This window comes from Fictibacillus sp. FJAT-27399, assembly GCF_001510655.1.
Taxonomy (GTDB): Bacteria; Bacillota; Bacilli; order Bacillales; family Fictibacillaceae; genus Fictibacillus_C; species Fictibacillus_C marinisediminis.
This window is the reverse complement of record NZ_LMVC01000001.1, coordinates 227,334-458,019: the sequence shown is the minus strand read 5'-3', so window position 1 is coordinate 458,019 and position 230,686 is coordinate 227,334. Positions and strand designations below refer to the sequence as shown.

The following is a 230,686-nucleotide window of genomic DNA, read 5'->3' as shown; positions in this document are numbered from 1 at the left end:
TTTGGCAGCTTTAACGCTGTCAAAAATAACGGCTGCAGGATCGGATCCTTCCTGATGTTTGATAACATCCACGCCTGCACGCTGCCCCCAGACTTCAAGCTGCTCGATCGCTCCAGCGCGGAATGTGTCCCCGGCAGCAAGCATCACGGTTTTCCCTTGTTGTTTCAGCTGATGAGCAAGTTTTCCGATCGTCGTCGTTTTCCCTACGCCGTTTACACCGACAAAAAGGATGACCGTCATGCCTTCTGTTTGAAGGTTCAGTGAGCCGTCCTGTTCTCCTTTATGGAGCATTCCAGCGAGTGTTTCTGAGATCGCGAATTTCAGTTCTTCTGTTTCCTGGATGTTTCTCGTACGCGCGATGTCCTTTAATTTGTCGATTAGATCCATAACCGTATGGACGCCTACATCGGCACTGATCAAAATTTCTTCCAGTTCCTCGAAAAATTCTTCATCAACTTTTCTGTACCGGTTAACGAGGTCATTGACTTTTGTCGAAAATGAAGTTCGGGTCTTTTCCAGTCCGCTTTTGAATTTTTCAGATACAGAGTCTGTTTGAGAAGTGAATTTGTCTTTTAGTCGTTTTAAGAAGCTCATAGGTTCCTCCTTCAAATTCATACATGATACATTACTTTGCCCCGACGAGATCCCTTGATTCCTCCAGCTTGACGGAAACAAGTTTGGAAACCCCGGATTCCTGCATCGTAACGCCGTACAGCACGTCCGCTTCCTCCATCGTTCCTTTACGGTGGGTGACGACGATAAACTGAGTTTCATTGCTGAACGTTCGCAAATAGCTCGCATAGCGGCTGACATTGGCATCATCCAGTGCGGCTTCCACCTCATCAAGGATGCAGAAAGGAACAGGACGGACTTTCAAAATGGCAAACAGCAGGGCAATAGCGGTCAGCGCCCGCTCTCCGCCGGACAATAGGGCAAGATGCTGCAGCTTTTTACCTGGAGGCTGAGCAAGGATATCCACGCCGGTCGTCAGCAGGTTTTCCGGATTGGTTAAAGATAAATCTGCCCTTCCTCCGCCAAACAGCTCTTTGAAAATCTGGCCGAAATGTGAGCGGATATTTGTGAACGTCTCCTCGAACCTCTTCTTCATTTCTTCGTCCATCTCATCGATGACTCCATGCAGTGTCTGTTTTGCTTCTACAAGATCCGCTCTTTGTTCTGCCAGGAAATCAAAACGCTGCGATACGCGTTCATACTCTTCGATGGCACCAAGGTTCACCATGCCGAGTTCTTCTATTGCGAGTTTGATTAATTTGACTTTCTTCCTCGCCTCAGCTGCCTCCATGGTCAGCTGGAATTGTTCCTTCGCACCTTCAAAGGAAAGCTCGTATTCTTTCCGAAGATGGGTGAGGCGGTTGTCGAGCTCAACATCGAGCCTGTTGATGCTCACCTCTTCTGTACGGAGGGCATCGTTCAGCTGTTTAAGAATACGTTTTGATTCTTTCAGTTCACGGTCCCGGCCCTCCACTTGCTGGTACACCGTGAGTCTTTCCTGTCTGCGCTGAGAGATGAGCTGAAGTACAGAATTCTTGTCTTGCCTTTTTTTGGCGATGTGTCCATCAAGTATTTCTTCACCTGATGAATTGCTGTTCATCTCTTCTTCCAGCATCCAAAAATCCTGCTCAGTCTCTTTAAGCTGATCGTTCACTTCTCGGAGTTCCATCTGGATCCTCTCCAGTTTCTCTTCCTGGTTCGCCGTTTGCTGGTCTTTTTCTGCAATCTTGATTTTTAAAGCGGTGGCTGACTGCTGAATCTCTTCTTTCGAGGTTTGCTGGTCTTTCTTACGGGCATCCAGCTGTTCGATCTGATCCTCGAGCGATTTCGCGTCTTTCACATTTCTCTCTAATGAAATCTGAAGTTCTTTAATCCTTTCAGCGATCGTGCTTTGTTCCGAATGATAGTTATTCTTCTCCCGGTCATACAGAGAGAGGCGGTCATTCAGGTTTTTCTCTTCGATCTCAATTTCGCGCAGTCTGCTTTTTACAGACTGCTCCTTTAGCCTGCTGTTCTCTCCTTCTTCACGGAAGGATTCGAGCTGAGATCTCAGCTCTGTAATCGCTGTTTTTGAGTCCTTTACCTGCTCTTCGATGACAGCTGTCTGCTGTTCCATTTTCTCCAGTTTTCCAGTGACCGTGTCCAGTTCCCGCTGTCTTCCAAGGAGCGAGGAATTCTTTTGTTTGACGCTTCCTCCCGTCATGGAGCCGCCAGCACTGACTACATCTCCTTCAAGGGTAACAATCCGATACCTGTAACGGAGGGTTTTGGCGATCTCGTTCGCTCCCTCGATAGTTTTAGTGATCACGATGTTGCCAAGCAGGTTGGCGATGATCGTCTTGTATTTGCTGTCTCCAGTTACGAGCTGAGAAGCCACTCCGACATATGCAGAGTGCGAAGCGACCAAACTGATTTCAGACGGTGAGATAAAACGCCCCTTAATGACAGATAGAGGGAGGAACGTAGCTCTCCCGAATCTTTTTTTCTTTAAAAAAGCGATAGCGGCAATGGCATCCTTTTCACTTTGGGTAACAACGTGCTGCATGGATCCGCCGAGAGCCGTTTCGATGGCTGTCTCGATGTCAGCCGGTACGCTGATGAGTTCAGCGACCGCACCTTCAATGCCCTGCAGTACGGTTCCTTTGGCTTTAAGGACTTCTTTTACACCCTGCATAAATCCCTGGTACTCATCCTGCATGGATTCAAGCCATTCTTTTTTTGATTTGAACTGCTGAATGAACTGATAGGCTTGATACAGCTTGCTTTGCATTTCTTCGTTCTCTTTTTCTTTTTGTTCAAGCTGTTGTTTTAATCCGGCATACTGCTTTAAGTGAGACTGAATATTCTCCTCAGCTTCCTTAGCCTTCTCGAGCAATTCTTTTTTATCTGAGGTGACTCTTTCACGTTCAGCTACATATTTCTCGTGTTCTTGATTCAGCCTGCTCGACTTGAACTGCTGCTGGTTCTGCTGATCCGATAAATAACGAATTTCATTCTTAATGGAAGCCTGGCTGTTCAAGTTCTCGAAGTAGTCACTTTTTAAACGTTCCAGCTCTGCTTCAAGATCGAGCTCGATGATAGAAAGACGGTTCTCCTCTTCCTTCAGTTGGCTGCGGAGTGAACGCAGTTCCTTCTTCTGTTCGCCAAAAATCTTGGTCCCTTCTGTAGAAGCAGCCTGGAGCTCCTCGCTTTTTTTCTTAAGTGTCTGAATCTGCTGTTTGAGAGACTCTTTATTCTGATGATAGTTTTTCTTTCGTTCTTTTAAGACTTCGCGTTTCCCTTCAAGCTTTTCAAGCTCTTCGCTCGCGACGAGAAGCGACTGCTGCAGTTCGTCTATGGATTCGTCCAATGCCTGTATGTCGGCTCTGGCTCGTTCGAGTGATGCTTCTTCATTTTTCACTTTCGATGATAGTGCGAAATCTTTATTTTTGAGTTCTTCTACGAGTGTAGATTGTTTTTCCCATTTTTCATGCAGTTCTTCAATTTCAAAAACCGTCAAAGCCACTTCGATCTGCTGAAGTTCTTCTTTTTTCTCAAGAAAATCCTTGGCGATGGAGGCCTGTATTTTTAAAGGCTCAACTTGTCCTTCTAGTTCATAAAGTATATCTTCCACCCGGTTCAGGTTTTCCTGAGTTTCCTGCAATTTTTGCTCTGCTTTTTGTTTACGGGTTTTGTATTTCAAGACCCCGGCTGCCTCTTCAAAGATTTTTCTTCTGTCTTCCGCCTTACTGCTCAAGATCTCTTCGATCTTCCCTTGGCCGATAATCGAATACGCTTCACGGCCAAGACCGGAATCCATGAACAGATCCACGATGTCTTTCAGGCGGCACTGCTGTTTATTCAACAAATATTCACTGTCGCCCGAACGGTACACTCGGCGGGTGACACTGATTTCATTATATTCAAGCGGTATATGCTGATCTTCATTATCAAGCGTTAGCGTTACTTCGGCCACGTTCAGCGGCTTGCGGTTATCGCTTCCAGCGAAGATGATATCTTCCATCTTTGAACCGCGGAGCGATTTGGCCGATTGCTCACCAAGCACCCAGCGGACGGCATCCGAAATGTTGCTTTTACCGCTGCCGTTCGGCCCTACGACCGCAGTCACACCAGGCACAAATTCAATATTGATTCGATCCGCAAAAGACTTAAAACCTACTACATCTAACCGTTTGAGGAACATCTTAATCCCCCTTATGTATTCTTAACTAATTTATTTTACCATAGATCAACTTACAAATAGATTCTTTTATGCTACAATTATGTAATATTGAGGATAGAAAGGGTGCTACTATGAACTTATCCACTCCCAGCCAGGAGAACATAGAGTTTATGATAGAAGGCTTGAAAAAAAAGCTCCAGCTCGTAAACTCAGGTCTGATCCAAGGTGATGATTACACCGTTGACCAATATGATGACATAAAAGAACTTTATGATATGGTAATGAAAATGCCTGGATTCAGTGTACGAGATATGGAAGGCATCGTCTCCGAGCTCGGTTCCCTAAAAAAGAAGTAAGCGTTCATACATAATCATAAGAAAAACACCCTTTTCGCAGGGTGTTTTTTTTATTGTTTCATTATCTTCTCGAGCGCTTTCTGTGCAGCATGCTGCTCTGCTTCTTTTTTAGAACGTCCAAAACCGACTCCGAACGTATCTTCATTTAACTTTACCTCAGATACGAATTCCCGGTTATGCGCCGGCCCTTTTTCCTGAATGATTTTATAATCAATCGTTCCAAGACCTTCTCGCTGAACATATTCCTGAAGCTGGCTCTTAAAATCCATCACATGAGAAAAAGCACCTTCATTAATTCGGGGAAAAACATTCACTTCCAGAAATTCTTTAACAGCTTCGATTCCTTTATCAAGGTACAGTGCACCGATAAAGGCTTCAAACACATCTGCGAGCAATGCCGGCCGTGTGCGTCCGCCGGTGTTTTCTTCGCCTTTGCCCAGCAAAACATAATCCCCAAAATGAAGCTCGTTGGCCAAAATAACGAGAGATGGCTCACAGACAATGGCTGCTCTTAATTTTGTTAACTCTCCTTCGCTCATAGTCGAAAACTTTGAGTAAAGAAATTGAGAAATTGTCAATTCAAGAACTGCATCCCCTAAAAATTCAAGCCGTTCGTTGTCTTCGTAAGGACGTCCCCGATGCTCATTCACATATGATGAATGGGTAAATGCCTGAACCAGTAATTTTTCATTGTCAAAGAAGAGATTAATTCGTTCCTGTAAGGGAGCTACCTTTTGTTTGCGTACCTTTTCATCCATCTGTTTTCTTGCCTGATGCTTAAATCTCTGTCTCGAATGTTTCTTTAAATTTGATGTCTGTTTCTTTGAACCTTTCATCATTGCCTCCTGCAAACACTTAGAGGGTATCGGCATTATTCTTCTGCCAACAGGTTTAAAGTCCCGCACCATCTGTTACGGGACTTTGTTCAGCATAAAATTAGTTGTTGTTGCTGTTTATGTAATTAACAACGTCACCAACCGTTGTAATTTTTTCAGCATCCTCGTCGGAAATTTCCAAATCAAACTCGTCCTCAAGTTCCATAACTAATTCAACAACATCCAAGGAATCAGCACCTAGATCTTCTTTAAAAGAAGCTTCGGTTTTAACCTCAGCAGCGTCTACACCAAGACGATCTACGATAATCTTTGAAACTCTTTCTAATACGTCTGCCATGTGTATTCACCTCCTTTCAATAATATATACCATTTCATAAGAAAAAAAAAGATAGAAAAGATAGAAATGCTGAAACGCCTCGATCAGAGACGAAAAGCACTGGAACTCTAGAACTTCAACACGGTCTTTGTGTTGGGGTGAGAGAGTGAAGTGACTCGAGTCTCTAGGCGTTGAAGCTGGATCCTTAGAAATGCTGAAGTGGCCTGTTTAGAGACGAAAAATGGCGGAAGTCTCATACAGCAACACGGTCTTTGTGTTGGAGGGGGAGACTGAAGCATTCGAGTCTCTGGCCACTGAAGCTGGATCCATAAAAACTGAGAAGCTCTCCTTAGGCTTCCCAGTTTTCGCTATTCTTACATCACCATTCCGCCATCGACGTGGATCGTCTGTCCAGTAATATAGGAACTGCAGTCGCTTGCTAGGAACGTGACGAGGGAGGAGATGTCTTCCGTGCCCCCAAAACGGGCAAGCGGTATTGCCTTCAGCATCTCACCTTTTACATTTTCTTCAAGAACGTGTGTCATATCCGTATCAATGAATCCTGGAGCCACTGCGTTCACCGTAATATTTCTGCTGGCTAATTCTTTAGCCGTCGATTTTGTCAATCCGATAACACCTGCTTTGGCTGCAACATAATTGGCCTGGCCAGGATTTCCGGATACACCGACAATGGAGGAGATATTAATGATTCTCCCCTTTCTCTGCTTCATCATCTGGCGGGTTACGGCTTTTGTGCAGAGGAATACACCTTTTAAGTTGGTGTCAAGGACAGCGTCCCACTCGTCCTCTTTCATTCTCATGATCAGGTTGTCTCTCGTAATACCTGCGTTATTCACTAGAATGTCCAGAGCACCAAACTCTTCAATAACTGTTTTAACCATAGCTGATACCGATTCACTATCTGCCACATTTGCTTGTACAGCGATAGCGTCCTGGCCCATTGATCTTATCTCATCTACGACTTCCTGCGCCTTCGCTTCACTGCCTGCATAGTTTACGGCCACTTTAGCGCCGTTTTTTGCCAGTTCCAACGCGATGGCCCTTCCGATTCCCCTGGATGCGCCTGTAACAAGAGCTGTTTTTCCTTTTAACATCAGTTTTACTCTCCCTTCAGCTTTTCCGCTGCTGCATTTATGGTTGCTTCATCACTGATGGCGATGACATTTGCCCGGCGATTCACTTTCTTCACGAGGCCTGACAGCACTTTACCTGGTCCGATTTCGATAAAGGTATCTACACCTAAAGCCATTAGTTCATTAATGGTCTCTTCCCATCTGACCGGAGAGTAGATTTGCAAGACGAGCTTTTCTTTTATTTCTCCTGCATCTGTTACCGGTTTGGCAGAGACGTTCGCAAGGACCGGAATTTCTGCATCCTGAATCGTAATCGAGCCAAGAACATCCTGCATTTTCTCAGCTGCCGGCTCCATTAAGGAAGAATGGAAAGGTCCGCTCACTTGCAGTGGGATTACTTTTGCACCGTTTTCTTTCGCAAGGCTTGAAGCGTCTGCAACTCCCTGAGCAGTACCAGAAATAACGATCTGCCCCGGACAGTTAAGATTAGCGACCTGAACAGCATGCCCGTTCTCAGTAACCTTTTCTGTAATGGCTTCAAGTTCCTCCTGTTTCATTCCCAGGATGGCAGACATCGCACCGACTCCTGTCGGCACGGCTTCTTCCATAAAAAGGCCACGCTGTCTGACCGCGTATACAGCATCTTCAAACGACAGGCTGCCTGCCGCCACAAGAGCTGAATATTCTCCAAGACTGTGCCCGGCTGCATAGTCAGCTTTGATCCCATATTTCTTAAAAACTTCCAAAACAGCAATACTTGCAGTCAGCAGGGCCGGCTGTGTGTTTTCTGTTCGTTTTAAGTCTTCTTCAGGCCCTTCAAAAATGATAGAAGACAAAGAGATACCGAGCTTTTCATCTGCGGTATCAAAGATAGTTCGGGCTTCTACGAAATTTTGTGCCAGTTCTTGCGCCATTCCAACTCTTTGGGAGCCCTGTCCCGGAAAAAGAAAAGCAATTTTACCCATTATTCTTCCCCCTTTTGTTCTTCTCTTTCAAATTCTTTCATCTTTTCAGCTATGATTTGAACAACATTTTTCTCTACCATCGTTCTCGTTTGTCTTACCGCATTAAAAATCGCGTTCTCATCGGAAGAGCCATGGGCTTTTACTACCGGTGCAGCAAGCCCAAATAATCCCGCTCCGCCATACTCTGAATAGTCCAGCTTGTTCTTCAGGCCTTTAAGCCGGGGTTTTAAAATTCCAGCTGCAATCTTGCTGACAGCGGTCGCTGTAAGCTCCTGTTTAAGCATGGAAAACATTGTCAGCGCGGTACCTTCTATCGTTTTCAGCACTACATTTCCAGAAAACCCATCGCAAACGACAACATCAGCTGCTCCGTTCAGGAGGTCCCTCGCTTCAACGTTACCGATAAAGTTCACGGGAGCTTCTTTCAGCAGCTGAAAGGCCGCTTTGCTTAAGGCATTCCCTTTTTCATCCTCCGTGCCGACATTCAAAAGACCGACTCTCGGAGAACTCGTTCCCCTTACTTGCTCTGCATATGTACTTCCCATGATAGCGTACTGCAGCAGATGCTCAGGTTTTGCATCCATATTGGCGCCTACATCCAGGAGCAAAAACCCCTTCCCGTCTACTGTCGGAAGCGTCGGAGATAGAGCCGGACGGTCAATACCGCTGATCCTGCCGACGTTAAACAGACCAGAAGCCATAAGTGCTCCAGTATTCCCTGCTGAGATACAGGCATCCGCCCGCCCCTCTTTTACCTCTTTAGCGGCGAGAACCATGGAAGCGTTCTTTTTCTTCCGCACTGCACGTACAGGTTCATCATCGCTTGCTATTTTTTCTTCCGTGTGAATGACTTCAATGTTTTTTGCAGAAGTCAGATAAGGAGAGATTTTCTTTTCATCTCCAATTAAAATCACTGTAAGATCATCAAAGGCAGAAAGTGCTTTTAAAGCTCCTTTAACCTGAGCTTCCGGAGCATTGTCGCCTCCCATTGCATCGATGGCAATTCTCATGTCTTACTCCCTTCCCTTCCTTCTCCAGTTGAACGGAACATGATGAACTCCCCGGAAAAAACAGCCTCTTTATCTACATAGCTCGTAACTTCCACTGTCGTCCGGTAGCCTTCAATGCTGCTCACCCTTGCCTTGGCAACAACTCGCTCCCCTTCTTTTACTTGCCGGGTAAAACGGATCTTTGCCTTTGAAGTAAGGGCCAGATCATCGTTTATAATGGCTACGGCAAGTGAGTTTGCCTGTGCAAACAGATGATGCCCCCTTGCTATTTTTGTCCGGGAAAACACATGTTCACTCTTTATGTCCAATATGGATATCGCTGCTTCGTCCAGCTGGAGATCAATAATTTCGCCGATTACTTCCTCGAGCGGAAGGGCTTTAACGGTATCCAGCTGCTGCTGTGCAACGTTTTTGATCCGTTCCCTTAGTTCCGGGATCGAAAGTTCAAGACGGTCAAGCCTTATGGTCTGGACACTGACAGTGAATATATCCGCCAGTTCTTCATCCGTAATAAATGGCGTCCTTTCAATCGTAGCTTTCAGCAAAGCCTGTCGTTCTTTTTTCGTTCTTTTCATGTATACACCATCCAGATATGCCATTTAAGCATCAGCCTCTATGGATGCACGGTTTTTCGCTTTTTAAGAGCTGGTACTAACAGTAGTATATAATAGCAGCTATATCATTTCAAGAAAGGACCTATTCGTCAGAAGGCAGAACCCTCATCAATCAAGGCGTTCCGATGTTAACACGCCTTCCTTTTCCAAGAAGCTTCTAAGCGGAGCGCAGGCCGCTTCATGAAAAAGCGCTTCTGAATTGACGAGCCGGGAAGCATCGTTCCTCGCCACCTCGAGCACACGGTAGTCATGCACGATATCTGCGATCTTAAAATCTGGAAGCCCGCTCTGTTTGCTGCCGAAGAAGTCCCCCGGGCCTCTAAGTTCAAGATCTTTTTCTGACAGAACAAAACCATCAGAGGTTTCTGTCATGATCCTCATTCTTTCTTTTCCCTCTTCTGATTTCGGGTCAGCGATTAATATACAATACGACTGATCACTTCCACGGCCGACGCGGCCCCTGAGCTGATGAAGCTGTGACAGGCCAAACCTTTCCGCATCGTAGATCACCATCATCGTGGCGTTCGGTACGTTTACTCCGACTTCTACTACGGTCGTAGATACCAGAACATGGCACTTATTCTCAGCAAATTCTCTCATCACTTCCTCTTTTTCAGAGGAATGGAGCCTTCCATGCATTAAGCCGACCCTGTATTGATGAAAATAGTGCTGCAGCTGTGCATGTACATCAATCGCATTCTGAACATCCAGCTTGTCTGACTCCTCAATAAGCGGACAAATCACATAAGCCTGTCTCCCTTGATCAAGCTCTTTCTGTACAAAACCGAGGACACGGTCAAGCATGTTATGTTTAGCCCAATAGGTTTCGATGGCTTTTCTGCCGGCTGGCATTTCGTCGATGACAGAAACATCCATGTCTCCAAACACGGAGATTGCAAGCGTCCGCGGAATGGGGGTTGCTGTCATGAACAGCACATCCGGACTTTGTCCTTTTTCGCGCAGCACCCGGCGCTGTTTGACGCCAAAACGATGCTGTTCATCAGTTATGACAAGGCCTAATTGATGAAATACTACCTCATCCTGAATGAGTGCGTGTGTACCAATTAACACATCCACTTCTCCCTCTATAAGCCTTGCTAAAATATCTGCCCGTCTTTTCCCTTTCACAGAACTTGTCAGCAATTCCACCTTAATCTGATGAGGTTCAAGCAGCTGGAGAAGTGAATGGTAGTGCTGTTCCGCCAATATTTCAGTCGGTACCATCAAAGCTCCTTGGCTTCCTGAGGAAAAAGCTGCAAATAGAGCGATGGCTGCAACGACTGTTTTGCCAGATCCGACATCTCCTTGAAGAAGGCGGTTCATCCTGTGGGGAGATGACATGTCCTTTAAAATCTCATGAGTGACCTGCTGCTGGGCATTCGTCAGCGGGAAGGGCAAAGAAGTAACAAACCTGTTGACATCATCCATGCTGAAATGCAGTTTTTCTCCGGCAGACTGTTCACGGTTGATCTTTTTAAACATTTGCATCTTAAGCTGAAAAAGCAGGAATTCCTCATATACCATCCGGCGGCGCGCCTGTTTTAAATGTTCAAAACTCTGCGGAAAGTGCAGGCTGTATAGCGCTTGTTTTCTCGGCCAAAGCTTATAGGACTCCAAACTCTCCTTCGGAAGCACTTCCTCAACCTCCTCACCATATTGGTTGAAGGCGAGTTTGATCAGCCGCCTTACTTGCTTCACGCTCATCTCTCCCTTGACCGGATAGATGGGATCGATACTTTCATCTTGCGGCTGCAGTCCGAATTTAATGTCATTAACGGTCAGGGTCATTTTATGAGCATCCCATTTTCCTGTGAGGGTAACCGTCTGTCCAGGTGTCAGCTGCTTTTTTAAATAGGGCTGATTAAAAAAGACAGCGGTTATTAAATAACGTCCGATCAGCACCCTGATGCTGAGTTTTGATTTTTTTCTTGGAAAATAACGGAGAGAAGGTTCGCTGTGAACCTTCCCTTCGATTGTTGCCCTCTCTTCATGTTTAACATCGGCCAGATCTTTCAGCTGATGATTGTCATAGCGGAACGGCAAATATTCAAGCAGATCCATCACAGAGACAACCCCAAGCTCTTTCAGTTCTTCTGATTTGCTCTCACCAATCCCATTGATCTCTGTCACTTTTAATTCGTTAAGCTTCATTTTTTATCCAGGGCTATTCCAAATATTTTCGCTTCTAGCTCCCGGGCAGTTGGTGTAGCCGCCAAACCTCCTTGCGCTGTTTCTTTCAGTGCTGTCGGCATGGATTGCCCGATCTTGTACATCGCATCGATGACTTCATCGCACGGAATCCTGCTCTTGATTCCTGCGAGCGCCATATCAGCAGCAACAATTGCATTGCTTGCTCCCATGGCGTTCCGCTTTACACAAGGTACTTCTACAAGGCCTGCAACAGGATCACAAACGAGCCCGAGCATGTTCTTCAGAGCGATAGCCATCGCTTCTGCGGACTGTGAGGGTGTCCCGCCAGCTAGCTCAACAATGGCCGCTGCTGCCATACCGGTCGCTGATCCGACTTCTGCCTGGCAGCCCCCGGCAGCACCTGAAATAGAAGCATTGTTGGCGACTACAAATCCGAAAGCTCCAGAAGCAAATAAAAAGGCGACCATCTGCTCTCTTGTCGGATTTAATTTATCTTTCAAGGCAAAGAGCGTTCCAGGAACCACACCTGCTGAGCCTGCTGTAGGGGTAGCACAGATGGTTCCCATAGCCGCGTTGACTTCATTGGTTGCGATAGCTTTACTGACCGCATCCAGCATGAACTCACCTGAAAGGCTTTTCCCGCTTTTTAAATAATTCTGAAGGAGGATGGCATCCCCGCCAGTCAATCCGGAATGAGATTTAACATCTTCCGTTATTCCTCGTTCAACAGCTTCTTCCATCACCTTTAAGTTTCTGTCCATCTGGCTGATGATTTCATCTTTCGTCCGGCCCGTAAACTCCATTTCCTGCTCAATCATGATATCTGAAATCTTGCATTCTTTTGCCTCGGCAAGTTCCACTAGTTCGGCAACATTACGAAACATACTTACTTCTCCCTTTCAAGGTTACTCATTAATTTTTACCACTTGCTGTACAATTGGCAGCGATTCAATCTCCTCGATGAGTACCGGGTCTATATTTTGGTCTACTTCAATGATCATGAGAGCTTCTTGTCCTTTTTCTTTCCGTGAAACTCGCATGTGGCCAATATTGATCTGATGCTTGGCGAGAATATTTGCAACTCCTGCGATGGCTCCGTATCTGTCGTTATGAACAATCAGCATTGCAGGATGGTTTCCGCTCAGCTTCAATTCAAAACCGTTAAGCTCAACTATCTCTATTTTCCCTCCGCCGATCGAAATCCCAACCAGTTCAATTTTTCCATTCTGGTCACCAAGAATGATCTTTGCGGTATTGGGATGATCGGTCAGTGCATCTTCCTCGGTCATCTTTATATCAATACCTTGCTCTTCTGCCAATGAAAGCGCATCCACAATCCTAGTATCAAAAGTATCAAAATCAAGGATTCCGCCAACGATCGCCACATCAGTCCCGTGTCCGCGGTACGTTTTTGCAAACGAACCATAAAAAGAAATATGGGCATATTCTGGCTTCCTGCCAAACAGGTGGCGGGCGACCCTCCCGATTCGTGCAGCTCCTGCTGTATGGGAGCTTGAAGGCCCAATCATGACCGGCCCGATTATATCAAAAACACTTTTGTATTTCATTCATGTCCCTCCGATAAAAATATATAGCTGACATAAAAAATATTCCCTCCATTACTGTATCATAACTCAACAATAATGGAGAGAACATTTTACCTACTCAACTGAGATAATAAAAGGATAAAGCGGCTGGCTGCCTTCATGGACTTCCACTTCTACAGAAGGGAAAGATTCCTCGATAAACTGAACTAAACGTTCCGTATCTTCATCCGATGCATCTTCGCCGGAAATCAGGGTGATGATTTCAGAATCCTCATCAATCATTTCCTTTACAAGCTCCTGAACCGCTTCATCTTTATCCGGCATGGAAGCTACAATCTTGCCGTTCAAGATCCCCATGAAATCGCCTTTTGAAATCTCGACGCCATCAATGGAAGTATCTCTTACAGCAAATGTAAGCTGTCCGGATTTTACGCTTGAAAGCGCGTCTGTCATCTTCTTTTGATTTTCATCCAATTCGGCTGAAGGGTTAAACACAAGCAGAGCCGCCATTCCCTGAGGAACGTTTTTAGAGCGGACGACGATTACATCCTGGTCGACGATGGATGCTGCCTGCTCTGCAGCCATAACAATGTTTCCGTTGTTCGGAAGAACGATTACTTTTTCAGCATTCACTTCTTCAATGGCTTTGACGATATCTTCGGTACTAGGGTTCATCGTTTGTCCGCCTTCAATAACGTAACCGGCACCGAGTGAAGTGAACAATTCTTTAATGCCGCTCCCCATCGCTACGGTAACGATGCCATATGCTTTTTTCTCTTGTTTAGCTTCAGGCATCTTAACGGGCACATGCGTCTCAGATTCCAAAATCGCAGTATGCTGCTCACGCATGTTTTCAATTTTAATGTTGATCAGACTACCATGTTTCTGAGCAAGGGTAAGCATGTTGCCCGGCTGTTCCGTATGAATATGAACCTTTACAAGATCATCATCGGCAACAACAAGCAAAGAATCGCCATGCTCGTTTAATTCATTGCGGAATGCTTCCTCACTGAAAGGCGCCTTCTTTAATTTCTCAGGTTCGAATTTCACCATAAACTCTGTACAGTATCCGAAATGGATGTCTTCGGTTTTCATATGAAGCTGTGCTTTATGGTGCTCGGCATTAACCATTTCCTTCATAGAAGGCGATTGCGGAGAAATCTCAGGAAGGTCCTTTCCTTCCAGCGCGGAAAGAAAGCCTTCATAAACCGTCAGAAGGCCTTGTCCGCCTGAATCAACAACGCCTACTTCTTTCAATACCGGAAGCAAGTCAGGTGTTCTGTCTAGGGAAGCTTTGGCTTCCGTTACAACTTCGTACATGACGAAAAGGATATCATCACTTTTTTTGGCCGCCTTAACGGCACGTTTTGCCGCATCTTTAGCCACCGTAAGAATGGTTCCCTCGATTGGCTTCATCACAGCCTTATAGGCTGTTTCTACTCCGTTCTCAAATGCTCTTGCAAAGTCAGCCGAAGTAATGGTTTCTTTTCCTTCGATTGATTTTGAAAAACCACGGAAAAGCTGGGATAATATAACCCCGGAGTTGCCTCTTGCCCCCATGAGCAAGCCTCGGGAAAAAGAGCTCGCGACTTTACTGATATCGGGAATTATGTTGTTTTGAACTTCTTTTGCACCAGAAGTAATAGTAAGGTTCATGTTGGTTCCTGTATCCCCATCTGGCACAGGAAAAACATTAAGGGCATCTACCATTGCTGCGTTTTTTGATAAGTTTGCGGCTCCCAATGCAACCATGGCCGCAAACTTTTTACCGTCTAAAACTGTTAAAGACACGAACTTTCCTCCTAACTAAGGGGTTGTCACCCTTACACCCTGAACAAAAATGTTAACAGAATCTACTGAGAGACCCAGCATTTGATCGAGGGTATATTTCACTTTTGTCTGTACATTATGGGCTACTTCAGAAATCTTTGTTCCGTAGCTTACAATAATATACATGTCAATATGTACTTCATCTTCTTCCTGCCGAACCACAATCCCCCGGGAGAAGTTGTCACGTCCTAAAAGTTCGGTAATACCATCCTTTAACTGCTTCCTGGAAGCCATGCCTACAATTCCGTAGCAATCAATAGCAGCGCCGCCAGCAATAGTAGCGATCACTTCCGTAGAAATGTCAATCTGGCCGTATTTATTCTTCATTTCGATGGACATGATGAATCCTCCTTTAATCAATCAATTATGGCTAAACCTCATTTTACTATAAAATTAAGTTTTATGAAAGGACAACTCCATTTGACAATAGTCACAAAGCCGTGTCAAGCCTTTTTACTTGAAATGCGAAAAATCATTTGTTGCTTTTCTTTAGTGGTCATGCTACTATAGGTTAGTATTTAACATACGACTGATATGATACAGTTTTACTGTTATAAAGGAGGTACAATTATGTCACGCAAATGTTACGTTACTGGTAAAGGACCTAAAACAGGAAACAAGCGTTCCCACGCATTGAACAAATCTAAAAAGAGCTGGGGAGTAAACGTTCAAAAAGTCCGCATCTTGGTTGACGGGAAGCCTAAACGTGTTTATGTTTCTGCACGTGCCCTTAAATCTGGAAAAATTGAACGCGTTTAATCGCTCTTAAGACAACGGCATCCCCGTTGTTTTTTAATTTCCAAAAGAAAAAAGCACCCATCAAGGGTGCTTTTTTCTTTTGGATGGAAGTGATTATCCTTTTTTAAATGAACCTAAAACCGCACGTACAAATCCCCCTAAAAACCTAGGCAGTTTAATGGTGTAAAATTTCATCATACCCCTCCTCCAGGCCCTTTGAAAAATAAGACATTCCCTAATAAATATATTCGCTTTTATAAAAATAGTACCATGCGGCCCGACGCATAAAATATTAATCATGGCTCTTTACCAACATTAATATGCCGCCCGAGAATGAATAAGTACCACTTTTATTTACAAGCTCATTGGAAATGCAGAGAGTAGAACCCATCGGCAAGTATTGATCCTGAAGCGGATATTTGAACCCTTTTAGAGTCAGGCCGGTAACAGGTCCGTTAAATGGAAGGAATGAGACATAAGAGAACTCCGGCTCTTGTTGTATGATATGCGGTCCTGGTGCTGATAAGGCAATCTTATTCTGCCTGTCCCATATTTCAATGTTAATTCCAGATTCGAGTCCATGAAGGAGCAATTGGATATTGGCCAATTCATGATCCAGGCGCCCGCCCGTAACACCCATGAGCAGGATCTGTTCCGGTTTTTGCTCCAGTGCCCAATCAAGGGCCAGCTCTAGATCGGTTTTATCCTTTTCACTGTCATACTCAAATGAAGGAAGGTTAAATGAAGCCATCCATTCACGCTCACTTCTGTTCACAGAATCGAAATCTCCAAATACACAGCCAGGTATGATTCCTTTTTTCAACAAGTAGAATACACCGCGGTCAACACCCGCCCAGACTGCCTTTTCGCCGGCAAATAAAGAGAGGTCCGGCTGCCTTTCTTCCGGACCTCCTGCTAAAATGATAATTTTCATGCCGCGTTAACAACTCTTGGATCGGTCCTGTGCAGCAGCCGCGGTGCTGTTTTTGTCAAGAAAATAAAAGCAGCTGCAGTGATCAAAGCAACCGGGATCATGTATGAAGCATTATACACAATGGAGTACAGGACAGGGTTCATGCCTTTTGGGGCGTATGATGCAAAGAATATGACTCCTGATACAACATGGGAGGCCAAACGGAGCAGGCTTCCGAAGGCGATGCCTGCCACAATCGCTGAGATCCTCCTTTTAGATTGGCTTGCCGAACTGACTTTAAATACCCCGGCAAATCCAGCCAATAGGAACGCGAGAGGGTAATCCAGGATCAAACCAGCGGGATTGTATCCTGCAGTTCCATCAACCAGGATTTTAACCATCCCGACAATCAGACCAGTTAATACTCCGCCAGGGACCCCTCTGCGGAATGCCATTAAAAAGATTGGCAGCATCTCCAATGAAACTGAGCCTCCATTTGCCCAAAGCCCTTTAAATTGAACAAAACTAAGTATGATAGCCAACGCTGACATCATCGCCACTTCAGTCAAAAACATAATTTTTTTACTCAAATCAATCTCCTCCTAAACTCATTAAGAAAAGAAAAAAGCAACCGGCATGTGAATGACGGTTGCTTAGCGTTAACAACAGCGACTCCACATTCCTACGCAGGCATGATCCTGCTTCAGGTTCAAAGGGTCGGGAGTGTACTCCCCTCTCAGCCCCTGTATGGGACTCCCCCTGTGGTTACTCTTTTCAATTATTCTCTAATATATTATACACCACGAATGGTACGGATTGCACCCTTTATGTCTTTTTGCCCATAAATGGCTGATCCCGCTACAAGTACGGTAGCTCCAGCTTTCTCACAAAGACGGGCAGTCTCTGCGTTCACGCCGCCGTCTACCTCAATTTCAACGTTCAAGCCTTGCTCCTTGATCCTCGCAGATAATACTTCAATCTTTGGAAGCACAGCGTGGATGAAGGATTGTCCACCAAAGCCTGGATTTACAGACATGATGAGTACAAGGTCTATATCAGCCAAAATATGCTGAATGGTTTCAACAGGAGTAGCAGGATTTAATACGACCCCTGCCTTTTTTCCCTGCTCTTTAATTAATTGAATGGTCCGATGAAGGTGCGGACATGCTTCAACATGAACAGTAATGATATCAGCACCTGCTTTTGCAAACTCCGGGATATACCGGTCAGGGTTTTCAATCATTAAATGGACATCAAATGTCAGTTCAGTGAGCGGCCTGATGGCTTTAACGACTAAAGGTCCCATCGTAATATTCGGCACAAAATGCCCATCCATCACATCGATATGGATATAATCAGCACCGTTTTCTTCCACTGCCTTAATTTCTTCACCGAGCTTTGAAAAGTCTGCGGAAAGAATGGAAGGCGCAACTTTTACCATGCTAGTACCTCCGTTTTTGATCCTTGATTTCCTGCAAAAATTCAAGATAATGCTCATAGCGGAACGATGGGATCTCTCCCTCTTCCACTGCTTTTTTTACTGCGCATTTCGGTTCAGAGCTGTGAGTGCAGCCGCGAAACTTGCATTGTGATACCCTCTGTTTCATCTCAGGGAAGTTGTAGGAGAGCTCTTCGGTTTCAATTTCTACAAAGTCCAATGAGCTGAACCCAGGAGTGTCTGCGATCAAGCCCTCTTCAAAAGGAAGGAGTTCAACATGCCTCGTTGTATGCTTTCCGCGTCCAAGATGATCTGATATGTCATTCGTCTCCAGCATGAGTTCTGGCATCAGCGCATTCAAGAGAGACGACTTCCCTACCCCGGACTGTCCTGCGAAGACGCTCGTTTTTCCTTTAAATATCGGTTTGATGTCATCCATGCCGGCCAGCGACATCGCAGAGGTTGGAATGACCTCATAGCCGAGCTTTTTATAAGCAGCGATGTAATTTTCGATTTCCTTCTGATACTCTGCACTTTCAATCAAATCCATCTTCGTAATGCAGATCACCGGCTGAATGCCATTGTCTTCGATATGAACAAGAAAACGGTCCAGCAGCGAACTTGAAAATTCCGGCCGGACGGCAGAGAAAACGAGAATTGCCTGGTCAACATTTGAAATTGGCGGCCGGTTTAACTCGTTCTTTCTTTCCTTAACATCCATAATGTATCCGTCTGTCGGGTTGGAGGATTCAAATACGACCCAATCTCCGACTACAGGCGTAATTTTCTTTTTACGGAAATTGCCCCGGCCTCTGCATTGAAAGACTTTGTCATTGTATTGTACATAATAGAATCCTGCGACTGATTTAATAATTCTGCCTTCAGTCTTATTGTCCATTGTTCGCTCCTTTGAATTTACCTTCCTTCGCATCTTGATAATTAAATGTTTTTGATGCCTGCTCTTTCCCATTTAAATAAACGGTATAGGAAGCATCATGGTCCGGCGAGACGGTCAAAGGCACCATATACTCTTTCGTCTGGGAAATTTCTTCTTCTACGAAAACAGCATTTTCCTCTTTGGCATCGCTGTAAACAATTCTGACCTGGAATTGTTTATTCTCATCACCCTTTGAAACTTCAACCGTTATTTTATTATTAAATGTGATGTCTTCCTGATCATCAGGCTTTGGTTTTGGCTTCGGTTCTGGTTTCTTGCCCTTTGAAATAACGACATCAACCGTAGAACCTTTTTTGACATTCGTATAAGGTGAAGGTTTTTGCGAGATGACCTTTCCTTCTTCTACGGTATCAGAGTACTCTTTTGTAAAGTTGACTCTAAGCCCTTCCTGCGAGATGTATTTCTCAACATCTTCTTTCGAGGAATTTGACAAGTTCTCAAGCTGAATCGAAGGCGGGCCGGTACTGACACGAAGAATCACCTGTATTTCGCTCGGATTGACTTTTTCCCCTTTATCCGGGCTCTGTGAGACGACCTCACCCTCAGGAGTTTCCTCTGATTCCACCGGTATGGTCTCAATGTTCTTGCTATCGTAGCCTCTTTCGTTTAAGAGGTCTCGTGCAGCATCTTCACCCATTCCGGTAAGATCCAGCATGTCCACTTTCTTAAAGCCTTTAGAAACAAAAAGTGTAACCGTGCTGCCTTCTTTAACCATAGAATGGGGATCAGGATCCTGTTTTATAATTTTCCCCTGTTCCACATCTTCATCGAAGCGCTCTTTCCGCTCGACGTTAAAACCGAGCTTTGCGAGCCGTTCAAACCCGTATTCGTAATCTTTGTGGATAACATTGGGAACAGAAACATCTTTCACTTTAAACCATCCAGGCATGACCACAAAGGCAGCCGCTCCAGCACCTGCGAGCAAAAGCAGTAAAATCAGCAGTACAAGCCACCAACTTTTTTTCTTCTTTTTGGCCGGTGGTTCAGCGGTTTCTTTTAGATTTGAAGCTGGCTTTTCGACTGATTTGTTCATGGATACCGGAGGCATGATCCGTGTAGCATCTGCCGCATCATCAAAATTGCTCCACCGCTGCTCATGCAGACGGTGAGGAGAGAGCGCCGTATCCAGGTCGTCCATCATTTCAAGAGCACTGTCATATCGGTACACCGGATTTTTTGTCAGTGCTTTAAGAATAATATTTTCAACACTCTGCGGAATTTCCGGATTGATTTTCCTTGGCTCGGGAACTTCCTCCTGAAGATGCTTGAGGGCTACGGATACCGGTGATTCCCCTGTAAACGGAACCCTGCCTGTCAGCATTTCAAACAGCACAACACCTAGGGAATAGATGTCCGATTTTGCATTGGCCACTCCCCCTCGCGCCTGTTCCGGAGAGAAGTAATGGACCGATCCAAGCACTGAGTTCGTATGGGTAATCGTTGCAGATGTGATGGCGAGAGCGATCCCGAAGTCTGTTACTTTTGCCAATCCATGCTCATCAATTAAGATATTATGGGGCTTGATATCTCTGTGTATGATCCCATGCTCATGAGCTGCAACCATTCCTGAGGCAATCTGCCTGATAATCTGTATGGATTCTTCAACAGACAGGCGGCCGTGGTCCCTGATGTATTGTTTTAACGTTTTCCCTTTTACATACTCCATGACTATGAAGTACACGTTATTTTCCTCTCCCACATCAAATATGCTTACGATGTGAGGATGGGCGAGACTCGTTGCCGCTTCAGCCTCTCTTCTGAATCGTTTGATGAACTCCTCGTCGTCTGAAAACTCTGATCGAAGTATTTTAACCGCAACATCCCGGTCAAGGATTAAGTCCTTGGCACGGTATACGATTGCCATTCCGCCATCACCGATGACTTCAAGCAACTTATAGCGGCCGCTTATACGCTTGCCAATCATTTAACTTACTCCCTTTTCCGGTGTCTGGGGCGTATAATGGACGAGTCCAATCGTGATATTATCCTCTCCTCCGGCCTCATTTGCAAGGTTCACAAGTCGATCAGCTTTATCTTCCAACGAGAGGTTGTCATCATTCAGTATGTTTTCCATCGTTTCGCGGGTTACTTTGTTAGAGAGGCCGTCTGAACATAACAAAACGATATCTCCCTCGCCCCAGGAAATCGTTTGAATATCCACATCAATATGGTCATCCGTTCCAAGGGCTCGCAAAATCACATTCTTTCTAGGGTGATTTTCCGCTTCTGTTTCCGATAGCTGCCCTGACCGCACCAGCTCATTAACGAGGGTATGGTCTTCGGTCTTTTGAATCAGCTTTTTTTCAGAAAAATAATAAACGCGGCTGTCACCGATATGTAAAATCGTTAAATAGGAAGGTGTGCAAAGGGCTCCGACAAGCGTTGTCCCCATCCCGCTGCAGTCAATATTCTTATTTGCATACTGATGCAGATCCAAATTGGTCTGTGTTACGGTTTCTAAAAGCCACTCTTCAGCCTTTACAGGAGTCTCTGAAATTTCTTCTGAAGAAGCGTTCCAGGCTTCCTCAAATGACTGGATTGTTTTGGAACTGGCAACATCTCCGGCTTTATGTCCGCCCATGCCATCCGCAATAAGGGCAAGAAAGTGTTCACCTTTTGTGAACACTCCCCCGCTGTCTTCATTATGCTGACGAACTCTACCAGTATCTGTTTTAAAGGCATACTGCAATTTACGTCACCTCGTCTCTTCCTGACGCTCCTTCGCTCTTAACTGCCCGCAGGCTGCGTCAATATCATGTCCTTGCTCCCTGCGTAAGGTAGCATTGACACCCCGTTTTTTTAGCGTATCTAAAAATTTGAAGATCTGCTTCTTAGGTGTCCGGACATAATCACGTTCCGGTACATAGTTGACAGGAATCAGATTTACATGGCATTTTACGTTTTTAATCAGATCTGCCAGTTCTTCAGCATGTTCAACTTGATCATTCACACCGCCGAAAAGACCATATTCGAAAGAAATCCGGCGCCCGGTCTTCTTGATGTAATAACGAATTGATTCCATCAGTTCTTCCATTGGATACATGCGGTTGACCGGCATGAGCCTGCTTCTGATTTCAGTATTCGGAGCATGAAGGGATACCGCAAAGTTGATCTGCATTCCTTCATCAGCAAATTTGTAGATGTAAGGCACGATTCCGCTTGTGGAAACCGTAATATGCCTTGCACCGATATTCAGCCCTTTGTCGTGGTTTAGTACTTTTAGGAACTTGATCAGTCCTTCGTAGTTATCGAAAGGTTCACCAATCCCCATGATGACAATTGAGCTTACTCTTTCTTCAGTGGCATCGAGCGCACGCTGCACTTGAAGCACTTGAGCTACAATCTCGCCGGCATGCAGATTTCTCTTTAACCCGCCGAGCGTTGACGCACAGAATGTACAGCCGAGACGGCAGCCTACCTGCGTTGTCACACATACGCTGTTTCCATATTCATGGCGCATCAGGACTGTTTCGATAGAATAACCGTCCTGGAGTTCAAACAAAAATTTTATTGTACCATCAGAAGATTCCTGACGGGCTAATTCTTTCATCGGCTGAATATGAAAGGTTTCTTGCATCTTATCGCGAAGCCCTTTAGGAAGGTTCGACATTTCTTCATAACTCGTAATTCTTTTTTCGTAAAGCCAATCATAAACCTGGGAAGCACGGAATTTAGGTTCTTTTATATCAGAAAGCCAATTTTCCAGATCTGTCAGCTCAAGCGAAAAAATAGAAGGCATAATTGCCGGGTTCTGCTGTTTTTCACTTAACGGTTTTAACATCGGGTTTCACCACCAGTTGTAGTCTTTTTCTTAAAGCATGCAAGGTAAAAACCATCACTGTTAAAATAATGAGGAAGAATCTGTACCTGTGCTTCAGCAGGTTTAAGGTACGGCTGTAATGTTTCAGGAAGCCGTTCGTTAAAAGACTTGTCCCATTCAAAATCAGGATGATGCTTTAAGAAAGCATCTGCAATTTCATCATTTTCCTCTTTATCGACGGTACATGTACTGTAAAGCAAAGTACCGCCGGGTTTTAACAGTTCGGCCACTTTATCGAGGATCTGCATCTGAATCTCGGCTATGCGATGGATATCCTCTTCTTTTTTCGACCATTTGATGTCGGGCTTTTTTCGTATCACTCCGAAACCGCTGCACGGTGCATCTACCAGAATCCTGTCAAACGATGACACAGAAAACTTTTCGCCGGCCTTACGGCTGTCAAGAGCTTCCGTTTTGATATTGGTAAGGCCGAGGCGCTCCGCCTGCTCCTGTATCAATTTCACCTTATGAGGGTGAAGATCCAGGGCCGTTACCTCTCCCGTATTATTTAACAGTTCGGCAATATGGGTCGTTTTTCCTCCAGGAGCTGCACAGGCATCCAGGATTTTTTCGTTTGATGATGGATTAAGCGCCCTTGCAACGAGCATGGAGCTTTCGTCTTGTATTGTAACATATCCTTCCTTAAATGCAGAAGAATGTGAAAGGCTCCCTTTTTTTAATTTAATCGCATCGGGCGAAAGGCCGCCGTTGCTCCCCTCTATGCCTTCATCATGCAGCGATTGCAGCACTTTCTCCCTGCTGGATCTCATGCTGTTGACACGGCCCGTAACCGGGGCAGGCTCCATGTTGGCCGCGCACATCTTTTCAGCATTATCCAAGCCATACTGAGTGATCCATCGCTGGACCAGCCACTCTGGCATGCTGTATTGAAGAGCGAGCCTTTTCTCATCATGGGTCAATTCGGAAAGATCAGCAGTTCCTTCCCTCTGAATTCTTCTCAGCACGCCGTTTACCATGCCGGAGATCCCTTTATGCCCTCGTTTCTTAGCAATTTCCACCGCTTCATTAATGATGGCATGATCCGGAATCTTATCGAGATAAACCATTTGGTAGAGCGACATCCTCAGCAGGACAAGCACCCATTTTTCAAGCTTTTTCAATCCTTTTGCGACAAAAGGCTCCAGCAGATAATCAAGAGTGTTTTTCCGCTGGACAGTCCCGTATACAAGCTCTGTCAGCAATCCGACATCCTTTTGGCTAAGATTGGCCTTCTGTATGGACTGATTCAGCAAAAGATTGCTATAGGCCTGATTTTGTTCAATTTTCAATAAAACTTCAACTGCAGTATTTCTCACGTTTTGTTTCACAGTTCTTCACCCAGCTTTGTACCCGGTTCCAGTTTGGCTCCTTGCAAAAATTGTGAAGCTGCCATGCGTTTTTTTCCGGCCGGCTGCAGATCGGTGATCAATATTCCTGTAGAATCTCCGGTCTTCACCGTCAATCCCTCTTTGCTTGTTTCAAGAACAGTCCCAGGCACTGCATCCGATGGAACAGGCACCTTTTTCCCCCACCATATTTTTAACGTCTGGCCATTCAGTGTGGAAAATGCAACCGGCCAAGGATGAAGTCCTCTTATCTGGTTATAGATGGCTTCACCGCTCATTGTCCAGTCGATCTTCTCTTTTTCCCTAGAGATATTATAGGCATAGGTAACTTTATCATCATCTTGCTTTATGGGGGTCAATTTTCCCTCGATCAGGTCAGGTATTGTCTTGGATAAGAGTTCTGCTCCTGCAATGCTGAGTTTACTGAACATGCTGTCGACATGGTCTTCTTCACCTATTGGTACCACTACCTGTGTCAGAATGTCGCCGGCATCGAGCTTGTCTACCATGTACATGATCGTTACGCCCGTTTCTTTCTTGCCGTCAATGATACTCTGATGGATCGGCGCTCCGCCTCGGTATTCCGGCAGTAGTGAAGCATGAACATTAATACAGCCATATTCCGGTGCTTCTAATATTTCTGAAGGCAAAATTTGTCCGTATGCCGCAGTTACGATCAGATCCGGCTGTAGATCTAAAATTTCCTGAAACTCATTCTTTAGTTTTACAGGCTGCAAGACAGGAATGCCGTGCAATTCGGCTTCTGCTTTCACCGGCGTTGGCTTAATTTCCTTTTTCCTCCCTTGCGGCTTGTCCGGCTGCGTGACGACGGCTGCGACTTCATAGCCGTCTTTAACGAGTCTGCGCAGTACTGGCACAGAAAAATCAGGCGTTCCCATAAATACTATTTTCATTTGTAACTCCTACCTTTCAAACTCTCCCGTTTCATAATACGAACTGACCATAGAGGTAAATAGAATTCCGTTCAGATGGTCGATCTCATGCTGAAGGGCGCGGGCAAGAAAGTCTTCTGCAGTAATCGTGAACGTTCTTCCATGTCTGTCCTGCGCAGTCACACTGACTTTTTGAGCGCGTTTAACATCTCCAAATATACCTGGGAAGCTAAGGCACCCTTCTGGACCGTCCTGTTCGCCTTCCATTTTTTCAATGACCGGGTTGACCAGTTCAATTTTACCTGTTTCATCTCCGACATCAACTACAGCAATCTGTTTGCCGATTCCAATCTGAGGAGCGGCGAGCCCTACTCCTTCCGCTTCATACATCGTTTCAAACATATCATCGATCAGCTGGCTCAGCTTCTGGTTGAATTCTGTCACTTTTTCACATTTCTTTTCTAAAATTTCATCAGGATAACATATAATCTCCCTAACTCCCATCCTCATTCTCTCCCATCTATAGGCTTACATAATATTTTGCGCATTCATATCGACTGAAATCTGCAGGCCGTTCCCATCCATTTCATGCTGAAAATGCTGCAATAGCTCTGAGATCAAGTCACTCAGCCGAGGTTCATTTTTGTATTTTATCATTACCTGATATCGATATCTATCTTTAATACGGGCGATCGGCGAGACGACCGGACCCAGGATGATTGTTCCCGGAGACACTTTCTGCTGAAGATAGGATGCCGATTTTTCACTGGCATCTACAGCCTTCAATAGCTCAGTGTGCGAAAACGAAATGAGCGTCAAATAGTAATACGGAGGATATTTGTGCTCCCGTCTGATCTGCATTTCCGTTTCATAGAACGAATGATAATCATGTCCTGATGCCAGATCGATGCTGTAATGGCCGACGGTGTAGGTCTGTACGACCACTTCTCCCGAAAGCTCGTGCCGCCCTGCTCTTCCGCTGACCTGAGTGAGGAGCTGAAAGGTTTTTTCAGAGGCCCTGAAATCGGGAAGGTGCAGCATCGTGTCCGCAGCGAGCACCCCCACCAGTGTCACTTTTGGAAAATCAAGCCCCTTAGCGATCATCTGCGTGCCGAGCAATATGTCTGCTTTTCCTTCACCAAACTGATTTAGGAGCTTTTCATGGCTCCCTTTTCGCCCGGTGGTATCCACATCCATCCTGATCACTCTTGCGTGAGGCAGCAGCTTGGCGAGCTCCTCCTCCACCTTTTGTGTCCCTGTGCCAAAAAAACGGATATACTGGCTTTCACACATGGGACATTGGGAAGGCATCGGTTCCTGATGGCCGCAATAATGGCATTTAAGCAGATGCTGTTTTTTATGGTACGTAAGAGAAATATCACAATGCGGGCATTCTCCGACATATCCGCAGTCTCTGCAAAGAATAAACGATGAGTAGCCTCTGCGGTTGAGAAACAATACAGATTGTTCTCCGCGTTTTAGGCGGTCATTGATTTTATCAAATAACTCGCGGGAAAACATCGAGCGGTTTCCTGCCCTGAGCTCTTCCCTCATATCCACTACCGAAACAGAGGGAAGCTCCCGCTTGTTCACTCTGTCGCTTAACTCACAGAGCGTGTAGACCCCTTTTTGAGCTCTGGCATAAGATTCAAGTGACGGTGTTGCGCTTCCTAGAATTACCGGACACTGATGATGCTCTCCCCGCTGGACAGCAACATCCCGCGCATGATAACGGGGATTTTCCTCTTGTTTATAGCTTGATTCATGCTCTTCATCGATGATGATCAGGCCCAGATTTTCAAACGGAGCGAAAACTGCCGACCGGGCACCTACCACAACAGATACCTCTTTACGCTGAATTTTTCGCCACTCATCATATTTTTCTCCGGCGGACAGAGCACTATGCAAAACAGCAACCCTTGAACCGAACCGCCCTTTAAAACGGTTTACCATCTGCGGTGTCAGAGAGATCTCAGGCACTAATACAATGGCTTCCTGCCCCATTTGAATTGCCCTGTCAATACTCTGCAGATAGATTTCTGTTTTACCGCTTCCTGTAACGCCATGAAGCAGAATAGTTTCATGCCTCTTCTCCTCGAGAGCAGCCAAAACAGGCTGAATGCTTTGTTCCTGCTGAGAGGTTAAGAGCAGGGGCTGCGTTCTTTTAAATTCACGGCCACCATACGGATCACGATAGATCTCCTTCTCCGCTATCTCTATAAAACCTTTGCTCTCCAAGGCTTGGACTGTGGACCTTGTCGTGTCGAACATCTCTAGAAGATCTTTTAATACTACAGGGCTTTCAGACTCATGAAGAAATGATAGAACCTCTTTTTGCTTAACCGCCTGTTTGGAAAGTGATTCGATATGCTGCAGTCTCTCCTCTTCTGTTCCCCGTCTCTGCACGATCTTTATTTTTTTCTTCGTTATTTTGTCTGACATCCTGTAGATCACTTCCAGGGAATTCTTTTGAACAAGTTTTTGGAAGAGGGCAAGCGGTGTCGGTGAAATTTCCAGCAGATCTTCCATCGGGATGTATTCCCGGTGTTTAAACCACACTCTAGCTTCGTCCGGCAAGTCAGCGAGGCCGACTCCGTCAACCAGCCTGAATTCCTTGTGGTAGGTAGCTTTTAAAGCAGCTGGAATCATAGCCTGATAAGCTGTGATTAAGAAACAGAGTGTCTGATCCGATACCCACTTGCCGAGTTTCAGGAGTTCTTCAGTCAATACTGGGACCGGATCCAGAAGTTCAATGATCTTCTTTAATTTTTGAACAGAAGTCTCCTCGCCAAGCTCGATGACAAAGCCTTGCAGTTTTCTTGGTCCAAAAGGCACGGCTACCCTCATACCGGGTTTAACTGTATCTTTCAGTTCTTCAGGCACAAGGTAATCGAAGGTGCGGTTTACATTGCTGGCCGGCACATCCACGATAACTTTTGCGATCATAGAGGCATCAGTTCCATAGCCTGCGCCAAAACTTCCTGAGCCACTTTATCTTTTGACAGCAGCGGATATTCCTTTGCAGAACCGTCCTTTTTATAAATGACCACACGGTTTGTATCAACAGTGAAGCCGGCCCCTTCTTGAGCGACGTTATTGGCAACGATCATATCCAGGTTTTTGCGTTTCAGTTTGTCGAGCGCATAACCCTCAAGGTTTCCGGTTTCTGCGGCAAATCCCACGAGGACTTGTCTCTCTTTTTTCTCTCCGAGTACTGACAGAATATCGGTCGTTTTCTCCATTTCCACCGACCAGCTCTCATTCTTTTTCTTAACTTTTTCACCATATTTAATCCGGGGAGTATAATCTGCAACAGCCGCCGACTTAATAACGAGATCCATTTCAGGGTACTCTTTCATAACCGCATGAAACATTTCATCGGTAGATTCTACCGATATGAACTTGACGCCTGCAGGTTTATCAAGCGCTGTTGGTCCGCTGACCAAGGTGACTGAAGCTCCCATTTCTGCTGCCGCCCTTGCAATGGCATAACCCATTTTCCCGGATGAATAATTTGTGAAGTAACGCACAGGGTCCACCTGTTCTCTCGTTGGTCCCGCTGTAATCAAGACCTTTTTCCCTTCAAGAGGCAAATCCATCTGCCCGGGAGAGAAATCCTTAATACAGGCAATAATTTCTTCTGGCTCAGCAAGTCTCCCTTTTCCGATATAGCCGCATGCGAGCAGCCCTTCCCCTGGTTCCACGAACCGGTATCCGTAGTCTGCCAGCTTTTGCATGTTTGCCTGAACAGCAGGATGCTGATACATGTTGACATTCATTGCAGGCGCAATCATTATCGGTGCCGTAGTGGCCAGCAAAGTTGTTGTAATCATGTCATCAGCTATCCCGTTTGCCAGTTTGCCAATGCAGTTAGCGGTAGCCGGTGCCACGACAGCAAGGTCTGCCCAATCCGCAAGGTCAATATGGGCAACAACTTTTGGATTCCGTTCTTCGAATGTATCGGTGTAGACTTCGTTCCTGGATAAGGTTTGCAGTGTCAACGGAGTAATAAACTTCTGTGATGACTCTGACATCATTACCTTTACCTCAAACCCCAGCTGATACAGCTGGCTTGCGATCGTTGCTGCCTTATATGCCGCAATCCCTCCAGTTACACAAAGCAAAATCTTTTTCATTGAATGATCCAATGAAATCTCCCCCTGCCTATCTGTTTACATAATATAATTATGATTAACAGATGTAATATTCCGAAAAAATTGAAAAAAATAACAACCTATAATCATAGGTTGTTATTGATCATCATTCAGTGTCAGACTTTTTTGGCGTTAAATATCCCGCATAAATCTCTTCCAAAGCTTTTCCGACAAATTTGTGGGAAACCGGGTTTTCAACGATTCCGTTATTGCTTCTCTGAATCTCTCTTGCTCTTTTTGAAGAGAGGGTCACCAGTGAATATTTTGAATCTATTTTGTCCATAAGGGCATCAATTGAAGGATACAGCATGCTTATTCATCTCCCAGTAATTTTTTATAACGATTGGTTACACGGTCCACCTTGCAGTGTTCAGAGGTGATAATAGACTGGATCCTGCTGCAGGCATGGCTTATCTCATCATTTACGACGGAATAATCATAGTGCTGCATCATTTCTATTTCTTCCCTGGCTACTGTCATGCGGTTATTGATCAAGTCTTCCGTTTCAGTTCCTCTGCCGACAATGCGGCTTCGCAGTTCTTCAAGACTAGGCGGGGTCAGAAAAATAAAAACGCCTTCTGGAAAGGTCTTTCGTACCTGAAGCGCTCCCTGAACCTCAATTTCTAAAATAACGTCGCGGCCTTCATCCAGTGTCTGATTGACATACTCAATCGGTGTGCCATAGAAGTTGCCAACGTATTCTGCCCATTCGAGCAGTTCGTTATTTTCAATCATGTTTTGAAATTCTTCTTTAGACTTGAAAAAATAATCTACCCCATGAACCTCTCCAACCCGAGGATTTCGGGTGGTCGCTGAAACTGAATATTGAATGTCCAGCTTTTGTGCTCTCAGCGCTTTGCATACAGTACCTTTTCCGACACCGGATGGGCCGGAGAGCACAAATAAAATGCCCCGTTCTCTATCCATACTTACCTCCACTTAACTTTCTTCCGCTCCCTCTTCAATTGAGAGAAGCCGCTGTGCCACGGTTTCAGGCTGAACAGCAGAGAGTACAACGTGATCACTGTCCGTAATGATGACCGCCCTCGTCCGTCTGCCGTATGTGGCATCAATAAGCATATTACCGTCTCTTGCCATAGTTATTAAGCGTTTGATCGGCGCTGATTCCGGACTTACGACGGAAATGATCCGGTGTGCTGCTACAATGTTTCCATAACCAATATTGATTAGCTTCATGTATATAACCGCTCCTAACGTTGGTAGTTCTATTCTAGCCAGAACGAGCAAGATCATAATCATTATGTAGAAATTAATTCGATGTATGGATATGTCCGTACCCAGCACATTTATATCATTTTAACATATTCCTCCGTTATTCTAAACAATTTTAACAGTCTGTACAACCCTGAACAATAAAAAGGATAGAAACCTATGAAGATTTGTTTCTATCCCCCCGCATTATAATTTTTTAAATGCTTGAAACCCTGTAAGGGCAAATGTAGGAATCGCAGCCATTCCGAGGACCAGCAGCCAATCCCGGCCAGACAAGGGAACCGTATGGAAAATTGCTTGCAGCGGAGTAATGTACATGACCACGAGCGTAAGCAGAACAGAAGACAAAACAGCCAAGACTAACGCCATGTTACCAAACGGGTTCCGGTGCAGAACTGACCTTTCGCTTCTGCAGTCAAAGACATGGATCAGCTGGGCCATTACCAGGGTTGAAAAAGCGACAGTCTGTGCTTTCATCAGCTGATCCGGGTGCTCGTGCAGAGCGGTCCAGAAAGCAAGAATCGTTACGATTCCAATCATGAAACCCCTGGAAACGATCTTCCATCCAAGCCCTCTTGAGAATACCCCTTCATTGGGCTTCCTCGGAGAGCGTTTCATTACATTATCTTCCGCAGGATCGATACCAAGGGCCATTGCCGGCAGACCGTCTGTTACGAGGTTTACCCATAAGATCTGGATGGGCACAAGCGGCATCGGCATCGACAAGATCATGGCGAACAGCATGACGAGGATCTCACCTACATTTGAAGCCAGCAAGTATCTGATAAACTTCCTGATGTTTTCGTAAATATTTCTTCCTTCCTCGATCGCTGCACGAATGGTTGAAAAATTGTCATCACTTAAAACGAGTGAGGATGCCTCCTTGGCCACGTCTGTTCCCGTTATACCCATCGCGATTCCAATGTTGGCAGATTTTATTGCCGGTGCATCGTTAACCCCATCCCCTGTCATCGCGACGATATGCCCTCTTTTTTGCAGAGCTTTGACAATCTTAAGCTTATGTTCAGGTGAGACCCTGGCATAAACAAAGATGTTTTCTGCTTCCCTTACCAGGTCATCATCTGACATGACCGATAAAGCCGCACCATCAATAACTTTCCCTCCCTGAGGCAGGATGTTCAACTGTCTGGCGATGGCACTTGCGGTAACGACATGGTCACCGGTAATCATAACGGTTTTAATCCCTGCTTCATGGCATCGGTCGATACTCTCTTTCACTTCTTCTCTTGGGGGATCTATCATTCCTTGAAGACCGATGAACGTCAGATGATTTTCTGCCGACGGTCCTGCGGCAGCTCTGTCTTTTGTATGCAGTGGCTTGTAGGCAACGGCTATGGTTCTCAGTGCCTGGCTTCCGAGACCCAGGATCGCCTCTTTAATCTGTTCGGTATGCTGCTGTTTTAACAGCTGCCGCTTTCCATCCCATAATACATAATCGCTTTTTTCCAGAAGGACATCTGGTGCTCCTTTAGTGATTAAAAAAATCTCGTTGTTTTGGTTGCGGACGATTACACTCATCATTTTTCTTGCCGAGTCAAACGGAACCTCGTCCAAAATTTCAACCGAACGGAGAATGTTATCTTTCATCAGCCCTGCTTTTGCTGCGCTGATCAGCAATGCGGTTTCTGTAGGATCACCCATGATGCTGCCAGAATCCGTAAGTTCAGCATTGTTGCAGATCGCGCCGTATGAAAGAAGCTGAAGCAGCCCCTCATGCTGATCGATTCTCGTCTTTTGCCCGTTTCTTATAAATTCTCCTGCAGTATCATAACCGCTTCCTGTTACATTCCATGTCGTTCCTTCACTCCACAAATGAGTGACCGTCATTTTGTTCTGAGTCAACGTTCCCGTTTTATCGGAACAGATGACAGTGGCACAGCCCAGAGTCTCGACCGAAGGAAGCTTTCTTACGATGGCTCTGCGCTTAATCATCTTCTGAACCCCAAGCGCCAGGGCGATCGTTACAATAGCTGGCAGTCCTTCAGGTATGGCAGCCACTGCAAGTGACACACCCGCCAGCACCATGCTGTATAAGTCATGTCCCCTGTACACGCCTGTAACAACAACAAGGACAGTCAAAAGCAAAGCGATGCCTATTAAAATCTTGCCAAGCTGCTCAAGCTTAAGCTGCAGAGGAGTTGCAAGCGTATCAGCATTCTGGATCAGATGGGCGATTTTTCCCATCTCAGTCGTCATTCCCGTCGCAATAACAACTCCTGTTCCGCTGCCCCTGGTCACCATCGTTCCCATAAAAGCCATGTTGGCCTGGTCACCAAGCGGCAATCCGCTTCCTTGGAGTGCCTCTCCCCGTTTTTGAACAGGAATGGATTCTCCTGTCAGTGCTGATTCCTCAATATAAAGGCCTCTAGCAGATACCATGCGGATGTCAGCACCGACCCGGTCTCCAGCTGAAAGCTTCACGATATCACCGGGAACGAGTTCTTTAGCAGAGATCGCCGTCCAGCTGCTGTTTCTCATAACGATCGCAGTTGGAGCAGACAGCTCACGCAGTGCAGTCAGTGACTTTTCCGCTTTTCGTTCCTGAATAAATCCTAATATTCCGTTCATGATCACGATCAGAATAATCGCAATGGCATCAAGATACTCTCCTAGCAAGCCTGACAATAACGTGGCGGCTAGAAGGACGAGCACCATGAAATCCTTGAATTGTGCGAAAAAAACGAGAATCGACGACGGTTTCTTTGCTTCCTGCAGCTGGTTATGTCCTGTTGTTTTCAGCTTTTTCTGGCTTTCCTTATCACTCAGGCCAGTCTGCAGGTTACTGTTGGTCAAGCGTTCAACATCTTCCTTTGATAGCTGATACCAATTCATTTCTCCACCTCTGCCTCATAACGTATATAGCCATTTATATGCAGGCATGTCCTCAATAATGCTATACTGATGAAGAGAGAAACAGAGGTGAAACTATGAGTTTTGATGGAATTGTTACAAGAGCAACAGCTGCAGAGATAAAAAAGACATTGCAATCCGGAAAGATTACAAAAATCTATCAGCCTGATAAAACAGACTTGCTGTTTACGATAAGATCCGGAGGAAAAAACCAAAAACTATTGTTATCCGCCAATCCTTCATTCAGCAGAGTTCAGCTGACCGCAAAATCGTATGATAACCCTGCAGTCCCACCCATGTTCTGCATGCTGCTAAGAAAGCATATGGAAGGTGCAGTCATCGAATCGATCGAACAGATTGATCTGGAAAGAATCATTCATATTAAAGTAAAAAACAGAGATGAGATCGGTGATATCGACTATAAGACGCTGATCATAGAAATTATGGGAAGGCACAGCAATATTATTCTTGTAGAAGATAAGAACGGCACGATCATAGACTGCATCAAGCATATTCCCCCGTCACTGAACCGATACAGAACTTTGCTTCCCGGACAGAAATACTTATCTCCTCCGCCTCAGGAAAAACATTCTCCGCTTACAGAAAGTGCAGAAGGTTTTATACAAAAAATCAGATGGAACGAAGGTAAGATCGACCGTCAGATCGTGCAGCTTTACAGCGGAATCTCACCACAGATTGCCAGGGAGATAACGTTCCGTGCCGGACTGGCAACGAAAGAGACTCTTTCTGAAGCGTTCACCGCCATGATGGAGGAATTCAGGAACAACCGATATGCACCACAGATGTCTGTCTCAGATGGAAAGGAATACTTTTCGGTTACAGCTCTCTCCCATTTAAAGGGAAAAAGGAAGGATTTCGATACGGCTGGAGAGCTTCTGGACCGCTTCTATTACGGCAAATCCGAACGGGACAGAGTAAAGCAGCAAGCTGCAGATTTGGAAAAAATGCTGCATAACGAGCATGATAAAATTGCCAAAAAAATTAAGAAACTGAATGCATCTCTTTCAGATACAGAGAAAGCAGATAGATTTAAAGTCCTCGGTGAACTTTTGACAGCCCACCTTTATTTGGTGAAAAAAGGGCAAAAGAAAATTGAAGTGACGAATTTCTACGAAGAGGATCAGCCGAAGCTGGAAATTCCGCTTGATCCCCTGAAAGGTCCTTCTGAAAACGCTCAAGCTTATTTCAAAAAGTACACTAAACTTAAAAACTCGGTCGCTTATATTGAAGAGCAGCTGGAAAAAGCGAAAGAAGATCTTCTTTACTTCGAGAGTCTCATCCAGCAGATGGAGTCCGCATCTGTGAGAGATGTGGCAGGCATCCGGGAAGAATTAGAAGAGCAAGGGTATGTCAGAAAACGAAAACAGCAAAAGGCCAAAAAGAATGAAAAGCCTGTTCTAGAAACCTATCAATCAACAGATGGCATTACCATCCTTGTCGGCAAAAATAATAAACAGAATGACTATTTGACGTTTAAAGCCTCACGCCAAAATGAAACGTGGCTTCATACGAAAGACATTCCAGGTTCTCACGTCGTCATAAAGAGCGAGGAAGTTAGCGAAACAGCGCTCCTTGAAGCCGCAGGACTTGCCGCCTATTTTAGCAAAGCCAGGCATTCAGGCTCCGTTCCGGTGGATTATACGCTGATCCGGCACGTTAAAAAGCCATCAGGGGCCAAGCCGGGATTTGTGATCTACGACCAGCAGCAAACCCTTTATGTCACTCCAGATGAAGATCAACTGCTAAAATTAAAAAAATAACCAGGAGCTACCTGGTTATTTTTTTTGCAATGGTGATGATGGCCAATCCATCAAGCACTTCATGATGTGTGACCTCTTCAAGGCCGTTTGTTATAAGAAGAGAAGTCAGGCTATCTGATATGTATCGATGTCTCCTCGTTGAAACATTCGCCCACTTCAGCATGGCCGTTTGTTCAAACCCTGAAATGTTATGCTGCTTGCAATACTGAAAAGCTTCCATCTGATTCATTTTTTCTGATGGATTCAGCATAGCCAGCGTTCCGCCTGGTTTCAGGACTCGGATCATCTCCTTGATGCCCACTTCCGGCTCAGGAAGGAGAAACAGGACACACGTTGATAAAGCCACGTCAAATGATTCATCACCAAACGGCAGATCACATGCATCGCCGATCAAAAACTCCCCCTTCTTGCTGCGGTTATGAAAGAAGAAATTTTGCGTGCTGGCTTTTATCATTTCCGATGACAGATCAATACCTGTAAGCTTGTCGGCTTCATCTGCGCCGCGAAGCAGCAGTCTTCCTGTTCCACATCCGACATCAAGAACCTTTTTATCTCTCCACGATCCTGTTTTCTCCTTTAATGTATCATGGATTCCGCCGAGCCAGGTGGTTCGTGCCATGCTATCGAAAAAAGAGACCAATTCATCGAATTCTTCACCGTTCATCTTCCTCAATCAGAAGCGCTCCTTCCATTCACCCGCTATGCGTTTTGAAGCCAGTTCTCCGGATTTTCTTTCCAAGAGAGCAAATACGAGAGATCATCTTTAGAAATATAGCCTTCCACAGAGGCTGTTTCTATTAATGTACTAAAATCGGTGAGAGTTTGCACGTTTATGTTGTTGGCTGCCAGATTATCCGCCCCTTTGGCAAGTTCGTAAGAAAAGACCGCAACAACTCCAAGAACATTGCAGCCTGCTTCCCTAAGTGCCTGAACGGCAGTAATGACGCTCCCTCCAGTTGAAACCAGATCTTCGACCACTACCACGTTCATTCCGGCTTCCGCTTTCCCTTCGATCTGTTTGCCTTTTCCGTGAGACTTTGCACTGCTCCTCACATAGCTCATCGGAAGGTCAAGACGGTCTGCAAGCAGTGCCGCATGCGGAATCCCGGCTGTTGCTGTTCCCGCGATCATGTTCGTTTCCGGAAAATGCTCTAGAACAAGGTTCTTCAATCCTTCTGCGATCTCATTGCGCACGTTTGGATAGGAGAGTGTCAGGCGGTTGTCACAATAGATAGGAGATTTCATTCCAGATGACCAAGTATACGGATGTTCCACCGAAAGTGTAATGGCTTCAATGGAAAGCAGGTCTTTAGCGATTTGTTGTTTCATGTAAAATCCCCCATTCTTTTTCGATATTTACGTATGTTTGCAATGGATCAAGAGACCCGGTAATGCTTCTTCCCACCACAATGTAATCAGATCCTAGCTCTTTGGCTACTGCAGGGTCAGCGGTTCTCTTCTGATCGTTCTTATCATCATCTTTAAGCCTGATCCCGGGAGTTACGGCTAGAAATTCTTGACCGCAGACCCTCTTGATGTATGGCACCTCAAGCGGTGAACAAACCACGCCATCAAGCCCGCTTTCTTTCGCAAGCTTTGCATAATGGCTGACCGCCCACTCCATGGATTCGCCGATCAGCAATTCATCCTTGAGCATCTGTGACGATGTACTGGTTAACTGGGTCACCGCGATGCAGAGAGGACGCTTTTCTGGACCTGCTACAGCTTCCAGCCCTTCGATGGCACCTCTCATCATTTCTCGCCCCCCGGCTGCATGAACGTTTACCATATCGACTCCGAGAGCGGCAATTCGTTCCATCGCTTTTCGGACCGTTGTCGGAATATCATGAAGCTTTAAATCAAGAAAGATCCGGAACTTTTTTTCTTTCAGATAAGAGACCAGTTGAGGTCCCTCTCCATAGAACAGCTCCATCCCTACTTTTACCCAGGCCTCTTGCCCTTCAAATGGTTCAATAAACGCTTCTACTTCTTTTTTACCCGGATAATCTAGCGCGATAATGACGGGACTTCGCATTCCCTCCAGCTCCCTCCGATTATTTCTCTGATATGGCTGACGTTCATTTTCTCAAGCAATTCCGGCAATTGTGAAATAATATCCGGGCAGATGAACGGATCTACAAAGTTCGCCGTTCCGACCGCGACTGCAGAAGCACCGGCCAGCATGAATTCGATCACATCCTCCGCACAGCTGACGCCTCCCATTCCAATGATCGGGATGGATACCGCCTGGCTCACCTCATGGATCATGCGGATCGCCACTGGCTTGATCGCTGGTCCTGACAACCCGCCAGTTTTATTGGCTAAAATCGGTTTTCGTGTTTTCAAATCGATTCTCATACCTAAAAGCGTGTTGATCATGGAAAGACCATCCGCCCCAGCTTCCTCTACCGCTATTGCCATCTCGGCAATATTTGCAACGTTTGGAGACAATTTAACATACACCGGCTTGGACGAGACGGCTTTCACTCTTTTTGTCAGTGCGGCTGCTGTTCTCGCGTCCGTTCCAAACTGAATGCCGCCTTCTTTTACGTTCGGACATGATATATTCAGCTCCAAAACAGAGACTTGAGGATGGCTGGACATCTTCTCTGCTGCTTCACAGTAATCTTCTTCTGTTGATCCAGCGATATTGGCAACGATCGGAAGGTCATACGATTTAAGAAAAGGCAGTTCTTTTTCCATGATTTGATCCACACCAGGATTCTGCAATCCTATCGCGTTGAGCATCCCGCTATGGGTTTCGGCCACCCTTGGTGTAGGATTGCCGAACCTCGCTTCAACGGTGGCTGCCTTAATGGCAGCAGCCCCAAGGACTGACAGATCATAAAATCCTGCATATTCACGGCCGAATCCAAAACATCCTGAAGCAGGCATGATCGGATTCTTCATTTTTAAACCTGGCAGACTTACCTCAAGACGTTTCATAATACCACCTCACCAATCGGGAATACCGGACCATTGCTGCATACTTTCACATAGTCTGACGGAAGCCCTCCATTCACATGGCAAACACAGGCGAAACAAGCTCCGATTCCGCAGCCCATCCGTTCTTCTAAAGAGAAGTAACCATCAGCTGAAGGCACCTGCTGTTCCAAAGCTTTTAGCATTACAGTGGGTCCGCACGAAAACAGCAGGTCATAATGTAAATCTTTGTTTTTTATCACATTTGTTACAAACCCTTTAGTCCCTTGAGATCCATCCACCGTTGAAACATATGCTTCTCCTAGCTCGGCGAATTTCTCACTGTAAAATCCGTCTTCTGCAGATTGGAATCCAAGTACGGATATCACATTGATTCCTTGGCTGCGCAGTTTTTTTGCCAGATAGTACAAGGGAGGCACACCGATACCCCCGCCGACAAGCAGCGCTGTCTGTCCTTGGGAGAGCTCGTCCAGAGGAAACCCGTTTCCTAACGGTCCGAGAAGATCGATCTTCTCGCCCTCCTTTTTTTGGCTGAGCAAAGCGGTACCCGTGCCCTCTTTGCGGTAAAGCATCGTCAGGGTCCGGCTATCCAGGTCCACATCACAGATAGAAATCGGCCTTCTGAGCAAAGGCTGAAATGTGTCAGTGACTCGTATGTGGACAAACTGGCCGGGAGAAGTCATTTCCTTAACAACATTTCCCTGTACTTTCAGTTCAAAAATGTGACGAGCAATCTCCTTCTGAGAAACTACTTCTACCAGTTCCTTTTTCATATGAGAACACGATCCTTTTCAAAAGCTGGCATTTGTCTGGCTGTAAAGGTCAAGGACTCAAGGACACCAAGCAAGGCTTCTGCAGTATCAAGACTTGTTAAACACACCACTCCGTTTTCGGACGATTCTCTTCGTATGCGGAATCCATCGCGTGCAGGAACTTTTCCTTTCGTCAGCGTGTTGACGACAAATTGCGCTTCGCCCTGGCGGATCACATCAAGCAGGTTTCTTTCCTTGCTTCCGATCTTGTGAACAACCGTCACAGGGATCTGCTGCTCTTTCAAATAGTTCGCTGTTCCTTCTGTCGCCATGATCGTATAGCCGATTTCGTAGAAACGCTTCATCAGGCGGAGCGCTTCTGGTTTGTCTTTATCTGCTACGGTGAACAGTACAGATCCATATGTCGGCATTTTCATTCCTGAAGCCACAAGTCCTTTATATAGCGCCTTTTGCAGCGTGGTATCTCTTCCCATCACTTCTCCAGTGGACTTCATCTCCGGACTTAAGTACGTATCCACCCGGCGCATTTTGGCAAAAGAAAACACGGGTACTTTAACGAAAACTTCTTCTTTTTCTGGAGCATAGCCTGTTTCGTAGCCCAGTTCTTTCAGTGGTGTTCCAAGAATCACTTTGGTTGCCAGGTTGGCCATCGGAATACCTGTAATCTTGCTCAAGAAAGGTACCGTTCGGCTTGATCTTGGATTGACTTCCAATACATAGACCTCTTCGCCATGCAGCACGAACTGGATGTTAAGAAGTCCGATGATTCCGAGGCCTCTTGCCATTGAGATCGTACGTTCGATAATTTTATCTTTCTGTTCAGGCGTCAATCGCTGAGGCGGATAGACGGCAATGGAGTCACCGGAGTGAACGCCCGCACGTTCGATGTGCTCCATTATTCCTGGAATGAATACATCATCTCCATCGGATATCGCGTCAACTTCTACTTCTTTGCCCTCAAGGTAACGGTCGATCAAGACAGGATGTTCAGGATTTACTCTCACCGCATTCTCCATGTATTGAAGAAGTTCTTTTTCTTTATAGACGATTTCCATCGCTCTGCCTCCCAGAACGTAGGACGGCCTAACGAGGACCGGATAGCCAATTCTCTCTGCAATAACCTGTGCTTCTTTGACAGAAAACGCTGTTTCTCCTTCCGGCTGAGGAATGTTCAATTCTTTCATCGCCTGTTCAAACCGGTCTCTGTCTTCTGCTCTATCCATGTTGTCAAGTGAGGTTCCAAGGATGGCTACCCCTCGCTCATGCAAAGCATCCGCAAGATTGATGGCCGTCTGCCCGCCAAACTGGACAATCACTCCCTTTGGATTTTCTTGATCGATGACATGCATCACGTCTTCAACGGTTAACGGTTCAAAATAAAGCTTATCCGATGTACTGAAGTCTGTGGACACTGTTTCTGGATTGTTATTGATGATGATCGCTTCATAGCCGGCTTCTTTGATCGCCCAGACCGTGTGCACGGTCGCATAGTCGAATTCGATGCCCTGACCGATCCGGATCGGCCCGGAACCGAGAACAAGGACGCTTTCTCTTTCTGTTCGTAACGATTCATTTTCTTCACCGTATGTTCCATAGTAATATGGCGTTTCAGACTCAAACTCTGCCGCACATGTGTCTACCATCTTGTACACAGGCTTGATATCCTTCTTCATTCTAAGTTCATAGATTTCTTTCTCAGGCATGTTCCAGGCTTTCGCCAGCCATACATCGCTGAAGCCCTTTTCTTTTGCGGCACGCAGCAATCCTAAATCACCAACTTTGTTAAGCACTTTCTGCTCAAGGTCAATGATTCCTTTGATCTTTTCAAGGAAGAAAACATCGATCTTCGTCAGCTCCCAAATGTCCCTTACCGTCATTCCGATTCTGAAACCTTGTGCGATATGGTATAAACGCTCATCGTCTGCGCTGACCAGTACTGGGATCAATTCTTCTCTTGTCTGCTTCGGATTGCTGATTTCAAGATGATAGCATTTTGTTTCAAGCGATCGGACCGCCTTCAGCAATGACTCTTCCAAATTCCTTCCGATCGCCATCACTTCTCCCGTTGCTTTCATCTGGGTACCGAGCTTTCGGTTTGCTCCTTCAAATTTATCAAACGGCCATCTCGGAATCTTTGTTACGATGTAATCTAGTGCCGGTTCAAAACTTGCGTAAGTGGAGCCTGTGACCGGGTTTTTGATCTCATCCAGTGTGTAGCCGACAGCAATTTTAGCTGCGATCTTGGCAATGGGATAACCTGTTGCTTTTGAGGCTAGCGCAGACGACCGGCTTACCCTTGGATTTACTTCAATAATGTAATAGTTGCTGCTGTCAGGATCGAGAGCAAGCTGGACATTGCATCCTCCCTCTATCTTTAATGCCTGAATAATCTTGAGAGAAGCGTTTCTTAAAAGCTGGTAATCTCTGTCGCTCAGCGTCTGGCTTGGTGCAACTACGATTGAATCCCCGGTATGGATGCCGACAGGATCGATGTTTTCCATGTTGCAGACAACGATGGATGTGTCGTTGCTGTCACGCATCACTTCATACTCAATTTCTTTGAATCCGGCAATGCTCTTTTCAAGCAAGACCTGGTGTACAGGGCTGGCAAGCAAGCCGCTCGTTACGATTTCTTTCAGTTCCTCTTCATCACTGGCAATTCCCCCGCCTGTCCCACCGAGGGTGAAAGCTGGGCGAATGATCACGGGATAGCCGATTTCTGCCGTAAATGCTGCTGCCTCTTCATACGTACGGATAATCTCGCTCTCCGGCACCGGTTCGTTCAATTCATTCATCAGCCCTCTGAAAAGTTCACGATCTTCTGCCTGTTGAATGCTTGAAAGTGTTGTTCCAAGCAGTTCCACATTGCATTCTTCAAGAATGCCGCTCTCTGACAATTCCACAGCAAGGTTTAAGCCTGTCTGTCCGCCAAGTGTGGCTAAAAGTCCATCTGGGCGTTCCTGGCGGATAATCCGGCTGACAAATGGAACCGTAAGCGGCTCTATGAAAACTTTGTCTGCCATCGAGGTATCGGTCATGATGGTCGCCGGATTGGAGTTGACAAGGATAACTTCATAGCCTTCTTCTTTTAACGCCTGGCAAGCCTGTGTACCGGCATAATCAAACTCTGCAGCTTGTCCAATGACGATCGGACCTGATCCGATCACAAGTATTTTTTTAATGTCTAAGCGTTTAGGCATATTTCTTTCCCCTCTTCCTTGGTAGTTTCCATCATGTTCATGAACTTTTCAAACAGCGGATTGGCATCCATAGGACCTGGTGAGGCTTCTGGATGGTATTGCACTGAAATTGCGGGTTTTACTTTGTGTCCCAATCCTTCGACAGTTCCGTCATTGACAGCGGTATGCGTTAATCTAAGCTCCGTTCCGGCAAGGGTTTCGGGGCTGACTGTATACCCGTGGTTCTGTGCCGTCATTGTTATTTTTCCTGTCTGTAGGTCTTTTACAGGATGGTTTGAGCCGCGATGGCCAAATTTCAGTTTTTCTGTATTTGCTCCCATTGCCAGCGCGAACAGCTGGTGGCCTAAGCAAATCCCAAACAGCGGGATTTCTTCTTCCAGAATGCTGGTGATCATATGAAGGGCTTCCGGCACATCCTTAGGGTCTCCAGGGCCATTGCTTAAAAGAATACCGTCTGGATTCAGCAGTAAGATCTCCTCTGCTGTTGTATTGTAGGGAACCACAACCACATCGCAGCTGCGCTGTGACAGTTCTCTTAAGATCCCGCTTTTTGCCCCATAATCCACTACGACGACCCTTCGACCTGTGTTTGGGAGATGATAAGGTGTTTTCGTAGAAACAGATTGAACATGGTCCGTTTTAAGCGGCGCAGATTTAAGCTCTTCTACGATGGCAGCTGTATCAGCCTCAGCTGAAGCAATCTTGCCTTTCAGCGTTCCATGTTTCCGGATTAAACGAGTTAGCTTTCTTGTATCGATTCCCATTAGGCCCGGTATATTTTTTGCTTTTAACAGTTCGTCAAGCGTCCCGAGGGACTGATAGTGGCTGGGCATCGAACACGCTTCGTTGACGATCAGTCCGTGAACAGCAGGTGAGATGGATTCAAAGTCCTGGCGGTTAACGCCGTAGTTTCCGATCATCGGGTATGTCAGTGTCACGATTTGTCCGCAATAGGAAGGGTCGGACAAGATCTCCTGATAGCCCGTCATCCCTGTATTAAAGACAACTTCGCCTTCCTGATCGATTGCACTACCAAATCCTTCTCCGTGAAATACGGTACCGTCTTCTAAAACCAGAATCCGTTTCATGCGTTTACACTCTCCTTTTCATACTTAAAGCTGCCTTCTACAATCGTAAGTACGGGCCATCCTTTGCAGCTCCAGCCTGCAAACGGTGTATTCTTTCCTTTTGAAACAAAGTTTTCAGGATCTATTTTTTCTTCATGATTTAAGTCGATCACCGTCAGGTCCGCCTCCGCTCCAATCTCCAATCTTCCGTAAGGAAGATTGAACGAATCAGCTGGCTTCCGCGTAAACCCGTCAACCAGTTCCTGCAGGGTCAAAACTCCCTTTTGAACAAGATTGGTGTATAGAAGCGGGAAGGCTGTTTCCAGACCAACGATACCGAAAGGAGCAAGTTCCATTCCCTGGTCTTTCTCATCTTTGCTATGAGGCGCATGATCAGTCGCCAGAAAATCAATAACCCCGGATTTATAGGCTTCAATCAGCGCTTTTCTGTCTTCATTTCCTCTCAGCGGAGGATTCATCTTATAATTCGTGTCTAATCCTGGTATATCTTCATCACACAATAGCAAGTGATGCGGAGTTACTTCAGCTGTTACTTTGATTCCTGCTGCCTTCGCATCTTTTATCACACGAACAGACTCTTTCGTACTCACATGGCAGACGTGATAGCGGGCTCCAGCTGCCTCTGCCAGAAGAACATCCCTGGCAATTTGAACCGCTTCGCATACGGAAGGGATTCCATTTAGTCCATGTTTTTCTGCAAAATCTCCTTTATGTACCAATCCTTTATGAATTAGTGTGTTCTCTTCACAGTGAGCAACGATAACCGCATCGCTCTGTTTAGCCAGCCTCATCGCCTGAAGCATCATGTCCGCCGACTGGACACCTACTCCATCATCTGTAAAGGCAAACGCACCTTTGTTTTTTAACGCTTCAAAATCAGTAAGCTCCTTGCCTGCCTGCCTGGTTGTGATCGAAGCATATGGAAGAATACGAACCGAAGCTGTCTCTTTGATCTTTTCATTCACCCATTGAAGCTGTGCAGCGTTGTCAGGCACCGGTTTAGTGTTCGGCATGGCGGCAACTGTCGTAAATCCTCCTCTTGCAGCTGCTTTTGTTCCTGTTTCAATCGTTTCTTTATGTTCTCCGCCAGGCTCCCGCAAATGGACATGGAGATCGATAAGTCCCGGAGTAACCAGATTCCCTGACACGTCAATCACCTTATGGCCTTCTTCAGGCAGTGACTCGCCCAGATCTGCTATTTTTGTATCCTCGATTAAAATGTCCTGTACTTTTAAACCGTTTGTCCCAGTCAGTACTTTACCACCCTTTAACAAGATGCCCATTCTTTGTTTCCTCCTTTGAATTGGTTTCCAGCGCCCATTTAAGAACCGCCATTCTGACAAAAATTCCATTGTTCATCTGCTTAAAAATTCTTGAACGATCACATTCCACAAGTTCGTCGGCAATCTCTACTCCCCGGTTTACAGGGGCGGGATGCATGATGATGGCATGGTCTTTCATTCTTTTTTCCCGTTTAACGGTCAATCCGTACTTTTCGTGATACTGATCAGCCGTCATGCCGCTCTTGTTATCATGGCGTTCGTGCTGAATCCGCAGCAGCATGAGTACATCTGCTGTTTCAACCGCTTCATCCATCGTAAGATAGCCATTCTCACCCAGTTCACTGTCATACCATTCTCTCGGTCCTGAAAAATAAACTTTTGCGCCTAGACGAACTAGAATTTCCGCATTGGATTTCGCAACACGGCTATGCCTGATGTCACCGACGATAACTACCTTTAACCCCTGCAGGACGATGAATTCCTGCTGGATGGTGAGCAAGTCAAGCAATGACTGGGTAGGATGGTTTCCGCATCCGTCACCTGCATTGATGATCGGAATTCCCACTCTGCCGGCCAGTTCATCAAAGTACCGGTCTTTACTGTGCCGGATAACTGCGGCAGCCGCACCGATTTCTTCAAGTGTTCTGACCGTATCGTAAAGAGTTTCCCCTTTTTGGGTGCTCGAGAAGGCGCAGTCAAGGTTTAATACATCCAGTCCTAATTTCCGTTCGGCTGCTTCAAAGCTCATTCTCGTTCTCGTGCTCGGTTCAAAAAACAGGTTGGCTGTGAACGTCTGGCCTTCCGGCTGCCATCGCTCTCCTTTGGCAAACGCGTGTGCATCATGCAGGATCTGTTCGATCTCTAGAACTGACAGATCTTTCATCGTGAGTAAATTTTTCATAGTATCAGCTCCTTTTGAATTTTTCCTAAAAAAACACCCTGACGTTTTCTTGTCAGGGTGCAGCCAGATTTGAAGAAGCGTATACGCTCTTCAAACTGGTTCACCCTTCTAAGCCTCTCGGACTCATTTAAAAGGTGTTCATTATGCAGCTGGGTCGTTTTCAGATACTCCGAACATCTTATTCAGTAGTTCAGAATCATCTTCTCGTCCTGGAAGGACAAGATTTAAGAACACACCGATCAAAGTGGCCAGCGCCATGCCGGTGATCTGCAGAGTTTCACTAAATTGGAGGACCGCTCCCCCGATCCCTGTAACAAGGATGACGGAAGAGATGATCAGGTTTCGTTTGTTTCCAAAATCAATTTGATTATCAATCAGCATCCTGAGCCCCGATGAAGCAATGATCCCAAAGAGAAGGATGGAAACACCGCCCATGACCGGTGTTGGTACAGAGCTGATAAGTGCAGTGACCTTTCCTGAAAACCCGAAGCAGATGGCCGTCACTGCCGCTCCCCCGATAACGAAAACGGAAAACACTCTCGTGATGGCCAAGACTCCTATGTTTTCACCATATGTGGTCACTGGGGGTCCACCTATGAAAGAACCGATCATTACCCCGATGCCGTCACCGAGGATGGAGCGATGCAGACCTGGTTTTTCTAAAAAGTTTCGGCCGACAACCTTGCTCAGTACAAGCTGATGCCCGATATGCTCGGCGATTGTAACTGTAGCCACCGGCATCATGATAAATGCGATCGACCAGGAAAAATGCGGTGTGTAGGATACAAACGGAAACATGAAGTCTGGTGCATCGATGAGACTAGCTTGCTTTACTTTCGACAAATCCACCATCCCCCTCGCAAAGGCAAAGAGATATCCGGCGATGATACCGATCAGGATGGGGATGATTCCAAAGATTCCTTTTAAATACATCGAGCAAATGATCGTGACAGCCAGTGTGAACAAAGCGACTGAAAAGTAGGACAAGCTATACTCGTTTGTATGTGGATTGTTCATTGCCATTTTAACTGCTGTATTGGCGAGCCCCAGTCCAATAACGATAATGACAGGACCGACTACAACGGGGGGCATAATTCTCATCAGCCATTTCAACCCGCTTGTTTTAATGATCAAAGCTACTGCTCCGTAAACAAGCCCGGCAAGAAAGCTTCCGACCATCGCGGCTTCAGGTCCGCCCAGCATTTTAACGGTAATGATTGGAGTGATGAACGCAAAGGATGAACCAAGGTAAGCGGGAATCTGGCCTTTTGTCACCAGCAAGTAAGCCAATGTTGCCAAACCGCTTGAGACCAGTGCGACCCCTGGATCCAGTTTAACCAGGAATGGTACAAGAACCGTAGCACCGAACATGGCAAATAGGTGCTGCAGGCTTAACGTCAGCCATTGGTGAATTTTCGGTACTTCATGCACATCCAGTATGGCATGGCGTGTTTCCTGTTGATCTGTATTTTCATTATTTCTGTTTTTATCCATAAAAAATACCTCCTTTGCAAGTGAAGGAGGTAGTGCTGAATACACAGGTCTGCCTATTTGTGCAGCCTGTCTATCCATACCTCCCTTGCTAGTCTCTCTGGACTCGATTTAAAGGGACGTGCGCTATTTATTATTTTCGTGGATGGATACTTCATCAGCTCCATCGACCTCTGCTAAGGAAGCAGAAATGATTTCATTATTTGATGTTGGTACATTCTTGCCGACATAATCAGCCCTTATCGGAAGTTCGCGGTGGCCTCTGTCGATGAGGACAGCCAGCTGGATCGAAGCAGGGCGGCCGATGTCCATGACGGCGTCCATCGCCGCTCTTACCGTTCTGCCTGTGAACAGAACATCATCCACCAATATTACTTTTTTATTGGCAATATCCACAGGAATATCTGTTCCTTTTAATTCAGGTTCAAGATTCTCGGTCTTTACTTTAAGGTCGTCACGGTAAAGGGTGATATCGATGTCTCCCACCTTGACTGGTTTCCCCTCAATGTTCTGAATTCGTTCTGCAAGGCGCTTCGCCAAATATTCACCTCTTGTTTTAATGCCTACCAGGACCACATTTTCAATTCCTTTGTTCCGTTCAATGATCTCATGAGCAATCCTTGTCAGTGCCCGGCGGATCGCCTGTTCATCCATAATGACTGCCTTTTGCATGACTTGTCACCTTCTTTTTTGTTCGTTAATGCTTATCCTTTAAGCGGCCCATAAAAAAAGTCCCCTCACCGTATGGGCGAGAGGACATAGTTAGGTCTGCAGCCTAAATCCGTTTTCCTTCTCAGCCTCACGGGACTGTTGTTAAAGGACTATTCATTTGACCTTATTATTACAGAAAGGAAGGAGGCTGTCAACCCATTTTCCGTCGTAGATTGTCGAGCAGCTGTTCCATATCTTCTGGAAGAGGAACTTCAAATTCCATATATTCCTTTGTGCGAGGATGTTCAAAACCGATCAAACCTGCATGGAGGGCTTGTCCATTGATATCAAGCGTCTTTTTGGGGCCATATTTCGGATCTCCTGCAAGAGGAAAACCGATATATTTCAGATGTACACGAATCTGGTGTGTTCTGCCTGTTTCCAGCTGGCATTCAACAAATGTAAAATCATTGAACTTTTCCAGAACATTAAAATGGGTTACCGCGTCTCTGCTGTTTTCATCCGTAACCGTCATCTTTTGGCGGTCACTTTTATCACGCCCGATCGGTGCATCAATGGTTCCCTTGTCGTGAGGCATGACGCCATGAACAATGGCTTTGTATTTCCGTGTCGTAGTCTTTGCTTTTAGCTGGCTCACTAAAGATTCATGGGCCATATCATTTTTAGCAACCATCAAAAGACCCGTGGTATCTTTGTCAATACGATGGACGATGCCAGGCCGAAGAACCCCGTTTATACCTGATAAATCCTTGCAATGGGCCATGAGACCATTAACGAGAGTACCTGAATAATTTCCAGGAGCCGGATGAACCACCATTCCTCTTGGCTTATTCACGACTAGCACGTCGGAATCCTCATAGACAATATCAAGATTCAATTCTTCTGCTTCAACATCCAAGATTGTCGGTTCGGGAATCTTGATGGAGATAATATCCCCTGCACTGCATTTGTAATTGGTCTTGACCGTTTTGCCGTTGACCGTTACCATGCCGTCCTTCACCCAATTTTGGACTTGAGACCGCGACCAGTCTGATTCAATGGAAGTTACCACCTTATCAATTCGCTCAGACTGTTGTTCTTCCTCTATTTTAACCTCGATGTGCTCCATTCATGTTCTCCTTCTTATTCTTGCTTTCCATTAATGTTTGAATAAATATTAGTATGACACCAATAACCAGTGCGGAATCGGCCACATTGAATATCGGATAGTTATAGTTCGATATCTTGACGTCCAGGAAGTCAACGACCTCTTTCCTGATGATACGGTCTAAAAAGTTCCCGGTTGCTCCCCCGAGCACAAGACCAAGCGCTGTTCGCAGCAACGGCTGATGTTTAGCGTGCTTCTGCATATAATAGATGACCGCAGCGATAACAGCGATCGTAATGATGACAAAAAACCACATCTGATTTTGCAGAATACCGAAGGCAGCTCCTCTGTTCCGATGTGAGGTTATGTAAAAAACATTTTCTATGACCGTAATACTTTGTCCATAATGCATGTTTTTAACGATCCACCATTTTGTCACCTGGTCGAGGCCAAGCACCAAAAGTGCAAGAAGATAATAGTACACTTTGTTTCCTCCGATTCCTAAGTTTATACTTTCAAATTTTAGCACAGGCTGAAGGCCAAGCACAATCCAAAGACTAAATTATTTAGCTTATCATCGCCTTAAGCATCAGTATGCAGAAAAAAGCAGGTACTATCCTGCTTTTTCAGCTACTCACACTCATGTATCTCTTTTTGCTTCTGAACTTTGCTTCCATAGATGATGAAACGGACAGGACGAGGCTGCCGTCTCATCATCCCTTAAATAATATTGTTTCCATTCTTTATTTTCGGCATCTCCATACTTTTTTAATTCAGGGTGGATTGGGGCAGTATCATAGGTTGACAGTCGATCCCTGATCCATTCAGACATCTTTTCTGCCTTTCTCTGGTCTTCATTGAAACAGGAAAGCACCCACCTCGGTGTAAGAGCGAGCATAAAAAAGGGAAAGTAACGGCTGTACCTTTTCACATGTACGGGTGTTCCGCAAAATACGAAATATTGTTCCAATCCATAACAAAACTCCCAGGTAGCATCCTCTGGATCATTTGAAATATGTGCCGGCCAAGGTTTTTTGTCAAGCGATGAAGTTCTTTTCATCAAGTCCCAAAAAACTTCTTCGTACGTATTTACCGTTTGATACTCTTCAGGATGAGCCGGATCATTATTAAAGAAAACAACAAGAGCCGAATAAAGGCCGGTTTCACGGGAGCACTTTCCATATGAATCCAGCAGTTCTGCAAAGGCTTCAGAAGCTTCCCTGCTTTCTGGACGGGGTGCGAAACCATAACGGATATGGCCGAGCTGATACCCTTGAATGGCGGGAATGCAGGGAAATTTAAGTTCATGATTCGTCATCTTGCTATGAAAAGCATGGAATGCATTCCTTTTCCAATCGTCAAGCAGTACAGATGCTCTCTCCTTGTCATATAACCGTTCCATACTCAGCCTCCTTGCTTTTACATTATTCAAAGCAAGTGGTTAGGTGAATGTCCATACAAAAAGCAGAAAATAGCCTAAAAAAAGCCGTCCTCCTCAAGCCGCAATGATTGCGTCGTCAGAAAGACAGCTATTCTTTATTCACTATTTAGTTTTCATAATTTTTAGTTACAATCTCTGCACACGATGCACAAAGTGTAGGGTGTTTTTCATCAGAACCAACTTCTGGTGTTACAACCCAGCAGCGCTCACACGTTTCGCCTTCAGCAGGCTTAACAGAAACCGCCAAGTGATCATATTTTACTGCCCTTTCAGGAGCATCATCTCTAAAACCGCCAATCACTGCCTCTGAAACAATAAACAGTTTATTAAGGTCCTCTACATTTTCAAGCCAGCTCTTCACATTTTCTGCAGGATACAGGGTGATAGACGCTGTAAGGGACTTCCCGATTAATTTAGCATTTCTTGCTTCCTCAAGTGCTTTTAATACTTCATCACGAAGATCCATAAACAGATCCCAGTCTTTCATCAATTGGTCTTCGCCAGGATAAGTGACAGAGTCCGGCATGGTTGTTAATTGAACACTTTCCTCTGTAACACCAGGAATGTAGTTCCAAACTTCGTCTGCCGTGTGGGCAAGAATTGGAGCTGTCAATTTTGTGATCGCCATCAGTGCTTCATAAAGTACGGTCTGTATGCTTCTGCGTTTAATATCGTCCTCTGACTGAATGTAGAGAGTATCCTTAGCAATATCAAGGTAGAATGATGACAGATCGATGGTACAGAAATTATGGATCGCGTTATAAACAGACAGGAACTGGTACTCATCATAAGATTTCTTTACCCGGTCGATCAGTTTATTGAGTTTAACGAGCATGTATTGATCGATCTTGCCAAGTTCTTCAAAAGGAACAGCGTTTACTTTCGGATCAAACCCATTAAGGTTTCCAAGCAAGAAGCGCAGTGTATTACGGATTTTGCGGTAAACTTCAGCTACTTGTTTCAAAATATCATCGGACACTCTGACATCTGCCTGATAGTCCACAGAAGATACCCATAGGCGGATAATGTCAGCGCCAAGCTGGTTCATGACTTTTATTGGATCCATTACGTTGCCGATGGACTTACTCATTTTTCTTCCTTCACCATCAAGAACAAAACCATGGCTAAGAACCGATTTGTACGGTGCCTTGCCTGTGATCGCTACTGATGTGGAAAGAGATGAGTTAAACCATCCGCGGTACTGGTCAGAACCTTCCAGATAGAGATCAGCCGGACGGCTTAGATCTTCGCGTTCTTCAAGAACACTCCAGTGAGAAGATCCAGAATCAAACCATACGTCCATGATGTCTGTTTCTTTAGAGAACCTGCCGTTCGGACTGTGATCAGACGTGAATCCTTCAGGAAGCAGTTCTTTTGCATCTCGTTCGAACCAAATATTCGATCCGTGTTCACGGAACAGTTTTACAACATGCGCGATTGTTTCTTCCGTCATGATCGGTTCACCGTTTTCTGCATAGAACACCGGAATAGGAACTCCCCATGCACGCTGTCTTGAAATACACCAGTCTTCACGGTCTTTGATCATGTTAAACAGTCTTGTTTCGCCCCAGTTAGGAATCCAGTTCACTTCTTTAATAGCGTCCAGCATCTCTTCACGCATTCCTTTAATAGAAGCGAACCATTGAGCAGTAGCCCTGAAGATTACCGGTTTTTTCGTTCTCCAGTCATGCGGGTATGAGTGGGTGATGAAGGACAGCTTTAAGAGCGCGCCAGCCTCCTCCAGCTTCTGTGTGATTGGCTTGTTAGCTTCATCATAAAACATGCCTTCAAATCCAGGAGCTTCACTTGTCATAACACCACGGTCATCGACTGGGCAGAGCACTTCTAGTCCGTATTTTTTACCGACAAGGAAGTCATCTTCCCCGTGTCCGGGTGCTGTATGGACACACCCAGTACCTGCATCAGTCGTGACATGGTCACCAAGCATGACGAGGGATTCACGGTCATAAAGAGGATGCTGTGCAACAATATGTTCAAGATCTTTACCTTTTACGGTTTTAGAAACCGTCACATTCGTCCATTCTAATTCTTTTTCCAGCTGCTCGACTAGCGCCTGTGCCACTAGAAGCTTTCTCCCCTCTGCCTCAACAACGACATAGTCAAGATCAGGATGAACGGAAATACCGAGGTTTGCCGGAATGGTCCATGGTGTCGTGGTCCAGATGACGATGCTTACGTCTTGATCAAGTACGTCTTTTCCGTCTTTCACCGGGAACGCAACATAGATAGATGCTGAACGTTTGTCATAATATTCGATCTCTGCTTCTGCTAATGCAGATTCAGATGATGGAGACCAATAAACAGGCTTCAATCCTTTGTAGATGAATCCTCTTTTCACCATTTCGCCAAATACTTCGATCTGACGGGCTTCATACGCTTTGTTCAGGGTGATGTACGGATTCTCCCAATCTCCGCGTACTCCCAGTCGTTTAAACTGATTCCGCTGGCGATCCACTTGTGTCAGAGCATATTCTTCACACCGTTTACGGAATTCTGCAACCGACATCTCTTTTCTTTTTACTTTTCCGCTCTTGGTTAAGGCGGTTTCAATTGGAAGGCCATGTGTATCCCAGCCAGGAACGTATGGTGCATGATAGCCTGTCATGGATTTATAACGGACGATCATATCTTTTAAGATCTTATTCTCAGCATGCCCTACATGGATATCTCCATTGGCATAAGGAGGCCCGTCATGAAGAATGAAGGAAGGTCGCCCTTTCGTATGTTCCTGCACTTTATTGTAAATATTCAGATCTTCCCATTTGGCTTGAACTTCCGGTTCACGCTGAGGAAGATTGCCCCGCATCGGAAATTCTGTTTTAGGCATTAATAACGTGTCTTTGTAATTCATATTTTTCCTCCTACATCTATCGAAAAAATCATTTCCAACTGCTCACATGCATACAAAAAGGCCTTCTCGTCACTGTGAAGGGACGAGAAGGCCACCCGTGGTACCACCCTAATAGGTTTCAAAATGAAAGAAACCCGCTTTGCAATCGTATCGTGAAAGAACGCCAGGCTTACTTAGTGCAGGTTCAGCCTGGAAACTCCGGGGTGATCTTCTGTACAGTCCATTTACCGGTCTTCCACCATCACCAGCTCGCTTACTTGAAAAATGGATTCTCTACATACTTTCCCTTTCATCGTTGCCGAAATATAATAATCTTTAAAGAATTATATGCTTAGGACGAAAAAACGTCAAGCGTTCTATTTCATCTCCAGTTCGTATTCTTCACCACGTTCTGCAGGCTGAAGAGCATCCCAATCCTCATTCTTCAGCATTTCCAGCTGAGCTTCGATGAGCATGCGGAAACGGGTGCGATAAACAGAAGACTGCTTTTTCAATTCTTCGATCTCCATCGCGATTTTTCGGGATTTAGCCAGCGATTCATTGATAATTCGGTCCGCGTTCTTTTCCGCTTCCTTTACGATCAGCCTTGCTTCTTTTGTTGCGCTTCGTTTAACTTCCTCGCCTGTTTCCTGAGCAACAAGAATAGATTTGTTCAATGTTTCTTCAATGTTTTTAAAATAGGAAAGCTTCTCTTCAAGCTTTTCTACGGTTTCTTCCAGTTCTCTTCTTTCGCGGATCACTGATTCATAATCTTTAATTACTTGATCAAGAAAATCGTTGACCTCATCTTCATTATAACCCCGAAATCCCCGGGTAAACTCTTTATTATGAATATCCAATGGTGTTAAAGGCATTTCCGCCACCTCCGCTAATGATGCTTTCTATTAATTACCTAGTTTCGACAATTGTAATGCCAATCCTTCTAAACTGTATAATTTATTGTAAAACTCCGTACCTTACCCGCCATCTGTCTTTCTTTGTCTTACCTTCCACAGCGATCAGTTTGCTCCTGCCGTATCCTCTTAAAGATAAATAATCTCCAGGTTCAACTGGGAAAGACACTTCTTCAGTAACCCTCCAATTGACCTTTGCTTTCGACCCTTGAATGAGAGGGCTGACTTTTGACCGAGAAAGCCCATAGATCTCAGAGAGAACCACGTCAAGCCGCAATGAAGAAACTGTTCCTTCTTTCATTTCATAAATCTCGTCTGATTCAATGAGATCATTTTCAGACACTTCTTTCAGCTTAACACTCGCTTTTCCGATTCGCTCTAAGTTAAGGCAGACGTAGTCGCTCACATCGCCTGCAACAACGATCTGCATCCTGTCCTTGTTTTGAAGGATATCACCAAACTTTCCTCTCTTCATTCCAAGGTTCATCAGAGAGCCGAGAACGTCTCGATGCTCCATCGTTACAAACTTTGCTGGATAGTGAATTTCCAATACAGAAACTTCAAAATCCTTTTTCTCGGGTACAAAATAAGAAGGATAGATTAATGCTCTTTTTCTCTCAGAAAAAGAAGAGCCTCCCCAGAAAGCCAGGGAAGCCTCCGAGCCTTTTCCAATCATGCTTTCAGCGATATCCTGCTCTCTTGGATCAAGAAAATCAGTCAGTTTAACAGAATATCGTTCCTCAGCTTCAGCCTTCCACTGCAGCACTTGATCAATAAAGGGGTATTCTTCTTTACGAAAATGCTGATATATGTTCATCTATGCTCCTCTGCCTTTAGGCCAGGTATTGGCCAATCCAGTAAATGACCATTTTCACACCAGCTTGTGCAAACGATAATGCAAATAATGCGACGATCGGAGAAATATCAATCATGCCAAGCGGCGGGATGATTCTCCTGAACGGCGCCAAGTATGGCTCCACGATTCTGGCAATAAATTGGCCGATGGAAGATTCCCTTGCATTCGGGAACCATGACATTAATATGTACGCTATGACTATATATCGATAGATAGTGAAAAGTTCGCTAACAAAGTTCCCAATCTGATATACCAAAGAAAGCCACCGTCCTCGTATTATTCGCCTTCCAGCATTTCCGAAATCGATCCGGAAATATCTACGTTTTCCGGTGTGCACAAAAATGTGTTAGGACCTAATTTTTGTATATCTCCACCGATCGCATAAACGGTTCCGCTTAAAAAGTCGACGATCCGTTTTGCCTGATCATGTGGAATGCGCTGCAGGTTCATGACAACCGCACGCCTGTTTTTTAATTGATCGGCAATGTCCTGTGCTTCCGCGTATACTCTCGGTTCAACAAGGACCACCTTGGATTGCTGATGAATACTTTGCAGGCTGACGACGTTCTGCTTGTTTTTCTTTGTTTGAGCAGGAGGATATTCACTCTCCACAGCCTCTGCACCATCCTCTTCAACTACCTCTTCATATACATATTCATCTTCTTCAAGGTCAAAAAAGCGCTTGAATTTGTTCTTTATGCTCATGATTGGCACCTCCTAAAATTCTTTGCCGACCAGGCTGGTCCCAATTCTGACGAACGTTGCTCCTTCCTGGACAGCTATTTCATAATCATTAGACATTCCCATGGAAAGCTCAGTGCATGGCGCAAATTCGTAATGCTTCGCCTGTATGTCATTTTGCAGCTGTTTAAGTGTTGAAAAAACAGAACGAAGGGTTTCCTCATCTTCTGTATGAGGAGCCATGGTCATCAGCCCTACGATCCGGATGTTTGGAAACTCTTTCATATTATCGACATATGATAGAGTTTTTTCAGCCGACAACCCATGTTTTGTTTCTTCTCCGGAGACATTGACTTGAACAAAACAATTGATGACACGGTCTGCCCTCTTATCGATCTCCTTAGCAAGCGAAAGCCTGTCCAATGAATGAATATAGTCAACGTAAGGGAGAATTTCCTTAACTTTTCTGGACTGAAGAGAACCAATAAAATGCCACGTCACATCATCACCAAGAACCTCATACTTTTCCTTGAGGCCTTCCGGACGGTTTTCACCGATGTGCTCAACGCCAGATTTCACTGCATCCACAGCCGTTTCAGTACTCACATATTTCGTCACGGCAATAATTTTAACGTCCTCTGGCTTTCTGTTTTTTTTCTTGCAAGCTTCAGAAATATTAGTTTGGATGACTGAAAGATTTTGCTGGATATTCACGTTCTGCTCCTTTCAAACGCCCGATATAGCTCATGATCCTGCCGGTTTTTCCAAGTTCCTTGCGATGAGAAAAAAATTGTTCATTATTGCAGCTGGTGCAATAAGAAGTTTCAACAATATTTTCCTCTTTCATGCCTGCCTGAATCAGGATCCTCTTATTTACTTCCCGCAAATCCAGCAAATAATGCGTCTCGTCTATCTGACGGTATGGAAAATTTGCTGTATCAGCCGGAAGCGCCTTGTTGACTTGTTTGATAACAAATTCATCTACCTCATAGCAGCAGCATCCGATCGATGGTCCGATTGCTGCAATGATGTCATCGGGCCTGACACCTTCAGCCTTCACCCATTCATCCACCATGTTTGCTCCGATCTTGCCGACTGTACCTTTCCAGCCTGCATGGGCAAGCCCGACAAGTTTGTTTTGGGGACTCAAAAAGAAAAGCGGCACACAGTCAGCGTAAAGTGAGGTTAGTAGTAGGTCTTCTTCTGATGTATATATTCCATCGGTGCCTTTAATCGCGCTTGCCAGATCTTTTGCGCCCTTTCCAGCATCCTCATGCGTAACTTTTTTTATGACTGCCTGATGCACCTGCTCAGTTCCGACCCAGTGGTCTAAAGCAGCTCCAATGGCAACACTTGCGCTCTGCCGGTTTTTTAGAACATCCTCCGGGTTGTCTCCGACATGGAATCCTAAATTCAATGATTCATATGGATGCTTGCTAAAACCATTACGCCGTGACGTGATGCCTGCTGTTAATCCGGTATGCTGGTTCATCCAGTCAGCCAGTTTAAACATGCTGCCTTGTTGTACAAATGGTTCAGCTCTCAAAACCGCACACTTCCTTCTGTGAAAAGTATTATCAAATTGAGACGGATATTGGGTTATTATGCTATTTATTTTATCACAGATGAGTCTTGAGCGTATAATGCTATTTACTTTTTCAGCTGATCAAAAGGTTCTTTAATATATTCTCCTGAATCCTGAGCGTCCATATAGCGGACAAGAATGACATCTGTCCCGATCTTTACGATATTTCTCCATGGAATGACAATATCACTTTCTCTTGCAAAAAAGCCGAGCATTTTTCCTGGCCCCGGTATGATCAGTGATTCTATCTTTCCCGTGCTTAAATTAATCTCCAGATCAGCGATATGTCCAAGTTTTTTGCCGTTCGCAACATTTACTACGTCCTTGACCTGAAAGTCAGAAATCTTCATCATCGTATCCCCGCCCTTCTTTTACTAACTATATGAGCGAGCTTGTAAAATCATGTACAGCAAACAACCCGCTTTATCAGCGGGTTGTCTTTTTAGCTGCTCTGTATATTTTTGTTCATCTGTGAGATGGCCGCTTTTTCCAGACGCGAGACCTGGGCTTGTGAGATTCCAATCTCATCGGCGACCTCCATCTGCGTTTTGCCTTGAAAAAATCTCATCGTCAGAATCATTTTTTCTCTTTCATTAAGGCGCCTCATTGCTTCTTTCAGGGCAATTTCTTCAATCCACTGAAAATCTTTAGCCTTATCATCACTTATCTGATCCATTACGTAGATCGGATCGCCGCCGTCATTATAAATAGGTTCAAAAAGAGAAACGGGGTCCTGTATGGCATCCAGTGCAAATACCACTTCTTCTTTAGGAACCTCCAGCACTTCAGCGATCTGCTGTGCCGTTGGTTCCCTTGAAAGCTTATTCATAAGCTGGTCTCTTACCTGCAACGCTTTGTAAGCGATATCCCGCAGAGAACGGGATACCCGGATGGGGTTGTTGTCCCGCAAATATCTTCTGATCTCTCCAATAATCATAGGTACTGCATACGTGGAAAATTTTACATTTTGACCAAGGTCAAAATTATCGATGGATTTCATTAGGCCAATACAGCCGACCTGAAATAAATCATCAACAAACTCCCCGCGGTTGTTAAATCTCTGGATAACGCTGAGAACTAAGCGCAGGTTGCCGTTTACTAACGTTTCGCGTGCAGTAGGATCCCCGTTCTGCATCTTTGTGAACAATTCACGCATTTCGGGATTTTTTAATACTGGAAGCTTAGACGTGTCTACTCCGCAGATCTCTACTTTGTTTCGGGTCAATGGATTTCCCTCCTACCGGGAGTTTTTTGTCAAAGTCAGTATTTCCCTGGCAGGAATTTTTATGCAGTAGCTTCATCTTCAGGAAGTAAAGCAGGATGCCGGAAATCATGCGGCAGTATAGCTTAATTGACTGGAAATTATTTTCAAAATAAGCAGAAGGGTATAAGCCAGCTGTTCCCCCCTGCTAGGAGGGTTTCAACCATCAGTATGCGATGCCAAATTTCAAAGCCAAATAAAAAAAGAGGCTGCTGCCTCCAATCAGACCATTTTATTAAATTCCTTTTGCAGCCGTTTAATAATTCTCTTCTCCAATCTTGAGATATAGGACTGAGATATCCCGAGCATATCAGCCACATCTTTCTGGGTCTTTTCTTCCCCTCCAGATAGTCCAAATCTAAGCTCCATGATCTGTTTCTCCCTGTCATTTAACGTAAATAAAGCCTTCAAAAGCAATTTCCGATCGACATTCGCCTCTAATCGGCGTGTAATAATATCCTCTTCTGTCCCGAGGACATCTGATAATAAGAGCTCATTTCCATCCCAGTCAACATTCAGCGGTTCATCAAAAGAAACTTCTGATCGTGTTTTGTTATTTCTGCGCAAATACATAAGGATTTCATTTTCAATGCATCGGGATGCATATGTAGCCAGTTTTATTTTCTTTTCAGGATTGAACGTGTTTACCGCTTTGATCAGTCCGATCGTACCAATACTGATTAAATCCTCTATATTGATCCCGGTATTCTCAAATTTTCTTGCAATGTAGACGACCAGCCTTAAATTCCTTTCGATGAGCAATGATTTAGCAGCCTTATCGCCGGATGGCAGCTTTTCAAGGAGTACAGCTTCTTCCTCCTTGCTCAGCGGCGGCGGAAGCGCCTCATGGCCGCCTATATAATGGATTTCCTCCGTTTTGATCCCAAGCTTAATTAACAGTTTGTACCAAAGAAGTGTCAGTTTCAGACGAAGCTTTCTCACTTTGCCATTCTCCCCTCTCCTTATTCTATGAGGCTGCTATGCTCTCGATACCATTCGACATGACTTCTGGATGCACAATGCAGGTAAACGCATTTTCACTTGACAATGCTGTATATGTTAACCCGATAAGAACTCTCGAACATGAAAAGTTCCCCTGTTTGCTTTTGATTACGACTTCATCCGGCTTGATGGCCGGGAGAAATTCACTGTCTTTCCCCACAGCACGAAATGGAATAATCCGCAGGCGTGATTCCCATGAATGCCCCGAGGCACCAATTTCGTTAAATGACTCCATATCTTTAGAAAACGCTATGATTTCCGGTGGAAGGTGTTCTTCGTGGATATTCAAGTCAAGGATCATTACAGGCACCTTGGTGATGGGGTCATGCAGCTTGTTTCCGCTGTCAATCAGCCCGGCAGCTTGTATGCATATATCCTCAATTCTGATTTCCACCTCCACCAATTCTGTATAATGGAGTTTCTGCACTTTAATGTCATCCACTCTTCTTTTGGAAAACAGCCATACTGCCGGAAAGCCGATACAGACAAACGCCCAGCTTAAAAGATCACCCTTTCCTGTACTCTTGGTCGCCAATACACCATGCATGATCGTTAAATCTGTCTGTAAGAAATAATGTGCCGCAAAAAGCCCCCCTCCTGTGACAAACGTTACAAAGTAAAACATCCCAACATTTTTAGCGAAGTATGAAAATTTTTGAAAACCAAATGACACGACCATGATGATCAAGGAAAAAACAAATTTGATGAGCGGATGATACATGCTGATATCCGTAGGAATGAAAAGCAGCAAAACATACGAAGATCCGATGAAAGAACCCGCAGCCAGTCTCCATTTTTGCATTTTGCGTTTTAACACCATTCCGGTTAAAACAATCAGCAGAAAATCAATGCAAAAATTAAGAAACCAAATGACATCCAGATAAAGTGTCATTTGTTTTCTCCTTTCTTAAGAGTTGAAACAAGTATAAAACAGGCGAAATATAAAGTCTGTCAATTTATGAGACAAGATATCTTTTTATTTTAAGAGATTTTGTCATAATCTACTGCTTGCAAAAAACTGTTTTGAAGGCATAAAAAAACACCTTTCATAGTCTGAAAGGTGTTTTGCAAGTATTGCTGGCGCTTCTTCTTTTCTTAGTTATCTTCTTCGGTTACGGTTGCGGTTTCGAAGGAAAGTAGGGATATCCAGTGTATCAGAATCGGATTGTGAAGGCGGAGCCGGACGGTTTTCGTTCGTCACTTCCTCACGCTGGTTTCCTTGGCTAGTTGGAGCCTTTGGAGCCTGCTGCTGGAATTTTGGACGCTGCGCCTGTGCCTGCATGGCTTGCATGTTTTCTCTTTCATCGAAACCGGTCGCAATAACAGTCACCAGAATTTCATCTTTTAAATCTTCATTGATAACAGACCCGAAGATCATGTTGACTTCAGGATCTGAAGCAGAGGATACAATATCTGCCGCTTCATTAACTTCATAAAGGCTTAGGTTGGCTCCTCCAGTAATGTTCATCAGGACACCCTTGGCACCGTCGATTGAAGTTTCAAGCAATGGTGAAGAAATGGCCTTTCGTGCTGCCTCAGCTGCTCTGTTTTCGCCAGTGGCAATACCAATACCCATTAGAGCAGAACCTTTTTCAGTCATGATCGTTTTAACATCGGCAAAGTCAAGGTTGATCAATCCAGGTACAGCGATCAAGTCAGAAATCCCTTGTACACCTTGTCGCAATACGTTATCTGCCTCACGGAAAGCTTCAAGCATCGGAGTGTTTTTGTCAACGATTTCTAGTAGTCTGTCATTTGGAATGACAATCAATGTATCTACTTTTTCTTTGAATACGCTGATTCCGCCAACAGCTTGAGTAGAACGTTTTCGTCCTTCAAACGTGAAAGGACGGGTAACTACACCTACTGTCAATGCTCCCATTTCCTTAGCGATTTCTGCGATTACAGGAGCTGCACCTGTTCCAGTTCCTCCGCCCATACCAGCAGTAACAAAGACCATATCGGCCCCGCGCAGGGCTTCTTCAACCTGTTCCCTGCTCTCTTCCGCCGCTTTTTTTCCAATTTCCGGGTTGGCTCCTGCACCCAATCCCCTAGTAAGCTTCGAACCGATCTGCATTTTAATCTGAGCCTTTGAAAGGTTTAGTGCCTGGGCGTCAGTATTCACGCAAATAAATTCTACTCCTTGTACACCGTGCTCAATCATGCGGTTAACAGCGTTGCTTCCGCCGCCGCCGACACCAATGACCTTAATTGTAGCTAATGAATCCATGTTCATATCAAACTCTAACATGAGCGTTCCTCCTAATGACTAGTTAAACCTGTCTCTTATTCGAAAAATAAACCAAACCAATTTTTCATTTTGGATTTCATGCCGCCTGCGTTTTTATCACTTTGCTGCTTTGCCGCTTGAGGCTGTTTCTTTCTTTGCTGGACCTCTGCTCCCTCAGTAAGGGCAGAAGCTACCTCTTTTCCTTGTACCTTAATGTTGCGGTACGTAAATTGGATGAGGCCGATACCTGTCGTATATTGCGGCTCTCTGACGCCGATATAATCCGGCAGGGAGACCCTGACATTGTTTTGGAAAATTTCCTGTGCCAATTCCAGCAATCCAGGCATCGCGGCAACACCACCGGTTATCACAAATCCTCCTGGCAGATCTCTATAGCCTCTTCGAATGAGCTCTTCGTCAGCTAGTTCGAGCATTTCAGCAATACGGGCTTCAATAATAAGAGCCAGATCGTACTGACTGATCTCCTGATCTGATGAGGATCCAATCTGAGCGACAGAAAACGTTTCGTCTTTTGATGCATGATCAACAAAAGCATGTCCATGCTTGACCTTTATTTTTTCTGCATCTTCAGCAGTCGTTCGAAGTCCGATAGATATGTCTTTAGAAATGAACTCTCCGCCGAATGGAAGAACGGTGGTCATCTGCATTGTTCCCTGATCAAATACGGACACTGTAGTTGATCCTCCGCCGATATCGATTAAGGCTGTTCCTAAGTCCATCTCATCCCTGGTAAGGGCTATTGAAGCAGTAGCCAGTGGTTCAAGACAGATATCAGCAACTTGCAGCCCCGCTCTTTCCACGCAACGCAGTAAATTATGTAATATGGTCTTAGATCCTGTTACGATCGTTCCTTCCATTTCCAGCCTGACTCCGAGCATACCGCGCGGATCAATAATTTCATCGGTTCCATCAACAATAAACTGTCCAGGTATGACATCAATAATTTCCCGTTCAGGAGGAATTGAAACTACTTGAGCAGCATCAATCACGCGTGCAATGTCTTCATCCCCAATTTCACGGTCTTCACTGGAAACAGCAACTACACCATGGCATGGCTGAAGCTGAATATGATTTCCTTTCACACCTACAATTACTGCATTAACCGGTATACCAAGCATTCGTTCTGCCTGTTCAACCGCTTTTTTTATGGAACGAACAGTTTCATCGATATCAACAATAGATCCTTTTTTTATTCCTGCAGATTTTGAGTGACCTACACCAATTACATTAAAGGATTCACTGGTCATTTCTCCAATGATAACTTTAATATTGGATGTACCGATGTCTAAACTTACATAAATCTCGTTGCTGTTCATTCTTTGGCACCTCCTTGAGTTTAAAATGTCCGTTATATACTATTCGTCTATCCGTTATGTAATTATATCGGTATACGAGTGGGTTAATTAAGGAATAAATTCCACAAACAAGGATTATTCCCTCTTTTTTTTCTTAAGTTTTTAAGAAAATTAACTGTTTTTTCTAGATTTGCTCCATTTTGAAATAATAAGCCGGCGAATGACAGCTATATTATTAAACAATCTGACGCCAAAAGCAAATATTGCCGCCAAATATAAATCAATTCCAAGATGTACCCCTAGATAGGCAAGGCCTGCCGCAAGCAGAATATTAAAGAAAAACCCGCTGATAAATACCTTATCCTCGAAATTCCCTTGCATGTGGGCCCGAATTCCTCCGAACAACGTGTCAAGCGCTGCCAGAACAGCGATAGAAAGGTAGTTTGTATATTCATAAGGAATCCGTATTTCAGATAAAAAACCCAATACCAGACCAATGATTAAAGCCAAGACCGGCAGCCACATTATAATTCCTCCTTTGCCTGCTTCATGTATTTTACACGGATGGGTTTATCGTAAGCGGGCAGTGTCAGCTGGTTTTGTGGCTTAGAATCAATGTATAGGTTCTCCCTCACAAAATCTTCCGCAGATTGCGAAGCAATAATTTTATTTTGAAGTTTTTGGGCATCATCTGATAATACTTTGATTTCAATAGGAAACGAGCCGAGCGGCTGGTTATTTATGTAGGTTTCACCATTGACTTCCCTGATCGGTGTAGTCGAGATGATTCGCTGGCCATCCACTGAAATATCCTTTGCTTCATATCTGTTCAGTTCATTGATCAGCCTTCTGATCAATTCCGGATAGAGTTTTGGCGCTTCTCCTTCATTAAAGGGTTCGATGGTGATCAGAATTCCTTGTCCGCTCACTTCTGTCAAACCTGCCGCCTCTTTTAAGTCATTAAGCGCTTTTTCCATCGCCTCTGTTTTTTCCTTCTTTCGTGATTGTTCATAATCATCTAAAAGATCCTGATACTTTTTGATTTCATTGTTTAGATCCTGCTGGCGCTGTTTCTCTTTTTCCAAGTCCGCACGGAGTTCCCACGTATCTCTTGTGTCTCTTGTTATGGGATTGTTGGTTGTCTGAAACTGAATGGCCAGCATTACGCCCAGAATGCAGGCAACGCCGGCGAATATTGCTTTTCTTTTGTTGTTCAATTGGCTCATCCCTCTTTGCTTAAATAAGGATCCATCGTAATTCCATCCTTTGTCGCTACTCTAACTTCAATGCCATCATTGACGAGATCATTGACTACAGATAAATTCAACGATTTTTCCATTATTGACTTATCTCCGATCGCTGTAATGGTAAAAGGAGCTGGATATTGATTGCCGTCTACGCTGACGACCGGACCCACGCATGTGATATAGCTGCTGTGGGAAATCCTTTGTCCGTTAACAGCAACAGCTTCCGCTCCTGAAACAAGCATTTCGTAGATCACGCTTCGAATGTGCTCTTCATGAACAATATAATTATTGGGATTCTCACCATCTGGAACATAAGATGAGTCCGAGAGGGTTACTTCAATTCCTGGACCCTTAACTTTAACGCTTCCAACTACTTTCCTCATTTTTTTCAGGTCTTCAACTAAGTTATAGGATTTCTTCTCCTGATCCGCTAGTTTGTTTTCTCTTTTTTGAATTTGAAGCTGAATTTTTTTTAATTCCCCGTTCAATTTCCGGTTAGTCTTTTGGGTTCTCAATATACCGCTTCTCAAACCATCCTCTTGTTTCCACTGGCTGTTCGTTTCATGAGTCGCTGCTTCCTTTTTCGTAATTTGATAGGAGTACGATAGAAAAAAGCCTGTCACGAGCATGATGATCGAAAAGAAAACATACTTACCTGTCGGTTTCACTCTTAGGTGCCTCCTCTTTGCCGAATTCATGGAAATACGTGCTGACATCCATATTGATAACCCCTTTTTGATGAGGTCCCAGCTGCTGTACGATGGATGGGTAAGCCTCCATTTTTCTGGCAAAATGGGTGATCGAGGACCTGACTTCGTAACCGTCTGTCATATAAAGAATGATTCGATTGCCGTCCTTGCTTTCAGTATCTAATTGAATCTCAGAAATACGGTGGGCGATCCCTTTCGTCAGCTTGCCGAGTTCCTTCGCCATAGGTTTCAAGAGCTTCCGGTCCTTCCAGTCTGTGATGATTGGTGCGTTTACTGGCAACGAGCCCTTTTTCATACCAGCAAGGAGTTTCCCGCTTTCGAGAACAGGATAATATTTTCCATTTTCCTTCAGATAGCCTACTCTATGAAATTCCTTCACTTCTATGATGAGATGATTGTAGAACTTTTTATGTACATCAACAGAGGAGATCTCCCCCATTTTTAGTATGCCTTTTTGAATGTCTTCATCCGACAGGTTCAGAAAAGAGGTGTGAGGGCTGATTTTAGCCGCTTTAATAATGGCTTGGTCGCTGATGTTTTCGTTCCCGCTCACGGTTATCTTTTTTATGTCACTGAAACTGGATTGGAAATAGACAAATACCAATATCAGCAAAAAGAAAAGGGACAAGTAAATAATCATTCTTCTGTTTGTTTTTTGTTTGCGCTGCGTTTTTAATTTGGGAATGCGGTCTTCAATCGTAACAACTTTTTCCTTGTCCATTTCCTTTCCCCCGTGTAAATACAAATAACTGAATACCATCCTTCATATGTAAAGAGAAAGGAAAACAGCTATGCAAGCTATTCTCCTTCTCCAATAGGAACCATCCAGTCCGATTTATGTCTATTAAATTATAACATAAGTTAACGTGAACGATGTGGCATTTTTTAGCTTTTTCTGCCGATTATCTCCACTTCGGTCTCGATATCGATATTGTGCAGTTCTTTGATCTTTTTCTGGATCAGCGAGATCAGATCCAGGACATCTTTCGCTTTGGCATTTCCAGTGTTTACAATAAAGTTAGCATGCATGTCAGAGATCTGTGCACCCCCGACAGTTGTTCCTTTTAAACCAGAGGATTCAATAAGCTGGCCCGCATAATTCGGAAGAGGATTCCTAAATACGCTGCCGCAGCATGGATAGTTCCAAGGCTGTGTATTTCTGCGGTAGTCCTTATTCTTTTTCAGTTCAGCCATTATGGTTTCTCTGTCGCCTTTTTCAAGAAGCAGAACGGCTTCCACGCAGATCCCGCCGGTTTTCTGTAGTACTGAGGTACGATAAGAGAACTCCATTTCTTCATTGGTGAGCCATTTCAACTCCCCATCGGGAAAGAGGACCAATGCTTCTTTCAAGATTTTTGACATGTCTGATCCATGAGCTCCGGCGTTCATGAATACGGCTCCGCCGAGAGATCCTGGAATTCCTGCGGAAAATTCAAGTCCTGAGTATCCTTCGCGGGATAGAACGGTAGCCAGTTTGACGAGGGAATACCCCCCTCCAATCCTAAACTCGCCCCCATTTTGTTCAAGGCTGTCTAGACCGTCACCCAGCTTTATGACGACTCCTTCGATTCCTTCATCCGATACGAGCAAGTTTGATCCTCGGCCGATCGGACGGAAAGGTACACCTGCTGCTTTAATGTATTCCATTGCTTTTTTAAGAGAGTCTGTATTGTTCGGCTCAAAAAAAAGATCTGCAGGCCCTCCGATTTTTAATGTAGTATGGTTTTTCAGCGGCTCATTTTCCAAAACTTTACCTAAGTTTTCATTCCGCAGTTGATCTGCCAGTTTATTCAAAAAAATCCCCCCTATATCACACAAAATCTATTATCATATTTTATATTATTTCGCAGAAGTATGTTTAATATTTTCCATCAGCTTTACCACATTCGCTGCAGCCCCTGGCATACCCAGTTCTTTTGAAGCCTGGTGCATTCGTTCCCAGTTCTCCTGGTTAAGCAAGATATTGTCCACTTCTTCAAGAAGCAATGAACCATTCATATCTTTTTCAAGAATCACAACAGCCGCTCCGTTCTGTTCAAGAGCTCTCGCGTTCTTTTCCTGATGATTATTGGTCACGTATGGGCTCGGTATTAAAATACTAGGAATTCCAAGCGCCGTCAATTCCGCGATAGATGTGGCCCCTGCCCGCGCAACCACAAGGTCAACACCTGCAAGAAGTTCGGGCATGTTGTGAACAAAAGGAACAATGGTCACATTCGCCGGGCTTCCTGACTGGCTGACCGCCTTCAGGACGTTCTCATGATGCACGTCACCTGTAACATAGACGAATTGATAGCTCTTCTTCTCTGCTTCTGTAAGCACATCTAGAAACGCTTCATTGATTGGGCGGGCTCCCCGGCTTCCCCCTACAATCAATACTGTTTTCTTCTCCGGATCGAGGTTCAATGATTGTCTTCCTTTTGCACCGTCAGTTCCAATGACCTCAGAAGCTCTGGGATTCCCAGTGAAAACAACTTTTTCCTGAGGGAAATAACTTGCGCTCTCTTCAAATGAGATCGCAATTTTCTTAACATACTTGCTAAGAAACTTGTTTGTCAGGCCTGGGACACTGTTCTGTTCATGGATCAGCGAAGGAATCTTCAGGCTGCTCGCCGCATATACGACTGGTCCGCAAACATATCCTCCTGTGCCCACTACAACGTCCGGCTTAAATTCCTTCATGATTTTCTTGCAGCGGGAAACACCTTTTAAAAAGCGCATGACCGTTTTTGCGTTTTCCATTGAAAGACTTCTTTTAAAGCCTGTAATATGAATACTTTTAAAAGGGATGTTTTCCCTCGGAACGAGCTTGCTCTCAAGCCCTTTTTCTGTACCGATATATAAAATCTCCGCATCCGGATGAAGTTTCTTAATCTCATTTGCAAGCGCAAGAGCAGGATAAATATGTCCTCCCGTACCTCCGCCGCTTAACACAATTCTCATAAAGCACCTCCGTAAAACTGATTAAAAATAATACAAACCCTGTCACCACACTGACAGGGCATGCGAGAGACAAATAAGCTAAAACCGCTGTGAGGACACTGTACTTCCAGCTGTTTCACTTCTTTGTCCATAAAATTCAGCATGTAAGACGCTGCTTAATACTTGGCATATCGGCTGATGTTCAGCAGAACCCCGATCGATGCAAGCATGAGAGTCAGTGATGATCCCCCATAGCTGATCAGTGGAAGAGTGATCCCTGTGACCGGCATAAGACCTGTGACTACTCCGATGTTAATCATTACTTGAATAGCAACCATTCCAATAATACCAATTGCCAGAAAGCTTCCGAACAAATCAGGCGCGCCGAGTGCAATTCTGACTCCCCTCCACAGAAGGATGCTAAAAAGCAGCAAGACCAATGCACCGCCAATAAATCCAAGCTCCTCTGATAGAATCGCAAAGATAAAGTCCGTCTGTGGTTCTGGAAGGTAACCAAACTTTTGTCTGCTCTCACCAAGTCCGAGCCCCATCAATCCGCCGGGACCCAATGAATACAGAGATTGAATGATCTGAAATCCGCTTCCAAGCTCGTCACTCCATGGATCCAAAAAGGAGGTAATCCGCTTAATCCGGTATGGGGCTGATATGATCAGACCTGCGAATCCCACAAGCCCGACGAACCCTAGTCCTACAAAGTGGGAGATTCTTGCACCGGCTACAAAGATCATAACGATGCTCGTTCCTACCATGACAGAACCTGTACCGAGATCGGGCTGCAGCATGATCATCGCGAACGCCAGCATAACAAGGCCTAATGTGGGCAGCAAGCCCTTCTTAAAGGACGTTATCTTTTTTTGATGTTCTGCTAAATATTTAGCCAGAAAAGTAATCATTGCAAGTTTCATAAATTCTGAGGGCTGGATGGAAAAGGCTCCCACTCCAATCCAGCTTCTTGCGCCCCCCCGCACCATTCCCACTCCTGGGATGAGCACGCCTACCAGCAAAACAAAACATATGACTAAGAGGATCTTTGCCCAAGTACGCCAGGTCATATAATTGACATTCATAATAAAAAACATAGCTGCCACTCCGACTCCGGCAAACAGAAGCTGCCGTTTAGCGAAGAAGAACGGATCGTTGAACTTTACAAGTGCCCAATCCGCACTGGCGCTGTAAACCATAATAATGCCTATGGATAATAGAAGCAATGTCGTGCCAATTAAAATAATATCCGGTGTTGTTCGTGTCGCAGGCAAAAGAAACACCTCAACTCTTCTGTATTTGCTCGTTCCAAAACCAGCATGTACAAACTCTACTTAAGTTTATGCACAGAGTTGATAAAGATGTCCCCTCTTTGTTCAAAAGTTTTAAACTGGTCCCAGCTCGCGCAAGCCGGGGATAGAAGGATAATATCGCCTTCAGAAGAATTCTGATATGCGGCAGGAACGGCTTCCTCCACATTATCAACAAGTTTAATATCTTCTATTCCGGCGTCTTTTGCAGCTCGCTGCAGCTTAGGCGCTGTTTGGCCAAATAAAATGATCGACTTCACTTGTTTCAGCTGCGGGATCAAATCATCAAATTCGTTCCCTCTGTCCAATCCGCCGGCAAGAAGAATAATTTTTTGCTCAAACGCAGAAATGGCTTTTTGGGTAGCCAGTATATTGGTAGCTTTTGAATCGTTATAAAATTTCCTGCCGTTGACCTCCGCTACGTACTGCAGGCGGTGCTTGACACCGGTAAATGTATTTAACGTTTCCTGAATCTGTTCATTATTCGCTCCAGCTAGCTTCGAAGCGGCAACAGCGGCAAGAATATTCTCAAGGTTGTGCTGCCCAGGAAGAACAATATCTCTCAAAGAGATGATTTTCTCTTCTCTAAAATAAAGGCTTCCATCTTTTATGTAAGCTCCATCATGGCATTCTTTTGTCACAGAAAAGGGAACCTTCACCGCTTTTGTGCTTTGAGCCAATTCACAAACTCTCAGGTCATCCGCGTTATAAACCGCGAAGTCTTTCTCTTTCTGGTTGGCAAAAATCCTTCCCTTTGCTGCTGCATACTCTGCAAGTGAACCGTGATAATCCAGGTGCGCCTCAAAAATATTAAGAAGAACTGCGATTCTTGGTGCATACGACTGTGTTCCCATCAATTGAAAACTTGACAATTCTGCAACAATAACATCTGATTCGTTTGACCTGTCTGCCACTTCAGACAGAACCGTTCCGATGTTACCTGCAACTACAGGTTTGCGTCCGCTGTTTTTTAGCATCTCTCCCACCAGGGTGGTCGTCGTAGTCTTTCCGTTAGATCCCGTAATGGCAATCATCTCAGCACGGGATACCTTTCCGGCGATTTCTACCTCGGTGATGACAGGAATGCCGCGTTTAACCGCCTCACTGACAATCGGATTGGTATAAGGAATTCCGGGATTTTTAACAACAAAGTCTGTCGGACGGTCCAATAAGGATAATGGATGATCCCCGCAGACTACTTCATAGCCTTCACTTGAAAGTTTTCTTGCTTGTTCATTCTCTTCCATCGGCGTTCGATCGTTCACGACGACGTTCGCACCATAAGTCTTAAGCAGCTTGGCAGCAGCGAATCCGCTTTTAGCCAAGCCGAGAACTAGTACATGTTTTCCTTGAAAATTTTTCATATCGTTCATTTTATACCCACACCTCTAAATAGATTCCAAGGGCAGCGAATAACAAACCGACACCCCAGAAGGTTACAACTATTCTCCATTCCGACCAGCCGCTGAGTTCATAGTGGTGGTGAAGAGGACTCATCTTAAAGATTCGTTTTCCTCTCGTCTTAAATGACGCAACCTGAAGCATAACCGACAATGTTTCGATAACGAACACACCGCCAATGATCACAAGCAGAAGTTCCAGTTTCAAAATGATGGCAATAGCACTTATGGCTCCCCCTAGAGCGAGCGACCCTGTATCACCCATAAAAACTTTTGCCGGATGGGCATTGAAAACTAAAAAGCCGAGAACGCCCCCGACAACAGCTACTGAGAACAACGCAGTTTCATAGTGGTGGAGGTTGGAAGCAAGAACCGCGAATGCCCCAAAAGCAATGGCGGCTGTTCCCGCAAGAAGTCCATCGAGACCATCCGTTAGGTTCACCGCGTTAGAAGCTCCTATCAGCATGACGACGACAAGAACGGGATAAAACCAGCCAACATCAAAGGAAAAATCCGTCCCTGGTACACTGATCTCTGTTGAAAAACCTGTTTTAATAAGTCCAATGTAGAAGATTGCGGCAATAACCAGCTGCCCTACCAGCTTTTGTCTGGAAGTGAGCCCTAGATTCCTCTTTTTTACGACTTTGATAAAGTCATCCAGAAAACCTACGATCCCGTAACCTACTGTTACAAGAAGAAGCAAATACGTCTCCGTCTTCATTCCAATGAATTTAAAAGTCATAATATACGCAGCCAGCGAAAGGGCGACGATAATAATAATGCCTCCCATTGTTGGTGTACCCGACTTCTTCTGATGAGATTTCGGCCCTTCTTCCCGAATGCTTTGCCCGAACTTTAATCTTCGTAAGAATGGTATAAAAAATGGCGAGCTTAAAACAGCAATTAGAAAAGAAGCAAGAAGGGTAAATAGTAATACTTGTTCAATCATTTCCCTGCCTCCTGAACATCCTCAATAAATGGTTTAATGATGGTCTCCAGCGCCATCCCGCGTGATGCTTTAAACAGAACTGCCGTCTCCTTCGAGAGCAGAGAGCGAATCGCATCAGACGCCTCTTCTTTTTTGTTGAAAATGGAGACGTTTAGCCCAGGTTTACCCTTTTTTAATACTTCCTCGCCGATCCACTTTCCTTTTTCTCCGATGGCGATAACATCTGTGATTTCAGCATCAATGTACTCTGCTACGCCACGGTGCATCTTTTCTTCCGTCGGACCAAGTTCATACATATCTCCCAGTACAACGGCTTTTCTTTTATAATTCTGCAGTCCTTTAACAGCTTCTATAGCAGCCGCCATGCTTGTAGGGCTGGCATTATATGCGTCATTGATCAGCAGCGCCCCATTCAAGCCGCGGTATTTTTCCAGCCTCATGTTGGTCAGCTTCAGGTTTTTCAAACCCTCATTGATCGCGCTGTCCTCAATGTTCAAATAATGGCCGACTGCGATAGCATATGCTGCATTTTTAACATTATGAGTACCGAGCAGCGGAAGAGAATAAACCATGTTCCCTCCTTCAAGCTCGAATGTGAAGCCATCCTCATCACCATCTTGATTCACGATCTTCACCGTGCAATCTTCACCATAGCCACATTTTAATATATTGGGTGATGACAGATGCTGAAGAAGAGGTTCATCTCCATCAACAATGAGCAGCCCGCTTTCTTTAAGGCCGTCTTTAATCTCAAGTTTAGCTTTTGCGATGCCTTCTCTGCTTCCGAGGTACTCGATATGTGATTCTCCAATATTTGTTACAATCGCCAGATCAGGTTCAGACAATCTGCTAAGTAATGAGATCTCTCCGAAATTGCTCATTCCCATTTCAAGAATGATAACCTCAGTGTCGTTTTCCATGGACAGGATCGTCAGAGGCAGGCCGATATGGTTATTGTAGTTGCCTTGTGTTTTATGGGTTTTAAAACTCGTGGAAACAACAGCTTCCAGCAGATCCTTAGTCGTCGTTTTCCCATTGGAACCAGTTACAGCAATAACGACCGGCTTTACTTTCCTTAAATAAAGCTTAGCCATCTGCTGAAGAGATTCCACCGTATCTTTTACATAAAGGAGAGGGAACGAGCTTTCGAGCCCCTCTGGCAAGGGTGTACCTTCTTTCCAAAGAGAGGCTACAGCTCCCTGCTCAATGGCCTGCATTAAAAAACGATGTCCATCGAATTTCTCTCCAGAGATTGGGATGTACAGCGATTGCGGAGAAGATTGCCTTGAATCTTTGGTTACCTCATGAATCACTGTATTCTCAATGTTTCCAGTAGTCGATACAGCTATCCCTGTTAATTCTTTTAAATCCAATTTCATTGCTATTTCGCTCCAATCGCTTCTGCAGCTACTTTCCGGTCATCAAAATCCAGAACGTCTTTTCCGATAATTTGGTAGGTTTCATGCCCTTTTCCGGCAACCAGGATAATGTCATTGTCATCTGCGATTTCTACCGCGTAGGTGATCGCATCTTTTCGGTCTGGCTTAATGATGTATTCGTAGCCCTGAACGCCTTCTTTCATATCCTCAAGTATCGCAAGCGGATCTTCTGTCCTGGGATTATCGGAAGTAAAGATGGCAACATCCGAATGCTCTGCTGCAATCTTTGCCATCAGCGGCCTTTTAGTCCGGTCACGGTCTCCTCCGCAGCCTACTACAGAAATCACTTTTCCAACGGCAAATTCATTCACGGTTGTAAGTGCATTCTCGAGGCTGTCAGGTGTATGGGCATAGTCAACGATTACCGTAAAGCTTTGGCCAGCATCAACCGTTTCAAACCGCCCCGGTACACCATTCATATTTTCCATGGTTTTGACAATAGAGTCAATCGGAATACCGGATAAAAGCGTAGCTGAAATCGCAGCAAGTACGTTGTATACCGAAAATTTACCGACTAGTTTTATGGAAACAGGCCTCTCTTCTAACGGCGTTACAAGAGTAAAGGAGGTTCCTTTTCCAGTCACCTTAATATCCTTCGCCATAATATCGCTTTTTTGTTCAATACCGTACGTTAATATTTGGGCGGCTGTCATTTTTTCGAACTTTTTTGAAGCCTCGTCATCCCTGTTAAGGATGGCGATCTTTTCCTTATTCCCGGCGTATGTATTACCGAGCTGAGCGAACAGAAGCCCTTTAGCTCTTAAATACGTCTCCATATCTTTATGATAGTCCAAATGGTCCTGGGTAAAATTCGTGAACACAGCGATGTCATAATCGCAGCCCCTGACCCTGCCCATATCCAGGGCATGGGAGGAAACTTCCATGACTGCACTCTCCACGCCCTGATCAATCATCTCTTTAAACGCTTTTTGAAGAAAAAGAGATTCCGGGGTGGTGTTGGATACTTTATGGCTGACTCCATTTATTTTCATATCGATGGTGCCGATCATGCCCGTTCGTTTCCCTGCATCTGAAAAAATCTGCTCGATCAGATGAGAAGTGGTCGTTTTACCGTTCGTTCCGGTGACCCCGATCAGATGCAGTTTACTTGTTGGGTAATCGTAAAATACATTCGCGAGCACCGCCATCGCCCTTTTGGTATCGTTCACTAAAATGACGGGCACCGAATCAATGCCCTCCAGAGGTTTTTCAGCCAATACTGCAGCTGCTCCGTTTTTTACAGCCTGCCCGGCATAGTCGTGACCGTCTACGGTAAACCCTTTGATGCAGACAAACAGACTTCCCGGTCCTGCTGCTCTGGAGTCCATTTCAATCGAAGTAATTTCAGCGTTCGTTTCATGATCTGTTTTATAGTTTAATAAATGATTTACTAGTGTCTTTAGTTCCACATTATCAAGACCTTTCTACAAGAGTTTACATCAGAAAAAGAAGCCAAGGCTATCGCCTGGCTATTAGCATTCAAGTCTATTTTAATCCTACCTATCCGGTTTGTCACCCAAAAACAGGCGAATAACTGAACCCGGCTTTAGTTTTACTCCAGGTTCCGGTGCTTGCTTTACTACATATTGCCCTCGTCCGGAGCTTTGGATTTTCAAATCATAGAGCAAGCCTTTGATTTCTTTCGTCGACTTGCCTACAAGATTGGGCACTTTGATCAGCTCCTGATCCTGCCACGTTTTTTTCTTTTCGATCTGGTTCTTCCGCTTCTCTACCCCCATCGCTCGTAAGGAGTCATCCACAATCTTTCCAACCATCGGCGCAGCAACTACACCTCCGAATTGAATGGTGTCTTTCGGGTTGTCGACCGCAACGTAAACAACGATCTGCGGATCATCTGCAGGAGCCATACCGATAAACGATACAATATGATTGTTCTGAAGATATTTTCCATTCTTAGCTTTTTGTGCTGTCCCTGTTTTTCCGCCTACACGATAGCCATCTACAAACGCATTGCCGCCAGTACCTTGTGCCACAACGGTCTCAAGTGCATGCCGGACTTCTTTGGATGTTTTCTCTGATATGACACGCCGTTTTAGTTTTGGCGTCTGCCTGCTCACCGTTTTCCCGGTCGCTGGATCAACCAGTTCCTTGGCAATGTATGGCTCATACAGATAACCACCGTTAATCGCAGCGGATACCGCTGCAACCTGCTGGATCGGCGTAACTGAAACCCCCTGGCCGAACGCGGTCGTTGCGAGCTCGAGCGGCCCTACGTTCTTCAGGTTAAACAATATTCCTGTTCCCTCTCCTTGAAGGTCGATACCCGTTTTCTGGCCAAATCCAAAATTTTGAATGTAGGAGAACAGTTTTTCTTTGCCAAGACGCTGCCCGAGAATAACAAATCCAGGGTTGCATGAGTTCTGAACTCCTTCCAAGAAGGATTGGCTGCCATGTCCTCCCCTTTTCCAGCAGCGCAGTTTCCTGCCGCCAACTTCAATAGATCCAGGATCATGAAAGTGGTCGTGCTCGAGATCAACTTTATTTTCTTCCAGGGCCGCTGCCAGCGTAATGATCTTAAATGTTGAACCGGGTTCATAGTTTGCCCATACCGGCAGATTTCGGTTATACACTTCCGGCGCAACACGGCGGTATTCTTCGGGATCAAAGTCAGGCCGGCTTGACATGCCAAGGATCTCGCCGGTATTCGGGTTCATCGCAATGGCTACTGCTCCATCAGGATTGTATTTCGCCTGCGCGATGTCCAGTTCGCGTTCGATGATGGTCTGTACTTTTGAGTCAATGGTCAGTTTGAGGTTATAACCATCCTTTGGCCGCTCATAATCATCCGATAACGAGGGCATTCTGCGTCCCCTCGCATCAGAAAAGAACGAAACATGTCCTTTTGTTCCTTTTAGCTGTTTATCATAATAGAGCTCCAGTCCCATAAGCCCCTGGTTGTCGATCCCGGCAAAACCCAACACATGGGAGAGATAGCTGCCGAAAGGATAGTGCCTCTTGCTGTCTTCAGCAATAAAGATACCAGGCAGGTTTAGCTCACGGACTTGATTCGCTTTTTCATTGCTGATCTTCCTGCCGCCTTGGTCCAGACGGATGATGGAAGATTTCTTTGTGATTTTTTTATATACATCAAGCTGGGAAATATCCAGCACGGCTGCTAATTTTTCAGACGTTTGAACAGGATCGCTGATCTGTCTTGGTATCACAAAGACAGTAGGCGCACTGATATTGGTTGCCAGCGGCACATTGTTCCGATCCAGAATTTCACCCCTCTGCGGTTCAAACGGAATATTCCGGCTCCATGAGTCAAGTGCTTTGCCTGTCAGCCAGTCTCCGATTACAAACTGTACATAACCAAGCCTGACTCCAATGATAAAAAAGAAGATCAGCCCAAAGGTAAGAACAAAAATTAACCGCCTACGTACCGTCACATTTGAAACACGCACATGATTACCTCCTCCACATGGCTCGTTTCAATATATGCTTGTACATAGGCGATTAGAACGGAATGGCAGTGTGCCATTCCGCCAATCTATTCTGTTCCGCCTCCGCTTTCATCGCTGAGATTCACGGAAGGCATCTGAGGCTTTTCAAACTCGACTGTCAGGTAATCTTTATCTTTGATTACCGATCCTTTTTTCAAACTCTGTTTCGATGCAAAACCTGAACCTTCTACGGAGGCGTCGATGTCCATGATCTTCGAAAATTTCAGGACATCTGTCAAAGACCATCCGGTAAGGTCCGGCATCTGTACATCACCTTCTGTCCGAAGGATGACCTTCTCTCCAGGAAGCAGTCCTGAAGAGGCAGAGGGCTGCTGGGAGATGACTTGGCTTCCGCTTCCAAGGGTCAGCACTTTCATCCCTTTCTGTTTCAGTTCATCTTCAGCTTTTGCAGCCTCCTCACCGCTGTAATCATCGATTTTGATTGAACTGTCGGAAATTTTTCTTTTTGTTTCTTTTTCATCTTCAGGTTCAATGTTCAAGTATTGAAGGCTGTTTTTCATAACTGTAGTGAAGACGTCTGACACCGGGTAAGATCCGAGCTCATTATTCTTTAAATGAGGGCGGTCAACAGCGACATAGACGAGCAGCTTAGGATCGTCTTTAGGAGCCATACCCATGAAAGAAAAAACATTTTGTCCCCATCCGTGAGCATATCTTCCAGTCTCTTTATCTACCACCTGTGCTGTACCTGTTTTGCCAGCGACAGAGTACCCTTTGATCTGATAAGGCTTTCCTGTTCCTTTCGTCACAACGGTCTCTAAAATATCGCGGACTTCTTTTGATGTTTTTTCTGAAATCGGTCTTCCTGCCACTTCCGGTTTGTGCTGCAGCAGCACTTTTTTGTCGGAGGGATCCACCACTTTGTCAATCACATACGGCTTCATCATTTTACCGCCGTTCGCTATTGCTGTTGCCGCCTGGATCTGCTGGATTGGTGTTACTGTTGTCCCCTGTCCGAATGCGGTGGTGAGTTTTTCAATCTCATAGTTGTAGAGGATTCTTCCGGATTTTTCATTCGGCAGATCAATGCCGGTTGGACGATCCAGGCCGAACTTTTTCAAGTAATTTAAAAGCCGGTCATAACCTAGCTTCTCTCTCGCAAGCTTGGAGAATAGCACGTTGGAAGAGTTTTGAACCCCTTCATTGAAGGTGATCGTTCCCCAGCCAACTTTGTTATGATCGCTGATCGGCCGGTTGTGGGGAATCTTGTATTGGCCTGATTTATAAGTTTCATTGCCATTGTACACCCCTTCTTGGATCGCAGCCGCCAATGTAAAGATTTTCATCGTAGATCCTGGCTCGTAAGGATCTGAGATGGCAAGGTTCGTAAAGTCTTTAATGTTCCGCTTGTTCGGATTAAAAGCCGGCCGGTTGCTCATGGCCAATATCCTGCCCGTTTTCGGATCGGCTACAATACCGATAATCTTTTCAGGCTTATATTTTTTGTTCGCCTTATCCATCGACTGTTCGAGCACCATTTGGATTTTCTCATCGAGAGTTAAGTATACATTGGAACCGTTCTTCGGTTTCTTGATCTTTTCTCCTGGATCCGGAAGCTTTACGCCTTTCGTATCACTCTTGAACGACAGGCTTCCGTTTGTTTCTTTTAAGTATTTATCAAGCGTTTTCTCAAGACCGAAAGCCCCAGATATTTCATTTTCCCCCTGCTCATTCGTATAGCCAATCACGTAAGGAGCAAACGTTTGGTTTGGATAATATCGTTTCGTTTCCGGCCGAAAATCAATACCGTCTATTTTCATCTTTTCTATTTTTTCTTTATCGCTGTGGCTGATCTTTCTGCCGCCGGGAACTTGGACCTCAAACAATTTCTTTTTACTCAGCGCTTCTTCGATCGTCCCTTCATCTGCATCCAGGACACCTGCCAGCTTGGAAGCAGCCGCTGCAGGATCCTTAATATGGGTCGGATACTTCTTGTCAAGTGTGGCTGTTACAGTATAGGATGGAATATCTTTGGCGATTGCCTGCCCGTGGCGGTCAAAGATTGTCCCCCTGTTGGCATCAAGGGTTTTATGCCTCGTCCATTTTTCTTCTGCATAGGCTTTTAAATCAACATTTTCAATGTGTTTCGTATACGCGATGTAAAAAAATCTTCCTATCAACACAAAAAAGAGCAGGCTGAAAACTAACATGATAACCCCTGCTCCCCAATTAAATTTAAACTTATTTTCCATAGTTCAATACTCCGCCTTAATTTTCAAGCACTTTTACGTTTTTATCGTTAAGCGTCATCCCTAGCTTTTCTTTTGCAATTTTAAGAATGCGGTCGGGTGCACTTAGTTCTGTGACCTGCTGTTTGTAATCATCCACTACTTTATTTTCGTAGTTGATCGAACTTTGAACGGATTCGATGCTGGAGTTCACTTTATAGATTGAGGCGTAGTTTGACACCATGAAAATGGCGCCTGCAATAAGCATAAGGGAGGCAAAAACCCAAAGGAACTTTTCTCCTTTTGTTATTCGTGGGGTTCTGATTCTCGGTTGTGCTTGTTGCTGGACATATTTTTGTCTTGATTCTTGCTGATATTGTCTCTGTGTTTGATACGCTAAATTACTCAACCCATAACTCTCCTTTATTTTTGTTTTTCTGCTATGCGCAGTTTGGCCGATCGTGATCTCCTATTAACGTCAATTTCCTCTTCACGTGGTAGTATCGGCTTCCTTGTTATGTTTTTTAATACCGGCAAAAATTCTTCGGGTATGATCGGCAAACCTGGAGGCAGGGACGGTCCGGTACTGTGCTTTTTAATGATCGTTTTGCAGGCTCTGTCTTCCAGTGAATGGAAGGTAATGATGCTAAGTCTACCGCCGATCGAAAGCAGCTCTATAGAATCCTCCAATGCTTCTTCGAACGCGTTCAATTCATCATTGACTGCGATTCGGATGGCTTGGAACGTTCTTTTGGCTGGATGCCCGCCAGCTCTCCTGGCTGGTGCAGGTATGGCATCCTTGATCAGGTCCACAAGTTCTCCAGTTGTGTCAATCGTCCGATCTTTCCTGGCAGCTTCAATTTTTCTTGCGATCTGCTTAGCGAACTTCTCTTCTCCATACTGAAAAATAATTTTCACTAGCTTCTCATAAGGCCACTCATTAACTACTTCATGGGCAGACAGCTGAGCCGTCTGATCCATCCTCATATCTAGCGGCGCATCGTGCTGATAGCTGAATCCCCGATCTGCTTCATCCAACTGCGGCGAGGATACACCCAGGTCGAATAAAATTCCATCTACTTTCTCAATCCCACGATTATAAAGCTCTTCTTTAATGTAACGGAAATTGCTTTTAATAATGGTGAAAGTTCCTTCATATTCCTTAAGGGCAGCTTTTGCATGTTCAATGGCCGTGTCATCTTGGTCAAAAGCATACAGGTGGCCTGATGTCAGTTTTGAGAGTATGAGTCGGCTGTGGCCTGCTCCTCCAAGTGTACAGTCAACGTAAATTCCATCCGGTTTCACATCTAAGGCATTAACGGCTTCTTCTTTAAGTACGGTAATATGGTCAAACATGATGTATTCCTTCCTGTGTATAAAGTCAGAGAGTTTTTCATTTGGCTACAAATCAAAATCCATGAGGCTTTCAGCGATTTCACCGAAAGATTCCTCTGAAGCTGCGAAGTATTCTTCCCAAATTGATTTGCTCCAAATTTCAATTCTATTCGAAACACCTATCACTACGCAATCTTTTTCGAGGTTGGCGTACTCTCTAAGCTGAGGTGCCACGTTTACTCTCCCCTGTTTGTCCAATTGGCATTCTGCTGCACCGGAAAAGAAGAAGCGGGTGAAAGCTCTTGCATCTTTTTTTGTGAATGGCAAACTCTTCAATTTCTCCTCGATCACTTTCCATTCTTCAAGAGGATAACCGAATACGCATTTGTCCATCCCACGGGTTAGGATAAAGGTTGAACCAAGGTTTTCACGAAATTTAGCGGGAATGATCATACGTCCTTTTTCATCGATGTTATGCTGATATTCACCCATGAACATAGGACATCCCCCACTTTCTACCCTAACTCTACCACATTGCCCCACTTTTCACCACTAACAAATTATTCGCTAACAAAAAAAAGAATCCTGCTGTAGGGCAGGATTTTTTTTATCTTTTTATTTCGTTTTTAATTTAACGTACATATACAAGTTTATGCTTGCCATTGAATTCAAGAGGCTGCTCTGTTAGCTGTTTAATCCAATCTGTTCCATAGCGGTTAATATATGAAAAAGCATTCCAAACTCTCTCCTGAAGCACACCATCCGGAGCGAGATCGCACTGCAGATGATCGAACAAAGCAAGAGGCTCCATTAATTCCTTTTTCATGGACCGCTCCATTTTTGTATGCAGATAATCAACTTCATTCTTGATTCTGTTTAGATTTATGTCCGTAAGCCTCTTAAGAGAAGGATCAATAGTGAGCGCCAGCATTTTCAGTTCTGTATGAGCAGCCTCGATCTTGGTCAATGTCTCCGTAAAGACACCTTTCGTATCGATGGGTTTATGGCTTTCATACCAAGACTGTTTGTGTACTTCGGTTCCTTCCCGCAGAACATCCTCCACTTTCAACCCTGTTTCTTTCAGCTGTTTTTCATTCTTTCCAGTTACGATGGTCATGGAAAGCCTGGGTACTAGAGGCGGCATCTTAAAGCCAAAAAGATGAAATACTTCTTTAAGTGCAGACCAGTAGGCAATCTCGCCCGATCCTGCGATAAATGCCAAGACAGGAAACAGGCTTTCTTGCATGACAGGTCTGGTCACAACATTATTGCTGAAGAGTTCCGGCTTTTCTTTGGCATTAGCCATGAGCTGTTCTGAGGTGATGGTTACTTCCTCATTTTTCGTGAGGAAGTTACCGCTATCATCCCGAAATAACAGCAGTCTTTCTTCATTATGATAGATAAACAAGTGGGCGTTGTTCTCTTGAAGCTCTACCGGGGCAGAAAACCCTCGACCGGTTAATTGTCCGATGCCAGCAGCAAAAGCCTCATCCACCTCTTTGTTGCGAAGAATCATTTTTTCCAAGGTATCTGTCTGAAGCCGCTTAAAATGCGGTTCCCCAGAGTCCACTAAAACCAAACCGTATTCACCAAATAGATCTGTAATAAATTGAGCAAACGAATGAACCGCTGTTTTAGAAGATTTGAAGATCTCTTTTACTTTTGAAAGTACTTCTTTTGTGAATTCCGTTTCTCCAAACTCCCTAAAAACAGATTCAGCCCACTCCGCCGCCTTCACGCTATCCCACTCCATTAAGGTTGCAGAAGTCTTTAACGGGCTAACCGGTGGAAGGGAGCGTTTTTTAGGGCCTCCGTTCCGTTCGACATTCACATGATTGATCTCATCATAATCATGGTCTTCACCAGCAATCCAAAAGACAGGAACGACAGGAACACCCAGCTGCCGTTCCTGAATACAGGCAAATTGTATAATGCTGATGCATTTGTGTATGGTTAACAGCGGCCCGGTAAGCAATCCCGCCTGTTGTCCGCCGATCACTGCTGTACTTTTAGGGTTTCTTAGTTTTTCGATGTTGGTTAAGGTTTGTTTTGAACAGGAAAATTGAAAATTATAATCAGAAAGATAATTCGCCAATTTTTCACGTTCATACTCTCTGCTGCCGATATCCGAAATCCGTTGTTCCATCATTTCAGCAGTAAACCCATTGTAATCATAGAGGTTTTCCACTGAAGGATCAGCAGCTGAATATGATGCGGCTATTTGGTTTTTATCTTGAAGAGGGAATTCATCGATCCTCATATAAGTACGTCCTTTCTCTATGTATACAACTGCTTATAGAGTATAGCAAACTACAGGTTCATCACCAAAATGAAATGCTCGGATAAAAGTACAGAAATTAAGAAAACAAAACAAGAGTCTTCATTGTACCTTATGCGAAGAACAACATTCAATAGAAGGTGAACCACTGCGCTTTTATGGTTCTAATGCCTTGATTCCATGATAGACAAACTTCGTGTAAGGAAGATGCATCCCCTTATGATCAGCGACCATAAGAAGATATCCACTGATCGCTTCGATCTCTGTTTTTCGTCCTTCTTCAATATCCCTTAACATTGAAGACCGATTTTCCGCTGTTCTTCTGCAGACATTCCTTACATGCTCCCAAAGAGCATCCGTCTCTCCAATACCTAAAACACCACAGGCTTCTTCAAAAAGAAGTTTCGCCATTACTCTTAAATGAGCATTCCGCTCAATGTCACCATTCTGAACACGGAACAATGAGGTTAATGGATTGACCACACTGTTTACCACAAGTTTTTCCATCATGATGGAATCAAGCCTGTCTTTTGATTCAATACTGAAGTTTCCTGTTATCATTCTTCCCCAAAATGCATTGTCAATGCCGCCCAGGTAAGAGGCGAGCTTAATTTTCCCATTTCCGGTATGCCGCACTTCATGATCACTGATCTTAAGCGCTCCATGTTCAATGATGCCGGCCAAAATATTCTGCTGGGGCAGGGAATCCAATGAATCCACATGCCCCATTCCGTTTTGTATAAAGAGCAGTGTACTGTCTAAAAACCTCTGGCTGGAACGTAAAATAGCATAGACAGCAGGCAGCTGATGCTGTTTTACACAAACAACCGTATAATGCGGTTCTTCTTTGTATTCATCAATCAGACTCGCAGAAACTGGATATGTTTTTTCAGTACCTGAAACGGACCTGCAGATCACACCATTTCGTTTGATGGCGTTTGCATGCTGGCCTGTCCTTGTGCAAACTGTAACCTCTTGGCCTTCTTCTGAAAAAAATGCTGCGAGGAGCAGGCCGATGGATCCTCCTCCGATTATGGCAATTTTCATGGACTCCTCCTAATCCCTATGTATCGTCGTATTTTCTTCATATTATCATATCTTGACACAAAAAAGACCTCCGCCAAAAACAGCGGAGGGATCCTTTATACCGGATAGACAGGATGCTTTCTTTCACTAAACACCATATCTTTTGATTCAAAAAAGACGAGTCTGTGATAGAGCGTCTCCCTTAAAGCAGAAGGTTCAACAATATCATCAATAATCAGCTCAGAAGCCAATTTATACACGTCAATATGCTCTTTGTATTCCTGTTGTTTCTGCTGGACATACATCACGCGTTCTTTCGGATCTTCAATCTCATTAATTTTGTTTGAATAAACTGCATTTACCGCAGCTTCTGGACCCATAACAGCAATTTGCGCGGTAGGAAGCGCGATACAGCAGTCCGGTTCAAACGCAGGGCCAGCCATCGCATAAAGTCCAGCTCCATAGGCTTTTCTTACGATAACAGACAGTTTAGGAACCGTGACATCACTCATGGCGGCAATCAGCTTGGCTCCATGGCGGATAATGCCCGCTCTTTCTACTTTCGTACCAATCATAAAACCAGGTACATCCGCCAGGAAAATAACAGGGATATTGAAAGCATCACACAGCGTGATAAATTTAGCGGCCTTATCGGCTGAATCAACAAACAGCACTCCGCCTTTCACTTTTGGCTGATTGGCGATCAATCCGACCGGGCGGCCCTTTATTCTTGCAAAACCGGTAACAATTTCTGCAGCGAAAAGCTTCTTCATCTCAAAAAAGCTGTCTTCATCCACAATTCTGCTGATAAATTCATACATATCAAAAGGCACGTTCTGGTTCTTTGGCACGATATCGCTGATCTCTCTTCCAGAAACTGGCGCCTTCTCTTCTGTAAAAGCAGGCTTATGCTTGTAATTGGCCGGAAAATAAGAAAGGTACTTTCTCGCATAGCTGACCGCTTCTTTTTCATCTGCAGCGAGGATATCCCCGCAACCGCTCACCGAACAGTGCATCCTTGCTCCGCCCATTTCTTCCAGGGTAACTTTTTCGCCGATTACTTTTTCAGCCATTCTTGGTGAGCCCAGATACATGGACGCATTCTGGTCAACCATGATAACAACGTCACAAAATGCAGGAATGTATGCTCCGCCTGCAGCAGAAGGTCCAAAAAGGAGGCAGACTTGAGGAATCATGCCTGACATTTTTACCTGATTATAAAAAATCCTTCCAGCTCCCCTGCGATTCGGGAACATGTCAATCTGATCGGTAATCCGTGCACCTGCAGAATCGACCAGATAAAACATCGGAACTTTCAGCCGCTGTGCTGTTTCCTGGATACGAATAATTTTTTCCACAGTCCGGGCACCCCACGAGCCCGCTTTAACCGTAGAATCATTCGCCATCGCACATACCGTCTGTCCGTTTACCTTGCCCGTTGCCGTGATGACACCATCAGCGGGAAGATCTCCCGCCTGGCTGTTTGCAAACAGTCCGTCTTCTTCATGAAATTCACCTTCATCAAATAACAGCGAGAGACGTTCTCTTGCAAACATCTTGTTTTGAGAGGCGTTTTTAGCATGATATTTTTCCGCACCGCCTGCTTTAATCTTGCTGACAAGTACTTCATAGGACGATTCTGTCTTCGTTGAATCCATCGTTATCCCTCCATCTGCGTTAAAGAGTGAGCGCTCGTTCAGTTTTTCTCCGTAACCTTAAGCCAGAGTAACTAGAACGTCTCCTTCATTTACGAAATCTCCAACCGCTACTTTAATCTCTTCTACTGTCCCTGCCGACTCTGCTTCGACCGGTATTTCCATCTTCATTGATTCGAGGATGATCACACTCTGTCCCGCTGATACCTGGTCTCCTTCTGATACAGCAATATTCCATACTGTTCCTGCCATTGATGCGATAACCTGTTTCATTCTCATACACTCCTACGTATTTTATTGTTTTGTAACCTTTGGCTTCTCACTTAAAAAACCTGTCGTATAGACCCCTTTTTGAAAATCAGGATCCTCAAGAACCTTTTTGAAAAGAGGGGCATTTGTTTTTATCCCTCTGACCTCAAACTCGTTAAAAAACTCAGCTGCTTTCTTTAGGCACTGCTCTCTGTTGGAATCGCTTACAATAATCTTCGCAATCATTGGGTCATAAAACGGAGAGACAGTGTTTGTTGCTGCATAACCTGCATCAATTCGGATTCCTTCTCCTTGAGGGAACGAAAGAACTTCAATTTTTCCTGGTGAAGGAAGAAATTTAACAGGATCCTCTGCATATAGGCGGAATTCCATACTATGGCCTTTCTGCTGCACTTCATTCTGCAGGAGCGGGAGCGATTTTCCTGAAGCCACTTCAATCTGCCATCTCACAAGATCCAACCCGGTCGTCATTTCCGTTACGGGGTGTTCGACCTGAAGACGGGTATTCATTTCAAGAAAATAAAAATGCCCATCGCCATCAACGATAAATTCCACTGTTCCAGCATTCGTATAGGAAACAGATTGAGCAGCTTTCACTGCGGCTTCACCCATTTCTCCACGCAGTTTCTCAGTTAAATAAGGTGAAGGTGATTCTTCTATTACTTTTTGATGCCTCCTCTGAATGGAACAGTCTCTTTCAAACAAATGGATGATGTTTCCTTGGCTGTCTCCAAATACTTGAACTTCAATATGGCGGGCAGGGCTGATAAATTTTTCTATAAACATACGGTCGCTGCCAAAATACATTTTAGCTCGCTGCTGGCTGGAGAGGAACTGCTTTCGAAGGGTTTCTTCATCGTCACAGCGGACCATACCAATCCCGCCGCCTCCTGCGCTTGCCTTAAGCATAACAGGATAGCCGATCTTGCCAGCGATAGATGCCGCTTCTTCTACATCTGCAATTGGTTCAGTCGTTCCAGGGACAACAGGGACACCCGCTTTCTCCATGGTTTTTCTCGCCTGAACTTTGTCTCCCATGGCCTCCACTACGTTCGGGGACGGACCGATGAACGTTATGCCTAGTTCTTCTATTTTTTTAGCAAACTCCCCGTTCTCGGAGAGGAATCCATAGCCTGGATGAATCGCATCAACCTTTTCAGATTGTGCAATCTCAATGATTTTGTCCTGGTTCAAGTAAGATTTAATGACCGGGGGTTCTCCCAGATGATAAGCACGAGTGGCCTGCTGAACGTAGGGAAGTTCCTTGTCAGCATCCGAAAAGACCACAATCGATTCTATTCCCATTTCCGAACACGTTTTAACGATTCGTCCGGCAATTTCTCCACGGTTAGCGATCAATATTTTCTTCACTTTATATCCTCCCTTCGATGCTTCATTGTCGTATATTCGACAAAAAATATTTTTTTCCTTTTGTAAGCGGCAACAAAACGAATATTTCTTTTTTAAAGAATTTTTCGCATAATTAGTATATACTAAAAGAAACATAATCAACAGAGTCATTTGAGGGGGAACGAGTTATGAGCACCATGGAAACGTATACAGTTAAACGCTTAGTCATCAACTATAAAACATTAGAAGAATTTAAACAGTTCAAAGAATACGGTATTCAGGAGCTGTCTATGCTTGAGGATCTTCAAGATAACATTATTGAAAATGACAGTGAGTCTCCTTTTTACGGAATCTATTTTGGCGACAAATTAGTGGCCAGGATGAGCTTATATAGAATTGAGGCAGCATACGACCGTTATTTCAGTCCACCACAGGATTATTTTGAATTGTGGAAGCTGGAAGTACTGCCGCAGTATCAAGGGAAAGGCTACGGAAAAACGCTGGTTCAATTTGCACAATCGTTCAATCTTCCAATTAAAACAAATGGAAGACAGCAATCGAGCGGGTTCTGGGAGAAAATGGGCTTTGAAGCCGTTACCTACAATGAAGAAAGGGACCGCGGGGAAAACCCTTATGTGTCCTATCCAAAAGGGGTAACTGAACAAGCGCTATAATTAAATAAGCAAAAATAAAAAGATGGCGCTCTCCGCCATCTTTTTTTATTTTTCAAGTTTTTGAAGGCCATCTACTTTGAATGTCAGATGATTGCCGCCTTCTTCATCCGTCGCCACCATTTTTCTAGCACGGTCCATGATTTCTATCAGTGCTTTATAATCTTCACAAACGAGCTGGTATTCATGATTTAATTTCTGAAGATGGGACTGAAACTGAGCATTTTGTGTTTTCAGTTCCTCCACTTGATTCCGAAGATTAGCCAGCTCTTGGCCCGAACGGCGTTCTTCAGTAGATTTAAAATTCTTCAAGAAGACAATGACATCATCCAGTGATAATGACTTTTCCTTCGCAACGACATATTCATCTCTTTTACCAGCATGCCTCGAAACGTCTGCACGGCTTTCCTCATAATCAATCTTATCTTTATTTCTTTCTTTCCGCTGCTTTTTTGCTATAGCGATGGCTGATTCATACCTTTTTCTGATCAAAGAATTCCATCTGAACCCACAGGCCGCAGAAGTACGTGACAGTTTTTCTCCCACTTCTTCAAACGCAGCCAGCTGAGTGCTCCCTTCCCTGATATGGCGAAGTACAACATCTGCTAGCAATACATCTTCATCCTGGTTCCAAGCATCCTGGCGAACAACAGTCAACCTAATCCCTCCATCTTTTATGTCGTTTTTACATAGTTATGCAATTAATAGAAAAGATAGACTTTTGTTCTATTAATAAGAGGTCTCCATCGTACGTTTTCCATTTCGCCAGGATACTATACTTAGTAAAAAGATCAAGGCAAATCAGTTGCTGTTATTGAAAAATGCTGCCACAGCATGGTGATGATTTTCTGATTCCCAGAGCTTTGCACATGTTTTTATTTCTTCATCTGCTCTTGTATTAATTTCTTGGAAGGGAAGGCTGCGAAGATATACCTGTTTATAGGCCTTCAGCACATCAACCGAATGTTCCGTATACCTTCTTAAATATTTAGTGCACTCTGTTTGAATGTCACCGTCTTTTATCAGATACTGTAAAAATCCTTTGTCGGCTGCATGTTTCGCCGTCAGCTTTCCTGCGCTCCACAGCATATCCAGTGCATCCAGTTTCCGTACCCTCTCCATTAGATAGGTGCCGCCTCCCCATCCTGTTGTAATCCCGAGCGTTCCCTGTACGAAGCCCATCTTCACATTCGCCGAAGCGATCCTGACATCACAGGCAGACGCGATTTCACATCCGCCTCCTACTGCCGTTCCATTGATCAAGGCGGCAGTTGGCTTCGGAAAGAAAAACAGGCTCTTCAGCACTTCACCCATCCTCGAAAGCATAATGTGAGCTTGTCTTTCTGTTTTGAGACCTGAAAAAGCCCGTAAATCTCCCCCAGCACAAAATGCCCGGTTTCCAGCTCCTCTGATCACTAAGACTTTTACTTTATCATTTTGTCGGGCTTGAGTTATGTATTCCTCTAATTGCTCCATTACCTCAAAATCCACGGCATTTCTGACTTCAGGACGGTTGATGGTGATCCATCCGATCTCATCTTCAATTGTATACAGTACTTTTTCCATCTAATTCCCCCTTTACGTCACACATATAGTTCGTTTTTAAGCGGGAAAATCCTTTAATTGATCAATAAATCCTCAATTTACATAAAAAAACAGGAAGCAGATTTGCTTCCTGTTTCTTCTTATTTGCTGCTGATTACTTCTTTTCCTTTGTAAGAACCGCATTCACGGCATACGCGGTGAGAAAGTTTGTATTCTCCACATTGTGGACATTTTACCATACCAGGCATTTCAAGCTTGTAATGAGTACGGCGCTTTGCTTGGCGGGTTTGGGAAGTTCTGCGAAAAGGTACTGCCATGTTATCCACCTCCTTAAAATGGGGTATTGGTTTTGTCTGAAACATACATCAGATTTCCCAATTTTACGATTTGTCTTTGTCAAAAAACTTGGCAAGATCCGCAAGTCTAGGATCAATCTTCTTCTTGCGGTCTTCCTCAGTAACGACCTGCCATCCTTCTCCTTCAGGCGGAGCCTTCTTATCCTTAACATCAGGTCCGGCTACCACTTTGATCGGCTTTTCAAGCAGAATATGCTCTTGTATATAAGGCATCAGATCAAGGAAATGCCCTTCAACCGTGTGAAGGTTCTCCTCTTCAGCCGGTACCGTATATGAAGGATCCAGAAGAAAAATTTCGGTTGTCTTTATCGAAAATGGAAAATGGACATCTGCCAATGTGTTTGAGCAGGGAAGAACCATTTCTCCCTGAATTTTCAGGTAAAAGGTGGCTTTCTGCTGAGTAACATCGGCATGTCCGCTAACATGAACAGGCGGTATATCGCGAATTTCCTTATCAAGCGATTTAAGTTCACTTGCATCAACATACTCATCAAATTCAAGCGGTTTTCGATAAAAGTTTTTTAATTCCTGTAGTGACCAATTCATCTATTTTCACCTCAAGGCAACAGTAATAATTATATCGGCCATAAAGAGAAATGTCAACATAATATCTTTACAGCATGTTCTTTAAAGAAGCGGCGATTAACGTTAAACTAGAAAAAGTACTATGTTTATTCAAAAAGGAGGTTAATCTGTGAAAGCCTGCGGAATCATCGTCGAATATAACCCTTTCCATAATGGACATTCTTATCATTTGCAACAATCAAAAAAACAATCAGAGAGTGACATAATTGTTGCCGTTATGAGCGGGAATTTCCTGCAGCGCGGTGAACCCGCCATCCTCTCGAAATGGGACCGGTCAAGAACGGCCCTTATGGGAGGCGCTGACCTTGTTATTGAACTACCCTATCTGTTCGCCGTATCACCTGCACCTATTTTTGCACAATCCAGTGTCTTTCTTTTAAATGAAATGGGTGTTGATGCTATCTGCTTTGGCAGTGAATCAGGAAACATGGATTCATTCTACCATACAATTTCAGAACTGGAGAAGAATAAAACTCTATATGATCAATCTTTTCAATCGTTTATAAAACAAGGGTATTCATTTCCGAAGGCTTCTTCCCTTGCGGCCGATTCACTTATGTTAAGCAGCAATACCCTCGATCTGGCCAAGCCCAATAATATTTTAGGCATTGAATATGTAAAAGCAATCCTCGATCAGGAGTTCTCCATCAAGCCTAATACCATTAAACGGATCGGGGCCGCCTATCACGAAGATCAAATCACTGCACATAAAATTGCAAGTGCAACCGCCATAAGAAAGACTTTATTTGAATCTGAAAATATAAGCACAAACGAAATTAAGGAAGCGGTTCCAGATTATACACGGGATATACTAGAGAGTCACCTTCAGGAAACAGGACAATTCACTACATGGGAGTCATTATATCCAATCCTCCGGTATAAACTGCTCTCATCAACACCAGAACAGTTAAGTGAGCTGTATGAAACAGAAGAGGGCTTGGAGCACCGCCTCCGTTCAGTTATCTCAGACGCAAATAATTTTCATGAGTTTATGGCTGCCTTAAAAACCAAACGCTATACATGGACAAGGCTTCAGCGGATGTGCCTTCATATCCTGCACAATATTAAAAAAGAAACAGCTGCAGAATGGGTTCGCAAAGGGCCTCCATACATACGCATTCTGGGAATGAGCAGTGAGGGGCAGAGGTACTTAAGAATGCGCAAAAAAGAGGTCACTGTACCAATTGTAACCACAGTCTCACAGTACAGTCACCCTATGCTGGAGCTGGATCAGCGTGTCTCGTCCATTTATTATGCCGGATATCCGCAAGCGGTTCTTTCCAAAAAAATAAAGGAAGAGTATAGTACTCCTCCCTTACGCTTTGACAGAAGCAAGGGCCTCTTTCTATAGGCCTTTGCTATTTTATTTTAATTTGTTCAGGTAGTTGATTGCGTCATCCATTTTTTTAACTGGTATGATCTTCATATCCGTTTTAATATCTTTCGCTGCTTTTACAGCATCTTTGTAATTGTTGGCACTGACAGGTGCAAAAAAGATTTCAGCACCTGCTTTGTCCGCTGCCACAATCTTCTGCTGAATGCCGCCGATCGGCCCGACTTCCTCATTAATATTAATCGTTCCTGTTCCCGCAATCTTGTGTCCCTTCGTCATATCGCCTTTTGTCAGCTGATTTAAGATTTCCAGAGAAAACATCAAACCTGCTGAAGGGCCGCCGATTTCACTTGTTTTTATGTAGATCGGCGGATCAACTTTAATCTCTACATCTGTTACAGGATATGTAATGCCGATGCCCGCTCTTTTTTCATTGTTCTGGCTGAGTTTTTTAGGGAATTTAGCAAGTGCTACGGTTTTCGCAAATGTCTTTTTGCCTCTGAGGACTTTTAATTGCACTTTGTCTCCCGCTTTTTTCCCTGCCAATTTTTTTAGCAGCTCTTCTGTTGTTTTTACCGGTTTTCCTTCTAATTCCGTAATCTCATCCCCGACTTTTAGCTTTCCTTCTGCAGGCATACCTGAAATAATTCCGGTGACGTAGACACCTTTGCTGATGATTTTTACATTTTTTCCAGCTTTCCGGTAAGCTACTACTGTAGCTGCGTGCTGAGAATCCTGCATCATCTGAAGCTGCCGCTGGTTGTATTCTTCATCTGTTTCATCGTCAGAACGAACTTCATTTGCTGGCAGAAGTTCACGGTAATCGCTTACTTTTGCATATAAATATTGAGGGATATTTGCTTTTCCGATCCGTACGGTGGTCAGCATAAAGCTTCCCTTTTCTTTATCGCCGTCTTTTACATGAATAATGGGTGCCAGTTCATTGGCACTTCCCGGTGATGTCACATAATAAGGCAGTGGATACAGTGCGATGACCAGCGCCAGCACGATCACCCCAAGAAGTGATAATTTACTAATCCGGCTCGATCTCCGGGGGTTTTGATGGTCTTTCATGATTGTTCTCCTTCCATTTCTCAATTCTGCTTTTAATCATCTCAATTTTACTTTTCCCTGCTTCTTCTCCAATTAAGATGATCTCACTTACATTCTTAAAAGCTGTCGAGCTATATTGTTCGACCATCGGCCTGATCATAATATCAGCTGAGATCTCATGATAGCGGACAATTTCTCTTTGCATAATATCAATGCTTTGGACAATTACATCCAGAATCGAAGCCATCTCCGGCTGAGCTTTAAAATGAGAGATATCTACAGCGATCACAATATCTGCTCCCATTTCCCTTACAACAGCAGCCGGCACTCTTTCGATCACTCCTCCGTCAACGAGCAGCCTGCCGCCTATTTTTTCAGGTACAAAAATGCCAGGAATGGAAATGCTTGCCCTGACCGCCTCGGCAATCGGGCCTTTTCTAAAAACAATTTTTTCACCTTTGATCAAATCAGTAGCAACAATGGAAAGCGGGATGATGGTGTCTTCAATCTTTTTATTTTGTGTGAGCAGGCGGACCAGTTCTTTTATTTTTTTTCCTGAAACAAACCCCATTTTAGGAACTGTATAATCCATATAATACTTTCTTTTAAATAAAGTTGCCATTTTTATGAGATTCTCATTATTATGCCCCATTCCAACCATAGCTCCGACTAGGGCACCCATACTGCTTCCCGCGATCATATCAATCGGTATTTCCGCTTCACGGAGTGCCTTGATTACTCCTATATGTGCAAAGCCCCTAGCTCCACCTGACCCTAGTGCCAAACCGATGATCGGCCTCTGCATTACAGACTCCTCCTAACCTTTTGTCCTTTTTAAGATATGGTCTAATTAACTTGCCTATACGTATAAATATATAGATGGACAAGGGATGGCTCTTTAGTCTCACTTGATGAAACGGGGGATGAAAGTGAAATGGAATTTTTATAAATCTATCGTACTCTCTATAGCCGCGATCACGCTCGCTGCTGCGGTTATGATCTTTCCAAAAGCGGCGTTTGCGGCATCGCTGGACGGTTTAGAGATGTGGTGGGAAGTTGTTTTCCCTTCTCTTTTACCCTTTTTTATCCTTTCCGAAATCTTGATCGGGTTTGGTGTTGTTCATTTTTTTGGCGTGCTGTTTGAGCCTTTAATGCGTCCTTTGTTCAAGGTTCCCGGTTCTGGGGGATTCGTCTGGGCAATGGGGCTTTCATCCGGTTTTCCGGCTGGAGCCAAACTTACGGCCAGACTGTGGCAGCAAAAAGAAATCACTACGATTGAAGCAGAGAGACTCGTTTCTTTTACGAACTGTTCGAACCCGCTGTTTATCTTTGGAGCAGTGGCTGTCGGTTTTTTTAACAATCCGTCTCTCGGTATCGTTTTGGCCTTAAGCCACTATGCAGGAAACATTCTTGTCGGCCTCACCATGAGATTCCACGGGAAGAAAATGATGAAAGGGGAAGATTCGAACCGCTTTTTAACAAGGTTCAAGCCGTTAAGCGCTCTGCAAAAAATGCATCAGGCCCGGCTGGCTGACGGCCGGCCCATCGGAAAGCTGTTAGGAGATGCTGTTCAATCATCTACCAGTACACTTCTGATGATCGGAGGATTTATCATCTTGTTTTCAGTGATCAATAAGGTTTTAAGCCTGTTGGCGATAACGCCTGTCTTTGCACACCTGCTTGAAAAATGTCTTTCGATCCTCTCTATTTCAGGCGTCCTCAGCTATCCGCTCATAACGGGCTTATTTGAGATCACTCTCGGCAGCAAGCTCGCCAGCGAAAGCACAAGCATGCTTTTACAGCAATGCATTATTGTCAGTTTCATTCTCGCCTTCAGCGGCTTTTCTGTTCAGGCTCAGGTTGCCAGCATTATTGCTGATACGGACATTCGCTTCAAACCGTTCTTTTTCGCCAGGCTTTTGCACGGTCTGTATGCTTCTGTACTAGCAGCGCTGTTCTTTCCCTTGTTTCTTTACAGTCATTCCAAAACATCAATAACTGTTTGGGCACAGAACCAATTGATGGTGTACCCTTGGGATGAATATTGGCACTTCTTTATAAAAGCAGGTTCATATATGACACTTGCTGCTCTTATTCTTTCTATATTGATCTGGGGTCTTAAGCATTCGCTCAACAAAAAAAACCCCCGTTTTCATTAAAAGGGGGAACTGAACTTTTGTTTTAATGCGTCCTGTACGGCGGGGGGAACGAGTCCCTCTACAGATGCATGGTATTTAGCTGCCTCTTTAACGATACTTGAGCTTAAGAAGGAATACTGATTGTTTGTCATCATAAAAAACGTTTCTACTTCTTCGTTCAGCTTTTTGTTGATGGATGCAATCTGCATTTCATATTCAAAATCCGATACTGCCCGGAGCCCCCTAAGTATGACGCTTGCTCCTACGCTTTTAACATAATCGATCAAAAGTCCGCTGAATGAATCGATCCGGACATTTGGAAGTTCACCTGTCACTTCCTGTAGCAGGCCTAACCGTTCTTCTACAGAAAATAATGGGCTTTTGCTCTGATTTTTCGCTACTACAACGATAACCTCATCAAAAACCTTTGCGCCTCGTTTGATAATATCCAAATGTCCAAGTGTGACTGGGTCAAAACTCCCAGAACAAACTGCTATATTCGGCATGCTCTCCACCTCTTGTCCAATGTATTTACTCTTCTCTGCGTAAATATAAAGAAAGCTTAGTACTTCCGTAAGTCTCTTCTCTCACTCTTTCAAGACTTCCGATCGATGAAGGAAGGAGCACCCCAGGATCGTGTTCAGCTACAACCTGAACTCCCTTGCTTAATAAGCCATATTCATCAAGTTTTGTTATGTCGTCGGCAATCCGCTGTTTCGCATAAGGCGGATCAAGAAGCACAAGGTCAAATTGAAACTCCCTTTTTTTCAGTGCTTTTAAGGCTCGCTGTGATTCTATTCTATAAACTTCTGTCTTTTCTTCATAACGGCATGCTTTAATATTATTCTTAATCGTCTCTGCTGCCTTTATGTCACGGTCCACAAAGATCATCTTATCCATTCCCCGGCTAAGAGCCTCTATTCCGAGCCCTCCACTGCCGCCGTATAAGTCCAGTCCAATTCCGCCATCAAAATAAGGGCCGATAATATTAAAAAGTGACTCTTTGATTTTATCTGTTGTGGGGCGTGTAGACTGTCCCGGAACAGCTTTCAAAGGCCTGCCCTTGCATTCACCTGAAATAACTCTCATTTTTCCACACCTTACATATCAATTTACGATTAATGGCTGCTTCCAGCTCTTATTCAACATTATCCTATCACACTTTTTTTAGAATAAACAGAAACTGTCAAGTTATTTTACAAGCCTAAAGTATAGAAAATTAGACAAGGGCTATACTAATCCTAACAACATCCCTAATGATGTTGTTGCCAACCGCGGAGAAGACTTACTTCCCCATAAGTTCTTCCTCCGGTTTCTCCTCTCCCATCGCCTTAAAGATAGTAAAAAGTGTTTTTACCTATCCTTGGGCAACCCGCAGATATTCTGCGGGTTTTTTTTGATTCATAAAAAGCTCCCCTCCCTTTTCAGCCTCAGCCTTGTGTGCTAAAGTCAAAGAAAGAAAGGGGGATCAACGCATCCTATGATTCAGCGTTTTATTGAACTCGGAGAAGGTTATTCAGATATTTTTGAACTAATGGAAATCGCCGAAACGAACAAAAAGAGACTCAGTCAGCTGCTCTGTCTAAGAACTGAAATCAACGGGATTCAAAAAGCCTCATTCATCGTAGTACTGCATCCCGCAGATGAAGGAAAATTCCAGCCTTTATACATATGCCGGGAAGGGATTCCGGCAGATTCAAAGCGATATCAGCTTTTTGAAGGGCTCTCCCGGAAACTGGAGAAGAAAATCATCACCTTTGACGTGAAACCTTCAGGAGACTTCGAAGAAAAAGAACTGTATTTTCACTATTTGACCGGCATTTTGCGTTTAAATTATCTAATTCCGCCATTGTTATAAAATAAAAAGATGACCCAATCCTTCTTTCGGGTCATCGTCTTTTATAATCCCATCTTGTAATCATATTCTTTTGCTTTATCCGGGATCTTGCTTTCATATTCTGTTTTGATCTCATGTTTATGAGATCGTTTCACTTCTTTCACAAAATGAAGAGATTCCAGTTTGCCGGCAACATCATCAATTTTTGCTGCATCGCAATATATAACAGCATATTTCAACCGTTTTGAAATATAATGTACATTTCCATATCTCCTCAGCTGCTTTGAAAATTTCAGTGAATGCAAATAAACCGCAAGCCCCATTCGGTTTCCAATCATAAATTACTCCTTTAACACCATCATTTTTTTTAGTCTAGCATGATTATTATCAGTCTGCAATTTAATCCCATTTAAGAAAAGGAGTTTCCCCTATGAACCTTGACATCATTTGGAATGGCTTCCTCGAGGCTGTACGGAAGACTTCCTTTATCCATTCTGCAGAAAAAAAACTCATCACCGGTATACCGTTTCTTTATATTAAAACGGATGGATCGGCAGACAGAACGAAAATAGAGGAAGAGATAAAACTTCGATCAATCCAAGCCATGAAGGGCAAAAGGCTGAACGCAGAAATATCCTATTTCAGGACAGATTCTCATTTATATGTATACCGGTTCCGATTTCTCGTTCCTCAACAAAAGATGTTCTGCTGCGGCAACCTTTGTGAAGATTGTATCCGCTATCATAGATAAAAGAAAAATAAGAGCTCTGTTTCGAGAGCCCTTAACCGCAGCTGCATCCGCCTCCGCTTCCACAACCGCCGCTGCAGCTTTTTGAATCAAAGAATGGGTTGCCTGTCGGCACTTTGATGTGCTCTGAAACGCTTCCCGCTATAAGGGAACTGCATTCGTTTAACAGGCTTTCCAATTCTTTCTCCGCTTTTTTGAAACCGGCTATGGTCTCATTAAAATCGAGTTCCCTTTTTAAAACCCTCACCTTTGTTGATACGGTTTTATAATCAGGATGATACTTTCCAAAACGCTGTACTTCCTCATACAGCTCTTTTGTTTTGTTGAACTCATTGATGAGCTTCTGAGCATTTGCGTCTTGTTCAAGATTATATTTACACACTCGGTATTGTATGGCAGCTTCTGATTCAGCTATCATCTTTCCGAGAGAATAGGATTCATCCAGCAATTCAAAATCCAGCACTAATCCCAGCATCCTCTCACTCCCTGCAGTGATTACTTATACTTTCTACCTTCATCTTATTATTATAGCCTAAATTATTATGAGATAAAAGAAAAACCGCCTCCATAACATTGACTCCTTCTTATAAAAAAAAGTATAATACTCTCGTTTGAAAGACTTTGAGAGCGAGGACCGCAATGAAACTTGTAACGTTTAACCCTTTTAGAACGATTGGAATCCCTGGCATACAGTATGTAAAGCCTGACAACATGTTCAAAGAGCTTGATAAAATAAAAGCAGCAGACGTCCTTCTTTTTCCGGAAAACTGGCAGGTAAACTCGTTGGTATATGGAATGAAGAAAAAAATATTTCCGAGCATCGAAAGTATTCAGCTTGGGTTTAGCAAAATGGAGATGACACGTGCGTTATGGACGGTTTGTCCAGAAAATCTTCCATACACTGAGATTCTAGGACATTCCAATGAGAACAAGCGCAAGGTTCTGGAGACTTTTTCTTTTCCTTTTGTTGCCAAGGAGATTCGTAATTCAATGGGGAAAGGCGTATTTCTTATTCATAACGAACAAGAATTCGAAGAATATGCAAAAGAAAACGATGTTTTCTATATACAGGAATACCTTCCGATTGACCGTGATCTTCGCGTATGCGTAGTTGGAAATGAGATTATTGGAAGTTATTGGCGCATAGGCAGCAACGGCTTTCATAATAACGTAAGCCAGGGCGGAACCCTCTCATTCGATAACATTCCTGCTGAAGCATTAGAGCTTGTCCTTCGTGTTGCTCAAGGACTCAATATCAACCATGCAGGCTTTGATATCGTTGCGGCGAACGGCCGTTTTTATATTCTAGAGTTTAATGTGCTTTTCGGAAACCAGGCCTTTAACCACCTTGCCGTATCTCCAGAGAAAAAAATTCATGAATATCTTACAGCAGCTGAGATGGACCGGTAAGCAAAGTATGCCCTTTATTATGGTGAAAAGAGAAGCCTATAGCAGGCCTATAGGTCTTCTCCTTTTCCCATCATGCTCAGAAAATCAATCATCAATCCCACTGTTTTCACTTGATTGTGGAACTTATCAATCCGCTGGCCAAATGTCCTCCCAAAAAACACATTCGCTTCACTTTCCATCACTTCCAGCAGAAGGGGATTTCTCGATAGATCCCGATACCATCTAGGCTGCTCCCGAATAAAAAACTTAAGGTCTGGTCTAGTATTTAAATAGTCAATAATTTCCCTTCTCATCCGTCACACCCCTTAGTCTTTAAATACTGAAAAATAACTATCCTTTGAATTTGACGGCGGGCCCTGAACTGATTTGCTGCCCTGGAACTGCTTCAGCAGCTGATGAATGCCTTCTATCGCACCGCTGAATTGGACAATATGCTGCTGAATTTCACTGACATTGATGTCTCGAAACATGGAAAAAACATCTCCGACTGTAATTTCTTTTTTAGAATGTTCTTCAGCCGATTCCTGTTTCTGTTTTCTTTCCTTCAGTCCCCTGAAATGATCGGTTTTTAACGTATCCTGATCCTTTTCGGCCTTAAAAGCCTTCCAGCTTTCATGATTTGCTCCAAGGAAATACCAATCTTCATAGACATCCCTCCACGTACGATTATTTGAACGGACTTCACTTATCAGCTTAGGATGTTTCTGAACAAATATTCGGAATGCCTCAACGTCCTTTTTCATCTTCTCACCCCCGGCTGTCCTTCAACGACTACAATTCACCTATTACATGATACAGTTCCGCCTATAAAATGGTGCGCCTATTTTTCCTTGTGCTGCTTTAAACATCGTTGTTTACCTTTGTTTTTTGTGTCAAAATTGAAGAGCAGCAGGCGTTGCAACTAGACAGAGAGAGGAAATAAAAAAATGGAATTGTATAAAGAGATGGAGTCGTTCATAACAGAAGCCTCCGAAGAAGAGAGAAATGTGCTGTCAGGCATCATAAAAAGCTTAAAAAATAAAAGGGAACACACCCACTTTACTTATATTTCAAGCTTAATGGATATGAAGCTGAACATCATTAGCGATCATAAATTGGAAATCACTGTGCCAATCACTCCATTATTAAGCAACACAATAGGAATAGTGCATGGCGGGCTCACTGCAACTTTAATGGACACCGCTATGGGAACAGCAGCCAACCAGACGCTTTCTGAAGGATCAGCAGCTGTTACTGTTGAAATGAAAGTAAACTTTACTTCACCCGGCACAGGAAGCTTTCTTCGCTGTGAAGCAGAGGTGCTAAACCGTGGAAAAAAAGTCATCGTTACAGAATCAAAAATTTACGGTGACCAAAACCAATTAATCGCCGTCTCGACCGGCACGTTTTTTATTGTAAGAAAGGCGTAAGCGGCCTGCTTAAGTCCGACAAGCGCTGGAGCTCTAACACAGCAACACGTTTTTTGTGTTTCAAAAAAAATAGGGGAGATCATCTGACCTCCCCTGACTGCTTATCTTGGCTTTATAAAATTTTGTGTATAATTGCTCCCATAAACCCCCACACCCAATCTAGTATAGTTTTTATTTAAAAGCGCTTCCCGGTGGCCCTGGCTGTTGAGCCATCCCTCTACTGCAGCCGGTCCATCTGTATATTTTGCTGCAATATTTTCACCGGCCTGTGTGTACTTCACTTTTCCCGCTTCTAGCCGTTCGGCCAAGTCACCTGACGCGGGTGACGTATGCGAAAAATAATTAAGCTCTTCCATTTCTTTACTGTGGTTATAGGCCACTTTTGCTGTCTTGCTATCCTTTTCTAAAGGAGCTAACCCATGTTTTAAGCGAATGACATTGGTAATATCCAGAATCTGCTGTTCTTGTCCTTTTTCAATTTTTCTCTTCAACTTTTCGGAGAATACAGGCTGTTTCTCCAAGCTGCCTCTGTATACGACAGAATAGGGTCTTTGCATGAGCAATGTTTCTTTATCCAGATACCTGATGCTGGAAAGCTCTTGAGTAAATTTATCAAAATAAAGCTGAGCATAAATATCATGAAATGGAATAAGAGGACGGGTATTCATTTCATCTTCCGATAGCTCGAAACGAAAGAAATCATCTGTTTTATTAACGGTAACCTCACTCTTAACAGGAATCTCTTTTAGAAGCGACGTTACGGACTGGCCGATCTTGAACGGTTTGATCGGCACTCCGTCCCCTGCCACAAAGACGGTTACCACTTTATTATCTTTGATTCCTGCCTGCATATACTGGTTCTCGGAGCTTGAGTAAACATACCAGTCATATCCGTAAGCTGATGGTTCGATTCGGTCTGGGGCGCCAAGACGTTTGGTCAGATAGTTATTGCTTTTACCTACAAAATTAGCCACGGTCGATTTTTCGATGCTTAATGTTTGAATACTCTCCTGAGGGATTTTATGTTTCTCCTGTCTCTCAGGAGTAGGATAAGAATTCTGATCACAACTGTCCAAAAAGAACGAGATAACGAGAATTGCAAAAAGCGTTAGGATTGCTGTTTTCTTCAAAAGTGGTTCTCCCTTCAAAACATACCTTTCATAACTGTACTTCACAATTGTGGAATTTGTCTATAAATTAAAGGGCTGTCCAAGAAGTCTGTAAGCTGTTGATTTCCGTTCCAGGCTGCTCGCTTTTACCGGCGCGAGCTCCTACTTTCGCGGGGCATGCGGTGAGCCTTACCGGCGTGAACACCTACTTTTTGGTGCAAGCACCGGCGGGAGTCTCACCTGTCACGCTGGTCCCGCAGGACAAGGAAGGCTCCGGCAGCTTTTTATCGCACGAAGAAAATGTGAAGTTCATTTTCGAGGAGTCTCGCATCTTCCACTTCAATTAAACTTTTCATTGAAGATTTTTCAAGCCAAAAAGGGGCTGCCTGAAGGTCAATTTTCGACTTTCTGGACAGCCCCTCATTTAGGATATTTGCAATTTTACTGAAGCTGATCTCTTTGTTCCGAAATCTCACTTAGTGCCGCACCTGCTTTAGAGTCTGTTTCTTTATGCACAGCGATGTCTCCAAGGGAAACAATTCCAACTAAATTGCTGTTCTCTACGATCGGCAAGCGGCGTATCTGATCCTTTGACATGAGATCGGAAGCTTCCTCTATGTTCATGTCCGGGCTCCCTGTTACGAGTTCACTGCTCATGACATCCGTTACCTTCGTTGAACCCTGTTTCTTCTCTGCAACTGCCCTGATGACGATATCTCTGTCCGTGATGACTCCAAGGAGTTTCTTTCCTTCACATACTGGAATGACCCCTACATCATCCTGTTTCATTTTTACAGCAATTTCATAGATGCTGTCCTGTGGTGAACAAGAATCCACGTTCGTTGTCATAATGTCACTTATTGTTTTCATTAAAGATTCCTCCATACTCAATTTTTATCGAGATTAGTGTTCACTTCTGAAGGCATTTTATACGCCCATTCAATAAAGGGGAAATATTATGACAACGATTGCATCTTTAAAGCATTCATACTATCATAGATAAGTAAAGGTTTACATGAACAGTGGGAGGTTAAGGAAAATGTTATTTGAAGAAAGCGGCCTGAAGGGGCAAGTTGTCCAATTTTCAATTCTTGAACATATTATGCATAACCATGGAATCATCCGTGCAGGACAGTGGGATTATGAAAGAATTACATACGATTATAAATTTGAAGATATGACGAATGGTGACGTATATTACTTGCGTTTTCCATGCCGTGTGGCAGAGGGCGAAGTTGAGAGCTCTCATGCAAAGATTGAACTGTCGGATCCTTATCTTGGAAAACACTATTATCCGCACGGTGTTGAATATGATGAGGAGTTTCCTAAAACAATTACAGATCATTGCAAAAAACTTATTAATCAAGTGATAGAAGAAATCAAATAATGCCCTTCCTGCAAAAAACCCTTTCCTGTCGGAAAGGGTTTTTCCTTATTCTCTTTTTCCTATTGCATATCCTTCAAACAGCCTTCCTCCGTATGGCTCAAGCACATCATCTGCAAAGCCAATCACCTGCTGTTTCTCTCTTGCTTTATAGTACTCATCGAACACCTGAACAAAACGTAGTGCAAACTCCTCATCAAATTCTTTTAACGCCCTTACCATCCATTTCCCTTCACCAATCCAGCAGCTATTTACACGGAGGATAAATTCATGGATCATGTACGCCAATTTTGAAACAATGAAAAGATCTTCAGATGGATTACTCGACCCTTCCAGATCATCAAGCAGGTTTGTGATCTCATAGCGGGCAGAATCCACTTCTTTGGACTTCCACGGTGACGGGCCTCTTTTTAACAGAGCCAGAGATTCATTTTTGATTGCAGCTGCCTGTCCGTTGTCTTTCAGAATGATCCCTTCTGCGCACATCTGTGGAAGTGAGGGTCTTGCTCTGTCTCTGTTTTCCTTAAAAAAAACTTTATAAGACTGAAAGCTGTGAACGAATGCTTCAATTGGCCATCCAAACTCCAGGTACGATTTTCTAAACGAATGTTCTGCCAAGGCATCAAAAATCACAATATCGAGATCAGAGCTTTCGGTACCTTCCCCTCTAACGATACTCCCCGCTAGAAATACAACTTCTCCCGAAGGAAAGAATTGATCAATAAACTTTTTGGCAGCCTCAACGGCCGAATCTCTATTTGACATTATTTCATTCTCCTTAAAAAAAGTCGTAGATAAATGGTGTGTTTTTTGGGAGCAGTGATTCAAATAAAGCGATATCTTCTTCCCTACCGGATATTCTCCCATGATTCAGCAGGCTTTTAGGTTGTTTATAGTTAAAGATAATAGCCGTCAGTTCCTTTATTCCAAGGGAAATTCCACGTTTAGGCGCCATTTGGCATGAAAATTCTCCTTCCTTAGCAGGAAAGAAATTCACACTTGGCTGTATCCCATCTGCTGTAACGGAATAGGTACCTGTATTCCATTCAGCGAAGTCATCTTTCACGTGGAGAAACAACGTTTCACCTGGAATCTTGTTAAATGGATATTCTCTTAGAGCCTCAAGAACGTTGACAACTCTCGCCATAAAATAACTGTGCTGCTCCTGATGAATCTTAGGATCATCCAAATAAAACCCCGTTTCATCATCAGGGGGAGCTACAATGGTGACTTCGTTAATCATTGAATCATGATTCCTTATAAAGTTCCAAAGCCCTTCCCAGCTCTCTCTGTCCAGTGCAACAAACTCTTCGATCTCCATTACATTCTCTTTTATTGAATAAAGGATATAACCTGCACCCTCGTTGTTGCTTTGCCGGTAGAGTGCTATTTTTGAGTTTGAAAGCACATTATTATTCCACCACACTTCGTTTCGCTTCAATGAGCCGTTATAGCGTTCTGAGAATCTCTCATATATTGGAGACAGTATAGGTGAACTGTCTTCAGATAGTCTTTCTACTCTGCCGCTCACCTCATGAAAGGGCGGGAATTGGGTTTTATGTATTTTATATTTTTTGTAATCACACGTTAGTTCCCATCCAAAACTTCGGTAAAACTTTACTGAAAACGGATGAAGCATGGATAGATTAGTACCCGTGTTATTCATCACTTCCAATGAATGTCTGAGCAGCTGCCTGACCAGTCCCTTTCTTCTGTTCTCAGGCCAGGTCGCTACTCCAGCCAAACCGCCCATTTTTACGGATTTTCCCCCTAAATAAGCATCAAACGGAAGCAAATGCAGTTTAGCCAGCAGCTGGCCATCTTTATCAAACGTACCGTAAACGCTTGCAGGATCGAGATTTCGAAGTCTCTTTTCTATATCTTCTTTTGTTAATGAATATCTGAATGCATACTGTGAAAGCTCAAGAGAATGCATCAGTTCTTCCTTTTGAAGGTTTCTAATCACTGGTTTTCCTCCTTTTCTCTCTAACAACTAGTTCGACATTATACGGTACAACTCTTTTTTTTCAAAAAAAAAAGTTAACCGGCAACCGGTTAACTTAATGTCTTTATGAATGATTTGCGGCAGCACTCATTTTGATCAATGCTAAATCTTCTTTGTCTTTCGCCCGTTCTCTTTTTACCCACTTATAAAAAATGTGTCCAAGAACTACTCCATAAACCACTTCCTGGAGAATCTTCATAACAATACCTCCGGTCATCTGGTCTTCTAATGGAGGGAGAAACGATACCAGTTCTGGCGCATGAGCATACGTTGTATAGAGCAGATGGCCGGCAAACATGATCAATGCACAGGCTGGCGTCAGTAAAACACCGCTTGCGAATACATATCCAACCTTTTGTAAATCAGACAATGAATTCAATTCTTCAATTGGACAAAGAACTGGCCACCACATCGTAAATGCCGTGATAAACAAGATGGTATGGCTGAGAAAAGCCACAAATCCATTTGCCATGACTGCGTCAAAGACGACTGGCATATGGTAAATGGAAAACAGCGTAATAAAGACTAATATCGCAATGAGCGGTTTTGTTAAAAAGCGTACGATGTTCATCATTGAGTTCTGAAGGCTAAACCACTTCAAATACAAACCATGCGGCATACCGAGGATCATAAGCGGCGGAACCACAAGATAGCTTACTGCCATTTCAATCATATGCACGCTGAATAAATAATGATGGCCGATGACATTTAACGGACTGCCTTTGGAAATATACAAAAATACAAGACCTGCTGAAAAAAAGAACTTTTGCAGATTTGTTGTTTTAAAAGCCGAGTTTTTGTTGCCGTAATATTTAAAATATAAAATGCCAATGATCAAAATTAGGATGAAAATATCCGGCCGGTAAAGGCTGTAAAAACTAAAATCACTGATTTTTTCATGACTCATGTTATGGTCCATTATATAAACTCCTTTCCCACGGAAAGCAGGGATGTTCAATATTTATGAAAAATGGCTGCTTTAAGCAGCCATTTTCCTTTTATGAAGTCCAGATCATTCCTGCAATACCAACAACCGTAATGGCTGCAACAAGGATTCCGCACATCATTCCCCAAAGCGGGAAATCATGTCCCTTATGACTTAAATGCATCCAGATATACAATTGAAAGAAAACTTGAACAACAGCAAGTACCAGAATAAATAGTACTGCAAAAGAATCTGCTACTTTATCACTCCAAATGGCATAGAACGCAATCAGTGTTAAAAGGATCATCATAATGAAAGAAACATTATGGTGTTTCCTCTCTTCTTTAAACGCCAATTTACGCTGCAGTGCCTCGCTGCGGTGAACATTGGTTTCAGGGTTGCTATGATTAGCCATCTCTTAACCCACCTTCCCCATAAGATACACAACAGTGAAAATGAATACCCAAACGACGTCAACAAAGTGCCAATAGAGGGCAAATAAATAATACTTTGGTGCGTTTACAAGCGTAATTCCGCGATTCCAGTTGCGTGCCAGCAATGTAATGATCCATAAACAGCCGAAAGCTACGTGGCCTCCATGGAATCCTACAAGGGTATAGAAGGCAGAACCAAAAGCACTGCTTGTAAAAGTATGCCCTTCATGGACATATTCATTAAATTCATATACTTCCAGGCCAAGAAAGCAAAGACCCAAGAGTAAGGTTACAAAAAACCATCCTTGCAAGCTTTTTACGCGGTTTTGCTTTAATGCAAGTACCGCATATACGCTTGTTAAAGAGCTTGTTAGCAGGAGCATGGTTGCCAGGAATACGGTTGGAAGCTTGAATAGTTCTTCAGTAGTTGGGCCATCCATATTCATATGGCGAAGGCCTAAATAGGTACCGAACAATGTTGCAAATAAAACTGTTTCTCCTCCAAGAAAGAGCCAAAATCCTAAAAATTTATTTTTGCCTTCAAGGGTGGCTTTTTCGGGATGTTTCGGAAAGTTAGCATCATTTAATCGTTCATCCGCGTGCATTATTCTTTAACCCCCTTTAAATCGTCTTCCACTTCTTCTTTGTGAATATGGAAGCCATGGTCGTCAATAATTGAACGTAAGAACATGCAAATAAACGTGGCGATTATTCCAATGATTGTTACAGTTATAGTGTTATAAATTAATCCTAACGCTGCGCTAAAAAGCCCGATTGACATAAAGAGCGGGAGGATGGATGGATTAGGCATGTGGATATCCCCGACTGGTTCTGCAGGCGTCATGCCCTTATTCCCAGCTGCTTTTTCAATCCAAAAGGCATCAAGTCCCCGAACTAATGGTGTTTGTGCAAAGTTATATTCAGGTGTAGGATACGGAATGGCCCACTCCAGCGTTCTTCCATTCCAAGGATCGGAAGAAGGTGCATATTTTTTTGAAGCTGAGATGATAATGTTAATTAATAATACAATCGTACCGATTGCCATTAAAAAGGCACCGATTGAACTGATAAAGTTTAATTGATCCAGGTCCTGACCGGAAAGATATGTAAATACCCGGCGCGGCATACCCATGAGGCCCAAGAAATGCTGAGGGAAGAATGTAAGGTGGAAGCCGATAAAGAACGTCCAGAAATGAATTTTCCCAAGAGTTTCATTCAAAACCCTGTTAAACATTCTAGGATACCAATAGTATAGGCCTGCAAAAAGACCAAGTATTACGCCACCCACAATTACATAATGAAAATGGGCTACTACAAAATAGCTGTCATGGAATTGGTAGTCAGCTGAAGGAATGGCAAGCATAACACCTGTTACCCCACCCATTACGAATGTCGGGATAAATCCAACCGCCCAAAGCATGGCTGTTGAGAATACGATTTTCCCGCCCCACATCGTGAAAAGCCAGTTAAAGATCTTAACACCTGTAGGAACAGCGATAGCCATAGTTGCAACGGCAAAAATAGAGTTAGCTACAGGTCCAAGGCCGACCGTAAACATATGGTGGACCCATACCATGAATCCTAAGAAACCGATCAATACGGTCGCGAACACCATGGCGCTGTATCCGAAAAGACGTTTTCTTGAGAAGGTCGCAACTACCTCACTGATCGCACCAAATGAAGGCAAGATGAGGATATAAACTTCAGGGTGTCCGAAGATCCAGAAAATATGCTCCCAAATCAAAATATTACCTCCATTGTCCGGGTTGAAAAAGTTTGCATCAAAAACCCTGTCAAAAGATAACATAAATAAACCAATAGTTAATGGAGGGAATGCAAATAGAATCAAACCTGATGTAACAAATGCTGTCCAGGTAAACAACGGCATTCGCATAAATGTCATACCAGGAGCACGCATGTTGATGATTGTTACCAGGAAGTTAATTCCGCCTATAAGGGTTCCTATCCCCGAGATTTGAATTCCCAGTACATAAAAGTCCACCCCCGGTCCCCCGGACGTTGTTGAAAGAGGCGCATAAGCCGTCCAACCAGCGTCAGGAGCTCCTCCTAAGAGCCAGCTTAAATTCAGTAGTACTCCTCCGAAGAAAAACAGCCAGAATCCTAATGCGTTAACAAACGGGAACGCAACGTCCCTTGCCCCGATCTGCAATGGGACTACAGCATTCATAAAAGCAAAAATCAACGGCATGGCCGCAAAGAAAATCATTGTAGTACCGTGCATCGTCAGCAATTGGTTAAACGTCTCAGCAGCGACAAAGTCATTTTCCGGTTTTATCAACTGAATACGCATTAACATTGCTTCGATTCCTCCAATGATGAAGAAGAATCCCCCTGCAATAAGGTATAAAATACCAATTTTTTTATGATCAACTGTAGTGAGCCAGTCCATCAGCCCACTTCTCTTTTTGTGACTTGCATGAGTAGACACCTTTTTACCTCCTTTTTACAAACCGCTCCTCTTGCCTATTGAAGTTTTAGACTTAGAAGATAGTCAGCTACTGCGTCAACTTCTTCATCATTAAGGGGCACGTTCGGCATGTTATTGCCTGGTTTTACTTTTTGAGGATTTTTAATCCATTTTTCCAAGTTGGCTCTGTTGTGCTCAAGTACACCGGCAACACGCTGTTTATCACCGAACCCAGTAAGATTAGGTCCGGTATTACCGCCGTTTTTGCCTACCGCATGACAAGACATACAGTTCTTTTTAAAGATTTTTTGCCCTTCAGCAGCATTTCCGGTAGCATTGCCGCTTGCATTCTTGAATGAATCTACCCAAGCCTTGTATTTTTCTTTTGAAACGACTTTTACTTTGAAATCCATAAGGGCATGAGAAGCACCGCATAATTCAGCACATTTCCCTTTATAGATCTGTTCTTTCTTTCCTGTTTCAATCCACATGTAGTTCTTGCTGCCGTCACCAGGATTGGTGTCTGTTTTACCAGCAAGCGATGGAATCCAGAATGAGTGGATGACATCAGCGGAAGAAAGCTCCACATGCACTTTTGTGTTAACTGGAAGCACTAGTTCCTGAGAAGTAATAATCTCTTCTTTAGGATACTCAAACTCCCACCAGTACTGATGGCCTGTAACCTTGAGAGCCAGTTCACCCTTTTTAGGTTTATCTTTCGCAGATAAATCAAAAGTTTGCATAACTGTCGGAACTGCAAGAATAATCAGTAAAAGAATTGGGATCGCAGTCCACAGAATTTCGAGCAGATGATTTCCTTCTACCTGTTCAGGAATCGTGTCATCGCCCTTGCGCCTTCTAAATTTGATCAATACAAATACATAAATGATAAAAACGACCAACAATACAAAAATCATAATTGCTAAGCTCAGCACCATTAATGAGTATTGTTTGTTGGCTACTTCACCTTGCGGCATAAGCGCAGACAGTGTTGGATCACCACAACCCATCAGCAGAAGCGCCAGCATTGCAAACAAAGGGATTACTCGCCCTTTACGCAGCAAATTTCTCATCACTTCATAAAACCCCACTTTCTCGTTGTAGTTCAGCTACTATAATCTATTACCTGCTTGTCATAAACGGCCTGTGTCCGTTTACATTAAGCAGCAAATAGCAAAAAGAAATGTAAGCCCTTTAATATAAAAGGTCTTGAATATATTCATCCAGACGGTTCAAGGAGATGTTCCGTACTGAAGTCGATATTATATGTTTACGAGAATCATAGCGACGAACAATATAGTCAAGTAATTAAGAGAGTAGACAAACATCTGCCTTGCCCACTTGATGTCATCACTTGTCCGGATACCGGATAACCCAAGAGCCAGCCAGCCAAATCCCAGGACAGCGGCTAAAATGGTAAATACCTTGCCAAATGGATACAAATATAAGGAGACCGGGATGAGAGCGGCTACATACCAGATCATCTGGCGCTTCGTCATTTTAAATCCCGATACGACAGGAAGCATTGGTATTCCTGCATTTCTGTATTCTTCACATCTCTTCATCGCAAGCGCCAAAAAATGCGGCGGCTGCCATAAAAACAGAATCAAGAACAGTATCCATGCTTTTATATCCAGGTTCGCATCCACTGCGGCCCAGCCGATCAGCGGCGGCATCGCTCCGGAAATTCCGCCCACAACCGTATTAATAGAATGGGTTCTTTTAAGCCACATCGTGTAAACAACCACATATACAAATAAACCAATCAATCCAAAAACGGCGGCTGTTAGCGTTGTCATGGCTAGAAGAATCACGCCGGTGGCAGATAAAATAATCCCCATCCATAATGCCTGGTGTGCTTCAATCTTACCGGTTACTGTCGGTCTGTCCATGGTACGATCCATCAAACCGTCAATATCGCGGTCTATGTAATTGTTTAAGCAGCAGCCTCCCGCGATTACAAAGGCTGAGCCGACAACGGCCAGAGCCAAAACATTCAGCTCATCCATAAAGAGCAGACTGTTAAACTTAATGGCAAGAAATACACCTGCAAAAACTGTGATGAGATTTGAAATAACGATTCCCATCTTGGCAATTGCAAGGAAATCTTTCCATGTACCTGTCGGATTAGCTTCCGGTAGAGAATCAGCCTTGATCACTTTGTCAGCATCATCAAATGTTGTTTGAGTTTTGCTCACCGTATACACCTCCTTTACAGGTAAGTTTCCTTCCATTTCCGGTTTTTGTGAAACTATCCAGGTAAAATGCCATATTTTATTCTAAATAGTAATGAAACGGAAATCAATATGTAAAACGCATCCCTTTTTTCACATATTTGCGAAATTTATCACATATTGTTGTGATATGATAGACATGTTTCTAAAACATTATAAAACAATTTAGAAGGTTTGTATACTTCGACTCGGATAGACATATTCCTATAATATTCCTATGTTTTGGCAAACTTTAGTATAAGGCTGAAATTTAACAAATTTGTGAATTTTCTTTGAACAATCTTATTTAACTTTAAAAAAAAGCATTTCCCCCCAAAAGGTGAAATGCTTTTTTGTCTTTCAATTTAGCCAGTTCAATCAATTAATCCCCAACGGATTTATTGATGCGTTCTTATTTAGCTAGTTCAATTAATAAATCCCCAATGGATTTATTGATGCTATCTATTTTGCTAATTCGATCAATAAATCCCCAATGGATTTATTGGTGCTATCTATTTTGCTAATTCGATCAATAAATCCCCTGGTGAAATGGCCTCGCTGTTGGCTGCGTAGATTTCTTTAATGATTCCATCATATGGCGCCTGCACGGTTGTTTCCATTTTCATCGCCTCTGTGATCATCAGATGATCTCCTTTTTTAACCTTTTCACCCTTCTCTACCAAAACCTTCACTACTGTGCCCGGCATACTTGCACCGATTTGGCCTGGATCGGACGGATCTACTTTTCTCTTGGCAGCGACAGCCGATTTGATGCTTTCATCTTTAACGACAACTTCCCTCGGCTGGCCATTCAACTCAAAGTAAACGACTCTTGTTCCATCCATTTGCGGTTCTCCGATGGACACAAGTTTAACAATAAGGGTTTTCCCCTGTTCAATTTCGATCTCGATCTCCTCTCCAAGCCTCATGCCATAAAAGAAAGTCGGTGTATCGAGGACTGAAATATCCCCGAATTGCTGAAACATTCTTTCGCGGTCTAATAATACCTTTGGATAAAGAGCGTAGGATATCGCATCAAAACTGGTTACTTGACGATTGAGTTTATGGAAGAGCGTTTCTTTAATCTCTATAAAGTCAGCGGCCTCCAGCAATTCTCCAGGACGCTTCGTTATATGCTCTCTTCCCTTTAAGATCAGCTGCTGAAGTTCTTTTGGGAACCCTTGGTATGGCTGGCCGATATAACCCTGGAAAAACTCAACGACAGAATCAGGGAAATCCAGTTTTTCACCTTTTTCGTATACATCGTCTTCTGTAAGATCATTCTGAACCATGAACAGTGCCATATCTCCTACCACTTTTGAAGAAGGAGTTACTTTTACTACATCACCGAACATATCGTTCACGCGGCGGTACATTCGCTTAACATGGTCCCACTTTTCTTCAAGACCAACCGCTTTTGCCTGTTGTTTAAGATTGCTGAACTGGCCGCCAGGCATCTCATGCTCATAGACTTCTGGATCAGGAGCGTTCATCCCGCTTTCGAAGCCTTGATAATACTTGCGGACATCTTCCCAATAGGAACTTAGCTCTTGAAGATTGCTGATATCAGCATCCGGCTGCCGTTCATTTCCTGCAAGGGCATAGTACAACGAGTTGGCAGAAGGCTGCGAAGTTCCCCCAGCCATAGAACTGACTGCCACGTCTACTATGTCTACCCCGGCATCAATCGCCTTTGAGTAGGTGAATATTCCGTTACCGCTCGTATCATGAGTATGCAGGTGAATAGGCAGGCTTACATTTTCTTTTAAACGTGAAACAAGTTCATAAGCAGCCTGCGGTTTAAGCAATCCGGCCATATCCTTGATTGCGAGAATATGAGCACCTGAAGCTTCTAATTCCTTTGCCATTTTTATGTAGTACTCTGCATTGTACTTTGTCCTCGAGGAATCAAGAATATCGCCTGTATAACATAGAGCAGCCTCGGCAATTTTTCCGTTCTTCCTTACTGAGTCAATGGCGACAGTCATTCCCTCTACCCAGTTAAGGCTGTCAAAGATTCGGAACACATCAATTCCTGCAGCGGATGATATTTCCACAAACTCCTCAACGACATTATCTGGATAGTTTTTATAGCCAACCGCATTAGAAGCACGCAGCAGCATCTGAAACAGAACGTTTGGAACTTTTTCTCGAAGCTTTAAGAGCCGCTCCCATGGGTCCTCGTTAAGGAATCGGTAAGCCACATCGAAGGTAGCTCCTCCCCACATCTCCAAAGAAAACATGGAAGGCCATAGTTTGGCTGTCGGTTCCGCCGCATGCAGCAGGTCATTTGTCCTTACTCGAGTGGCTAAGAGCGATTGATGTCCATCCCTGAAGGTCGTATCTGTCAGAAGAACTTTTTTCTGTTCTTTAATCCAGTTAACGAGTCCATCGGCACCATGCTGATCAAGGATTTGTTTTGTTCCATCTGCAGGCTGATCTATCAGCTGTAAATTCGGAAGACGCGGATTTGTAAATGCCGGTTTCTTCATTTTTTCAATGCCGGGAAAACCATTAACTGTCGTTGAACCGATGTAAGTCAGCATCTTGGTACCCCGGTCCTTCTTCTTAGGGAACAAGAATAACTCACTTGATGTGTCAATAAAAGAAGTATTATAGTTTCCTGATATAAACGATTTATGTTTTACAACATTTTCAAGAAATTCGATGTTCGTTTTTATACCGCGGATCCGGAACTCTTTAAGATTCCTGAGCATTTTAGCAGCTGCTTGATCAAAGGTTAGAGCCCATGTTGACAGCTTAACGAGCAATGAATCGTAATGAGGCGTAATAACAGCTCCCTGAAAGCCGTTTCCAGCATCCAAGCGTACCCCGAAGCCTCCTCCAGAACGGTAAACATTGATCTTACCAGTATCCGGCATAAAATTGTTCGCAGGATCTTCTGTTGTTACCCGGCATTGAATTGCATAGCCGTGGCATGCAATATCCTCTTGCTGCGGAATTCCAATTACATCACCATGAAGCATATTGCCCTGAGCGATCAGAATCTGCGTCTGAACGATATCCACACCTGTTACCATTTCGGTAATGGTATGTTCCACCTGCACACGGGGATTCACTTCAATGAAATAAAAACGGCCGTCCTCCGTAACCAAGAACTCCACCGTTCCTGCATTTAAATAGTGGATATGCGTCATCAGCTGAACGGCGGCATCACATATTTCCTGCCGAAGTTCCTTACTTAGGGCAACACTAGGTGCAACTTCAACTACTTTTTGATGCCTTCGCTGAACAGAACAGTCCCTTTCAAACAAATGCACAATGTTGCCTTCTAAGTCCGCAAGAATCTGAACTTCAATGTGCTTTGGCTTCTCAACAAATTTTTCAACGTAAACCTGATCTTCTCCAAACGCAGCTTTGGCTTCGGATTTTGCTCTTTCATATCCCTCAGCAAGCGAATTTTCACTTCGTATGATCCGCATGCCTCTTCCTCCGCCGCCTAAAGAGGCCTTTATAATGATTGGATAGCCATGTTCTCCTGCAAATTCCCTCACTTCATCAATGCTGTTTACTGGCCCGTCAGACCCCGGTATGACTGGAAGTCCGGCACTGACCGCTACTTCCCTTGCTTTTACTTTATCGCCGAACATAATGAGGTGTTCTTGTTTCGGTCCGATAAACGTAATCTTTTCTTCTGCACAGCGCTTTGCAAAATGGATATTTTCTGATAAGAATCCATAACCAGGGTGAATGGCATCTATCCCGTTTCTTTTTGCAATGGTGATAATACCTTCAATGTCCAAATAAGCATCAATCGGTTTTTTTCCTTCTCCAACCAAATAGGCTTCATCTGCTTTGTATCGATGATAGGATCCTGAATCTTCCTTGGAGTAAATCGCTACCGTACGAATTCCCAGCTCTGTACATGCACGAAAAATGCGGATGGCAATCTCTCCACGGTTGGCAACTAATATTTTTCTGATTTGCTGTTGTGACATCGGTATCTCTCCCTCTAATAATTCCTGGAATTACACTGCGTGAAGATTTGCTTTTGCAGGTGCTTGTTCCGGCTTTTGATGCTTCCTTTTATAATTAACATGGCAGGAAATATTAACTAAAATCCCCATGGAAATTAACAACAAGACTAGAGATGAACCACCATACGATATAAAAGGCAATGGTACGCCTGTAATCGGAAGCAGACCAATGGCTGCCCCAAGATTTACTGAAGACTGGATTCCGACCATACCAGAAATACCAAAGGCAAGCAGGCTTCCATAAGTATCCCTGCTTCTAAGGCCGGTTATAAAGCCTTTAATAACAACAAATCCAATCAAGCCGACAATAAGCGCGACTCCCCAGAATCCTAGCTCTTCCGCTATAACGGCAATAATGAAATCTGTGTGAGGTTCCGGAAGAAAGCCATATTTCTGAATACTCTGGCCCAGTCCATTGCCGGTGATCCCTCCAGATCCGATAGCCAAGTAGGAATTGACGAGCTGGAAACCGTCCCCTTGTGGATCTTTAAACGGTTCATAAGCCGCCGTAAAACGCGACTTCTGCTCATGTGTCAAAACTTGGGAACCAAGTCCGATGATCATTAGTGCAGATACAATCAAAATCAGTTTGTGTCCCGGTTTCATACCTGAGCTCAGGATAATGATGCCGGTAGTCGCTGCAATAATCAAACCGGTCCCCAAATCTGGCTGTTTCATGATCAGAATAAACATCACTGCAAATACACTCAACGGAGGTGCGCTGGCCGCAAAATTTTCAAGCTTGTCCTGCTTTTTTGAAAAAATCGCAGCAAGGTAAATCGTCAGCCCAAGCTTCACAAATTCTGCCGGCTGAAACCCGATAGGTCCTATGTAGATCCAGCTCTGTGCGTTGTTTGTCGTTTTTCCGATAAACAGAACCGCTATGAGCAGGAGGATAGAGCCGAAAACAATCGGTACGATGAGTTTTTTATAGAACTGATAGGGAATAATCATCGCAGCCAAAAAACAGACAAGCCCGGCTCCCAAAAAAACAAGCTGGCGGATAAAAAAGTAATTGCTGGAATAGCCGAAGCGGTTAATCGAAACAATGATGCTCGCGCTGTAAACCATCACGAGACCAAGACCGCATAAAACTAAAATTGCAATCACCAGTGAATAATCATAGTGCCGAAACATTTTTTTTAACATTATCTTACATCCTTTATGTAGTCTTTTCCTTAACAATGATTCGTATATAAAACTTCCTTTCCCTCTGTATGATAAAGTTAAAAATATTTTAACACAACTTTGTAAATTGCTCCTGAAATTCAATGGAGTATATAAAAAAAACCCAAACCATTTTGCCAACGGTTTGAGTTATCTATTATTTCCGCATAGAAGCTTCATGCAGTGCGGAGAGCTGACGTTCAAGTGATTCCAGCAAGCCTTTGCCATCTTCCTCATCAACGAGGTTAAGCCTTACTGCAAAATCAATCTCCCGGGAGAGTCCAAACATTTGTGTATCAAGCACTTCCTCATAGAGGGGACATTGCGGCATCGTCAGGTTTTCCATCTGCACCTCAATTAACTTCAGTATCTTTGCAGCATCCGCCTGTAATAGTTCAAATGCCTTTTCTCGATGTCCTGTTGCCATCTCAGGTGACAATATAATCCCTCCGTTCTACTCTGGCTTTCTACTCTTTAATATAGCGCTAGACAGCCAAAAAATCAACATATTACAGTATTAACTCTATTCATGATAGAATGAATAAGAATGAAACAATAATTATACGTCAATTAGGAGCATGGTAATATGGATTTTGTTTTAGAATTAAAGGGAAAAGTTAAGTATATTCTGACCATCGATCCAGGTGTATTTATATTCGATGACAGAAAGTTTGATCTGACCAAATATTTTGAAGAAAAAGAGAATGTTGAGAGCGAAGAAGAAAAGTATTTAAAAGCCGTATCTTCCCATTGGGATAAAGAAATTATTGAAGGGTCTGCTCCTCCAGAGAAAAAGCCAGCGTCTAAGAAGACTCTGAAAGAGAAAATTGCAACGGGTACATTCGGCATTGGCTTTGCACACTTCATAAAGAACGCTGAACCGGATAAAACGGCCTCTCATATTGAGATCCATACAGCAGACGGCATGGAAGAAATCACATTGGAAGAAGGCCTCCAATCTGTATTGGGCTTCTCTTTAAATGGAAAGCCTTTAAAAGAAGACGGACCCGTCCATTTCTATTACGGTGATGGAAGAAATAAAGAAAATCCGTTAAAAAACATTAGAGGATTCATTATTAAATAAACCTGCCGCGGCAGGTTTGTTTTTTTCGAGCATCCTCTAAAGCAGATCCGCCGCAAGCTGAGCCAGGCTTGATCGCTCCCCTTTTTCAAGTTTTACATGCCCACTGATGCTCTGGTCTTTGAATTTTTCAACAACATATGTGAGTCCATTTGTAAATTCATCGAGATAAGGATGATCAATCTGTTTCGGATCACCCAGGAGAATTACCTTGCTTCCTTCCCCTACCCTCGTTAATATCGTCTTCACTTCATGTTTTGTAAGGTTTTGTGCTTCATCAATAATAATGAACTGGTCAGGCAGGCTTCGACCCCTGATATAAGTAAGCGCCTCTACATGAATAGATCCTATGCCCGCAAGGATTTTTTCAAGTTCTCCCTGCTTTTTGGCATTAAATAAATATTCAAGATTATCATAAATCGGCTGCATCCACGGCTTTAATTTTTCGTCTTTTTCACCTGGAAGATAACCGATGTCTTTTCCTACCGGTACAATAGGTCTTGCAATAAAGAGTTTAATGTATTTTTTCAAGTCCTCGGTCTGCAGAAGACCTGCTGCCAATGTTAAAAGGGTTTTGCCTGTCCCTGCTTTTCCGATCAAAGTCACGAGGTGAACATCCTTGCGCAAAAGCAATTCGATCGCCATTTTTTGCTGGACATTCCTTGGCTTAATTCCCCAGATTGAATCCCCTTCAAATAAAAGCGGCTTTAGTTTTTTTCCGTTATCTTCTACCCTCGCGAGTGCAGAAACCGAACTCCGGTACATGTCTTTCATAATGATAAACTGGTGGGGGTAGAAAGAGTGGTTGGCAATCTCCAATACAGTAAGCTCATGATTCTCATAAAATTTATCCAGCAGTTCGCTGTTTACGTATATTTCCTTGTAGCCTAAATAGGTTTGTTCGTCGCGATCCACTACCCTGTCACTCAGAAAATCTTCTGCTTGGATGCCAAGTGCATCTGCTTTGACTCTGACGAGTACATCCTTACTGACCAAAATTACCTCCTTGGCGTTCTCTTTTCCTTTTTCCTCATTTAATAAATTTAAAGAAACAGCCAAGATCCTGTTGTCATTGGTGGGTTCAGCAAATGTTTCCTGAAGCCGCTGGAAGGACCGATGATTGAGTTCAACCCTCAATATCCCCCCATTTTCCAATGGAACATGTTCATGGAGTTTCCCTTTCGCCCTAAGTTTATCAATTAGCCTTGATACTTCCCGTGCGTTTCTTCCGATCTCATCCATGTACCTTTTTTTTGAATCCACTTCCTCGAGCACGATTGCAGGAATAACGACCTCATGATTGCCAAATGAGAATATTGAATATGGATCCTGTAAAAGAACATTGGTATCAAGGACATATATTTTATTCAATCCTACACAGCCTCCTGACAATTGATTTTCTATGGTTTTGGCGGTGTTAATGAATGATGATTGCATGTCTATTTCCAGCTGTATAAGAAAAGCAGCCGGGACGGACTATAGTTAAATGTATGAACTGTTGAATAAAGATAGAAGAAAACACAGAAAATAACGGAAAAGATCATGCTCGAAAGGATGAAAGTATTGAAAACATTAAGGATTATAGCCGTTATGAGTTCACTATTGCTGCTTTTTGCATGCAACAGCAACAAAAGTGCAGAACAAACGGATAAAACCACACCTAAATTAACCAAGGTTAACCAGACAGCCAATAACGGGCAAAAGCAAGGGCCAAGGAACTCACAACAAGTTTCTCAGCATCTGGTTGAACTGATTACCGGCATACCGGGTGTAGAAGACGCTACAGCGGTTGTACTTGGACGTTATGCAGTTGTGGGAATTGATGTCGATTCTAAACTGGACGCATCAAGGACAGGAACAATCAAGTATTCTGTGGCAGAGGCATTAAAAAAAGACCCCTACGGAGCCAATGCGGTAGTAACTGCCGATCCTGATACCGTTCAGCGTCTAAGAGAAATGGGAAGACAGATCAGACAAGGTCATCCTATAGGCGGAATCATCAGAGAACTTTCTGCCATCGTTGGAAGGTTGATGCCGCAAGTTCCAAACAATATGGATTCACGCAAACCTTCACCGACAGAAACCAACAACAGCCAGCTTTCAAATAACGAGAAAAGGAACCTGAAAAACCAACAGCAAAAACAAGAAAAAGCCACAAAAAATCAGCAGCAAAAATTAAAAGAAACACATTAACCCATCTTTTCCCCGCTGGACAAGCGGGGTTTTTTATATGGAGATTTGTTATTTATTAGTGTTTATAGAGGCTTCTTTGATATAATGGCTTTAACACCAAAAAGACAGAGGTGATTGGTATGCGAGTAAAATGTGTGTTATGTGACACCATTCAATCCATTGAAGATCAATCCTCTTTGGCTAAACGGCTGCGAAACCGGCCGATCCACACGTACATGTGCGAAAAGTGCCAGGAGAGGATCACTGATAAAACAAACAAAAGAATTGCAACAGGAAATTTTTTGTTATACCGTTCTCCTGCAAAAGAAAATGAATGGTAAACTGATTGCTGCCGGTTTTTGGGCCGGCATATTATCCGGCTGTCTTCTAGTTATTTTTCTGAAGGCAGCTGAATCACTGACAGGAAAACGGGTCTACACGCTCCTGATTAACATCGATTTTGTTCCTTCGCTTCCCTCTTTTATGCAGACTGAACTTTCTCAGTTTCTTCTGCATCTCCTTGTTTCATTTTTAATCGGGCTTGCCGCCCTGTTCCTTCTGCAGCATATTAGAATGAATGTCTATCTTTTATCGCTCACGCTTAGCGCTGCGTCTGCCTTTTTATACTTTCCATTAACCATTATTTCATTGCAGCCAACTCCTGCGATTACTGACTTTTATGCTCTTTTTCTCTGGTTTGCAGGACACCTGCTGTATGGATGCCTCTTGGGCTTTCTCATAAAAAGAGCCATGAACAAGTAGTGTTCATGGCTCAATACAAAATATAGTCTAATTATACTTAGGCTCTGCTTCAATCGATTCCCAAAGCGCATCAATATAGTCGCAAGGAAATTTTTTATGATGCTGTGAATCCCCAATTCTGTAATCCACTTCATAACAGCCATTGCTGATACGCACAGCAATTTGTTCTAACCCATGGTCATCCCGCAGAATTTCATCGAAAAAAAGCAGTGTATCTGCTGCAGCCTGATCATCAGTTCTTTCTTCTGCCACCTTTTTTATACTTAGCCAATTGTAAAGCGCATCCTGTAAGGTCATAGAGGCTCTCCTTAAAGGTGTTCGGCTTTATTTTTTTTGCTCTGGTGCAGCCTGATCTTGTAAATAATCAATACTGCGGCAGCACACAAAAGACCCTCTGCAACCGGCAGGCCTATTCCGAAAAAGGTAAGCGGAAAACAGCCCAATATCAAAAGAATATAGATAACTGCAGATTTAAGAAGTGGAAGCTTTTTAGCAAATCCCAGCTGATAGACAAGAATCGTTAATACTGTAATGACCAGATACAATAGAAAGAAACCTGCTACAGGATGTTCGTTTATTCCTAAAAGAAGAGCGATGGGTGAAGAATCCTCACCCGTCGCAGACATTACTTTTTTATCATCCACCGCTCACACCACCAGACGAAATCTTAGTTTTGCTTGGCTATTTTACTTTTCTTGCTTGCACGTTCACGCTCATTTTTATCAAGGATTTTTTTGCGAAGACGGATGCTCTCAGGTGTAACTTCACAATACTCATCTTCATTCAGATATTCAAGTGATTCCTCTAACGACATAACCTTTGGTTTTTTCATGCTTACAGTCTGGTCTTTGTTAGCAGATCGCATATTTGTCATTTGTTTCACTTTTACGATATTTACCGTAATATCATTTTCTCGTGTATGTTCACCGACGATCATTCCTTCATAAACCTCAGTACCCGGTTCTACGAAGATCGTTCCGCGGTCTTCCACATTGATAATACCGTATTGGCTCGCCTTGCCGTGTTCCATTGATACAAGAACTCCCTGGCGGCGTCCTCCAACCTGGCCTTGATGCATCGGCTGATAGCTGTCAAATGTATGATTCAATATTCCATAGCCTCGAGTTTGTGTTAAGAATTCTGTTGAATACCCGATCAAACCACGTGCAGGAACCATGAATTCGAGTCTAACCTGACCACTACCATCATTGATCATGTTCAGCATTTCGCCTTTTCGAGCTCCGAGAGATTCCATAACGGCTCCAGTATACTCTTCTGGTACATCAATTTGAACACGCTCTACAGGTTCAGAACGAACTCCGTCAACCATTCGAACGATTACTTCAGGTTTTGATACTTGAAGCTCGTAGCCTTCTCTTCTCATGTTTTCAATCAGAATGGAAAGGTGAAGCTCTCCGCGTCCAGAAACAATCCAAGCATCCGGTGATTCCGTGTTATCAACACGCAGGGAAACATCAGTCTCCAACTGTGAACGAAGTCGCTCTTCAATTTTTCTTGAAGTAAGGTATTTCCCTTCTCGTCCTGCAAAAGGCGAGTTGTTCACAAGGAAGGTCATTTTCAATGTAGGCTCATCAATTCTAAGAACCGGTAAAGCTTCTTCCTGGCCTTCAGGACAGACCGTTTCACCAACATTGATTTCTTCCATTCCTGATACAGCTACGAGGTCACCAGCTTTTGCTTCCTGGATTTCCACTCTCTTCAGTCCAAGGAAACCGAAGATTTTAGTTACGCGGAATTTTTTTACGGATCCGTCAAGCTTCATAAGAGACACAGCCTGACCTACATGCATTGTTCCTCTGAAAACACGGCCAATCCCGATACGGCCAAGATAATCATTGTAATCCAAAAGAGAAACTTGGAATTGCAGCGCCTCATCACTGTTATCAACCGGTGATGGAATATTTTCAATAATGGAGTCGAATAAAGCTTTCATGTTTTCATCTTGCTGATGCGGATCCGTGCTCGATGTACCTTGGATTGCAGAAGCAAATACGACAGGGAATTCAAGCTGGTCTTCATTTGCACCAAGCTCGATAAACAAATCAATGACTTCATCCACTACTTCTTCAGGACGGGCAAAATCACGGTCAATTTTATTTACGACTACGATTGGAGTCAATTTTTGCTCAAGCGCTTTTTTCAAAACGAATCGAGTTTGCGGCATACATCCTTCGTAAGCGTCAACGACTAGAAGAACACCATCAACCATTTTCATGATCCGTTCTACCTCTCCGCCAAAATCGGCATGTCCAGGAGTATCCATGATGTTAATGCGGATCCCTTCATAATTGATCGCCGTATTCTTTGCTAAGATTGTGATTCCGCGTTCTTTTTCCAAATCATTGGAGTCCATTGCACGTTCATTGACATGTTCATTTGAACGGAAAGTTCCTGATTGGTGAAGCATTTGGTCCACGAGCGTTGTTTTCCCGTGGTCAACGTGCGCGATAATCGCGATGTTTTTTATATCTTGTCTCAAATTCAAAATAATCTCTCCTTAAAAATCCTATCTTTTATTTATTAAATTTCCAGAACCAACCTGGATATTTATTTCTCTATTGGAATTCAACTTTACTATTATACCACAAAGAACTACAATCTTTTTCTTTTTTGAAAAATTAGTTACACTATAGTTATCGTTTGTATGATTGGAGGCCCTTATGAAAATTGAAAATATGATTTTTTTGATTATTGCCGTGTTAACAACGTTCAGCATTGCTTTGATCGGAGTGGCAATCGGCCAACATAGCTGGCTGATTGGTATCATTGCGATCATTGCTGTATTTTTACTTATGGGATTAGGTTTTACACTAAAAAAAAGATTCAGGGAAAGAAATCAGTCTTAGTCTGAAAGGACTTTAACAAATTTAATATATTCTTTTCCTTTTTCATCATTTTCTAATCCCGCCTGTTCAAAGCCATTGTGATTCAGGAAGCGGATCCAGGATGTATTTTCCGCAGGACAGGATGAAAACAATACTGGGCTATTCTGTATCACCATTGAGGAAATCTCCTCTATGATTTTTTTGGCAAATCCTTGTTTTCTTTTTTCAGGATGGATGACAATGGTGCCAAGCCATGGTTTTTTATTGGAAGGAGCAGCGTATACAAGATACGCTGCTCCAATTTTTTGCCCTTCCCCACTCCAGATCAGCCATTCTCCGCCTGTTTCATCATAACGATGCAAATAAGACCGCAAATGCTCATCATTTTCTTGGCCTGTCAAGCCTTCTTCTTCCATCCAAGTGTGTGAATGGCGGATTATTTCTTTAAAAAAATCGAAATCTTCATCCCTTATTTTTCTATTCTCCATCTTGTGGTGTTCCCGTATGGATGGTATCCAAAATTTCTTGATGCAAACCAGGCTTCGCAGCAAAAATACTTGTTTTGCTCAAAACCTCCACTTTCTTGCCGTCCATCGTGGAAATGATTCCACCAGCTTCCTGAATCAAAATATATCCTGCTGCAAAATCCCAAGGTGAAAGCCTCATCGTCATATAGGCATCCAGCCTTCCGCAAGCGACATAGGCCAGTTCGATGGCTGCTGTACCATAAGATCTTGTTCCGCGCGATTTTCTGACAAGGGGAAGAAGCAGATGATGATCTATCTTGCGGTTTGGTGTAATCCAGGTGGCGTTTAAGCCGATGACCGCTTTGTCCAATGTCACTTCACTGAGCAGAGGAAGTTTTTCTTCATTTAAATACAGCCCGTTCCCTTTTATGCAATGAAACAATTCGTTGCGGACCACGTCATAAATAAACGCCGCTTTACTTTCACCATTATGAAAAATCCCCACTGAAATGGCAAAGTTATTCTGCTGATGGACAAAATTAGTGGTTCCATCGATCGGGTCAATGATCCAGACGGTTCCGTCTAGATCCTTCACCTCATCGCCATAGCCTTCCTCCCCCAATATTTCATGGTCCGGGTATTCTTTTTTAATTTTATCGATAAAGAACTTTTCTATGGCTTTGTCCATATCTGTCACTAAATCGGCATAATGTGATTTATATGTAATGTTCAGCTCATTAGAAAATGAACGCTTAATAACTTCTCCGGCTTCATACACCCAGTTCTTGGCCGTTTGGTATAGATCTTCAAGTTTTGTATTGTCCATTATCATCAGCTCCAGTTTCGTTCAATGTTTTATTATATGTTACCACTAGAAAGGCTTAACATAACCATACCATGCACTTTTGTCAGACGGAATTTTATTGTTCACCCAAAAAAAACGACCCTGCAATAGATCAGGTTCGTTTTTTTACCCTGTGTCAGTTATCATCATGCTTCCAGTCTCACTAGTTCCTGGCGAAGTTTTTCCAGCTTCCGCTTGGATTCGTTGATCTGCTTGGTATTTTTATTTTGCAATGCTTCGAATAATGTCGCTAATTCATAATCGATCTCAAGTTTCAGTACCGGTATTCTTCGCTCGGCGTCCGTTCTTTTCAGTGTTTGAATGACTTGTTTCATACATCCCACATCCTTTCTATCTTTTGTAAGAATACTAAATATTCTGATTTTTGATATTGTCTTCTATCATATGATTGACTTTCACTTAATGCAACCTTAATCTCTTTTTTTAAAAAAATTATATAAAAGTAGCATATATTGCGGATTTTCTTTTACAGTATCCCTTGTGGTAAACTACTAACCACAGTGCACAAAACAGTTCTAGCAGGAGGAAAAGAAATGAGCTTTACAGGATTTAAAGAGAGCGATTTTAAGGTATTTGCTATTGAAGGACTTGAGGCGAGAATGGAGAAACTGATTGAGCGGGTGCGGCCAAAGCTTGAAGCATTAGGCAGCCATTTCGCGGCAGAACTTTCTTCTTTAACGGGAGAGGAGATGTTTTTTCATGTGGCAAAACATGCCCGAAGAACAGTTAATCCCCCAAATGATACATGGGTGGCATTCTCGAGCAGCAAGAGAGGATACAAAAAACTTCCGCATTTTCAAATCGGACTGTTTGAGACCCACGTATTTATCTGGTTTGCTATTATATATGAATCCCCAGTAAAAAAAGAGTATGCCGCTTCGCTCAAAAAAGAATTAAATACGATCACTGCCTCCATTCCGGATGACTTCGTTTGGTCACAGGATCATATGAAGCCGGATGCTGTGCATCATCGTGAAATGAAGAACGGTAACCTTTCAGGCTTTGTGCGTACTTTGGCAGAAGTGAAAAAGGCCGAACTGCTATGCGGGATTCATATACCTAGGGATGAGGCGGTTCAGTTGAACGGAAAGGACTTTATCGAAAAAGCAGATAGCGTCTTCCGAACCCTGATGCCCCTTTACGAGTTAAAAAAACAGGTGTATTCCGGGTAACATATGATTTGGCAGGAAGGGGAGAGAATTTCTCCTCTTCTTACCATTAGTATATTGTTGAGAGCAAAAAATGTTTGGGTAAAACGTTCAATAATTTTATTTAATCACTGCTCCCCATCTCTCTTTAATATGGTCTGCTTCAGAAAGTATCCTGGCAAAGAGTTCTTCAACTGAAGGAACATCTTGAATTCTCCCCATGATTTGGCCAGCCCATCCAAAACCTTCGTTTGAGTTTCCATCATAGATGTATTCCTTGTTCCGTTTTCCGCTGATAAGATCTTTTATCTCTTCGTAACCCGCAGCTTTTTCTTCTTCTTGCAAAATAAGGTCTGTCCAGCTGTTGCTGATCGCTCTGGCTGGTGCACCAAGCTTCCGTTTAATGACTACTGTCCCTGTTTCCGTTCCATGAACGAGTGCTTCCTTGTATAGAGGATGTGCGTGTTCACATTCCTTAGTAGCAATGAACCTTGTCCCCATTTCCACACCTTCAGCACCAAGGGCCAGGGCAGCCATCAAGCCTCTCCCATCTCCTATGCCTCCTGAAGCAATTACCGGTATGGAAACCGCATCAGCTACCTGAGGAATGAGCACCATCGTACTGACATCATCTTTCCCAATATGTCCCCCTCCTTCCTGGCCAACGACCATGACGGCATCGGCACCTAGCTGTTCTGCTTTAACAGCCTGTCTTGTGGATGCAACGAGAACAAGTTTCTTCACCTCAATTCCCTTTAAAAGATCGAATATGCCTGACGGATTTCCGCCTGTCATACTGATCACAGGCACTTTTTCTTCCACCGCAGCTTCAACCATATGTTCAAAGGACCTTCCATGTTGTCCGATTGCAAAATTTACTCCAAAAGGGCTTGAAGTCATTTCTTTCGTTTTTTTAATCTCCTCTTTTAATGATTCTGGAGAATCCAGTGACATAGCCGTAATTTGTCCTAGGCCGCCTGCCTCTGAAACCCCAGCTGCAAGTCTCGAGTATGCTAGATAGGCCAGCCCTCCCTGAATGATGGGATAACGGATTCCCAACAACTCCGTCACTTTTGTTTTCATTTCCATGCTTCTTCCCCAACCTTTCTTTTTTTATATTCTTTGCATACAAAACCGTTAGAATCTGATATACTTCTTTTGTTTTACTATGTTTTTTCATGAGGATAAGATTATTTTTATTATAGATGAGGTGTCAAAATTGTCACAACACGAAACCCCTTTATTTACTGGTCTAAAAGAACATGCTAAACGAAACCCGTATCAATTTCATATTCCCGGACATAAAAAAGGCTACGGAATGGACCCGGAATTCCGGGATTTTATCGGCGAGAATGCCCTGTCCATAGATTTAATTAATATTGCTCCCCTTGATGATCTTCACCAGCCGAAGGGCATGATAAAACAGGCTCAGGACTTAGCGGCTCAAGCTTTTGGAGCTGACCATACTTTCTTCTCTGTTCAAGGAACGAGCGGTGCCATCATGACGATGATCATGTCGGTCGTATCTCCCGGAGATAAAATTATCGTACCGCGCAACGTCCATAAATCCATTATGACAGCGATCGTTTTTTCTGGTGCAACACCTGTTTTCATTCATCCGGAAATTGACAGGGAGCTAGGGATCTCTCATGGAATAACCCCTCAAAGCGTTAAGAAAGCATTGGAGCAGAATCCTGATGCTAAAGGGGTGCTTGTCATTAATCCGACCTATTATGGAGTGTCGGCCAATCTTAGTGAAATTGTTGAAATCGCACATAGCTACCGTGTACCCGTTCTTGTCGACGAAGCTCATGGTGTCCTTATTCACTTTCATGACAAGATGCCTCTTTCTGCAATGCAGGCGGGAGCAGATATGGCTGCGACTTCAGTTCACAAATTAGGCGGTTCACTTACAGGGAGCTCTATCCTTAACATAAAAGAAGGTCTTGTTTCAGCCAAAAGAGTTCAAACGATCCTGAGTATGCTCACGACCACGTCAACGTCTTATATTTTGCTCGCCTCTCTTGATACAGCAAGAAAACGTTTGGCTACTGAAGGATACAGCATCATTGAAAAAACCATCAAACTGGCCAATGAGGCACGTGAAAAAATCAATAAAATACCTCGCCTTTATTGTGTCGGCGAGGAAATATTGGGAAAAGAAGCGACCTATGACCTGGATCCGACGAAACTTCTTATTTCTGTTAAAGAACTTGGCATAACTGGATATGATGCTGAAGTTTGGCTTCGCGAAAAACATAATATAGAAGTCGAACTGTCCGATCTTTATAACATCCTTTGTCTCATTACGACCGCTGATCACGAGAAGAATATTATGGTATTAGTAAACGCACTTGAAGAAATGTCCCAGCACTTTGAGAATACAGATGAGAGGGCTGCACAAGCTTTGCCTGTACACGTTCCCGATATTCCTGTGCTTGCATTATCTCCTCGTGACGCTTTTTACGCAGATACCGAGAGTGTTCCCTTTGAGGAATCAGCAGGCAGAATCATTGCCGAATTTATCATGGTTTATCCCCCAGGAATTCCAATTTTCATTCCTGGTGAAATCATTACACAGGATAACCTGGACTATATTAAGGAAACCATTGAGGCAGGCCTGCCTGTGCAGGGTCCAGAAGATCCTGAATTAGGAAAGCTAAAAGTGATAAAAGAACACATCGCGATTCGATAGAAATAAAAAATCCCGGATGATATCCGGGATTTTCTTATTTTATTTATTATCGTGAGTATGATTTGCGCAGTTTGGACATTTATTTGCGTAAAGCTTTGTTACCTTTTCGTCTTCAAAATGTTCAATCGTGCTATCACATGTCTGGCAAATGATTTCTCCCATCTAAAACATCTCCTTTTCATGTAAGCGCTTTTATTCTTACCTTTATAATATTATGTCACATTGAATTTGTCAACCCCAATTAGCATAACACATTAAATTATTTATGATGTTTAATCATATTGCTCAGATGCAAGTATAGACGGAAGAGACTCTTCAAAGAAAAGGGAAAGATCTTTCGCTTCCTTTAATGAGTGAATACGAAACACCTTCTGCAGGTACTCATGGTTCTGAAGATCATTTGCATCGAGCAGGGCCGACCGCCCAGTCTGCATACAGACAACCAAGGGCTTACCGAAGAACATGTTCGTATGGATAATACCAAAGTCATACCGAACCTCTTCTGTTGTAAAACCAACAAAACGCACATTGACATTTTCATGTTCATCATAAAGCTTTTCAAATACTTCCACAGAAACCCCTCCCTAACCATAATTTTTGAAGCGGGCCGCTATGTTTGCAGTATATAACAACTATATTCCCTGAGATGTGTTTTATAACAAACTTAATTTATATCTTTTTCCCCAGTGTTTCCTTAGTTAAACCAATTAACGCAATATTGTCAAACTATTTAAAATAATGGTAAAGTAATAGGTAAGGTATACTGGCCTCATCCGTTGTTAAATCGGGGGAAAGCGGGGTATTAAATTGCAGCAGCAAGCTTATATCAAACTCGTACCGTCATCGAAACAGCAGTCTATTACAAGTGAAGAAGTGAAGAATCTTTTTCGTTATTACAAAGAGATTACCTCTAAGACAGGCACCCAGCTTGGATGGGAATATGGTCAATCGGCATTTCCTTATTCAATGGAAGAAAAAAGCGAAGGCAGGGACCGATGGTTTTATTTAAAAGGTACTGACAGGCAGCAATTTAAGTATATTATGATTGGATTGGACACTGAGGAAACAGATGAAACAAATACCTCCTATATCCAGGTCACTCTGCCGGAAGGGTTTACACATGGAGACAAAGGAAAAGCAAATGAATTCTGTAAGTTCCTGGCGAAACAACTAGAGGGTGAGCTGCATTTATTTAATGGCAGAATAATGTACTACTATAAGAGAAAATAAAAAAGCAGCAACTTTGGATGCCTGAACCAGATGACAGGCATCTTTTTTTTGCATTAACCATCAAGAGAGAGTAAACGTCCCAAAAAGCAGCATGGTCCATTTAGCCAGCAAAAATAAAGACGAGGACAATATCGTGCTTTTAATGGCTACCGTTCTTTTTTGAAACAACGTATGAGAGAACAGGTAAGACAGGTATAAAAACATGAGAAACAAAATAATTTCAAAAAACGTTCGATCATGTCTGGATAATTCGATCACTGTAAAGTAACCGGCCCACAAAACACAATGTACTGGACTGATTAAAAGAAACCATTTCATCGTACACCCCTCCTCTCTTACACTATGCTGGATTTTAAAGGAACAAAACCTAAAAAAGGCCTTCCCTAAGGGAAGGCCTGATAGAATACAATTATTTTACAATGTGGATTGGAGATCCAAGCGCTACTTCAGCAGCTTCCATGGAGATCTCTCCGAATGTTGGGTGGGCATGAATCGTCATAGCAATATCTTCTGCTGTCATTCCAGCTTCGATAGCCAATCCAAGCTCAGCAATCATGTCAGACGCGTTTCCGCCCGCAATTTGAGCGCCAAGAAGCAATCCGTCTTCTTTTCTAGTGATCAGCTTCATGAAGCCGTCAGTTTCATTCATGGACAGCGCACGGCCGTTTGCAGCGAATGGGAATTTGGACGCTTTTACGTCAAATCCAGCTTCCTTCGCGCTCTTTTCATCATATCCTACAGTAGCTAGTTCAGGATCGGTAAATACAACCGCTGGAATAGCTAGGTAGTCGATCTCAGAAGGATGTCCGCTGATCGCTTCAGCTGCAATTTTACCTTCATAAGAAGCTTTATGAGCAAGAGCTGGCCCTTCAACGATGTCACCAATCGCGTAAATGCCTTTTACATTGGTTTGAGCTTGCTTATCGATCTTGATTAATCCGCGCTCAGTCATTTCAATCCCGACTTGCTCAAGTCCAAGCTCTTCAGTGTTTGGACGGCGTCCAACAGTTACCAATACATAATCTGCATCAAACGTTTTTGTTTCACCTTTGATTTCAGCAGTTACGGTAACTCCGTCTTTTGTTTCTTCCACGCCTTTAGCGAGAGCTTCTGTAAAGATCTCTACATTGCCTTTTTTCTTCAAGCGTTTAGAAACCACTTGGCTCATCTGCTTTTCAAAGCCCGGAAGAATCTGCTTGCTTCCTTCCAATACTGTAATTTCAGTACCGAAGTTAGCAAAAGCTGTTCCAAGCTCCATTCCGATGTAGCCTCCGCCGATTACGACCATTTTCTTTGGAACTTCTTGCAAAGCAAGAGCACCTGTAGAAGAAATGACACGGTCACTCCATTTGAATCCAGGAATTTCGATCGGACGGGAACCTGTTGCAATGATGCAGTTTTTGAACGTGTACGTTTGGGAGTTCTTTTCATCCATGATTCGTACAGAGTTTTCGTTGACGAAGTAGGCTTCACCGCGAATAATTTCCGCTTTGTTTCCTTTAAGCAGGCCTTGAACTCCAGATGTTAATTTATTAACGATACCGGATTTCCATTCTTGAACCTTTGAGAAGTCAACAGTAACGTTCTCTGCTTTAATTCCCATGTCGTCAGAATGCTTCGCATGTTCAACGCGATGGCCGGCATTGATCAGTGCTTTAGAAGGAATACATCCCACGTTCAAGCATACTCCGCCCATTTCGCCTCTTTCTGCTACAGCAACCTTTTGGCCAAGCTGTGCTGCACGGATGGCAGCCACATATCCCCCTGGACCTGATCCTATAACAAGTGTGTCTAATTCAATCGGAAAATCACCTACAACCATTTCTCTACGCCTCCATTACCAAAAGTTGTGGATCGTTCAACAAACGTTTAATATGGTTCATTGCGTTTTGGGCAGTTACACCATCAATTAAACGGTGGTCAAAGCTTAATGATAACGCAAGAACCGGTGCAACGACAACTTCTCCGTTTTTCACAATTGCTTTTTCTGCAATACGGCCGATTCCTAGAATCGCCACTTCCGGATGGTTGATGACAGGAGTAAACCATTGTCCGCCAGCTGATCCAATATTTGAAATTGTAATAGATCCGCCTCTCATTTCATCGGATGAAAGTTTTCCGTCACGGGCCTTAACAGCCAACTCATTGATTTCTGCAGAAATTTTGAAGATGGATTTACGGTCAGCATCTTTTACAACTGGAACCATTAGTCCGTTATCTGTATCGGCTGCAATTCCAATATTGTAATAGTGCTTCCAAACGATTTCTTCATTCGCATCATCAATAGAAGCATTAATTGCAGGGAATTCACGTGCAGCAGAAACTAAAGCTTTAACAACGTAAGGAAGGTAAGTAAGCTTAATTCCTTTATCCGCTGCAGCTTGTTTGAATTTCTTACGGTGTGCCACGAGCTCGGTAACTTCAATTTCGTCCATCAACGTCACGTGAGGAGCAGTATGCTTAGAATTAACCATAGCTTTCGCAATCACTTTACGAACGCCTTTAAGTTTTTCACGAGTTTCATTGTCCCCAGTTGGGATCGCTTTAGGAGCTTCTTTTGCAGCAGGTGCTCCTGCTGCAGGTTCTTTTACAGCTTCCTGCTCTTGAGTTCCAGCATCGCCGCTTAGGTATTTGTCGATGTCTTCTTTCATAACACGGCCGTTGTCTCCTGAACCGGAAACTTTACGGATTTCAACGCCTTTTTCACGTGCGTATTTGCGCACTGACGGCATTGCGATAACACGTTTATTTTCATCGACTGTTTCATCAGAAACCGGCTCTGTTTTTGCTGCTTCTGTTTGTTGAGTTGCTTCTTCTGCAGCTGGTTTTTTCTCTTCTTCAGCTTTTGGCTGTTCTGGAGTATCATCACCATGTGCAGATGGAGGCGGCTCACTTTCTGATTCGATCGTTACGAGAACATCACCAACGACAGAAACAGTGCCTTCGTCAACTTTTACTTCTAGAATCTTACCGTCAACCGGAGACGGAATTTCAACTACTGCTTTATCATTTTGCACTTCAAGCAGGATGTCGTCTTCTTTAACTTCATCTCCCGCTTTAACAAACCATTTTACAATCTCGCCTTCGTGGATACCTTCACCGATATCGGGAAGCTTAAATTCAAATGCCACAAACAACGCCTCCTATAGTAAAAAATTAATCATGCTTTAAAGGGATAAAATGCTGAAAAAGAAATCAAATAGATTTCTTTTTCAGGCATGTTGTCCAGCATTAGAAGTTATAAACTGTCTTTGCCTTCTCAACAATATCTTTATAATCAGGAAGCCAAACATCTTCAGCTGAAGCAAACGGGAATACCGTATCAGGAGCAGCTACACGAAGTACAGGTGCTTCAAGGCTAAGGATCGCACGGTCATTAATTTCAGCTACAACCGTTGCACCTACACCAGCTTGTTTTTGAGCTTCTTGAACGACGATCGCACGTCCGGTTTTTTCAACTGAAGCGATGATTGTGTCGATATCAAGCGGGCTAACCGTACGAAGGTCGATAACCTCAGCAGAGATCCCTTCTTTTTCAAGCTCTTCTGCCGCTTTAAGGGAAGAGTGAACCATCGCTCCATAAGTAATGATAGAAACATCCTTACCTTCACGTTTCACGTCCGCTTTACCGATCTCAATTGTGTATTCTTCTTCTGGCACTTCGCCGCGGAAAGAACGGTATAGTTTCATATGTTCCAAGTAGACAACTGGGTCGTTATCTCGGATCGCAGAAATCAAAAGTCCTTTTGCATCATAAGGCGTTGAAGGAATAACAACTTTCACTCCGGGCGCTTGTGCCATAAGGCCTTCAAGGTTATCTGCATGAAGTTCTGGAGTTTTTACGCCGCCGCCAAACGGAGAACGGATCGTAATCGGAGAATTATAAACTCCGCCAGAACGGTAACGCATACGTGCAGCCTGCGCCACAACAGAGTCCATTACTTCAAATACAAATCCGAAGAACTGAATTTCCATAACAGGACGGAATCCGGTAAGTCCCAGGCCAATTGCAAGACCGCCGATACCGGACTCAGCAAGAGGAGTATCAAATACCCGGTCTTCACCAAATTCAGATTGAAGACCTTCGGTTGCACGGAACACACCGCCGTTTTGACCAACGTCTTCACCGAACACAACGACATTTTCATTATTTTTCAATTCAGTGCGCATCGCATCTGTAATTGCTTGAATCATGGTCATTTGAGCCATATTATTTCGACTCCTTTGCTTTGTATTCTTCAAGTTGCTCTTTCAGATTGTGCGGAAGCTCTTCAAACATAAATCCGATAAGGTCTGTAACCTTTTGCTTCGGTGCGCCATCCGCTTTTTTGATCGCTGCTTTAATGTCTTCTTTTGCTTGATCCATTACTTTGTTTTCCTGCTCTTCAGACCAAAGGCCTTTATCTTCGAGGAATTTGCGGAAACGGACAAGCGGATCTTTCTTCGTCCATTCGTTATCAAGGTCTTCTGTACGATAACGGGTTGGATCGTCACCTGCCATTGTATGTGGACCATAGCGGTAAGTAAGTGTTTCGATAAGTGTTGGTCCATCTCCATTTAAAGCACGCTCACGAGCTTGTTTAACTGCAGAATAAACAGCCAATACGTCCATTCCGTCTACTTGAATTCCTTCAATCCCAGCTGCAACTGCTTTTTGAGCAATTGTTTTAGCTGCAGATTGCTTCTCTACAGGAACTGAAATCGCGAAACGGTTGTTTTGAACGACAAAAATGGTTTGTGCATTGTATGCTCCAGCAAAGTTCAATCCTTCGTAGAAGTCACCTTGTGATGCACCGCCATCACCTGTATACGTGATCGCAACATTCTTTTTGCCCTTCTTCTTTAAACCTACTCCAACGCCGGCAGCTTGAACGATCTGTGCGCCGATGATGATCTGAGGCATTAGAACGTTCACGCCTTCAGGAATCTGTCCGCCTTGGAAATGTCCGCGGGAATATAGGAATGCTTGGTATAGCGGCAATCCGTGATATACAATCTGAGGAATATCACGATATCCTGGAAGAATCCAGTCCTCTTTATCAAGCGCAAATTGAGAACCAAGCATAGAAGCCTCTTGCCCCGCAACCGGCGCATAGAATCCTAAACGTCCTTGACGGTTTAAGGAAATCGCTCTTTGGTCCCAAATACGCGTATAAACCATACGTGTCATTAATTCCTGCAACTCATCATCTGAAAGTTTAGGCATAGCAGATTTATTAACTACTTTCCCGTCTTCTGATAAGATTTGAAAGGTTTCAAATTGTTTTTCAACCTGTTCAATCAAACTCATTAACCTTCACCTCATCCTTCCTTACACCAATGTAATCCGCCATGTATATATAGGCGCTTCTATTAGAATGCCCATAATTTTCCGTATACATGACAAAGATTATAAAAAGCCTTTAGGGTCCGATGCACAAATCATTATTGCTGTTTCCCTATTTGATCATGGGTAAACATGATCTTGTGCACCCCTCCTGTTTCTAAGGGCTTTCAAAAACTGTATTACTATATTATTGAAATCAAAGTAATACAATTATGTTTATCACATGATTAGTTTACACCAGCGTCCAAACAGCGTCAATTGTTTACTTTCAATATATTTTTGAATTTTTACAGGCCAGTTCAAGCCCTTCTAGCACACCAGAATCATCACTGTATCACTTTCCATATCACCCTGTTTCAAAACAGCGTTTTTTCAAAAGCTGGCTAACCTTAACGTCAAATTACCGATTGAAAGCTATTCTTTTATGGTAGAATACAGAAAAAGCCATTATCATATGAATAAAGAAGAAACTTTGTAAATTGGGGGAAACCATATGCTAACCATGAAGGACGTTGTCCGAGAAGGCCATCCTATACTGCGCGAAAAAGCAGAAAATGTTGAACTTCCTCCTCAGCAAGAGGATATCGAAACCGCAAAAAAGATGCTTGAATTTCTGAAGAACAGCCAAGACCCTGATATTGCCCAGAAATACAAACTCCGCCCGGGCATCGGGCTGGCATGTCCGCAAATTGGAATCTCAAAAAGGATCATCGCTGTTCATACTACTGACGAACAAGGGGAACTATTCAGCTACGCCCTTTTTAATCCAAGAATCGTCAGCCACTCTGTTAAAGTAACTTACCTTGAAGGCGGTGAAGGCTGCCTCTCCGTAGACAGAGAAGTTCCCGGCCTCGTTCCGCGCTATGCAAAAGCCACAGTTAAAGGAACAACAATAGATGGAGAGCAGGTCGAACTAAAGTTAAAAGGTATGCCTGCTATCGTCTTCCAGCATGAGATCGATCATTTAGATGGAATCATGTTTTATGACCGGATCAACAAAGAGAACCCGTTTATTCCGCCAACAGCGGTAACGCTTCACAGATAGAACAATGAAAAAAGCTCCAGCCGATCAGGCTGGAGCTTTTTTCACTTGACTTCATCCACTATTTACCTAGCAAGAGAAAACAGACCAGCGGCATACTACTACAAACTACGCATAAAAAGGATGGTCGGCTGAAATGAAACGAAAACGAAGATTTATGAACAAGCTAAAAAAACTAATGCAAGAATATCCTTATTTAAAAAGAGCAAAAAAACCTTTTTGTCTGCAATAAACTGGCTTTTACCGGCTTAATATTGTCCGATTTATCATGATAAGATGAAAAAAACATGAAAAACATACCTAATTCATTTATAATAAAACGAAGATATTGATAATACTAGCACGGTAAGGAGACGAAAAGATGATTTTTAAAGTTTATTTCCAGGAAAACAAAAACGAGGTACCTATCCGAGAGAACACAAAATCCATCTATATGGATGCCAATTCAATCGAGGAAGTCAGAAAAAAACTGTCTAATACCAATTACAATATTGAGTTTGTTCAAGAAATCAAAGGGAAATTTCTTGAGTACGAGCAGCAATCAGACTCTTTTGAAGTGGAGAAAAGATAATATATGAAATTTGTAAAAAACCATCAAACAGCAGTGTTTGCTCTGGGCGGCTTGGGAGAAATCGGAAAGAACACATACGGCGTACAATTCCAGGATGAAATCATCCTGATTGATGCAGGCATTAAATTTCCTGAAGACGAGCTGCTTGGAATTGACTATGTGATTCCAGACTATACGTATCTGGTAAAAAATGAAGATAAAATTAAAGGTCTGTTTATTACCCATGGACACGAAGACCATATTGGCGGTATTCCATACTTGCTCAGACAAGTGAACATTCCTATTTACGGCGGAAAACTAGCCATCGCCCTAATCAAAAACAAACTTGAAGAACACGGTCTATTGCGCAGAACCAAACTTTATGAAATCTCAGAAGACCAAGTGATTAAATTCAGAAAAACGTCTGTTTCATTCTTCCGGACAACACACAGCATTCCGGAATCTTTCGGAATTGTTGTCAAGACACCGCCAGGCAACATCGTACATACGGGAGATTTTAAATTTGATTTTACTCCTGTAGGAGAACCTGCCGATCTAACGAAGATGGCGGAAATCGGAAAGGAAGGCGTACTGTGTCTGCTTTCAGACAGTACAAATGCTGAAGTTCCGGGTTTTACTCTCTCTGAGCGAAAGGTTGGCGAGAGCATTAATGATATTTTCCGTAAGGTCAACGGCAGGGTCATTTTCGCAACGTTCGCCTCAAACATCTATCGACTTCAGCAGGTAGTCGAAGCCTCTGTACAAAATAACAGGAAGATCGCTGTTTTTGGAAGAAGCATGGATTCTGCCATAACGATCGGACAAGAACTCGGATTCATCAAGGCGCCGAAAAATACGTTTATTGAATCTTCACAGATTAACAGACTTCCTGACAACCAGGTAACCATCCTGTGTACAGGAAGCCAAGGAGAACCGATGGCTGCATTATCAAGGATAGCCAACGGTACTCACCGTCAAATTCAGATCATTCCAGGAGACACCGTTGTTTTCTCATCATCGCCGATTCCTGGTAATGCATTGAGCGTTAATAGAACCATTAACCAGCTGTTCCGGGCAGGCGCTGAAGTGATTCATGGATCATTAAACGATATTCATACTTCCGGCCACGGAGGACAGCAGGAGCAAAAGCTCATGCTGCGCCTGATGAAACCAAAATACTTCCTCCCTATCCATGGGGAATACAGGATGTTAAAGATGCATATCAATCTCGCAACATCCTGCGATGTTCTGCCTGAAAATTGTTTTACAATGGATAACGGCGATGTGCTTGCTCTTTCAAGTAATGAGGCAGTGGTTGCCGGCAAGATCCCTTCTGGTTCAGTATATGTCGACGGAAGCGGCATCGGGGATATTGGCAACATCGTACTCAGGGACAGAAAAATTCTATCTGAAGAAGGACTTGTTGTTGTTGTCGTCAGCCTGAATATGAAGGAATTCAAAATTGAAGCAGGACCTGATATCATCTCACGCGGTTTTGTGTATATGAGAGAGTCAGGTGACTTAATCAATGATGCACAAAACCTGCTGAACCAGCATTTGAACGGGCTTATGGAGGAAAAACGGACAAGGCAATGGTCTGAGATCAAGAACGAGATCACTGATGTACTTTCTCCTTTCCTTTATGAAAAAACAAAAAGACGTCCGATGATCCTGCCGATCATCATGGAAATCTAAATAGAAAAAGCATGAAAGGACAACCTTTCATGCTTTTTTTATGTAATAACTTTTCCGCTAAGCCATTAAATCTTTCTCAAGCCGACTGATGTCCTTTTCGCCTCCTATGACAATCAATACATCCCCCTCCTCCACCTTCTGATCGGCATGAGGTGAAACGATTACTTCATTGCTGCGCTTTACGGCCACCACATTACAACCGTACTTAGCGCGGATGTTCATCTCCTGTAATGACTTTCCGCTCATCTTCTCACCTGCTGCCATCTCGACAATGCTATACTCATCAGACAATTCCAGGTAATCCAGAACATTTCTTGAAACAACCTGGTGAGCGATCCTTATTCCCATGTCTCTTTCAGGATGTATGATACGGTCAGCTCCGATTTTCAGCAATACCCTTTCATGGTAATCATTCTGTGCCTTCACAGTAATTTTTGAAACCCCCATATCCTTAAGTATTAAAGTCGTCAGTATGCTGGATTGAAGGTTTTCCCCTATCGCAACGATGACGTGTTCAAAATTTCGGATACCCAGGTTTTTAAGTACGCCCTCATCTGTTGAATCCGCAATGACTGTATGAGTGGCAATGGATGAATACTCATTAACCCGATCTTCATCCATATCGATGCCCAGCACTTCCATCCCCTGATCGCTTAACGCACGGCAAATGCTTCCACCAAAGCGGCCGAGGCCGATAACTGCATATTGGCGTTTCACCATCTATTCCCCCAACTATTTATTTATGTAATGTCTTTTATTTTAGTATAGATTCTGAATTGGAAAAAGAAAACAACACTCTATCAACAAAAGAGTTTTCAAATGAGAAAATGAAAAAGACGGCCAAGAGTAATCCTTGGCCGTCCTCACATTGATTGTATTAAACGTTCAGTGTTTCTTGTCCTGGCTTCCAGTTTGCAGGGCAAAGTCCGCCAGTTTGTAATGCTTGAAGAACACGCAATGTCTCATCAACATCACGGCCGATGTTGTTGTGGTTAACAACGGCATACATTAGTTCGCCTTCTGGTGAAATAATGTAAAGTCCGCGCAATGCGACACCTTCTTCTTCAATTAGAACACCATAGTCACGCGCAACTGCGTGGTTGGTGTCAGCAGCCAATGCATAATTAAGTTCACCGAGACCGTTAGAATCACGCGGAGTGTTAATCCAAGCTTTGTGAGTATGAATAGTGTCAGTAGAAACACCGATAACTTCTGCATCCAGATCTTCAAACTCATCGAAACGATCGCTTAAAGATGTAATTTCAGTAGGACATACGAACGTAAAGTCCATTGGGTAGAAGAAAAGCACGGTCCATTTGTCATTTTTCATATTTTCTTCAAGACTTACTTTTCCGAATTCCTTGTTTGGTAATACTGCGTCCATTTCAAATCGTGGAGCTTGTTTTGCTACCATACGTTCTGCCATACTAAATCCCTCCAACTAATTGTGTTATTGCTTCGTTGTTATTATAAAACAACCTTACTTTTTAGTCAATATTAAATAATAATTAATTTAAATAAGGAGTTTTATTCACAATCCAACATTACTTTCCCCAATATCATAACAAGTTAATCAAAAGAAGTGAAATAATTGGATTACACAGTTTAGTCAGTTATACTGTTATGCATAATAAAAAGGATACAATGACTAAAGGAGGACATTGTTTTAATGCCAGATTACAAAAATTTTACGGAGATTGACTTTGGCGCACTTGCCTTAAGTACTGGAATTTTAGTTTTAAAGCTTTTAGCCATATTAATTGTTTATATTGTTGTACGAAATATAGGAAGGAAGATCATCAGTACGACCTTTGGACGAATGTCCAACAGGAAAGGCATGTCAAATTTCAGGGCAAAAACCCTTGCAACGCTTGTAATCAGCGTGTATACATATGCTTTGATATTTATGGCGTTCGTCGCCGTTTTTGGATTGTTTAGCATAGATATCCGCGGTTTGCTTGCAGGGGCAGGAATCGTAGGACTCGCGATTGGTTTTGGTGCCCAAGGACTTGTCAATGATGTTGTCACCGGATTTTTTATTCTGCTCGAAAAACAAATCGATGTTGGAGATTATATTACGACGGGTACCTTTAATGGCATCGTTGAAGATGTAGAACTCCGTACAACCAAGGTACGCGGCTTTGACGGAACCCTTCATTATATTCCTAACCGCTTAATAACAAGTGTAAGCAATCACTCAAGAGGCAATATGAGAGCTCTTGTGGATTTCAAAATCCCCTCTACTCCCCAGGTAGAAGAAGCGCTGCAGATCGTTAAAGAAGAAAGCCGCTTATTACAGCAGGAAGAACCTGCGATCCTCGAAGGGCCTAACGTACTGCCGGTGGTTGAAGCCGATACTGGCCTGACGGTTCTTCGAATTCTTGCAAGAACCGAAAATCTAAAGCAATGGAGTATGGAACAAAAGATCAAGGATCGGCTTCAGCAAAGATTCAGACAAGCTGGCATCAGCCTTCCATCACCTGAAGAAGATTCAAATGAAGGGTCCAGCGAGCCCGGGGTGTGATGATTAAACAGGCAGTTCTTCGGGTATTCCTTTCAGTAAGAATGACTTTTAGGGAGGTTAACTGATGCCATATGATTCCATTAAAGAATTGCCCGACCAAGTGAAAGACAACTTGCCCCATCATGCGCAGGAAATTTTTAAAGAGGCTTTTAATTCAGCTTCAGACGAATATAAAGAAGAAGAAACTGCCTTTAAAGTGGCCTGGAGTGCTGTCAAAAAGAAATATAAAAAAAATGACAACGATGAATGGGTAAAAAAAGAAGACCAATAAAAAGAAGCTGACTGGTCCGCATCATGCGGGAAGTCAGCTTTTTGCGCCGGAAATAAAAACGGGACCTTTCCCATTCTGCGGGTTAAGATTCCGTCTGTGCTTCTTCTTCTGATTTTTTCAGTACTTTTAACTTTTTAATCTGGTGGCCATCTGTTTCAATCACCTTAAATGAATAACCTTCATGCTCTATTTCTTCATCCAGCCCAACCTCTCCACGCTGGCTCAGTATCCATCCGCCGATCGTATCTAAATCAGTATCATCTAAATCCAAATGGAATAATTCGTTTACTTCCGAGATGAGTACTTTTCCATCCAAAATCGTCACATTGTCATTTATCTTTTTAATTCTTGGCTCTTCATCTTCATCAAACTCATCTCGTATCTCTCCGACAATTTCTTCAATAATGTCCTCAACTGTAACGATTCCGGAGGTTCCTCCATACTCGTCCATTAATACAGCCATGTGTACTCTTTCCTTTTGCATCTTTACAAGAAGCTCCTGGATAGGATATGATTCATGAACGGAAATGATAGGCCTTATGTATTTTTCTAATTCTTCTTCTTCATTCGTAACATGCTCATTAAAGAATTCCTTAATGTTGACAAGACCGACAATATGGTCTTTATCATCCACGGCTACCGGATATCTAGTGAATTTCTCTTCCCTCATAACATTTAAATTCTCTTTAAAACTGTTTTCTTTATATAAGCATACGATCTCTGTCCGCGGCACCATGATTTCTTTCGCCAGGCGGTCATCAAACTCAAAGATCTTGTTTACATAACGATATTCTGATTGATTGATCTCTCCGCCTTCAAAACTTTCTGAGAGCAGATGGCGCAATTCTTCTTCATTATGAGCCATTTCATGTTCTTCACTTCTTTTCAGTCCTAACATCTTTGTCAGCACTGCCGCTGAGCGGTTAAGGACAAAAATAAACGGGAACATGACATAACTGAAAGCGATTAAGGGCTTGGCTACTGCAAGACTGATCTCTTCAGCTTTTCGGATGGCAAATGATTTTGGCGCCAGTTCACCCAGTACCACTTCAAAATAAGTGATGGCCGTAAAAGCTATGATAAAGGAAATGGTATGAAGAACCTGGGGAGGCAGATTTACGTGATGAAATAACGGCTTCAGCAGCGTCTCTACTGTCGGTTCTCCAAGTCCGCCAAGAGCAAGTGATGTAATGGTAATCCCCAGCTGGGTCGACGATAGATAGCCATCTATGTTGGAGAGAATTTTTTTAACTGCTTTTGCATTTCCATTGCCTTGCTCTGCCAGAAAATCGATTCGAGTTGCACGAACTTTTACGATGGCAAATTCAGAAGCTACAAAAAAAGCGGTTATAAGAATTAGTGCGATAATCACTACAATATTAAATAGTGCCATTTGATAATCCTTAACCAGACTGATTAAGGATCGTCACCTCCTGCCAATAGAATTAGAGTAGGGATAATAAAGGTTACCCTCTCTACCTTTCAGATAAACGCACAGACAAGACGAAGGAACAGCCCGATACCGGCTGTTCCCCTTCCGTTTTATTGCTGAAGTTTGCTTTCTACCGCTTGGCAAACATCGTCTGCGCTCATTCCATCCGCGTTAATAACAGAACCTTGCACTACTGCATTTTGCATTCCCATGACATTTTCATCCTGCCCTGAGATAACGCAGCAGTCACATCCATTCACATCATTTTCCTGGCGAAGTGCCACTACATCATAGCCTTTAGCTTTTAAAGCATCGGAAACATTAGTTAAGGATTCCTCCACACCAATTCTAGCCATCGTTTCCACCTCCTTAGCATTTTTTAATCTGTCCAATGAAATGCCTGCTTATCCCTCTTCACACAAATAAAAAAGCGGCTAGGGGCCGCTTTTTTAATTCAATCTGATCATTGGGATGTAGCTTTCCATTCAATATAAGAGGACAGCGTGCGCAGTGCAACAGGTATAGCCTCTTCTTTTGGTTCAATGCAGGAATGATGCAGACCATATTCACAGTCCACTCCCAGCCAGAACATAAACCCAGGTATTTCTTTTAAGAAATAGCCAAAATCTTCTCCTGTCATGGCTTCTCGGCATCGATAGAAATCCGCAGGTTTGCTGGACTCGAGAAATGAAATAAATTCTTTGGTCAGCTCCTCATGATTATAGACTTGGTAATAGTTGGATCCATAATCAATGGCCGCTTCACATTCAAAAGAAGCTTCAATTCCTTTTATAATGGCTTCAATACGTGATTTAACCTTGATCATTGAAGCTGAGGAGAGAGTGCGGATCGTGCCTTCTAATCGAGCTGTTTCAGCAATGATATTCTGCTTTGTGCCGCCTGTAATTTTTCCGACGGTTATCACGGCTGAATCAAGAGGATCTATGTTCCTTGAAACAACAGACTGAAGCTGTGTCACAAGGTGGCTCGCCGCCACGACCATATCATTCGCAAGATGAGGATAAGCCGCGTGTCCACCCTTCCCTTTCAAATCAATAAAAAGCTCCGACGTATTGGCAAACAAAAGACCTTCTTTAACAGCCACAGTTCCAACCGGGTATTCTGGCGCAATATGCAATGCCAGCATCATATCCGGCTTTACAGCTTGAAACTCTTCACTTAGCAGAAGGGGCAGCGCTCCGCCCGGACCCTCCTCTGCTGGCTGAAAGATAAACAGCAAATGATCGTCTACCGGATGATGCACAAAGTGATCAAGGAGACCTAAAGCAATGGTCATATGCAGATCATGCCCGCAGGCGTGCATATAGCCGTTATGAACAGATGTAAAATCATAACTTGTTTCTTCTGAGATCGGCAAGCCGTCCATATCAGTGCGGTAACCAATGGTTTTTCTCGGATTAAGCCCGGGAACTTTTACGAGCACACCCGTTTTCCATGTCTGAACCTCCAGCCTTTCCTTTGGAAGGCCTTTAATAAAATCCAGAATAAATTGCTGTGTTTTATACTCCTGAAAACCAGGTTCCGGAATCTGGTGAAGCTGTCTTCTGATCGTTATAAAACGCTCTGTATCCATATTCATCTTATCAGCACCTGACAAATTAGTCGTTTAGCTGGCGAAGTTCTTGTTTGATTTCTGTTTTTGATTTTGTTTTTTCATCAATTTCTTTAATTACGCGTGCAGGCGTACCTGCCACAACAGTATAAGGAGGCACGTCTTCAATTACGATAGCTCCCGCTGCCACAACAGCACCTTTACCAACGGTCACTCCCTCGAGCACAACCGCATTTGCGCCAATGACCACATCATCTTCAACAACAACAGGCTTTGCAGATGGCGGTTCGATGACTCCTGCAAGTACGGATCCAGCTCCAATATGGCAGTTCTTTCCGACTGTTGCTCGGCCGCCAAGAACTACGTTCATGTCGATCATAGTGCCGTCGCCGATTACCGCACCAATATTAATGGAAGCGCCCATCATGATAATTGCATTATTCCCAATTTCTACTTGGTCACGGATAATGGCGCCCGGTTCGATACGCGCGTTCACATGCTTCATGTCCAGAAGAGGGATCGCTGAATTGCGGCGGTCATTTTCTACCACAAAGTCCTCAATTTTGCCTTCATTGTTTTTCAATATTTGTTCGATCTCTTTCCATTCTCCGAAAAGCACTCCAGTACTTCCGTTTAGGAATGACTTGGTGTTTTCCCCAAATTGGAGCCCTTCTAGATCACCTTTTACATATACTTTTACAGGTGTTGATTTCTTGCTGTTTTGTATAAATGAAATAATTTCATTTGCATCCATCATTTTCATGTGTGTGCTCCTCCTTAAATACGTTCTGTCTTGTATTAAACCATTATTTCAAACAACATTCAAACCAAAAATCCTTTTTTAAGCTCTGTTGACCAGTTTTATGAAAGCCTCCACTTGTTTGAGCTCAAGTGTACCTCCATGAGAGATCATCCAAGTGTCGCGCTTTATTGATTCTCCATTTTTATTGTGCAGCGGAACCTTATAGAATTCGTCTGTTTCACGCAGAGAAATCGAAGGAAGAATGGCATAGCCGACTCCGTGAAGAGCCATCTGCTTGCATGTTTCAATCTGGTCCACGATGATGGTCTTCTTTGGGGGAATACTAAAATGATCCTGCCACCATTCCTGAATATCCTGATAATAGGTAGAATGGCTTTTGAATTGAATAAAAGGCTTATCTGTTGTTTGCAGCTCTTCAACGGTGGAAATGTCTGTATCCGTCAAATAAAGGCTGTCTGAAAACAGATGAATCTTCTCTCCCCGCCATTCAGGATTTCCTCTCACGATACCAATGTGGATCTGATCCTCATAAAGATGTTTGATAATTTCACTGCTCCAGCCTGTGATCAAGGAAATATTTACTTGAGGATATAAACTGACATACTGCTTAAGAGCATTTGGAAGCCAGTATTGTCCTATGATTGATGCTACCGCCAACCTTAACGTACCAAAGACTTCCTTGGTCAATGACTGCAAGTCTTCTCTCACACGCTCTTCTTCTTTCAATGTATCGTTTACATGCGCAATGATCTTCTCTCCAGCTGCTGTTATCGCTAGTCCCTTTTGTGACCGTAAAAAGATTTTTGTTCCCCAGCTGTTTTCAATCGTCTGAAGACGCTGGCTCAAAGCCGGCTGTGAAACATACAGCCGTTCAGATGCTTTTCGCATATTCAATTCCTGTGCAAGGACTTGAAGAATTTTAAATTCAGAAAGCTGCATGCTGTCCCTCCTTTACAATAGCAATCGTCACAATTTAAGCAATAAGAAAAACTTATGAGTTTTTACTATTATATTCTATTTTCAATTATTTGACGAAATATTTATGATAATGGTAGACCATTCCATATATAGAAAGGAAGTACCAGGATGAAATTAAATATTAAAGGGATTCATCACGTTCAACTGTGCATTCCTCCAGGAGAAGAAGAAAGGGCAAGAGATTTCTATACTGGTGTGCTTGGTTTCAGCGAAATTGAAAAACCAGAGAGTTTAAAGAAAAACGGCGGGCTTTGGTACCAAGCAGGGAACCAGGAATTGCATATCGGAGTAGAAAACCCAGAATCGTCCAAAGGAAAAAGCCACCCGGCATTTGAGGTGGCTCAGCTAGAGCTCGTAAAACAGTATCTCCAATCCAAAGAAGTAGTGGTGAAAGATGAAACTGAAATCCCTGGAATCATCCGTTTTTCTTTTCGTGATCCGTTCGGCAACCGTATCGAGCTCCTGGAAACATTACAATAAACTAAACCAGGAATCAATCTAACAGGAGAACTATTGATCTCCTGTTTTATTATGGGTAGGTTTAGGAAGCAGTACCGAGAAAAGAAAGCTTAACACGGACAGCACAAGAACCCCTTTATAAACATCGTCCAAGGAAAACGAAAGTCCGTGCTGCAGAAGATCAATAACAGAGCTGCTCAGTTTGCTTCGTTTTTCTTCATCCAAAAGAATGTTTGCTGCATCCAAGGATACCTTTTTGTCCCCATGTTCTTCAAAATAAGTGCTCAATCTGGTATTTAATATGCCTCCAAGCACAGCAGCTCCCAATGCACTGCCTACGATTCTCATAAACATGTTAGAAGCAGTAGCAATACCCCTTGTTCTCCAATCCACATTATTCTGTATGGCAACGATAAAAGTCGTATTTGTCAGCCCCATACCGCAGCCGATAAGAAATGATCCAGCTCCTGCCCAGACCGGCCCTTTGGAAGGATCCATAAACACGAAGACGATCGAGCCAGCAATTAATGCGGTGCCTCCAGCAGTTGCCACCGGCCGGAAGCCTACTTTAAGCAGAAGCTTTCCACCAATGGTTGAAAAGATCGGCCAGCCGATTGACATAGCAGTGAGTGCAAATCCTGCTACGACTGGAGGCTGTTCCATTACCCCTTGAATATACGCGGGAAGAAAGCTGGAAATGCCGATCAGGATTGCACCATTGGTAAGCGATGCAGCGTTTGAAAGAGAAATCAGCCTGTTGCTCCACAGGAATACAGGCATCAGCGGTTCAGGAAACTTTGATTCATGAATCAAAAACCAGAACAGTACGCCCGCGGATAAAATACCCAAAAAATAGGTCTCCCAAGAATTCCACGGCCAGGCGGTTCCTCCCTGTATGAGCAGGACCATCAAAGCACTTACACCGACTAAAACGAACAAAGATCCGAGATAATCAATATGTACTCTCTTTTTCTCAATGTTTTCATGCAGATATTTACCGACACCTATCATCGCCAGAATTCCCAGGGGAATATTCATCCAGAAAACAAGGGACCAATGAGAAAATGTGACAAAAAAGCCTCCAAGCAATGGCCCAAGAATAGCAGAGATTCCCCACACACTTGCCAGATATCCTTGTATTTTTGCACGTTCCTCCATGGAATACATGTCACCTACGATGGTTGTGGCTATCGGCTGCACAGCTCCAGCTCCAAGTCCCTGAAGAAGCCGGTAAACAATCAGCTGTTTCATAGATGCCGCAAAACCGCACAGCAATGAACCGATTAAAAAAATAATAATTCCAATAATAAAAACAGGTTTCCGTCCGTATAAATCAGACAATTTGCCATAAATAAGGATGGTCACCGACTGCATGAGCAGATAAGCAGAGAAAACCCAGCTATATAATGCAAAACCACCCAGGTCCCCTACGATTCCCGGCATAGCTGTTGAAACAATGGTTCCTTCAATCGCTGCCATAAACATGGCGATGATCACCGACGCAAGGACCAATGGCCTTATTGTCCGCCTCTCTTCTTTCCTGTCAGGTACAGTCTGCCTGAAACTCTCATTCATTTCTCTCTACCTCTTTCTTCATCTCATGCGGCTCTACATGAACAGATATGCTTCCCACTTTATACGCCTGCTTGAGCATTGTTTCAATATTCTCAGTGATCTCGTGGCTTTCAATGACATTCAGCGAAGGATTTACATGGATGGTTACATCAATAATAGCAGAACTCCCATGATTTCTTGCTTTTAAGTCTGTTACTTGCTTTACACCAATTACCTGCAAGATCTTTTTTTCCATCTCTTTTCCTTCTTCATAATCAAATCCGTCCGAAAGATTATGTGAGGTTTCGTAAAAAATATCCCAGCCGGTTTTGATGATCATTAGTGCCACAAGCACAGCAGCAAGAGGATCCAGCCACACAATGCCAAATTGAGCTCCGAATATGCCAACAGCCGCTCCAATGCTTACGAACGCATCGGAGCGGTTATCAAGGGCTGCCGCCTTTAACCCTTGGCTGTCTGTTTCTCTAGCAAGTTTAATGTTATAACGGTAGACCGCAAGCATAACAAACGCTGAAACAATGGCAGTAAACCCGGCTATGGTTGATGGAGGCTTTATTTTAAATTCCACGATACTCTTTACTGCAGAAATAAAAACTTCAAGCCCGATAACCACCATTATAAAGGATGCAATCATGGATGCAATGGTCTCAGCACGAAGATGTCCATAAGGATGGTCACGGTCCGCGGGTTTCCTTGAAATTTTCAAACCGACCAGAACTGCGACGGATGCCAAAATGTCCGTTGAGTTATTTAATCCATCTGCAACCAAAGCTTCAGAGGAATAGAACCAGCCAACCCCGAGCTTCAGCAGGGATAGGACGATGTATGCCGATAAACTGAGATATACCCCTCTCTCAACTTTACTCTGTGTCTTTTCAGCTGGCACAGCCTCTCACCCTCTTATTCTTCATTCACCTAAAAAAGGCTACGTATAGCATTCCTTAACTGGATGAATTCATCCGTTCGGTTCTATCTTAATGGTGATAGATCATCTTTCTTGTCATTCCTCCATCGATCACCAGGTTCTCACCATTAATAAAGTTATTATCAGGGGCTGTTAAATATAAACAGGCGCTAGAGATATCCGATGGTTTTCCAACCCTCTTTGACCAATGCTGCTGATGGTCAACATCTCTTAAACCTTCATAGTCTTGGGTTTCAATCCAACCTGGGCTGATAGCGTTAACCGTAATGCCATGTTCGCTGAACGATGCGGCCAATGCATGAGTGAGAGCTGTAATACCGCCTTTCGTTGCCGCGTATGCCTCACTGTTAGGTTCTGACATGGATGCTCTGGTCGATGCGATATTGACGATGGAGCCTCCCCCATTTTCTTTCATCTGTTTCGCGGCTTCCCGCGAACATAGAAATACACTTCGAAGATTGGTTTGAATGACATTATCCCATTCTTCCACGTCCAAATCGAACGGAGACTTCCAAATCCCTTTGCCGGCATTATTGATCAGAATATCAACTGGCCCAAATTCCCTTTTTGTCTGCCCCATAAGTGAGATAATATCTTCAGGCTTGCGTACATCTGTTGGAATAAAGAGAGCTTCCCCTTCATTGGACTGTATCTTTTCCAAAGTTTCTTTCGCTTCCTTTTCCTTTTGATCAGCCAGCACCACTTTTGCTCCCGCAGCCGCAAAATCAATGGCAATTTGCCTGCCAATTCCCTGTCCTGCTCCAGTAACGATGACAACTTTATTCTTAAACACCTGCATCATCCTTTCATCTTCATTTACTATAAATTAGATTTTTAAAATATTCCCTTCTCACAGCTTAAAAAAACAAAAAAATAAACCCGTCTAACTGAAGGGTTTATTCATTGCGGCTTACTACTACTTTTCCTATCGTCTTACTGGGATTCTAATTTCGAATGTGCTTCTCTCATCGTTTCTGCATCGATCGGTTGAAGTGTTTCCGTTAATGTTGCCTTTAATATCCCTTCATCGAACATGTTGGCCATATCTGTCAGGATCTCATGCTGCCTTTTCATATCCTCCGTTTCAAAGAGCGATCTCGTGAACATGAATTCCATGACAAACGTTACACTCTTCTGCTGAAGTAAGCTTATGTTCAGTGGTGTTTTCGTTTCTACAATCGAACAAATCTTACCTTAGGGAGCAATTGCTTCCATCATACTTTCCCAATGCTGATTTGTACTGTTCAGACAAAATATGCAATCCACTTCAGACATCCCTATTTTTTTCAGCTGCGGTAAAAAGTCCTCATAATGGCTGATTGTATAGTCCGCTCCATGTGTTTTAGCCCAGACTTCGGTCTCTGCTCGTGAGGCGGTCCCAACCACGGTCAATCCTGCCCAACTTGCAAGCTGAAGGGCAATAGAACCTACTCAACGGGAGGATTAACAGAGATTGCTTTTACTTTTACGAGAAGATCTCTTTTACCTGGAGTTGGTTTATCAATTTCTACATCTAACAGACTCTCAGGATTATCAATCGGTAAATACTTATACAAACCTACCGCCTTCATTTTTCCCCTCAAAACTATCATCCTTTCTTTCTGTTTATGTTTCCCTCAACGATACAGAAGAAAACAGCGGGACACCATTAAAAAAGACTGGTTAAACGAAAAAAAGAAGCTGAAAAGCCCTTTAAGGTCAGCTTTTATGTTTACCAACGTGTATTTGTCCAAATTTTGCTGCCCGTCCAAACCAACAATGATCGGAACGCATAAACTATGACAAGTACAAGTTCTAATTTTTAAGAAGGTGGTTGAAAAATGAATTCCTCAAAACATTCACAAACTTGTAAACGATTTAAACACCTTAAATCGGGAAACAAAGTGACTGTTCGTTTACATGATACATCGGTTCAAATTACCTTTAGACATTATGACTCTAATAAGGGTCTTGTTACGGGAGAGATTGCTGATGGGAGTATTGTAAAATTTAATTGCTGTGACGTAAACTCCGTAAACTCTATCAAAAAGACTCCGTCTCAGAATTGGTTCATTGAAGGGCGAACCTGAAGTTATTGCGATCATGAAGGTTCTCGTGCTTAGGTAGACCAACTTGGCACTAACAAAAATGGCAGAGAATATCACGAAAGGACAGCTGAAATTAGCTGTCCTTTTGACATTCGATTTTATGAAAAGACGATTATCGTTTTTCCTTTAACGTGTTTCGATTTATTGTAGTATAAAAATTCAATACTCTGTAATACAAAAAAAACCTTGAAAATCAAGGACTTTGAATAAACTGTTATGGTGACCCGAGAGGGGTTCGAACCCCCGACCTCTACCCTGTCAAGGTAGCAAAAGTCACTTTCAGACGTATCAAGGTGTAAGCCTACATTAATTAATGCCGACCACTTCACATTTAGTTATTACACTTTCTATTATAAAGTGGTCACCAAAATTTGTAAAGCGGACTTGTTCATACCCATTTTATACACTTTACGCATAATCTGCTAATTAGGTAGCCTTTTTTGAAACTCATCCCACTCTTCAGTTTAGGTAATACTCCTAAATTATCTTTACTTCTCCTTTTGTCCAATACAATTTAGATTTGCTCATAAGGTCCTCCTCGATGTAAACAAGAAGAGATATTACTATAACAGTTTTATAACGTCATAATATTCTGTTAAAAAATAAAATTATAACTTATATTACTCCTGAATTGCGGTTAAAACTCCATCTTCAAAATATAAATATTTATATCCTGGATAAACCCATTGTTCAGTAACACTATTTGCCGTAGTTGTTTTATTTACATCTGTTGGTTGTCCCCATTTAGAATTAAGGACTTCTTTTTTTGTCATTCCAATTGTAGGTAATGGCTTGGCTGCTTCTTCTTTAGCCTTTTCTTCGGCTTCCTTCTCTTGACTCTCCTGTATGGCTTCTAACTCTCTTTCGGTGTCAAATTGCTCTTCCCATTGTTTATGAGTCATGTACTTTCCTATGTAATTTTTTATTTCAGAAGATAAGACACCATTATATTTTGGATCAATCCAACCTAAATTTTCTTTGAAACCATAATAATCAGGGTCATTATAATCTTCCATAATTTCTCTCGCTTTAGCAAAATGTATTAGGGTTGAGACAGTTTCATTTTCTGCAATTTTTTGATTTTCGTAATCTATTACTTCTAAATAGTTACCTTCTTTAATATAACTGACGATTTCATTAATTTGATCTTCAAGAGAAAATTGAGCCTTCTTCTCATTTTGATTTTTATAATCATTTACTTTTTCGAGAGTCTTTCTGTTTAGAAGTTCTAAATATGGTTTGGATTGAGAAAGTAATGCTTCAACAACTACTACATTACCTAATTCCAACAAGTTACTAACTGAAGAATAATAAATTGTACTTACTCTCTTTTTATTTTCTTTACTGATTAAATCTCCATATTTCACTTGTACATCTCTAATTGTCTGTACATAGTCCTTTTTGTTATATGAGGTAGTTATTTTTTTAAATGCTTCTTTCTCTGTTTGTAGATTTAATTTTTCATTCTTATTCACTACTTTTTTAGTCTTAGGATGTTCGACAGCATTTGTATGAGAATTGCAACCAGTAAGTAATAGGCAAAAACCTATAGCATAAATAAGTGCATATTTTCTTTTTAACAAATCGGAAACCTCCTTTATACCCAGTATATTTGACACATTTAGTTCGTTTCCTTTAAATGGAAAATAAAAATTTTTACCTACATACGAACATATATTCTTATTTTGTGGTATATACTTGATTAAGGAGTTGATATAAATGACCCTTCGTGACCGAGGAAGTTTAAAATGGACTGCCATGATGCTGCCTGAACATGTGAAAGCGTTACGAGAATTCGACTGGGATCAAAGTAAAAAAGTTAAACCAGAACTTGATGAGCAGCAATTAGAAATCATTGAAGAAACCATCTGCGAAGCAATGGCTGAGAATTTAGATTTGTGTTTTACATACTTTAAGCAAGATGATTTTCACTTACTTATTGGAAAGGTTCACTATGTAGATAACTTCAGAAGAGAATTACGAATCGTGGACTATCATGATGAATTACATAAAATTAAACTTGATGGTGTGATTGATGTGAAAATTAATTAAGGTTTTGCATTATATCCTCTTTTCAAAAGCATCCATATTGACTTTCGTTTTTTTGTAAGGATAACTGAATGGTAAATTTTTTGATTGTCTTGGTAGTAATCATCCTTTGGATAGTCACTAATCCTTACTTTATGATGATTCTGAAGAAATTCAAGTAACGTAAGTTTAATTTCCATTTCCGTCATTTCATTAATCTGTTCAGCAAAATAATCTTTTCTCAAAAAGAACACCTCCCATTTTTTCTAATTTCGACAAAGTAGGTCTAAAGTCCTTTTCATGAATTAAAAAAGCACTCGGTTAAGAGTGCTTAATTTGCTATATCAATGCTTCCTCTTTTAATTGATTATTACCTTTTTCTGTGATATGAATATTTTCCCACCATATGATAGCGATGTTATTTTTAAAAATAGGATCAGATTGGCCTCCCTTAGTAAGGGCTTCACCTTCAAAACGAATATAGCTAAATCGCTCAAGTTTCAGAAGATAAAATCCAATTTCACGTCTACGTTGCATTCCCTCTTCATCAAATTCTAATTCATTTAAATTATGATTGGCTGTAGGATTAGTATTTTTATTATATAATGCTTTAAGGATTTCCTTTTCCAGTGCATGCATGATACCTTCACCTCCCTTCTGCCTACACTTTCGACAAAAAGGTAAATATTCCCTTTATTTCCTGTTTTTCTTTCTTTTGTGCAACAAAAAAGACATCCTATTAATGTGGATGTCTTTTATAACTATTTCACTTGTTCTTGTAGCACTTCTTTTAATAATTCAATCGCATTGTCTTCACTTGGGTCATTCGTTTCAAGTTCCCCTCGGAAGGCTTTTTGTAATATTGACTTCTCCGCTTGTAAAAGCTCATTGAAAATCTCCCTATACTTTATCTCTAACTCATCTACTATACTTATATACCTCTCAACTCGACGTACAATCTCTATTTGTTCTTTCAGAGGTGGGACAGGGATATTAACTTCTTTCAGCTTTTCCTGAGTTAAATGTCTTATAGTGGTTTGAGATGTTAGCTTTTCAAACTCCCCCTTATTATGGGAATCGAGCATAAAGTAATAAACCCATTCTGGTAGAATAAGGTCTTTATCGCATCTCAAACGATGTAGCGCTTTTTGATACATGCAAGGTGTAATTTCTTCATTCCAAATTGCAGTACGACCTACAACGCCACCTTCACAAACCAGTAAATCTCCCTTTTTCAGTGAATATTTTTCTATCTCTTCTTCTTTAAACCCCATTTCTAAGACATCTGATAATTCAACTTTACCCCATTGTACATTTGCATTCCTTAAATAAGGTAGCATTATTAAATTTTCGCCGTACGCCTTCCTTGACAGCATTTTCCCTAACTGCATTTCACATATTAATCCTATTTTAGTTATAGCCCAATTTTCAATATGATGAAGTACCTTTTCTTGTTCAACGGAATTGTTTCTTTTCTTAACTTTTCCGTTAGCTTCTTGCTTATTAAATAACTTCTCTAGTAATTTCATTGCATCCTCAACATCTAATTGCCCTTCTCTCCAATCTCTGGTTAAATCACCTTCACAAGCAGCCGATATAATTTTTTTCTTAAAATTCTCTGATAGTTCTGGAATGTAATTAATGAGCCTTTTCGCTTCTTCAATTTTACCCAAAAGACGCTCTACTTTCTCAGCAATCCGTTTTTGTTCTTTCAAAGGAGGTAAAGGCATTTTAAAATATGATAAGTCATTTTTATTGAACCCAGCCTGTGCAGAACGTGAGATTGCTCTCAAAGGTGACTGAAAATGTTCAGTATGAAGCAACCAAAACAAATACTTTCTATCTATAATATTTTTAGGATACGTTACTTTTGCTAAAGCAACATTATATGCTCCACTCAACCCTGTTAATATCCTTCCCACAGAAGCACCATATCTCGCTATTAATATATCGTCCTCTTCAATCACTCGTAAGTTCTTTTTGAAAGGGATATAAGTAGGATAATCATTAGATGCAAAATCTCTTATTTGAACTAAACGAATGTATCCTTCTTTAGGTTCACTAATAAATTGACTTTTAGGAGGTTGTGTTCCTCCACTGATATCTAGTATTGATGTGAAATAAAAATAAATCCAATTCTCTGGTACTTCAGAATGCTCTTCCACTGTCACTAATGCTTCCTCTAATAATTCCTCGATGGTCCTCTTTTGCTTATTCATCTGCTCGAAGCTCCTTAACCACTTCGTTTAATAAATCCATTGCTTGCTGAAGTTTCGCAATTGCATCTTCTGCTGAATCAATTGGATCTGGTAAGTTTTCGTATGATGATAATGATTCATCCGCAATAAGTCCCATGTCCCAGCTATCGTTTTTTTTCGCAATTTCTTCACGTGAAAACTTGTTCCAGCGTTCATCTTCCACTTTAGAACGATCTTCTGCCACGAATGCTTTCATGAAGCTTTCAAAATGAGCCATTGTTAATTGATTACGTTTTCCAAATGAAGACATGTTTGTGCGGAGGTCATATACCCAAACGTCTTTTGTATTGCTTTGATCTGTCTTTTCTCTTGTAAAAAATAAGACATTTGTTTTAACACCTTGTGCATAGAATATACCTGTTGGTAATCGTAAAATGGTGTGTAAGTTACACTTATTCATTAAGTCACGGCGAATTTGCGCTCCAATTCCACCCTCAAACAAAACGTTGTCTGGCAACACAACTGCTGCACGAGCATTACCGTCATCTTTTAATGCGTTGTATATTAGTTGTAAGAAGTTTAACTGCTTGTTAGATGTTTCAAAGGTTAAATCATCTCGTGAAACTCGTTCTCCACCTTTTTTTGTACCGAAAGGAGGATTTGTCAATATTACATCAAAATTCTTCATCCATTTCCCGTTACTTGATAAAGAATCTCCATTTTCCAATCGACCTTCAATATTATGAAGTAATGCATTCATTAAAGCTAAACGGTGAGTTCCCTTTACAAGCTCCATCCCTGTAAAAGCTTCTTTCTTTTGGAACTCCGCTTCGTGTGGATCAAGGTCAAAATAATCGTCTGTTTTATTTTTTAAGTATTGGTCTGCAGCAATCATAAAACCAAATGTTCCTGCTGCTGGGTCATTACAGCGTTCCCCTACCTTAGGGTCAACAAGTTGAACCATTACATCAATTAATACACGAGGAGTAAAATATTGTCCTGCTCCAGACTTAGTTTCGCTCGCATTTTTCTGAAGCAAACCCTCATATAGGTTTCCCAATCCCTCTTCCTTTGCATTGTACCAATCGAGGGCATCAATAGATTTTATGATTTTTTCTAAGTTTTTAGGCTCTTCAATACTTGTAGCTGCATCACTATAAATTAAACGAAGGCGTTCATTTCCACTGCTCCCAAGCTCTAATAATAAGCGTTGATAGAATGATTTTAATGGCAAACCTTCTTTGTTCACCAAGTCATCCCAACGATAACCTTCTGGAATAACATCTTCTGTCTCTTGTTCTTTCATCATTTTTAGAAATAATAAATACGTTAGTTCCGTCACATATTGTTGATATGTAATTCCGTCATCACGCAGGACATTACATAAACTCCATAGCTTTTGAACGATTTTTTGGTTGTTCATTTTCTTCCTCCATTGTGTCAATTAATTATGTTAGGGTTTTACATCATACCTATAGGATTTTTTAGCCAACCGATTTATTATAACTTAAAAAATGCCCCTAGAAGAGGCATGATTTAACTAATATAGAGGTTCTCATTTATTGTATTAACAACAGTATCAATAAAATCACCGAACTCACGCCTTAGCAGCTTATATCCGCCTTGACTAAGAAAAGGCTCTTCTGAGAAAGCATCTTGTGGTGTGGGTGCTAAAACAGGTACTTGTATTAATTGTTTTTCAATTCTCTCTAACCACTTCTTTTGCCTAGGTGTCCAATCATGTAATGAATGTACTTTTTGCATGGCTTGTTTTATGCGTGTATCATGATCGATGAGCGCTTCTCCCAAAGCAGCTTGACGAATAAAGCTGATAATGTCCGCAGCAATTTCTTCATTTTTTGTTTGTTTCCACGCCGTTTGCAAATGAGATTGCTTAAATCCTTTCGTTTCCAGTATGGTAATAAGCTCCCGTAAATCTTGCCGTGTTAAGTCTTTAGGACGTGTACAAACAAGATTAAGAGCAGGTATTTCATTTATATTCTCTTGGACGAAACGAACAAACCCATCTAAATAATCTTCAGGACGCTTGTTTCCTTCACCATATCCTCGAATCACATCTGTTACTTTATCTTCCTTCTGGGAGATATATCGTTTCTCCCCTTTAGCCCGAAAGCCTTCAATGTATTCAAATAATATGTTATTTTGTTTTGCATCTTGTGGCGTATAAGTTTGAACTTCTTTAGCCCATTCATCGATATTTTTCCCATTAGATAACTCTTCGAATTTTCGTTTTCCTTCTTCATTCAATCTTTGCTTACGACGTTGAATTTTCGCTACTAGTTGATCACGATAAAACGTTGCTTCTTCTTCTGTTGTCGAATGTGCTAATGATTCATATAATTCACTAATACTTGAATTTTGTTGTTTGACCACTGGCTTCATCTCAGTATAGTTTTGCAACTTATCATAGATCCCAACCGCATCATAAATATTAAAATGCGTTTTACCAATGTCAGGACAAAGGCGAGTTGCACGACCAAGCATTTGGTCATACAGAATACGAGACTGAATACGTCGTAAAAATACCAAATTTGTAATAGGAGGAACATCAATGCCAGTCGTGAGTAAATCTACAGTAACAACTATATTAGGCAATCGCTCATTTTTAAATCGTTTGATCGCCTCTAATGGTTTGTAAATAGAACCCGTAATTTTCATAATAGCATCATCTTCAATTTCATCGCCACGATCTTTAAACGCTTCCTTTAATAACCTTACAACCAAATCCGCATGTAGATCAGTAGCAGCGAAGATTAGTGTTTTCTGTTTCCCTGTTGGCTCAATGTAATCAGCAAGCTTATTTAGCACAGCTCGATTAAACGGTTCAGTAATAACCCTTTTATTAAACTGCTCAACTTCAAAGTGTACGGTATCTTCAATTTTCTCAAGTTGAACTTCACCATCCTCAGTGTCGAAAAATTCGACTTCTTCATCTTTTTCAAACGTAATTCCTGCTTGTGAAAGCTCTGTTTTAAATAGATACGGAGGTTCATGGTCAACTAGATAACCATCCAATACCGCTTCACTATAAGAGTACTTATAAATAGGCATACCAAAGATTTCTGTTGTATGAAGTGCAGGAGTGGCTGTTAGCCCTAAACATGCAGCATCAAAATAATCAATAACACGTCGATATTGACTAGCATAATCATTTTGATCTCGAAATTCTAATTCATCTTCAGTCATTTCTCGATCACTTGTATACCCACGGTGCGCTTCGTCTACTATGATAAAATCATATTGTCCAATACTAGGCAGTTTTTCCTTATCACTATAGAATAGCCTTCTAACCATTCCCTGTACAGTTGCAATCTGTACTTTTGTTTCCACATCTGGAGTCATTTCCTCCAAGGATTTTACATCGTAAATATCTGCAAAAGAGTAGCCTTCAATTTTTGTATCCTTTAAAGCATCCTCTGTCTGTTTTCCTAATGAATTGCGATCAACTAAAAATAAAACACGACGACATTTTTTTGTCTTAATTAGCCTATACATGAGAGCAAGAGCTGTACGGGTCTTCCCTGTTCCCGTTGCCATAGCAATCAACATTTTTCTGTTTCCTTCTGTCAGCCCTTTTTCAGCGGCAAGAACGGCATTTTGTTGATAGTGACGCAGACCGAACTTAGTAATATCCTCTTCCTCAAGTTTTTTATTTGCATCTTGATCATCTTGACTAAGGAGCAGTTGCAAATCTTCAGGCGAATGCCATCCTTCTAAAGGACGAGCATGTTCCAATGGTTTACGTGAATCCCAAAACCAAATACCCGACTCTTCTTGAAGCTGTCTCAAAAAAGGTCTACCGTTAGTCGCATATAAAAATGGCACTTTGTATCCACCAGTAGTCGGAGTAACCATTTCATTTTCAATTTGGACCACATTTTTAGCGTACACTTTAGTTTGACTTTCTAAAGAACCTGGTATAGTCTTCCTCTGTGCTTTTGCTTCAATAAATCCAACAAGCTTTAGACCTAAAAAAAGAGCATAGTCAACTCTGCCACCCTTAACCTTCCACTCAGCTATTGCCATATTACGATTTTTTTCAGGCAAAGTACCATTCTTATAATGATTTAATATATCTGTATCTACTTCCCATCCAACCGTGCGTAGTTTTTCATCAATCATAATCCGAGTCTCAGCTTCTGTTAGCTGTTGACGACGGATAAAGCTTTTTGATTTCTTTTTACGCTTTACTTTTGCATCTGCTTGTTCTGTTTCAGCTTGCTGGAGAATGCTCTCTAACTCCTCTTCAAGCTCTTTAACTTTGTTCTCGTACTCACGCTGAAGTTTTTCTGTATCCTGCACTTCTCGCTCTTGAGGATCTGTGTACTCTGAAGCTTGAAAATCCCAATCACCATAAACCTCCATAAACCAAATAGACAGACGAAAAGTTAAATGCAATAAAGCCTTTGCTTCTTCTGTCTTCCCATATCCCGCTTCATGCATTGCGGAATTTCCTTTTCGACGGAGCATGTCAAATATATCTAATAATTCAGGCTCAGCTAACCCTTCTCGTCGTAGCGTGTTGATTCGATCTATCTGATTTGTTCCATGCACTTCTCGTATGTTTTCAGAAGCAAGTATAATTTTCGCAATTGTCTCCCCAAACAGCCTCAGTTTCATTAACGTAGTATGAGGATCACGATAAACATTTCTCTCTGCTGTCTCCCCTAAGTTAGCAAGCACATCCCATTTCCCTTTAAAAAATGAAAAGTTGCTATTCACTGTTATCACCATTTTCTGAATGAATGTATTATGTTTATTATACTATAAAAATACAAAAATTGGTGGATACCCAGTATGCAGTGTTTTTCCAGTTTGCTATTGTCTTATTGGTAATTTCCAAGTAAAAAACAGTCACTTTTTAATGACTGTTTAACTCGTTATAGTCTGTTATTTTAATAAAATCGATATTTCATTAATTCACTAACGGCATGAAAAATTGGTGACGTGTGCGTACACCTACCATGTACTTGTCTGATTGTTGTGGGGGCAAATAATGTGGAAAACACCCCCCCTGCCCCATAAAAAAGGGACTCCCTTCTGGAAGTCCCTTTAAATAGTCACCTGTTGATGCTCTTTGATTAACTTGTCTAAAGTTGGTCTTGATACACCTATTTCCTTTGCTAGCTGAGCCTTTGATACTTCTCGATTCATGTATCTTTGATATTGTTGGTCGAAGTCTGGGATCGATACTTCTTTTCGTCCTTTGTACTTTCCTGCTGCTTTAGCTATAGCAATACCTTCACGTTGTCTTTCAAGCATGTTTTCACGTTCAAAATCATTAATGGCACTAATCATCTTTAACATCAATCTACCTGTTGCGGTTGAAGTATCAATGTTCTCTTTAATGGATACTAATTGAACTCCTTTTGATTCTAGTAGTTCAACTAGCTCTAACAAGTCCTTTGTAGAACGTGCTAATCTTGAGAAGTCTGCAACGAAGACTGTATCTCCTCCTCTTGCGAAATCTAACATCTCTTGTAACTTGGGTCTATCTACATTCTTAGCAGACACCTTTTCTTGGTACACCTTATCTATTTTGTACTGCTTCATTGCTTCAACTTGTCTTGCTTCGTTCTGTTCAACTGTTGATACTCTTATATATGCTATGTTCATGTTTTAACGTTCCTTCCGTATGTATCGCTGAATCAAGAATAGCATGATGTAAAAATAGACTCAAGCACTTTGTTTACAAATTGTAAATTTATTATAAATTACATTTTAGATTTACAACATTGTAATGCTTAAAGTTTGTAAACTTAAGGCACGCTCTAGATTTACATATAGCTTACCGAAAACAACATGATAAAGCAGAGATATCTATTCCATTGATATCACTCTAATAGGATACGGCTCTGTTATTGGTTATCGGTTACCATTGTCGAACTGCATCAGTTCATTACTATATGTTTTATCGCTTTATCACACTAAATCATATCAATTACTTGAGTCGTGTCGGAAAATTAACGAATGTTTGTTTGTGGATGAGTGTGGTTTCTGTATCATGACAACAACTAACTCAGAACTCCTCAACAGGGTTTCATATAGTCCATAGATTTAGTCCTAGACTAACCGAATATAAAGAGGAGAGAGAAGAAAGCAGAGTAGATCTCTTTAACACCACTACAAGCCATTCTGAGCGTCTGTGAGCGTGTGTGCTTTAGACCACTACCGTCAGCACAATACAAAGAAGCGTTCCTGCTTAATACAGAAACGCACCTTATTCCCTTGAAGAAGCCTTACCAGTGGTATTTGCACAAGAAGAAAAGGGACTGCCCCAAAAGTCCCCGATCTTATTTTTGTAAATGTATTCCATTTAATTTGGAATATAGTATACTTTTATTAAAGATTTCCAAATGTGGTTATCGAGGAGTGTTAACTAAACATGGACGACAAAATTAATGTACGGACAACATCAAGAGATTCTGCTGTTTGTGATGACATTGAATTGAAAAAGACATCTACTACTAGGCTTATATTCAAACCTGAGATAGTGAACAATATTAATAATCCTGAGGCATCTGTTAGAGGATGCTTCATCTTTCAAAAGAAAGGCAAAAATTCTTCTTGGGAAGATTATAAGGAGTTAGAGTTAAGTAAGTTAAAAGCTGAGGAATGGATTAAGCTAGAGCTAAACTCTGAGGCTATGCTGACTCTTACTAGAGAAATCCAGAAACATTATGCTGTACATGAAAAGTATGGGGTTATGTATGGAGGATTTCGCCTTTTCAAGAGTAGCCCTGATATTGAGAGACTGATTGAAATTTTTGAGAGTAACACTAATCTGCTTACTCAATTAATGGAGAATGACAAGAGTGAAGCTCTAGAGAAAACATTAGAATGGATTGTTACAAATGATAATCCAGATAAAATAATTGACAGGCTTAAAAACCTAAAAGAGAAAGATTTAGACCAACTTAATACTCTTGTTGGGATAGCTAACCTAAAAAAAGTATTGTCTGTTTGGGAAGGCAACAAACTCAATAATACCTCTGAGAAGTTTTGGCAAAGTGTCTTGAAAGAAAATACTTGGATTTTGAGTCAGATTTTCTCTAATCCAACCGTTTTGATAAATGATGAGGCTTATGTAGGAGGAAAGACTATCAACAACGATAGTGGCAAACTAGTAGATTTCTTATATGCGAACCCCTTCTCAAAAGATGCTGTACTTATTGAGATTAAGACTCCCTCAACTCCTCTAATTACTCCCAATGAGTACAGAACAGGAGTATATTCAGTACATAAGGACTTGATGGGAGCAGTTACACAAGTATTGACTTATAAGACAAGCCTACAGAGGGAGTATCAGTCTATAGACTATAACAATTATAGACAGGGAATCAAAACTGATTTTGACATTATTAACCCTTGTTGTGTTGTTATAGCAGGCAGGTTTGATACATTAACTGATACCGCCCATAGACATTCCTTTGAGTTGTACAGAAAAGAGCTAAAAAATGTAACTGTAATTACTTTTGATGAGCTTTTTGAAAGAGTTAAGGGTTTAATCCAGTTATTAGAAGGATAAGCCCTCGCCCTCCCTTTTTTGCTTCCTCTAAGCTTATAGAATCAACCTGTTAAAGCTAAGAAAGATTATTAAAAGAAAAGGCAAATCTAAAGAAAAATTTGTCTTTTCTTTTTTGTTTTAACATTGCAAATTAAACTCTCGCCCCAGGTAGTTTGAGTACAATCTTTCACATACAATAGAGATCCTTTTATAACAAACAATAAAATCACAGTTTTATTAGATATTTATGTCAATATGTTTTGCCACCTTTAACGACTTGATATTATTGCATCTCAAAACCCGTGACATTGAGTTATGACTGTTATCGGGGTTTTTATTAAAATCAAAAAAGTCGATTCCACAATATTATGGAGTCAACTTTTAATTTAACTTATTTTTAGGTTAGCTATTAATAGAAAATAGCAATCTATCATTAGCTTGCAAACCAATCTCATTCCAAAATATTTCAATCCATTCGCAAAGAGGATTTAAAACTCTAAAGTCCTCCCAATCTGGATATGTTAAATTAAGCTGATTAAAAATCTCTAGAAGTTTTTCTAGGTTGTCTGCAAATCCTAATTTCCTAAATAATTCTATTATATACTTGTAGACCTCACTTAGTTCAGAATCACTTTCAAAAAGCCTAAATGCTACAATTATACCCAATAACTGACCACTGTAATATAAAATATCTTTAGTGTAGTATTGAATTGTAGTACAAAAACCATTCGATTCTCTAATTTCAGCTTTTGCCAAAACTAGTTTTTTTTCTAAATCTAATATACTATTAGCTAAATAGTTCCCATAGAAATCAATATTCTCTCCTAACAAAGAGTTTGAATTGGTGATTTGCATCAACTCTGCAATAGAGTATGACGCTATAAAGTTCGCTTGAAATTCAGACCAGCCAATAGACGCTATATCATACAAGATACGTTTCTTATCCGTTAAAAAACTGTACGTTACAAAAGATTCGGGGAAGATACTTGACGTATTGAAATCATCATAAACATGACCAAACTCATGTTGAACATAATGTATCTCAAGAGGACACTCTGTATAAGGAAAATCCAAGACATTTTTAAAATTTTCTAGATTTAAAAATATGGTTGTTTGAACACAACCATTAGTATCCGTATACTGACATACCTTCCCCGCAGCACCTTCACTATGTCCAAGTTTAGAAATTCCATTTTCAATCTGAAATTTTTTAACATCATTGGAAAAATAATCTGTAAACACAATACTTAAATTCTCATTCGGAAATGGAGGAGTTACACGAAAAATAAAATTCAAATTCTCTATTAGACGACTTTTTAATTCCGTACTTAATGGATTATATTTATTGGACCGAACATCAACTTGCATTTAACTACCACCTTATCTTATCTTTCTTTTTTTGCACTTACTACGTAACTGCAAATTACGATTGTAGCTGTTTCTCTGAACAGGATAGAATTTTCAACTAAAACCTCTTAATCCCATATATATTCCAAAATAAACTGGGTCATCTATATATATTTATTAGAATTCTTAGTTTTTTTAACTAAACTTAAGCTTTAACAAATCCCGATAAGATGAATATCTTTGAACCTTTTGCAAATCATTAAGAGCAATTCTATTGGGATGCCTAGGTCTATGTTTCTTAGTTACAATATGTTCTATATTAAATCTATTATCTTTGAACACATATAAACTGTTTTGTTTCATTACTTCATCAATTATATTGATAACGCTCTTAACATACTTATTATGTAGTTTAGCACTAAAGCCTTTTGGTACATCCCCCCAAGCCAAAACAATTAAATTACTTACTTTAATGCAATTTTTAAACTCATTCAAATTCTCTCCTAGTTCATTGGAATTATTTCTTTTGACACAAGCAGCAAGTTTCTTTGAATCAGTTTCATAGTACGGAAATAAATTAAGTATTATAATCTCTCTTATCTGTTTATCTAAATTAGCCCCGAAAAATTTTAATACTTTATTAACTGTCGGATCAGAACAGCTTTTAGTAGCTTTGCTTGGATTCATCATTATAATTGTAGCAATACCTTTAGCACTAGAACTTTCATTTGAAACTCTCAGCAAATACCTTTTATCATTGTCATTTCCTGGAATTATATCCTCTACTTTAAAACCCTGAGGATAGGCTACACATACCATTAAAACTCCCCCATAAAAAGCGTGTTAGTTAAATAAACGTCCTTATTATAATTGAACACATATTGGAAAAAGCCAACACAATATTCCCGTCCATTAGAATAGTAATCAGATGCTTCAAAAAACGTACCATATACAACTATTTTTGAAGCATGATATAAAAAACCACCAATATATCGGTGGTTTTAATTTAACTTAGTACAGACACCTCTTTAAACTAAATCAATCTTAGAGGTACTAATACATAAATCTCGATATTCTTCATTAATAGACTTAAATACTTCAAATCCTAATTTTGTATCTTTTTTAGGAACTTTCGGACCTAGTTTTATTGCTCTAATAGTACTAGGTTTTATGTAACATCTAACAAAAGGCATTAAAACACCACGCTTTGTTATGACTGTCGCATTCAAACTCGTATAATTTTGATTTTCTGCAACAAGGACTAATCTCCATTCTGTTTCATTTTGCCAGTGGTGTTTCTTGATAGCTAGTGCTAAAAGATCATATAAAGTCAAATACAATAAGGTTTTTGAAGCTTTACCATCTCTGATTGAGTTTATGTAATCATAGTCATTTTTATATTGTTCAACTTCCATTAAAAACTGTTTGTCGTCTAACATGGTTGTAAGGCTATTTTTTATCTGATTTTCAAACAACTCATAATGTTCACAGCCAGTTAAATCACTCTCATTAAAATAACGGATTTTTATAAAACCAAATTTATTTTCAGTATATAGTTTTGTAGAAGTTTCTAGTAACGTTTTATCTGAGGAAGCGAATCTCTTTAAAAAATTCTGTTCATAATTCCCAGGAATTAAACTTATCATTTCTCCACCATTAAAATTTATGGAAGCACCTGAACCATTATCGCCATACATTGACCATTGAGAAATTGTTTCATCAACTGATTCTGTAAAGCAGGTTAAATAAATTTCTGAGTTACCCGTAATTAATTTCTGTTCCGATTTAAAATTTAAAACCCCTATAAGTTTATTTATAACCTCAGCATAGTTTTCAAATGCTGCTTCTTTTTTAATTAAGTCTTTAATAATTTCAATCAATACATAAAACCCAAACTTTAACTCGTTAGGATCATTCATGTGGCGAATATTTGAAAGCCAAACTTCTTCGCTTGTTAATATTAATTGAGCATTGTTTAACGAAGTGTAATGTATTAGATTCTGCGGCACTATATTTGTAGAAAATGGAAACATAAACTATTACCCCTAACTGACATAATATTTTAATACGTTAAGAAATTCCTCAGAGCCCTAATTAATGTGAATAGGACTAAAACGGAAACCCTCCCGATATTGTACCTTAATCTAAAAATTCGAAAAATGGTTTTATTGTTTAGAAAAATACTTTAATAAAATCAAAAATTTATTTAGTGTTATCTTTCTCTTTTTTCTAATTAAGGACATAATTATGAATCCACAAAAATTGTTTTACGAGCTTTTCTTTAAACGGAAGATCTACAAAACTAGGATAATCATTATCCAATAATAATTCTCCATATTGTTTTTCGATAGCTGAAACTATTAATGCAGGATCAACTACTTGTATAATAGAGTCATATTCGCTTCTTTCAAAATCAGACTTTTTAGAAGTTCCATCTGATTCCCAAGATGTGGGTAAGTAACTCTCTAAAAGTTCGGTAGCAAAGCTCGGATCTTCTTCTAATATCATTCTTAGAAACTTATTTTGTTCATCTGGTTCTCCGTATCTTTTCCATATATAAAGCAATTGAGGGAATTTCTTGGATATCTCTTTTTTACTAAATTGTCTTTTTCCCTTGAATTCTTCAGATATCCGACTAGCCATCTCTTTACCTAAGATATCAAATTCTTGAATTGAAAAACCTTTTGGATTGGGATGTTCTTCCGTGTCCTTTCTAAGCCATCTAAAACATTCACCTACAAAATTTAGTGGTTCTCCACCCTTTAGTACTTCTATTGTTAAATTAACTCGTTCTTCTCTAGCATCTATGGATTCTATACAATCCGAAATTAATAACGCTGCTTGACTAAAGGTGTTAACCGAAAGAAAAGTTACTGGATTTGGAAACTTATAACCATACCTTGAAAAAGCAATGGCTAATTTACTTGCTTGTTCTTTTGTTAATGTCTTTACTTTACTCCTCAATTTTGAAATTAAAGATTCAACATTGTATGGGTCAAAAAAGGAATCTAAATTCTTAGTAAATTCTTCTAATCCAAGTTCTTCTGTTAACCTTACCAAGTCTCTAATTACTTGGTCTGATATATCTCTTCTAGGGATTGAGTATGTAAAATATCTTTGGAAATACTGATTAGCGCAAATACGTTGATTCTTATTCCAAGATTCTTCCCAATCTGCACCATAAAGATTATTTCCAAATATATTGTTTAGCTTTGGGAACAGAAACAATAAAACCTTTTTAATTTCTTCTGCAATCTCAAAAGTGAAATTACTTAATATGTTTTCTATTTTTTGCTTCCTTCGTTGTGCCTCATCCTCGTATTTTCTATATCCAATCGAAGGATCGCTAGTGAAAATATCTTTATTATTCCTAATTAATTCGTATATCTCAGGTGAAAATACCCTTAGACCTTCTATAAGCATTAAATCAACTGGACTAACTTCTCCTTTTAAAATTGGTAAAGAGAAAGTTAGTATATTAGAATATAGCATTGCTTGCCTTGGTGTTTTTAATTGTCTTTCAACACAAGTAAAATTGTTTACAAATAATTGTACCTGTTCATCAGTTAATTGAATCTCTGCTAATTCAAGAGCATTATCTACTCCCTTCAAGCAAAAAGATCTCAAGTCATTACTGTCAATTGATGGTAATTGCAAAGGTACTTGAATTATCTTTTCTAAAAATGCTTTTCCTGCGTTTTGATTTCCTGCTCCATACCTTTCTTGTAGAGCTGCTGATACCATATCCTTATCAAAAGCTAAAACATATGCAGTATATTTAAAATCAGCAGTAAGCTTCACCAGTCTAAAAACAGCATGAATCTCGTTTTTTTCAAGTCTATCTATATCATCTAACAAGATTACAACACGCTTTTTTTCTTCTTCTAAAACTGATTCAATTCTTCCTCTTAGTTCTTCTATATCAGCACTGGTAAAAAAAGAAGATACTCCTTCAGCTACACCCCCTTTTCCCACAATAGTCGCTGCGGGTTTAACAAATTTATTAATAAACCCTCCAATTTTTTCTCTTTCAGTTTCAATTGATCTATCTATTGATGTCGCCATATCATTAAAAAAGCTTATTAACATTTGTTCTTCTTCGCCAAATCTCCATGGATTAAAACGAATACAAACGACATGTTCCTCGTTATTGAGTTCACCTTCAATAAAGTTAAAGATAGAAGTTTTCCCTTCTCCCCATGCACCATAAATACCAATAACAATACTGCTTGGATCTTTTCTATTTGATATTACACCCGCAACCCGTTTTGCAAACGGGAATCTATTAAATTGGTCTTGGGTATGATGAATAACTGGTGAATCGGTAGAATATACTTCATGTTGATTAGTCATTTTAAATCCTCTTTTCATGTTATTTTCATTAAAATAACTAGCTATATCATCTATTAACGATGAGCTACAAGATTCCTTAACTCATCAACGGTTAACACATCATCTTTCCTTCTATGTATCATTCTGTGGCAGTTCGAACAAACAGGTACAAGATCATTCTTTGGATCAATAGAAACCTCTTCACCTATAGTACTTAGTGGATTAACATGATGAACCTCGATAAAGTCTTTTCCCCGCTCACCATAGACTTCCTCAAAATTGAATCCACAAACAACACAGCTTAAGCCGTGAATTTCAATTGCTTTTTTTCTGTTTTCTGGTCTTCTTTCATATCGCTTTCCAAAATACTGTTTAATTGCACCATCCTTGTAATAACTATCATCTTCAGCCTTTTCTGAATCAATATCATCTGCAATTACCTCTTCTAACTCTTCGCTACTCTCTGACTGATTGATAAGCCTATAAAGAGACTGAATAATTAATTCAAAATCTGAATCCTGTCCTTTCAAAATGTACATGGCTTCGGTAATACTATAATCTTTGAAGATCCCTTTATGTTTGTCCTTAAGACCAATAAAGTGGAGAATATTCATCGATTCATGTCCTGTTCTTTTGTCAGGTGCAATACCTAGTATTTCTTCATCTAAGCTACGGTGAGACATCGCATTAAAAAGATATTCATATACAATAGAATCTTTATCTTTATTGCTGTATTTATTATATTCTCTAGAACGCTTTGATGGCTCTAGATTGGGTATTTTAAAAGAGATATTATTGTTTTGAATTTCAGTATTACTTTCTGTGTTTTCAGTAACCGTAAAACCAAGCTTACCAAGAAATTTGTTGGTTTCATTTCCACCACTAAACAAGGTAGGAGAATATTCTTCTCCATTAGCAAAAATATTTGCAATTGAAACCACGTATTTAGGCGGATATGATTTACTTTCATAGACAAGGCTGAATCTTGTAGATTCTCTCTTTTCTCGAACACCTTCTCTATTAATCTGTTGAATTGCTTCAAGTACATGTTCTTTATTAATATTTTTGGGAATCGGCATTTGATATTCACCTCTATTATCATTGGTGTTACTTTGTATTACGTGTATAAAACTGTAACTGCTCACCTATTCCTTTTCCTTGAAGCGGCACATTACAGATAATACCCTTTTCTTCAAGAACAGGAATTAAGTATTCTCTGTACTTGACTCCAGAATAAAAGTCAATTTGTTTTAGATCTGATTCCAAGTTTCTTAATTGCTTTAGAACTAAATCTGACCAAGTTTTTCGTTCAGATGCTTTCATATTGTTAAGAGTTAAATCATATGGCTCAATTACATCATTTTGATTTATAAGCCCATACTTTGCAGATAATACATACCATTCGTCATAATCTTGTTGCTCAATATATTTAACAGCTTTTTTAAATAACGTTGACTCTCGGTACATCTCTTTAGCAGTACAGGTATAATTAGCTTTTATTTTTGTGCAACTGACTAATGCAATTTTCATTATTCCATCTCCATTTTTAGTATAGGAATATTATACCATTTGAGAATGAAGAAAAGAGTAGCTATATTTAATTGCTACTTTGATGAGGAATCTATATCTAGTACTATACGAGGATACTTATTTAAAGTTTTTTATTACGTTCCCGTGGAGTTAACGCTCAAAATTCTAAGCTTCAGGTAATATAATCACTAAGGAGCAGAGTGTCATCGAAATGACACTTCATTCCATGCCCTCAGACTAATTGAATGAACTACTACGATTCCGCTAATAGGCTCAGTTTTAAGGTGCAAAACTGTTTTCGTATGTTAAGGAAATAAAGCAAGCACACCTTAAGTTGAAGAGGTACTTAATATCGCAGCATTATCCAACCGTGTTTATCTTCTTCTTGTTTGAACTGGTTCTCCTTTTTCAATACTACTTATTGACCTTCTTATATAAGACTGGAGATTTCTATAAAAATCAGTACCCATCAATGGTCTTTTTTTATCTTCTTCATTTGATTTTTCTAAAAATTCATATAATAAATTCAACTTCTCCTCAAAACTAATAGTAGAATCTTTGCCTAATTTCAAAATATAATCAAAGCATTTCTGGGCTGGCTCTTTATCTGAAAGACCTCTACTATATCCTATTGTGTAACTTGGAGTCAGTGGAGATTTTGACCATCTTTTTAAATAATAAAAAGCATTTCTAAACTCTTTTTCTCTATCAATCAAGATACTTCCTCCCTTTTTGATTAGTGAACAATAGTCTCCTACTTTACAATAAACATACTTGTTCAACTATCCTGCAACTTTTATTTTAAGTATAATCCTTTACTTTCAGTATAGTTCTTGCAGCAAACAATAAAAGACGGGTTTTATTAGTTCGGTAAGTCGATCTTATAAGTTCTGACCAGTTAATCAATCGTCTGCGTAATATACCAAAAAAGAGCCTCAATTAAGAGACTCCTTCAAAGTGTTGAAATTGCTATTGACGTTTAGCTTATACAAATCGAACAACTGCTCCATCCGCTCCATATACAAATTTTTCAAGTGTAATCTTTTAACACCTAAGTCATATCCTGCAATGATGTCCTCAAGTTCTTGCTGAGTATAAAAATAACTAATTAGTTCTTCATCTTCTGCTGTGGAAAACCCAACCTTTAATTCCTTGTATTCCTTTAACTTCTGCTTGTGGCGTTTCTCTATCTTCTTAACGAAATTAGCTTTACGCTTATCCACATAGTTTGTTTTATTTTGATTTATGAACAGGTCTTTATTATTCACATAGGCTTCTAATGCTTCCTCACAATACGTTTCAAGATATCTCTGCACTGCTTTACTTGTAGCCTTTAATATTACGGCGTATTCTTTCCAGTAATACTTAATGTCTAGCGCATTACCAAACTCATCTTTTACTTCTGCTAATGCTTGTTTCCATTCATCATTAAAATTTATAACCTTTCTAGCATTACGATGAGCGGTTAGATTGAATTCAACAACATTATGCTTTTTCATCAGATCTCGTCTAGTCTTTTGAATGTTCTTCATTATATCGGGGCTTATACTGACCTTTCCATCTTTACTATACCCAATCCAGTTCTCATAGAATAAGATGATACCACATTTTTTCATATGGTCTAAGGTCTTAGCCAATTGCCCATACATCTCTAAGCAGTAAAGTGTTAACTCATCTAACAGCTTCTTATGGTCTTCTTCAATAATTCCACTTTCAATAGCCAGATCAATATGCACTTGACGTAGACTATTTTTGTGTCTAGAACGTAGTAAGTCAAATTCAAGTTTTGTAATTAGTCCGAATTCAACTGCCCATTTTCCTAAACTCATACTAGCTTGTTTCGTCATATCGTATTCAAGGTGGGTCGCTACAATAATGTCCATTGGAATTCTATGTTCAATTTGTCCTCTACCACTTCTTACACGACCGTCTTTCTTCAACTTTTCATCACACTTCGTACATACGTAAATGTTACTCCTGCCCTGCTTAACGATTTCCACTACATATCCTTGCTCAGCAGTTTTCATAATAGAGTTTCTAGTTCTTGACCCTAGTTTACCGTTCTTTTTAAACTTCGCCTTCTGCTCCTCCGTTCCAAATTTCATTACAAATTCTTCTGTTGATAAATTCACAATAATTACCTACTTTCAATTATTAGACTGTAAATGACAGCCATTTTTACTCACTCCTTACATAGATTAGTTTGGTTTTTACAAAATGTAGAACTTTAAAATAGTGTGCAAGTTTTGTTGTAATATAATACTAGTTACCTTTATTATATTATGTCAAAAGATGCACGCTTTCTATTGAGTTAAACATCAAATACAAGAGTGGTATTGAATACTTCATTAATAGGTATGAGGTTGATAGGGTCGTCACCTTTAGGTGGCGAAGTGACCGCAGGGAGCGTCCCAAACAACGACCGTAGGGAGGCGTAGAGGTGAGCGAAGCGAATGCCCTTATTCTATTCAACCAAATCTGCTGATTGTAATTACTTTTACTTGCTCCTCCTAAAACAACACAAAAAAGGAGAAAGTCTAAATACAACTTCCTCGTCAGAATGCACACTTATCCTAAATATAGACTTAAATAAGCCTAGCCCTATGAATTCATCATAAGTTTTATAAGATATATGTGCCTCCCTATGAGGCGATTGCATTTATACTCTCTCCTTACATAATTTATTTATATATATATCATTTTGAAATTAACTAGTTTATTATATCATTATTTATCTGGCAATACAATAGGATATATAAAATATCAATTCATTTTAATCGTTACTTTTCATGGGGTATCCTGCTATTCTATAAATTCATATTAACCCCTGTTATAAAAATTAGGATTTGTCTCGGGATTAGTTATATTAACATTGGGAGTTAGTGTTTTCCCTTGCTAATAAAGCATCTAAATATCCGTCTCGTATCGGAATTTTTACATCGTACTTGTGTGGAATGAAGTGCTAAAATGGTTATTCCATTATTAAGCCAAGCTTCCAGTATTAATCTTTTTTGATTTCCTTCTTTTCCATCTGACTGATTGCTTGTCTATCAAACACTTAAAGCAAAGACAAAGCCTCTTACCGTTACAATTCACTTTATTCGAAATTAGTTCTTCCTGATCCCCATACCTTTTATATTTATTAGCAGTTTTATCTTCCCATTCTCTTTCAAGAGTAATACTTTCAAAGGATTGGATAAAATCTTTTACAGAACCAGTTATGTATAATTTTTTATTTTCGGCAACTTTAATAATTTCATCTTCATCGTTTCCACCAAATAACCATAACGCATTATTTTCGGGTGGCAAAAAACACCAAATAAATAGATGTTCTAGTACATAAAGTGGATAAATAGACTTATCCACAATTACAACAGTTATGTATTGGATGTTTGATGTAAGCTTTTTACTCTTTCCATAACAGTTAGAAGTAATTCTATCTTTAAAATCGTCTTCAGATTTCCCAATATAAATAAGTTTACCTTGCCTATCACGGAATAAGTATAGCACCGATCTTCCCTGCAATGATGTAACATTAAATCCCTTAGCATGTGTATAAGCTTTCATTGGCATTTATATCAATCCCATCTTAAAAATTTTTTAAGTTCTTTCTTCTTTTTTTCAGCCAAAGTGACTTTTTATTCCAACATTTTCTTAAATCTTTTCCTCTTCCTCATAACTCTCCAATGACTACCTATTTGAACGTAATTAACCTTACTAATCTTTACAATGGTATTTCCAATCACCATAATTTTTCTATCATGAATCTGATACACTTTAACTCCTTCCAAGTCCTCAATAAGATCACCTAACCATATTTTATGATTAAGATTCATTTGAGCTTCGTGAAAAGAAGCAAGTCGCTTATTATAATATTGTTTGAATTCATCAAATACGGATAATTGCATAAAGAGGTCTGGGTAATCTGCTACTTTGTGAAAAAACATACGGTTTATTTTAGATATCAACTGAGAGCGAATATATTTATCTTTGTAGCATATTTTATGAGCCAGATTATTTGGCCTTGGTATTACTTGAGTACGAATATTTAGCTTTATGATATCCTTCTTAATGCTTATTGGAATACGATTGCAAAGCCGATTACTATTTTTTTTAAGCATATGTTTCAGTGCATCTGAGTCGAATAAAATTAGTCCATTGTCCAAATTATAATATTTCAGGAAAGATACTAACTCTGAAAGTGCCGCTGCTTCAGCTATGTTATTATCTGATTCATCTATTACGATTCTCTTATATACCTTACTCTTATCTTCAAAAATGATCATAAATGATAGAATTGCCTTTTTACCTTGTACAGAGGCATCAGTATACGACACAAACATAGCTCCGCTCCAATCAATTTGTTCTTTGCATAATGAAGTATATCTAATGAGTGAATCAAAATCAATATATTAATTGAATATTCTGACTAAAGCAAAAGTATTGCAAAATAAGCTTTTTGTAACAAAGGATAATCTATAACTAGAATACTTTTATAACTTATTTGTAAGAGGAGAAAAACCACCTCGGATAAATGAAGTGGTTTTAATAATTATTCTACCTATATTAAATATCTAATTGATTTAGTGGGTTAAATTTCTCATTCTGTTCTTTCAGATCGTTACCCCACATGGCTGCGTATTTCTCTGTAACAGCAATAGAAGAATGTCGCATGAGTTTTTGTATAGCAAAAGTACTCATCCCTGCCTGAATACACTTTTGGCAAAAGGTATGTCTAAACGTATGGCTTGATAAGCGCACATCTCGAAAATTCATAACCTTTGCAAGACGTTTGAATACATTTTGAACTGCATTAGGTGTTAATGGTTCATTCTCTCTATTTGTAAATATATAATCGTTTAGATTCTCTTGTCCAAAGAATTGTTCACAATACACTTTGTATGCCAATAATTCCTTGGTACATTTCTCCGCTACTGGAATAGATTCTTTTCTTCTGTTCTTCCCAAATACAGACATTGTTTGTTGTACAAAGTTAATATCAGTCCATTTGATTGAACACAATTCAGATAAACGTAAACCTGTTCCTAACAAGGTAATGATTATTGAATAGTCCCTATAGCAATGAAAAGCGTGTTCTCGGGTCTTTAATCGTCTGTAGTAGTTCAACATCTGCTTGATGTGATAATCAGTAAATACGTCAATTCTAACGTCTTCTCGAGCCTTCTGAATCTTCTTAGCAGGATTCTTTTCGATGACTTCACATTCAATCATGTAATTTAAGAAAGCACGAATACGTTGAAGTTTGGAGTTTGTAGTAGTGGAATTATTTCCACGTTTTTGACAAGACACCAGATACTTCTTTATGATGTTGACTGTTAAATCCTCTACATTCATTATTTCTTCTTCATTACAAAAATCCACAAATTGATTAAGCATTACTTTGTAGCTTTCCAGTGTCTTTGGAGTTACGTTTTTAAACTCTCGATCATCATAAAAATCCTGTACTGCAAATTTCATTAACATAGAAAAAAACCACCTCACATTATATTTTGTGAAGTGGTCTTAGATGGCTGTAACAAGGTTCTGCTACGACCATAACATTTTTATATACTTATAAAAGGCTACAAACCTTGATATTACAACAATGGTGACCCGAGAGGGGTTCGAACCCCCGACCTCTACCCTGTCAAGGTAGCGCTCTCCCAGCTGAGCTATCGGATCAATTGATTATGTATCGGACAAATAGAAGTATACCTCATTTTTCACTTAGTTTGCAACTGCTTTTTTAAAATTAGGCTCATTTCTAAAAGATTGTTGCTTTGGGAACCTTTTTGTAAATAGGCTTCATTGACAAGTTGATTGGAGTGCAAGGTGCGAGACTCCTCGAAAATGAATTTCACATTTTCTTCGTGCGATATAACGCTGCCGAAGCCTTCCTTGTCCTGCGGGACTAGCGGGACAGGTGAGACCCACAGGCGCTGGCGCCGAGAAAGTAGGCGTTTACGCCGGTAAAAGCGAGCATCCTGAAACAGAAATCAACCACTTTCAAAAGCAGCAAAGGTTACGAAAACAGCCTAAAATAAATAAAAAGACCCTAAAAAAGGGCCTAATTTGTAAACCATCACTTTTCTTCCCATTCAAAAGCTACAGTAGATTTCAGGCTGCTGTCATCGCATGTAGAGGTAAGGAAAACCATTACATTTGTTCTTGATGCGATGACCCACAATCCATCCAGATCAACGGTAATACTTTTGTATGGAGGAATGATTCTGGATGCTGCTAAAACCCCGTTCACTGGAGAGTTAGGAAGCGAACCAAATTGAATCTGTCCTTTTGGCCGGGCGGATGGAGTTTTTGACAAGTCTGCAGGAGTAACATTTCCTGACATTCTTCCATTGAACGGCAGCGTTGGCTTAAAATAGATTTGAGCGTTTATCGGGCTGCACGTCATATTGGAGATGGTGATTCGCTGTAACGCCAGATCTACACCTGAACCTTCCGGATTAACGAGGGCCGCCCACACGTTCTCTCCTGGAGGACATGGGCAGACGGAAAGCGTCTCTGTGATCCCTAGAAAATTGTTAGCTTTCGTCACCTCTGCCGGACTTACTTCTGTCGGCTTTTCTTCTTTAGGGTATTTCATTTGGGGGTTGAACGGGATTTTTACATTCATATTAGGACTTACCGGATAATTCATATTGGGGCTGACAGGATAATTCATGTTTGGGCTTATGTTAGGGTTCGGATAATTCATATTGGGATTCACGTTTGGGTTCCCATAGTTGCCTTGCCCATAGCCGTAACCCGCCCCAGGACCATACGGGTACATTCTATTTTGCATATGCATTTTCCCTTCTATAAAGTTTCACATTACTACCATATGTAGATAAGCTATACTTGGTCCATCCATACTGGAAAAATGGGTGATGAAAAAGCTGCCCCTATTCGGGACAGCTCCTATTTATCCTATTTTTTCTTCTTGATCGTGCTGTTCCATTTCCTGCTTTGACAGCCGCTCTTCCTGATCCCTGAGCCGATGCGCAAGCCGGCTCGAAGCATTTGCTGCAATGCTTGCAACGAGGTCGTCCAGAAACGTATGGATGCCTTCGGATGTTTTCGTATCCAGCTTTCGAATGATACCCATTTTATATTTATCAAGGTGTCCAAACGTCGTAACGGCAATACTGCCATATCCAAAGACTGCTCCAAGGGCAATCGTTTCATCTACACCAAATAATCCTTCATCCATCTCCACAATGGATTGCAATGGCTCAGAGAGCATCTTTTTCTCTGCTAATTTATCGAGCTCAATTCCAACCAACAAAGCATGCTGGATCTCTCGTTTTGTTAACACGGCATCAACACTCTCAATACATTCTGTCATCGTTAATTGAGGAGAAAAAGGAGACTGCATTTCAAACACAATTTCAGCGATTTCCGGAATCGTTACTCCCCGCTCTGCAAGCAGGGCTCTGGCCGCAGACTCAACATCACGGCTATGGACTCGTTTTGCCATTGGGCTCACCTCTGTATTTTCCTTGGATTTTTCCCGAATAATACTTTTATCTTGATTACATTATACCACTGTATGATAGAATGGAACGGATACAATGAAAGCGCTGTTTTTAGATAGGAGAATTTTTATGCCCACTTTTCAAGGAACCGTCTATGAAGAAACCATACATAGCAAAGAACTTAATGAAGAAATTCCTTTATTGATCTATTTGCCTCCAGCGTTTACCACACTAAAAAAATATCCTGTATTGATCGCACAGGACGGACCTGATTATTTTCAGCTCGGAAGGCTTGCATCTACAGCGGATGATATGATTCAGGCGAATGAGATCGAGGAAATGATCATCATCGGTATTTTCCATAAACGCGGAGAGGACAGGCATCATAAGTATCACCCAAAAGGAGAAAAACATAACGCTTATATTCGTTTCATGTCGCTGGATCTGCCTTCCTATGTTCAAGAGAAGTTTAATACTTACTTATTGGGATCCGGGATGTGCCTTCTCGGAGACTCGCTTGGAGGCTATGTATCCCTCAGATGCGGGATATCTTTTCCCCGTACTTTCGGCAAGCTGATCGTACAGTCTCCGTACGTTGAGCAGCAAATCTTGAACGATGTCCGCTCTTTCACTGGGTATGAACTGCTGACGCTCTATCATTCCGTCGGAAAAGAAGAAAGCCGCTTTGAATCTGTTGATGGCTTTATAAAAGATTTTTTATCCCCGAACCGTGAACTTTCGGACTGGTTTCTGAACAAAGGATTTGATTATTGTTATGAAGAATTTGAAGGAAGTCATCTATGGTCAGACTGGCAAGTAAACCTTAGGCCTGCTTTAAAATTTATCTACGGAAAATAATTCGATTTGTGAAGTTGTAAGAATTTTTGATATACTAATTCAAAAGATAAGGGAGGAAGTTTTCAATGAAATACGGTATTGCTATATTCCCATCAGAAGAACTCAAAGATAAAATAAATTCTTACCGCAAACGCTATGATCCTCATTATTCTATCATTGCACCGCATATTACACTCAAAGATCCATTTGAAGCCAACGATGCAGAAATCGAAGAAATCGTTGAATATATCGAAACAGTCGCCAAGAATGTTCCTCCGATCAATATTCATATCACCCGAGCAAGTTCTTTTCATCCTGTCAACAATGTTATTTACTTGAAAGTAGATAACAATGATGAACTAAACTCCTTGCACGAGCTTCTCTATGAAGGGCCGCTCGAACACGAACATCCGTATAATTTCGTTCCTCATCTCACCCTAGCCCAAAAGCTTTCTGACGTGGAGCATGCGGATGTGCTGGAACGGTTAAAAATGGTGGAAGCAGAATACCAAGAAACCGTAACAGAATTTCATTTGTTAAAAATGGATGAAGAATCTGACCGCTGGAAAGTCTACAAGACTTTTGCGCTCGGGAAGGATGTTTAATTTTGGAAGTAAAAGTACTAACAACGGAAGATCCATCTTACAAGGACGCTTTATTCGTTCGAAAACAGGTTTTTGTAAATGAACAGAACGTCTCCGAGCAAGAAGAGATTGACTCGCATGAAAATCAATCTGCCCATTTTGTCCTATACGATGACCGTCGTGAACCAATTGGCGCAGGCCGTTTACGCTCGATAGAAGGCGGAGGGAAAATTGAAAGAGTCTGTATTCTGGCCAGCCGCCGTAAACAGGGGCTCGGCGAGTTGCTGATGAAAAAGATGGAACAGGCAGCCAAACAGTCCGGTTATCCATCCCTTACATTATATGCACAGGTCCATGCAGAGGACTTCTATAAAAAATTAGGATATGCTACAACTTCAACAGAACCCTTTCTAGACGCCAATATTTGGCATGTTTCCATGAATAAAGCATTGAACTGATCTTGAGTCAGTTTGATGCTTTTTTATCTTCACGATCGGTTTATTTTGGACAAACAGGAGAACACTAACTTTAACTTCGCACCAGTGGGGGCTGTCATGAGGCTTGGTACAATTACAATTGAAATGATCATTGGTTTTTTTGCTCTTTTCTTTTTAACTAAATTATTAGGAAAAACACAATTATCACAGCTTACACCTTTCGACTTTATTTCAGCTCTTATCCTCGGAGAACTTGTCGGAAATGCGATGTATGACCCTGATGTGCACATTTGGATGATCTTATTTGCGATTAGCGTATGGGGAGTACTTATGTATTCATTGGAGATGCTGACACAAAAATCAATTACGCTGCGTAAGGTTCTCGAAGGTTCTCCCTCTATCATCGTCCGAAAAGGCGTCATTGACCGTAAACAGCTGAAGAAGAACAAGCTTGATATCAACCAGCTTCAAGATCTCATCCGGCAGAAAGGCCATTTTAGCATGAGAGAAATAGAATATGCCATTCTGGAGACGAACGGTTCCATTTCTGTACTCCCTAAATCCAATGTACAGCCGGTCACCCGCAAAGACTTAAAGCTTCATGAAGTTGAGGTTACACTTCCTGTCACTTTGATCCTAGATGGTAAAATTATTCATGACAATTTAAATACAGCGGGAGTTGATGAGGAGTGGCTGCGGGCACAGCTTTTAAAAAGAAAAATAAACTCCGCTCAAGATGTTCTCTATGCGGAATGGAAAAAGGGACATGAACTGCTAGTAATGAAAGAAAAGGACTGATTGTTTTTTATAAAGCAAAAAAGAACACTTTACGTGTTCTTTTTTGTTTGCATGCTTAGATCCAGGAACCTCCACAGCCGCAATCTTTATGCTTTTTATGCTTTTTATGCTTCTTTTTAAAGCAAATATAGCTTGAAGAAGATTCGTGTTTTTTGAAGCTGGATTCTGACTTAAAATGCTTGGAACAGGATGAAGAAGATTCTTTCTTTTTGCCGTGGGAACTGGAAGATTCATGTTTTTTACAGCTGGAAGATTCTTTCTTCTTAGGAGAATATACGTGATCTGGAGTCCATGTTTCTTTATAGTCGTACTTCTTCTTTTTTTCTTCTACTACGATCACTTTCTCTGCTTTAATAAAGACTTTATCTGCTTTGATCACTTTCTTTTTCTTTTTCTCGCAAGACATACTCTAACCTCCTCTATAATTCCCATAGTATGCAAGATTATAGAGAAGGGACATAGGCTTAATTATCAAAAATTGATAGATATTTGATTGGCCGCTTTTACTTTATATTGCTGTTTATTGAAGAAAACAAAGGCTTCAACCGTTAGATTGCCTATGATTTCTTTCTTAAATGGAATCTGATAGTCTTGTATCACGGATTTCTCACCAGGTTCTATCGTCATTTCTCTTATCGGGCAGATCCAGATTTCTCCGCGCTCTTTCGCTTCTTGCGCCCAGTCGTTGTCGATAAACATCCAATGAAAGTTCGCGAGGTTGTCTTGATTAACCTCATGATTTTCACTGGAGTAAATCTTCCCTTTTAAGACGTTGGCTTCACCTGGATTGAAGCGCAGACAAACAGATGGATTCTGAAGTGTAATTAATCCTGTGTTTTCAATGATAAATGATCCCTTAATAAAGCCTGATTGATTTTCATTCATGATGATGGAGTAATCAAACAGGCATAGACACTCATAATCCTTCTTAACGAAAATATTCTCTTCTTCGTCTTCCTCTGCTTTCTTCATAAAAGGATCAGGCCTTCCTTGAAGAGAAAGCTTTTTTTCTAATGCCCTTATTTTTTGCTGGCTGAGATCCAGTTTGTTCTCCTTATCGTTAATCTCCTTTTGCACTTCAGCCAGCAATGCCTCATAATCCGCTGCTCTTTTGTCATAATCAATGCTTTTGGCTTGCCCCAGCTCATTTTTCAAGTGTGCGACCTCTTCTGTCAGCCGCACCCGTTCAGCTTCAAGTGCCTGTATCTCTGTATCTTTTGAAGAATCCGCTGCTTCTTTTTCAAGTTTTTCAATAAGTTCCTCTGCAAACACTAATTTTTTTTCCAACTCTAAAGACTTTTCCTGATAAAACTGGGCCCGAGCGATAAGACGGTCATAGCTTAACCGTTCTTTTTGAGAATGCATACGTGTCCCCCCCTAAATAGGCTCCCATCTTTTATCTTATGTAGGCGTCACTGATTCGTTCACTATTTAAAGAAAAAAGAGCAGGATGGTTCCCTGCTCTTTTATTGCGCTTAAGGATATTATTTTAATTTGATATCATCGAAAGTCACGCAATCTTCAACCTCAAGACTTCCTTTATCTACTTTCACAATTCCTGATTCGAATACAGTGACCCCTCTTTCATCAATAAGCTGCAGCTGGAAACGGCTTCCAGAGTGGCGGCTTACGGCTGCGAAGTTAAAGTCAAATTCTTCACCCTCATTTGTCGTACCTACACCTGAGACCATCAACTTGAGTCCCTTGCCTTCGCAAGGCTCGCAAGTTAGAGAATCCTGTTCAAAGCTATCCGCCGTGAAGTCGAAGTTATTTAATCCCCCGTTTTCATCTTCAAACGTAAAGCGAAGTGAACTGTCACTCAGGCTGCAGTTTTGGCAGATATCAGCAAGCACGCTAAGGCGGCCTTTTTCAGTAGAATTGCTTCCGGTGCGTCCGCTCGCTTCACCGCTGACACTGCAATCGCAGTTAGGGCGAGGGAATATATCCGGACATTGTGCAGGGAATTCGACCTCCGGACAAGAATCCATTTCAGCTTCTTCAGCTGAAAGGTCATTATTTCGAGGTGAGCAGAACTTAGCAAGTACTTCGAGTTTCACTTCAGCTTCGATTTGGATATCCACACAGAATGTAAGGGTGAGGTTAAAAGATCGTGGTGCTGGAGCGTTTAGGAGTACAGTTCCTGTTTGGATTTTGCAAAGAATTCTGGTGATTTTGCAAAACAGGTCTGTTCCGTCTGGATAACAAAGTACAAACGGTTCGAGCACAGATGCATCCGTTGTAAGGTGTGTTACGACTCTTCCGTTACGGTCCACAACAGCTACCCTTACTTCAGAAGTGAATAACAGCTCCACGAGCTGAGCATCAACAAAATTACCGTTTAGCGAAACCGTTACGTCTCTTTTCTCTCCAACCTGCTCACACAGGAAGGTCTCGCATTCTGCCCTCGTGTCTTCTCCGTTTAACGGGAATGGAGGCGGAGCCGCCGGTGTTTGACAAGTCAATCGCAAAGGACGCCGTGCCGGATCTTCTAATGCTTCCTCGATCTTTCTGAGCTGCTCCGGATTGAAACTAACTTGTTTCGTTACTGAAAATGTATCAGTAACCCAATCATACACTTTCTGTACTCTTATGCATTCTTCTTGGAGACTATTGGCAGCCTTTGGTATAGATTTCTTATGATTTAAACCCATAGTTTCCCTTCCTTTCCTCATCATGTTCTGAAGATTCCATACATACTATGGGAATACGATAGGTTATGACACAAGAATGAATGCCTATTTTTCGGGCAGCTAGGAGGAAAGACATCATGATTCTTACATTTGGGGGCAAACAGATCGGACAGATGGACACCAATTTTTTTCAGCATATAAAGCCATTATTAAATTATTGGGGATTGGATTGGAATGAAAACTATCATGAAATTGAACCGGCTATGTATGGCCAGTGTTTTGTGATTTCTGGTCTTGAGCAAAGGGACTTGGATAGAGTTAAAGAATTTCTTAAGCATACAGATGTTATTATAGAAGAAAATCCCTCGGGAATGAGTACAACAGCCTCAATATCGGTTTCATTTGTTGCTGATCAGCCTGTACCCATCATCATTCAAACGGAAAATTCCAAACTCCTCTATATTACTCCGGCCGAGAATACCGAAAATGCTGTTCAAAACATGATTCATAAGAGCATCCTATGCAAAAGAAAAGCAAATCACTATTCTTTTTCCTTCAGATGGCGAGAAAAAGAATGTATTCCTGAATGGATCAGCTACCTCATCCTGCAGATTGGACTCTCCAAGACATTTTCATCACTCGCTTCCCTCTCTATTGGAGAATACCAGACAGGGATAAACCACATCTTAAGAACGATAAATCCCATGCTCGCTGATCTGCAATGCGTAAAAGAAACAAAAAAAATGAACAAGCCAAAAATTGAGCCTGAATTTAAGGTGCCTGACACCTTCATCGCTCCTCAGCAGCTTATACCTGTCCGAAGCAGACCCGCAACAGTAACACGAAATAAAAATCTCCATAACGGGCCAGCCATAAGCCCATTCAAAAGCGTACAAACCCCTGAATCTACTATCAATCCGTTTAAACAAAAAAATAGCAAAACTTCAACAGCCATTAATCCCTTTCAGCCAAATACCTATACCACTCGGAGAAGTAAAGAATAGTATAGAAGCAACTTACTGAAAAGGTGTGGGTGGAATGGACAAATCTCAAATGCGAAAGCTATATCGAAATCGCCAGCAGGAAAAATCAAAAAAATCGGCAAGCAAACCGTCATTGTTTGAACCTGTGAAAAAAAAGAAGGGCTGCAAAACGTGCGGAAAAGTAACGTGGAAGCCTAAAAAAAACAATGCTGGCCACTAAAAAGAAGGATCTCACCCTTCTTTTTTTCTATTTTTCTAGTAGAAAAACCTATTTTTTGTACAAGTAGGTACTTATCCATGCAAATTTTAAAAAACTCAATATACTATATTACCCCTGAATGATCAGGAGTACGAAAGACAATAAGGAGGAAAAGTAATGGGTTCATTATTTAAAAAACAAGGGTGCAGCTGCAACGAAGAAAGTTCTAGTTCCAGCTCCAGCTTTGTACACAAGAAAAGAAAAAAACAAGAAAGCTCTAGTTCTAGCTCAAGCTCTAGTTCTAGCTCAAGCTCCAGCTTTGTACGCAGACGGAAAAGAAAAGAAGAAAGCTCTTCATCTTCATCTTCTTCTCATAACCAATGTAAAGGTTGTGCGTGTGAACAGATCAAAAAGCTAACACCTGGTTCATTAGTACAAATCGTACTAAAAGGCGGAGAGGACTTCTTTAATGACGAGTTAACATTCGCTTGTTTCGATCATAAAACTTGCTGTGCAACTTTCATCTTAGACGGATATCCTATCATCATTGACTGCCGTCAAATTACAGCGATCCAACTATTCACGTAATAGGTTAGGTAATTAAGCAAAAATCAGGCCTAAAAAGCCTGATTTTTTTGATTGTTGTTCGACAATCTCTTTAGATAATGAAAAATTCAAAAACAGGCTGGCATCCTGCCTGATTTTCTAACCATTAGAGAATAGGTTTTTTAGTAATAAAAGGCCGGAAGTCATCAGTTTTAGCAATTACGCTGCAGAATTTCAAAATCGTGTTATTTTTAATCCTCCATGTATGGCTTTCTGGTTCAAAGCTTCTTAAATAAACATAGTTATCTTTAGTTGCTGAGTACAGAGGAATTCCATTCTCAATACATGATTTACAAAAAGCTGAATCCTCAGCAATATTGGTGGAACTAAATTTTACCGTATTAAAAACTTCTTTTTTAAAAACTAGCGTCCCTCCCATTAATAAATGATTATTGTATGTCTCCTCATTTTTCGCAACTGCTCCCCCAAACTTATTCGGATTAAATTCGGTAAGCAGGCTTTGATCTTTAAAATACATAAAAATGGAGGTTTTTCCAACGACGGATGCTTGAGAATTTCTTAAAGATTGAAGTGAATCCAACAAGTAAAAAGGCGAATAGTAATCATCATCATCAAATTTAGCAATATGGCTGAACTTTGCTTTTTCTACACCAAAGTTTAAACATTCTCCCAGCGTAGTATCAGATGGTAATTGATAGATAGAAATGTTAGAAGAATCAGCTGCTCTTTCTTTCCATTTTTCAACATCCATATTTTCTTTATTTAAAATGATAATTAATTCTTTTTCTACATCTTGCTGCCGATCAAAATTAAGGAAAACCTCTTCCATACAATTATCCCTTATCGTGCAAGTGATGACGGAAACCATACAAGCCTCCCCTGTTCCTCATAAGTGACATCAAAACTTTGATACAAACGGTTTGAAATCATCTGTCTTCGTAATAAATTGGCTTATGCTTAAAATAACATCCACAGGCACCTTCCACGTATGCTGTTCCTGATCATCATTCCTTACATAGGTGAAATTTTCTTTTGTTGTTGAGTAAACCCTTAAGCCCGCCTTCACACAGTCCCTGCAAAAAATCCGGTCTACTTCTTTAATCTGATCCGGAAACCTTACTAGATCCAAAATTGCTTTATAAAATACTAACGTACCTCCTTGTAAATATTGTTTTCCAAAACTGTTTTGATCATTGACATATTGATTTTCATTGCCTGGATTGAAAACAGCCAATACTTGCTTGTTTTTCAAGAATATATATACCGATGTCTTTCCTATAACATCCGCTTTCATAGCATTCAATACAGAAATAGAATGCTGCAGATATGCTGGTGCATAATAATCGTCATCCTCAAAATTTGCAATTATATCATATTTAGCCTGCCCCACTGCAAAATTGATACAATTACCTAAGGAGGTATGTTGTGGGACTTGAAAAACAGAAACATTATCATAATTTTTTGCTTTTTCACGCCATTTTTTCAAACACATACTGTCTTGGTTAAGCACAATGATCAGTTCTTTATGATCGTAATTTTGAGTCTTGTAATTATCAAATATATTATCCATGCAAGAATCCCTAATTGTACAGGTGATGACAGATACCATATAATCCCCTTTCCTTTTACGGCTTTTTATAACCTTTTGGATTTTTTAAAAACCATTGGTATGCTGATTCAATCATATCTTTCAGGTCAAACTGTGCCTTCCAGTTAAACTCTTTTTTCAACAAATCTGCACTGGCTATGAGAGCAGGAGGATCTCCATCACGCCTTTTCGCATATTCCACAGTGGCTTTTCTGCCGATTATCGTTTCGCACATTTTTATTATTTCATTCACACTTATTCCTTTTTCATTTCCTACGTTATAAACTCTGTTGGCAGCCTTACTATCCAGCAGTGCTTCAAGTGCAAGAATGTGGGCATTACTTAAGTCTGTAACATGGATATAATCTCTTATGCATGTACCGTCTCTTGTTTCATAATCATTGCCATACACAAAAATTTTTTTCGTCTCGCCGAGTAAATGTTTTATGATATTGGGAATTAAATGGGTCTCAGGTGTGTGGTCCTCTCCCAATTCTCCTGAGTCAATGGCGCCTGCTACATTAAAATACCGCAGAGCAATATATTTTAGAGAATATGCTGTTGAAAAGTCTCTTAATAGCTGCTCCCCAATTAATTTGGTCCAACCATAAGGATTAATGGGAATTGCAGGAGTATTTTCATTTATAATCTTGCAAGGCGGTTTCCCGTAAACTGCACATGATGAGGAGAAAACAATTTTCTTAACATTATATTGCACCATCATCTTCAATAGGGTTATCATTCCATTGACGTTGTTGCTATAATATACTGCAGGTTTTTCAACTGACTCTCCTACGTATGCATTTGCTGCAAAATGCATAACTGCACGAATAGGGTAATTTGAAAAGATTTCTCCTAAGTCTTTAGGGTTTCTTACATCCCCTTTTACAAATATTGCTTTAGGATCAAGTGCTTCCTGATTGCCTGTTGACAAATTATCAATAACAACAACCTGATAATTTTTCATAATTAAAGCTTTGACTACGTGACTCCCAATATATCCTGCTCCTCCTGTCACAAGAATCATGGCACTCCTCCTATTCTGTATTAATTTCTTTTTCGAACAAGTGCAGAGCCCTGGCTACGATTTGGTCCATATTATAATACTTGTATTCTGCCAATCTTCCGGCAAATATCACTTTGTCTTTAATGGTTTGCGCTTCAGTTTCATATAATATATATTGCTCCCTGTATTCTTTTTTGGGAACGGGATAATACGGGTCATTAATACCTTTTTTGTAGACTTCCGGATATTCTCTTGCAATCGTTGTTCCCAGGATGTTCTTTTGGTGTGTTAATTTTTTAAATTCCGTAATACGCGTAAATTCATACTCATTTGGATAATTGATCTGGCCTGCTTCTTGAAATTCCTCCTTATTGTGAAATTCAAATTCGAACCGTAAGCTTCTGTATGGCAATTGGCCATATTTATATTCAAAATACATATCGATAGGGCCTGTAAAAATTAATTTGTTAAACTGAACATCTGCTATGATTTCTTTGTAGTCAGTCTTCAACAATAATTTGATGTTTGGGCTTTTCAACATTCTTCTAAACATTTCAGTATATCCATGCTTTGGCATCGCTTGATATTTATCTTGAAAGTACCGATTGTCTCTGGAGATGAGAATAGGTACCCGTCCTGTTACAGACGCATCCAGCTCTTCGGGTCTTAACCCCCATTGTTTTACCGTATAACCATGAAATACCTTTTCGTAAATATAATCTGCGAGATTTTGCAGCTGTTTATTTTTGTTATTTTGAAGCTGTAGAATCGTTATCTTTTCCCCAAACTTATATTGTTCCAACAGGGCGTTTTCTATTGCTTTGGCTTTGGTTGAAGGAAATAGTATATTTAGTGAGTTGAGGTTAAATGGGATTGGGACCATTTCTCCATCAAGCATACCAAGTACTCTGTGATAATAAGGAATCCATTCCGTATAGGCTGAAAGATAATCCCACACTTTCTTCGAATTCGTGTGAAAAATATGTGGACCAAATTTATGAACGAGAACTCCATTTTCATCAAAATAATCATAGGCATTACCTGCAATATGATTCCTTTGTTCGACAATTAGAACCCTTTTCCCCAATCTACTGGAAATTCTTTCAGCCATAACACAACCTGAGAAACCCGCTCCAACAATTAAATAATCGAATTTCATCTTTTCCTCCCCAGAATTGGGATTATATGATTTATGTATGCAATAAAGGAGATTGCTATGTATTTTCCAAGGAAATAAAAGAAAAAATCCTGTTTTTTATACAGGATTTTGCTTTGGAATAAGCTGTTCCAGCTGTTTCCAGCCACAATATGTTCTAAAAACAGGGGTATACAAGTCACCCCAATTTTTTAAAGTATTATAGATGTGCCATTCAAAAACTTTATTATATAGATCTATTTTTTTGGTAGCATTATTTGCATGCTGCCTGTAATTATAAAGCATCTCATTTATCCAGTGAATTTCAAAATGTTCAATAAGCAATGCATCCATTCGTTTATCTTCAAGATGACGTCCTTCCCATGGATCATCGGTTGGCCATCCACCCACTTGTTTTAGAGCGGACGTTCTGTAAAAACGGGGAAAGGGTACATCGTTAGATAATAAGAATTCATACCTATCACTATAGGAACGTCCCCCGATGCGCGGTACTTCCAATAGTTTATTCCCTTCCCGATCCTCATAAATATCTGTTTTATTGCCCCAAATAAGTGCAACGTGATCTGAAACCTTTTCTGCTTCATTTCTTAGTTTTTCAATTGTGTCAAAAAAAAGCCAATCATCTGAATCAAGCTTCATTATGAAAGGCGTATCAATAACGGCAAGGCCCTCATTTTGTGCTTTTGACTGACCTGCATTTTTGTTCAAACGAATTAAAGTAACCCTCGGATCATTTAAATAGTCTTCGACAAAAGCAAGACTTTGATCTGTTGAGGCATCGTCTACCAAAACTATTTTCCATTTATCATAAGTTTGCCGGAACACACTTTCCAATGCATCCTTTAAAAATATTCCAGGATTATAGGAAGGTATCAAAACGGTAACATCATAATTTTCCATAAACCTCTCCATGTTCTTCATTATTCTTTTCTAATTTTCATAAAGTTGAAAGCTGGTTATTGGGGTGTACTTTATTAAAAGATACTGGGTTTACATCTTTATAAAAAGACAATAAAACCGGGTGGTTAAATAAATATTCCCTTTTTACGAACAAAAAAATATTTTGAGCATACCACCATCCAACTGTATCACTGCTCCACACCTTATCTCGTATACAGTCAATGACCAGGAAATCATGTTTTTTAAATTTTTCAATCCAATAATCTGGCCACTGTTCGTTAACATGGTGATCACCGCCCTGATCAGGTATAGCTGCTGAAAATAATACAACTGAGCCATGATTCACAAGGGATTGCACAAAGGTTTCAGCACAATGCTCAGGGAGATGTTCCGCTACTTCAAGCGATACAACCAAATCAAATGTTCTTCCCAAATCAAGAAGATTCTCCAAGTTATACGGGAAGAACTTTCTTCTTGGTATATCCAGCTGCCTCCTGTCCACATAGTCCCCATCAACGCCAAGAATATCTCTTATTCTATATTTCTTCTTAAAAACCGTTAACCACGTTCCCGTCCCACATCCAACATCTAAAACTGATTTTGGCTGGATTAATTCATTTACGATGGGAACAACCCCGTTTGCGGATGATAATGAATCTTCTCTTTTACTTTTAAAGAACTCTTTTGAATACATTTATTTGCTCTCACCTTCCTCTTTTTCTTTTAAATTATTCCAAAAGCTACAAATTGGTTGGGCATATAATAGATTTTTATATCCATATGACATCACCTATTTATGTAACGTTTTTCAGTATAAATGCATAATTTAACATATATTTTGATGATAGATACAATACTATTTAATCAGTCTGGTGGTGTTTTTTTATTGAAAGGATTAATATTAGTAGCCGGAAAAGGTACTAGACTTCGGCCCTTTTCACTAGCAAGGGCAAAAACTTTAATACCAGTTGCTAATAAGCCCTTACTAGAATATTGTATTGAAAGCCTGAAAAAAATAGGCATAAACGAAATTGGCATTGTATTAAACCCTTTACAAAAAGATATTTGTGAGTATATAGATAATCGACGAGCCGACAATACTTCAATTACACTTATTTATCAGCCGAAAGCAAAAGGTATTGGAGATGCGGTAAGGCAAGCATCGGATTTTTTGAAGACCGAACCATTTATTCTTTTATTAGGAGATAACCTAATCAATGAATCGCTTTTATCCCTTAAAGAAGCTATCCTGTCTAGTTCAGTCAACGGTGCTGTTATGATTACGAAGGTCTCTAATCCTAGTGAATTTGGAATCGCCCATGTAGAAAACAACCAGATCATTAAAGTGGAAGAAAAACCAAAAAATTCAGCATCCAATCTTGCCATAATTGGAGCTTATGCGTTTGACTCCAACGTGCTCACTGCCATTAACCATATACAGCCCTCCTCAAGGGGAGAATACGAAATTACTGACGCCATTCAATGGTTAATCAATCATCAATATAATATCTCTTACCAAGTTACAAATAAGGAATATTCAGATGTAGGCACAATAGAACGATGGTTAGAAGCCAACCGATGGGTTTTAGATTCCCTGAATCGATCAGAGGAGACTACAGACCCTTCAACCATCATCAAAAACTGCAAGTTGATTCCGCCCGTTCATATTGATAAAAACTGTGTGCTAACAAATTCGACAATAGGTCCGTATGTATCAGTTTCACAGGGTGCCGTTATAGATAACTGTAGGATTCAAGACAGTATAATTCTGGAAAATGTTTATGTAAGTGATGTCTCTTCTTTAATAACTCATAGTATTTTCGGAAAAGGGACAAAAATCGATAAACTGCACATAGAAAACACTTCCATTGAATGCATTTTTTTTGATGACACTAAAATAATTTCCAAGTAAGGTGATGTGAAATATGATTTTTTGTACATCCGTCTGTTTAAATCATTTGGCAAAGGCAAAGGTATTGGCCAATTCACTAAAAGAGCATATGCCGGAAAGTAAATTGGTTATTTGTTTACTAGAAAAAAGCATGCCTGCCCATTTATTGGATGACCAAGATTTTCATGAAGTGGTATTGGCTAAGGACATGGGCTTTACAAACTTTGAAACCACTATATTTAAATATAATCAATACGAAGCGGCATGTGCTTGTAAAGGACAACTTATGAAATATGTCTACAGCAAGTATAAAGATGTGGAATTTTTCAGTTATATTGATTCAGATACTCAAGTGTTTTCCCGTTTTGATGAAGTATTTGCTGCCTTTAAAACGCATTCCATTGTATTGACTCCCCATTATAATGAACCGCCAAAAAACACATACACCATTTGGGGGGAAAATGCAGAAATTTTAATTCTGAGAGTCGGGATCATTAACGGCGGGTACATTGGAGTTAAACGTTCAATGGAAGCAGAAGCAATGCTGGATTGGTGGACAGCAAGACTTGAACGCTATGCTTTTAATGATGCGGAACAAGGACTGTTTACCGACCAGAGATGGCTAACAGCAGCCTTAATGTTGTTTGATAAGATTTATGTGCTGAAACATGACGGTTATAATGTGGCGTTCTGGAATATAAACCAGCGCAACATCAGCATGAAAGATGGCGTATATTATGCTAACGGTGAACCTTTTCGATTTTTTCATTTTTCAACATTACATTTTCTCCGGGATAACCTTCCAGACAATCCGTCTATATATAAAGTTGTACATCAATACATTGCTCTAATGGAGGAAAATGAAAACCTCTATCCTACCCATTTTGAATGGAGCTATAATTTTTTTGATCATGGTGAACGGATAGAAGATAAATCACGATCAGTATTTAAATATAATTCTGAATTAGAGGCACATACTACAAACCCCTATTCACTAACCAATAAAGCCATTAAACGGTTAAAAATACGAAAAACGCAGGTGAGAAAACATTGATTTTCTGTACTTCTGTTTGCCTGAACCACCTTGCTATGGCCAAGACATTAGCACAATCCATTAAAAAGTATAATCCAGAATCAAAGATGGTCGTCTGTTTGATCGAAAAAAATCTTCCTGTTTCTATAAGGAAATTAGACCTGTTTGATGAAATCGTTTTAGCGAAAGATATGGGACATCTTAATTTTGAACATACCATATTTAAATATAGTCAATATGAAACAGCAGGGTTCTGTAAAGGACAGCTGTTCCAATATATTTTTCAAAAGTATCCAAAAGAAGAACATGTCGTTTACCTGGATAGTGATACCCTGGTTTTTGGACCTTTCATAGAGGTTGAGGATACCCTTCGCTTACATTCTATTGTTTTAACTCCACATATTTTAAATCCAGTAAAAAATCCAGCCCATTTATTTGGGGAATTCGCACTCTTGAACTCCGGAAATTTCAATACTGGTTTTATCGCGCTCAAGCGATCTACAGAATGTCAGTTTTTTTTGGATTGGTGGTGTGATCGGCTCAATCAATACTGTTATACCGATCCTCCAAGAGGGTTATTCAATGAACAAAAGTGGATGGATCTTGCCCCTGTTTTTTTTGATAAAGTCATGAATTTAAAACACCCGGGATACAATGTTGCGTATTGGAATCTATTTGAAAGAAATATTACAAAAACAAGCGATAACTATAAGGTAAATGACCAACCTTTACGATTTTTTCATTTTTCCGGACTGCCTTATATATCTGACACCTTGTATTTAATAAACAATGACACATCAATTCACGGTATTAACATACTCAATGAATATCAGAGATTGTTAGAAAATCATGGCCATCGGGATTTATCAAACATTCCATGGAGTTATGATTACTTTGATAACGGCAGATTAGTAAGCGATAAAATACGTAATATTTTTAAAAATAATGATTTAGCACGTTCTGAGATTACTAACCCCTTTAGTGAAAACCGGCATGTCTTTAAAAAATATAAAGACTAATTACAGATTTCAAGTCCGGGACAGTGTTTAATTTTAGCTATAGCCGTTTCCTTTTATTGGTTACATTCATATTTTAGAATAGCTGAAATTTAACGGGGGTGTTTCATTGAATGTTTTAATCATTGGGGCAGGTTATGTAGGAACAACTACTGGTTTACTATTTGCTGAATTGGGACATTCGGTAACAGTGATAGATGTTGATCAAAAGAAAATTAATGATTTACAGAAAGGAAAACTTTTTTTTTACGAACCCGGTTTAGAAACGCTATTAACAAAGCACTTAGTTTCTGGAAAAATCACATTTGAAAATGATCATCAAAGAGCTATAAAAGATAATAACCTTATTTTCATCTGTGTCGGTACTCCGCAAAATCAAGATGGAAGTGCCAATTTGCACTTTTTACGGGAAGCTTCTGAATTTATCGCTTCAAACCTGAATGAATACAAAATAATCGTCATCAAAAGCACTGTGCCCGCGGGAACGTCTAAACAAGTTAAGCTGTGGATCGAAAATACCAAGAAAGATCCTGTCTCTTTTGATGTATTATCAAATCCAGAGTTTTTAAGAGAAGGCAATGCTTTACACGATGCCCTTTATCCAGACCGAATAATACTTGGAAGTGAAAATGACAAAGCAACCGCACTCCTTCAAGAACTCTATAAGGGAATAAAATCACCATTTATTGTTACTACACCAAGTGCTGCAGAATTAATTAAATATACTGCTAATTCATTTTTAGCAACTAAAATTTCATTCATTAACGAAATAGCCATCCTTTGTGACAAATTGCATATTAATGTCCAAGATGTGGCTAAAGGGGTTGGATTGGATTTAAGAATCGGCCAATTATTTTTAGAAGCTGGTATTGGCTATGGGGGATCTTGTTTTCCAAAAGATGTGCTGGCTTTGATCGATACTGCAAAGAAAAATAATATAGATCTTTCAATTCTCGAGAAAGTTCATGCTATTAATGAGAACCAGCCGGGCTACCTCTTTAAAAAAGTAAAAACAAGATTAATCAGCTTGGCAGCAAAAAAAATTGCTGTATTGGGTCTTTCCTTTAAGGCTCAAACAGATGATATAAGACAATCGCCATCCTTGAAGATCATACAAAACTTAATAAATGAAGGAGCAATTGTTGAAGTACACGATCCCGTTGCTAAACTCCCTGGCAATCTAACGGATACTGTATGTCAAAAAGATTCTGCAGAAGAAGCAATCACAAATGCAGATGCAATATTAATCTGTACTGACTGGCCGCAATATAAAAATATAAATTGGGCAGGTATAAAAAATAAAATGAATTCCCCTATTATTTTTGACGGGAGAAATATGCTCAATACAGCAGAGATGAGATCTATTGGCTATATTTATGAAGGAATAGGTTACAATTAATCACTTGAGAGGTGATAGGTGCATTGAAAAAAATAATTATTACCGGAGTGGCCGGTTTCTTGGGATATCAGCTGGCAGAAACTCTTTTATCCGAAGGCTGCTGCATTATAGGAATTGATAATCTTTCTACCGGCAGGGTGCAAAATATTGTTAAGTTAAATGCTCATCCAAACTTCACCTTTATAAAACTTGATGTTTGCTCTGATAACCTCTTTCCATTAAAGGAAATAACAGACATAGACCAAATTTATCACCTCGCTTCTCCTGCATCCCCCAAATACTATCAAAAATATCCTTTTGAGACCATTGAAATCAACACTATTGGAACGAAAAACATGTTAGAACTCACTAAAACTCATAATGCCAAAATGGTATATTTAAGTACAAGTGAAGTTTATGGCGACCCAGAAATCCATCCTCAGACGGAAGATTACAGGGGCAATGTTAATACCTGGGGACCGAGAGCCTGCTATGATGAAGGCAAACGGCTTGGGGAAGTGTTTTGTTATTTATACCACAGCCTCTTCGGGGTGAAAATCAAGGTTGCCCGGATATTTAACACGTATTCCGCTGGTTTGCGAAATGACGATGGACGTGTAATTTCTAATTTTGTAAATCAGGCCATAAAGGGAGAGGAAATTACTGTTTATGGAGATGGCTCACAGTCAAGGTCATTTTGCTATGTAGACGACACCATCCGTGCAATTATGTTAATGATGAAGAATGATGCCGCAAACGGAGAAATTATAAATATAGGTAATCCAAATGAGATTACCGTTTTAAATCTAGCTAAATTAATAAAAGAACTCACAAATTCCTCTAGTGATATTGTATTTCTCCCTCTGCCAAAAGATGACCCTAAACAAAGACGGCCAAACATTGACAAAGCAAAAAAAATTCTTGATTGGGAACCTAAGGTAAGCCTGGAAGAAGGATTAGGAAGAACAATAAATGTTTATAAATCCTCTTTTAGTAACTAAATGAATCAAGACGTGGAAGAGCTGACAACTCCGGAAATCAACCAAATAAAAAAGAAGGCTGCCTCATTCAGATCGTTTTGAAACGAACTTCTTGAGACAGTCTTTTTATACGGATTGGAAAATGGGGTCTATGCTATGTTTTTACTGGAATAAGTGAACTCAATTCAACCCAGCCGTTTTTATTTATTGAGAATTGTGGCTCAAACTCATTTCCCCATTTATTTAATGCATAATGAATATTCCATTTAATCATCTCATTTAAAATAGCCTTCTTATTAACCGTTACGTTGTTGATATGTTTTCTATAATTATAGAGCATTTTATCGATCCATCGAATTTTATAATCTTTAATCAAAAGGACATCCATGCGACGGTCTTCCAGATAACGCCCCTCGTATGGGTCATCTGTTGGCCAGCCTCCTACGTTTTTAAGCGCGGATGTTCGGTAAAAACGGGGATATGGAACAAAATTTTCCAACAAAAATTCATAAGGATCTTCATATGAACGACCCTTTATATCCAGCATCTTATATACCACTTCACCCTGATCATTTTCTAATACAATTGTTTTTTTGCCGCAGATCAATGCTACCTCATCGGGCAACCTTTCCGCCTCATTCATCAGAATTTCAAGTGTGTCTGGAAAAAACCAGTCATCACTATCCAGCATTATTGTAAAAAGAGTATCTATTTGCTCTAAACCAGCGTTTTGGGTTTTGGACTGTCCTAAATTTTGCTTGTTTTTTATAAGGACTATACGGGGATCGGATAGATAGTCCTGTATCGTTGATAAACTATCATCAGTCGAAGCATCGTCTACGATGACCATTTTCCAGCCTTGATGCGTCTGGTTAATTACACTCTCTATTGCATTTCTTAAATACTTGCCAGGGTTATACGAGGGGATTAGAACCGTTACTTTTTCGTCCATTTTCACCAACCCTTCCTATTCAATCCGGTTTAACTTTTTAACTACTCTCCAACCGCCTCTAATTTCCTTAAATACTGGTTCATATTCATTTCCCCACCGGTGAAGAGCATCGCGTACGATCCACTCTACAGCCTCTCTGTAAACGTCTTTTTGATGTGTGGAATTCCTTGCATGTATTCGATAGTATAAAATGGTTTGTGGTATATAGTAAAAACGGTATTCTTCTATTAATCGTAAAAACATACGAAGATCTTCTGCATGCCTGCCGTTAAACGGGTCATTAACTGCCCATCCGCCCATCTTTTTTATCAATGATGTTCGGTAAAACTTTGGCCAAGGAATATAGTTTGAAAGCAACAGTTCATATTTTTCCTGCAGAATATTGTCCCATTCATTAGAAACATATCTGTACCTTTTTCTTTTTCTGATTTCTGTCACTTCAATAACATTGCCAACAATCAATGCTACTTCTTCAGGTAAATTTCTTGCTGTATCCATTAATAAATCCAGTGTGTTTTCTGGAAGCCAATCATCAGCGTCTAATTGCATAAAGAATTCTGTATTTATTCTTTCAAGCCCAATGTTTTGTGACATAGATTGGCCGACGTTTTTTTTATTCTTGATAAGTGTAATTCTTTGATCTTCCAACAGATCAGCAGCATGGGACAAGCTATCATCAGTTGATGCATCATCCACTAAAATAATTTTCCAATAGGGATATGTTTGATTAAACACACTCTCTAAAGCTTCTCTTAAATATATTCCTGAATTAAATGAAGGTATTAAAATGGTCACTTCTTTATCCAACTACTTAAACACCTCTTAAAATTTATAATATCCTGTAAAAAAAATATTCCTTATTAATTTATATGCACTTAATTCCAATCCTGATTGTACTGATGTTTGTATCAAATAAAAAAAAGAGCAATTCATCATTTGCTCTTTTAAACATTATTTTTTAACTATTGCAGTTAGAATCACCTGGTAATGTTCATCCTTAATGCCTAAAATGGCTTCAGGGATTTCATGAACGGCCAAACAGTCAAGAAATGCTTTCGCTACAGCAACATTGCCAAATACATCTATCTCTATCTTTTCTTCATCAACGAGCTCATTCAACAGCATCCGCAATGAAGTATCCGTAAATCTCCAATAGTCTCCATGAAAATCTGTTCGGCAGCTTGGGCTTAAACCAGTCGTAGTTATCAGCAATGTCCCTCCTGGTTTTAACGCTTTTATTGTATTGTTTAATGCCATTTTAATATCGTATATGACATGAATGACCTGGGTCAGTATAATACAGTCAAAAACCTCATGAGGAATATTTTCTCCTGTTGCCAAGTCACCTACAATGGTCGCTTCAGGTGAAGGAATGAGGTTCAGCACATCGCTTTTCAAAACGTTAGTTCCATAGGTCCTCGTATAATAATTATCTCCTACTTCCAGAACATGTCCTTTTATCTCTGCGCGGTTATTCTCTAAAAATTTCTCAATATAAAATCTATCAATAGGTTTTCCCCGATCGAATCCAAAATTTCTGCTTTTGGGTCTTATTGAAAAGTTATTCAGCAAAAATTCCTCCTTAATAACTCTTTTATTCCTGGCAGAATGCTAAAAAAGCTTTGCACGTAAAATATAATATTTCTCAGCATATTGGGACCCGTTCTCCATCCCTCTTTTTTCTGCCCATTTCTTTATACTTTCTGGTGAAATAAGATGTTGAGACTCACGGATTTGGGAAACATGCATTTTCATTGCTTCTACTTTCATATCTATTTTTTCACCAAGATCCAAGAAAAGCTCACCGGCATTGTTAATTCGAGGATATTGCCAGACGATTAAAGGGTACTCATACATAGCAATCAACTTATAATTTAGATGAGGCTGTGGCCTTAAGCTGGCCATGCAGGCATGAAAAAGCGCCTTATGATCCTGATGAAAACTCGGATATGGTATGAACACCATTGAGGGTTTAAAACTCATCAAGATATCATCAATTTTTGAGACTAATTGTTTTTGCGGAATGGTGTCCAATATCCCTTCTTTATCTTCAAACAAGACTTCATAATCTTCACAACCCAAAAACGATAAGGCATCGGACAGTTCCTTTTTTCTAATATCGGCTGTCACTTTCATTCCGGAATGGATGAATGTTGTTTCTCCTAATGCTGCAATGACAACTTTCACATGATTTCCTAACCTGCATGCTCTCTCAATCAATCCTCCACAACCCAATACTTCATCATCGGAGTGTGGTGCTATGATTAATATCCGTTCATTCCCAGTGTTAAGCATCGTACACCCCCGAAACTTAAATACATTGTATTAGTTTAATCTATTCAGCAATTAAGGGGATGTATAGGCAAAAAACCACGGAGTTATACATTACTATGATTGCATTATAGTAAGAAGATATCTTACACCATGATCCTGAACAAATTATCGTTAAAAATCAATCCTTGTTGTTTTAACTGCTCATAAATTCCTAATAATTTATAACTGTTAAGAAAAATTACAGCATCCACCTTACCGGTGCAATAAAGTTTATAAATTTTAGAACTTAAACTTCTATTGTTTTTATAGTAAAAATCATAGACTGAGAGAGAATTTTCTGTACACGCAATGTTTTTAAATTCTTTACATGTCTTTCGGTCGCCGATAATAACAAAATTGGGGTTATGGTTTAAACCATCCACTAATTTTTTTTGAATATTTTTACTGGAAATCAGCCAAACTTCATTAACTGTGTCCTGCCTTTTTAATCGACTAAGTGAATCCGGGTGTATTCGGTATTCATATAATACTTTAGGCAGTTTATGAATCGGCAATATTTCAAGCATACGCATCCAAAGATCATAATCATAGGCGATTCTATATGCCGGATTATAACCGCCCAATTTATCAAAAACAGATTTAGAAAACATAACTGAACCATGACACATAAAACAGGAAAAAAAACGGTGTTCTTTTAAATGTTCACTGGAGGCATTATATCCTTCCTCTTCCATTAATAATAATTCATTTGAGATTAATTTTTTTCCATGTATACAATGAATAAACGAGCCGACTGCTGCTATCCCGGCATGGTTTGTAACATACTTTACCTGTTCTTCAATGCGATTTGGAAGACTTAGATCATCGGCATCCTGAATCGCAATCCAACTTCCGCTAGCTTGCTTAATTCCGATATTTAAGCAATGAGCAGCTCCCTGATTTTTATCTAAATGGATAACCTTTACCTTTTGATCTTTTATTGACTCAAGAATTTCATATGACCGATCAATAGATGCATCATTAACAATAATTAGCTCTATTTTATCATATGTCTGATTTAAGATACTTTTAATAGCCTCTTCAACATAGTCTTCAGCATTGTAAACAGCCATTACAACTGAAACTAACATTCATACTCTCCTATAACTGAGTCATTTTTTATCAATGAAGCATATAAATTGTTCTTCTGCCAATTCCAGGCATCAGCACACATTTCATCAATCCCCTTTTGGGCTTCCCATCCTAGCATCCTCTTGGCTTTTGCCGGGTCTGCATAACTGACTGAAACATCTCCAGGCCGGCGGTCCACCACTTTGTAAGGTATCTTTTGTCCAGTTGCTTTTTCAAACGCTGCAATCATTTCCATCACACTATACCCTTTTCCAGTCCCAAGGTTAAAAGCCTCTACACCATTGCCGGCCAACACTTTATCTAACGCCTTTAAGTGTCCCTTTGCCAGATCAGTGATATGGATATAATCCCTGACTCCTGTACCATCTTTTGTTTGATAATCATTGCCAAAGACATTAACTTCCTTCAATCTCCCGACAGCGACCTGTGTGATATAGGGTGCTAAGTTACTAGGAATTCCGTTCAGATCCTCCCCAATTCGTCCACTTTCATGCGCTCCAACCGGATTGAAATATCGCAGGAGAGCAATGCTCCATTCGCTATCTGAAACATAGAGATCTCGAAGTATTTCTTCGATCATCAGCTTCGTCCGGCCATAAGGGTTATCCGGACCAAGCTGTGCATCTTCTGCTATTGGCATTTGCTTGGTTGTACCATATACTGCGGCAGAAGAACTAATCACCACATTTTTCACACCAAATTGCTGCATTGCCTCACAAAGCAAAATCGTACCCATGACATTATTTCGATAATAATCAAGAGGCTTTTTCACTGACTCTCCAACTGCCTTTAATCCGGCAAAGTGGACGACAGCTTCAATCTTATTCTCGGTAAAAACTCTTTCCAGTTCCTTTTTCTTTACAAGATCAACATTCTCAAATTTAAAACTTCTGCCTGAAATCTCCATTACTCGGTTGACTGATTCTCTTTTACTATTGGACAATTTATCTAACACAACAATGTCATAGCCTTTATTTAAAAGCTCCACACACGTATGGGTGCCAATATAACCTGCACCTCCCGTAACTAAAATGGCCATGCTGCTGCCTCCCATTCAAAACTATTGTTACTTTCTTATCCTTACAGCAAGTGTTATTTATAATATCCTGCCCAAATTTTATACAGGTTTTTATTCAGCTCTAATCCTTTTTCCTGCAGTTTATAAAACAGGCTTATCAGGCTAATATCTTCCAAAAAAATAATCCCATCGATGTTCCTCTCATAATAAAGCTGCAGCATATCATCATTGTCAAAATCCTTATAAAAATATCCTGATACGTCTATTCTGTTCATTAAACTGACTTGTTTAAAATCTTCGCAGGCCTCTTCTTTGCCAAATACGATAAAACTCGGCGCTCTTTTAAAACGCTCCTGTAATTGTTTTTTTAAATGTTTAGAAGCTACTAGCCAATCTTCATTTATCGTTTGCTGGTTTTTCCGGCTGATCGACCCAGAATGAACTCGATACTGGTACAACACAATAGGTATTTTATGAATGGGGGTTAACTCAAGCATCCTTAACCATAAATCATAGTCATAACATATTTTATATTGAGGGTCATAGCCCCCTATTTGATTAAAAATTGATTTAGAAAATAAAACTGATCCGTGGCAAAAAGGGTTTAAATAAAAACGATAAGCGTTAATATGCTCTTTGGAAGAAAGGTGATTTCTAGTGGCTTCTATTTGCAGATTTCTCATAGGAACTTCAGCATGGCCTGAAATACATTCTATAAGCGAACCTACAGCGGTTGCATCCGGATGTTCACAGATATAACGTATCTGTTCCTCTAACTTGTTCGGTAAGCTGATGTCATCAGCATCCTGAATCGCTATCCAATCCCCTTTGGCTTCCTTGATGCCAATATTTAATGCATTTGCAGCTCCACCGTTTTTTTCCAGATGAATACTCTTTATTCGATCATCATTCAATGAACTCAGAATATCTTTCGTACGGTCTGTGGATCCATCGTTTACAACGATTAATTCGAAATGTTTATAGGTTTGATTAAGGACACTATCAACAGATTCCATTAAAAAAGCTTCACCATTATAAACAGGCATTACAACAGATACTAGCATAAAACACTACTCATTCTCTTCAACGAAACCATCCCTCTTTCCAGATGCATTACCCTACAATCACTTTATGCTATCCGCTTGTCTTAGGTTATTTACGCGGTCATTTTCAGCCATTTCCCTGCCACGAAGCCCTTTTTATACGGCTCATTTCTAAAAGATTGTTGCTTTGGGAACCTTTTTGTAAATAGGCTTCATTGACAAGTTGATTGGAGTGCAAGGTGCGAGACTCCTCGAAAATGAATTTCACATTTTCTTCGTGCGATATAACGCTGCCCAAGCCTTCCTTGTCCTGCGGGACTAGCGGGACAGGTGAGACCCACAGGCGCTTGCGCCGAGAAAGTTGGCGCTGGCGCCGGTAAGGCTCACCGCCCGCCCCGCGAAAGTAGGCGTTTACACCGGTAAAAGCGAGCATCCTGAAACAGAAATCAACCACTTTCAAAAGCAGCTTTGGTTACGAAAACAGCCTTTTATAAAGAAGTCCCTATACAATTCTTCTTACAGTTCTTACAGTTTCATTATTTAGAAGGAAAGGGAGCCAAGAATAGACATCGTTTTTATTAATTACATTGAATTTCTTATTGGCCACGATCGGTTTGCTCATCGCACCGTTTTCAGCATTAATCATAAAAAAATACCAGCCAATATACTGGGTATACTGGCTGGCGGATTAAATATTATTATACAAGGATTAGTTTCCTAAAATGCTGTACCCACTGTCCACATGAATCGTTTCCCCTGTAATGCCTCTTGAAAGATCACTCATCAGGAATAGAGCTGTATCGCCAACTTCTTCTGGAGTCGTTGTACGGCGGAGAGGGGCTTTTTCTTCAATTTGCTTTAAGATGCTGTTGAAGTCGCCGATTCCTTTCGCAGCGAGCGTACGGATTGGACCGGCCGAAATCGCGTTTACACGAATGTTTTCTTTTCCAAGGTCACTCGCGAGGTATTTCACGCTGGCATCCAGTGAAGCCTTGGCAACACCCATTACGTTGTAGTTCTGAAGGACACGCTCTCCTCCAAGGTAAGTTAATGTTACGATGCTTCCGCCTTCTGTCATTAGGCCGCGTGCTTCTTTAGCAACCGCAGTAAGCGAATAAGAAGAGATGTTATGAGCGAGTAAGAACCCGTCTCTCGTCGTATTCAGGTATTCACCTTTTAGTTCATCTGTATTCGCAAAAGCGATGCAGTGGGCAAGCCCATGAATTACCCCGACTTCAGCTTTAATCTGCTCAAAAGTAGATTTAATTTCATCATCGTTCGTAATGTCACAAGGGAGAACCAGCGAATCCTTGCGCTCAAGCGTTTCAGCAAGATCCCTTACGTTTTTCTCGAGGCGCTCGCCAGCGTATGTAAAAATAAGCCTTGCTCCTGCTTTAGACAGCGACTGAGCAATCCCCCATGCAATACTTCGTTTGTTGGCAACTCCCATAATGACATATGTACGGTTTTCAAGTGATAGATTCATTTTGTAGTTCCTCCTTATTAAATATGGCAGGATAAATTTCATTCGGACCATATTAGCAATTGTTATTAGTACCTAGTCCTAATATTAGTATAACAGATTTTAAAAGAAAGGAAATACTAGAACCCTCTTATCTTTTTTATCCTTTGCTCGTTTCAATATTTCGGGCTTCATAACCGCAGCCGGGACAGTTAAAGATTACATTTTGATTGGACTGGGCCGTCAGTACGGCATCAATCTCTGCTTCTTTGTGGCATTGAGGACATCTAACGATTGGCAAACTCATTTTCATCACTCCTTTTTATCGTTAGTATGGACGTAATTTCATACAAAAAGACGCCGAAAGCAGGCTGCTGAAAAAAAACAGCATGCTTTCGTGCGTCTTCTTTTACCTTAATACACGCTTTAACTCTTTAATATGTTCCCTGCTGCCTGTCACAATCAGCTTATCACCGAACAAAATTTCGGTATCGCCATGAGGAACGATAGAATCCTTGCCTCGGAAAATCCTGACGATGATCGCATCTCCAAAATGCGGGAAGTTTCGGAGTGCGGTTTTATGATAATCCATATTTTTCACTGAAATCTCGTATAAAGAATTGTCATTATGGGATAGAAAGCTCGCGACCGATGGATTCTCAATCATCATCTTAAGCAGTACCTGAGAGCTGAAAAAGGCAGAGTACACTTCAATATTTTTATTGCCCAGCTCTTCCCTTTTCACGGGATCCTCAATTCGGGTGATGACCCGTTTGATGCCATAATTGCTGGCTTCATGGGCGATCGATTCGTTCACACCGTCTTCACCCGTAGCTACGATCAGAATATCCGAATCAAAGGCACCGTTGTTTTGTAGTGTGTCTGCTGAATAGTCCTCCAGTTCGATGATCTCAAAGGATTCCAGCTGCTTCGGATCTTTTTCTTCTTGTCTCGTGTGATAGACTTTCTTTTCATAGCGCCCGCTGTCGAGTTCTTTGGAAACCGGAAGTGTAAATTGATTGGCACCGATGATGGCCAATCTTTCTTTGGCGTTTTCGATTTTTTTTCTTGGAAGCAGCTTCTTAAAGAACACCGGTGTGATAATACAGCTGATGACCGCCGTCAAGATCAAGGCTGATGATGTACTTGAATCGATTACTTTAATCCTTTCACCAATCTTTGCCGCGGCAATTACGAGTGATAAGGTAGATGTCAATAAAAATCCTGATGCCAGTACAGTCTTCCAGTCATACCATTTTCTCAGCACTATTATAGGAACAAATTTAGAAATCAAGAGCCCTAAAAGCAGCAACGGAATCAAGATGAGCACTTTCGGGTCCTTTAATACAGAAACCAAGTCCAGCTCCACACCGACCATAACAAAAAAGATCGGAATAAGAAATCCGTAGCCAAAGGAATCCAGTTTATGGACCATATGCTGATTTGGAGAAAGAAGTGAGACTAATACCCCTGCCAAAAAGGCTCCCAGGATGTTTTCAGCACCTACGGATTCAGAAACACCAACTAGAACGATGATTAGCGTGAACACGGCTCGTGTATCAATTTGTACTGTCCCTTTAGAAAGTGTTTCAAGAAACGTATGATGGCGCATGTACTTTCCGATAAAATACAGTACAATGCCAGCACCGAATAGAATAAGCAGAAGCCACATCTGTCCGCTGTCTCCCGATTGAAGAGAAACGAATACAGCGAGCAGGATCATCGTGACGAGATCGGCGATGACCGCAATCAAAAGAATAATCTGGCCGATTCCAGTCTTGGACAACTCCTCTTCCTTTAAAGTCGGTACAACGACTCCCAATGATATAGTCGAGATGATCAGCGTCATAAAGAACGCATTATCAGTAAACCCGGTCCATACAAAGACCATGGATAAAGCAAAAGAGATAACGAAAATCAAAGTAAAAATAATGGTGGAGACAGCCAGCCGGTTCGGTTCTGTCTTACCGTTCGCCAGCTTTTTCTTCTCTGCACTTGGAGCAAACACCGAGAAATCAATCTCGAGCCCGCTTAAGAACATTAAAAAGATGAAACCGAGCACAGAAAGGATATCTAGCCATGTTCCCGCATGAACAATATCAAATCCGCTTTTTCCAATGATGATTCCGGCGATGATCTCCGCGACCACTACCGGTAAAAACCTGATCTTAAACTTGTTGAGCAGAATTGGTATAAAGAATGCTGTTAAAATGACGATGACGAGTGAAGAAATTGAAGCATGGCCTCCCATAGCTACCTCCTTTTTTACAATAAGTACTTATTTACCCAAGATGTATGACATAAAAACTCCTTATATATCAGTATGCACCAATTGATTTTGTCCACTATAAAAAATAAGTAATGTAATTGTCAAATTAATGTCCCCCTTTTCAGTATGCAAACTTCTCATTTTTCGGTAAGATAGAACATGTTATCCGAGATAAGGAGTATGAATGCAATGGAAAATAACAGGCAGTCCCCGCTGCAGCAGATTGATTATAATTTAATATTTTTACTGTTTCTAATGATATGCATAAGCTGTATGGCCATATACAGTGCTCAGGAAATTGCACAATATGATTCTAACTTTGTTATCAAGCAGCTTATGTGGTACGTGGTCGGCGCTTTCGCTGTTGCCGGTGTAATGATTCTGGATTTTGACCAGTTTAGAAAACTATCATGGTATTTGTACGGTTTCGGCATCCTGCTCTTGATCGGGATTGTAATTGCTCCTGAATCTCTTGTACCGAATATTAATGGGGCAAGAGCTTGGTTCCGCTTCGGTCCCTTCGCTCTTCAGCCATCAGAGCTGATGAAGGTCGCCTTGATTATTTCAATCAGCAATACCATCGCAACCCATAACGAAAAATATATTGTGCGGACCTTGCATGAAGATTTGCTGCTTATTGGTAAAATTGCGCTGATCGTCATGCCTCCAATGCTCCTCATCCTGATGCAGCCTGACCTCGGTACGAGTTTGGTGTTTATCGCCCTTACACTGAGTCTGATGCTCGTATCCGGAATCAGGTGGCGGATTATTGCCGTGATCATTTTAATAGGCGTTCTTTTTATCACATTGCTGGTTTGGATCTATTTTACCTTCCCGCAATTTTTCCTGGATCATATCCTTGATGAATATCAGCTGGAACGCTTTTATGCCTGGCTTGATCCCTATGGACACAAAGATGAAGGTTACCATATCCGGAACGCCTTAATGGCCATCGGTTCAGGACAACTGTTCGGAAAGGGCTTTACCCATGGGTCTGTTTACCTTCCAGAGGCACAGACGGATTTCATCTTTTCGATCGTTGGTGAAGAATGGGGCTTTATCGGTACAAGCGTATTGATCTCTTTATTCTTCCTTATGATCTACCGAATGATCAATACAGCATTAGAAAGCAATGAAGCATTTGGAAGCTACCTGTGTGCAGGTGTAATCGGGATGGTCACGTTCCAGGTTTTCCAAAATATCGGAATGAATATTCAGGTCATGCCGATCACAGGAATTCCACTCCCCTTCATCAGTTACGGAGGAAGTTCGGTTCTGGCCCAGATGATCGCTTTTGGCCTCGTGCTCAATGTTCGATCAAGGACAAGAAAATATATGTTTGAGTAAAACACCTGTTATTGCAGGTGTTTTTCTTTTCTCTTGAGGTTATAGTAAGTAAAGGATAATTGAGGTGACGAACATGAACTACGATGTAATCGGAGACATTCACGGCTGCTGGGATGAATATTATGAACTAACCATGAAGCTAGGATACATATGGAAAAATGAAATGCCTGTACATGATGAGGATCGGAAACTGGTTTTCGTTGGTGATCTTACGGACCGTGGCCCCTGCTCTATCAAATTGATGGAACATGTCTATCAGCTGTTCAAGGCTGATCAAGCCTTGTATGTTCCGGGAAACCACTGCAATAAGCTTTACCGATATTTCCTGGGCCGTAATGTTAAGATTACTCACGGACTGGAAACAACCGTAGCTGAGCTAAATGAGCTTCCGCCCAGCGAGTTTAATCAGGTGAAAAATCATTTCATGGAGCTGTATGAAAGCTCTCCCCTATATCTTGTACTTGACCATGGCCAGCTTGTGATTGCCCATGCCGGAATTCGAGAGGATTATATCGGGAAGACCGGGAAGAAAGTTGAGACCTTTGTATTGTACGGTGATATTACGGGTAAAACCAATCCGGACGGAACACCCGTTAGAAGGGATTGGGCCAGTCATTATAGCGGGAATGCCTGCATCGTCTATGGCCATACTCCTGTCTTAGAACCGCGGGAAGTGAATGGCACCATTAACATTGATACCGGCTGCGTGTTCGGCAACCGCCTGACTGCCCTGCGCCATCCTGAGAAACAGACCGTTTCTGTACCTTCGTCTATGCCATTTGTTGAAGAAAAGTTTCGGAGTTTCTTGTAAGAACTGGACCAACAAAAAAAGCCCCCAAAAGGGCTTTTTTTTACTGTTCTGCTACGTCTCCAAAAATCTGCTGTAAATCCTGCGGCAGCGGTGCTTCTACGTTCATCATCTTTTCCTCTAACGGATGATAGAAGGAGACTTGCCAGCTATGGAGGGCCTGTCGGACAATCAGATCTACCGGTCCACCATATAGGTCGTCTCCGAGCAGCGGATGTCCGATATGGGCCATATGAACGCGTATCTGATGGGTCCGACCGGTTTCAAGCTGCAGAGAAACAAGACTGTTCCCCGCCAACTCCTTCAGCACTTTAAAATGAGTAATGGCCTTCTGACCCTGATCTGTGACCATTCTTTCAACCAGACTATCAGGATTCCTTCCAATGGTGGCGTCCACTGTCCCGCTCAGACTTTCAAACCTGCCTTCCACACCTGCTAGATAGGTTCGCTTGATCGCTTTTATCTTCTGCTGCTGAGACAATAACGAATGTGCAAAACGGTGCTTCGCAATCATGACGAGACCCGAAGTATCCTTATCAAGACGGTTGACGGCATGAAATGTGCTCTGAATCCCTTCCTGTTCATAATAGGAAAGGACTCCCTGGGCAAGGGAGCCGTTCTGCTGGTAGCGTGATGGTATGGTAGGAATCCCTGCAGGCTTGTTTACGAAGAGAAGATGTTCATCCTCATACAGGATATCAAGCAGCATAGGAATCGGCTCCATATGAGAACTGATTTCCTCGGGTGGAAACCGGACCTCAACCTCATCCCCGGTGTTCACACTTTTTCTGACAGTAGAAGGTACTCCATTTACGAGAAGCTCTCCTCCTGTAAACTTAATATCAGCCAGTGCGCTTTTAGAAATATTTTTATGAAGCCGCAAAAATTCACGCAGCAAACCAGCCTCATTTTCTTTAACCTTCCACGTTATTGTAAATGTGGTCATAATGTCTCCTGTTAATCGGTAACGAAGGCTTCTTTCACCCGTTTCCAGAATGGGAAAGGACGGAATCGGGCAAACCGGATCTTTTCTTCAGCTACCCGGCATTGTATCGATTTGACTTTCTTTTGCAGCAGAAACAAATGGTCGATGGTAATATGGAAATCCACATCGTTCACCGGTTTCAGCATGCATGTATGATGCTGAGGAAGCACCAGGGGTGAACCAATTGTACGGAATACACGGTTATTGATCGAAGCCATTTCCGAAAGCTGGATGGATGGAAGTGAAGGATGAATGATCGCTCCTCCAAGAGCCTTGTTATAAGCCGTACTTCCTGATGGTGTAGAAATACAGAGTCCATCCCCGCGGAACGTTTCAAACAGATCACCTTTAATTTCCACATCCATGACAAGAGAGCCCTCGCCGCTTTTGACTGTACATTCATTAAGGGCGAGATAGCTTTTTTCATCAACATCATCCAGATAGCGTACTGTCACTTCAAGAAGCGGATATTCTACAATTTGGTAGGGTGTTTTTGCAATATGAATCACGAGCTTTTCCACTTCATCCGGCACCCAATCGGCGAAAAAGCCTAAGTGGCCCGTGTGAATCCCGACAAATGCGGTCTGGTCAATCCGGTGTACATAGTGATGGAAAGCGTGAAGCAATGTGCCATCCCCGCCAACCGTAATCACGATATCCGGTTCCGTCTCATTGTATTGCAGCTCAAATTCCTGCAGATAGGTCTTAATTTTTTGTTTCAGCGTATTTGACTTTTGGTCGCCTTTTGAAATAATGGCAAAATTCACGAATGGATCACCTTCTTTCGAAGAAATTATGTAGTCGGACTGGATCCTTTCCCATCATCCGTTCTTTCCGAAAATACGATTTGTGCCTCCTGAACCTCGCCTCTGATCTCAGCCATTTCTTCATCCAGACGGCCTGCGGCCTCCGCTGCCCGCTGCAGGCGCAGCTGAATGTCTTTCGGGATCTGTCCCTGATATTTATAGTTTAAAGAATGCTCAATGGTTGCCCAAAAATTCATCGCAAGCGTACGGATTTGAACTTCTGCCAGCAATGGCTTCTCCCCTTCCAAGGTCTGCACAGGGTAACGGATGACCAGATGATAGGATCTGTAGCCGCTTGGCTTTTTGTTCGTGATGTAATCCCGCTCTTCAACTATTTCGAAGTCTTTGCGGTTCCTGAGCATATCTGTCACTTTTTTAATATCATCCGTAAACTGGCACATGATGCGCAAACCGGCAATGTCCTGAATTTCTTCTTCTATTTTTTCAAACGGTATATTTTTTTGCCACGCCTTATTCAAAATAGAATTAATAGGCTTTACCCTTCCTGTGACGAATTCAATCGGTGATTGCTTTGTGGTCTTCTGAAATTGTTCCCTTATTCCTCTGAATTTTACTTTTAATTCATCTACTGCTTGTTTGTAGGGGGCGAGAAGGGTCTCCCAATCCATTGCCTCATCCACCTTCCTGTTATTACTTGCTATTCGCTGGAAACAATCGTTCTACAGCCTCAAGCATATTATCGCCATAATTGCTGTTGCCTTTTATGTTTTCGAGCAAATAAGACAGTTCAGAATGCAGAGCAGACAGCTCGAAGGAATGGTCTTCTTCAGCTGTTTTTAGTACAACGGGAAGTTCTTTAGAAAGGGCTTCACTCAATTGTCCCCAAAACTGCTCTGGCAGCGAAATATATACGAGGTCATCCTCTGTTTCCATGACATAGATGAATGAAAGCTGATCCGAATCAACAAGCATCCTGCTGCCGTCTTTCCATTCGGAAAAGCCTTCACCCTTCTCTATGCTCAGTGTAAGCTGTTCACCTATTTCTGCTTGATTTATGTTATGTCTGATTGCCATGCTGTACCTCCTAAAAACAATTATTCTACTCTTTAGTTTAACACAATTATAGAGACAGTTTGTCATTTGAGAATCAAATAAGGCTGTGTCATAATGGGATTCGTGCAGTACATATACGAAGGAGTGCTAAATATGGAGCAAGAAGTTGAAATAGAGTTTAAAAATATGCTCACCCCTGATGAATTCTTCCTGTTATCTAATGAACTTTCACTCAAGGAAGAGTCTTTTACCACACAGACGAACCATTATTTCGATACCCCCGATTTTTCACTTAAAAGTCACCGCTGTGCCCTGCGAATCCGCGAAAAAAACGGATCTTTTGTTTTAACCTTAAAGCAGCCTCATCCCGATGGACTGCTCGAAACGCATCAACAACTCAGCGAAGCAGAATACAGCTCTTACATGAATAACGAAAAGTTTGCGGAAGGCCATGTTTATTCCATCCTGACCGATTTAGGCGTTGATCCGAAAAGCATCGTTTACCTTGGAACGCTGAAAACGAAGCGAGCGGAAAAAGAAACCACCGACGGCCTCCTTGTCCTCGATGAAAATCAATATCTTTCCGTTATCGATTACGAACTGGAATATGAAGCGAAAGAAAGAAAAAAAGGTGAATTTGAATTTAGCACTTTCTTGAAGCAATACGGAATACCTGAAAGAAAAACACTCAATAAAATACAACGTTTTTTTGAAGCTAAAAACAGCGAACTCTAATTGTTTAATTCTTCCTCATTTGATATGATTATACATATAGTTTGAGGAGAGAACAAAAATGAAAATTGATGCTATAAAAATGCTGATGGAGCTTCAAGCGCTTCAGCAGTTAAATGTAAATGGGACAGCAGCTGCTCCTGTATCTTCACCCTTTGCCATGATTCTTCAGCAGTTGAGTGAAGCCGCGGGGTTAGATCAGCCTGGTGGAGAACCAGTAATACCAGTGAAGACAGTCTCTGCATTGCCGGCTGTTCCGAATACCAAGCCTTCATTACAGCTAACGCACCCATCCGGAGCAAAAGATATCGATTCAATTCTTGAAAGAATCAGTGCTAAATATGATGTAAACCCCAGCCTGATCCGGTCGGTCATACAGCATGAATCAGGTTTTAACCCATTAAGCAAAAGCCCGGCAGGTGCCATGGGATTGATGCAGCTCATGCCTGAGACGGCAAAGGCGCTTGGTGTACAGAATCCCTATAACCCTGAAGATAATATCGAAGGCGGCGTGAAGTACATTAAACAGATGCTTGACCACTATAACGGTGATGAAAAGCTTGCTCTCGCAGCTTATAATGCTGGCCCTGGCAATGTAGCTAAATATGGAGGCATCCCTCCTTTTCAAGAAACACAAAATTATGTAAATAAAGTGATGGAATCATACCAGAGCATGAATGCTTGACCGCCCTTATGAAAGGTGCGGTTTTTTTATGGGCTTTTCCGGGAATCCTATTGTTTGCTAATCCGGCTATACCCTTGCTACAATAAGTTTATCGCATCATCAAATGCGGAGTTCGAAAACAAACAAACTCTGAGGATTTTTTGAACGTGATCAGCGGTCACCCAAATCCCAGTTAATGAATCTGATTTTGTGAAAAAGTCTTGAAGGAGTTTTCACCATGAATGAAATGGATATGACCCCATATGAACATCTGGGCGGAGAGGCTGTTCTTACAAAAATGGTCACCAATTTTTATCAACATGTCAAACAAAACGAGGATCTAGCGCCCCTGTTTCCTGATGATCTTACTGAAACTGCACGTAAACAGATTCAATTTCTTACTCAGTTTCTTGGCGGTCCCTCATTATACACGATGGAACATGGGCATCCTATGCTAAGAGCACGGCATATGCCTTTTCCGATTACAGAGCGCCATGCAAAAGCTTGGCTGGAGTGTATGGGGAAAGCAATGGATTCTGTATCCCTTGAAGGCCCCCTCAGGGATTTTATTATCAGCCGTCTAACCATGACTGCTTATCATATGGTAAATACGTCCGATGATAGCCATGGAAAGGAGAATAAATATTGACACCTTTTGAAGCCGAATATCCTTATGAAGCGAAGCACAAGGGTAACTTTACTGCTTCCAGCTGTCATAAGCCCTTGGAATTATACTCTGTCATTGACCCATTATGCCCCGAATGCTGGGCGCTGGAACCTATCTTAAAGAAATTGCAGGTTGAGTATGGACAATATTTCACATTAAGGCACATCATTGGCGGGAAATTGGACTCCTTAAATTCATTTCGAAGACGGAAAGGCTATCAGTCTGCTGAACGAATTGCAGACCGATGGGAAAAAACAGCAAATATGACGGGCATGAGCTGTGACGGTGATCTCTGGTTTGAAGATCCCATCCTTGCGCCCTACCTTGTATTCCTTGCCATTAAAGCAGCGGAACTTCAAGGCAAGCAGTCAGGAAACAAATTTTTGCGCAAGCTTAGAGAGCATTTATTTTTGCAGAAGCAAAACATTTCAAAAGAAGAAGTGCTTTTTGAAATCGCCAAGAACGTTGGCTTGGACGCTTATGAATTCATAAAAGATATGCATTCACAATCGGCTATAAAAGCCCTTCAATGCGATTGGGAATTTACAAATGAAATGGAAATCGACCAGATTCCTACCCTTATCATATTTAATGATAAGGCCGAAGAAGACGGAATAAAAATTGCCGGCAGCTACCAATATTCGATTTATGTTGAAATTATTGGCGAGATGCTTGGGTTTCATCCTGAACCCAAATCCCCTCCCCCTCTTGAAGAGTTCATGAAAATTTACCGGTTCGTCGCAACGAAAGAGCTTTCCGTCGTGTACAACTTGGCAGCCAATGAGATAGAAACAGCCATGAAAAAGCTCGTTCTTCAACAGGTGGTAGAACGTGTTCCGGTAAAGTACGGTACATTCTGGAGATACAATTCATCACAAGTCGGTTGACTGACGGACCTTTCACATAAAGGTTCGTCTTTTTTTGAATAGCGGCTGAACAGGGTGAATACAATGGAGACAAGGAGGGTCGCCATGTATTTGTTCTTATTCACGATGTCCTTATTCTTTATTGCCGGCTGCTTTTATTTTTTTCTCCTTTCATTGTTAAAAATGATTTCTCTTGCTTTATCCGTTCCCTTGCTTTTTCTTTCCATCCTTCTTTTCATGTTATGTATCAATTACCGAAACAAATTGAAAAGACCCTTTCACAATTAAAGGAGCTCTTTACCGGTCTAACCGGTAAAGAGCTCCTCTTGTTTTTATTTCTCAAATAGCAGGTCTTCCATCTCATCCAGAATTTCTTCAAACACTTTTAATGCATCCTCGATCGGTTTAGACGTCGTCATATCAACTCCTGCTTTTTTCAGCACTTCTATTGGATAATCAGAGCTTCCGGCTTTTAAGAAGTCAATGTAACGGGAAACTGCACTTTCTCCTTCTTCCAGGATCTGTTTTGAAAGAGAAGATGCCGCACTGAAGCCAGTAGCGTATTGATACACATAAAAATTGTAATAGAAATGTGGAATCCTTGACCATTCCAGGCCGATCTCTTTATCGATCACCACATTCTCACCAAAATATTTCAGATTTAGATCGTAATAAATCTTGGTGAGAAGTTCTGGTGTTAATGGCTCACCGTTTGCTGCCTTAACATGGATAGCTTGTTCAAATTCTGCAAACATGGTCTGACGGAATACCGTCCCCCTGAAGCCTTCCAAGTGGTGATTCAACAAGTAAAGCTTTTCCTGCTTATTTTTTGTTTTATTTAACATGTAGTGATTTAACAGCGCTTCATTACAGGTAGAAGCTACTTCAGCGACAAAGATGGAATAATCAGCATAAGGATATGGCTGATATTCTCTCGTATAATAGCTGTGAACCGAGTGCCCTATTTCATGTGTCAATGTAAACAGGTTATTAACATTGTCCTGCCAGTTCAGCAAGATATAAGGCATCGTCCCGTATGCTCCAGATGAATAGGCTCCGCTTCGTTTCCCTGCATTTTCATGTACATCAATCCAGCGCTTTTCCAAGCCCTCTTTCACGATACCCACATACTCTTCGCCCATCGGCTTCAGGCTTTCTAACACAAGGTTTTTCGCTTCCTCATAAGGAACTTCCATCTTCACATCCTGAACTAGGGGTGTATACAGATCGTACATATGAAGTTCATCTACATTCAGTGCCCGCCTTCGGATGTCGACATAACGATGAAGGAGATGAAGATGGTCATTCACTGTTTTAACGAGATTTTCATACACTTCTTCAGGAATATTATTGCTGTCTAAAGCGGCCTGCCTTGCAGACTCAAACTTTCTTGTCCTGGCAAAAAAGTTATCTTTTTTCACGGTACCTGCCAGCGTGCTTGCAAATGTATTTTTAAATCTATCATACGTTCCATAAACAGCTTTAAACGCATCTTCCCTTACACGTCGGTCGCTGCTTTCCAGAAACCGGATGTACCTGCCATGTGTAACCTCGACTTCATCTCCGTTCTCATCTTTGATTTCAGGAAATTTAAGGTCGGCATTGTTGAGCATTCCGAATGTGGTACTGGCATTTGCCGTCACTTCACTGACATCAGCCAGAAGAGCTTCTTCCTCTTTAGAAAGAACATGCGGCCGCTGGCGGTTGATTTCATCCAAGGCATGCTTGTATAAGGCCAGTTCTTTATACTCTTTAACATAGGTTTGAATGGTCTCCTCGGGCAACGACAGAATTTCCGGTACAGCAAATGATAAAGAACTGCTTACCTGAGTTGCTAGATTTGATGCCCGGTCATTCAATCCTTGGTAAAAAGAGTTTGTTGTGTCTTGATCGTACCGCATATGGGCGTATGTATAGAGCTTCCCAAGCTTTTTTGTGAGCTCGTCCTGTTTTTGAAAGTAATGATAGAGCGTTTCTGCCGATTCTCCAAGTTTTCCTTGAAATTCCTTCAATTCAGGCAACAGGCCTTTAACTTCATTGAATTCTTCTTCCCATTTGTCATTTGTTGCGTAAATGGCTTCAAGATCCCATGTATCCTGCTGTAATAATTCTTCTCGTTTCGGAAGAGATTTTGATTTTGTTTGAGCCATGCAGCGGCACCTCCTGCTTTAATTTCGTGCATACCTACATTTTACCAGAAAACAGAATATTCACACCATGTTTTACCCCCGACTCCATTAAAATAAAATCATTGGCCAATGCCTGATCCATCGTATTTGGGAAAACGGGGTCTCTGATCTTTACAAACTCTTTTTTTCCAACTCGTTTAATGATCCCATAAAAGCAAAGCAGGTTAAGATAATGCATGACAGCAAATGAATAATGTACATCTGCAATGAGCGGCAGTTCCCGCAGAGTTATTATTTTTTTATGGATAAGCCATTTCATATGGTTAAATACGCTGGAGAACTGAATGGATTCACCAATCTGTACAGGAATGATGGAGTACAGCAGCACATATGACTGCCATATAAATGAAGGTTCCTTTAGAGTATAAGCAAAAGGGACAGGCATCCCTGCTTCAGAAGGAAAGTAAGTAAGCGTTGAATGATTTTTAAAAAAGAGGATTTTCAGTTGGCGGTAGGTTTGATGGTTTTGTTTAAAGGCGTGGAGTCTCCATTGTTTTTTTGCGTTCAGCCAGGATTTAACTTGAAACAATGGGGAATCTCTTTTTGATGGTTGAAGATGATGAGGAGTTTGAAAGGAATATTCACATAGGGGATATGAATCAAGCTTTCCATACACTCTTGTTGATGTAACAGGAACAATGGAGGAGAGATGATACACTTTTGCTTCAACAGGACAGAAGTAATAAAGTGAGGGCAAGTGGTTAACAGAAGAAATTCGCGCGGTCAGCCAATCAAATGATGAGATCTGAAAAGTAGTGGAACTAAGTGTTTTAAGCCTTTTCTTACCGAGGATCCAAAAAGGGGTCATTCCCCTGCTGATGTAGCCTTTGGATCTTTCAATCAAAATGGGGGATGGAATAGCAGAGCATTGAAACTCTATGGGAATCTGGGGTGGTATCCATATATCGGGGCGCTGGGAGATATCCGGAAAGAATGGTTCCAGAAGTGCATTGGGAAATTCCTTATTGACATGTTCATACAAGAGCTTTTTGCCGAGCAGATGGTACATTGATTCTCCTCTGGATAAAGTACAATTGGTAACGCCGGGAACGTGTGAAAAATGCCAGATCTTCATGATTCCCGCTTTGATCTGAACTTTTTCATTGCATTGGGGACAATAAAAACCGCTGCTTTTTTGAATAGACCTCAGCTCTTCTTTCGAGTAGCCGGTATGAAGACTGATTCTTTTACCTGTGCTCGTATGGGCAACAAGCATAGCATCACCTCTTTTTTCTTTTATTTTATGGTAAAGAAATCCCATTTTCAAGAAGATGGTCGATTTAGAGTGGAAATATTTTCATGTATTGCTATACTATATTTGTCAGACTATCATTCAACTTGTGAGCTTAAATATGAACAGAAAGAAGGTATGATCATGTTTAAATCCGGAGAAACCGTAAACGTAAACGGGACATATGCTGAAGCAGGCCATGGCGGCGGCAAAGTAAAAAGAGGACAGCGTGTGGAACTTCAAGAAGGTTCAACGTTTCCTGAACTAAAACCTTACACAATAGAAATTTCACACGGCGGCAAGACCAAAACCCGCAATCGGCAGCACCAATGGAAGCTAGTTAAGTAAAACAGGCGATAATCGTCTGTTTTTTTCAATGAGCTGCATAGATATATTGTCCAGCTCCAGCTCTTGTTGGAGTAAACAAGGAACTGGCGTTTTTCAAAATAAAAACACCGATTCCAAGTAATGAAATCGGTGCGTGCTTACAATGTAAAGTGAGCCGAAATGTCTTCAAGGGCCCGCTCAGCAATAATCTGTTTTCCGTACTCTTGAATTCGATGGATGGATGCATCAGAATCTGTGCCATATTCGAGCAGCTGAGATAATAAATCATCCTGCTCCCTATCCGTTGTTTCTGGATTGAACGTAACATACAAGTAATACTTATTATCAAAGTGATAAAGGGAATTTGCGAATAAAGAACTGTCAATGTTGTGGGATAACATGATCATATCTTCAAAATCACTGAAGATTAACAGAAAGGACAAATAATCTTCGTCTGCAAGTTCAATATCTTCAGCTTCCTCTTTATCATCTGGCGTAAACTGCTGATCAAGCATCTTTTCGATATTTTTATCTACAGGAAGATCGATTTTTTCATCACCTAGAGGCAATTCAAGCTTGGTGCCGTCTTTTGACATCTGTGCTCTGGTTACAATAATCTCCAGCCCTTTATCCATGGCCTGCACCTGAATCCAAAGCGGACCCTCTAAAGGAAACTGTTCCTGCTGGTGGGCTTCGTCCATCATTTCCCAGAACAATTCTTCCCCCCGCTCACGGTCGGACCAGATTTCCTCACGATCAAAACCTCGGTCTTCAATATCTCTATACGTTATGAAAAATTTAATTGTAAATTCATTGACTCTTTCTATTTCCATTTCGTTCTCTCCCTTCTAACCGTATTGTAACCTATGAAGGGATAATTTCCCCTGGGTATGATGTATTGTCACTTTTCCCTAAAAAAAGAAAATTCAATCCAAAGCTGGCTCATTCTTGTACTTCTATTCTATGACAAAACATCGAAGTTGGAAATAAAAATGCTGACCATTTTTTTGCCCTTTTTTTTAGATTAAACGGGCTCTTTTAACGATTAAATGACTTTTCGGAAAAATAAATGGTCTTAATTTGAAAGAAGTTTTGTACATTTTAACATACATAGTCCCGTTTAGCACTTGAAAGGGGTTTGGCATTCGTGGAAACAGATTTCCTCATATCCCTCTTACAGATCATCGCCATTGATATTCTGCTTGGGGGAGATAATGCGATTGTAATCGCTCTGGCCAGCCGTAATTTGCCTGAGCATCAAAGAAATAAAGCGATTTTTATTGGGACAGGCCTCGCAATCATCGTCAGAATCATCTTAACCGTTCTTGTGGTCTATTTGCTCAAGGTTCCCCTTCTTTACCTGACAGGGGGAGTTCTGTTAATTTACATCGCCTTCCAGCTGCTTGTACATGATGAAAACGGAAATAATATTAAACCAGGCATGTCGTTGATCAGCGCCATCCGAACCATTGTTGTAGCCGATATTGCAATGGGCCTTGATAATGTACTGGCTATTGCTGGTGCTTCACATGGATCGGTTCAGCTCGTCGTGATTGGTCTTATCATCTCTGTACCTATTATTATATGGGGAAGCAAGGCCATCCTTCATATGATGGAACGCTTTTCAATTCTGATTTATATCGGCGCCGGTATTCTGGCCTACACAGCAGCGGGTATGATCTGTTCGGAAAAAGAACTTCAGCCTTTATTCCTGTCCAGCCCCCACATCAAATCCGCATTCAGCATCATTATCGTAATCGGAGTGATTGCTGCAGGCGTTCTTTCAAAATCGATGAGGACCGGAAAACATAAATGATTGATAAAAAAAGCTTCTACAGAAGTTAATCTGTAGAAGCTTTTTTAATTAACCATACGCTGTGCTTCGAGCAATTGATACGTACGGACTTTTCTAGGTAAAAACCTTCTGATTTCATCTTCATTATAGCCTACCTGGAGTCGTTTTTCATCCATGATAATCGGCCGTCTTAAAAGCCCTGGGTTTTCTGCGATAAGCTGATACAGATCCTGTAGAGGCATCGTCTCGACATTCAAGTTTAATTCCTGAAATGTTTTTGAACGGGTTGAAATAATTTCATCCGTTCCATCCTCAGTCATACGAAGGATTTGTTTTACTTCCTCTATGCTCAAAGGCTCTGAAAAGATATTTCTTTCTTGGTATGGAATGTCATTCTCTTTTAACCACGCTTTTGCCTTACGACAAGATGTACAACTCGGCGAAGTAAATAAAGTAACCATATGGATCTTCTCCTTCCCCATCCTACTGATTTAACCCCTACTTTAAAATAGTTATTAAATCATATTTTTTATTATACTACATTTTCTTTAAACAAGAAAGGTCTTCACAAAAATGTAATAAAACTTATACAACCCAACTAAAACAATGTGTTCCATCTATATAGACGTATTACCCCGAAAAAAGTTTCACAAAACATAAAAAGAAATAGGATGAAAAAGTTTTCATCCCATAATCACTTTATGCAATTGATTTGAATTGAGATGCCGGCCCTTTTTTCGGACCCGTGGATAAGCCTTTTAAATTCTTTCTCAACATCTCTTTCAATAGTTCCCGCTTACTCTGTTTTTTCTTATCCTTGGCTTTCATGCAGATACCTCCTTGCCATAGAAATTACTCGGTTATGGCGTCTTTACCGTGCTGAAAGGTGAGCACATCGGCTACATCCTGATAAGCTTTACCGTACAATTCTTTATCTTTGTACGTGTGTATCTCATTATACGTCTTTTTCATGTTTTCATAAATACTTTCTTCACTTTCCCCTTTGGGAGCCCAATACAAAATCTCCATTTCATTCACTTGTTCAGTAGCAAGTGACTTTCTTCTGTAACCAATCTTTGATGCATGCTTAAATCCTTCACGCCGATAGAACCGCTGCCGTTTTTCGGTATCTGTATCTTCATAGTCAATGGGTTCTACTTCAAGTATGATCGGTTTTTCTTTTTCTTTAAGCTTTTTCAGCAAGGTCTTTCCCAGCCCCTGGCCGCGTGATTCTTTAGACACGAACAAATAATCAATGAAAATAAAATCATCCAGTTCTACATACATCAGCACATGATGGGGGCCTTCATCTTTATGATAAATATCTCCTTTGTCTTCTAGAAGGAGTTCCATATGTTCTTGAGATTTCATTTCTTCAATTGGGAAATATTGATTTAATTTTTCGTACCAGTTCATTTTGTCCTGACAGCTCCTAACTGAAATGATTTAGTTATAGAGAGAGTAAATAGAATTTGATTTAGTTTTCCCTCTTTCCAAAGGGATAAACATCTTATACAATAAAGAGGAAATGTATGCCTTTTCAATGGAGGGATTAGATGGTGATGTTTTTCCGTGATTTACTCCTGCTCGCTGTTTTTGTCATCGGATTGACTGCTTTTATGGGTATACTCGCACATTGGTTCTCACTTAAAGTATTCGGCGGAAGATCTGTTTTTAAATTCGTAGACCACTCTAAATCTTTTCAGTCCAATTGGAGTAACGTACAAAGAAGAAACCGGTAAACAACTTCTACTTTACGAGAAGTTGTTTTTTTGTGAAGATAAAAGAAGATTATACATACTAGAGGTGGAGATTCATGCATATCAATTTACGAACGTTTATTCAGCAGTTAAAAAAAGAAAATGAAATTATTGAAATAAAAGCCGAGGTTGATCCATACCTTGAAATCCCAGAAATTCACCGAAGGGTCATCGATGAACAGGGGCCAGCCCTGCTTTTTACGAATGTTAAAGGCAGTGATATCCCTGTTGTAACCAATCTATTCGGAACAATCCGCCGTGTAGATATGGCGTTCGGCCCTAAACCGGAAGCTCTTGTTAAGCAGCTGGTCGCATCAATTGATGACCTTCTCCCTCCTTCTGCTTCAAAACTGTGGGGAAAAAAAGGGATGATCAAAGACGTACTGAAAATTGGCACAAGAACTGTAAAACCGGCAAAAGCTCCAATCATGGAAACCTACACAGCTGACGTGAACATGAAGAAGCTTCCTGCTTTAACCGGCTGGCATATGGACAGTAACCCGTTTGTTACGCTCCCTCTTGTTTACACCGAACATCCTGATAAACACGAGCACAATCTTGGAATGTATAGAATCGAGATTAAAGAAGAAAAAAAAACCGGCATCCACTGGCAAATTCATAAAGGGGGCGGCTTCCACCACTTTGCCGCTGAACAAAAAAACGAGGAGCTTCCTGTAACATTATTCCTTGGCGGGCCTCCTTCCCTAATGATCAGCGCAATTGCTCCGCTCCCTGAAGCAGTTCCGGAGCTTATGTTTTCCTCTATGCTGATGGGAGACAAGCTAAACCTTACACATGCGCCGGGTTATTCCCATCCGCTGATCGCTGAAGCAGAGTTTGCATTTGGAGGAGTTGTTCCACCACATATCAGGGAACCCGAGGGGCCTTTTGGTGACCATTACGGCTATTATTCATGGGCACACGACTTCCCTGTATTCAATGTGAACCATATGTGGAAACGAAAAGACGCCATCTACCCCGCAACAGTGGTTGGAAAGCCAAGACAAGAAGACTACTTTATCGGTGAATATCTTCAGCGGCTGATGAGCCCTCTGTTCCCGGTTGTCATGAATGGTGTTAAACAATTGTGGACCTATGCAGAGACAGGCTTTCACGCCCTTGCAGGTGCAGTTGTCCGAGAATCCTATTATAAGGAAGGGCTCGCACATGCTTTAAGAATCATGGGTGAGGGTCAGCTTACATTAACTAAATTTCTTATGGTAACCAATAAGGAAGTGGATCTTCAGGATTTCTCCCAGCTTCTCGAAGCGGTGTTAGAGAGATTCCTGCCTGAGCGTGATTTGCTGATCCTGCATGATACATCAATGGATACCCTGGATTATACAGGACGAAAATTCAACACCGGCAGCAAAGCGATCATGACAGGGCTTGGAGTGCCCGTACGAGAACTGAAAAGAGTATATGAAGGTGGAACCATTCCAGGAATTCATGACGTCCAGGCGTATTGCGGAGGCTGTTTATGTGTCTCTGGACCAACATTTGAAGAAGAACCCGAATTTGGTGAAAAACTGCTTCAAGCTGGCGAACAGCAGCTTAATAAATGGCAGCTGGTGTTTTTAGTGGACGATGCCTCCATCGCCTCATCTCAATCCCAATTTTTATGGACAACCTTTACGCGTTTTGATCCAGCATATGATCTTTACGCCAAATGTGAGGTTGTACGAAATAAAATTAAATACAGCGGACCAGTCATTATCGATGCAAGAATGAAGCCTTTTTATCCCGAAACGGTTGAAACACGGCCAGATATTGACCAATTGGTTTCAAAGCGCTGGAAGGAATATTTTTAATGGAAAAGCTCTGTTAGTTCATGTGTTGTTTTGGTGGGGTGTGATTGAAGAAAAAGACTTGAGGATCTCTTTTAATGATCAGTATGCGATGCCCAATATGATTGAAAGTCAACAATATGCTTTAACAAAGTTAATGGAAAGGGGCTGTCCTGAAAGTCGAAAATTGACCTTCAGGCAGCCCCTTTTTGGCTTGAAAAATCTTCAATGAAAAGTTAATTGAAGTGGAAGATGCGAGACTCCTGCTGGACTAGCGTGACAGGTGAGACTCCCGCCGGTGCTTGCACCAAAAAGTAGGCGTTCACGCCGGTAAGGCTCACCGCACGCCCCGCGGAAAGCGAGCAGCCTGGAACGGAAATCAACAGCTTACAGACTTCTTGGACAGCCCCTTTTTGTTTTATTTTATTGATTAAGAGGCAAAACGGTGGTATAGTATTTAACAATATACATTTTTAGCATCCCTCGTATCCTGCCTGTTCGAGGAGTTTGCAGAAAGGAGAAAAATTGATGAGAAACGTGACATTAACCGATATATTTCTTCATCCATATGCTCAGAAATACTTGGACCGTTCTGGCCTTGTGCATGCGATCTCAACAGCATACCATGCGTTTTCACTCGCTAAAGAGCATGGCGTCAACCCGGATCTCGCAACAAAAGCTGCACTTCTTCATGATGTCGGCCACTATACTTGGTATACAAACGGCCAATGGGATTACTCCCTTTATAAAGAAAATGACATTCATGCCATTAAAGGTGCTGAAAGAGCGCATAAACTGCTCATTGAGCTGGGAGAAGATCCAAGGAAAGCAAAAGAGATTGCGTTAGCCATTCTTTTGCACACTGATTCTTATCTGCCGGAAGGACAGCTTCAGCTTCTGCCGCTACAGCGTGTAGTTGCGCTTGCCGACGAAGCAGATGAGGAGCCTGGCGGTTTGCATCATTATCGAAAACTGGATAAAAGTACGGCACTTAACCGAATTAAAAATCTGGACCGATTGGTGGATGCTCATTATGAGACACAAAACCTAAAACACTCCGTATAGATCATATCCATACGGAGTGTTTTTATTTATATATTAATGAAAGATGAACCCGATCGCGTTTTGGCTTGCATACGTACCAATCGTACTGCCAAATCGGGTGAACGAGATCGATTTAAACGCAGAGAATGTAAACAGTTCACCAAACTCCTTAATTACTTCTTCTTTGGAAGGAAGACTATGAATAATAAAAAGCTCTTTTTCAGGATGCTTTTGCTTCCATTCCTGCAGCAATTCTTTCAGTTTCATTAATCCTTTTTTCTTCCCTCTGTACTTTCCAACCGTTTCAACGATTCCGTCCTGTACGGAAAGAAGGGGTTTTATATTCAGAAAGTCAGCAATGGCTCCCTGAACAGCAGATATCCTGCCGCCCTTTTTCACATTTTCCAGCGTTTCCAATAGTACATAAGCCAAAACCGTTTCTTTTTTCTCATTGATGGATGCTACTATTTCTTCAGCACTCTTGCCTTGCTGAACAAGTTTTTCCGCTTCTTTTAGCAATACATGAATTCCTGCAGAAGCTGTTCCTGTATCGATAATATGCACTTTATGCTGGACGGCTTCATCTAGCATTCCTTTCGCGATTCCGGCACTTTGCACAGTACCGCTCAGGTTTGATGAAAGTCCTAGATAAATCAGCTCGTTTCCTTTTTCAAGTTCAGAATGAAAAGCATTATAGAAAGCCTGTGGAGATGGCTGGCTTGTCTTAGGAAGATTCTCCTCTCTTGCCATCCGCTCGTAAAATTCATCCATACTGATATCGACCCCATCTAAAAAATGACCGTCTTTAAAAGTAATATTAAGCGGAACAATGACAAATGGGACGGATAATGTATGATGATCTACACAGTAGTCGCTTGCACTATCCAGAATAAAAGTGATATTCATTCAATTACCTCGTTTCAAATAATCCTTATAACCCTCCTTAAACATATCATAAAACGACCTCCTGATATACAGGAGATCGCGTCATTTGTTACTGTTTATTCTCTTTGTTCAATTCATTGTCATAAAGATGGCAAGCTACCCAGTGGCCTTCTCTTGCTTCCTGCCATTTAGGAACTGTACTTGCGCAAACATCCATGGCATGCGGACAGCGCGTACGGAAACGGCATCCGCTTGGCGGGCTGATTGGGCTCGGAATATCACCTTCAAGAATGATTCGCTCGCGGCTTCGTTCTACTTCAGGATCCGGAACAGGTATGGCTGAAAGAAGCGCTTGAGTATACGGATGCAGAGGCTCTTCATAAAGCTCATCACTGTCTGCAAGCTCAACTATGTTTCCAAGATACATAACACCCACGCGGTCGGAAATATGTTTAACCATGGAAAGATCATGGGCGATGAATAAATACGTTAGTCCGCGTTCTTTTTGGAGTTTCATAAGCAGGTTTACAACCTGCGCCTGAATGGATACGTCCAACGCTGAGATCGGTTCGTCAGCGATGATAAAATCAGGATCCACTGCAAGGGCACGGGCAATACCGATACGCTGACGCTGTCCGCCTGAGAATTCATGCGGGTAACGGCTGGCATGTGCACGGTTCAGCCCTACCGTTTCAAGAAGCTCGTAAACACGCTCCATACGTTCCTTGTCGTTCTTTGCCAGACCGTGGATATCTATTCCCTCGGCAATAATATCTTTGATCGTCATCCTTGGATTTAAGGATGCATAGGGATCCTGGAAGATCATTTGCATCTTGCGGTTAAAGGATTTTAATTCTTTACCGGACTTTTTGCCATGAACATCAACACCTTCATAGGCGACATTGCCGTCTGTAGCATCGTATAGACGAATAATCGTTCTTCCAGTCGTAGATTTTCCGCAGCCGGATTCTCCAACAAGTCCGAGTGTTTCACCTTTATATATATCAAAGCTAACATCGTCAACTGCTTTTAACACAGCATTCTTGCCAACTCTAAAATGCTTTTTCAGGTTCTTGACTTCTAATAACTTCTCTCTTTCTACAACTGCCATTAACGGGCACCTCCTACTAATGCAGCTTCAGGCGGTTCTACCTTAGGCGCACGCTCATCCAGCAGCCAGCAAGCCGATTTATGAGTTGAAGTAACGTCTGAGGCATCCGGCATATGGTCCACACAAACCTGCATCGCATAAGGGCAGCGTGCAGCAAACGGGCAGCCTTTCGGCGGATTAAGCAAGTTTGGCGGCGTACCAGGAATCGCCAGCAATTCTTTGTCGTTCGTGTTTAACTTTGGCATGGAGGATAGTAATCCCCAAGTGTAAGGATGTTTAGGATTGTAGAACACTTCATCCGTTGTACCTGTTTCAACAATCGTTCCACCGTACATTACCGCGACCCTTTGTGAAAGATTGGCTACTACACCAAGATCATGGGTAATCAGAATAATAGCTGTTCCGGTCTTTTGCTGCAGATCTCTCATTAAATCAAGGATCTGTGCCTGAATCGTAACATCAAGTGCCGTTGTTGGCTCATCGGCGATTAATACTTTTGGGTTACACGCAAGCGCGATGGCGATGACCACACGCTGTCTCATCCCACCAGAGAATTGGTGAGGATATTCTGTAATGCGGAGTTCCGGATTTGGAATTCCTACAAGCTTTAAGAGATTGATTGCTCTTTCTTTCGCTTCGCTCTTAGACAAGTTCTGATGCTTGCGAAGACCTTCCATGATTTGCTTCCCGACTGTCATCGTCGGGTTTAGGGAAGTCATCGGATCCTGGAAAATCATAGAAATCTCAGAACCACGGATTTTCTCCATCTCGCGGTTGGAGAGCTTCACTAGATCTTTTCCTTCAAAAAAGATTTGGCCTTCCTTAATCTCACTCGTTTTTTCAGGCAATAATCGCATGATTGCTTTCGAAGTAACAGATTTACCTGATCCGGATTCTCCTACTATCGCAAGGGACTCACCCTTTTCAAGATGCAGACTTACCCCGCGAACCGCTTTTACTTCTCCTGCAAATGTATGAAAGGAGACATTAAGATTGTTAAGTTCTAATATATTCTTCATATTTTCTCCCCCTATTTACGCATCTTAGGATCCAGAGCATCACGTAATCCGTCACCCAATAGGTTAAAGCTGATCATGATCAACGAGATAATGACAGCCGGGTACATTACTAGGTGAGGATAGATCTGTAATGATTTAAATCCTTCGTTTACTAATGACCCTAGAGAAGCTGTTGGAGGAGCAAGTCCAAGTCCGATAAAGCTTAGGAATGCTTCAAAGAAAATAGCGTTAGGAATAGTAAACATGGATGTAATGATGATCGCACCCAAAATATTCGGGAACATGTGCTTTGTCAAAATACGGGAACTTGTTGCCCCCAATGATTTTGATGCCATTACAAATTCCTGGTTTTTCAATTTTAAGATCTGTCCGCGTACAATACGGGCCATTGTTGTCCAGCCTGTAATAACCAATGCCATTGTGATGGATAAAATACCTGGATCAAGAATTAGAATGAAAAGGATAATGACGATTAAGTTGGGGATACCGACTACGATCTCAATAATCCTCTGCATAATATTATCCGTTCGTCCGCCAAAGAAACCTGAAATGGCTCCATAAGCTACACCAATAATCATGTCAATGGCTGCAGCTAAGAATGCGATGTAAAGAGAAATCTGTGTCCCTTTCCATATTCTTACGAACTGATCCCGGCCCAGAGCGTCCGTTCCAAACCAGTAGTAATTTTTTGTCTGGTTTTTCATTTTATACTGATCGACGCCTCGGATGTCCACACCATCAACACCAAGGAAGCTTACCTTTTCAAGTAAAGGAATACGCGGCGGCAAATTGGTTCTGCTTGTGTCTTGATCATCAAAGCCGTTATGACTCATAACTGGACCTAAAAAGGCAAAAAGGAGAATAGCTACGATGATGATAAGCCCAGCAACAGCTCCCTTGTTTTCAAACAAACGTCTTCTGGCATCCTGCCAAAAGGAAGTGCTCTCTTTCGTTATTTTTTCAGAAGCTTCCGCAGAGATCACCGCAGGCTGGAACAAATCATTGTTAAGTTGTTTTTCACGCATGCTCATTATTCCTTGCCTCCTGCAACCCTGATTCTCGGGTCAATAATTCCGTACAAAATGTCAACAATTAAAATGACTACAATGAAACATACACTATAAAAAATGGTAGTTGCCATAATTACCGGATAATCATTAAGTGTGATCGAACCTACGAATTGGTATCCCAGGCCAGGCACTGCAAAAATTCGTTCGATGATCAGCGTACCTGTGATCAGGTTGATGGCAAGAGGCCCTAAAATAGTTACTACCGGAATCATTGCATTTCTAATCGTGTGTTTCCAAATAACAACAATATTTTTTAAACCTTTGGATTTAGCAGTTGTAATATAATCTTGTCCCAACACTTCTAGCATTTCCGTTCTCATGAACCTCGCAACTGTTGCTATTACAAAAACCGATAACGAAAGTGCTGGCAGAACATGATATTTCGGACCATCCCAAAGGGCTACGGGCAGCCAATCTAGCTTAACTCCCACGTAATATTGAAGAACACCGGCAAATACAAATGAAGGAATGGATATCCCTAATACAGCAAATAGTGAAGAAACGTAATCAATCGCCGAATTTTGCTTTAATGCAGCGGCAATTCCTAGGATCAATCCGATAATCGTTCCAAAAATAGTTGCTTCAACACCCAGAACAGCAGAAGGCCCAATTCTCTCTGTAATCATAGTGGATACAGGCCGGTTGTCATACTGGAAGGAAACACCCGCGTCCCCTTTTACGAGATTGCTCATATAGTTAAAGTACTGTACAGGAATCGGATCATTCAGCCCGTATTTTTCATTCAAGATAACTTTTTGCTCTGCTGTCAATTTTTCCTCGTTGTTAAACGGAGAACCTGGCAGCAGCTTCATTAAGAAAAACGTAAATGAAGAAATAATAAATAGTGTGATCAACATGTAAACCATGCGTTTGAGTACAAAACGAACCACTATTGCACCTCCTAATAATAAACCCCAGCTATATACCTATATATCTATAATAGTTGAGATTACAATATCCTACAATAGTTTTATTTGAAAGTTCGACAAATTTCAACTAGTGAGAATTTTGCAGTTAAAAGGAGAGTATATGGCTTACTGACATATACTCTCCGCGTATAGCTATTTAACCATTTAATATTATTTTTTACTTAACATCCCAGTTTTTATAGCTGAAATCTCCGCCAAATGAGTGGTTTACTACGTTTTTAAGGTTTGGCTTAGTGATGTAAGCAAGACCACGTTGGTACATCGGGCTGATTGCTGCATCATCCTGAATCAAGATTTTTTCAGCGTCTTGCATCATAGTCCAACGCTTTTTAAGATCTGTTTCAGATGAAGCTTTTTTGATTAGGTCGTCATACTTTTTGTTTGAGTAAGCCATTTCGTTATGAGGACTATTAGTTACGAACATATCTACGAATGTCATTGGATCTGGATAGTCAGGTCCCCAACCAGCATAAGAGATATCGTAATCAAGTTTCTCTTCAAGCTTAAGTTTTTGTTTGAATGGTTGTGGCTTAATTTTTAGAGATAGACCAGGAAGGTTTTTCTCAAGTTGGTTTTTGATGAACTGCGCATCTTTTTGTGCTGTATCGCTGTCATAGTTAAGTAGAGTAAGATCTACTTTCTTTGTTCCAAGCTCTTTCAAGCCTTTTTCCCAATATTCTTTTGCCTTTTTAGCATCGCCTTTATTAAGGTCGCCATACTTCTCACGGAAGTCAGATCCATCTGGACCGTTAACGAACTTAGAAGGAACTAGGAAGTAAGCAGGAACAGATCCATTGTTTAAAAGAACGTCAGTAAGCTGTTTTTTGTCCCAGCCCATATCTAGTGCGTGACGGATGTTTTCATTAGCCAACGCTTTGTTCTTTTGGTTCATACGCAAGAAGAATAATGTTGATTCAGGAACAGTACTGAAAATATCTTTCTTGTCTTTGTATTGATCCACGTACTCAGCAGAAATGGTAGTACGGTCTGCTTTTCCAGTTTCAAACAGGTTGATGCGAGTTGCTTCTTCTTTAACTACGTTTACGTTGATTGTGTCAACTTTTACGTTGTTCTTGTCCCAATATTTAGGGTTCTTTTTCAACTGCCAGCCTTTTTCATGCTCCCATTTAGAAAGAGTGTAAGGGCCGTTATAAAGCGCTTTGTCTGCTTCAAGAGCAAACTCTTTGCCTTGTTTTTTAACGAAAGCTTCATTTTGCGGATAGAAAGTAGGGAATGAAAGAACCGCTTTAGTGTAAGGTTTTGATGCAGGGTCAGCTGCAAATTTAATTTCTAAAGTTTTGTCATCAATTGCTTTAACACCAAGCTGATCCGTTTTGTTGTACATTTTGTCTTCAGGGTTAAGTATTTTATCTGCATTCAGGATACCTGCTACTTGATAAATGAAAGAGTATTGAGTAGCTGTTTCTTTCGCTACAGCTTTTCTCCAAGCAAATACATAATCATTTGCTGTTACTTTTTCACCGTTGCTCCAAACAGCGTCATCACGAAGTTTGAATACCCATGTTTTACCGCCGTCTTTTTCTTGCGGCTCTTCAGCAGCACCAGAAAGGACTGGCTGATCTTTGTCATCTAAAGTGTAAAGACCTTCGTAAACGTTATTCGCAACGTTTAGAGATACAGAGTCATCCGCCATGATGTTATCAAGGTACGGAATTTCTGATGAGTCTAACAGGTTAAGCACCTTTTCTTTAGATGAACTACCATTACCTTCAGATGCATTGCCATTTGCTTTGTCATCTTTACCGCTCTTTCCGCTACACGCAGAAAGAAAGACGCTCAATACGAGCACGATCGTTAGAAGTAACGACCATTTTGACTTCTTCATGAATTGACCTCCCCTTTTTCTGTTTACCTAATTAGTGGACCAAAGCTTCGTGAATTATCAGACATTTTGCCCACAACCGTATTATACAAGTTTTCTAACTATTATGCATATACTTTTTTTTACGACTTTTACAAAAAGCCCATAATATTTACGTTTTATTAACAAAAAATAGGAATAAAGACCTATTATTGTCCGTCGTTTTCTTTCTGTTTTTAAGACAGTAATTTCCAGAATGTTTGGTGATATATCCTCCTTTATTACCCCATATTTTTTTCGCTCTCCCGCTGTTTTGAATCAAAAAGCTCACTTCAAGAAGATCGACAGGGGGATTTACTAGGTAAAAAGTATTACTCCATTCGTGAATTTTCATGTTAAAATGTATAAAACAAACTTGAATTTTTCAGATAGGAGAAATTTGATGTCACGCTTGACTTCCTCATTGTTATTAACCGCGGGATCCATAATACTTTCGCTCATTATAGAGCTTGTCTCTGAAAAAAAGATCCACCTCATTCATTTAGTGAACAACCTTTTCATGGTTTCCCTCGCCCTCCTTTTAATTGGCTTAACCCTTTTTGTCATCAGGGGAGGATTATTCGATCTGTTTTCCAGGACACTGAAAAAAGTTATGAAGAGTTTCTCTAAGTCTGCAGAGTATGCAAGCAGCCATGAAACCGAATCGAACTTCTATCTTTCAGAAAGAGTATCAGGAGAATTTGTTTTTCCGCTCCTCTCTTCGGGTCTTTTTCTGTTTGTGGTCTCTAGCCTGGTTGCAATTCTGTCTTAAATTTACTATACTTATTTTAATTGAATGATCTTGGCGATGATAAAGAAAAGTACATGTTTTTGAAGCTCTCAGAGAGCCTGTGTTTGGTGTAAACAGGCAGTGAATAAGCATGGAATGGGCTTTTGAGCTCCTGTCTGAACTTACAGTAGGAACAGGCGTGTTTGTCCGCACGATAGAATGGTCACCGTATGACAGTACGGCTTTGAGAGATTCTTTATGAATAAGTAAGGGTGGCACCGCGGTCCATTCGTCCCTTTTAATGGGATGGATGGGCCTTTTTGTATTGATTTTGAAGTAAAAGGAGAAGGATATTTTATGGCAACTATATTTTCAGGCATACAGCCAAGCGGTACGATCACACTTGGTAACTATTTAGGAGCACTGCAGCACTTTGTAAACTATCAGGAAGATAACCACTGTTACTTCTGTGTGGTAAACCAGCATGCAATTACAGTTCCGCAAGACCCGGTCCAGCTGAAAAAGAACAGCCGCAGCCTTGCCGCCCTATACCTGGCTGTTGGAATTGACCCGGAGAAGTCTACACTATTCATTCAGTCTGAGGTTCCTGCTCATACGAAGATGGGATGGATATTACAGTGTATCGCTTATATTGGAGAACTTGAACGTATGACTCAATTTAAAGACAAATCCAAAGGAAAAGATGCTGTTTCTGCAGGGTTGCTGACATACCCGCCGCTGATGGCTGCTGATATCCTGCTGTATGGAACTGAACTAGTTCCTGTTGGGGATGATCAGAAACAGCACATTGAGCTTACAAGAGATCTTGCAGAACGTTTTAATAAAAAGTACCGTGAGATCTTTACGATTCCTGAGCCTCGAATTCCCAAAGTCGGTGCGAGAATCATGTCCCTCGTTGATCCGGTTAAAAAAATGAGTAAATCAGACCCGAACGTGAATGCCTTCATCTCTATTTTAGATAATGAAGCGGTCATCACAAAAAAGATCAAGCGTGCGACAACTGATTCAGAAGGTATCGTTAGGTTTGATAAAGAGAATAAGCCAGGAATCTCAAATCTCTTGACAATCTACTCTCTTTGTTCTGGAGAGTCCAT

General features: G+C 41.6%; 238 protein-coding genes, 2 tRNA genes, 1 pseudogene, 1 riboswitch and 2 other annotated features (2 of these 244 only partly in view). Of the genes and pseudogenes, 53 read left to right on the top strand and 188 right to left on the bottom strand.

Features of this window, described 5'->3' with window-relative positions; translation table 11 throughout:
• Together ftsY and smc are read right to left on the bottom strand one after the other, a co-directional pair.
• On the bottom strand, positions 1 to 594 hold the 5' portion of the coding sequence (ftsY, locus tag AR335_RS02360) for a signal recognition particle-docking protein FtsY (RefSeq protein ID WP_062231709.1). Its footprint begins 393 nt before the window's first position; the window shows 594 of its 987 coding nt (coding positions 1–594); the start codon lies at positions 592 to 594; its stop codon lies beyond the left edge, outside the window.
• A 31-nt stretch (positions 595 to 625) separates the two neighbouring features.
• A complete protein-coding gene (gene smc, locus AR335_RS02355) occupies positions 626 to 4,195 on the bottom strand; it encodes a chromosome segregation protein SMC (protein WP_062231708.1) in 3,570 nt (1,189 codons plus the stop codon).
• Positions 4,196 to 4,305: 110 nt separating this feature from the next.
• Here smc and AR335_RS02350 point away from each other — a divergent pair, with 110 nt between their 5' ends.
• Positions 4,306 to 4,530 carry a DUF1128 domain-containing protein gene (locus tag AR335_RS02350; RefSeq protein WP_053354522.1) on the top strand — a complete coding sequence of 75 codons (225 nt, stop codon included), beginning with the start codon at positions 4,306 to 4,308 and terminating at the stop codon, positions 4,528 to 4,530.
• 50 nt (positions 4,531 to 4,580) lie between these two features.
• Here the strand turns inward: AR335_RS02350 and rnc are convergent, their stop codons facing one another.
• From rnc to AR335_RS02295, 11 genes are all read right to left on the bottom strand, one after another.
• On the bottom strand, positions 4,581 to 5,366 hold the full coding sequence (gene rnc, locus AR335_RS02345) for a ribonuclease III (protein ID WP_082683319.1): 786 nt from the start codon (positions 5,364 to 5,366) through the stop codon (positions 4,581 to 4,583).
• A gap of 100 nt (positions 5,367 to 5,466) precedes the next feature.
• The gene (gene acpP / locus AR335_RS02340) at positions 5,467 to 5,703 is read right to left on the bottom strand and encodes an acyl carrier protein (RefSeq protein ID WP_053354523.1); all 237 of its coding nucleotides are present in this window, start codon (positions 5,701 to 5,703) and stop codon (positions 5,467 to 5,469) included.
• A gap of 353 nt (positions 5,704 to 6,056) precedes the next feature.
• Entirely contained in the window at positions 6,057 to 6,797 is a 741-nt protein-coding gene (gene fabG, locus AR335_RS02335) for a 3-oxoacyl-[acyl-carrier-protein] reductase (RefSeq protein WP_062231705.1), read from the bottom strand.
• A gap of 5 nt (positions 6,798 to 6,802) precedes the next feature.
• Complete coding sequence (gene fabD / locus AR335_RS02330) at positions 6,803 to 7,741, bottom strand: ACP S-malonyltransferase (RefSeq protein WP_062231704.1); 939 nt, start codon at positions 7,739 to 7,741, stop codon at positions 6,803 to 6,805.
• Positions 7,741 to 8,751: a phosphate acyltransferase PlsX gene (gene plsX, locus AR335_RS02325; protein WP_062231702.1), complete on the bottom strand. Its 1,011-nt coding sequence runs from the start codon at positions 8,749 to 8,751 to the stop codon at positions 7,741 to 7,743. Before plsX ends, fabD begins: the two co-directional genes overlap by 1 nt.
• Positions 8,748 to 9,326 (bottom strand): transcription factor FapR, encoded by a 579-nt coding sequence (gene fapR, locus AR335_RS02320; RefSeq protein ID WP_053358278.1) that lies wholly within the window; start codon positions 9,324 to 9,326, stop codon positions 8,748 to 8,750. The genes plsX and fapR overlap by 4 nt, the downstream gene beginning before the upstream one ends.
• 147 nt (positions 9,327 to 9,473) lie before the next feature.
• A complete protein-coding gene (gene recG / locus AR335_RS02315) occupies positions 9,474 to 11,516 on the bottom strand; it encodes an ATP-dependent DNA helicase RecG (protein WP_062231700.1) in 2,043 nt (680 codons plus the stop codon).
• A complete protein-coding gene (gene sdaAA, locus AR335_RS02310; protein ID WP_062231698.1) occupies positions 11,513 to 12,400 on the bottom strand; it encodes an L-serine ammonia-lyase, iron-sulfur-dependent, subunit alpha in 888 nt (295 codons plus the stop codon). The genes recG and sdaAA overlap by 4 nt, the downstream gene beginning before the upstream one ends.
• A 21-nt stretch (positions 12,401 to 12,421) precedes the next feature.
• Complete coding sequence (sdaAB, locus tag AR335_RS02305) at positions 12,422 to 13,084, bottom strand: L-serine ammonia-lyase, iron-sulfur-dependent subunit beta (RefSeq protein WP_062231696.1); 663 nt, start codon at positions 13,082 to 13,084, stop codon at positions 12,422 to 12,424.
• 93 nt (positions 13,085 to 13,177) lie between these two features.
• Positions 13,178 to 14,854 (bottom strand): DAK2 domain-containing protein, encoded by a 1,677-nt coding sequence (locus AR335_RS02300; RefSeq protein ID WP_062231694.1) that lies wholly within the window; start codon positions 14,852 to 14,854, stop codon positions 13,178 to 13,180.
• A gap of 15 nt (positions 14,855 to 14,869) precedes the next feature.
• Complete coding sequence (locus AR335_RS02295; protein ID WP_053354531.1) at positions 14,870 to 15,232, bottom strand: Asp23/Gls24 family envelope stress response protein; 363 nt, start codon at positions 15,230 to 15,232, stop codon at positions 14,870 to 14,872.
• Positions 15,233 to 15,463: 231 nt separating this feature from the next.
• On the opposite strand from AR335_RS02295, the gene rpmB reads away from it, so the two are divergent.
• Complete coding sequence (gene rpmB / locus AR335_RS02290; protein ID WP_053354532.1) at positions 15,464 to 15,652, top strand: 50S ribosomal protein L28; 189 nt, start codon at positions 15,464 to 15,466, stop codon at positions 15,650 to 15,652.
• 93 nt (positions 15,653 to 15,745) lie between these two features.
• Here the strand turns inward: rpmB and spoVM are convergent, their stop codons facing one another.
• The 17 genes from spoVM to AR335_RS02205 all read right to left on the bottom strand — a co-directional run bounded on the left by spoVM (position 15,746) and on the right by AR335_RS02205 (position 33,239).
• On the bottom strand, positions 15,746 to 15,826 hold the full coding sequence (gene spoVM, locus AR335_RS02285; protein ID WP_053354533.1) for a stage V sporulation protein SpoVM: 81 nt from the start codon (positions 15,824 to 15,826) through the stop codon (positions 15,746 to 15,748).
• A gap of 97 nt (positions 15,827 to 15,923) precedes the next feature.
• Positions 15,924 to 16,565: a thiamine diphosphokinase gene (locus AR335_RS02280; RefSeq protein WP_062231692.1), complete on the bottom strand. Its 642-nt coding sequence runs from the start codon at positions 16,563 to 16,565 to the stop codon at positions 15,924 to 15,926.
• Positions 16,562 to 17,134, bottom strand: a complete 573-nt coding sequence (gene thiT, locus AR335_RS02275) for an energy-coupled thiamine transporter ThiT (RefSeq protein WP_231689120.1) — start codon at positions 17,132 to 17,134, stop codon at positions 16,562 to 16,564. The genes AR335_RS02280 and thiT overlap by 4 nt, the downstream gene beginning before the upstream one ends.
• 72 nt (positions 17,135 to 17,206) lie before the next feature.
• Positions 17,207 to 17,314, bottom strand: a riboswitch (TPP riboswitch).
• A gap of 23 nt (positions 17,315 to 17,337) precedes the next feature.
• The gene (gene rpe / locus AR335_RS02270; protein WP_053354535.1) at positions 17,338 to 17,985 is read right to left on the bottom strand and encodes a ribulose-phosphate 3-epimerase; all 648 of its coding nucleotides are present in this window, start codon (positions 17,983 to 17,985) and stop codon (positions 17,338 to 17,340) included.
• A gap of 1 nt (position 17,986) precedes the next feature.
• Positions 17,987 to 18,880 (bottom strand): ribosome small subunit-dependent GTPase A, encoded by an 894-nt coding sequence (rsgA, locus tag AR335_RS02265; RefSeq protein WP_053354536.1) that lies wholly within the window; start codon positions 18,878 to 18,880, stop codon positions 17,987 to 17,989.
• Positions 18,870 to 20,864 carry a Stk1 family PASTA domain-containing Ser/Thr kinase gene (gene pknB / locus AR335_RS02260; RefSeq protein WP_062231690.1) on the bottom strand — a complete coding sequence of 665 codons (1,995 nt, stop codon included), beginning with the start codon at positions 20,862 to 20,864 and terminating at the stop codon, positions 18,870 to 18,872. Before pknB ends, rsgA begins: the two co-directional genes overlap by 11 nt.
• Positions 20,865 to 21,629, bottom strand: a complete 765-nt coding sequence (locus tag AR335_RS02255) for a Stp1/IreP family PP2C-type Ser/Thr phosphatase (protein WP_053354538.1) — start codon at positions 21,627 to 21,629, stop codon at positions 20,865 to 20,867.
• A gap of 6 nt (positions 21,630 to 21,635) precedes the next feature.
• Positions 21,636 to 22,721, bottom strand: coding sequence for a 23S rRNA (adenine(2503)-C(2))-methyltransferase RlmN (gene rlmN / locus AR335_RS02250; RefSeq protein ID WP_062231688.1), 1,086 nt, complete (start codon positions 22,719 to 22,721; stop codon positions 21,636 to 21,638).
• Positions 22,715 to 24,088, bottom strand: coding sequence for a 16S rRNA (cytosine(967)-C(5))-methyltransferase RsmB (gene rsmB, locus AR335_RS02245; RefSeq protein WP_062231685.1), 1,374 nt, complete (start codon positions 24,086 to 24,088; stop codon positions 22,715 to 22,717). Before rsmB ends, rlmN begins: the two co-directional genes overlap by 7 nt.
• On the bottom strand, positions 24,085 to 25,020 hold the full coding sequence (gene fmt, locus AR335_RS02240) for a methionyl-tRNA formyltransferase (protein WP_062231683.1): 936 nt from the start codon (positions 25,018 to 25,020) through the stop codon (positions 24,085 to 24,087). Before fmt ends, rsmB begins: the two co-directional genes overlap by 4 nt.
• A 9-nt stretch (positions 25,021 to 25,029) precedes the next feature.
• Entirely contained in the window at positions 25,030 to 25,503 is a 474-nt protein-coding gene (gene def, locus AR335_RS02235) for a peptide deformylase (RefSeq protein ID WP_062231681.1), read from the bottom strand.
• Between the two features lie 24 nt (positions 25,504 to 25,527).
• The gene (gene priA / locus AR335_RS02230) at positions 25,528 to 27,945 is read right to left on the bottom strand and encodes a primosomal protein N' (protein ID WP_062231680.1); all 2,418 of its coding nucleotides are present in this window, start codon (positions 27,943 to 27,945) and stop codon (positions 25,528 to 25,530) included.
• Positions 27,942 to 29,135, bottom strand: coding sequence for a bifunctional phosphopantothenoylcysteine decarboxylase/phosphopantothenate--cysteine ligase CoaBC (coaBC, locus tag AR335_RS02225; protein WP_062232528.1), 1,194 nt, complete (start codon positions 29,133 to 29,135; stop codon positions 27,942 to 27,944). The genes priA and coaBC overlap by 4 nt, the downstream gene beginning before the upstream one ends.
• 124 nt (positions 29,136 to 29,259) lie before the next feature.
• On the bottom strand, positions 29,260 to 29,463 hold the full coding sequence (gene rpoZ, locus AR335_RS02220) for a DNA-directed RNA polymerase subunit omega (protein WP_053354544.1): 204 nt from the start codon (positions 29,461 to 29,463) through the stop codon (positions 29,260 to 29,262).
• Positions 29,464 to 29,465: 2 nt separating this feature from the next.
• Complete coding sequence (gmk, locus tag AR335_RS02215) at positions 29,466 to 30,080, bottom strand: guanylate kinase (RefSeq protein WP_053354545.1); 615 nt, start codon at positions 30,078 to 30,080, stop codon at positions 29,466 to 29,468.
• A 12-nt stretch (positions 30,081 to 30,092) separates the two neighbouring features.
• Entirely contained in the window at positions 30,093 to 30,356 is a 264-nt protein-coding gene (gene remA / locus AR335_RS02210; protein WP_053358281.1) for an extracellular matrix/biofilm regulator RemA, read from the bottom strand.
• Between the two features lie 216 nt (positions 30,357 to 30,572).
• Positions 30,573 to 33,239, bottom strand: coding sequence for a calcium-translocating P-type ATPase, SERCA-type (locus AR335_RS02205; RefSeq protein WP_062231678.1), 2,667 nt, complete (start codon positions 33,237 to 33,239; stop codon positions 30,573 to 30,575).
• 95 nt (positions 33,240 to 33,334) lie between these two features.
• On the opposite strand from AR335_RS02205, the gene AR335_RS02200 reads away from it, so the two are divergent.
• A complete protein-coding gene (locus AR335_RS02200; protein ID WP_062231675.1) occupies positions 33,335 to 35,038 on the top strand; it encodes an Rqc2 family fibronectin-binding protein in 1,704 nt (567 codons plus the stop codon).
• A 7-nt stretch (positions 35,039 to 35,045) separates the two neighbouring features.
• Here the strand turns inward: AR335_RS02200 and AR335_RS02195 are convergent, their stop codons facing one another.
• From AR335_RS02195 to AR335_RS01965, 48 genes are all read right to left on the bottom strand, one after another.
• Positions 35,046 to 35,702: a class I SAM-dependent methyltransferase gene (locus AR335_RS02195; protein ID WP_231689254.1), complete on the bottom strand. Its 657-nt coding sequence runs from the start codon at positions 35,700 to 35,702 to the stop codon at positions 35,046 to 35,048.
• Positions 35,703 to 35,737: 35 nt separating this feature from the next.
• Positions 35,738 to 36,367: an orotate phosphoribosyltransferase gene (pyrE, locus tag AR335_RS02190; RefSeq protein WP_062231673.1), complete on the bottom strand. Its 630-nt coding sequence runs from the start codon at positions 36,365 to 36,367 to the stop codon at positions 35,738 to 35,740.
• Positions 36,348 to 37,073 (bottom strand): orotidine-5'-phosphate decarboxylase, encoded by a 726-nt coding sequence (gene pyrF, locus AR335_RS02185; protein ID WP_062231671.1) that lies wholly within the window; start codon positions 37,071 to 37,073, stop codon positions 36,348 to 36,350. Before pyrF ends, pyrE begins: the two co-directional genes overlap by 20 nt.
• On the bottom strand, positions 37,046 to 37,984 hold the full coding sequence (locus AR335_RS02180) for a dihydroorotate dehydrogenase (RefSeq protein WP_062231669.1): 939 nt from the start codon (positions 37,982 to 37,984) through the stop codon (positions 37,046 to 37,048). Before AR335_RS02180 ends, pyrF begins: the two co-directional genes overlap by 28 nt.
• A complete protein-coding gene (locus AR335_RS02175) occupies positions 37,981 to 38,754 on the bottom strand; it encodes a dihydroorotate dehydrogenase electron transfer subunit (protein ID WP_053354552.1) in 774 nt (257 codons plus the stop codon). Before AR335_RS02175 ends, AR335_RS02180 begins: the two co-directional genes overlap by 4 nt.
• A complete protein-coding gene (carB, locus tag AR335_RS02170; protein ID WP_062231667.1) occupies positions 38,751 to 41,954 on the bottom strand; it encodes a carbamoyl-phosphate synthase large subunit in 3,204 nt (1,067 codons plus the stop codon). Before carB ends, AR335_RS02175 begins: the two co-directional genes overlap by 4 nt.
• Positions 41,939 to 43,042: a carbamoyl phosphate synthase small subunit gene (locus tag AR335_RS02165; RefSeq protein ID WP_062231665.1), complete on the bottom strand. Its 1,104-nt coding sequence runs from the start codon at positions 43,040 to 43,042 to the stop codon at positions 41,939 to 41,941. Before AR335_RS02165 ends, carB begins: the two co-directional genes overlap by 16 nt.
• Positions 43,039 to 44,325, bottom strand: coding sequence for a dihydroorotase (locus AR335_RS02160; protein ID WP_062231662.1), 1,287 nt, complete (start codon positions 44,323 to 44,325; stop codon positions 43,039 to 43,041). The genes AR335_RS02165 and AR335_RS02160 overlap by 4 nt, the downstream gene beginning before the upstream one ends.
• Entirely contained in the window at positions 44,300 to 45,226 is a 927-nt protein-coding gene (locus AR335_RS02155; protein WP_053354556.1) for an aspartate carbamoyltransferase catalytic subunit, read from the bottom strand. Before AR335_RS02155 ends, AR335_RS02160 begins: the two co-directional genes overlap by 26 nt.
• A gap of 141 nt (positions 45,227 to 45,367) precedes the next feature.
• Positions 45,368 to 46,720 (bottom strand): solute carrier family 23 protein, encoded by a 1,353-nt coding sequence (locus AR335_RS02150; RefSeq protein WP_062231660.1) that lies wholly within the window; start codon positions 46,718 to 46,720, stop codon positions 45,368 to 45,370.
• 123 nt (positions 46,721 to 46,843) lie between these two features.
• Positions 46,844 to 47,389 (bottom strand): bifunctional pyr operon transcriptional regulator/uracil phosphoribosyltransferase PyrR, encoded by a 546-nt coding sequence (gene pyrR, locus AR335_RS02145; protein ID WP_062231659.1) that lies wholly within the window; start codon positions 47,387 to 47,389, stop codon positions 46,844 to 46,846.
• Positions 47,390 to 47,579: 190 nt separating this feature from the next.
• Complete coding sequence (locus AR335_RS02140) at positions 47,580 to 48,497, bottom strand: RluA family pseudouridine synthase (protein WP_062231658.1); 918 nt, start codon at positions 48,495 to 48,497, stop codon at positions 47,580 to 47,582.
• Positions 48,478 to 48,960 (bottom strand): signal peptidase II, encoded by a 483-nt coding sequence (lspA, locus tag AR335_RS02135; RefSeq protein ID WP_053354560.1) that lies wholly within the window; start codon positions 48,958 to 48,960, stop codon positions 48,478 to 48,480. The genes AR335_RS02140 and lspA overlap by 20 nt, the downstream gene beginning before the upstream one ends.
• 156 nt (positions 48,961 to 49,116) lie before the next feature.
• Positions 49,117 to 49,878, bottom strand: coding sequence for a YqcI/YcgG family protein (locus AR335_RS02130; RefSeq protein ID WP_062231656.1), 762 nt, complete (start codon positions 49,876 to 49,878; stop codon positions 49,117 to 49,119).
• A 145-nt stretch (positions 49,879 to 50,023) separates the two neighbouring features.
• Entirely contained in the window at positions 50,024 to 52,789 is a 2,766-nt protein-coding gene (ileS, locus tag AR335_RS02125) for an isoleucine--tRNA ligase (RefSeq protein ID WP_062231654.1), read from the bottom strand.
• A gap of 75 nt (positions 52,790 to 52,864) precedes the next feature.
• Positions 52,865 to 53,091 (bottom strand) — a binding site (T-box leader).
• A gap of 54 nt (positions 53,092 to 53,145) precedes the next feature.
• Complete coding sequence (locus tag AR335_RS02120) at positions 53,146 to 53,643, bottom strand: DivIVA domain-containing protein (RefSeq protein ID WP_053354563.1); 498 nt, start codon at positions 53,641 to 53,643, stop codon at positions 53,146 to 53,148.
• Positions 53,644 to 53,725: 82 nt separating this feature from the next.
• A complete protein-coding gene (locus AR335_RS02115; protein WP_062231652.1) occupies positions 53,726 to 54,499 on the bottom strand; it encodes an RNA-binding protein in 774 nt (257 codons plus the stop codon).
• 16 nt (positions 54,500 to 54,515) lie between these two features.
• Positions 54,516 to 54,794, bottom strand: coding sequence for a YggT family protein (locus tag AR335_RS22835; RefSeq protein ID WP_234293161.1), 279 nt, complete (start codon positions 54,792 to 54,794; stop codon positions 54,516 to 54,518).
• A gap of 20 nt (positions 54,795 to 54,814) precedes the next feature.
• The gene (locus AR335_RS02110; protein ID WP_062231650.1) at positions 54,815 to 55,243 is read right to left on the bottom strand and encodes a cell division protein SepF; all 429 of its coding nucleotides are present in this window, start codon (positions 55,241 to 55,243) and stop codon (positions 54,815 to 54,817) included.
• A gap of 12 nt (positions 55,244 to 55,255) precedes the next feature.
• The gene (locus AR335_RS02105; RefSeq protein ID WP_062231648.1) at positions 55,256 to 55,933 is read right to left on the bottom strand and encodes a YggS family pyridoxal phosphate-dependent enzyme; all 678 of its coding nucleotides are present in this window, start codon (positions 55,931 to 55,933) and stop codon (positions 55,256 to 55,258) included.
• The gene (pgeF, locus tag AR335_RS02100; protein ID WP_062231646.1) at positions 55,896 to 56,765 is read right to left on the bottom strand and encodes a peptidoglycan editing factor PgeF; all 870 of its coding nucleotides are present in this window, start codon (positions 56,763 to 56,765) and stop codon (positions 55,896 to 55,898) included. Before pgeF ends, AR335_RS02105 begins: the two co-directional genes overlap by 38 nt.
• 104 nt (positions 56,766 to 56,869) lie before the next feature.
• Complete coding sequence (locus AR335_RS02095; RefSeq protein WP_053354569.1) at positions 56,870 to 57,157, bottom strand: YlmC/YmxH family sporulation protein; 288 nt, start codon at positions 57,155 to 57,157, stop codon at positions 56,870 to 56,872.
• A gap of 89 nt (positions 57,158 to 57,246) precedes the next feature.
• Entirely contained in the window at positions 57,247 to 58,029 is a 783-nt protein-coding gene (sigG, locus tag AR335_RS02090; RefSeq protein WP_062231643.1) for an RNA polymerase sporulation sigma factor SigG, read from the bottom strand.
• A 258-nt stretch (positions 58,030 to 58,287) separates the two neighbouring features.
• Entirely contained in the window at positions 58,288 to 59,007 is a 720-nt protein-coding gene (gene sigE, locus AR335_RS02085; protein WP_053354571.1) for an RNA polymerase sporulation sigma factor SigE, read from the bottom strand.
• A 25-nt stretch (positions 59,008 to 59,032) separates the two neighbouring features.
• On the bottom strand, positions 59,033 to 59,959 hold the full coding sequence (gene spoIIGA / locus AR335_RS02080; protein WP_062231641.1) for a sigma-E processing peptidase SpoIIGA: 927 nt from the start codon (positions 59,957 to 59,959) through the stop codon (positions 59,033 to 59,035).
• A gap of 207 nt (positions 59,960 to 60,166) precedes the next feature.
• A complete protein-coding gene (gene ftsZ, locus AR335_RS02075; protein ID WP_053354573.1) occupies positions 60,167 to 61,318 on the bottom strand; it encodes a cell division protein FtsZ in 1,152 nt (383 codons plus the stop codon).
• A 35-nt stretch (positions 61,319 to 61,353) separates the two neighbouring features.
• Complete coding sequence (gene ftsA, locus AR335_RS02070; protein ID WP_062231639.1) at positions 61,354 to 62,634, bottom strand: cell division protein FtsA; 1,281 nt, start codon at positions 62,632 to 62,634, stop codon at positions 61,354 to 61,356.
• 150 nt (positions 62,635 to 62,784) lie between these two features.
• Positions 62,785 to 63,138 carry a small basic family protein gene (locus tag AR335_RS02065; RefSeq protein WP_053354575.1) on the bottom strand — a complete coding sequence of 118 codons (354 nt, stop codon included), beginning with the start codon at positions 63,136 to 63,138 and terminating at the stop codon, positions 62,785 to 62,787.
• Positions 63,138 to 63,830 (bottom strand): DUF881 domain-containing protein, encoded by a 693-nt coding sequence (locus AR335_RS02060; RefSeq protein ID WP_053358282.1) that lies wholly within the window; start codon positions 63,828 to 63,830, stop codon positions 63,138 to 63,140. The genes AR335_RS02065 and AR335_RS02060 overlap by 1 nt, the downstream gene beginning before the upstream one ends.
• Before the next feature lie 5 nt (positions 63,831 to 63,835).
• Positions 63,836 to 64,528 (bottom strand): DUF881 domain-containing protein, encoded by a 693-nt coding sequence (locus tag AR335_RS02055; RefSeq protein ID WP_234293160.1) that lies wholly within the window; start codon positions 64,526 to 64,528, stop codon positions 63,836 to 63,838.
• Positions 64,512 to 65,291 carry a cell division protein FtsQ/DivIB gene (locus tag AR335_RS02050; protein WP_062231633.1) on the bottom strand — a complete coding sequence of 260 codons (780 nt, stop codon included), beginning with the start codon at positions 65,289 to 65,291 and terminating at the stop codon, positions 64,512 to 64,514. The genes AR335_RS02055 and AR335_RS02050 overlap by 17 nt, the downstream gene beginning before the upstream one ends.
• A gap of 164 nt (positions 65,292 to 65,455) precedes the next feature.
• Positions 65,456 to 66,364: a UDP-N-acetylmuramate dehydrogenase gene (murB, locus tag AR335_RS02045; protein WP_062231631.1), complete on the bottom strand. Its 909-nt coding sequence runs from the start codon at positions 66,362 to 66,364 to the stop codon at positions 65,456 to 65,458.
• Positions 66,365 to 66,409: 45 nt separating this feature from the next.
• The gene (gene murG / locus AR335_RS02040; protein ID WP_053354579.1) at positions 66,410 to 67,513 is read right to left on the bottom strand and encodes an undecaprenyldiphospho-muramoylpentapeptide beta-N-acetylglucosaminyltransferase; all 1,104 of its coding nucleotides are present in this window, start codon (positions 67,511 to 67,513) and stop codon (positions 66,410 to 66,412) included.
• 155 nt (positions 67,514 to 67,668) lie between these two features.
• Positions 67,669 to 68,769 (bottom strand): stage V sporulation protein E, encoded by a 1,101-nt coding sequence (gene spoVE / locus AR335_RS02035; RefSeq protein ID WP_053358283.1) that lies wholly within the window; start codon positions 68,767 to 68,769, stop codon positions 67,669 to 67,671.
• Between the two features lie 56 nt (positions 68,770 to 68,825).
• Positions 68,826 to 70,178, bottom strand: a complete 1,353-nt coding sequence (murD, locus tag AR335_RS02030; RefSeq protein ID WP_062231629.1) for a UDP-N-acetylmuramoyl-L-alanine--D-glutamate ligase — start codon at positions 70,176 to 70,178, stop codon at positions 68,826 to 68,828.
• 1 nt (position 70,179) lies between these two features.
• Complete coding sequence (mraY, locus tag AR335_RS02025) at positions 70,180 to 71,154, bottom strand: phospho-N-acetylmuramoyl-pentapeptide-transferase (protein ID WP_053354581.1); 975 nt, start codon at positions 71,152 to 71,154, stop codon at positions 70,180 to 70,182.
• A complete protein-coding gene (locus AR335_RS02020) occupies positions 71,151 to 72,533 on the bottom strand; it encodes a UDP-N-acetylmuramoyl-tripeptide--D-alanyl-D-alanine ligase (protein WP_062231626.1) in 1,383 nt (460 codons plus the stop codon). Before AR335_RS02020 ends, mraY begins: the two co-directional genes overlap by 4 nt.
• Positions 72,534 to 72,535: 2 nt before the next feature.
• Complete coding sequence (locus AR335_RS02015; RefSeq protein WP_062231624.1) at positions 72,536 to 74,002, bottom strand: UDP-N-acetylmuramoyl-L-alanyl-D-glutamate--2,6-diaminopimelate ligase; 1,467 nt, start codon at positions 74,000 to 74,002, stop codon at positions 72,536 to 72,538.
• An 87-nt stretch (positions 74,003 to 74,089) separates the two neighbouring features.
• A complete protein-coding gene (locus AR335_RS02010) occupies positions 74,090 to 76,018 on the bottom strand; it encodes a stage V sporulation protein D (protein ID WP_062231622.1) in 1,929 nt (642 codons plus the stop codon).
• A gap of 86 nt (positions 76,019 to 76,104) precedes the next feature.
• On the bottom strand, positions 76,105 to 78,228 hold the full coding sequence (locus AR335_RS02005; RefSeq protein ID WP_234293159.1) for a penicillin-binding protein: 2,124 nt from the start codon (positions 78,226 to 78,228) through the stop codon (positions 76,105 to 76,107).
• A gap of 58 nt (positions 78,229 to 78,286) precedes the next feature.
• Complete coding sequence (gene ftsL / locus AR335_RS02000; protein ID WP_062231618.1) at positions 78,287 to 78,655, bottom strand: cell division protein FtsL; 369 nt, start codon at positions 78,653 to 78,655, stop codon at positions 78,287 to 78,289.
• Positions 78,656 to 78,669: 14 nt separating this feature from the next.
• Positions 78,670 to 79,602, bottom strand: a complete 933-nt coding sequence (gene rsmH / locus AR335_RS01995; RefSeq protein WP_053354587.1) for a 16S rRNA (cytosine(1402)-N(4))-methyltransferase RsmH — start codon at positions 79,600 to 79,602, stop codon at positions 78,670 to 78,672.
• 45 nt (positions 79,603 to 79,647) lie between these two features.
• Positions 79,648 to 80,079: a division/cell wall cluster transcriptional repressor MraZ gene (gene mraZ, locus AR335_RS01990; protein WP_062231616.1), complete on the bottom strand. Its 432-nt coding sequence runs from the start codon at positions 80,077 to 80,079 to the stop codon at positions 79,648 to 79,650.
• Between the two features lie 133 nt (positions 80,080 to 80,212).
• Entirely contained in the window at positions 80,213 to 81,841 is a 1,629-nt protein-coding gene (bshC, locus tag AR335_RS01985; RefSeq protein ID WP_062231614.1) for a bacillithiol biosynthesis cysteine-adding enzyme BshC, read from the bottom strand.
• 174 nt (positions 81,842 to 82,015) lie between these two features.
• The gene (locus tag AR335_RS01980; RefSeq protein ID WP_062231612.1) at positions 82,016 to 82,906 is read right to left on the bottom strand and encodes a ketopantoate reductase family protein; all 891 of its coding nucleotides are present in this window, start codon (positions 82,904 to 82,906) and stop codon (positions 82,016 to 82,018) included.
• Between the two features lie 95 nt (positions 82,907 to 83,001).
• Positions 83,002 to 84,543: an acyl-CoA carboxylase subunit beta gene (locus tag AR335_RS01975; protein WP_053354591.1), complete on the bottom strand. Its 1,542-nt coding sequence runs from the start codon at positions 84,541 to 84,543 to the stop codon at positions 83,002 to 83,004.
• A 57-nt stretch (positions 84,544 to 84,600) separates the two neighbouring features.
• Entirely contained in the window at positions 84,601 to 84,813 is a 213-nt protein-coding gene (locus AR335_RS01970) for an acetyl-CoA carboxylase biotin carboxyl carrier protein subunit (RefSeq protein ID WP_053354592.1), read from the bottom strand.
• 21 nt (positions 84,814 to 84,834) lie between these two features.
• Complete coding sequence (locus AR335_RS01965; protein WP_062231610.1) at positions 84,835 to 86,181, bottom strand: acetyl-CoA carboxylase biotin carboxylase subunit; 1,347 nt, start codon at positions 86,179 to 86,181, stop codon at positions 84,835 to 84,837.
• Between the two features lie 176 nt (positions 86,182 to 86,357).
• Here AR335_RS01965 and AR335_RS01960 point away from each other — a divergent pair, with 176 nt between their 5' ends.
• On the top strand, positions 86,358 to 86,834 hold the full coding sequence (locus AR335_RS01960) for an N-acetyltransferase (protein ID WP_053358284.1): 477 nt from the start codon (positions 86,358 to 86,360) through the stop codon (positions 86,832 to 86,834).
• Positions 86,835 to 86,879: 45 nt separating this feature from the next.
• On the opposite strand, the gene AR335_RS01955 is transcribed toward AR335_RS01960, so the two are convergent.
• The 4 genes from AR335_RS01955 to AR335_RS01940 form a co-directional block, all read right to left on the bottom strand.
• Positions 86,880 to 87,488, bottom strand: coding sequence for an RsfA family transcriptional regulator (locus AR335_RS01955; protein ID WP_062231608.1), 609 nt, complete (start codon positions 87,486 to 87,488; stop codon positions 86,880 to 86,882).
• 144 nt (positions 87,489 to 87,632) lie between these two features.
• Positions 87,633 to 88,397: an enoyl-CoA hydratase/isomerase family protein gene (locus AR335_RS01950; RefSeq protein ID WP_062231605.1), complete on the bottom strand. Its 765-nt coding sequence runs from the start codon at positions 88,395 to 88,397 to the stop codon at positions 87,633 to 87,635.
• A 119-nt stretch (positions 88,398 to 88,516) separates the two neighbouring features.
• Positions 88,517 to 88,693: a 50S ribosomal protein L32 gene (gene rpmF / locus AR335_RS01945; protein WP_053354596.1), complete on the bottom strand. Its 177-nt coding sequence runs from the start codon at positions 88,691 to 88,693 to the stop codon at positions 88,517 to 88,519.
• 63 nt (positions 88,694 to 88,756) lie between these two features.
• Positions 88,757 to 89,278, bottom strand: coding sequence for a YceD family protein (locus tag AR335_RS01940; RefSeq protein WP_053354597.1), 522 nt, complete (start codon positions 89,276 to 89,278; stop codon positions 88,757 to 88,759).
• 148 nt (positions 89,279 to 89,426) lie between these two features.
• On the opposite strand from AR335_RS01940, the gene AR335_RS01935 reads away from it, so the two are divergent.
• Positions 89,427 to 90,668, top strand: a complete 1,242-nt coding sequence (locus AR335_RS01935; protein WP_062231603.1) for a nucleotidyltransferase — start codon at positions 89,427 to 89,429, stop codon at positions 90,666 to 90,668.
• A 12-nt stretch (positions 90,669 to 90,680) separates the two neighbouring features.
• Here the strand turns inward: AR335_RS01935 and AR335_RS01930 are convergent, their stop codons facing one another.
• Together AR335_RS01930 and AR335_RS01925 are read right to left on the bottom strand one after the other, a co-directional pair.
• The gene (locus AR335_RS01930) at positions 90,681 to 91,724 is read right to left on the bottom strand and encodes a SepM family pheromone-processing serine protease (RefSeq protein ID WP_053354599.1); all 1,044 of its coding nucleotides are present in this window, start codon (positions 91,722 to 91,724) and stop codon (positions 90,681 to 90,683) included.
• On the bottom strand, positions 91,684 to 92,508 hold the full coding sequence (locus tag AR335_RS01925) for a patatin-like phospholipase family protein (RefSeq protein WP_062231601.1): 825 nt from the start codon (positions 92,506 to 92,508) through the stop codon (positions 91,684 to 91,686). Before AR335_RS01925 ends, AR335_RS01930 begins: the two co-directional genes overlap by 41 nt.
• A 118-nt stretch (positions 92,509 to 92,626) precedes the next feature.
• Here AR335_RS01925 and ylbJ point away from each other — a divergent pair, with 118 nt between their 5' ends.
• On the top strand, positions 92,627 to 93,862 hold the full coding sequence (gene ylbJ, locus AR335_RS01920; protein ID WP_062231599.1) for a sporulation integral membrane protein YlbJ: 1,236 nt from the start codon (positions 92,627 to 92,629) through the stop codon (positions 93,860 to 93,862).
• On the opposite strand, the gene coaD is transcribed toward ylbJ, so the two are convergent.
• The gene (gene coaD, locus AR335_RS01915; RefSeq protein ID WP_062231597.1) at positions 93,859 to 94,347 is read right to left on the bottom strand and encodes a pantetheine-phosphate adenylyltransferase; all 489 of its coding nucleotides are present in this window, start codon (positions 94,345 to 94,347) and stop codon (positions 93,859 to 93,861) included. The two genes, ylbJ and coaD, sit on opposite strands and share 4 nt — an antisense overlap.
• 25 nt (positions 94,348 to 94,372) lie before the next feature.
• A complete protein-coding gene (gene rsmD / locus AR335_RS01910) occupies positions 94,373 to 94,930 on the bottom strand; it encodes a 16S rRNA (guanine(966)-N(2))-methyltransferase RsmD (RefSeq protein WP_062231595.1) in 558 nt (185 codons plus the stop codon).
• Between the two features lie 391 nt (positions 94,931 to 95,321).
• Here rsmD and AR335_RS01905 point away from each other — a divergent pair, with 391 nt between their 5' ends.
• Complete coding sequence (locus AR335_RS01905) at positions 95,322 to 95,699, top strand: DUF7147 family protein (protein WP_062231593.1); 378 nt, start codon at positions 95,322 to 95,324, stop codon at positions 95,697 to 95,699.
• A 41-nt stretch (positions 95,700 to 95,740) separates the two neighbouring features.
• Here the strand turns inward: AR335_RS01905 and AR335_RS01900 are convergent, their stop codons facing one another.
• Positions 95,741 to 96,016, bottom strand: a complete 276-nt coding sequence (locus AR335_RS01900) for a YlbG family protein (RefSeq protein WP_053354605.1) — start codon at positions 96,014 to 96,016, stop codon at positions 95,741 to 95,743.
• A gap of 92 nt (positions 96,017 to 96,108) precedes the next feature.
• Here AR335_RS01900 and AR335_RS01895 point away from each other — a divergent pair, with 92 nt between their 5' ends.
• The gene (locus AR335_RS01895; protein WP_053354606.1) at positions 96,109 to 96,429 is read left to right on the top strand and encodes a hypothetical protein; all 321 of its coding nucleotides are present in this window, start codon (positions 96,109 to 96,111) and stop codon (positions 96,427 to 96,429) included.
• A gap of 31 nt (positions 96,430 to 96,460) precedes the next feature.
• Here the strand turns inward: AR335_RS01895 and AR335_RS01890 are convergent, their stop codons facing one another.
• Positions 96,461 to 96,901, bottom strand: coding sequence for a YlbF family regulator (locus tag AR335_RS01890; RefSeq protein ID WP_053354607.1), 441 nt, complete (start codon positions 96,899 to 96,901; stop codon positions 96,461 to 96,463).
• A 164-nt stretch (positions 96,902 to 97,065) separates the two neighbouring features.
• Between AR335_RS01890 and AR335_RS01885 the strand changes: the two genes are divergently transcribed.
• Entirely contained in the window at positions 97,066 to 97,836 is a 771-nt protein-coding gene (locus AR335_RS01885) for an ATP-grasp domain-containing protein (protein WP_062231591.1), read from the top strand.
• 47 nt (positions 97,837 to 97,883) lie between these two features.
• Here the strand turns inward: AR335_RS01885 and AR335_RS01880 are convergent, their stop codons facing one another.
• Together AR335_RS01880 and ylbD are read right to left on the bottom strand one after the other, a co-directional pair.
• Positions 97,884 to 98,129 carry a YlbE-like family protein gene (locus AR335_RS01880; protein ID WP_053354609.1) on the bottom strand — a complete coding sequence of 82 codons (246 nt, stop codon included), beginning with the start codon at positions 98,127 to 98,129 and terminating at the stop codon, positions 97,884 to 97,886.
• Between the two features lie 12 nt (positions 98,130 to 98,141).
• Complete coding sequence (gene ylbD / locus AR335_RS01875) at positions 98,142 to 98,579, bottom strand: spore coat protein YlbD (RefSeq protein WP_062231589.1); 438 nt, start codon at positions 98,577 to 98,579, stop codon at positions 98,142 to 98,144.
• 183 nt (positions 98,580 to 98,762) lie between these two features.
• Between ylbD and AR335_RS01870 the strand changes: the two genes are divergently transcribed.
• Positions 98,763 to 99,245: a PaaI family thioesterase gene (locus AR335_RS01870; RefSeq protein WP_062231587.1), complete on the top strand. Its 483-nt coding sequence runs from the start codon at positions 98,763 to 98,765 to the stop codon at positions 99,243 to 99,245.
• 101 nt (positions 99,246 to 99,346) lie between these two features.
• Here the strand turns inward: AR335_RS01870 and AR335_RS01865 are convergent, their stop codons facing one another.
• Positions 99,347 to 100,375, bottom strand: coding sequence for a CAP domain-containing protein (locus tag AR335_RS01865; protein WP_062231585.1), 1,029 nt, complete (start codon positions 100,373 to 100,375; stop codon positions 99,347 to 99,349).
• A gap of 98 nt (positions 100,376 to 100,473) precedes the next feature.
• Between AR335_RS01865 and AR335_RS23490 the strand changes: the two genes are divergently transcribed.
• Positions 100,474 to 100,701, top strand: a complete 228-nt coding sequence (locus tag AR335_RS23490) for a hypothetical protein (RefSeq protein ID WP_156418824.1) — start codon at positions 100,474 to 100,476, stop codon at positions 100,699 to 100,701.
• 94 nt (positions 100,702 to 100,795) lie between these two features.
• Here the strand turns inward: AR335_RS23490 and AR335_RS01855 are convergent, their stop codons facing one another.
• The gene (locus tag AR335_RS01855; RefSeq protein ID WP_062231581.1) at positions 100,796 to 101,224 is read right to left on the bottom strand and encodes a CBS domain-containing protein; all 429 of its coding nucleotides are present in this window, start codon (positions 101,222 to 101,224) and stop codon (positions 100,796 to 100,798) included.
• A gap of 169 nt (positions 101,225 to 101,393) precedes the next feature.
• Between AR335_RS01855 and AR335_RS01850 the strand changes: the two genes are divergently transcribed.
• Positions 101,394 to 101,741, top strand: a complete 348-nt coding sequence (locus tag AR335_RS01850; protein WP_053354614.1) for a YugN family protein — start codon at positions 101,394 to 101,396, stop codon at positions 101,739 to 101,741.
• Positions 101,742 to 101,786: 45 nt separating this feature from the next.
• Here the strand turns inward: AR335_RS01850 and AR335_RS01845 are convergent, their stop codons facing one another.
• The 11 genes from AR335_RS01845 to AR335_RS01795 form a co-directional block, all read right to left on the bottom strand.
• Positions 101,787 to 102,503, bottom strand: a complete 717-nt coding sequence (locus AR335_RS01845) for a nucleotidyltransferase domain-containing protein (protein WP_062231579.1) — start codon at positions 102,501 to 102,503, stop codon at positions 101,787 to 101,789.
• A gap of 13 nt (positions 102,504 to 102,516) precedes the next feature.
• Positions 102,517 to 103,704 (bottom strand): GNAT family N-acetyltransferase, encoded by a 1,188-nt coding sequence (locus tag AR335_RS01840; protein WP_062231577.1) that lies wholly within the window; start codon positions 103,702 to 103,704, stop codon positions 102,517 to 102,519.
• A 103-nt stretch (positions 103,705 to 103,807) separates the two neighbouring features.
• On the bottom strand, positions 103,808 to 104,662 hold the full coding sequence (locus AR335_RS01835) for a cytochrome c oxidase assembly protein (RefSeq protein ID WP_062231575.1): 855 nt from the start codon (positions 104,660 to 104,662) through the stop codon (positions 103,808 to 103,810).
• 79 nt (positions 104,663 to 104,741) lie between these two features.
• Complete coding sequence (locus AR335_RS01830) at positions 104,742 to 105,083, bottom strand: cytochrome C oxidase subunit IV family protein (protein WP_053354618.1); 342 nt, start codon at positions 105,081 to 105,083, stop codon at positions 104,742 to 104,744.
• Positions 105,084 to 105,086: 3 nt separating this feature from the next.
• On the bottom strand, positions 105,087 to 105,707 hold the full coding sequence (locus tag AR335_RS01825) for a cytochrome c oxidase subunit 3 (RefSeq protein WP_062231573.1): 621 nt from the start codon (positions 105,705 to 105,707) through the stop codon (positions 105,087 to 105,089).
• Positions 105,707 to 107,551 carry a cytochrome c oxidase subunit I gene (gene ctaD / locus AR335_RS01820; protein WP_053354620.1) on the bottom strand — a complete coding sequence of 615 codons (1,845 nt, stop codon included), beginning with the start codon at positions 107,549 to 107,551 and terminating at the stop codon, positions 105,707 to 105,709. The genes AR335_RS01825 and ctaD overlap by 1 nt, the downstream gene beginning before the upstream one ends.
• A gap of 35 nt (positions 107,552 to 107,586) precedes the next feature.
• Positions 107,587 to 108,603, bottom strand: a complete 1,017-nt coding sequence (gene coxB, locus AR335_RS01815; RefSeq protein WP_062231571.1) for a cytochrome c oxidase subunit II — start codon at positions 108,601 to 108,603, stop codon at positions 107,587 to 107,589.
• 189 nt (positions 108,604 to 108,792) lie between these two features.
• On the bottom strand, positions 108,793 to 109,728 hold the full coding sequence (gene cyoE, locus AR335_RS01810) for a heme o synthase (RefSeq protein WP_234293156.1): 936 nt from the start codon (positions 109,726 to 109,728) through the stop codon (positions 108,793 to 108,795).
• Positions 109,729 to 110,255: 527 nt separating this feature from the next.
• The gene (pyc, locus tag AR335_RS01805) at positions 110,256 to 113,702 is read right to left on the bottom strand and encodes a pyruvate carboxylase (RefSeq protein WP_062231569.1); all 3,447 of its coding nucleotides are present in this window, start codon (positions 113,700 to 113,702) and stop codon (positions 110,256 to 110,258) included.
• Between the two features lie 30 nt (positions 113,703 to 113,732).
• The gene (ftsW, locus tag AR335_RS01800; RefSeq protein WP_053354623.1) at positions 113,733 to 114,890 is read right to left on the bottom strand and encodes a putative lipid II flippase FtsW; all 1,158 of its coding nucleotides are present in this window, start codon (positions 114,888 to 114,890) and stop codon (positions 113,733 to 113,735) included.
• Between the two features lie 175 nt (positions 114,891 to 115,065).
• Positions 115,066 to 115,335, bottom strand: coding sequence for a YlaN family protein (locus AR335_RS01795; RefSeq protein ID WP_369795790.1), 270 nt, complete (start codon positions 115,333 to 115,335; stop codon positions 115,066 to 115,068).
• Between the two features lie 159 nt (positions 115,336 to 115,494).
• Between AR335_RS01795 and AR335_RS01790 the strand changes: the two genes are divergently transcribed.
• On the top strand, positions 115,495 to 115,992 hold the full coding sequence (locus AR335_RS01790) for a hypothetical protein (protein ID WP_062231567.1): 498 nt from the start codon (positions 115,495 to 115,497) through the stop codon (positions 115,990 to 115,992).
• A gap of 36 nt (positions 115,993 to 116,028) precedes the next feature.
• Here the strand turns inward: AR335_RS01790 and AR335_RS01785 are convergent, their stop codons facing one another.
• Positions 116,029 to 117,360, bottom strand: coding sequence for a PhoH family protein (locus AR335_RS01785; protein WP_062231564.1), 1,332 nt, complete (start codon positions 117,358 to 117,360; stop codon positions 116,029 to 116,031).
• Positions 117,361 to 117,552: 192 nt separating this feature from the next.
• Here AR335_RS01785 and AR335_RS01780 point away from each other — a divergent pair, with 192 nt between their 5' ends.
• The 3 genes from AR335_RS01780 to AR335_RS01775 all read left to right on the top strand — a co-directional run bounded on the left by AR335_RS01780 (position 117,553) and on the right by AR335_RS01775 (position 118,923).
• On the top strand, positions 117,553 to 118,182 hold the full coding sequence (locus AR335_RS01780) for a YhcN/YlaJ family sporulation lipoprotein (RefSeq protein WP_062231562.1): 630 nt from the start codon (positions 117,553 to 117,555) through the stop codon (positions 118,180 to 118,182).
• Positions 118,183 to 118,301: 119 nt separating this feature from the next.
• Complete coding sequence (locus AR335_RS22830; protein WP_082315925.1) at positions 118,302 to 118,502, top strand: YlaI family protein; 201 nt, start codon at positions 118,302 to 118,304, stop codon at positions 118,500 to 118,502.
• Complete coding sequence (locus tag AR335_RS01775) at positions 118,492 to 118,923, top strand: hypothetical protein (protein ID WP_082683314.1); 432 nt, start codon at positions 118,492 to 118,494, stop codon at positions 118,921 to 118,923. Before AR335_RS22830 ends, AR335_RS01775 begins: the two co-directional genes overlap by 11 nt.
• Positions 118,924 to 118,950: 27 nt before the next feature.
• Here AR335_RS01775 and AR335_RS01770 read toward each other — a convergent pair whose 3' ends face one another.
• The 3 genes from AR335_RS01770 to typA are packed head-to-tail and all read right to left on the bottom strand — an operon-like array spanning position 118,951 to position 121,432.
• Positions 118,951 to 119,220 (bottom strand): hypothetical protein, encoded by a 270-nt coding sequence (locus AR335_RS01770; protein WP_062231557.1) that lies wholly within the window; start codon positions 119,218 to 119,220, stop codon positions 118,951 to 118,953.
• A gap of 11 nt (positions 119,221 to 119,231) precedes the next feature.
• Positions 119,232 to 119,549, bottom strand: coding sequence for a YlaH-like family protein (locus tag AR335_RS01765; protein WP_062232523.1), 318 nt, complete (start codon positions 119,547 to 119,549; stop codon positions 119,232 to 119,234).
• Positions 119,550 to 119,590: 41 nt separating this feature from the next.
• Complete coding sequence (gene typA, locus AR335_RS01760) at positions 119,591 to 121,432, bottom strand: translational GTPase TypA (protein WP_062231555.1); 1,842 nt, start codon at positions 121,430 to 121,432, stop codon at positions 119,591 to 119,593.
• 172 nt (positions 121,433 to 121,604) lie between these two features.
• On the opposite strand from typA, the gene AR335_RS01755 reads away from it, so the two are divergent.
• On the top strand, positions 121,605 to 121,790 hold the full coding sequence (locus AR335_RS01755; RefSeq protein ID WP_053354631.1) for a DUF5325 family protein: 186 nt from the start codon (positions 121,605 to 121,607) through the stop codon (positions 121,788 to 121,790).
• Here AR335_RS01755 and AR335_RS01750 read toward each other — a convergent pair.
• The 3 genes from AR335_RS01750 to AR335_RS01740 form a co-directional block, all read right to left on the bottom strand.
• Entirely contained in the window at positions 121,787 to 122,257 is a 471-nt protein-coding gene (locus AR335_RS01750) for a GNAT family N-acetyltransferase (RefSeq protein WP_062231553.1), read from the bottom strand. The two genes, AR335_RS01755 and AR335_RS01750, sit on opposite strands and share 4 nt — an antisense overlap.
• Complete coding sequence (locus tag AR335_RS01745; RefSeq protein ID WP_062231551.1) at positions 122,247 to 123,062, bottom strand: inositol monophosphatase family protein; 816 nt, start codon at positions 123,060 to 123,062, stop codon at positions 122,247 to 122,249. Before AR335_RS01745 ends, AR335_RS01750 begins: the two co-directional genes overlap by 11 nt.
• A 164-nt stretch (positions 123,063 to 123,226) precedes the next feature.
• Positions 123,227 to 123,415 carry a hypothetical protein gene (locus tag AR335_RS01740; protein WP_053354634.1) on the bottom strand — a complete coding sequence of 63 codons (189 nt, stop codon included), beginning with the start codon at positions 123,413 to 123,415 and terminating at the stop codon, positions 123,227 to 123,229.
• 219 nt (positions 123,416 to 123,634) lie between these two features.
• Between AR335_RS01740 and AR335_RS01735 the strand changes: the two genes are divergently transcribed.
• Complete coding sequence (locus AR335_RS01735; protein ID WP_062231549.1) at positions 123,635 to 124,273, top strand: YktB family protein; 639 nt, start codon at positions 123,635 to 123,637, stop codon at positions 124,271 to 124,273.
• A 96-nt stretch (positions 124,274 to 124,369) separates the two neighbouring features.
• Here AR335_RS01735 and AR335_RS01730 read toward each other — a convergent pair whose 3' ends face one another.
• Positions 124,370 to 125,338 (bottom strand): NAD(P)H-dependent flavin oxidoreductase, encoded by a 969-nt coding sequence (locus AR335_RS01730; RefSeq protein WP_062231546.1) that lies wholly within the window; start codon positions 125,336 to 125,338, stop codon positions 124,370 to 124,372.
• 130 nt (positions 125,339 to 125,468) lie between these two features.
• On the opposite strand from AR335_RS01730, the gene AR335_RS01725 reads away from it, so the two are divergent.
• Positions 125,469 to 126,944, top strand: coding sequence for an aminotransferase class I/II-fold pyridoxal phosphate-dependent enzyme (locus tag AR335_RS01725; protein ID WP_062231544.1), 1,476 nt, complete (start codon positions 125,469 to 125,471; stop codon positions 126,942 to 126,944).
• A gap of 39 nt (positions 126,945 to 126,983) precedes the next feature.
• On the opposite strand, the gene AR335_RS22825 is transcribed toward AR335_RS01725, so the two are convergent.
• Together AR335_RS22825 and AR335_RS01720 are read right to left on the bottom strand one after the other, a co-directional pair.
• Entirely contained in the window at positions 126,984 to 127,106 is a 123-nt protein-coding gene (locus AR335_RS22825; RefSeq protein ID WP_082683313.1) for a GapA-binding peptide SR1P, read from the bottom strand.
• A gap of 110 nt (positions 127,107 to 127,216) precedes the next feature.
• Positions 127,217 to 127,516 (bottom strand): DUF3055 domain-containing protein, encoded by a 300-nt coding sequence (locus tag AR335_RS01720; protein WP_053354645.1) that lies wholly within the window; start codon positions 127,514 to 127,516, stop codon positions 127,217 to 127,219.
• Positions 127,517 to 127,751: 235 nt separating this feature from the next.
• Between AR335_RS01720 and AR335_RS01715 the strand changes: the two genes are divergently transcribed.
• Positions 127,752 to 128,174 (top strand): DUF1885 family protein, encoded by a 423-nt coding sequence (locus AR335_RS01715; RefSeq protein WP_062231542.1) that lies wholly within the window; start codon positions 127,752 to 127,754, stop codon positions 128,172 to 128,174.
• Between the two features lie 60 nt (positions 128,175 to 128,234).
• Here the strand turns inward: AR335_RS01715 and AR335_RS01710 are convergent, their stop codons facing one another.
• The 5 genes from AR335_RS01710 to pdhA form a co-directional block, all read right to left on the bottom strand.
• The gene (locus tag AR335_RS01710; RefSeq protein ID WP_062231540.1) at positions 128,235 to 128,492 is read right to left on the bottom strand and encodes a hypothetical protein; all 258 of its coding nucleotides are present in this window, start codon (positions 128,490 to 128,492) and stop codon (positions 128,235 to 128,237) included.
• 91 nt (positions 128,493 to 128,583) lie between these two features.
• Positions 128,584 to 129,996, bottom strand: a complete 1,413-nt coding sequence (gene lpdA, locus AR335_RS01705; protein WP_053354648.1) for a dihydrolipoyl dehydrogenase — start codon at positions 129,994 to 129,996, stop codon at positions 128,584 to 128,586.
• 4 nt (positions 129,997 to 130,000) lie between these two features.
• Positions 130,001 to 131,305, bottom strand: a complete 1,305-nt coding sequence (locus AR335_RS01700; protein ID WP_062231538.1) for a dihydrolipoamide acetyltransferase family protein — start codon at positions 131,303 to 131,305, stop codon at positions 130,001 to 130,003.
• Between the two features lie 100 nt (positions 131,306 to 131,405).
• A complete protein-coding gene (locus AR335_RS01695) occupies positions 131,406 to 132,383 on the bottom strand; it encodes an alpha-ketoacid dehydrogenase subunit beta (protein ID WP_053354650.1) in 978 nt (325 codons plus the stop codon).
• Position 132,384: 1 nt separating this feature from the next.
• Positions 132,385 to 133,464, bottom strand: a complete 1,080-nt coding sequence (gene pdhA, locus AR335_RS01690) for a pyruvate dehydrogenase (acetyl-transferring) E1 component subunit alpha (protein WP_053354651.1) — start codon at positions 133,462 to 133,464, stop codon at positions 132,385 to 132,387.
• A 529-nt stretch (positions 133,465 to 133,993) separates the two neighbouring features.
• Between pdhA and def (AR335_RS01685) the strand changes: the two genes are divergently transcribed.
• The 3 genes from def (AR335_RS01685) to rnjA all read left to right on the top strand — a co-directional run bounded on the left by def (AR335_RS01685) (position 133,994) and on the right by rnjA (position 136,787).
• Positions 133,994 to 134,545 carry a peptide deformylase gene (def, locus tag AR335_RS01685; RefSeq protein ID WP_062231536.1) on the top strand — a complete coding sequence of 184 codons (552 nt, stop codon included), beginning with the start codon at positions 133,994 to 133,996 and terminating at the stop codon, positions 134,543 to 134,545.
• A 358-nt stretch (positions 134,546 to 134,903) separates the two neighbouring features.
• Positions 134,904 to 135,113, top strand: a complete 210-nt coding sequence (locus AR335_RS01680; protein ID WP_053354653.1) for a DNA-dependent RNA polymerase subunit epsilon — start codon at positions 134,904 to 134,906, stop codon at positions 135,111 to 135,113.
• A gap of 3 nt (positions 135,114 to 135,116) precedes the next feature.
• Positions 135,117 to 136,787, top strand: a complete 1,671-nt coding sequence (gene rnjA, locus AR335_RS01675) for a ribonuclease J1 (RefSeq protein ID WP_062231534.1) — start codon at positions 135,117 to 135,119, stop codon at positions 136,785 to 136,787.
• Between the two features lie 57 nt (positions 136,788 to 136,844).
• Here rnjA and AR335_RS01670 read toward each other — a convergent pair whose 3' ends face one another.
• The gene (locus tag AR335_RS01670; RefSeq protein WP_062232521.1) at positions 136,845 to 137,504 is read right to left on the bottom strand and encodes a potassium channel family protein; all 660 of its coding nucleotides are present in this window, start codon (positions 137,502 to 137,504) and stop codon (positions 136,845 to 136,847) included.
• 160 nt (positions 137,505 to 137,664) lie between these two features.
• On the bottom strand, positions 137,665 to 138,213 hold the full coding sequence (locus tag AR335_RS01665; RefSeq protein ID WP_062231533.1) for a peroxiredoxin: 549 nt from the start codon (positions 138,211 to 138,213) through the stop codon (positions 137,665 to 137,667).
• Between the two features lie 243 nt (positions 138,214 to 138,456).
• Here AR335_RS01665 and AR335_RS01660 point away from each other — a divergent pair, with 243 nt between their 5' ends.
• Positions 138,457 to 139,311, top strand: coding sequence for a mechanosensitive ion channel family protein (locus AR335_RS01660; RefSeq protein ID WP_062231531.1), 855 nt, complete (start codon positions 138,457 to 138,459; stop codon positions 139,309 to 139,311).
• A 64-nt stretch (positions 139,312 to 139,375) separates the two neighbouring features.
• Positions 139,376 to 139,582 (top strand): ChaB family protein, encoded by a 207-nt coding sequence (locus AR335_RS01655; protein ID WP_053354657.1) that lies wholly within the window; start codon positions 139,376 to 139,378, stop codon positions 139,580 to 139,582.
• Between the two features lie 82 nt (positions 139,583 to 139,664).
• On the opposite strand, the gene AR335_RS01650 is transcribed toward AR335_RS01655, so the two are convergent.
• From AR335_RS01650 to AR335_RS01630, 5 genes are all read right to left on the bottom strand, one after another.
• On the bottom strand, positions 139,665 to 140,975 hold the full coding sequence (locus tag AR335_RS01650) for a hemolysin family protein (protein WP_062231529.1): 1,311 nt from the start codon (positions 140,973 to 140,975) through the stop codon (positions 139,665 to 139,667).
• Between the two features lie 149 nt (positions 140,976 to 141,124).
• On the bottom strand, positions 141,125 to 141,370 hold the full coding sequence (locus AR335_RS01645; protein ID WP_053354659.1) for a YkuS family protein: 246 nt from the start codon (positions 141,368 to 141,370) through the stop codon (positions 141,125 to 141,127).
• A gap of 107 nt (positions 141,371 to 141,477) precedes the next feature.
• Positions 141,478 to 142,608, bottom strand: a complete 1,131-nt coding sequence (locus tag AR335_RS01640; RefSeq protein WP_053358288.1) for an N-acetyldiaminopimelate deacetylase — start codon at positions 142,606 to 142,608, stop codon at positions 141,478 to 141,480.
• Positions 142,609 to 142,633: 25 nt separating this feature from the next.
• Complete coding sequence (gene dapD / locus AR335_RS01635) at positions 142,634 to 143,350, bottom strand: 2,3,4,5-tetrahydropyridine-2,6-dicarboxylate N-acetyltransferase (RefSeq protein WP_053354660.1); 717 nt, start codon at positions 143,348 to 143,350, stop codon at positions 142,634 to 142,636.
• Positions 143,351 to 143,428: 78 nt separating this feature from the next.
• Positions 143,429 to 144,289 (bottom strand): LysR family transcriptional regulator, encoded by an 861-nt coding sequence (locus AR335_RS01630; protein WP_062231527.1) that lies wholly within the window; start codon positions 144,287 to 144,289, stop codon positions 143,429 to 143,431.
• Positions 144,290 to 144,436: 147 nt separating this feature from the next.
• Between AR335_RS01630 and AR335_RS01625 the strand changes: the two genes are divergently transcribed.
• Positions 144,437 to 144,808 carry a VOC family protein gene (locus tag AR335_RS01625; RefSeq protein ID WP_062231525.1) on the top strand — a complete coding sequence of 124 codons (372 nt, stop codon included), beginning with the start codon at positions 144,437 to 144,439 and terminating at the stop codon, positions 144,806 to 144,808.
• A 30-nt stretch (positions 144,809 to 144,838) separates the two neighbouring features.
• Here AR335_RS01625 and AR335_RS01620 read toward each other — a convergent pair whose 3' ends face one another.
• The 6 genes and pseudogenes from AR335_RS01620 to AR335_RS01590 form a co-directional block, all read right to left on the bottom strand.
• The gene (locus AR335_RS01620; RefSeq protein WP_062231523.1) at positions 144,839 to 146,362 is read right to left on the bottom strand and encodes an MDR family MFS transporter; all 1,524 of its coding nucleotides are present in this window, start codon (positions 146,360 to 146,362) and stop codon (positions 144,839 to 144,841) included.
• Positions 146,355 to 147,248, bottom strand: coding sequence for a cation diffusion facilitator family transporter (locus AR335_RS01615; RefSeq protein ID WP_062231522.1), 894 nt, complete (start codon positions 147,246 to 147,248; stop codon positions 146,355 to 146,357). The genes AR335_RS01620 and AR335_RS01615 overlap by 8 nt, the downstream gene beginning before the upstream one ends.
• A gap of 88 nt (positions 147,249 to 147,336) precedes the next feature.
• The gene (locus AR335_RS01610) at positions 147,337 to 148,080 is read right to left on the bottom strand and encodes an SDR family NAD(P)-dependent oxidoreductase (RefSeq protein ID WP_234293154.1); all 744 of its coding nucleotides are present in this window, start codon (positions 148,078 to 148,080) and stop codon (positions 147,337 to 147,339) included.
• A gap of 103 nt (positions 148,081 to 148,183) precedes the next feature.
• Positions 148,184 to 148,858, bottom strand: a pseudogene (locus AR335_RS22820) (zinc-binding dehydrogenase).
• Positions 148,859 to 149,591: 733 nt separating this feature from the next.
• Positions 149,592 to 149,692 (bottom strand) — tRNA-Val (locus tag AR335_RS23485).
• Positions 149,693 to 149,994: 302 nt separating this feature from the next.
• On the bottom strand, positions 149,995 to 150,957 hold the full coding sequence (locus AR335_RS01590; protein WP_062231516.1) for a hypothetical protein: 963 nt from the start codon (positions 150,955 to 150,957) through the stop codon (positions 149,995 to 149,997).
• Positions 150,958 to 151,093: 136 nt separating this feature from the next.
• Between AR335_RS01590 and AR335_RS01585 the strand changes: the two genes are divergently transcribed.
• Positions 151,094 to 151,426 carry a YolD-like family protein gene (locus AR335_RS01585; protein ID WP_062231514.1) on the top strand — a complete coding sequence of 111 codons (333 nt, stop codon included), beginning with the start codon at positions 151,094 to 151,096 and terminating at the stop codon, positions 151,424 to 151,426.
• Here the strand turns inward: AR335_RS01585 and AR335_RS01580 are convergent.
• From AR335_RS01580 to AR335_RS01555, 6 genes are all read right to left on the bottom strand, one after another.
• Positions 151,423 to 151,647 (bottom strand): hypothetical protein, encoded by a 225-nt coding sequence (locus tag AR335_RS01580; RefSeq protein WP_062231512.1) that lies wholly within the window; start codon positions 151,645 to 151,647, stop codon positions 151,423 to 151,425. The two genes, AR335_RS01585 and AR335_RS01580, sit on opposite strands and share 4 nt — an antisense overlap.
• 94 nt (positions 151,648 to 151,741) lie before the next feature.
• Positions 151,742 to 152,041 carry a hypothetical protein gene (locus tag AR335_RS01575; protein WP_062231510.1) on the bottom strand — a complete coding sequence of 100 codons (300 nt, stop codon included), beginning with the start codon at positions 152,039 to 152,041 and terminating at the stop codon, positions 151,742 to 151,744.
• 122 nt (positions 152,042 to 152,163) lie between these two features.
• Positions 152,164 to 153,621 carry a restriction endonuclease subunit S gene (locus AR335_RS01570; protein ID WP_062231508.1) on the bottom strand — a complete coding sequence of 486 codons (1,458 nt, stop codon included), beginning with the start codon at positions 153,619 to 153,621 and terminating at the stop codon, positions 152,164 to 152,166.
• Complete coding sequence (locus tag AR335_RS01565; protein ID WP_062231506.1) at positions 153,614 to 155,023, bottom strand: N-6 DNA methylase; 1,410 nt, start codon at positions 155,021 to 155,023, stop codon at positions 153,614 to 153,616. The genes AR335_RS01570 and AR335_RS01565 overlap by 8 nt, the downstream gene beginning before the upstream one ends.
• A 113-nt stretch (positions 155,024 to 155,136) precedes the next feature.
• Positions 155,137 to 158,343 carry a type I restriction-modification system endonuclease gene (hsdR, locus tag AR335_RS01560; protein WP_199805041.1) on the bottom strand — a complete coding sequence of 1,069 codons (3,207 nt, stop codon included), beginning with the start codon at positions 158,341 to 158,343 and terminating at the stop codon, positions 155,137 to 155,139.
• Between the two features lie 330 nt (positions 158,344 to 158,673).
• The gene (locus AR335_RS01555; RefSeq protein WP_062231501.1) at positions 158,674 to 159,237 is read right to left on the bottom strand and encodes a recombinase family protein; all 564 of its coding nucleotides are present in this window, start codon (positions 159,235 to 159,237) and stop codon (positions 158,674 to 158,676) included.
• A gap of 769 nt (positions 159,238 to 160,006) precedes the next feature.
• Here AR335_RS01555 and sduA point away from each other — a divergent pair.
• Positions 160,007 to 161,149, top strand: coding sequence for a Shedu anti-phage system protein SduA (gene sduA / locus AR335_RS01550; RefSeq protein WP_062231498.1), 1,143 nt, complete (start codon positions 160,007 to 160,009; stop codon positions 161,147 to 161,149).
• 381 nt (positions 161,150 to 161,530) lie between these two features.
• Here sduA and AR335_RS01545 read toward each other — a convergent pair whose 3' ends face one another.
• The 14 genes from AR335_RS01545 to AR335_RS01480 form a co-directional block, all read right to left on the bottom strand.
• The gene (locus tag AR335_RS01545) at positions 161,531 to 162,496 is read right to left on the bottom strand and encodes a hypothetical protein (RefSeq protein ID WP_062231496.1); all 966 of its coding nucleotides are present in this window, start codon (positions 162,494 to 162,496) and stop codon (positions 161,531 to 161,533) included.
• 174 nt (positions 162,497 to 162,670) lie between these two features.
• A complete protein-coding gene (locus tag AR335_RS01540; protein WP_062231494.1) occupies positions 162,671 to 163,294 on the bottom strand; it encodes a DUF1643 domain-containing protein in 624 nt (207 codons plus the stop codon).
• 209 nt (positions 163,295 to 163,503) lie between these two features.
• Positions 163,504 to 164,508, bottom strand: a complete 1,005-nt coding sequence (locus AR335_RS01535; protein WP_062231492.1) for a DUF2971 domain-containing protein — start codon at positions 164,506 to 164,508, stop codon at positions 163,504 to 163,506.
• Positions 164,509 to 164,704: 196 nt separating this feature from the next.
• Positions 164,705 to 166,828 (bottom strand): KAP family P-loop NTPase fold protein, encoded by a 2,124-nt coding sequence (locus tag AR335_RS01530; RefSeq protein WP_062231490.1) that lies wholly within the window; start codon positions 166,826 to 166,828, stop codon positions 164,705 to 164,707.
• Between the two features lie 53 nt (positions 166,829 to 166,881).
• Positions 166,882 to 167,886 carry an HNH endonuclease gene (locus tag AR335_RS01525; protein ID WP_082683311.1) on the bottom strand — a complete coding sequence of 335 codons (1,005 nt, stop codon included), beginning with the start codon at positions 167,884 to 167,886 and terminating at the stop codon, positions 166,882 to 166,884.
• A 28-nt stretch (positions 167,887 to 167,914) separates the two neighbouring features.
• Entirely contained in the window at positions 167,915 to 168,337 is a 423-nt protein-coding gene (locus AR335_RS01520) for a DUF6884 domain-containing protein (protein ID WP_062231488.1), read from the bottom strand.
• A gap of 374 nt (positions 168,338 to 168,711) precedes the next feature.
• Positions 168,712 to 169,053 carry a hypothetical protein gene (locus AR335_RS01515; protein ID WP_062231486.1) on the bottom strand — a complete coding sequence of 114 codons (342 nt, stop codon included), beginning with the start codon at positions 169,051 to 169,053 and terminating at the stop codon, positions 168,712 to 168,714.
• A gap of 219 nt (positions 169,054 to 169,272) precedes the next feature.
• Positions 169,273 to 170,442 (bottom strand): hypothetical protein, encoded by a 1,170-nt coding sequence (locus tag AR335_RS01510; protein ID WP_062231484.1) that lies wholly within the window; start codon positions 170,440 to 170,442, stop codon positions 169,273 to 169,275.
• Positions 170,443 to 171,319: 877 nt separating this feature from the next.
• Positions 171,320 to 171,910 carry a GIY-YIG nuclease family protein gene (locus tag AR335_RS01505; protein ID WP_062231482.1) on the bottom strand — a complete coding sequence of 197 codons (591 nt, stop codon included), beginning with the start codon at positions 171,908 to 171,910 and terminating at the stop codon, positions 171,320 to 171,322.
• Between the two features lie 65 nt (positions 171,911 to 171,975).
• Entirely contained in the window at positions 171,976 to 172,674 is a 699-nt protein-coding gene (locus AR335_RS01500; protein WP_156418823.1) for a hypothetical protein, read from the bottom strand.
• A 229-nt stretch (positions 172,675 to 172,903) separates the two neighbouring features.
• Positions 172,904 to 173,821 carry a tyrosine-type recombinase/integrase gene (locus AR335_RS01495; RefSeq protein ID WP_062231478.1) on the bottom strand — a complete coding sequence of 306 codons (918 nt, stop codon included), beginning with the start codon at positions 173,819 to 173,821 and terminating at the stop codon, positions 172,904 to 172,906.
• A 122-nt stretch (positions 173,822 to 173,943) separates the two neighbouring features.
• Positions 173,944 to 174,019, bottom strand: a tRNA-Val gene (locus AR335_RS01490).
• A gap of 400 nt (positions 174,020 to 174,419) precedes the next feature.
• On the bottom strand, positions 174,420 to 175,139 hold the full coding sequence (locus tag AR335_RS01485) for a DUF6143 family protein (RefSeq protein WP_062231476.1): 720 nt from the start codon (positions 175,137 to 175,139) through the stop codon (positions 174,420 to 174,422).
• A gap of 120 nt (positions 175,140 to 175,259) precedes the next feature.
• Complete coding sequence (locus tag AR335_RS01480; RefSeq protein WP_053354715.1) at positions 175,260 to 175,814, bottom strand: phosphatidylglycerophosphatase A family protein; 555 nt, start codon at positions 175,812 to 175,814, stop codon at positions 175,260 to 175,262.
• Positions 175,815 to 175,941: 127 nt separating this feature from the next.
• On the opposite strand from AR335_RS01480, the gene AR335_RS01475 reads away from it, so the two are divergent.
• The 4 genes from AR335_RS01475 (at position 175,942) to AR335_RS01460 (ending at position 178,468) form a co-directional block, all read left to right on the top strand.
• Entirely contained in the window at positions 175,942 to 176,670 is a 729-nt protein-coding gene (locus AR335_RS01475) for an alpha/beta hydrolase (RefSeq protein WP_062231474.1), read from the top strand.
• Positions 176,671 to 176,735: 65 nt separating this feature from the next.
• Positions 176,736 to 177,254 (top strand): 2'-5' RNA ligase family protein, encoded by a 519-nt coding sequence (locus AR335_RS01470; RefSeq protein WP_062231472.1) that lies wholly within the window; start codon positions 176,736 to 176,738, stop codon positions 177,252 to 177,254.
• Between the two features lie 2 nt (positions 177,255 to 177,256).
• Entirely contained in the window at positions 177,257 to 177,691 is a 435-nt protein-coding gene (locus AR335_RS01465; RefSeq protein WP_062231470.1) for a GNAT family N-acetyltransferase, read from the top strand.
• A 96-nt stretch (positions 177,692 to 177,787) separates the two neighbouring features.
• Positions 177,788 to 178,468, top strand: a complete 681-nt coding sequence (locus AR335_RS01460) for a DUF421 domain-containing protein (protein ID WP_053354719.1) — start codon at positions 177,788 to 177,790, stop codon at positions 178,466 to 178,468.
• Positions 178,469 to 178,523: 55 nt separating this feature from the next.
• Here AR335_RS01460 and AR335_RS01455 read toward each other — a convergent pair whose 3' ends face one another.
• From AR335_RS01455 to AR335_RS01445, 3 genes are all read right to left on the bottom strand, one after another.
• On the bottom strand, positions 178,524 to 178,874 hold the full coding sequence (locus tag AR335_RS01455; RefSeq protein WP_062231468.1) for a hypothetical protein: 351 nt from the start codon (positions 178,872 to 178,874) through the stop codon (positions 178,524 to 178,526).
• Between the two features lie 65 nt (positions 178,875 to 178,939).
• On the bottom strand, positions 178,940 to 179,833 hold the full coding sequence (locus AR335_RS01450) for a hypothetical protein (protein WP_062231467.1): 894 nt from the start codon (positions 179,831 to 179,833) through the stop codon (positions 178,940 to 178,942).
• A gap of 119 nt (positions 179,834 to 179,952) precedes the next feature.
• Positions 179,953 to 181,119, bottom strand: a complete 1,167-nt coding sequence (locus tag AR335_RS01445; protein ID WP_062231465.1) for a hypothetical protein — start codon at positions 181,117 to 181,119, stop codon at positions 179,953 to 179,955.
• A 116-nt stretch (positions 181,120 to 181,235) separates the two neighbouring features.
• Here AR335_RS01445 and AR335_RS01440 point away from each other — a divergent pair, with 116 nt between their 5' ends.
• The 3 genes from AR335_RS01440 to AR335_RS23475 all read left to right on the top strand — a co-directional run bounded on the left by AR335_RS01440 (position 181,236) and on the right by AR335_RS23475 (position 182,868).
• Positions 181,236 to 182,102 (top strand): hypothetical protein, encoded by an 867-nt coding sequence (locus AR335_RS01440; protein ID WP_062231463.1) that lies wholly within the window; start codon positions 181,236 to 181,238, stop codon positions 182,100 to 182,102.
• Between the two features lie 34 nt (positions 182,103 to 182,136).
• Positions 182,137 to 182,301, top strand: coding sequence for a hypothetical protein (locus tag AR335_RS23480; protein ID WP_156316214.1), 165 nt, complete (start codon positions 182,137 to 182,139; stop codon positions 182,299 to 182,301).
• 156 nt (positions 182,302 to 182,457) lie between these two features.
• On the top strand, positions 182,458 to 182,868 hold the full coding sequence (locus AR335_RS23475; RefSeq protein ID WP_156418822.1) for a hypothetical protein: 411 nt from the start codon (positions 182,458 to 182,460) through the stop codon (positions 182,866 to 182,868).
• A gap of 124 nt (positions 182,869 to 182,992) precedes the next feature.
• Here the strand turns inward: AR335_RS23475 and AR335_RS01435 are convergent, their stop codons facing one another.
• The 6 genes from AR335_RS01435 to AR335_RS01410 form a co-directional block, all read right to left on the bottom strand.
• Positions 182,993 to 183,715 (bottom strand): glycosyltransferase, encoded by a 723-nt coding sequence (locus AR335_RS01435; RefSeq protein ID WP_082683310.1) that lies wholly within the window; start codon positions 183,713 to 183,715, stop codon positions 182,993 to 182,995.
• Positions 183,716 to 183,745: 30 nt separating this feature from the next.
• Positions 183,746 to 184,417, bottom strand: coding sequence for a glycosyltransferase (locus AR335_RS01430; protein ID WP_062231459.1), 672 nt, complete (start codon positions 184,415 to 184,417; stop codon positions 183,746 to 183,748).
• Between the two features lie 55 nt (positions 184,418 to 184,472).
• The gene (gene galE / locus AR335_RS01425) at positions 184,473 to 185,462 is read right to left on the bottom strand and encodes a UDP-glucose 4-epimerase GalE (protein ID WP_062231457.1); all 990 of its coding nucleotides are present in this window, start codon (positions 185,460 to 185,462) and stop codon (positions 184,473 to 184,475) included.
• Between the two features lie 10 nt (positions 185,463 to 185,472).
• Positions 185,473 to 186,600 carry a UDP-galactopyranose mutase gene (gene glf / locus AR335_RS01420; protein ID WP_062231455.1) on the bottom strand — a complete coding sequence of 376 codons (1,128 nt, stop codon included), beginning with the start codon at positions 186,598 to 186,600 and terminating at the stop codon, positions 185,473 to 185,475.
• Between the two features lie 96 nt (positions 186,601 to 186,696).
• Complete coding sequence (locus tag AR335_RS01415; protein ID WP_062231453.1) at positions 186,697 to 187,497, bottom strand: glycosyltransferase family 2 protein; 801 nt, start codon at positions 187,495 to 187,497, stop codon at positions 186,697 to 186,699.
• A gap of 37 nt (positions 187,498 to 187,534) precedes the next feature.
• On the bottom strand, positions 187,535 to 188,191 hold the full coding sequence (locus tag AR335_RS01410; RefSeq protein ID WP_062231451.1) for a class I SAM-dependent methyltransferase: 657 nt from the start codon (positions 188,189 to 188,191) through the stop codon (positions 187,535 to 187,537).
• Positions 188,192 to 188,383: 192 nt separating this feature from the next.
• Here AR335_RS01410 and AR335_RS01405 point away from each other — a divergent pair, with 192 nt between their 5' ends.
• The 5 genes from AR335_RS01405 (at position 188,384) to AR335_RS01385 (ending at position 193,816) form a co-directional block, all read left to right on the top strand.
• Complete coding sequence (locus AR335_RS01405; protein ID WP_062231448.1) at positions 188,384 to 189,409, top strand: sugar phosphate nucleotidyltransferase; 1,026 nt, start codon at positions 188,384 to 188,386, stop codon at positions 189,407 to 189,409.
• A 64-nt stretch (positions 189,410 to 189,473) separates the two neighbouring features.
• Positions 189,474 to 190,442 carry a hypothetical protein gene (locus tag AR335_RS01400; protein ID WP_156418821.1) on the top strand — a complete coding sequence of 323 codons (969 nt, stop codon included), beginning with the start codon at positions 189,474 to 189,476 and terminating at the stop codon, positions 190,440 to 190,442.
• Entirely contained in the window at positions 190,439 to 191,440 is a 1,002-nt protein-coding gene (locus tag AR335_RS01395; RefSeq protein ID WP_062231445.1) for a hypothetical protein, read from the top strand. Before AR335_RS01400 ends, AR335_RS01395 begins: the two co-directional genes overlap by 4 nt.
• Before the next feature lie 106 nt (positions 191,441 to 191,546).
• Positions 191,547 to 192,836, top strand: a complete 1,290-nt coding sequence (locus tag AR335_RS01390) for a UDP-glucose dehydrogenase family protein (protein ID WP_082683306.1) — start codon at positions 191,547 to 191,549, stop codon at positions 192,834 to 192,836.
• A gap of 23 nt (positions 192,837 to 192,859) precedes the next feature.
• Positions 192,860 to 193,816, top strand: coding sequence for a UDP-glucuronic acid decarboxylase family protein (locus AR335_RS01385; protein WP_062231443.1), 957 nt, complete (start codon positions 192,860 to 192,862; stop codon positions 193,814 to 193,816).
• A gap of 133 nt (positions 193,817 to 193,949) precedes the next feature.
• Here AR335_RS01385 and AR335_RS01380 read toward each other — a convergent pair whose 3' ends face one another.
• The 11 genes from AR335_RS01380 to AR335_RS01335 all read right to left on the bottom strand — a co-directional run bounded on the left by AR335_RS01380 (position 193,950) and on the right by AR335_RS01335 (position 203,926).
• Positions 193,950 to 194,747, bottom strand: coding sequence for a glycosyltransferase family 2 protein (locus AR335_RS01380; RefSeq protein ID WP_062231441.1), 798 nt, complete (start codon positions 194,745 to 194,747; stop codon positions 193,950 to 193,952).
• Between the two features lie 15 nt (positions 194,748 to 194,762).
• On the bottom strand, positions 194,763 to 195,554 hold the full coding sequence (locus AR335_RS01375; RefSeq protein WP_062231439.1) for a glycosyltransferase family 2 protein: 792 nt from the start codon (positions 195,552 to 195,554) through the stop codon (positions 194,763 to 194,765).
• 144 nt (positions 195,555 to 195,698) lie between these two features.
• Positions 195,699 to 196,319 carry a methyltransferase domain-containing protein gene (locus AR335_RS01370; RefSeq protein WP_062231437.1) on the bottom strand — a complete coding sequence of 207 codons (621 nt, stop codon included), beginning with the start codon at positions 196,317 to 196,319 and terminating at the stop codon, positions 195,699 to 195,701.
• Between the two features lie 39 nt (positions 196,320 to 196,358).
• On the bottom strand, positions 196,359 to 197,042 hold the full coding sequence (locus AR335_RS01365; RefSeq protein ID WP_062231435.1) for a PIG-L deacetylase family protein: 684 nt from the start codon (positions 197,040 to 197,042) through the stop codon (positions 196,359 to 196,361).
• Positions 197,043 to 197,164: 122 nt separating this feature from the next.
• The gene (locus AR335_RS01360) at positions 197,165 to 198,151 is read right to left on the bottom strand and encodes a glycosyltransferase (RefSeq protein ID WP_062231434.1); all 987 of its coding nucleotides are present in this window, start codon (positions 198,149 to 198,151) and stop codon (positions 197,165 to 197,167) included.
• Positions 198,145 to 199,191 (bottom strand): UDP-glucose 4-epimerase GalE, encoded by a 1,047-nt coding sequence (galE, locus tag AR335_RS01355; protein ID WP_062231432.1) that lies wholly within the window; start codon positions 199,189 to 199,191, stop codon positions 198,145 to 198,147. Before galE (AR335_RS01355) ends, AR335_RS01360 begins: the two co-directional genes overlap by 7 nt.
• Before the next feature lie 53 nt (positions 199,192 to 199,244).
• A complete protein-coding gene (locus tag AR335_RS01350; RefSeq protein ID WP_062231429.1) occupies positions 199,245 to 200,234 on the bottom strand; it encodes a glycosyltransferase family 2 protein in 990 nt (329 codons plus the stop codon).
• A 106-nt stretch (positions 200,235 to 200,340) separates the two neighbouring features.
• Positions 200,341 to 200,667, bottom strand: coding sequence for a hypothetical protein (locus tag AR335_RS01345; protein WP_156418819.1), 327 nt, complete (start codon positions 200,665 to 200,667; stop codon positions 200,341 to 200,343).
• A 255-nt stretch (positions 200,668 to 200,922) separates the two neighbouring features.
• Complete coding sequence (gene fabI, locus AR335_RS01340; RefSeq protein ID WP_053354738.1) at positions 200,923 to 201,699, bottom strand: enoyl-ACP reductase FabI; 777 nt, start codon at positions 201,697 to 201,699, stop codon at positions 200,923 to 200,925.
• Between the two features lie 136 nt (positions 201,700 to 201,835).
• A complete protein-coding gene (locus AR335_RS24620) occupies positions 201,836 to 201,982 on the bottom strand; it encodes a hypothetical protein (RefSeq protein ID WP_091006588.1) in 147 nt (48 codons plus the stop codon).
• 102 nt (positions 201,983 to 202,084) lie between these two features.
• Positions 202,085 to 203,926: a monovalent cation:proton antiporter family protein gene (locus AR335_RS01335; RefSeq protein ID WP_062231424.1), complete on the bottom strand. Its 1,842-nt coding sequence runs from the start codon at positions 203,924 to 203,926 to the stop codon at positions 202,085 to 202,087.
• 207 nt (positions 203,927 to 204,133) lie between these two features.
• Between AR335_RS01335 and AR335_RS01330 the strand changes: the two genes are divergently transcribed.
• Complete coding sequence (locus AR335_RS01330; RefSeq protein ID WP_053354740.1) at positions 204,134 to 205,291, top strand: FtsW/RodA/SpoVE family cell cycle protein; 1,158 nt, start codon at positions 204,134 to 204,136, stop codon at positions 205,289 to 205,291.
• A gap of 73 nt (positions 205,292 to 205,364) precedes the next feature.
• Positions 205,365 to 206,102, top strand: coding sequence for a bis(5'-nucleosyl)-tetraphosphatase PrpE (gene prpE, locus AR335_RS01325; RefSeq protein WP_062231422.1), 738 nt, complete (start codon positions 205,365 to 205,367; stop codon positions 206,100 to 206,102).
• Positions 206,103 to 206,142: 40 nt separating this feature from the next.
• Here the strand turns inward: prpE and AR335_RS01320 are convergent, their stop codons facing one another.
• From AR335_RS01320 to AR335_RS01305, 4 genes are read right to left on the bottom strand one after another with little or no spacing between them, the layout of a single operon-like run.
• The gene (locus tag AR335_RS01320) at positions 206,143 to 207,045 is read right to left on the bottom strand and encodes an RluA family pseudouridine synthase (RefSeq protein WP_062231420.1); all 903 of its coding nucleotides are present in this window, start codon (positions 207,043 to 207,045) and stop codon (positions 206,143 to 206,145) included.
• Between the two features lie 11 nt (positions 207,046 to 207,056).
• Positions 207,057 to 207,851 (bottom strand): NAD kinase, encoded by a 795-nt coding sequence (locus tag AR335_RS01315; RefSeq protein ID WP_053354743.1) that lies wholly within the window; start codon positions 207,849 to 207,851, stop codon positions 207,057 to 207,059.
• 26 nt (positions 207,852 to 207,877) lie between these two features.
• The gene (locus tag AR335_RS01310; protein WP_053354744.1) at positions 207,878 to 208,519 is read right to left on the bottom strand and encodes a GTP pyrophosphokinase; all 642 of its coding nucleotides are present in this window, start codon (positions 208,517 to 208,519) and stop codon (positions 207,878 to 207,880) included.
• 22 nt (positions 208,520 to 208,541) lie between these two features.
• Entirely contained in the window at positions 208,542 to 208,925 is a 384-nt protein-coding gene (locus AR335_RS01305) for a hypothetical protein (protein WP_062231418.1), read from the bottom strand.
• A gap of 132 nt (positions 208,926 to 209,057) precedes the next feature.
• Between AR335_RS01305 and AR335_RS01300 the strand changes: the two genes are divergently transcribed.
• The 4 genes from AR335_RS01300 to AR335_RS01285 all read left to right on the top strand — a co-directional run bounded on the left by AR335_RS01300 (position 209,058) and on the right by AR335_RS01285 (position 211,854).
• Positions 209,058 to 209,639: a CYTH domain-containing protein gene (locus tag AR335_RS01300; protein WP_062231416.1), complete on the top strand. Its 582-nt coding sequence runs from the start codon at positions 209,058 to 209,060 to the stop codon at positions 209,637 to 209,639.
• A 58-nt stretch (positions 209,640 to 209,697) separates the two neighbouring features.
• Entirely contained in the window at positions 209,698 to 210,321 is a 624-nt protein-coding gene (locus AR335_RS25350; RefSeq protein WP_062231414.1) for a lytic transglycosylase domain-containing protein, read from the top strand.
• Between the two features lie 217 nt (positions 210,322 to 210,538).
• Entirely contained in the window at positions 210,539 to 210,949 is a 411-nt protein-coding gene (locus AR335_RS01290) for a globin (RefSeq protein WP_175501879.1), read from the top strand.
• Positions 210,946 to 211,854 carry a ClpXP adapter SpxH family protein gene (locus AR335_RS01285; RefSeq protein WP_062231412.1) on the top strand — a complete coding sequence of 303 codons (909 nt, stop codon included), beginning with the start codon at positions 210,946 to 210,948 and terminating at the stop codon, positions 211,852 to 211,854. The genes AR335_RS01290 and AR335_RS01285 overlap by 4 nt, the downstream gene beginning before the upstream one ends.
• A 311-nt stretch (positions 211,855 to 212,165) precedes the next feature.
• Here the strand turns inward: AR335_RS01285 and pepF are convergent, their stop codons facing one another.
• Positions 212,166 to 213,983: an oligoendopeptidase F gene (pepF, locus tag AR335_RS01275; RefSeq protein WP_062231410.1), complete on the bottom strand. Its 1,818-nt coding sequence runs from the start codon at positions 213,981 to 213,983 to the stop codon at positions 212,166 to 212,168.
• A 34-nt stretch (positions 213,984 to 214,017) separates the two neighbouring features.
• The gene (locus tag AR335_RS01270; protein WP_062231408.1) at positions 214,018 to 215,238 is read right to left on the bottom strand and encodes a competence protein CoiA; all 1,221 of its coding nucleotides are present in this window, start codon (positions 215,236 to 215,238) and stop codon (positions 214,018 to 214,020) included.
• Between the two features lie 159 nt (positions 215,239 to 215,397).
• Between AR335_RS01270 and AR335_RS24615 the strand changes: the two genes are divergently transcribed.
• On the top strand, positions 215,398 to 215,601 hold the full coding sequence (locus AR335_RS24615) for a YjzC family protein (protein ID WP_062231406.1): 204 nt from the start codon (positions 215,398 to 215,400) through the stop codon (positions 215,599 to 215,601).
• A 137-nt stretch (positions 215,602 to 215,738) separates the two neighbouring features.
• On the opposite strand, the gene mecA is transcribed toward AR335_RS24615, so the two are convergent.
• Entirely contained in the window at positions 215,739 to 216,413 is a 675-nt protein-coding gene (gene mecA, locus AR335_RS01260) for an adaptor protein MecA (protein WP_062231404.1), read from the bottom strand.
• Between the two features lie 314 nt (positions 216,414 to 216,727).
• Between mecA and AR335_RS01255 the strand changes: the two genes are divergently transcribed.
• Positions 216,728 to 217,396 (top strand): TerC family protein, encoded by a 669-nt coding sequence (locus tag AR335_RS01255; protein ID WP_062231402.1) that lies wholly within the window; start codon positions 216,728 to 216,730, stop codon positions 217,394 to 217,396.
• Positions 217,397 to 217,440: 44 nt separating this feature from the next.
• On the opposite strand, the gene spxA is transcribed toward AR335_RS01255, so the two are convergent.
• The 3 genes from spxA to AR335_RS01245 form a co-directional block, all read right to left on the bottom strand.
• Entirely contained in the window at positions 217,441 to 217,836 is a 396-nt protein-coding gene (gene spxA / locus AR335_RS01250; protein ID WP_062231400.1) for a transcriptional regulator SpxA, read from the bottom strand.
• A gap of 238 nt (positions 217,837 to 218,074) precedes the next feature.
• Positions 218,075 to 218,203 (bottom strand): hypothetical protein, encoded by a 129-nt coding sequence (locus AR335_RS25085; RefSeq protein WP_255357533.1) that lies wholly within the window; start codon positions 218,201 to 218,203, stop codon positions 218,075 to 218,077.
• Positions 218,204 to 218,227: 24 nt separating this feature from the next.
• Complete coding sequence (locus tag AR335_RS01245) at positions 218,228 to 218,791, bottom strand: GNAT family N-acetyltransferase (protein ID WP_062231398.1); 564 nt, start codon at positions 218,789 to 218,791, stop codon at positions 218,228 to 218,230.
• 140 nt (positions 218,792 to 218,931) lie between these two features.
• Here AR335_RS01245 and AR335_RS01240 point away from each other — a divergent pair, with 140 nt between their 5' ends.
• Both AR335_RS01240 and AR335_RS01235 read left to right on the top strand, forming a co-directional pair.
• Positions 218,932 to 219,117 carry a hypothetical protein gene (locus AR335_RS01240; protein ID WP_062231396.1) on the top strand — a complete coding sequence of 62 codons (186 nt, stop codon included), beginning with the start codon at positions 218,932 to 218,934 and terminating at the stop codon, positions 219,115 to 219,117.
• Between the two features lie 74 nt (positions 219,118 to 219,191).
• Positions 219,192 to 220,946, top strand: a complete 1,755-nt coding sequence (locus AR335_RS01235) for a UbiD family decarboxylase (RefSeq protein ID WP_062231395.1) — start codon at positions 219,192 to 219,194, stop codon at positions 220,944 to 220,946.
• 212 nt (positions 220,947 to 221,158) lie between these two features.
• On the opposite strand, the gene AR335_RS23465 is transcribed toward AR335_RS01235, so the two are convergent.
• The gene (locus tag AR335_RS23465; RefSeq protein ID WP_156418816.1) at positions 221,159 to 221,305 is read right to left on the bottom strand and encodes a hypothetical protein; all 147 of its coding nucleotides are present in this window, start codon (positions 221,303 to 221,305) and stop codon (positions 221,159 to 221,161) included.
• A gap of 145 nt (positions 221,306 to 221,450) precedes the next feature.
• Here AR335_RS23465 and AR335_RS01230 point away from each other — a divergent pair, with 145 nt between their 5' ends.
• A complete protein-coding gene (locus tag AR335_RS01230) occupies positions 221,451 to 221,987 on the top strand; it encodes an HD domain-containing protein (RefSeq protein WP_062231393.1) in 537 nt (178 codons plus the stop codon).
• Between the two features lie 33 nt (positions 221,988 to 222,020).
• On the opposite strand, the gene AR335_RS01225 is transcribed toward AR335_RS01230, so the two are convergent.
• The 6 genes from AR335_RS01225 to AR335_RS01200 all read right to left on the bottom strand — a co-directional run bounded on the left by AR335_RS01225 (position 222,021) and on the right by AR335_RS01200 (position 228,826).
• Positions 222,021 to 222,872: a DegV family protein gene (locus tag AR335_RS01225; RefSeq protein ID WP_062231391.1), complete on the bottom strand. Its 852-nt coding sequence runs from the start codon at positions 222,870 to 222,872 to the stop codon at positions 222,021 to 222,023.
• An 88-nt stretch (positions 222,873 to 222,960) separates the two neighbouring features.
• Positions 222,961 to 223,962 (bottom strand): ABC transporter ATP-binding protein, encoded by a 1,002-nt coding sequence (locus AR335_RS01220; protein WP_062231389.1) that lies wholly within the window; start codon positions 223,960 to 223,962, stop codon positions 222,961 to 222,963.
• Positions 223,962 to 224,981 carry an ABC transporter ATP-binding protein gene (locus AR335_RS01215; protein ID WP_053354761.1) on the bottom strand — a complete coding sequence of 340 codons (1,020 nt, stop codon included), beginning with the start codon at positions 224,979 to 224,981 and terminating at the stop codon, positions 223,962 to 223,964. Before AR335_RS01215 ends, AR335_RS01220 begins: the two co-directional genes overlap by 1 nt.
• An 11-nt stretch (positions 224,982 to 224,992) precedes the next feature.
• A complete protein-coding gene (gene opp3C / locus AR335_RS01210) occupies positions 224,993 to 226,006 on the bottom strand; it encodes an oligopeptide ABC transporter permease (RefSeq protein WP_062232514.1) in 1,014 nt (337 codons plus the stop codon).
• A 5-nt stretch (positions 226,007 to 226,011) separates the two neighbouring features.
• Positions 226,012 to 226,941: an oligopeptide ABC transporter permease gene (gene opp3b / locus AR335_RS01205; RefSeq protein ID WP_053354762.1), complete on the bottom strand. Its 930-nt coding sequence runs from the start codon at positions 226,939 to 226,941 to the stop codon at positions 226,012 to 226,014.
• 196 nt (positions 226,942 to 227,137) lie between these two features.
• The gene (locus tag AR335_RS01200; RefSeq protein ID WP_062231387.1) at positions 227,138 to 228,826 is read right to left on the bottom strand and encodes a peptide ABC transporter substrate-binding protein; all 1,689 of its coding nucleotides are present in this window, start codon (positions 228,824 to 228,826) and stop codon (positions 227,138 to 227,140) included.
• A 418-nt stretch (positions 228,827 to 229,244) separates the two neighbouring features.
• Between AR335_RS01200 and AR335_RS01195 the strand changes: the two genes are divergently transcribed.
• Both AR335_RS01195 and trpS read left to right on the top strand, forming a co-directional pair.
• On the top strand, positions 229,245 to 229,613 hold the full coding sequence (locus AR335_RS01195) for a DUF3899 domain-containing protein (RefSeq protein WP_062231385.1): 369 nt from the start codon (positions 229,245 to 229,247) through the stop codon (positions 229,611 to 229,613).
• 27 nt (positions 229,614 to 229,640) lie between these two features.
• Positions 229,641 to 229,871: a binding site (T-box leader), on the top strand.
• Between the two features lie 57 nt (positions 229,872 to 229,928).
• Positions 229,929 to 230,686, top strand: the 5' portion of a protein-coding gene (trpS, locus tag AR335_RS01190; RefSeq protein WP_053358293.1) for a tryptophan--tRNA ligase. The gene runs 232 nt beyond the window's last position; only the first 758 of its 990 coding nucleotides appear in the window; its start codon is at positions 229,929 to 229,931; its stop codon lies off the right edge, out of view.

Bases quoted from the DNA above. Each gene is read 5' to 3' on its own strand.
- AR335_RS01410 (WP_062231451.1), bottom strand. From the start codon at position 188,191: ATGTATTCAAAAGAGTTCTTTAAAAGTAAAAGAGAAGATTCATTATCA.
- AR335_RS01880 (WP_053354609.1), bottom strand. From the start codon at position 98,129: ATGAGAAGGGAAATTATTGACTATTTAAATACTAGACCAGACCTTAAG.
- AR335_RS01950 (WP_062231605.1), bottom strand. From the start codon at position 88,397: ATGGAAAAAGTACTGTATACAATTGAAGATGAGATCGGATGGATCACC.
- AR335_RS01665 (WP_062231533.1), bottom strand. From the start codon at position 138,213: ATGGCAGAACGTATGGTAGCAAAACAAGCTCCACGATTTGAAATGGAC.
- AR335_RS01535 (WP_062231492.1), bottom strand. From the start codon at position 164,508: ATGTTTCCATTTTCTACAAATATAGTGCCGCAGAATCTAATACATTAC.
- AR335_RS01790 (WP_062231567.1), top strand. From the start codon at position 115,495: ATGGATTTTGTTTTAGAATTAAAGGGAAAAGTTAAGTATATTCTGACC.
- AR335_RS01825 (WP_062231573.1), bottom strand. From the start codon at position 105,707: ATGCACGCGGATGAACGATTAAATGATGCTAACTTTCCGAAACATCCC.
- rsgA (WP_053354536.1), bottom strand. From the start codon at position 18,880: ATGGACAATAAGACTGAAGGCAGAATTATTAAATCAGTCGCAGGATTC.
- AR335_RS02205 (WP_062231678.1), bottom strand. From the start codon at position 33,239: ATGAATTGGTATCAGCTATCAAAGGAAGATGTTGAACGCTTGACCAAC.
- mraY (WP_053354581.1), bottom strand. From the start codon at position 71,154: ATGATTGAACAAGTATTACTATTTACCCTTCTTGCTTCTTTTCTAATT.
- AR335_RS02350 (WP_053354522.1), top strand. From the start codon at position 4,306: ATGAACTTATCCACTCCCAGCCAGGAGAACATAGAGTTTATGATAGAA.
- AR335_RS02295 (WP_053354531.1), bottom strand. From the start codon at position 15,232: ATGTCCATCGAAATGAAGAATAAATACGGCCAGATTGACATTTCTACG.
- pyrR (WP_062231659.1), bottom strand. From the start codon at position 47,389: ATGCAAAAGGCAGTCATTATGGATGAACAGGCGATCCGCCGGGCACTG.
- AR335_RS01765 (WP_062232523.1), bottom strand. From the start codon at position 119,549: ATGTCTGCGACGGGTGAGGATTCTTCACCCATCGCTCTTCTTTTAGGA.
- AR335_RS01845 (WP_062231579.1), bottom strand. From the start codon at position 102,503: ATGTCAAATAGAGATTCGGCCGTTGAGGCTGCCAAAAAGTTTATTGAT.
- AR335_RS01430 (WP_062231459.1), bottom strand. From the start codon at position 184,417: ATGGATAATATATTTGATAATTACAAGACTCAAAATTACGATCATAAA.
- AR335_RS23475 (WP_156418822.1), top strand. From the start codon at position 182,458: ATGGGTTCATTATTTAAAAAACAAGGGTGCAGCTGCAACGAAGAAAGT.
- AR335_RS01200 (WP_062231387.1), bottom strand. From the start codon at position 228,826: ATGAAGAAGTCAAAATGGTCGTTACTTCTAACGATCGTGCTCGTATTG.
- AR335_RS01455 (WP_062231468.1), bottom strand. From the start codon at position 178,874: ATGTCTTGCGAGAAAAAGAAAAAGAAAGTGATCAAAGCAGATAAAGTC.
- pdhA (WP_053354651.1), bottom strand. From the start codon at position 133,464: ATGAGTTTGATTGAACAGGTTGAAAAACAATTTGAAACCTTTCAAATC.
- rpe (WP_053354535.1), bottom strand. From the start codon at position 17,985: ATGGTAAAAGTTGCGCCTTCCATTCTTTCCGCAGACTTTTCAAAGCTC.
- priA (WP_062231680.1), bottom strand. From the start codon at position 27,945: ATGATCGCAAAAGTTATCGTGGATGTGCCGGCCAGCAATGTAAACCGC.
- AR335_RS23480 (WP_156316214.1), top strand. From the start codon at position 182,137: ATGGACAAATCTCAAATGCGAAAGCTATATCGAAATCGCCAGCAGGAA.
- coxB (WP_062231571.1), bottom strand. From the start codon at position 108,603: ATGAGAAATTTGCTGCGTAAAGGGCGAGTAATCCCTTTGTTTGCAATG.
- AR335_RS02130 (WP_062231656.1), bottom strand. From the start codon at position 49,878: ATGGAACGGTTATATGACAAGGAGAGAGCATCTGTACTGCTTGACGAT.
- AR335_RS01215 (WP_053354761.1), bottom strand. From the start codon at position 224,981: ATGAAGAATATATTAGAACTTAACAATCTTAATGTCTCCTTTCATACA.
- AR335_RS01730 (WP_062231546.1), bottom strand. From the start codon at position 125,338: ATGGAAATGAAAACAAAAGTGACGGAGTTGTTGGGAATCCGTTATCCC.
- AR335_RS01750 (WP_062231553.1), bottom strand. From the start codon at position 122,257: ATGGAGAATAGAAAAATAAGGGATGAAGATTTCGATTTTTTTAAAGAA.
- pyc (WP_062231569.1), bottom strand. From the start codon at position 113,702: ATGTCACAACAGCAAATCAGAAAAATATTAGTTGCCAACCGTGGAGAG.
- fapR (WP_053358278.1), bottom strand. From the start codon at position 9,326: ATGAAAAGAACGAAAAAAGAACGACAGGCTTTGCTGAAAGCTACGATT.
- AR335_RS01960 (WP_053358284.1), top strand. From the start codon at position 86,358: ATGGAAACGTATACAGTTAAACGCTTAGTCATCAACTATAAAACATTA.
- AR335_RS01855 (WP_062231581.1), bottom strand. From the start codon at position 101,224: ATGAAAACAATAAGTGACATTATGACAACGAACGTGGATTCTTGTTCA.
- recG (WP_062231700.1), bottom strand. From the start codon at position 11,516: ATGAAGCTTAACGAATTAAAAGTGACAGAGATCAATGGGATTGGTGAG.
- AR335_RS01710 (WP_062231540.1), bottom strand. From the start codon at position 128,492: ATGAAATGGTTTCTTTTAATCAGTCCAGTACATTGTGTTTTGTGGGCC.
- AR335_RS01940 (WP_053354597.1), bottom strand. From the start codon at position 89,278: ATGAATTGGTCACTACAGGAATTAAAAAACTTTTATCGAAAACCGCTT.
- AR335_RS01660 (WP_062231531.1), top strand. From the start codon at position 138,457: ATGCCAGATTACAAAAATTTTACGGAGATTGACTTTGGCGCACTTGCC.
- sduA (WP_062231498.1), top strand. From the start codon at position 160,007: ATGGACGACAAAATTAATGTACGGACAACATCAAGAGATTCTGCTGTT.
- AR335_RS01775 (WP_082683314.1), top strand. From the start codon at position 118,492: ATGAATGGTAAACTGATTGCTGCCGGTTTTTGGGCCGGCATATTATCC.
- AR335_RS01220 (WP_062231389.1), bottom strand. From the start codon at position 223,962: ATGGCAGTTGTAGAAAGAGAGAAGTTATTAGAAGTCAAGAACCTGAAA.
- AR335_RS01245 (WP_062231398.1), bottom strand. From the start codon at position 218,791: ATGAACTGGTACGAAAAATTAAATCAATATTTCCCAATTGAAGAAATG.
- rsmH (WP_053354587.1), bottom strand. From the start codon at position 79,602: ATGTTTGACCATATTACCGTACTTAAAGAAGAAGCCGTTAATGCCTTA.
- murD (WP_062231629.1), bottom strand. From the start codon at position 70,178: ATGAACGATATGAAAAATTTTCAAGGAAAACATGTACTAGTTCTCGGC.
- AR335_RS01970 (WP_053354592.1), bottom strand. From the start codon at position 84,813: ATGAAACAGGTTATCGCATCAATGGCAGGAACAGTATGGAATATTGCT.
- AR335_RS01650 (WP_062231529.1), bottom strand. From the start codon at position 140,975: ATGGCACTATTTAATATTGTAGTGATTATCGCACTAATTCTTATAACC.
- AR335_RS01770 (WP_062231557.1), bottom strand. From the start codon at position 119,220: ATGACCTTACAGGATGCGCTTTACAATTGGCTAAGTATAAAAAAGGTG.
- rpmB (WP_053354532.1), top strand. From the start codon at position 15,464: ATGTCACGCAAATGTTACGTTACTGGTAAAGGACCTAAAACAGGAAAC.
- ftsZ (WP_053354573.1), bottom strand. From the start codon at position 61,318: ATGTTAGAGTTTGATATGAACATGGATTCATTAGCTACAATTAAGGTC.
- AR335_RS25085 (WP_255357533.1), bottom strand. From the start codon at position 218,203: ATGAAAGCCAAGGATAAGAAAAAACAGAGTAAGCGGGAACTATTGAAA.
- AR335_RS01625 (WP_062231525.1), top strand. From the start codon at position 144,437: ATGAAATTAAATATTAAAGGGATTCATCACGTTCAACTGTGCATTCCT.
- AR335_RS01900 (WP_053354605.1), bottom strand. From the start codon at position 96,016: ATGATTGGAAACCGAATGGGGCTTGCGGTTTATTTGCATTCACTGAAA.
- glf (WP_062231455.1), bottom strand. From the start codon at position 186,600: ATGAAATTCGATTATTTAATTGTTGGAGCGGGTTTCTCAGGTTGTGTT.
- AR335_RS01740 (WP_053354634.1), bottom strand. From the start codon at position 123,415: ATGAAACAAGTCATTCAAACACTGAAAAGAACGGACGCCGAGCGAAGA.
- sdaAA (WP_062231698.1), bottom strand. From the start codon at position 12,400: ATGTTTCGTAATGTTGCCGAACTAGTGGAACTTGCCGAGGCAAAAGAA.
- AR335_RS01470 (WP_062231472.1), top strand. From the start codon at position 176,736: ATGAAATACGGTATTGCTATATTCCCATCAGAAGAACTCAAAGATAAA.
- AR335_RS02020 (WP_062231626.1), bottom strand. From the start codon at position 72,533: ATGAAATTGGATTTAAAAGAATTAACAGGGATAGCTGTATCGACTACT.
- AR335_RS01555 (WP_062231501.1), bottom strand. From the start codon at position 159,237: ATGAACATAGCATATATAAGAGTATCAACAGTTGAACAGAACGAAGCA.
- AR335_RS01225 (WP_062231391.1), bottom strand. From the start codon at position 222,872: ATGAATATCACTTTTATTCTGGATAGTGCAAGCGACTACTGTGTAGAT.
- AR335_RS01745 (WP_062231551.1), bottom strand. From the start codon at position 123,062: ATGGACAATACAAAACTTGAAGATCTATACCAAACGGCCAAGAACTGG.
- AR335_RS02180 (WP_062231669.1), bottom strand. From the start codon at position 37,984: ATGAAACGTCTTGAGGTAAGTCTGCCAGGTTTAAAAATGAAGAATCCG.
- AR335_RS01975 (WP_053354591.1), bottom strand. From the start codon at position 84,543: ATGGATTCAACGAAGACAGAATCGTCCTATGAAGTACTTGTCAGCAAG.
- AR335_RS02110 (WP_062231650.1), bottom strand. From the start codon at position 55,243: ATGAGCATAAAGAACAAATTCAAGCGCTTTTTTGACCTTGAAGAAGAT.
- AR335_RS01735 (WP_062231549.1), top strand. From the start codon at position 123,635: ATGAGCTTTACAGGATTTAAAGAGAGCGATTTTAAGGTATTTGCTATT.
- AR335_RS02195 (WP_231689254.1), bottom strand. From the start codon at position 35,702: ATGAACGGTGAAGAATTCGATGAATTGGTCTCTTTTTTCGATAGCATG.
- fmt (WP_062231683.1), bottom strand. From the start codon at position 25,020: ATGAAAATAGTATTTATGGGAACGCCTGATTTTTCTGTGCCAGTACTG.
- AR335_RS22830 (WP_082315925.1), top strand. From the start codon at position 118,302: ATGCGAGTAAAATGTGTGTTATGTGACACCATTCAATCCATTGAAGAT.
- AR335_RS24620 (WP_091006588.1), bottom strand. From the start codon at position 201,982: ATGAGTTTGCCAATCGTTAGATGTCCTCAATGCCACAAAGAAGCAGAG.
- galE (WP_062231457.1), bottom strand. From the start codon at position 185,462: ATGATTCTTGTGACAGGAGGAGCAGGATATATTGGGAGTCACGTAGTC.
- AR335_RS01460 (WP_053354719.1), top strand. From the start codon at position 177,788: ATGAGGCTTGGTACAATTACAATTGAAATGATCATTGGTTTTTTTGCT.
- spoIIGA (WP_062231641.1), bottom strand. From the start codon at position 59,959: ATGACACTTTATCTGGATGTCATTTGGTTTCTTAATTTTTGCATTGAT.
- AR335_RS02280 (WP_062231692.1), bottom strand. From the start codon at position 16,565: ATGAAAATTATCATTTTAGCAGGAGGTCCGGAAGAAAGGCAGCCGGAC.
- AR335_RS01240 (WP_062231396.1), top strand. From the start codon at position 218,932: ATGGTGATGTTTTTCCGTGATTTACTCCTGCTCGCTGTTTTTGTCATC.
- AR335_RS01415 (WP_062231453.1), bottom strand. From the start codon at position 187,497: ATGGAAAATTATGATGTTACCGTTTTGATACCTTCCTATAATCCTGGA.
- AR335_RS02155 (WP_053354556.1), bottom strand. From the start codon at position 45,226: ATGAAAAATTTACTCACGATGAAAGATCTGTCAGTTCTAGAGATCGAA.
- AR335_RS01540 (WP_062231494.1), bottom strand. From the start codon at position 163,294: ATGGTATGTGTAGCCTATCCTCAGGGTTTTAAAGTAGAGGATATAATT.
- prpE (WP_062231422.1), top strand. From the start codon at position 205,365: ATGAACTACGATGTAATCGGAGACATTCACGGCTGCTGGGATGAATAT.
- AR335_RS02120 (WP_053354563.1), bottom strand. From the start codon at position 53,643: ATGCCTTTAACACCATTGGATATTCATAATAAAGAGTTTACCCGGGGA.
- opp3C (WP_062232514.1), bottom strand. From the start codon at position 226,006: ATGCGTGAAAAACAACTTAACAATGATTTGTTCCAGCCTGCGGTGATC.
- sdaAB (WP_062231696.1), bottom strand. From the start codon at position 13,084: ATGAAATACAAAAGTGTTTTTGATATAATCGGGCCGGTCATGATTGGG.
- AR335_RS01480 (WP_053354715.1), bottom strand. From the start codon at position 175,814: ATGGCAAAACGAGTCCATAGCCGTGATGTTGAGTCTGCGGCCAGAGCC.
- acpP (WP_053354523.1), bottom strand. From the start codon at position 5,703: ATGGCAGACGTATTAGAAAGAGTTTCAAAGATTATCGTAGATCGTCTT.
- AR335_RS01835 (WP_062231575.1), bottom strand. From the start codon at position 104,662: ATGGACCATAACATGAGTCATGAAAAAATCAGTGATTTTAGTTTTTAC.
- AR335_RS01365 (WP_062231435.1), bottom strand. From the start codon at position 197,042: ATGCTTAACACTGGGAATGAACGGATATTAATCATAGCACCACACTCC.
- AR335_RS01300 (WP_062231416.1), top strand. From the start codon at position 209,058: ATGGAGCAAGAAGTTGAAATAGAGTTTAAAAATATGCTCACCCCTGAT.
- AR335_RS02200 (WP_062231675.1), top strand. From the start codon at position 33,335: ATGAGTTTTGATGGAATTGTTACAAGAGCAACAGCTGCAGAGATAAAA.
- AR335_RS02140 (WP_062231658.1), bottom strand. From the start codon at position 48,497: ATGGAGCACATCGAGGTTAAAATAGAGGAAGAACAACAGTCTGAGCGA.
- AR335_RS01335 (WP_062231424.1), bottom strand. From the start codon at position 203,926: ATGGGAGGCCATGCTTCAATTTCTTCACTCGTCATCGTCATTTTAACA.
- coaD (WP_062231597.1), bottom strand. From the start codon at position 94,347: ATGCCGAATATAGCAGTTTGTTCTGGGAGTTTTGACCCAGTCACACTT.
- AR335_RS01895 (WP_053354606.1), top strand. From the start codon at position 96,109: ATGAACCTTGACATCATTTGGAATGGCTTCCTCGAGGCTGTACGGAAG.
- AR335_RS01930 (WP_053354599.1), bottom strand. From the start codon at position 91,724: ATGAAAGACCATCAAAACCCCCGGAGATCGAGCCGGATTAGTAAATTA.
- AR335_RS01870 (WP_062231587.1), top strand. From the start codon at position 98,763: ATGGAATTGTATAAAGAGATGGAGTCGTTCATAACAGAAGCCTCCGAA.
- AR335_RS01850 (WP_053354614.1), top strand. From the start codon at position 101,394: ATGTTATTTGAAGAAAGCGGCCTGAAGGGGCAAGTTGTCCAATTTTCA.
- def (WP_062231536.1), top strand. From the start codon at position 133,994: ATGCTAACCATGAAGGACGTTGTCCGAGAAGGCCATCCTATACTGCGC.
- rnjA (WP_062231534.1), top strand. From the start codon at position 135,117: ATGAAATTTGTAAAAAACCATCAAACAGCAGTGTTTGCTCTGGGCGGC.
- AR335_RS01575 (WP_062231510.1), bottom strand. From the start codon at position 152,041: ATGCATGCACTGGAAAAGGAAATCCTTAAAGCATTATATAATAAAAAT.
- AR335_RS01980 (WP_062231612.1), bottom strand. From the start codon at position 82,906: ATGAAAATTGCCATAATCGGAGGAGGATCCATCGGCCTGCTCCTCGCA.
- AR335_RS02095 (WP_053354569.1), bottom strand. From the start codon at position 57,157: ATGATGAAGATTTCTGACTTTCAGGTCAAGGACGTAGTAAATGTTGCG.
- rsmD (WP_062231595.1), bottom strand. From the start codon at position 94,930: ATGAGAGTTATTTCAGGTGAATGCAAGGGCAGGCCTTTGAAAGCTGTT.
- pepF (WP_062231410.1), bottom strand. From the start codon at position 213,983: ATGGCTCAAACAAAATCAAAATCTCTTCCGAAACGAGAAGAATTATTA.
- fabI (WP_053354738.1), bottom strand. From the start codon at position 201,699: ATGAATCTATCACTTGAAAACCGTACATATGTCATTATGGGAGTTGCC.
- AR335_RS01450 (WP_062231467.1), bottom strand. From the start codon at position 179,833: ATGCATTCTCAAAAAGAACGGTTAAGCTATGACCGTCTTATCGCTCGG.
- ileS (WP_062231654.1), bottom strand. From the start codon at position 52,789: ATGAATTACAAAGACACGTTATTAATGCCTAAAACAGAATTTCCGATG.
- AR335_RS01290 (WP_175501879.1), top strand. From the start codon at position 210,539: ATGAATGAAATGGATATGACCCCATATGAACATCTGGGCGGAGAGGCT.
- AR335_RS01755 (WP_053354631.1), top strand. From the start codon at position 121,605: ATGAAAATTGAAAATATGATTTTTTTGATTATTGCCGTGTTAACAACG.
- AR335_RS01445 (WP_062231465.1), bottom strand. From the start codon at position 181,119: ATGGGTTTAAATCATAAGAAATCTATACCAAAGGCTGCCAATAGTCTC.
- pyrE (WP_062231673.1), bottom strand. From the start codon at position 36,367: ATGAAACAACAAATCGCTAAAGACCTGCTTTCCATTGAAGCCATTACA.
- AR335_RS01440 (WP_062231463.1), top strand. From the start codon at position 181,236: ATGATTCTTACATTTGGGGGCAAACAGATCGGACAGATGGACACCAAT.
- rnc (WP_082683319.1), bottom strand. From the start codon at position 5,366: ATGAAAGGTTCAAAGAAACAGACATCAAATTTAAAGAAACATTCGAGA.
- AR335_RS01640 (WP_053358288.1), bottom strand. From the start codon at position 142,608: ATGGATACAGAGCGTTTTATAACGATCAGAAGACAGCTTCACCAGATT.
- AR335_RS01565 (WP_062231506.1), bottom strand. From the start codon at position 155,023: ATGAACAACCAAAAAATCGTTCAAAAGCTATGGAGTTTATGTAATGTC.
- rpmF (WP_053354596.1), bottom strand. From the start codon at position 88,693: ATGGCAGTACCTTTTCGCAGAACTTCCCAAACCCGCCAAGCAAAGCGC.
- AR335_RS01230 (WP_062231393.1), top strand. From the start codon at position 221,451: ATGAGAAACGTGACATTAACCGATATATTTCTTCATCCATATGCTCAG.
- spxA (WP_062231400.1), bottom strand. From the start codon at position 217,836: ATGGTTACTTTATTTACTTCGCCGAGTTGTACATCTTGTCGTAAGGCA.
- AR335_RS01505 (WP_062231482.1), bottom strand. From the start codon at position 171,910: ATGCCAATGAAAGCTTATACACATGCTAAGGGATTTAATGTTACATCA.
- AR335_RS01795 (WP_369795790.1), bottom strand. From the start codon at position 115,335: ATGGCAACAGGACATCGAGAAAAGGCATTTGAACTATTACAGGCGGAT.
- AR335_RS01545 (WP_062231496.1), bottom strand. From the start codon at position 162,496: ATGCAAGTTGATGTTCGGTCCAATAAATATAATCCATTAAGTACGGAA.
- AR335_RS01905 (WP_062231593.1), top strand. From the start codon at position 95,322: ATGATTCAGCGTTTTATTGAACTCGGAGAAGGTTATTCAGATATTTTT.
- AR335_RS02160 (WP_062231662.1), bottom strand. From the start codon at position 44,325: ATGGGCATCTTGTTAAAGGGTGGTAAAGTACTGACTGGGACAAACGGT.
- smc (WP_062231708.1), bottom strand. From the start codon at position 4,195: ATGTTCCTCAAACGGTTAGATGTAGTAGGTTTTAAGTCTTTTGCGGAT.
- AR335_RS02115 (WP_062231652.1), bottom strand. From the start codon at position 54,499: ATGAACATATATCAGCATTTTCGTAAAGAAGAATACCCCTTTATTGAT.
- AR335_RS01645 (WP_053354659.1), bottom strand. From the start codon at position 141,370: ATGGCTAGAATTGGTGTGGAGGAATCCTTAACTAATGTTTCCGATGCT.
- AR335_RS24615 (WP_062231406.1), top strand. From the start codon at position 215,398: ATGTTTAAATCCGGAGAAACCGTAAACGTAAACGGGACATATGCTGAA.
- AR335_RS01695 (WP_053354650.1), bottom strand. From the start codon at position 132,383: ATGGCTCAAATGACCATGATTCAAGCAATTACAGATGCGATGCGCACT.
- AR335_RS01485 (WP_062231476.1), bottom strand. From the start codon at position 175,139: ATGCAAAATAGAATGTACCCGTATGGTCCTGGGGCGGGTTACGGCTAT.
- AR335_RS01305 (WP_062231418.1), bottom strand. From the start codon at position 208,925: ATGGCAATCAGACATAACATAAATCAAGCAGAAATAGGTGAACAGCTT.
- ylbD (WP_062231589.1), bottom strand. From the start codon at position 98,579: ATGAAAAAGGACGTTGAGGCATTCCGAATATTTGTTCAGAAACATCCT.
- AR335_RS02150 (WP_062231660.1), bottom strand. From the start codon at position 46,720: ATGGATAAAAACAGAAATAATGAAAATACAGATCAACAGGAAACACGC.
- AR335_RS01235 (WP_062231395.1), top strand. From the start codon at position 219,192: ATGCATATCAATTTACGAACGTTTATTCAGCAGTTAAAAAAAGAAAAT.
- rlmN (WP_062231688.1), bottom strand. From the start codon at position 22,721: ATGTTAAAACCGTTAAGTGAAAAACAGCAGAACCCGGCAATTATGCCT.
- AR335_RS01310 (WP_053354744.1), bottom strand. From the start codon at position 208,519: ATGGATTGGGAGACCCTTCTCGCCCCCTACAAACAAGCAGTAGATGAA.
- AR335_RS01925 (WP_062231601.1), bottom strand. From the start codon at position 92,508: ATGCAGAGGCCGATCATCGGTTTGGCACTAGGGTCAGGTGGAGCTAGG.
- rpoZ (WP_053354544.1), bottom strand. From the start codon at position 29,463: ATGCTGTATCCTTCAATTGATGCCCTTATGGACAAAATAGATTCAAAA.
- pyrF (WP_062231671.1), bottom strand. From the start codon at position 37,073: ATGCGAAGTCCCGTCATTATCGCGCTAGATTATCCGGGTAAAAAAGAA.
- ylbJ (WP_062231599.1), top strand. From the start codon at position 92,627: ATGAAAGTGAAATGGAATTTTTATAAATCTATCGTACTCTCTATAGCC.
- murG (WP_053354579.1), bottom strand. From the start codon at position 67,513: ATGAGAATTGTGTTAAGCGGCGGAGGTACGGGAGGACATATTTATCCT.
- AR335_RS01380 (WP_062231441.1), bottom strand. From the start codon at position 194,747: ATGGACGAAAAAGTAACGGTTCTAATCCCCTCGTATAACCCTGGCAAG.
- AR335_RS02065 (WP_053354575.1), bottom strand. From the start codon at position 63,138: ATGTGGCTGCCGGTCTTGGCTTTAATCATTGGTCTGGTATTGGGTTTT.
- AR335_RS22825 (WP_082683313.1), bottom strand. From the start codon at position 127,106: ATGGGAGAAATCATTTGCCAGACATGTGATAGCACGATTGAACATTTT.
- AR335_RS01885 (WP_062231591.1), top strand. From the start codon at position 97,066: ATGAAACTTGTAACGTTTAACCCTTTTAGAACGATTGGAATCCCTGGC.
- AR335_RS01495 (WP_062231478.1), bottom strand. From the start codon at position 173,821: ATGTTAATGAAATTTGCAGTACAGGATTTTTATGATGATCGAGAGTTT.
- gmk (WP_053354545.1), bottom strand. From the start codon at position 30,080: ATGGATAGAGAACGGGGCATTTTATTTGTGCTCTCCGGCCCATCCGGT.
- AR335_RS01655 (WP_053354657.1), top strand. From the start codon at position 139,376: ATGCCATATGATTCCATTAAAGAATTGCCCGACCAAGTGAAAGACAAC.
- AR335_RS01350 (WP_062231429.1), bottom strand. From the start codon at position 200,234: ATGCTAGTATCTGTTGTAATGCCTGTTTATAATGGTGAAGCTTTTTTA.
- AR335_RS02005 (WP_234293159.1), bottom strand. From the start codon at position 78,228: ATGTTAGTTTTCAGCCTGCTCTTTTTTGTGTTGATAGGAAGATTTTTT.
- def (WP_062231681.1), bottom strand. From the start codon at position 25,503: ATGGGAGTTAGGGAGATTATATGTTATCCTGATGAAATTTTAGAAAAG.
- AR335_RS01630 (WP_062231527.1), bottom strand. From the start codon at position 144,289: ATGCAGCTTTCTGAATTTAAAATTCTTCAAGTCCTTGCACAGGAATTG.
- galE (WP_062231432.1), bottom strand. From the start codon at position 199,191: ATGGCCATTTTAGTTACGGGAGGTGCAGGTTATATTGGCACCCATACG.
- ftsA (WP_062231639.1), bottom strand. From the start codon at position 62,634: ATGAACAGCAACGAGATTTATGTAAGTTTAGACATCGGTACATCCAAT.
- bshC (WP_062231614.1), bottom strand. From the start codon at position 81,841: ATGAGGATCGATGAATTCCCTCTTCAAGATAAAAACCAAATAGCCGCA.
- AR335_RS01475 (WP_062231474.1), top strand. From the start codon at position 175,942: ATGCCCACTTTTCAAGGAACCGTCTATGAAGAAACCATACATAGCAAA.
- lpdA (WP_053354648.1), bottom strand. From the start codon at position 129,996: ATGGTTGTAGGTGATTTTCCGATTGAATTAGACACACTTGTTATAGGA.
- spoVM (WP_053354533.1), bottom strand. From the start codon at position 15,826: ATGAAATTTTACACCATTAAACTGCCTAGGTTTTTAGGGGGATTTGTA.
- AR335_RS25350 (WP_062231414.1), top strand. From the start codon at position 209,698: ATGAAAATTGATGCTATAAAAATGCTGATGGAGCTTCAAGCGCTTCAG.
- AR335_RS02175 (WP_053354552.1), bottom strand. From the start codon at position 38,754: ATGAAAAAGGAACTGGTAGAAGTAGTTTCTCAGAAGGAGATTGCTCGT.
- fabG (WP_062231705.1), bottom strand. From the start codon at position 6,797: ATGTTAAAAGGAAAAACAGCTCTTGTTACAGGCGCATCCAGGGGAATC.
- AR335_RS01890 (WP_053354607.1), bottom strand. From the start codon at position 96,901: ATGCTGGGATTAGTGCTGGATTTTGAATTGCTGGATGAATCCTATTCT.
- carB (WP_062231667.1), bottom strand. From the start codon at position 41,954: ATGCCTAAACGCTTAGACATTAAAAAAATACTTGTGATCGGATCAGGT.
- AR335_RS01525 (WP_082683311.1), bottom strand. From the start codon at position 167,886: ATGCCGATTCCCAAAAATATTAATAAAGAACATGTACTTGAAGCAATT.
- AR335_RS01570 (WP_062231508.1), bottom strand. From the start codon at position 153,621: ATGAATAAGCAAAAGAGGACCATCGAGGAATTATTAGAGGAAGCATTA.
- AR335_RS01585 (WP_062231514.1), top strand. From the start codon at position 151,094: ATGACCCTTCGTGACCGAGGAAGTTTAAAATGGACTGCCATGATGCTG.
- AR335_RS01195 (WP_062231385.1), top strand. From the start codon at position 229,245: ATGTCACGCTTGACTTCCTCATTGTTATTAACCGCGGGATCCATAATA.
- AR335_RS01360 (WP_062231434.1), bottom strand. From the start codon at position 198,151: ATGTTAGTTTCAGTTGTAATGGCTGTTTACAATGCTGAAGACTATGTT.
- pknB (WP_062231690.1), bottom strand. From the start codon at position 20,864: ATGATTGGCAAGCGTATAAGCGGCCGCTATAAGTTGCTTGAAGTCATC.
- plsX (WP_062231702.1), bottom strand. From the start codon at position 8,751: ATGAGAATTGCCATCGATGCAATGGGAGGCGACAATGCTCCGGAAGCT.
- fabD (WP_062231704.1), bottom strand. From the start codon at position 7,741: ATGGGTAAAATTGCTTTTCTTTTTCCGGGACAGGGCTCCCAAAGAGTT.
- coaBC (WP_062232528.1), bottom strand. From the start codon at position 29,135: ATGAAAAAGATTTTGCTTTGTGTAACTGGAGGGATTGCGGCATATAAG.
- AR335_RS01270 (WP_062231408.1), bottom strand. From the start codon at position 215,238: ATGCTTGTTGCCCATACGAGCACAGGTAAAAGAATCAGTCTTCATACC.
- AR335_RS02050 (WP_062231633.1), bottom strand. From the start codon at position 65,291: ATGGACAAGGAAAAAGTTGTTACGATTGAAGACCGCATTCCCAAATTA.
- AR335_RS01620 (WP_062231523.1), bottom strand. From the start codon at position 146,362: ATGAATGAGAGTTTCAGGCAGACTGTACCTGACAGGAAAGAAGAGAGG.
- AR335_RS01510 (WP_062231484.1), bottom strand. From the start codon at position 170,442: ATGAAATTTGGAACGGAGGAGCAGAAGGCGAAGTTTAAAAAGAACGGT.
- AR335_RS01520 (WP_062231488.1), bottom strand. From the start codon at position 168,337: ATGAAAATTGCATTAGTCAGTTGCACAAAAATAAAAGCTAATTATACC.
- AR335_RS01435 (WP_082683310.1), bottom strand. From the start codon at position 183,715: ATGGTTTCCGTCATCACTTGCACGATAAGGGATAATTGTATGGAAGAG.
- mraZ (WP_062231616.1), bottom strand. From the start codon at position 80,079: ATGTTCATGGGTGAATATCAGCATAACATCGATGAAAAAGGACGTATG.
- AR335_RS01530 (WP_062231490.1), bottom strand. From the start codon at position 166,828: ATGACTAATCAACATGAAGTATATTCTACCGATTCACCAGTTATTCAT.
- AR335_RS02165 (WP_062231665.1), bottom strand. From the start codon at position 43,042: ATGAAACGGATTCTGGTTTTAGAAGACGGTACCGTATTTCACGGAGAA.
- AR335_RS01680 (WP_053354653.1), top strand. From the start codon at position 134,904: ATGATTTTTAAAGTTTATTTCCAGGAAAACAAAAACGAGGTACCTATC.
- dapD (WP_053354660.1), bottom strand. From the start codon at position 143,350: ATGAAAATGATGGATGCAAATGAAATTATTTCATTTATACAAAACAGC.
- AR335_RS01830 (WP_053354618.1), bottom strand. From the start codon at position 105,083: ATGGCTAATCATAGCAACCCTGAAACCAATGTTCACCGCAGCGAGGCA.
- mecA (WP_062231404.1), bottom strand. From the start codon at position 216,413: ATGGAAATAGAAAGAGTCAATGAATTTACAATTAAATTTTTCATAACG.
- ftsW (WP_053354623.1), bottom strand. From the start codon at position 114,890: ATGTTAAAAAAAATGTTTCGGCACTATGATTATTCACTGGTGATTGCA.
- AR335_RS01330 (WP_053354740.1), top strand. From the start codon at position 204,134: ATGGAAAATAACAGGCAGTCCCCGCTGCAGCAGATTGATTATAATTTA.
- AR335_RS01320 (WP_062231420.1), bottom strand. From the start codon at position 207,045: ATGACCACATTTACAATAACGTGGAAGGTTAAAGAAAATGAGGCTGGT.